The organism is Ancylobacter sp., assembly GCF_965279025.1.
Lineage (GTDB): Bacteria > Pseudomonadota > Alphaproteobacteria > Rhizobiales > Xanthobacteraceae > Ancylobacter.
In genome coordinates, this window is sequence record NZ_OZ257132.1 from 3,745,628 (window position 1) to 3,970,004 (window position 224,377).

Annotated in this window: 210 protein-coding genes, 6 tRNA genes and 7 pseudogenes (2 of these 223 cut by a window edge); 119 read left to right on the forward strand and 104 right to left on the reverse strand. The window is 66.8% G+C overall.

What is annotated here, in order from left to right; translation table 11 throughout:
- The 7 genes from torT to ACQY76_RS17445 form a co-directional block, all read right to left on the reverse strand.
- Positions 1-81 carry the 5' end (the start) of a TMAO reductase system periplasmic protein TorT gene (gene torT, locus ACQY76_RS17415; RefSeq protein WP_428029968.1) on the reverse strand. The gene continues 1,023 nt to the left of window position 1, outside the view, so only the first 81 of its 1,104 coding nucleotides appear in the window; it begins with the start codon at positions 79-81; its stop codon lies beyond the left edge, outside the window.
- Positions 82-183: 102 nt separating this feature from the next.
- The gene (locus ACQY76_RS17420) at positions 184-2,133 is read right to left on the reverse strand and encodes a hydantoinase B/oxoprolinase family protein (protein WP_428029969.1); all 1,950 of its coding nucleotides are present in this window, start codon (positions 2,131-2,133) and stop codon (positions 184-186) included.
- A gap of 5 nt (positions 2,134-2,138) precedes the next feature.
- A complete protein-coding gene (locus tag ACQY76_RS17425; RefSeq protein ID WP_428029970.1) occupies positions 2,139-4,163 on the reverse strand; it encodes a hydantoinase/oxoprolinase family protein in 2,025 nt (674 codons plus the stop codon).
- A 389-nt stretch (positions 4,164-4,552) separates the two neighbouring features.
- Positions 4,553-5,932, reverse strand: coding sequence for an aspartate aminotransferase family protein (locus tag ACQY76_RS17430; protein ID WP_428029971.1), 1,380 nt, complete (start codon positions 5,930-5,932; stop codon positions 4,553-4,555).
- A 40-nt stretch (positions 5,933-5,972) separates the two neighbouring features.
- On the reverse strand, positions 5,973-6,932 hold the full coding sequence (locus tag ACQY76_RS17435; RefSeq protein ID WP_428029972.1) for a helix-turn-helix domain-containing protein: 960 nt from the start codon (positions 6,930-6,932) through the stop codon (positions 5,973-5,975).
- A 119-nt stretch (positions 6,933-7,051) separates the two neighbouring features.
- Positions 7,052-7,777: a LamB/YcsF family protein gene (locus ACQY76_RS17440; RefSeq protein WP_428029973.1), complete on the reverse strand. Its 726-nt coding sequence runs from the start codon at positions 7,775-7,777 to the stop codon at positions 7,052-7,054.
- 88 nt (positions 7,778-7,865) lie between these two features.
- Positions 7,866-8,828 (reverse strand): LysR family transcriptional regulator, encoded by a 963-nt coding sequence (locus ACQY76_RS17445; RefSeq protein ID WP_428029974.1) that lies wholly within the window; start codon positions 8,826-8,828, stop codon positions 7,866-7,868.
- A 142-nt stretch (positions 8,829-8,970) separates the two neighbouring features.
- On the opposite strand from ACQY76_RS17445, the gene ACQY76_RS17450 reads away from it, so the two are divergent.
- Genes ACQY76_RS17450 through ACQY76_RS17465 form a run of 4 tightly spaced genes read left to right on the forward strand, consistent with a single transcriptional unit; the run spans position 8,971 to position 12,487 of the window.
- On the forward strand, positions 8,971-9,216 hold the full coding sequence (locus ACQY76_RS17450; RefSeq protein ID WP_428029975.1) for an acetyl-CoA carboxylase: 246 nt from the start codon (positions 8,971-8,973) through the stop codon (positions 9,214-9,216).
- On the forward strand, positions 9,213-10,616 hold the full coding sequence (locus ACQY76_RS17455; protein ID WP_428029976.1) for an acetyl-CoA carboxylase biotin carboxylase subunit: 1,404 nt from the start codon (positions 9,213-9,215) through the stop codon (positions 10,614-10,616). Before ACQY76_RS17450 ends, ACQY76_RS17455 begins: the two co-directional genes overlap by 4 nt.
- A gap of 13 nt (positions 10,617-10,629) precedes the next feature.
- Positions 10,630-11,499 carry a 5-oxoprolinase subunit B family protein gene (locus ACQY76_RS17460; protein WP_428029977.1) on the forward strand — a complete coding sequence of 290 codons (870 nt, stop codon included), beginning with the start codon at positions 10,630-10,632 and terminating at the stop codon, positions 11,497-11,499.
- Positions 11,492-12,487: a biotin-dependent carboxyltransferase family protein gene (locus tag ACQY76_RS17465; RefSeq protein WP_428029978.1), complete on the forward strand. Its 996-nt coding sequence runs from the start codon at positions 11,492-11,494 to the stop codon at positions 12,485-12,487. Before ACQY76_RS17460 ends, ACQY76_RS17465 begins: the two co-directional genes overlap by 8 nt.
- Positions 12,488-12,518: 31 nt before the next feature.
- Here the strand turns inward: ACQY76_RS17465 and ACQY76_RS17470 are convergent, their stop codons facing one another.
- Genes ACQY76_RS17470 through ACQY76_RS17505 form a run of 8 tightly spaced genes read right to left on the reverse strand, consistent with a single transcriptional unit; the run spans position 12,519 to position 19,937 of the window.
- On the reverse strand, positions 12,519-13,448 hold the full coding sequence (locus tag ACQY76_RS17470; protein WP_428029979.1) for an ACP S-malonyltransferase: 930 nt from the start codon (positions 13,446-13,448) through the stop codon (positions 12,519-12,521).
- Positions 13,449-13,452: 4 nt separating this feature from the next.
- Positions 13,453-14,091: a malonate decarboxylase holo-ACP synthase gene (locus ACQY76_RS17475; RefSeq protein WP_428029980.1), complete on the reverse strand. Its 639-nt coding sequence runs from the start codon at positions 14,089-14,091 to the stop codon at positions 13,453-13,455.
- Complete coding sequence (gene mdcE, locus ACQY76_RS17480; protein ID WP_428029981.1) at positions 14,082-14,888, reverse strand: biotin-independent malonate decarboxylase subunit gamma; 807 nt, start codon at positions 14,886-14,888, stop codon at positions 14,082-14,084. Before mdcE ends, ACQY76_RS17475 begins: the two co-directional genes overlap by 10 nt.
- Positions 14,888-15,730 (reverse strand): biotin-independent malonate decarboxylase subunit beta, encoded by an 843-nt coding sequence (locus ACQY76_RS17485; RefSeq protein ID WP_428029982.1) that lies wholly within the window; start codon positions 15,728-15,730, stop codon positions 14,888-14,890. The genes mdcE and ACQY76_RS17485 overlap by 1 nt, the downstream gene beginning before the upstream one ends.
- Positions 15,727-16,035: a malonate decarboxylase subunit delta gene (locus tag ACQY76_RS17490; RefSeq protein WP_428029983.1), complete on the reverse strand. Its 309-nt coding sequence runs from the start codon at positions 16,033-16,035 to the stop codon at positions 15,727-15,729. The genes ACQY76_RS17485 and ACQY76_RS17490 overlap by 4 nt, the downstream gene beginning before the upstream one ends.
- 4 nt (positions 16,036-16,039) lie before the next feature.
- Positions 16,040-16,903, reverse strand: a complete 864-nt coding sequence (locus ACQY76_RS17495; RefSeq protein WP_428029984.1) for a triphosphoribosyl-dephospho-CoA synthase — start codon at positions 16,901-16,903, stop codon at positions 16,040-16,042.
- 20 nt (positions 16,904-16,923) lie between these two features.
- Entirely contained in the window at positions 16,924-18,582 is a 1,659-nt protein-coding gene (mdcA, locus tag ACQY76_RS17500; protein WP_428029985.1) for a malonate decarboxylase subunit alpha, read from the reverse strand.
- Positions 18,583-18,593: 11 nt separating this feature from the next.
- Positions 18,594-19,937, reverse strand: a complete 1,344-nt coding sequence (locus tag ACQY76_RS17505; protein ID WP_428029986.1) for an SLC13 family permease — start codon at positions 19,935-19,937, stop codon at positions 18,594-18,596.
- Between the two features lie 352 nt (positions 19,938-20,289).
- Here ACQY76_RS17505 and ACQY76_RS17510 point away from each other — a divergent pair, with 352 nt between their 5' ends.
- On the forward strand, positions 20,290-20,985 hold the full coding sequence (locus ACQY76_RS17510) for a GntR family transcriptional regulator (protein WP_428029987.1): 696 nt from the start codon (positions 20,290-20,292) through the stop codon (positions 20,983-20,985).
- Between the two features lie 669 nt (positions 20,986-21,654).
- Here the strand turns inward: ACQY76_RS17510 and ACQY76_RS17515 are convergent.
- Entirely contained in the window at positions 21,655-23,166 is a 1,512-nt protein-coding gene (locus ACQY76_RS17515; protein ID WP_428029062.1) for a malonate--CoA ligase, read from the reverse strand.
- A 307-nt stretch (positions 23,167-23,473) separates the two neighbouring features.
- Here ACQY76_RS17515 and ACQY76_RS17520 point away from each other — a divergent pair, with 307 nt between their 5' ends.
- A complete protein-coding gene (locus ACQY76_RS17520; protein WP_428029988.1) occupies positions 23,474-24,688 on the forward strand; it encodes a CaiB/BaiF CoA transferase family protein in 1,215 nt (404 codons plus the stop codon).
- A gap of 76 nt (positions 24,689-24,764) precedes the next feature.
- Here the strand turns inward: ACQY76_RS17520 and ACQY76_RS17525 are convergent, their stop codons facing one another.
- From ACQY76_RS17525 to ACQY76_RS17560, 8 genes are all read right to left on the reverse strand, one after another.
- Positions 24,765-25,568: an enoyl-CoA hydratase gene (locus ACQY76_RS17525; RefSeq protein WP_428029989.1), complete on the reverse strand. Its 804-nt coding sequence runs from the start codon at positions 25,566-25,568 to the stop codon at positions 24,765-24,767.
- A gap of 18 nt (positions 25,569-25,586) precedes the next feature.
- Positions 25,587-26,669, reverse strand: a complete 1,083-nt coding sequence (locus ACQY76_RS17530) for an ABC transporter ATP-binding protein (protein ID WP_428029990.1) — start codon at positions 26,667-26,669, stop codon at positions 25,587-25,589.
- Positions 26,666-28,420: an ABC transporter permease gene (locus tag ACQY76_RS17535; RefSeq protein WP_428029991.1), complete on the reverse strand. Its 1,755-nt coding sequence runs from the start codon at positions 28,418-28,420 to the stop codon at positions 26,666-26,668. Before ACQY76_RS17535 ends, ACQY76_RS17530 begins: the two co-directional genes overlap by 4 nt.
- A 115-nt stretch (positions 28,421-28,535) precedes the next feature.
- A complete protein-coding gene (locus ACQY76_RS17540) occupies positions 28,536-29,537 on the reverse strand; it encodes an ABC transporter substrate-binding protein (RefSeq protein ID WP_428029992.1) in 1,002 nt (333 codons plus the stop codon).
- 77 nt (positions 29,538-29,614) lie between these two features.
- The gene (locus ACQY76_RS17545; protein WP_428029993.1) at positions 29,615-30,370 is read right to left on the reverse strand and encodes an SDR family oxidoreductase; all 756 of its coding nucleotides are present in this window, start codon (positions 30,368-30,370) and stop codon (positions 29,615-29,617) included.
- Complete coding sequence (locus ACQY76_RS17550) at positions 30,367-30,819, reverse strand: MaoC/PaaZ C-terminal domain-containing protein (protein WP_428029994.1); 453 nt, start codon at positions 30,817-30,819, stop codon at positions 30,367-30,369. Before ACQY76_RS17550 ends, ACQY76_RS17545 begins: the two co-directional genes overlap by 4 nt.
- Complete coding sequence (locus tag ACQY76_RS17555; protein ID WP_428029995.1) at positions 30,816-31,220, reverse strand: Zn-ribbon domain-containing OB-fold protein; 405 nt, start codon at positions 31,218-31,220, stop codon at positions 30,816-30,818. Before ACQY76_RS17555 ends, ACQY76_RS17550 begins: the two co-directional genes overlap by 4 nt.
- 10 nt (positions 31,221-31,230) lie before the next feature.
- Complete coding sequence (locus ACQY76_RS17560) at positions 31,231-32,490, reverse strand: thiolase C-terminal domain-containing protein (RefSeq protein ID WP_428029996.1); 1,260 nt, start codon at positions 32,488-32,490, stop codon at positions 31,231-31,233.
- 95 nt (positions 32,491-32,585) lie between these two features.
- Between ACQY76_RS17560 and ACQY76_RS17565 the strand changes: the two genes are divergently transcribed.
- The gene (locus ACQY76_RS17565; protein ID WP_428029997.1) at positions 32,586-33,515 is read left to right on the forward strand and encodes a LysR substrate-binding domain-containing protein; all 930 of its coding nucleotides are present in this window, start codon (positions 32,586-32,588) and stop codon (positions 33,513-33,515) included.
- A gap of 104 nt (positions 33,516-33,619) precedes the next feature.
- Here the strand turns inward: ACQY76_RS17565 and ACQY76_RS17570 are convergent, their stop codons facing one another.
- From ACQY76_RS17570 to ACQY76_RS17580, 3 genes are read right to left on the reverse strand one after another with little or no spacing between them, the layout of a single operon-like run.
- The gene (locus tag ACQY76_RS17570) at positions 33,620-34,303 is read right to left on the reverse strand and encodes an SDR family NAD(P)-dependent oxidoreductase (protein WP_428029998.1); all 684 of its coding nucleotides are present in this window, start codon (positions 34,301-34,303) and stop codon (positions 33,620-33,622) included.
- Positions 34,300-34,662, reverse strand: a complete 363-nt coding sequence (locus ACQY76_RS17575) for a thiol-disulfide oxidoreductase DCC family protein (protein WP_428029999.1) — start codon at positions 34,660-34,662, stop codon at positions 34,300-34,302. The genes ACQY76_RS17570 and ACQY76_RS17575 overlap by 4 nt, the downstream gene beginning before the upstream one ends.
- Complete coding sequence (locus ACQY76_RS17580) at positions 34,659-35,639, reverse strand: NAD(P)/FAD-dependent oxidoreductase (protein ID WP_428030000.1); 981 nt, start codon at positions 35,637-35,639, stop codon at positions 34,659-34,661. Before ACQY76_RS17580 ends, ACQY76_RS17575 begins: the two co-directional genes overlap by 4 nt.
- Before the next feature lie 364 nt (positions 35,640-36,003).
- On the opposite strand from ACQY76_RS17580, the gene ACQY76_RS17585 reads away from it, so the two are divergent.
- From ACQY76_RS17585 to ACQY76_RS17595, 3 genes are read left to right on the forward strand one after another with little or no spacing between them, the layout of a single operon-like run.
- On the forward strand, positions 36,004-36,507 hold the full coding sequence (locus tag ACQY76_RS17585) for a DUF3833 family protein (RefSeq protein ID WP_428030001.1): 504 nt from the start codon (positions 36,004-36,006) through the stop codon (positions 36,505-36,507).
- 45 nt (positions 36,508-36,552) lie between these two features.
- On the forward strand, positions 36,553-36,942 hold the full coding sequence (locus ACQY76_RS17590) for a hypothetical protein (protein WP_428030002.1): 390 nt from the start codon (positions 36,553-36,555) through the stop codon (positions 36,940-36,942).
- A gap of 1 nt (position 36,943) precedes the next feature.
- Positions 36,944-38,311 (forward strand): MFS transporter, encoded by a 1,368-nt coding sequence (locus ACQY76_RS17595; protein WP_428030003.1) that lies wholly within the window; start codon positions 36,944-36,946, stop codon positions 38,309-38,311.
- Positions 38,312-38,989: 678 nt separating this feature from the next.
- Here the strand turns inward: ACQY76_RS17595 and ACQY76_RS17600 are convergent.
- The 10 genes from ACQY76_RS17600 to ACQY76_RS17645 form a co-directional block, all read right to left on the reverse strand.
- The gene (locus ACQY76_RS17600) at positions 38,990-40,063 is read right to left on the reverse strand and encodes a tartrate dehydrogenase (protein WP_428030004.1); all 1,074 of its coding nucleotides are present in this window, start codon (positions 40,061-40,063) and stop codon (positions 38,990-38,992) included.
- A gap of 248 nt (positions 40,064-40,311) precedes the next feature.
- On the reverse strand, positions 40,312-40,665 hold the full coding sequence (locus ACQY76_RS17605) for a cupin domain-containing protein (RefSeq protein ID WP_428030005.1): 354 nt from the start codon (positions 40,663-40,665) through the stop codon (positions 40,312-40,314).
- A 39-nt stretch (positions 40,666-40,704) separates the two neighbouring features.
- Entirely contained in the window at positions 40,705-42,402 is a 1,698-nt protein-coding gene (locus ACQY76_RS17610) for a GMC family oxidoreductase (RefSeq protein ID WP_428030006.1), read from the reverse strand.
- Positions 42,399-43,193, reverse strand: a complete 795-nt coding sequence (locus ACQY76_RS17615) for an ABC transporter permease (RefSeq protein WP_428030007.1) — start codon at positions 43,191-43,193, stop codon at positions 42,399-42,401. Before ACQY76_RS17615 ends, ACQY76_RS17610 begins: the two co-directional genes overlap by 4 nt.
- A gap of 2 nt (positions 43,194-43,195) precedes the next feature.
- Entirely contained in the window at positions 43,196-44,068 is an 873-nt protein-coding gene (locus tag ACQY76_RS17620) for an ABC transporter permease (RefSeq protein WP_428030008.1), read from the reverse strand.
- A 27-nt stretch (positions 44,069-44,095) separates the two neighbouring features.
- Positions 44,096-45,133 carry an ABC transporter substrate-binding protein gene (locus tag ACQY76_RS17625; RefSeq protein ID WP_428030009.1) on the reverse strand — a complete coding sequence of 346 codons (1,038 nt, stop codon included), beginning with the start codon at positions 45,131-45,133 and terminating at the stop codon, positions 44,096-44,098.
- A 63-nt stretch (positions 45,134-45,196) separates the two neighbouring features.
- The gene (locus ACQY76_RS17630; RefSeq protein ID WP_428030010.1) at positions 45,197-46,519 is read right to left on the reverse strand and encodes an NAD(P)/FAD-dependent oxidoreductase; all 1,323 of its coding nucleotides are present in this window, start codon (positions 46,517-46,519) and stop codon (positions 45,197-45,199) included.
- On the reverse strand, positions 46,519-47,241 hold the full coding sequence (locus ACQY76_RS17635; protein WP_428030011.1) for an HAD-IA family hydrolase: 723 nt from the start codon (positions 47,239-47,241) through the stop codon (positions 46,519-46,521). Before ACQY76_RS17635 ends, ACQY76_RS17630 begins: the two co-directional genes overlap by 1 nt.
- Positions 47,242-47,275: 34 nt before the next feature.
- Complete coding sequence (locus ACQY76_RS17640; RefSeq protein ID WP_428033044.1) at positions 47,276-48,367, reverse strand: ABC transporter ATP-binding protein; 1,092 nt, start codon at positions 48,365-48,367, stop codon at positions 47,276-47,278.
- Between the two features lie 188 nt (positions 48,368-48,555).
- The gene (locus ACQY76_RS17645; RefSeq protein WP_428030012.1) at positions 48,556-49,272 is read right to left on the reverse strand and encodes an HAD-IA family hydrolase; all 717 of its coding nucleotides are present in this window, start codon (positions 49,270-49,272) and stop codon (positions 48,556-48,558) included.
- Between the two features lie 108 nt (positions 49,273-49,380).
- Between ACQY76_RS17645 and ACQY76_RS17650 the strand changes: the two genes are divergently transcribed.
- The gene (locus tag ACQY76_RS17650; protein WP_428030013.1) at positions 49,381-50,235 is read left to right on the forward strand and encodes a LysR family transcriptional regulator; all 855 of its coding nucleotides are present in this window, start codon (positions 49,381-49,383) and stop codon (positions 50,233-50,235) included.
- 316 nt (positions 50,236-50,551) lie between these two features.
- On the forward strand, positions 50,552-51,514 hold the full coding sequence (locus ACQY76_RS17655) for a LysR family transcriptional regulator (protein ID WP_428030014.1): 963 nt from the start codon (positions 50,552-50,554) through the stop codon (positions 51,512-51,514).
- Between the two features lie 120 nt (positions 51,515-51,634).
- On the opposite strand, the gene ACQY76_RS17660 is transcribed toward ACQY76_RS17655, so the two are convergent.
- The 4 genes from ACQY76_RS17660 to ACQY76_RS17675 form a co-directional block, all read right to left on the reverse strand.
- Positions 51,635-52,054, reverse strand: coding sequence for a YybH family protein (locus ACQY76_RS17660; RefSeq protein WP_428030015.1), 420 nt, complete (start codon positions 52,052-52,054; stop codon positions 51,635-51,637).
- A gap of 177 nt (positions 52,055-52,231) precedes the next feature.
- Positions 52,232-53,845, reverse strand: a complete 1,614-nt coding sequence (locus ACQY76_RS17665) for a GMC family oxidoreductase (protein WP_428030016.1) — start codon at positions 53,843-53,845, stop codon at positions 52,232-52,234.
- A gap of 228 nt (positions 53,846-54,073) precedes the next feature.
- Entirely contained in the window at positions 54,074-54,859 is a 786-nt protein-coding gene (gene attM / locus ACQY76_RS17670; RefSeq protein ID WP_428030017.1) for an AttM family quorum-quenching N-acyl homoserine lactonase, read from the reverse strand.
- A 114-nt stretch (positions 54,860-54,973) separates the two neighbouring features.
- Positions 54,974-55,606, reverse strand: a complete 633-nt coding sequence (locus ACQY76_RS17675) for a GntR family transcriptional regulator (protein ID WP_428030018.1) — start codon at positions 55,604-55,606, stop codon at positions 54,974-54,976.
- Between the two features lie 210 nt (positions 55,607-55,816).
- On the opposite strand from ACQY76_RS17675, the gene ACQY76_RS17680 reads away from it, so the two are divergent.
- From ACQY76_RS17680 to ACQY76_RS17700, 5 genes and pseudogenes are all read left to right on the forward strand, one after another.
- Positions 55,817-56,905 (forward strand): sugar ABC transporter substrate-binding protein, encoded by a 1,089-nt coding sequence (locus ACQY76_RS17680; RefSeq protein WP_428030019.1) that lies wholly within the window; start codon positions 55,817-55,819, stop codon positions 56,903-56,905.
- A 236-nt stretch (positions 56,906-57,141) separates the two neighbouring features.
- Entirely contained in the window at positions 57,142-58,173 is a 1,032-nt protein-coding gene (locus tag ACQY76_RS17685) for an ABC transporter permease (protein WP_428030020.1), read from the forward strand.
- A 9-nt stretch (positions 58,174-58,182) separates the two neighbouring features.
- Positions 58,183-59,667, forward strand: coding sequence for a sugar ABC transporter ATP-binding protein (locus ACQY76_RS17690; protein ID WP_428030021.1), 1,485 nt, complete (start codon positions 58,183-58,185; stop codon positions 59,665-59,667).
- Positions 59,664-59,996, forward strand: a complete 333-nt coding sequence (locus tag ACQY76_RS17695) for a helix-turn-helix domain-containing protein (RefSeq protein ID WP_428030022.1) — start codon at positions 59,664-59,666, stop codon at positions 59,994-59,996. The genes ACQY76_RS17690 and ACQY76_RS17695 overlap by 4 nt, the downstream gene beginning before the upstream one ends.
- Positions 59,997-60,109: 113 nt before the next feature.
- Positions 60,110-60,365 (forward strand): annotated as a pseudogene (locus tag ACQY76_RS17700) (IS481 family transposase); the annotation flags it as partial.
- Between the two features lie 41 nt (positions 60,366-60,406).
- Here ACQY76_RS17700 and ACQY76_RS17705 read toward each other — a convergent pair.
- The 3 genes from ACQY76_RS17705 to ACQY76_RS17715 form a co-directional block, all read right to left on the reverse strand.
- Entirely contained in the window at positions 60,407-60,805 is a 399-nt protein-coding gene (locus tag ACQY76_RS17705) for a nuclear transport factor 2 family protein (protein ID WP_428030023.1), read from the reverse strand.
- Between the two features lies 1 nt (position 60,806).
- A complete protein-coding gene (locus tag ACQY76_RS17710; protein WP_428030024.1) occupies positions 60,807-61,703 on the reverse strand; it encodes an MBL fold metallo-hydrolase in 897 nt (298 codons plus the stop codon).
- Positions 61,704-61,772: 69 nt separating this feature from the next.
- A complete protein-coding gene (locus ACQY76_RS17715; RefSeq protein ID WP_428033045.1) occupies positions 61,773-62,417 on the reverse strand; it encodes a DsbA family protein in 645 nt (214 codons plus the stop codon).
- Positions 62,418-62,532: 115 nt separating this feature from the next.
- On the opposite strand from ACQY76_RS17715, the gene ACQY76_RS17720 reads away from it, so the two are divergent.
- Positions 62,533-63,444, forward strand: coding sequence for a LysR family transcriptional regulator (locus ACQY76_RS17720; RefSeq protein ID WP_428030025.1), 912 nt, complete (start codon positions 62,533-62,535; stop codon positions 63,442-63,444).
- A gap of 119 nt (positions 63,445-63,563) precedes the next feature.
- On the opposite strand, the gene ACQY76_RS17725 is transcribed toward ACQY76_RS17720, so the two are convergent.
- A complete protein-coding gene (locus ACQY76_RS17725; protein ID WP_428030026.1) occupies positions 63,564-64,478 on the reverse strand; it encodes a LysR family transcriptional regulator in 915 nt (304 codons plus the stop codon).
- Between the two features lie 293 nt (positions 64,479-64,771).
- Between ACQY76_RS17725 and ACQY76_RS17730 the strand changes: the two are divergent.
- Together ACQY76_RS17730 and ACQY76_RS17735 are read left to right on the forward strand one after the other, a co-directional pair.
- Positions 64,772-65,844 (forward strand): annotated as a pseudogene (locus ACQY76_RS17730) (IS3 family transposase); the annotation flags it as partial.
- 90 nt (positions 65,845-65,934) lie between these two features.
- A pseudogene (locus ACQY76_RS17735) lies at positions 65,935-66,081 on the forward strand (IS5/IS1182 family transposase); the annotation flags it as partial.
- On the opposite strand, the gene ACQY76_RS17740 reads toward ACQY76_RS17735, so the two are convergent.
- Together ACQY76_RS17740 and ACQY76_RS17745 are read right to left on the reverse strand one after the other, a co-directional pair.
- Positions 66,040-66,297 carry a hypothetical protein gene (locus ACQY76_RS17740; RefSeq protein WP_428030027.1) on the reverse strand — a complete coding sequence of 86 codons (258 nt, stop codon included), beginning with the start codon at positions 66,295-66,297 and terminating at the stop codon, positions 66,040-66,042. The pseudogene ACQY76_RS17735 and the gene ACQY76_RS17740 sit on opposite strands and share 42 nt — an antisense overlap.
- Before the next feature lie 1,013 nt (positions 66,298-67,310).
- Entirely contained in the window at positions 67,311-67,865 is a 555-nt protein-coding gene (locus tag ACQY76_RS17745; RefSeq protein ID WP_428030028.1) for a hypothetical protein, read from the reverse strand.
- Between the two features lie 177 nt (positions 67,866-68,042).
- On the opposite strand from ACQY76_RS17745, the pseudogene ACQY76_RS17750 reads away from it, so the two are divergent.
- Positions 68,043-68,812: pseudogene (locus ACQY76_RS17750) on the forward strand (IS5 family transposase).
- Here ACQY76_RS17750 and ACQY76_RS17755 read toward each other — a convergent pair.
- Complete coding sequence (locus ACQY76_RS17755; protein WP_428030029.1) at positions 68,771-69,763, reverse strand: hypothetical protein; 993 nt, start codon at positions 69,761-69,763, stop codon at positions 68,771-68,773. The pseudogene ACQY76_RS17750 and the gene ACQY76_RS17755 sit on opposite strands and share 42 nt — an antisense overlap.
- A 401-nt stretch (positions 69,764-70,164) precedes the next feature.
- On the opposite strand from ACQY76_RS17755, the gene ACQY76_RS17760 reads away from it, so the two are divergent.
- Together ACQY76_RS17760 and ACQY76_RS17765 are read left to right on the forward strand one after the other, a co-directional pair.
- Positions 70,165-71,409: a phage tail tape measure protein gene (locus ACQY76_RS17760; RefSeq protein WP_428030030.1), complete on the forward strand. Its 1,245-nt coding sequence runs from the start codon at positions 70,165-70,167 to the stop codon at positions 71,407-71,409.
- A gap of 212 nt (positions 71,410-71,621) precedes the next feature.
- On the forward strand, positions 71,622-71,939 hold the full coding sequence (locus ACQY76_RS17765) for a hypothetical protein (protein ID WP_428030031.1): 318 nt from the start codon (positions 71,622-71,624) through the stop codon (positions 71,937-71,939).
- Positions 71,940-72,030: 91 nt separating this feature from the next.
- Here ACQY76_RS17765 and ACQY76_RS17770 read toward each other — a convergent pair whose 3' ends face one another.
- From ACQY76_RS17770 to ACQY76_RS17800, 7 genes and pseudogenes are all read right to left on the reverse strand, one after another.
- Positions 72,031-73,074, reverse strand: a complete 1,044-nt coding sequence (locus tag ACQY76_RS17770; protein ID WP_428030032.1) for an HAD family hydrolase — start codon at positions 73,072-73,074, stop codon at positions 72,031-72,033.
- Positions 73,071-73,397, reverse strand: a pseudogene (locus ACQY76_RS17775) (formylglycine-generating enzyme family protein); the annotation flags it as partial. The gene ACQY76_RS17770 and the pseudogene ACQY76_RS17775, both read right to left, overlap by 4 nt.
- Positions 73,398-73,404: 7 nt before the next feature.
- Positions 73,405-73,719 (reverse strand): annotated as a pseudogene (locus ACQY76_RS17780) (AAA family ATPase); the annotation flags it as partial.
- A gap of 82 nt (positions 73,720-73,801) precedes the next feature.
- Positions 73,802-74,452 (reverse strand): IspD/TarI family cytidylyltransferase, encoded by a 651-nt coding sequence (locus ACQY76_RS17785; protein ID WP_428030033.1) that lies wholly within the window; start codon positions 74,450-74,452, stop codon positions 73,802-73,804.
- Positions 74,449-75,840 carry a sulfatase-like hydrolase/transferase gene (locus ACQY76_RS17790; RefSeq protein ID WP_428030034.1) on the reverse strand — a complete coding sequence of 464 codons (1,392 nt, stop codon included), beginning with the start codon at positions 75,838-75,840 and terminating at the stop codon, positions 74,449-74,451. The genes ACQY76_RS17785 and ACQY76_RS17790 overlap by 4 nt, the downstream gene beginning before the upstream one ends.
- Positions 75,837-76,745: a glycosyltransferase family 2 protein gene (locus ACQY76_RS17795; protein WP_428033046.1), complete on the reverse strand. Its 909-nt coding sequence runs from the start codon at positions 76,743-76,745 to the stop codon at positions 75,837-75,839. Before ACQY76_RS17795 ends, ACQY76_RS17790 begins: the two co-directional genes overlap by 4 nt.
- Positions 76,746-76,884: 139 nt before the next feature.
- Positions 76,885-77,295 (reverse strand): hypothetical protein, encoded by a 411-nt coding sequence (locus ACQY76_RS17800; RefSeq protein ID WP_428030035.1) that lies wholly within the window; start codon positions 77,293-77,295, stop codon positions 76,885-76,887.
- A 459-nt stretch (positions 77,296-77,754) separates the two neighbouring features.
- Between ACQY76_RS17800 and ACQY76_RS17805 the strand changes: the two genes are divergently transcribed.
- Positions 77,755-78,126: a hypothetical protein gene (locus ACQY76_RS17805; protein WP_428030036.1), complete on the forward strand. Its 372-nt coding sequence runs from the start codon at positions 77,755-77,757 to the stop codon at positions 78,124-78,126.
- A 28-nt stretch (positions 78,127-78,154) separates the two neighbouring features.
- On the opposite strand, the gene ACQY76_RS17810 is transcribed toward ACQY76_RS17805, so the two are convergent.
- Together ACQY76_RS17810 and ACQY76_RS17815 are read right to left on the reverse strand one after the other, a co-directional pair.
- Complete coding sequence (locus tag ACQY76_RS17810; RefSeq protein ID WP_428030037.1) at positions 78,155-78,460, reverse strand: hypothetical protein; 306 nt, start codon at positions 78,458-78,460, stop codon at positions 78,155-78,157.
- Between the two features lie 44 nt (positions 78,461-78,504).
- Entirely contained in the window at positions 78,505-78,735 is a 231-nt protein-coding gene (locus tag ACQY76_RS17815; protein WP_428030038.1) for a helix-turn-helix domain-containing protein, read from the reverse strand.
- Between the two features lie 92 nt (positions 78,736-78,827).
- Between ACQY76_RS17815 and ACQY76_RS17820 the strand changes: the two genes are divergently transcribed.
- Complete coding sequence (locus ACQY76_RS17820) at positions 78,828-79,100, forward strand: hypothetical protein (RefSeq protein WP_428030039.1); 273 nt, start codon at positions 78,828-78,830, stop codon at positions 79,098-79,100.
- Between the two features lie 296 nt (positions 79,101-79,396).
- Here the strand turns inward: ACQY76_RS17820 and ACQY76_RS17825 are convergent.
- Together ACQY76_RS17825 and ACQY76_RS17830 are read right to left on the reverse strand one after the other, a co-directional pair.
- Positions 79,397-79,471 (reverse strand) — tRNA-Glu (locus ACQY76_RS17825).
- 277 nt (positions 79,472-79,748) lie between these two features.
- A complete protein-coding gene (locus tag ACQY76_RS17830; protein WP_428030040.1) occupies positions 79,749-80,171 on the reverse strand; it encodes a VOC family protein in 423 nt (140 codons plus the stop codon).
- Between the two features lie 53 nt (positions 80,172-80,224).
- Between ACQY76_RS17830 and ACQY76_RS17835 the strand changes: the two genes are divergently transcribed.
- The 4 genes from ACQY76_RS17835 to ACQY76_RS17850 all read left to right on the forward strand — a co-directional run bounded on the left by ACQY76_RS17835 (position 80,225) and on the right by ACQY76_RS17850 (position 82,722).
- A complete protein-coding gene (locus ACQY76_RS17835; protein ID WP_428030041.1) occupies positions 80,225-80,989 on the forward strand; it encodes an SIR2 family NAD-dependent protein deacylase in 765 nt (254 codons plus the stop codon).
- Positions 80,990-81,150: 161 nt separating this feature from the next.
- Complete coding sequence (locus ACQY76_RS17840; RefSeq protein ID WP_428030042.1) at positions 81,151-81,720, forward strand: cold-shock protein; 570 nt, start codon at positions 81,151-81,153, stop codon at positions 81,718-81,720.
- 28 nt (positions 81,721-81,748) lie between these two features.
- Complete coding sequence (locus ACQY76_RS17845; protein WP_428030043.1) at positions 81,749-82,228, forward strand: DUF192 domain-containing protein; 480 nt, start codon at positions 81,749-81,751, stop codon at positions 82,226-82,228.
- A gap of 53 nt (positions 82,229-82,281) precedes the next feature.
- Positions 82,282-82,722 (forward strand): PPC domain-containing DNA-binding protein, encoded by a 441-nt coding sequence (locus tag ACQY76_RS17850; protein ID WP_428030044.1) that lies wholly within the window; start codon positions 82,282-82,284, stop codon positions 82,720-82,722.
- Positions 82,723-82,763: 41 nt separating this feature from the next.
- Here the strand turns inward: ACQY76_RS17850 and ACQY76_RS17855 are convergent.
- The 3 genes from ACQY76_RS17855 to rpsU all read right to left on the reverse strand — a co-directional run bounded on the left by ACQY76_RS17855 (position 82,764) and on the right by rpsU (position 83,576).
- Positions 82,764-82,840: transfer RNA gene (locus tag ACQY76_RS17855), tRNA-Pro, on the reverse strand.
- Between the two features lie 175 nt (positions 82,841-83,015).
- Positions 83,016-83,246 carry a hypothetical protein gene (locus ACQY76_RS17860; protein ID WP_428030045.1) on the reverse strand — a complete coding sequence of 77 codons (231 nt, stop codon included), beginning with the start codon at positions 83,244-83,246 and terminating at the stop codon, positions 83,016-83,018.
- Positions 83,247-83,297: 51 nt separating this feature from the next.
- Complete coding sequence (rpsU, locus tag ACQY76_RS17865; protein WP_428030046.1) at positions 83,298-83,576, reverse strand: 30S ribosomal protein S21; 279 nt, start codon at positions 83,574-83,576, stop codon at positions 83,298-83,300.
- Between the two features lie 419 nt (positions 83,577-83,995).
- On the opposite strand from rpsU, the gene ACQY76_RS17870 reads away from it, so the two are divergent.
- The 8 genes from ACQY76_RS17870 to ACQY76_RS17905 all read left to right on the forward strand — a co-directional run bounded on the left by ACQY76_RS17870 (position 83,996) and on the right by ACQY76_RS17905 (position 89,463).
- Positions 83,996-84,301, forward strand: a complete 306-nt coding sequence (locus ACQY76_RS17870; RefSeq protein ID WP_428030047.1) for an ETC complex I subunit — start codon at positions 83,996-83,998, stop codon at positions 84,299-84,301.
- A 26-nt stretch (positions 84,302-84,327) separates the two neighbouring features.
- Positions 84,328-84,404 (forward strand) — tRNA-Arg (locus ACQY76_RS17875).
- A gap of 138 nt (positions 84,405-84,542) precedes the next feature.
- Complete coding sequence (locus tag ACQY76_RS17880; protein ID WP_428030048.1) at positions 84,543-85,127, forward strand: nucleoside 2-deoxyribosyltransferase; 585 nt, start codon at positions 84,543-84,545, stop codon at positions 85,125-85,127.
- A gap of 164 nt (positions 85,128-85,291) precedes the next feature.
- Positions 85,292-85,573, forward strand: a complete 282-nt coding sequence (locus ACQY76_RS17885) for a hypothetical protein (protein ID WP_428030049.1) — start codon at positions 85,292-85,294, stop codon at positions 85,571-85,573.
- A gap of 141 nt (positions 85,574-85,714) precedes the next feature.
- Positions 85,715-86,974: an aminopeptidase gene (locus tag ACQY76_RS17890; protein WP_428030050.1), complete on the forward strand. Its 1,260-nt coding sequence runs from the start codon at positions 85,715-85,717 to the stop codon at positions 86,972-86,974.
- A 113-nt stretch (positions 86,975-87,087) separates the two neighbouring features.
- Positions 87,088-89,199 carry a flagellar motor protein MotB gene (locus ACQY76_RS17895; protein WP_428030051.1) on the forward strand — a complete coding sequence of 704 codons (2,112 nt, stop codon included), beginning with the start codon at positions 87,088-87,090 and terminating at the stop codon, positions 89,197-89,199.
- A gap of 4 nt (positions 89,200-89,203) precedes the next feature.
- A complete protein-coding gene (locus tag ACQY76_RS17900; RefSeq protein WP_428030052.1) occupies positions 89,204-89,341 on the forward strand; it encodes a hypothetical protein in 138 nt (45 codons plus the stop codon).
- The gene (locus ACQY76_RS17905) at positions 89,338-89,463 is read left to right on the forward strand and encodes a hypothetical protein (protein WP_428030053.1); all 126 of its coding nucleotides are present in this window, start codon (positions 89,338-89,340) and stop codon (positions 89,461-89,463) included. The genes ACQY76_RS17900 and ACQY76_RS17905 overlap by 4 nt, the downstream gene beginning before the upstream one ends.
- 9 nt (positions 89,464-89,472) lie before the next feature.
- On the opposite strand, the gene ACQY76_RS17910 is transcribed toward ACQY76_RS17905, so the two are convergent.
- Entirely contained in the window at positions 89,473-91,749 is a 2,277-nt protein-coding gene (locus tag ACQY76_RS17910) for a transglycosylase SLT domain-containing protein (protein WP_428030054.1), read from the reverse strand.
- A 353-nt stretch (positions 91,750-92,102) separates the two neighbouring features.
- On the opposite strand from ACQY76_RS17910, the gene dapA reads away from it, so the two are divergent.
- Entirely contained in the window at positions 92,103-92,993 is an 891-nt protein-coding gene (dapA, locus tag ACQY76_RS17915; RefSeq protein WP_428030055.1) for a 4-hydroxy-tetrahydrodipicolinate synthase, read from the forward strand.
- Positions 92,994-93,031: 38 nt separating this feature from the next.
- Positions 93,032-93,505 carry an SsrA-binding protein SmpB gene (gene smpB / locus ACQY76_RS17920; protein ID WP_131835373.1) on the forward strand — a complete coding sequence of 158 codons (474 nt, stop codon included), beginning with the start codon at positions 93,032-93,034 and terminating at the stop codon, positions 93,503-93,505.
- A gap of 144 nt (positions 93,506-93,649) precedes the next feature.
- Here smpB and efp read toward each other — a convergent pair whose 3' ends face one another.
- On the reverse strand, positions 93,650-94,219 hold the full coding sequence (efp, locus tag ACQY76_RS17925; protein ID WP_428030056.1) for an elongation factor P: 570 nt from the start codon (positions 94,217-94,219) through the stop codon (positions 93,650-93,652).
- Positions 94,220-94,352: 133 nt separating this feature from the next.
- Between efp and epmA the strand changes: the two genes are divergently transcribed.
- Positions 94,353-95,396, forward strand: a complete 1,044-nt coding sequence (gene epmA, locus ACQY76_RS17930) for an EF-P lysine aminoacylase EpmA (RefSeq protein ID WP_428030057.1) — start codon at positions 94,353-94,355, stop codon at positions 95,394-95,396.
- Between the two features lie 3 nt (positions 95,397-95,399).
- Here epmA and ACQY76_RS17935 read toward each other — a convergent pair whose 3' ends face one another.
- Together ACQY76_RS17935 and ACQY76_RS17940 are read right to left on the reverse strand one after the other, a co-directional pair.
- The gene (locus ACQY76_RS17935; protein WP_428030058.1) at positions 95,400-96,071 is read right to left on the reverse strand and encodes a uracil-DNA glycosylase; all 672 of its coding nucleotides are present in this window, start codon (positions 96,069-96,071) and stop codon (positions 95,400-95,402) included.
- Positions 96,072-96,075: 4 nt separating this feature from the next.
- Positions 96,076-96,693 (reverse strand): NYN domain-containing protein, encoded by a 618-nt coding sequence (locus ACQY76_RS17940; protein WP_428033047.1) that lies wholly within the window; start codon positions 96,691-96,693, stop codon positions 96,076-96,078.
- 244 nt (positions 96,694-96,937) lie between these two features.
- Between ACQY76_RS17940 and rpoZ the strand changes: the two genes are divergently transcribed.
- From rpoZ to parC, 11 genes are all read left to right on the forward strand, one after another.
- The gene (rpoZ, locus tag ACQY76_RS17945) at positions 96,938-97,324 is read left to right on the forward strand and encodes a DNA-directed RNA polymerase subunit omega (RefSeq protein ID WP_428030059.1); all 387 of its coding nucleotides are present in this window, start codon (positions 96,938-96,940) and stop codon (positions 97,322-97,324) included.
- A 154-nt stretch (positions 97,325-97,478) separates the two neighbouring features.
- On the forward strand, positions 97,479-99,680 hold the full coding sequence (locus ACQY76_RS17950) for a RelA/SpoT family protein (protein WP_428030060.1): 2,202 nt from the start codon (positions 97,479-97,481) through the stop codon (positions 99,678-99,680).
- Positions 99,681-99,748: 68 nt separating this feature from the next.
- Entirely contained in the window at positions 99,749-99,940 is a 192-nt protein-coding gene (locus ACQY76_RS17955; protein WP_428030061.1) for a CsbD family protein, read from the forward strand.
- A gap of 87 nt (positions 99,941-100,027) precedes the next feature.
- A complete protein-coding gene (gene pyrE, locus ACQY76_RS17960; RefSeq protein ID WP_428030062.1) occupies positions 100,028-100,621 on the forward strand; it encodes an orotate phosphoribosyltransferase in 594 nt (197 codons plus the stop codon).
- Positions 100,618-101,394 (forward strand): pyridoxine 5'-phosphate synthase, encoded by a 777-nt coding sequence (locus ACQY76_RS17965; protein ID WP_428030063.1) that lies wholly within the window; start codon positions 100,618-100,620, stop codon positions 101,392-101,394. The genes pyrE and ACQY76_RS17965 overlap by 4 nt, the downstream gene beginning before the upstream one ends.
- An 11-nt stretch (positions 101,395-101,405) precedes the next feature.
- Positions 101,406-101,816 carry a holo-ACP synthase gene (gene acpS, locus ACQY76_RS17970; protein ID WP_428030064.1) on the forward strand — a complete coding sequence of 137 codons (411 nt, stop codon included), beginning with the start codon at positions 101,406-101,408 and terminating at the stop codon, positions 101,814-101,816.
- 134 nt (positions 101,817-101,950) lie between these two features.
- Positions 101,951-102,706: a signal peptidase I gene (gene lepB, locus ACQY76_RS17975; RefSeq protein ID WP_428030065.1), complete on the forward strand. Its 756-nt coding sequence runs from the start codon at positions 101,951-101,953 to the stop codon at positions 102,704-102,706.
- Positions 102,703-103,422: a ribonuclease III gene (rnc, locus tag ACQY76_RS17980; protein WP_428033048.1), complete on the forward strand. Its 720-nt coding sequence runs from the start codon at positions 102,703-102,705 to the stop codon at positions 103,420-103,422. The genes lepB and rnc overlap by 4 nt, the downstream gene beginning before the upstream one ends.
- Entirely contained in the window at positions 103,419-104,378 is a 960-nt protein-coding gene (gene era / locus ACQY76_RS17985) for a GTPase Era (RefSeq protein ID WP_428030066.1), read from the forward strand. Before rnc ends, era begins: the two co-directional genes overlap by 4 nt.
- Positions 104,379-104,387: 9 nt before the next feature.
- Positions 104,388-105,116, forward strand: a complete 729-nt coding sequence (gene recO / locus ACQY76_RS17990) for a DNA repair protein RecO (protein WP_428030067.1) — start codon at positions 104,388-104,390, stop codon at positions 105,114-105,116.
- A 57-nt stretch (positions 105,117-105,173) separates the two neighbouring features.
- A complete protein-coding gene (parC, locus tag ACQY76_RS17995; protein ID WP_428030068.1) occupies positions 105,174-107,408 on the forward strand; it encodes a DNA topoisomerase IV subunit A in 2,235 nt (744 codons plus the stop codon).
- A gap of 304 nt (positions 107,409-107,712) precedes the next feature.
- Here the strand turns inward: parC and ACQY76_RS18000 are convergent, their stop codons facing one another.
- The 6 genes from ACQY76_RS18000 to hemB all read right to left on the reverse strand — a co-directional run bounded on the left by ACQY76_RS18000 (position 107,713) and on the right by hemB (position 114,876).
- On the reverse strand, positions 107,713-109,728 hold the full coding sequence (locus ACQY76_RS18000) for a PhoX family protein (protein ID WP_428030069.1): 2,016 nt from the start codon (positions 109,726-109,728) through the stop codon (positions 107,713-107,715).
- Between the two features lie 86 nt (positions 109,729-109,814).
- Entirely contained in the window at positions 109,815-110,564 is a 750-nt protein-coding gene (locus ACQY76_RS18005) for an arginyltransferase (protein ID WP_428030070.1), read from the reverse strand.
- Positions 110,565-110,646: 82 nt separating this feature from the next.
- Positions 110,647-111,162 carry an RDD family protein gene (locus tag ACQY76_RS18010; protein WP_428030071.1) on the reverse strand — a complete coding sequence of 172 codons (516 nt, stop codon included), beginning with the start codon at positions 111,160-111,162 and terminating at the stop codon, positions 110,647-110,649.
- 52 nt (positions 111,163-111,214) lie between these two features.
- Complete coding sequence (locus ACQY76_RS18015) at positions 111,215-112,441, reverse strand: threonine ammonia-lyase (protein WP_428030072.1); 1,227 nt, start codon at positions 112,439-112,441, stop codon at positions 111,215-111,217.
- 8 nt (positions 112,442-112,449) lie between these two features.
- A complete protein-coding gene (locus ACQY76_RS18020) occupies positions 112,450-113,793 on the reverse strand; it encodes a branched-chain amino acid ABC transporter permease (RefSeq protein ID WP_428030073.1) in 1,344 nt (447 codons plus the stop codon).
- Between the two features lie 21 nt (positions 113,794-113,814).
- Entirely contained in the window at positions 113,815-114,876 is a 1,062-nt protein-coding gene (hemB, locus tag ACQY76_RS18025) for a porphobilinogen synthase (protein WP_428030074.1), read from the reverse strand.
- Between the two features lie 276 nt (positions 114,877-115,152).
- Here hemB and ACQY76_RS18030 point away from each other — a divergent pair, with 276 nt between their 5' ends.
- The 3 genes from ACQY76_RS18030 to ldtR all read left to right on the forward strand — a co-directional run bounded on the left by ACQY76_RS18030 (position 115,153) and on the right by ldtR (position 117,319).
- Positions 115,153-116,214, forward strand: coding sequence for an enoyl-CoA hydratase/isomerase family protein (locus ACQY76_RS18030; protein ID WP_428030075.1), 1,062 nt, complete (start codon positions 115,153-115,155; stop codon positions 116,212-116,214).
- 25 nt (positions 116,215-116,239) lie between these two features.
- Positions 116,240-116,662, forward strand: coding sequence for a DUF6163 family protein (locus ACQY76_RS18035; RefSeq protein WP_428030076.1), 423 nt, complete (start codon positions 116,240-116,242; stop codon positions 116,660-116,662).
- A 135-nt stretch (positions 116,663-116,797) separates the two neighbouring features.
- Positions 116,798-117,319: a transcriptional regulator LdtR gene (ldtR, locus tag ACQY76_RS18040; protein ID WP_428030077.1), complete on the forward strand. Its 522-nt coding sequence runs from the start codon at positions 116,798-116,800 to the stop codon at positions 117,317-117,319.
- A 13-nt stretch (positions 117,320-117,332) separates the two neighbouring features.
- Here the strand turns inward: ldtR and ACQY76_RS18045 are convergent, their stop codons facing one another.
- Positions 117,333-118,364, reverse strand: coding sequence for a histone deacetylase family protein (locus ACQY76_RS18045; RefSeq protein ID WP_428030078.1), 1,032 nt, complete (start codon positions 118,362-118,364; stop codon positions 117,333-117,335).
- A 239-nt stretch (positions 118,365-118,603) separates the two neighbouring features.
- Between ACQY76_RS18045 and glyA the strand changes: the two genes are divergently transcribed.
- The 9 genes from glyA to ACQY76_RS18090 all read left to right on the forward strand — a co-directional run bounded on the left by glyA (position 118,604) and on the right by ACQY76_RS18090 (position 126,440).
- Entirely contained in the window at positions 118,604-119,911 is a 1,308-nt protein-coding gene (gene glyA / locus ACQY76_RS18050; RefSeq protein WP_428030079.1) for a serine hydroxymethyltransferase, read from the forward strand.
- A 9-nt stretch (positions 119,912-119,920) separates the two neighbouring features.
- Positions 119,921-120,439, forward strand: a complete 519-nt coding sequence (nrdR, locus tag ACQY76_RS18055) for a transcriptional regulator NrdR (RefSeq protein WP_428030080.1) — start codon at positions 119,921-119,923, stop codon at positions 120,437-120,439.
- 31 nt (positions 120,440-120,470) lie between these two features.
- Complete coding sequence (gene ribD / locus ACQY76_RS18060; RefSeq protein ID WP_428030081.1) at positions 120,471-121,583, forward strand: bifunctional diaminohydroxyphosphoribosylaminopyrimidine deaminase/5-amino-6-(5-phosphoribosylamino)uracil reductase RibD; 1,113 nt, start codon at positions 120,471-120,473, stop codon at positions 121,581-121,583.
- 1 nt (position 121,584) lies between these two features.
- Complete coding sequence (locus tag ACQY76_RS18065; RefSeq protein WP_428030082.1) at positions 121,585-122,175, forward strand: riboflavin synthase; 591 nt, start codon at positions 121,585-121,587, stop codon at positions 122,173-122,175.
- A 42-nt stretch (positions 122,176-122,217) separates the two neighbouring features.
- Positions 122,218-122,712 carry a 6,7-dimethyl-8-ribityllumazine synthase gene (gene ribH, locus ACQY76_RS18070; protein ID WP_428030083.1) on the forward strand — a complete coding sequence of 165 codons (495 nt, stop codon included), beginning with the start codon at positions 122,218-122,220 and terminating at the stop codon, positions 122,710-122,712.
- Between the two features lie 5 nt (positions 122,713-122,717).
- Positions 122,718-123,212: a transcription antitermination factor NusB gene (gene nusB / locus ACQY76_RS18075; protein ID WP_428030084.1), complete on the forward strand. Its 495-nt coding sequence runs from the start codon at positions 122,718-122,720 to the stop codon at positions 123,210-123,212.
- A 13-nt stretch (positions 123,213-123,225) separates the two neighbouring features.
- A complete protein-coding gene (thiL, locus tag ACQY76_RS18080; protein WP_428030085.1) occupies positions 123,226-124,236 on the forward strand; it encodes a thiamine-phosphate kinase in 1,011 nt (336 codons plus the stop codon).
- Positions 124,237-124,346: 110 nt separating this feature from the next.
- On the forward strand, positions 124,347-125,111 hold the full coding sequence (locus ACQY76_RS18085; RefSeq protein WP_428030086.1) for an ABC transporter substrate-binding protein: 765 nt from the start codon (positions 124,347-124,349) through the stop codon (positions 125,109-125,111).
- Positions 125,112-125,198: 87 nt separating this feature from the next.
- Positions 125,199-126,440, forward strand: coding sequence for an NAD(P)/FAD-dependent oxidoreductase (locus ACQY76_RS18090; RefSeq protein WP_428030087.1), 1,242 nt, complete (start codon positions 125,199-125,201; stop codon positions 126,438-126,440).
- A gap of 12 nt (positions 126,441-126,452) precedes the next feature.
- On the opposite strand, the gene ACQY76_RS18095 is transcribed toward ACQY76_RS18090, so the two are convergent.
- Entirely contained in the window at positions 126,453-126,989 is a 537-nt protein-coding gene (locus tag ACQY76_RS18095) for an outer membrane protein assembly factor BamE (protein WP_428030088.1), read from the reverse strand.
- Positions 126,990-127,201: 212 nt separating this feature from the next.
- On the opposite strand from ACQY76_RS18095, the gene ACQY76_RS18100 reads away from it, so the two are divergent.
- The 6 genes and pseudogenes from ACQY76_RS18100 to ACQY76_RS18125 form a co-directional block, all read left to right on the forward strand.
- The gene (locus ACQY76_RS18100) at positions 127,202-127,762 is read left to right on the forward strand and encodes a ubiquinol-cytochrome C chaperone family protein (protein WP_428030089.1); all 561 of its coding nucleotides are present in this window, start codon (positions 127,202-127,204) and stop codon (positions 127,760-127,762) included.
- A complete protein-coding gene (locus ACQY76_RS18105) occupies positions 127,762-128,301 on the forward strand; it encodes a YceD family protein (RefSeq protein WP_428030090.1) in 540 nt (179 codons plus the stop codon). Before ACQY76_RS18100 ends, ACQY76_RS18105 begins: the two co-directional genes overlap by 1 nt.
- A gap of 121 nt (positions 128,302-128,422) precedes the next feature.
- Positions 128,423-129,502 (forward strand): phosphate acyltransferase PlsX, encoded by a 1,080-nt coding sequence (gene plsX / locus ACQY76_RS18110; RefSeq protein WP_428030091.1) that lies wholly within the window; start codon positions 128,423-128,425, stop codon positions 129,500-129,502.
- Positions 129,499-130,470: a beta-ketoacyl-ACP synthase III gene (locus ACQY76_RS18115; RefSeq protein ID WP_428030092.1), complete on the forward strand. Its 972-nt coding sequence runs from the start codon at positions 129,499-129,501 to the stop codon at positions 130,468-130,470. The genes plsX and ACQY76_RS18115 overlap by 4 nt, the downstream gene beginning before the upstream one ends.
- Positions 130,471-130,568: 98 nt before the next feature.
- On the forward strand, positions 130,569-130,874 hold the full coding sequence (locus tag ACQY76_RS18120) for an integration host factor subunit alpha (protein ID WP_428030093.1): 306 nt from the start codon (positions 130,569-130,571) through the stop codon (positions 130,872-130,874).
- 23 nt (positions 130,875-130,897) lie between these two features.
- Positions 130,898-131,150, forward strand: a pseudogene (locus ACQY76_RS18125) (MerR family transcriptional regulator); the annotation flags it as partial.
- A 905-nt stretch (positions 131,151-132,055) separates the two neighbouring features.
- On the opposite strand, the gene ACQY76_RS18130 reads toward ACQY76_RS18125, so the two are convergent.
- Positions 132,056-132,430: a septal ring lytic transglycosylase RlpA family protein gene (locus ACQY76_RS18130; RefSeq protein ID WP_428030094.1), complete on the reverse strand. Its 375-nt coding sequence runs from the start codon at positions 132,428-132,430 to the stop codon at positions 132,056-132,058.
- A 391-nt stretch (positions 132,431-132,821) separates the two neighbouring features.
- On the opposite strand from ACQY76_RS18130, the gene amaB reads away from it, so the two are divergent.
- Complete coding sequence (gene amaB / locus ACQY76_RS18135) at positions 132,822-134,363, forward strand: L-piperidine-6-carboxylate dehydrogenase (RefSeq protein ID WP_428030095.1); 1,542 nt, start codon at positions 132,822-132,824, stop codon at positions 134,361-134,363.
- On the opposite strand, the gene ACQY76_RS18140 is transcribed toward amaB, so the two are convergent.
- Positions 134,312-134,923 (reverse strand): nitroreductase family protein, encoded by a 612-nt coding sequence (locus ACQY76_RS18140; RefSeq protein ID WP_428030096.1) that lies wholly within the window; start codon positions 134,921-134,923, stop codon positions 134,312-134,314. The genes amaB and ACQY76_RS18140 overlap by 52 nt on opposite strands.
- 352 nt (positions 134,924-135,275) lie before the next feature.
- On the opposite strand from ACQY76_RS18140, the gene ACQY76_RS18145 reads away from it, so the two are divergent.
- Together ACQY76_RS18145 and ACQY76_RS18150 are read left to right on the forward strand one after the other, a co-directional pair.
- Positions 135,276-135,353: transfer RNA gene (locus ACQY76_RS18145), tRNA-Pro, on the forward strand.
- 94 nt (positions 135,354-135,447) lie between these two features.
- The gene (locus ACQY76_RS18150; RefSeq protein ID WP_428030097.1) at positions 135,448-136,926 is read left to right on the forward strand and encodes a lipopolysaccharide biosynthesis protein; all 1,479 of its coding nucleotides are present in this window, start codon (positions 135,448-135,450) and stop codon (positions 136,924-136,926) included.
- 9 nt (positions 136,927-136,935) lie between these two features.
- Here the strand turns inward: ACQY76_RS18150 and ACQY76_RS18155 are convergent, their stop codons facing one another.
- Positions 136,936-137,178, reverse strand: a complete 243-nt coding sequence (locus ACQY76_RS18155) for a DUF2842 domain-containing protein (RefSeq protein ID WP_428030098.1) — start codon at positions 137,176-137,178, stop codon at positions 136,936-136,938.
- A gap of 200 nt (positions 137,179-137,378) precedes the next feature.
- Between ACQY76_RS18155 and ACQY76_RS18160 the strand changes: the two genes are divergently transcribed.
- Positions 137,379-138,410 carry a COX15/CtaA family protein gene (locus ACQY76_RS18160; RefSeq protein ID WP_428033049.1) on the forward strand — a complete coding sequence of 344 codons (1,032 nt, stop codon included), beginning with the start codon at positions 137,379-137,381 and terminating at the stop codon, positions 138,408-138,410.
- Positions 138,411-138,576: 166 nt separating this feature from the next.
- Here ACQY76_RS18160 and uvrA read toward each other — a convergent pair whose 3' ends face one another.
- Positions 138,577-141,480 carry an excinuclease ABC subunit UvrA gene (gene uvrA, locus ACQY76_RS18165; protein WP_428030099.1) on the reverse strand — a complete coding sequence of 968 codons (2,904 nt, stop codon included), beginning with the start codon at positions 141,478-141,480 and terminating at the stop codon, positions 138,577-138,579.
- A 93-nt stretch (positions 141,481-141,573) separates the two neighbouring features.
- The gene (locus ACQY76_RS18170) at positions 141,574-141,729 is read right to left on the reverse strand and encodes a hypothetical protein (protein ID WP_428030100.1); all 156 of its coding nucleotides are present in this window, start codon (positions 141,727-141,729) and stop codon (positions 141,574-141,576) included.
- Between the two features lie 281 nt (positions 141,730-142,010).
- On the opposite strand from ACQY76_RS18170, the gene ssb reads away from it, so the two are divergent.
- Entirely contained in the window at positions 142,011-142,571 is a 561-nt protein-coding gene (gene ssb / locus ACQY76_RS18175) for a single-stranded DNA-binding protein (RefSeq protein ID WP_428030101.1), read from the forward strand.
- Between the two features lie 23 nt (positions 142,572-142,594).
- A complete protein-coding gene (locus tag ACQY76_RS18180; protein ID WP_428030102.1) occupies positions 142,595-142,993 on the forward strand; it encodes a DUF2306 domain-containing protein in 399 nt (132 codons plus the stop codon).
- A gap of 73 nt (positions 142,994-143,066) precedes the next feature.
- Here the strand turns inward: ACQY76_RS18180 and ACQY76_RS18185 are convergent, their stop codons facing one another.
- Entirely contained in the window at positions 143,067-143,693 is a 627-nt protein-coding gene (locus ACQY76_RS18185; RefSeq protein ID WP_428030103.1) for a MarC family protein, read from the reverse strand.
- A 291-nt stretch (positions 143,694-143,984) separates the two neighbouring features.
- Between ACQY76_RS18185 and gyrA the strand changes: the two genes are divergently transcribed.
- The 6 genes from gyrA to tgt all read left to right on the forward strand — a co-directional run bounded on the left by gyrA (position 143,985) and on the right by tgt (position 150,918).
- Positions 143,985-146,840, forward strand: coding sequence for a DNA gyrase subunit A (gene gyrA, locus ACQY76_RS18190; RefSeq protein ID WP_428030104.1), 2,856 nt, complete (start codon positions 143,985-143,987; stop codon positions 146,838-146,840).
- Between the two features lie 153 nt (positions 146,841-146,993).
- Positions 146,994-147,503 (forward strand): pantetheine-phosphate adenylyltransferase, encoded by a 510-nt coding sequence (coaD, locus tag ACQY76_RS18195; protein ID WP_428030105.1) that lies wholly within the window; start codon positions 146,994-146,996, stop codon positions 147,501-147,503.
- Between the two features lie 41 nt (positions 147,504-147,544).
- Complete coding sequence (locus ACQY76_RS18200) at positions 147,545-148,111, forward strand: peptidylprolyl isomerase (protein ID WP_428030106.1); 567 nt, start codon at positions 147,545-147,547, stop codon at positions 148,109-148,111.
- A gap of 33 nt (positions 148,112-148,144) precedes the next feature.
- Complete coding sequence (locus ACQY76_RS18205) at positions 148,145-148,603, forward strand: peptidylprolyl isomerase (RefSeq protein ID WP_428030107.1); 459 nt, start codon at positions 148,145-148,147, stop codon at positions 148,601-148,603.
- A 78-nt stretch (positions 148,604-148,681) separates the two neighbouring features.
- Positions 148,682-149,767 (forward strand): tRNA preQ1(34) S-adenosylmethionine ribosyltransferase-isomerase QueA, encoded by a 1,086-nt coding sequence (gene queA, locus ACQY76_RS18210; protein WP_428030108.1) that lies wholly within the window; start codon positions 148,682-148,684, stop codon positions 149,765-149,767.
- A complete protein-coding gene (gene tgt, locus ACQY76_RS18215) occupies positions 149,764-150,918 on the forward strand; it encodes a tRNA guanosine(34) transglycosylase Tgt (RefSeq protein WP_428030109.1) in 1,155 nt (384 codons plus the stop codon). The genes queA and tgt overlap by 4 nt, the downstream gene beginning before the upstream one ends.
- Positions 150,919-151,060: 142 nt before the next feature.
- Here the strand turns inward: tgt and wrbA are convergent, their stop codons facing one another.
- Complete coding sequence (gene wrbA, locus ACQY76_RS18220; protein WP_428030110.1) at positions 151,061-151,660, reverse strand: NAD(P)H:quinone oxidoreductase; 600 nt, start codon at positions 151,658-151,660, stop codon at positions 151,061-151,063.
- A 227-nt stretch (positions 151,661-151,887) separates the two neighbouring features.
- Between wrbA and ACQY76_RS18225 the strand changes: the two genes are divergently transcribed.
- A tRNA-Lys gene (locus tag ACQY76_RS18225) sits at positions 151,888-151,964 on the forward strand.
- A 48-nt stretch (positions 151,965-152,012) separates the two neighbouring features.
- Complete coding sequence (locus tag ACQY76_RS18230) at positions 152,013-152,498, forward strand: hypothetical protein (RefSeq protein ID WP_428030111.1); 486 nt, start codon at positions 152,013-152,015, stop codon at positions 152,496-152,498.
- Between the two features lie 36 nt (positions 152,499-152,534).
- Here the strand turns inward: ACQY76_RS18230 and ACQY76_RS18235 are convergent, their stop codons facing one another.
- Entirely contained in the window at positions 152,535-153,173 is a 639-nt protein-coding gene (locus tag ACQY76_RS18235; RefSeq protein WP_428030112.1) for a thioesterase domain-containing protein, read from the reverse strand.
- Between the two features lie 81 nt (positions 153,174-153,254).
- Here ACQY76_RS18235 and ACQY76_RS18240 point away from each other — a divergent pair, with 81 nt between their 5' ends.
- Positions 153,255-153,545 carry a DUF2218 domain-containing protein gene (locus tag ACQY76_RS18240; RefSeq protein ID WP_428030113.1) on the forward strand — a complete coding sequence of 97 codons (291 nt, stop codon included), beginning with the start codon at positions 153,255-153,257 and terminating at the stop codon, positions 153,543-153,545.
- A 2-nt stretch (positions 153,546-153,547) separates the two neighbouring features.
- Here the strand turns inward: ACQY76_RS18240 and ACQY76_RS18245 are convergent, their stop codons facing one another.
- Entirely contained in the window at positions 153,548-153,793 is a 246-nt protein-coding gene (locus ACQY76_RS18245) for a sulfurtransferase TusA family protein (protein ID WP_428030114.1), read from the reverse strand.
- A gap of 136 nt (positions 153,794-153,929) precedes the next feature.
- On the opposite strand from ACQY76_RS18245, the gene mobB reads away from it, so the two are divergent.
- Positions 153,930-154,469 (forward strand): molybdopterin-guanine dinucleotide biosynthesis protein B, encoded by a 540-nt coding sequence (gene mobB, locus ACQY76_RS18250; protein ID WP_428030115.1) that lies wholly within the window; start codon positions 153,930-153,932, stop codon positions 154,467-154,469.
- On the opposite strand, the gene mobA is transcribed toward mobB, so the two are convergent.
- Genes mobA through recG form a run of 3 tightly spaced genes read right to left on the reverse strand, consistent with a single transcriptional unit; the run spans position 154,454 to position 157,597 of the window.
- Positions 154,454-155,071 (reverse strand): molybdenum cofactor guanylyltransferase MobA, encoded by a 618-nt coding sequence (gene mobA, locus ACQY76_RS18255; RefSeq protein ID WP_428030116.1) that lies wholly within the window; start codon positions 155,069-155,071, stop codon positions 154,454-154,456. The two genes, mobB and mobA, sit on opposite strands and share 16 nt — an antisense overlap.
- Positions 155,068-155,508 (reverse strand): YbaN family protein, encoded by a 441-nt coding sequence (locus ACQY76_RS18260; RefSeq protein WP_428030117.1) that lies wholly within the window; start codon positions 155,506-155,508, stop codon positions 155,068-155,070. Before ACQY76_RS18260 ends, mobA begins: the two co-directional genes overlap by 4 nt.
- 7 nt (positions 155,509-155,515) lie before the next feature.
- Positions 155,516-157,597 carry an ATP-dependent DNA helicase RecG gene (recG, locus tag ACQY76_RS18265; RefSeq protein WP_428030118.1) on the reverse strand — a complete coding sequence of 694 codons (2,082 nt, stop codon included), beginning with the start codon at positions 157,595-157,597 and terminating at the stop codon, positions 155,516-155,518.
- 150 nt (positions 157,598-157,747) lie between these two features.
- Here recG and ACQY76_RS18270 point away from each other — a divergent pair, with 150 nt between their 5' ends.
- Positions 157,748-158,044, forward strand: coding sequence for a succinate dehydrogenase assembly factor 2 (locus ACQY76_RS18270; RefSeq protein WP_428030119.1), 297 nt, complete (start codon positions 157,748-157,750; stop codon positions 158,042-158,044).
- Positions 158,045-158,057: 13 nt separating this feature from the next.
- Entirely contained in the window at positions 158,058-161,573 is a 3,516-nt protein-coding gene (gene mfd, locus ACQY76_RS18275) for a transcription-repair coupling factor (protein WP_428030120.1), read from the forward strand.
- Between the two features lie 220 nt (positions 161,574-161,793).
- Here mfd and ACQY76_RS18280 read toward each other — a convergent pair whose 3' ends face one another.
- Positions 161,794-162,102: a hypothetical protein gene (locus tag ACQY76_RS18280; RefSeq protein WP_428030121.1), complete on the reverse strand. Its 309-nt coding sequence runs from the start codon at positions 162,100-162,102 to the stop codon at positions 161,794-161,796.
- A 144-nt stretch (positions 162,103-162,246) separates the two neighbouring features.
- On the reverse strand, positions 162,247-163,947 hold the full coding sequence (locus ACQY76_RS18285) for an extracellular solute-binding protein (RefSeq protein WP_428033050.1): 1,701 nt from the start codon (positions 163,945-163,947) through the stop codon (positions 162,247-162,249).
- Between the two features lie 329 nt (positions 163,948-164,276).
- On the opposite strand from ACQY76_RS18285, the gene ACQY76_RS18290 reads away from it, so the two are divergent.
- The gene (locus ACQY76_RS18290; RefSeq protein WP_428030122.1) at positions 164,277-165,035 is read left to right on the forward strand and encodes an invasion associated locus B family protein; all 759 of its coding nucleotides are present in this window, start codon (positions 164,277-164,279) and stop codon (positions 165,033-165,035) included.
- Positions 165,036-165,118: 83 nt separating this feature from the next.
- Here the strand turns inward: ACQY76_RS18290 and hspQ are convergent, their stop codons facing one another.
- Positions 165,119-165,448: a heat shock protein HspQ gene (gene hspQ, locus ACQY76_RS18295; protein WP_428033051.1), complete on the reverse strand. Its 330-nt coding sequence runs from the start codon at positions 165,446-165,448 to the stop codon at positions 165,119-165,121.
- 150 nt (positions 165,449-165,598) lie between these two features.
- Between hspQ and ACQY76_RS18300 the strand changes: the two genes are divergently transcribed.
- Positions 165,599-166,561: an AEC family transporter gene (locus ACQY76_RS18300; protein WP_428030123.1), complete on the forward strand. Its 963-nt coding sequence runs from the start codon at positions 165,599-165,601 to the stop codon at positions 166,559-166,561.
- Positions 166,562-166,578: 17 nt separating this feature from the next.
- On the opposite strand, the gene ACQY76_RS18305 is transcribed toward ACQY76_RS18300, so the two are convergent.
- A complete protein-coding gene (locus tag ACQY76_RS18305; RefSeq protein WP_428030124.1) occupies positions 166,579-167,790 on the reverse strand; it encodes a UbiH/UbiF family hydroxylase in 1,212 nt (403 codons plus the stop codon).
- Positions 167,791-167,962: 172 nt separating this feature from the next.
- Here ACQY76_RS18305 and ACQY76_RS18310 point away from each other — a divergent pair, with 172 nt between their 5' ends.
- The 9 genes from ACQY76_RS18310 (at position 167,963) to ACQY76_RS18350 (ending at position 178,051) form a co-directional block, all read left to right on the forward strand.
- A complete protein-coding gene (locus ACQY76_RS18310; protein ID WP_428030125.1) occupies positions 167,963-168,694 on the forward strand; it encodes a CDP-alcohol phosphatidyltransferase family protein in 732 nt (243 codons plus the stop codon).
- Between the two features lie 46 nt (positions 168,695-168,740).
- Positions 168,741-169,718, forward strand: coding sequence for a quinone oxidoreductase family protein (locus ACQY76_RS18315; RefSeq protein ID WP_428030126.1), 978 nt, complete (start codon positions 168,741-168,743; stop codon positions 169,716-169,718).
- Positions 169,719-169,937: 219 nt separating this feature from the next.
- Positions 169,938-171,485 carry an ABC transporter ATP-binding protein gene (locus ACQY76_RS18320; RefSeq protein WP_428030127.1) on the forward strand — a complete coding sequence of 516 codons (1,548 nt, stop codon included), beginning with the start codon at positions 169,938-169,940 and terminating at the stop codon, positions 171,483-171,485.
- Positions 171,475-172,551 (forward strand): ABC transporter permease, encoded by a 1,077-nt coding sequence (locus ACQY76_RS18325; RefSeq protein WP_428030128.1) that lies wholly within the window; start codon positions 171,475-171,477, stop codon positions 172,549-172,551. Before ACQY76_RS18320 ends, ACQY76_RS18325 begins: the two co-directional genes overlap by 11 nt.
- A complete protein-coding gene (locus tag ACQY76_RS18330) occupies positions 172,544-173,467 on the forward strand; it encodes an ABC transporter permease (protein ID WP_428030129.1) in 924 nt (307 codons plus the stop codon). The genes ACQY76_RS18325 and ACQY76_RS18330 overlap by 8 nt, the downstream gene beginning before the upstream one ends.
- A 102-nt stretch (positions 173,468-173,569) precedes the next feature.
- Positions 173,570-174,655, forward strand: coding sequence for a BMP family ABC transporter substrate-binding protein (locus tag ACQY76_RS18335; RefSeq protein ID WP_428030130.1), 1,086 nt, complete (start codon positions 173,570-173,572; stop codon positions 174,653-174,655).
- Positions 174,656-174,776: 121 nt separating this feature from the next.
- Positions 174,777-176,057: an allantoate amidohydrolase gene (locus ACQY76_RS18340; RefSeq protein ID WP_428030131.1), complete on the forward strand. Its 1,281-nt coding sequence runs from the start codon at positions 174,777-174,779 to the stop codon at positions 176,055-176,057.
- On the forward strand, positions 176,054-177,271 hold the full coding sequence (locus ACQY76_RS18345; RefSeq protein ID WP_428030132.1) for an ArgE/DapE family deacylase: 1,218 nt from the start codon (positions 176,054-176,056) through the stop codon (positions 177,269-177,271). The genes ACQY76_RS18340 and ACQY76_RS18345 overlap by 4 nt, the downstream gene beginning before the upstream one ends.
- 15 nt (positions 177,272-177,286) lie before the next feature.
- Entirely contained in the window at positions 177,287-178,051 is a 765-nt protein-coding gene (locus ACQY76_RS18350) for a hypothetical protein (RefSeq protein ID WP_428030133.1), read from the forward strand.
- 9 nt (positions 178,052-178,060) lie between these two features.
- Here ACQY76_RS18350 and rimO read toward each other — a convergent pair whose 3' ends face one another.
- The 3 genes from rimO to ACQY76_RS18365 all read right to left on the reverse strand — a co-directional run bounded on the left by rimO (position 178,061) and on the right by ACQY76_RS18365 (position 180,587).
- Positions 178,061-179,419, reverse strand: coding sequence for a 30S ribosomal protein S12 methylthiotransferase RimO (gene rimO, locus ACQY76_RS18355; protein ID WP_428033052.1), 1,359 nt, complete (start codon positions 179,417-179,419; stop codon positions 178,061-178,063).
- Positions 179,420-179,532: 113 nt separating this feature from the next.
- On the reverse strand, positions 179,533-179,862 hold the full coding sequence (locus ACQY76_RS18360) for an antibiotic biosynthesis monooxygenase family protein (protein WP_428030134.1): 330 nt from the start codon (positions 179,860-179,862) through the stop codon (positions 179,533-179,535).
- A gap of 155 nt (positions 179,863-180,017) precedes the next feature.
- Positions 180,018-180,587, reverse strand: coding sequence for a hypothetical protein (locus tag ACQY76_RS18365; protein WP_428030135.1), 570 nt, complete (start codon positions 180,585-180,587; stop codon positions 180,018-180,020).
- Between the two features lie 566 nt (positions 180,588-181,153).
- Here ACQY76_RS18365 and ACQY76_RS18370 point away from each other — a divergent pair.
- The 3 genes from ACQY76_RS18370 (at position 181,154) to ACQY76_RS18380 (ending at position 182,601) form a co-directional block, all read left to right on the forward strand.
- Positions 181,154-181,429, forward strand: coding sequence for a hypothetical protein (locus ACQY76_RS18370; RefSeq protein WP_428030136.1), 276 nt, complete (start codon positions 181,154-181,156; stop codon positions 181,427-181,429).
- Positions 181,430-181,614: 185 nt separating this feature from the next.
- On the forward strand, positions 181,615-182,340 hold the full coding sequence (locus tag ACQY76_RS18375; RefSeq protein WP_428030137.1) for a hypothetical protein: 726 nt from the start codon (positions 181,615-181,617) through the stop codon (positions 182,338-182,340).
- A gap of 171 nt (positions 182,341-182,511) precedes the next feature.
- A tRNA-Ser gene (locus ACQY76_RS18380) sits at positions 182,512-182,601 on the forward strand.
- A gap of 310 nt (positions 182,602-182,911) precedes the next feature.
- On the opposite strand, the gene ACQY76_RS18385 is transcribed toward ACQY76_RS18380, so the two are convergent.
- The 3 genes from ACQY76_RS18385 to ACQY76_RS18395 form a co-directional block, all read right to left on the reverse strand.
- Positions 182,912-183,472, reverse strand: a complete 561-nt coding sequence (locus ACQY76_RS18385; RefSeq protein WP_428030138.1) for an N-acetyltransferase family protein — start codon at positions 183,470-183,472, stop codon at positions 182,912-182,914.
- A 20-nt stretch (positions 183,473-183,492) separates the two neighbouring features.
- Positions 183,493-185,850 carry an Orn/Lys/Arg decarboxylase N-terminal domain-containing protein gene (locus ACQY76_RS18390; protein ID WP_428030139.1) on the reverse strand — a complete coding sequence of 786 codons (2,358 nt, stop codon included), beginning with the start codon at positions 185,848-185,850 and terminating at the stop codon, positions 183,493-183,495.
- 110 nt (positions 185,851-185,960) lie between these two features.
- Positions 185,961-187,550, reverse strand: coding sequence for a CHAD domain-containing protein (locus ACQY76_RS18395; protein ID WP_428030140.1), 1,590 nt, complete (start codon positions 187,548-187,550; stop codon positions 185,961-185,963).
- A gap of 212 nt (positions 187,551-187,762) precedes the next feature.
- On the opposite strand from ACQY76_RS18395, the gene ACQY76_RS18400 reads away from it, so the two are divergent.
- Positions 187,763-188,566 carry a metallophosphoesterase family protein gene (locus ACQY76_RS18400; protein ID WP_428030141.1) on the forward strand — a complete coding sequence of 268 codons (804 nt, stop codon included), beginning with the start codon at positions 187,763-187,765 and terminating at the stop codon, positions 188,564-188,566.
- Positions 188,567-188,770: 204 nt separating this feature from the next.
- On the opposite strand, the gene ACQY76_RS18405 is transcribed toward ACQY76_RS18400, so the two are convergent.
- The 3 genes from ACQY76_RS18405 to ACQY76_RS18415 all read right to left on the reverse strand — a co-directional run bounded on the left by ACQY76_RS18405 (position 188,771) and on the right by ACQY76_RS18415 (position 197,071).
- Complete coding sequence (locus tag ACQY76_RS18405; protein WP_428030142.1) at positions 188,771-194,935, reverse strand: autotransporter domain-containing protein; 6,165 nt, start codon at positions 194,933-194,935, stop codon at positions 188,771-188,773.
- A gap of 443 nt (positions 194,936-195,378) precedes the next feature.
- Positions 195,379-196,146 (reverse strand): LuxR C-terminal-related transcriptional regulator, encoded by a 768-nt coding sequence (locus ACQY76_RS18410; RefSeq protein ID WP_428030143.1) that lies wholly within the window; start codon positions 196,144-196,146, stop codon positions 195,379-195,381.
- 241 nt (positions 196,147-196,387) lie between these two features.
- Positions 196,388-197,071, reverse strand: a complete 684-nt coding sequence (locus ACQY76_RS18415) for a L,D-transpeptidase (RefSeq protein WP_428033053.1) — start codon at positions 197,069-197,071, stop codon at positions 196,388-196,390.
- Positions 197,072-197,258: 187 nt separating this feature from the next.
- Between ACQY76_RS18415 and ACQY76_RS18420 the strand changes: the two genes are divergently transcribed.
- The 12 genes from ACQY76_RS18420 (at position 197,259) to ACQY76_RS18475 (ending at position 209,992) form a co-directional block, all read left to right on the forward strand.
- Positions 197,259-198,266 (forward strand): LysR family transcriptional regulator, encoded by a 1,008-nt coding sequence (locus tag ACQY76_RS18420; RefSeq protein WP_428030144.1) that lies wholly within the window; start codon positions 197,259-197,261, stop codon positions 198,264-198,266.
- Between the two features lie 120 nt (positions 198,267-198,386).
- On the forward strand, positions 198,387-199,175 hold the full coding sequence (locus ACQY76_RS18425) for a FadR/GntR family transcriptional regulator (RefSeq protein ID WP_428030145.1): 789 nt from the start codon (positions 198,387-198,389) through the stop codon (positions 199,173-199,175).
- A 152-nt stretch (positions 199,176-199,327) separates the two neighbouring features.
- A complete protein-coding gene (locus ACQY76_RS18430) occupies positions 199,328-200,527 on the forward strand; it encodes a mandelate racemase/muconate lactonizing enzyme family protein (RefSeq protein WP_428030146.1) in 1,200 nt (399 codons plus the stop codon).
- A 12-nt stretch (positions 200,528-200,539) separates the two neighbouring features.
- The gene (locus ACQY76_RS18435) at positions 200,540-201,310 is read left to right on the forward strand and encodes an SDR family oxidoreductase (RefSeq protein ID WP_428030147.1); all 771 of its coding nucleotides are present in this window, start codon (positions 200,540-200,542) and stop codon (positions 201,308-201,310) included.
- Between the two features lie 52 nt (positions 201,311-201,362).
- Positions 201,363-202,394 carry a TRAP transporter substrate-binding protein gene (locus ACQY76_RS18440; RefSeq protein ID WP_428030148.1) on the forward strand — a complete coding sequence of 344 codons (1,032 nt, stop codon included), beginning with the start codon at positions 201,363-201,365 and terminating at the stop codon, positions 202,392-202,394.
- Between the two features lie 107 nt (positions 202,395-202,501).
- Positions 202,502-203,083 (forward strand): TRAP transporter small permease, encoded by a 582-nt coding sequence (locus tag ACQY76_RS18445; protein ID WP_428030149.1) that lies wholly within the window; start codon positions 202,502-202,504, stop codon positions 203,081-203,083.
- The gene (locus ACQY76_RS18450) at positions 203,080-204,360 is read left to right on the forward strand and encodes a TRAP transporter large permease (protein WP_428030150.1); all 1,281 of its coding nucleotides are present in this window, start codon (positions 203,080-203,082) and stop codon (positions 204,358-204,360) included. Before ACQY76_RS18445 ends, ACQY76_RS18450 begins: the two co-directional genes overlap by 4 nt.
- A gap of 47 nt (positions 204,361-204,407) precedes the next feature.
- The gene (locus ACQY76_RS18455) at positions 204,408-205,451 is read left to right on the forward strand and encodes an L-idonate 5-dehydrogenase (RefSeq protein ID WP_428030151.1); all 1,044 of its coding nucleotides are present in this window, start codon (positions 204,408-204,410) and stop codon (positions 205,449-205,451) included.
- A 38-nt stretch (positions 205,452-205,489) separates the two neighbouring features.
- The gene (locus tag ACQY76_RS18460) at positions 205,490-205,981 is read left to right on the forward strand and encodes a gluconokinase (protein ID WP_428033054.1); all 492 of its coding nucleotides are present in this window, start codon (positions 205,490-205,492) and stop codon (positions 205,979-205,981) included.
- 100 nt (positions 205,982-206,081) lie between these two features.
- Positions 206,082-206,441 (forward strand): HigA family addiction module antitoxin, encoded by a 360-nt coding sequence (locus ACQY76_RS18465; RefSeq protein ID WP_428030152.1) that lies wholly within the window; start codon positions 206,082-206,084, stop codon positions 206,439-206,441.
- On the forward strand, positions 206,431-207,939 hold the full coding sequence (locus ACQY76_RS18470; protein WP_428030153.1) for an ATPase domain-containing protein: 1,509 nt from the start codon (positions 206,431-206,433) through the stop codon (positions 207,937-207,939). Before ACQY76_RS18465 ends, ACQY76_RS18470 begins: the two co-directional genes overlap by 11 nt.
- Positions 207,926-209,992 carry an ATP-binding protein gene (locus ACQY76_RS18475; protein WP_428030154.1) on the forward strand — a complete coding sequence of 689 codons (2,067 nt, stop codon included), beginning with the start codon at positions 207,926-207,928 and terminating at the stop codon, positions 209,990-209,992. The genes ACQY76_RS18470 and ACQY76_RS18475 overlap by 14 nt, the downstream gene beginning before the upstream one ends.
- Before the next feature lie 4 nt (positions 209,993-209,996).
- Here the strand turns inward: ACQY76_RS18475 and ACQY76_RS18480 are convergent, their stop codons facing one another.
- From ACQY76_RS18480 to ACQY76_RS18490, 3 genes are all read right to left on the reverse strand, one after another.
- A complete protein-coding gene (locus ACQY76_RS18480; protein ID WP_428030155.1) occupies positions 209,997-218,555 on the reverse strand; it encodes a GH36-type glycosyl hydrolase domain-containing protein in 8,559 nt (2,852 codons plus the stop codon).
- A 146-nt stretch (positions 218,556-218,701) separates the two neighbouring features.
- Positions 218,702-218,962 (reverse strand): hypothetical protein, encoded by a 261-nt coding sequence (locus ACQY76_RS18485; RefSeq protein ID WP_428030156.1) that lies wholly within the window; start codon positions 218,960-218,962, stop codon positions 218,702-218,704.
- Positions 218,963-218,970: 8 nt separating this feature from the next.
- Positions 218,971-219,099 (reverse strand): hypothetical protein, encoded by a 129-nt coding sequence (locus ACQY76_RS18490; RefSeq protein WP_428030157.1) that lies wholly within the window; start codon positions 219,097-219,099, stop codon positions 218,971-218,973.
- A gap of 506 nt (positions 219,100-219,605) precedes the next feature.
- Here ACQY76_RS18490 and ACQY76_RS18495 point away from each other — a divergent pair.
- Genes ACQY76_RS18495 through ACQY76_RS18515 form a run of 5 tightly spaced genes read left to right on the forward strand, consistent with a single transcriptional unit; the run spans position 219,606 to position 223,074 of the window.
- Positions 219,606-220,022, forward strand: coding sequence for a VOC family protein (locus ACQY76_RS18495; protein WP_428030158.1), 417 nt, complete (start codon positions 219,606-219,608; stop codon positions 220,020-220,022).
- 12 nt (positions 220,023-220,034) lie between these two features.
- Positions 220,035-221,120 carry a WD40/YVTN/BNR-like repeat-containing protein gene (locus ACQY76_RS18500; RefSeq protein WP_428030159.1) on the forward strand — a complete coding sequence of 362 codons (1,086 nt, stop codon included), beginning with the start codon at positions 220,035-220,037 and terminating at the stop codon, positions 221,118-221,120.
- Positions 221,121-221,131: 11 nt separating this feature from the next.
- Positions 221,132-221,428 (forward strand): MoaD/ThiS family protein, encoded by a 297-nt coding sequence (locus ACQY76_RS18505; RefSeq protein WP_428030160.1) that lies wholly within the window; start codon positions 221,132-221,134, stop codon positions 221,426-221,428.
- Positions 221,429-221,452: 24 nt separating this feature from the next.
- Positions 221,453-221,824, forward strand: coding sequence for a YciI family protein (locus tag ACQY76_RS18510; RefSeq protein WP_428030161.1), 372 nt, complete (start codon positions 221,453-221,455; stop codon positions 221,822-221,824).
- Complete coding sequence (locus tag ACQY76_RS18515) at positions 221,821-223,074, forward strand: RNA polymerase sigma factor (protein WP_428030162.1); 1,254 nt, start codon at positions 221,821-221,823, stop codon at positions 223,072-223,074. The genes ACQY76_RS18510 and ACQY76_RS18515 overlap by 4 nt, the downstream gene beginning before the upstream one ends.
- Positions 223,075-223,110: 36 nt before the next feature.
- Here the strand turns inward: ACQY76_RS18515 and ACQY76_RS18520 are convergent, their stop codons facing one another.
- Positions 223,111-224,172: an aldo/keto reductase gene (locus ACQY76_RS18520; protein WP_428030163.1), complete on the reverse strand. Its 1,062-nt coding sequence runs from the start codon at positions 224,170-224,172 to the stop codon at positions 223,111-223,113.
- Positions 224,173-224,206: 34 nt separating this feature from the next.
- Positions 224,207-224,377: the 3' end of an aspartate/glutamate racemase family protein gene (locus ACQY76_RS18525; protein WP_428030164.1), read on the reverse strand. Its footprint extends 489 nt past the window's final position; the window shows 171 of its 660 coding nt (coding positions 490-660); the start codon falls outside the window, past its right edge; the stop codon is at positions 224,207-224,209.

The following is a 224,377-nucleotide window of genomic DNA, read 5'->3' on the forward strand; positions in this document are numbered from 1 at the left end:
GAAGCCGAGAAGGGCGGCGCCGGCCAATGCGCGGTGCCTCAGGCGGGAAAGGGCCGGACTGCGGATGGCGGTGGTGGACATGGTTCTTTTTCCTCTGGTTGGTTTTTGGCGGCAGGGCGCGTTCCAAGCCGGTCGTCCCCTGCCGAAAGCACGTTGCGGCGCCGCGCAGGGCGGCGACGCGGGTCAGCTTGTCCAATTGGCGAGGGAACGGCGCTCGAAGACCTCGCGGAACTGTCGGGTGGATTCGGGCAGCAGCGCACCGGTGCCCCAGTCGAGGATGACCGCATGGCGGCGGATGGCGTCGAACGAGTCGATCTCGCCGGCCCGGTAGCGCACGGCCACCGATTCCGGATCGAGGCGGGCTTCGGCCACGCGCACGCGCCGCTGCTCGGCGCGCAGCGCCTCCGTCGCCGGGGCGTCCACCTCATAGTCGCAGAGCTCGGCGTCGATGGTGCGGATGACGACGCCATAGTCCTTGGCGGCTCGCCCGAGCGACACATAGTCGTCCTTCACATCCTCCAGCACGAGGGCAGGGGGGCGATCCAGCGGATCGCCAAAACCGCCGCCGCCGGCCGTGGGACGGGAGAACACGTCTCCCTCGCCGATCGGCACGTCGGAGAAGATCGAGCCGAGCCGCTCCTCCTTGTCGGAGCCCGCGCGCTTCAGCGTCAGGCCGTGTGGCATGGAGGGCAGGCCGCCCTCGATGCCCCAGACCACCGCGCGCTCGCGGTCGCAGATATAGGAAATGACGGTCTTTTCGGCCGCCAGCATCAGCGACGTCTTCACGACGCCGGCGCCGCCGCGCCATTTGCCGGGGCCGGGCGAATCCGTGAGGATTTCGCATTCGGTGGTGAGGATCGGGTTGGCGCGCTCCTGCCCTTCTACCGGCTGGGCCATCATGCCCGTGCCGAAGCAGGCGGTGGTGACGTTCGCGCCGTCCTTGCCGTTGCGCCCGCCCCAGCCGCCAGGCAGCCAGTCGTAGAACATGAAGATCGGCTTGTCGGGCGTGCGCGCATCGCGGCCGCCGGTGAGCAGGTATTCGAGATTGAACGCGCAGGCGAGCGCCCGCTCGGGCATGAGCTTCGACCACATCTCGTAGATCGAGTTCATGATCTTCTCGAACGGCATCAGGAAGCCGGTCACCGCCACCGGCCATTGCGCGTCGACGATCGAGCCTTCCGGAACGATGATCTCGAAGCAGCGGTAGAAGCCGGAATTGAGCGGCAGATCGGGGAAGAAGGTCTTCATCCCGGCGGCCACCGCGGAGAAGGTGGTGCCGAAGGCGGAATTATAGATGGACCCGATCACCGGGTGGCTGCCGGTGAAATCGTAGATCGCCTTGTCGCCCTTGATGGTGAGCTTGATACGGATCGGGATCATCCCTTCCCCGCCTGCCGGGTCGCGGTCGATGAAGTCCACCGTCTCCCATTCGCCGTCCGGCAGCGCGGCGATCCGCTGGCGCGCCGAGCGCTCGACATAATCCTGCACGGCGGCAAGGCCGGTCTCCACCGTCTCGCGCCCATATTTGCCGACGAGCCGCAGGATCTCGCGCTGGCACACGGCGGTCGCCTCCGCCTGCGCCTGGATGTCGCCGATGATCGAGGCCGGGTCGCGGGTGTTGGAGGCGATGAGGTGGGCGACGTCCTTCACGAAGCGGCCCTTGTCGAACAGCCGCACCGGGGTGATGCGCAGTCCCTCCTTGAACATCTCCTTGGCGGAGACGTCGAACGAGCCGGGCACCGAGCCGCCGACATCCGACCAGTGGCCGTTGGACTGCGAGAAGGCGATGATCTTGCCGTCGGCGAAGATCGGCCGGATGAGGCGCACATCGGAGAAATGCGTGCCGCCGGCATAGGGGTCGTTGATCGCGTATACGTCGCCCTCGTGCATGTCGCCGGCGAAATGGCGCATCACTTCCTTGCAGGTGAAATGCAGCGTGCCGACATGGACGGCGATGTCGGCATTGCCTTGGGCGGCGCACTCGCCCTCAGCGTCGTGCAGCGCGCTGGAGAAGTCGTGATTGTAGATCACGAAGGAGTAGCAGGTCCGCAGGATCTGCTCGCCCATCTGGTCGACGCTGGTGATGAAGGAGTTCTTGAGGACCTCGAAGGTCACGGGGTCGAGCTCGGCCATCGGTCTCAGCCCTTCACACGGATGAGGATGTTGAGGAACCTGTCGACTTCGGCGCGGGCGCCGGGCGGCACGACGGTGGTGGAGTCCAGCTGCTCGACGATGGCCGGGCCGTGGAAGACGAAGCCGCAGGGCAGCTCGTCGCGCTGATAGACCGGGGTGTCGAGCCCTTCTCCGTCGAACCAGACGCGGCGGTGCGAAACCGGCGCGGGCGTGACGCCGGTGGGGGCATGCACGGCGAGCTCGGCCTTCGGCACCATGCCGATCGCTTTGAGGTTGAGGCGGAAGAAGCTCACCGGCGCGTCGTCGCGGCGGAAGTTGTATTCGCGCTTGTGCTCGCTGTGGAAGCTGCCGACCAGGTCGGCAATGGCGCCGATCGGGCGCGGCGCATTGACCGCCAGGGAACGCCACTGGCCGCGATACATCATGTCGATGGAGCGCTGCAGCACGATGTCGGCCTCGGCGACGCCTTCATGCGTCAGTCGTGCCATCGCCTCGCGCTCCAGCTCGGCGAACTGCGCCTCGATGGCGGCGGGATCGGCCTCGTCGGCGGTGACCATGCAGCTCTGCGAGAAATCGTGCTGCATATCGACGAGCAGGCAGCCCAGCGCCGAGGTGACCCCGGGATTGGGCGGCACGATTACCACGGGAATCGCCAGCTCGCGGGCGACCTCGACCCCATGCAGCGCCCCGGCGCCGCCAAAGGCGACGAGGGCGAAGTCGCGCGGGTCGTAGCCGCGCGAGATGGAGATCAGCCGCACGGCGTCCGACATGTTGGCATTGGCGACCTTGACGATCGCGTCCGCCGCCTCGTGCAGGCCGAGGCCGAAAGGCTTGGCCACGCCTTCCTCCACCGCGTTGCGGGCAAGCTCCGGGTCAAGCTGCACCTTGCCGCCGGCCAGCGACGTGCCGAGGCGGCCGAGGGTGACGTTGGCGTCGGTATTGGTGGGCTGCGTATTGCCGTTGCCGTAGCAGGCCGGGCCGGGATAGGCGCCAGCCGATTGCGGGCCGTTGCGCAGGCCGCCGGCAGGGTCAGTCCAGGCGAGCGAGCCGCCGCCGGCGCCGATGGTCATCACCTCGATGGAGGAAAAGCGGATCGGGTAGCCGAACTCGATGTACCAGTCCTTGGTCACTCGCGACTGGCCGTCATAGGCGAGGGACACGTCGGTGGAGGTGCCGCCCATATCGAGGCCGATGGAGTTCGGGAAGCCGCACAGCCCGGCAATATAGCGGCTGGCGATAGCGCCCGCCGCGATGCCGGATCCCGCGAGGCGGGCGGCAAAGTCCTTCACGCTGGCCGGCGTCATCACGCCGCCTCCGGTGTGCAGCAGCAGCAGGTCGCGCGTGTAGCCGCCGCTGGCCAGCCGCTCGCCGAGCCGGGTGGTGTAGTCGACCACCACCGGGCTCACCACGGCATTCGCCACCGTGGTGGAAAAGCGCTCATGCTCGAAGATCTCGGGCAGCACCTGCGAGGAAATGGATATCGGGATATCCGGCATCGCTTCCTTGAGGATCTCGCGCATGCGCTGCTCATTGGCGCCGTTGAGGTAGGCGTTCATGAAGCACACGGCGATGGTGGCGACGCCGCGCTTCTTCAGGATGCGGGCGACATCGCGGGCGGCATCCTCGTCGAGCGCCTCGACGATCCGGCCGGCCGCGTCGATGCGCTCGGGCACGGTCAGCCGGTCGCGGCGCGGCACATAGGGCGGCACCACGTCCTTGTAGACGTCCCAGAGGTCCTCCTTGTTGGCGCGGCGGATTTCGATCACGTCGCGGAAGCCCTTGGTCGAGACGACGGCGGCGCGCGGCAGGCGGCGGGTGATCAGCGCGTTGGTGGCGACGGTGGTGCCGTGCGAGAACAACGCCACCTGCGAGAGGTCGATGCCGGCTTTCTCGACCCCGCTCATGATCCCGTCGATGGGGTCGGGCGTGGACGAGGTCTTCTCGATGCGGATAAGGCCCGTCGCCTCGTCCATGATGCAGATGTCGGTGAAGGTGCCGCCCACATCGACGGCTACGCGGAGATTCTGCACGGCAGCATTCCCTTTCGCACGCGCTCCTCCCCCCGCGCGCACCACGCCGGCGAGCGGACGGCCGGATCGGTGATCCAGGCCCTCTTTCCTCGTCGGCAGGCGGCGCAATGTCGGAGCAGTCGAAGGGATTAAACGTGCTTTGCGCCGCCCACACTTGGCGCAAAGCGCAGAAAGATTTGCGCGAGAGAGCGCACCAAGGTCATTTTTCAGGCGCCCGGCTCGCCTGCCTCGCGATTGGGCATTGTCGGGCCGAGCAGGGCGCATATGACGCTCCGGCGGGAAAGAGGGCGAGCGCAAGGCCCCGCCGCCCCGAGGGGCGGCGGGCGGGGGCGTTCCGAACGGGCGCCGTCAGGCGTAGGGCGACGGCGCCATAGCGGGCTGTTGGGGGGTCAGGCGTCGGGCATTCCCGCCTCGACCCAGGCGGTGACATCGTCGAGCGTGAGCTTGAACCGGCGCAGCATCTCGTCGATCTCGGCTTCGGTGATGATCATCGGCGGGCAGAAGGCGATCGTGTCGCCGATGGCGCGGATGATCAGGCCGTGATCATGCGCGCGGTCGAACAGCCGCAAGCCCACCTTGCCGACGGGATTGAAGCGCGCCTTGGTTTCCTTGTCCGCCACCAGTTCCACGGCGGCGATGAGGCCCATGCCCCGCACTTCGCCCACCAGGGGATGGTCGGCAAAGCGGGCGAGCCCGGCGCGCATATACGCGCCCATGGCGGCAGCGCGCGCGACGAGGCCGCGCTCCTCGATGATGGCGAGGTTTTCCAGCGCCACGGCGGTGGCCACCGGATGGGCGCCCGTGGTGTAGCCATGGCCGAACACGCCGAGCGTCTCGGAATGGTCGGCGATCGGCTGGTAGATGGAATCCTTCATGAGGATGGCGGCGAGCGGCTGGTAGGAAGACGTGATCTGCTTGGAGCAGACGAGGATGTCCGGCGCGATGCCGAGGGCGTCGCAGCCGAACATCGTGCCGAGCCGGCCGAAGCCGTTGATCACCTCGTCGGCGACGATGAGTACGTCGTATTTGCGGCAGATCTCCTGCACCTTCTGCCAATAGCCCTCGGGCGGCACGATGACGCCGCCCGCGCCCATCAGCGGCTCGCCGATGAAGGCGGCGACCGTCTCCGGCCCCTCCGCGAGGATCATGTCCTCAAGCTCCTGGCCGAGCCGTTCGACGAAGGCCGCCTCGCTCTCGCCCGGCAGGGCGTTACGGTAGTAATGCGGGCGCGAGACGTGCCGGGCGAAGGGCAGGGGCAGGTCGAAGCCCTTCTGGTTGCCCGGGAGCCCGGTGAGGCTGGCGGCGGCAAGGGTGATGCCGTGATAGGCGCCCTCGCGGGAAATGAACTTCTTCTTTTCGGGCCGGCCCAGCGCGTTGTTGTAGTACCAGACGAACTTGATGACGGTGTCGTTGGCCTCGCCGCCGGAATTGGTGAAGAAGACGCGGCTGAGGCCGGCGGGCGCGATCTCGGTCAGCTTGCGGGCGAGCAGCGTCGAGGGGGCGTGCGCCTTCTGCGAGAACACATGGTAGTAGGGCAGCTTCTCCAGCTGCCGGGTCGCGGCCTCCACGAGGCGCGGCTCGCCGAAGCCGACGCCGACGCTCCACAGCCCCGCCATCGCCTCGATATATTCGCGCCCCTCGTCGTCATAGACATAGATGCCCGCGCCACGGTCGATGACGATCGGCCCCTGTCGCTCATGCCGGCGCAGATTGGTGACGGGATGGATATGGTGGGCGACGTCCAGACTGTGCAGCGAGTTGGTGAGCATTCTCGGAACCTTGGGGCGGGGCGGGAAGCCCCCCGCGGTATCAGTTTGCGGGGGAGCGGGAAGCGGCGCGTGTCTCGCTCGGTGTGCAGCCGAAACGGGCACGGTAGTTTCGGCTGAACTGGGCCTGGTCGCCGAAGCCCCATTCATAGGCGATTTCGGAGATCGACTTGCGGCAGTAGGGATCGCGCAGCATCGCCTCGCTGGCAAGCAGGCGCTGGTTGCGAATATAGGCGCCCACGGTGATACCTTCGGCCTCGAAGATCTGGTGCAGGTAGCGAACCGAAATGCCGCAGCCTTCCGCCACCATTTGCGGCGAGAGACGCATGTCGCCGAGCCGTGTGCGGACGAAATGCTCGCAGCGGTGCAGATGCGCGTTGCGCACCGTGGAGGAGTTCCCCGCGAGCACGCGCTCGTCGGCCTCAATCGCCATGGCCAGCAGGTCGACGAGCTGCTTGCCCAGCAGCGCGCGGGCCGGTTCGTCCATTTCGTCGATGCGCGCTCCGGTGAGGCGCAAGATGTCGACAAACATGGCGCCCACCGCGCGGCTGGCGTCGAACTGCAGTGTGGCGAGGCGCTCCGGTCGGGCGATGCGGGCCCGCAGCACGTCGCTGGGCACCTTCATCACCCAGAGCGCCGCCGGATCCGTGTGGCTGAACTCGTAGGGCAGGTGGCTGCGCTCGATGAGGAACGCGCCCGGCCGGCAATGCACCTGCCGCCCGTCCTGCTCGAAGCGGATTTCGGCCAGTTCGGGAACGGTGATGAGGTAGCTCTCCTCGCGCTCTGCCACCAGATGGCGCTCATGCCGGCGGTAGAGCAGCCCGTCCGAGACATTGCGCGACACCGCGACCGGGCCAAGCGACCAGGCGCCCAGGCTGCCCGAGAAGGTGTCGCCGGAAGCGAAGCGCAGATCCAGAGGAAAATAGGTGCTGGAGACGGCAGACTGCCAGAACTGGCGCCTCTGCATCGGCGACGCCTGATCGGTCGAGTAGCTGGCACGCATGTCACGCTCCTCCGATCCAATGCGGGGCGCCTTCGGGCGCGCCGCTGCGGGTTCAACAGTCACGTTCCGGAGCGGCACGCAGCCACGCCGTTGGCTGGGTCGCAGATGCAAGCCGGCGGTCAGGCCCGCCAAGGCTGCACCGCCTCCTTCAAGATGCGCGCCAACTCTACCGCGTTTGGCGTATCGGAGTGGATGCAAATCGTGTCGGCCTTCATGTCGAAGTCCCGGCCGTCGATGGTTGTCGCCTTGCCTTCGGCAAGCATCCGCACCGCTCGGCGCGCCGCCTCGACGGGATCGCGCGCGTCATGCGCGCGGGTGATCAGCAGGGCGCCCTCGGGATCATAGTCGAGATCGGCATAATATTCCGCGACGAAGGGGAGCCCCCGGCTGCGATACACCTCTTCGTGCAGCGTGCCGGCCATGCCGATCACCGGCACGCGATAGACCGAGGCGGCGTCCGCCACGGCCTGTGCCACCTCTTCCCGGCGTATCGCGGCGCCGTAGAGAGCGCCGTGGGGCTTCACATGATTAAGCTTCAGCCCGGCCTCGTCGAGGAACGCCTTCAGCGCACCAATTTGGTAGAGGAGGCAGGCGGCGAGTTCCTCGCGCCCCATGGCCATGTCCCGCCGGCCGAAGCCCTGCAGGTCGGGAAAGGACGGATGGGCCCCGACCGCCACGCCATGTTCAATCGCCAGGCGCACGGTTTCGCGCATGACCATCGGGTCGGAGGCGTGGAAGCCGCAGGCCACGTTGCCGATATCGATATGCGGCATGATGCCGGCATCGTCGCCGCAGCGATACAGGCCGAACCCTTCGCCCATGTCGCAGTTGATGACGACACCCATGCCAAGCTCTCCGTGTCTCCAAGGATGGTGCGAAGCGTGGCGAAGCAAGGCGGTAAGCGTCAAATCGTATTAAGCGGATGCCGATATCTTAATTTTCGATGGCCGGTGTAGGGCTGCGCGGCTCCTCCGAAGAGGCGGAACGGCCTGCACTGTCGCCCGCCACCGCGAAGCGCAGGAAATTGCAGAAGGCCCGAGTGGCCGGGGTGAAACCGGTGTCGCGCCGCCAGGCGAGGCCGACATCCATGCTCGGCACCTCGTCGGCGAGATCGCGCAGTTCGATGCGCTGGCCCTCCAGCGACCAGGGCCTGTAGATGAGATCGGACAGGATGGTGATCCCCATGCCCCCGCCGACCATGGAGCGCACGGCTTCCACCGAGGAGGTGCGGAAAATGGTGTTGGGCTCCAGCCCCTGCGCCGCCCAGTAGCGCAGGGCGGTGTGCTTGGCCTCGTCGACGGTGAGCATGACATAGGGGTAGCGGGCCACGTCGGCGAGGCTCACCCGCTCCGGCCGAGTAAGCGGATGCGAGGGGGTAAGCCATAGCCGGCGCGCCGAGCGCAGCAGCAGCTGGCTGGCGAGCTCCTCGCTGTTCTGCAGATTGGAAACCAGCAGCACCGCGACATCCAGGGCCCCGTCGACCAGAGCCTGCTCCACCACCGAGCGCGGGGCCTCGAACAATTCGATGGTGATGCCGGGAAAGCTCGACTGGAAGCGCATCTGGTGGCGCGGCAGGAAATAGCCCGACACCGTGTAGGTGACGCCGACACGCACCATGCCGACGATAGGGTCGGTGGAGTGGCGGGCATCGCGCACCGCCTCGGCCACCGCCGTCAGGATCTGCCGTCCCTGGGAGAGGAAGCGGCTTCCCTCCAGCGTCACGCTCACCCCCGTGGGGGTGCGGTCCAGCAGCCGCGCGCCCAGCATCCCCTCCAATTGCTGGATGGCGGCGGTGACTGCCGACTGGGACACATTGAGCTCGACCGCAGCCTGGCTGATCCGCCCAGACTCGGCGGCAGCGACGAAGTAGCGGATCTGCTTCAGCGAAATCGACATGGTGTCCTCGTCACCGGCAGGGGTACTGCGGCATGCTATCTGATTTTCTGATGTCCCGAATTCCTTAATGCTATTTCTCGACGGGGGCGTCTTTTGCAACTCTTCCCGTAGCGATGAACCGAGCTTCGATGGGCGCAATGCGATGGTGAAGACGATACAGGCACCGCTTCCGGGCACCTTCTATCGGGCGACCGCGCCCGGCGAGCCGGCGTTCAAGTCGGAGGGCGATACCGTCGCGGTGGGCGACACGATCGGCCTGATCGAGGTGATGAAGTCCTTCACGCCGGTCATCGCGGAGGAGGCGGGCACGCTTCTCGCCTTCCATGTCGAGAACGAGGATGCGGTCATGGCCGGCCAGCCGCTTTACGATCTCGACGCCGGACCATGAGCATCTCGTCGATCTTCATCGCCAACCGCGGCGAGATCGCGGTGCGCATCATCCGGGCGGCCCGCGAACTCGGCCTGCGCACCGTGCAGGCGGTAAGTGCCGCCGATGGCGACATGCTGGCCGCCCGGCTTGCCGACGCCGTCGCACCCGTTGGCCCCGCCCACGCCACCAAATCCTACCTCAACCAGGAGGCGGTGGTGCGCGCGGCGGTGGAGAGCGGCTGCGACGCGGTGCATCCGGGCTATGGCTTCCTGTCCGAAAACGCCGATTTCGCGCAGAAGGTGGAGGAGGCCGGGCTCGTCTTCATCGGCCCGCGACCGGACACGATCCGCCAGATGGGTGACAAGGCGCGCGCCCGGCGGGAAGCGCAGGCCGCCGGCGTGCCGACGGTGCCGGGTACGGAGGGCGTCGTCGTCGAACTCGACACCGCCCGGGCCGAAGCCGCGCGCATCGGCTATCCCGTGATGATCAAGGCCGCTGCCGGCGGCGGCGGGCGCGGCATCCGCGTCGCCCGCGACGAGGCGGAGCTTTCGACGCAGTTCCCGCAGGCGAGCGGCGAGGCCCGGGCGGCCTTTGGCGATGGCGGGCTGTATCTGGAGCGATTCATCGACCGCGTTCGCCATATCGAGGTGCAGGTGCTCGGCGACGGCACGCGCGCCGTGCATCTCTATGAGCGCGAATGCTCGCTGCAGCGCCGGCGGCAGAAGGTGTGGGAGGAGGCGCCCGCCGCCTGCCTGAGCCCCGAGCAGCGCGCCGCCCTGTGTGCCTCCGCCGTGCGGCTCGCCGAGCGGGTGGGGTATCGCGGCGCAGGCACGCTGGAATATCTGTTCGACGAGACCACCGGCGAGTTCTTCTTCATCGAGATGAACACCCGCATACAGGTCGAGCATCCCGTGACCGAGATGGTGACCGGGATCGATCTGGTGCGGGCGATGATCCGCATCGCGATGGGCGAGACGCTGATGTACCGTCAGGACGACATCGTGCTGAGCGGCCACGCCATCGAGGCCCGCATCTGCGCCGAGGATCCGGCAGCCGATTTCCGCCCCTCGCCCGGCACGGTGAGCACGCTTGCCGTGCCGGGCGGCTTAGGCGTGCGCTTCGATACGCTGCTCTATGCCGGCTACACCGTGCCGCCCTTCTATGACTCTTTGCTCGGCAAGCTGATCGCCCATGATGAGAGCCGTGCCGCCGCGATCATCCGGCTCGATCGCGCGCTGGGCGAACTGACGATCGAGGGCCTGCCCACCACCGCGCCGCTGCACCGCGCGCTCGCCGTGGATCCGGCGGTAAAGGCCGGCGCGGTCCATACGCGGTGGCTGGAGACATGGCTCGCCGGCGCGCCTTTGGCCGGGCCTTCCACCGGGCCCGCCTCTCCCATCATTGCCACCTCAGCCTGAGGGATCGACCGCGATGCAGATGCGCTATTCATTCGGCGGTGACGAACACATCTTCGTCGAGGTCGAGGAGGAGATGTCGCTGGAGGCTTTCTTCAAGAGCCTGTCCATGACCAATGCCGTGCGCGAAAGCCGCATTGCCGGGGTCACCGAGATCTGCCCGGCCAACGCCTCGTTCCAGGTCAAGTTCAACCCCGACATCATCGCTCCGCACGACATGCTGGCGGAGCTCAAGAGCTTCGAGGCCGCTGCGGAGAGCGCCGAGAAAACCATCGAGACGCGCATCATCGAGATTCCGGTGCTGTATGACGACCCGTGGACCAACGAGACCCTGATGCGCTTCCGCGAGCGCCATCAGGACCCGACGGCGACCGATCTCGAATATGCGGCGCGGGTGAACAATTTCGCCGACGTGGCGAGCTTCATCGCGGCGCATGCGGCCGCGCCCTGGTTCGTCTCGATGGTCGGCTTCGTCGCCGGCCTGCCCTTCACCTACCAGCTGGTCGAGCGGGCGAAGCAGATCGAGGTGCCGAAATATCTGCGTCCGCGCACCGATACGCCGCGCCTCACCGTCGGCCATGGCGGCTGCTTCGGCTGCATCTACTCGGTGCGCGGCGCCGGCGGCTACCAGATGTTCGGCGTCACGCCGATGCCGATCTACGATCCCACCGGAAAGATCAGCTATCTCAAAGAGCTGATGATCTTCCGCCCCGGCGACATCATCAAGTTCCGCGCCATCGAGCGCACGGAGTATGACGCCGCCGTCGCGGCGATCGACGCGGGCAGCTTCGAGCCGAAGATCGTGCCGGTGCCGTTCTCGCTCGACGCCTTCACGGCCGATCCCGCCGGCACCAACGCCAAGCTGCTGGAGGCCCTCAATGGCTGAGCACTCGTTCGAGGTCGTGAAGCCTGGCCTCGCCACCACCGTGCAGGACCTCGGCCGGCCGGGCTACTACCATCTCGGCCTGCCCGTCTCCGGTGCCATGGACCGTTTCGCGCTGATTGCCGCCAACCGGCTGGTCGGCAATCCCGATGGCGCCGCGGGGCTGGAGGCGGTGTTTCTCGGACCGGAGCTGCGCTTTTCCGCCGACGCGCTCATTGCCGTCACCGGCGCGGAACTGCCGCCCAAGCTCGACGGCGTCGAGCAGCCGCTCTGGACCGCCATCGCCGTGAAGGCGGGGCAGGTGCTGTCCTTCGCCTTTCTCAAGGGCGGCGCGCGGGCCTATATCGCCATCAATGGCGGCATCGATGTGCCGGAAGTGCTCGGCTCGCGCTCGACCTACGCGCTAGGCGCGCTGGGCGGCTTCGAGGGCCGGGCCTTAAAGGCGGGCGACGTGGTGCCGCTGGGCACGCCAACGGGCACCGGGCGCGAGGGCGCGACGCTGCCGCTTGACCGGCGCCGGCCGGTGCAGGTGAGCGGGGTGGAAATCCGCGTACAGCCGGGCCTCTATTGGCACCGCATCACCGAGGAGGCGCAGGCCGGCTTCTTCGAGGACACCTGGAAGGTGGCGCCCGAAGCGGACCGCATCGGCTATCGTTTCCGCGGTGGCCGGAAGCTCGACTTCGTGCCGCGCGAGCCGCCCTTCGGCGCTGGCTCCGATCCCTCCAACATCGTCGACAGCTGCTATCCCTATGGCTCGATACAGGTGCCGGGGGGCACCGAGCCGATCGTGCTGCACCGCGACGCGGTGTCGGGCGGCGGCTATTTCATGATCGGCACGGTGATCTCGGCCGACATGGACCTGATCGGCCAGCTGCAGCCGCACCAGCCCGTGCGGTTCGTGGCCGTGACGCTCGAGGAAGCGCTGAAGGCGCGCGCGGTGGAGACGGCCCGGATGGAGAAGCTGCAGCCGTCGCTGCACGCGGGCAACTGATCAGCAATACGGCGGGACCCGGGCGTGTTCCTCAGCGTTTCTCGTCATCATGCGCCGCGAGATACAGCACCGATTTCAGCGGCAGGGTCTCCAGGCTGACGCTGCGCAGTTCGGGATGCGCCTCGCCCACCAGGTCGGTCAGCACCGAGCCTGGCGGCGCCTGGAGGAACAGCCTCACCCCCCGCTCGACCAGCAGTTCCGTTGTCTCGCGCCAGCGCACGGGTTGGGCGACATTGCGCGACAGGTCCTCGGCGAGGGCTGCGGGGTCGCTGATCATTCGGGCGCGGCTGGCGCTGGCATAGGCGATGCGCGGGGCGCGCATCTCGACGGTGCGAAACGCCTCCATCAGCGACACGGCCACCGGGTCGAGCAGGGGACAATGCGACGGCGTGGCGACGTGGAGCCGTTCCGCCTTGCGCGCACCGGCGTCCAGGGCGGCGGCGCAGGCCCGCGCCAGTGCCTCATCCGCACCGGAGATCACCTGCTGGAGCGGGGCATTGTCGTTGGAGATATAGAGCGGCGCGCCCTCCCGGGCAGCCTCAACCAATGCCGCTACCCGGCGGGCCGTGAGGCCGACGATCGCCACCATGCCGAAGCCCGACGGATAGAGCCGCGCCATGTCGCTGGCGCGCAGCCGCACCAGCTTCAGCGCGTCGGCGAAGGCGAGGCAGCCCGCCGCCACGGCGGCCGGAAAGGCGCCGACCGACTGGCCCAGCACCACGTCGACCCGCGCCCCTTCCGCCGCCAGCATCCGCGCGGTCGCGACGCCGGCGATCAGCAAGGCGAGCTGCGCCGCGAGCGTGCCTTCCAGCGCCTCGGCGCTTTCCAGCGCGCGCCAGTCCTGCCCGAGCGTGTCCGCCGCTTCCGCGCGCGTGCTACGCGCCGCCGGGTGGTCGGGCAGGGCGGACAGCATTCCCGGCCGCTGTGCGCCCTGGCCGGGGAAAAGCAACGCGGTTCGCATCGGCCTACCCTCCCGGGGCGGTGAGCTCGGTAGGGGCGATCAGCCGTACACCGTCCGGCTGGCGCAGCAGCACGCTCCCACTGGCACCGGCGAACTCGGACAGCGAGAACCCGCCACGCGGCGTTTCCACCAGGACATCGATGCGGCAGGGCGCGGCCGTCACGTCCCCGGCGAGGGCGAGGAGGGCCGCCTCCGGCAGGGGGAATCCGCAGCGCAGGATGAGATCGAGGTCGCTGGCGTCGGTCAGCACGGGCGCGCCGGTGGCGAGCTCGAAGCCGGCGCCGCCGGCGACGCCCCAGATCAGGCCCTTCTGCTGGAGCATCGGCGCAAGATCCGCCAGAACCTCGAGCACCTTCAGGCCTGTACGCTGCCCGTGCCGCCACGCCTCGCGCGCCACGAGGTCCTCGGGCGCGACTCTCTCGCCGATGCCGGCGGGATCGAGAGTGGCGGCGCAGCGTTGGTCGCGGGAGATGCCGCGTATGCCGACCGCCACGCGCCTCTCACGCGGCGGGGGGCGGCGTACTACCACCCAAGGGGCGGATTCCAGCGCGCCGGCGAGCCAGAAAGGCGGGTCCACGACCGAAACTGCCTCCGGGGAAGGAAGCCGCAGCAGGTCGTGGACCCGAAGCTCGCTCAGTTCCATTCCGCCGCCAGCCGCTCGCGCACCGTGATGGAGGCGGCGCGATTGGCCCGCGCCTCCGCCGAACAGCGCCGGCTGGAAAGGTCGCGCGGGCCCTGCCGGGCATCGGCGATGGCGGCGACCAGGCGCTCGCGCACGCGGGCCGTGTCGTCCGCCGTGGGTGCATCGGCGTTCACCCCGGCGATCAGCTCATGCAGCAGGCCGAGTTTGGCGAAAGATTCGACGTCATAGGCGAGCGGCAGGATGGTCTCGCCGAGGCGTTCGAGATCGGCCACGCTGCGCTTGGTGACGCGCGCGGCGGCCGCCTTGCCCATGGCGTGGATCGAGACGCCGGGATCGTTCAACGCGAGCACGCGATTGGCCTGATAGCCATGCGCAAGGAAGGCGCCGGAGAGCGCATTGCCCACCACCAGCGCCACCACCGGATGGCCTTCCAACCGCGCGGTCGCATAGGCATCGACCGCCGCCGCGCAGGCGAGATGGATGCCGAGCAGTTCTTCCATCCGGCCATAGGCCTGGCTTGGCACATCGACGATGGCGAGGATCGGTCGGCCCGAGCCGTCGATCGCCTCGCGCACCCTTGCCGCGATGGCCCAGCCCTCGTCGATGCCGATCTCTCCGTGCCGCGCGCGGGGGAGGCGGTTCTGCGCATCCGGCACCACCGCGATCACCCGCATCGTGTCGCCGCCCAGCGCCACATCCGCCGCGAGGACCGAGGCCGGCCCTCCCAGAAGGCGGGGCGCGTTGCCGGTGATGGCCTCGAACCAGTGCCGGCCCCGCAGGCTTGCCGTCTCATCCATCATGTCTCCCCCGACCAGAGGCTGCGCAGCACGGAACCTTCCGCCTTGGCGGGAAGATCGGTTAGCCGCGCGCGCCACACATCGACCTCGGCGCTGCGCGTGGCAGCGGACGCGCCGGCGGCAAAGGCATCGCGCACCGCCTGCCTTATCGCGGTCTCGTCATCCTCTACCAGCGTGTCGGCGAAGCCCGTGGCGACGCGCTGCTCGCCGCCGGTGAGGCTCCAGATCAGCGGCCGGTCGCGGCTGTCGAGCTCGGCGATTCCGGCATTCTGCTCGATCACCTCGGGACCGTTGAGGCCGAGGCGCGCCTGCCGCGTCATGATGAGATGGCTGACCAGCCCGGCGGTGATCGACATGCCGCCGAAGCAGCCGACCATGCCGGCGATGACGCCGACCACCGGCGCGTGGCGGCGCAGCGCCACCAGAGCGGCGTGGATATCCGCCATGGCGGCAAGGCCGAGATTGGCCTCCTGCAGCCTCACGCCGCCGGTCTCGAACAGCAGCACCGCGCGAATGGGACGGCCCGCCTCGGCGTCGGCGGCGGCAAGTTCCAGCGCCCCGGCAATCTTGGCACCGGAAACCTCCCCGGTGCTGCCGCCCTGAAAGGCACCCTCGATGGCCAAGACGACGGCCGGCACGCCCTCTAGCGTGCCGCGCGCCACCACCACGCCGTCGTCGCTCTGCGGCACCACGCCCTGCGGCGCCAGCCAGGGCGATTCGACATGGGCGAAGGGGCCGAGTAGCTCGCGGAACGTGCCGGGGTCGAGCAGCGCCCGCGCCCGTTCGCGCGCGCCCATCTCGATGAAGCTGGTGCGGGAGAGAAGTTGTTCGGCCACGCTCATGATCCGCTCTCCTGCGATGACGGGGCCGTTTCTTCCAGCGCCTGGGCGAGGCGCAGCGTGACCACGCCCGGCGTGGCGCCGGCATCGTTGATCTCCACCCGCATGGCGACCGGGTGGCGAGCGAAGAAGCGCTCCAGCGTGGCGCGCCAGATCGGCCCGAAACCATCCACGCTGGTGCGGATCGTCACCGTCGTCGTCTCGGCGGGTGAGAGCAGCACCTCCAGATCGCCGGAGGCGACGACGCCGACATGCGCCCGGCGCGCAATGGGTCGGGTGCCGGGAAAGTTGAGTTGCAGCGTTTCCATCGGCTCACCCCTTCGTTTCGTGGGCATCAAGCAGCAGGGCGGCGGCCAGCATGTCGGCCGCCCCGCCGGGCGAGGCGTTGAGGGCGAGAAGCCGTCGATCCAGCGCCAGCAACGCGGTGCGTCCCGCTTCGGTGCCGGCACCGCCCGCAGCGAGCACGGCCCGCGCGCCGAGCCGCGCCACCTTAAGCGCTCGCCGGCCATCGCGGTGCAGAAGACAGGTGTCGTCGAGGCCGGCCATCGCCGCCATCAGCGCATCGAGCCGGGCGCTCGTCTCGTCGCGCCCGCACTCGCGCGTCGCGCGCAGCGTTGCGAGGGCGAGGCGCGCATGGGGAAATCCGCCCCAGGCCTCGGCACGGGCACCCCCGACCCCATAGGCGCGGCAGGCGCGGGTGCCGTTGGTGTCGGCGGACGGCGCCCCGCGATCGGGGAAGCGCGCCAGAGCCGCGGCGTGGGTGCACAGCAGAGCCGCCGTTGCGCCGGGCAGCATTGCTGCCGCAGCGACCAGCAGGCCGAGTGCCCAGATCGCGCCGCGATGGGTGTTCGCGCCGCCGGTTACGGCGAACATGGCCCGCTCGCCGTCGCGGCCGATCCGCGCCAACTCCTCGCGCAGTGCCTGCGAGGGCTGAAGGCCCGAAGCGGCCTGCGCCATGTCGCGAAAGCAGCCGCGCAAGGCCTCGGCGGCGGCGAGCAGCGTATCGATGTCAATATCTGCATGGGCGCCCGGGCCCCGCCTGTCGACAAGGCCGGGCTTCGGCGTCAGCTCCGCCTCGGCCACCAGCGCTGCGACCGCCAACGCCGCGAGAGCGTCCGCGTCCGGCTTTGCCGGCGCACGAGACGGCGCGAACCGGGTGAGAGTGAGCTGTGTCATGCTCGCGGGTTCCGTCATGCTCAGTAGCTCCTGAAACGCGCGGGCGGCCGGTAGAGGCCCCCGGACCAGGCGACGAGATCTTCTATGGTGCGGGCGGCGAGCAGCGAGCGCTTCGCCTCGGTCGGACGCACGCCAAGGTCCTCGGGATAGGCAACGAGGCCGCGACGGCGCAGCTCGTCGGTCCGCGCGGCGTCGTGCCGTAGACCAATAGGGCTGACCCCCGCCACCGCCGCCAGCGCCGCGCGGCGCTCTTCCTGGTCGCGGGCGAGGTAGAGATAGGCCACGCCTTCCTCGGTGACGACATGGCTGACATCGTCTCCATAGATCATGATCGGCGCGATGGGCATGCCGGCCGTCTTGCCGACGCCGACCGCATCGAGCTCCTCCACGAAGGTCGGCACGCCGCCGGCCTGGAAGGTTTCCGCCATCTGCACCACCAGCTTGTGGCCACGCGCCGTGACGCTCGGGTCGGTCTTGAGGTCCAGCCACGCCTTGCTGGCATGGCGCCGGCCGCCGGGATCGTGGCCCATATTCGGCGCGCCGCCAAAGCCGGCGAGACGGCCGGCGGTGACGGTCGAGGAGTTGGCGTCGCCGTCGATCTGCAGCGTGGCGCCGATGAACATGTCCACCGCGTACTGCCCGGCGAGCTGGCACAGCACGCGGTTCGAGCGCAGCGAGCCATCCGGCCCGGTGAAGAAAACGTCGGAGCGGGCCTCGATATAGCCCTCCATGCCGACCTCGCCGCCGAAACAGTGCACGCTCTCCACCCACCCGCTCTCGATGGCGGGGATGAGGGTCGGGTGCGGGTTCAGCGTCCAGTGCTTGCAGATCTTGCCCTTGAGCCCAAGCTGCGCGCCATAGGTCGGCAGCAGCAGCTCGATCGCCGCCGTGTTGAAGCCGATGCCGTGGTTGAGCGAAACCACGCCGTGGCGCTCATAGATGCCGCGGATCGCCAGCATCGCCATCAAGATGTGCTGCTCGGTGATGAGGCGCGGGTCACGGGTGAACAGCGGCTCGATGGCGGCTGGCGTGTCCGCTTTCACGATGAAGTCCACCCACGAGCCGGGAATGTCGACGCGCGGCAGCGTGTCGACGATCTCGTTGACCTGGGCGATGACGATGCCGCCGCCAAAGGCCGTCGCTTCCACGATGGTCGGCGTGTCCTCGGTGTTGGCGCCGGTGTAGAGATTGCCGTGCCGGTCGCCCTTTTCCGCCGCCACCAGCGCGACGCGCGGCGTCAGGTCGACGAACATGCGGGCATAGAGTTCCACATAGGTGTGGATGGCTCCCACCTCCAGCTTCTTGTCTTCGAGCAGCTGGGCGACCCGCAGGCTCTGCGGGCCGGCGAAGGCGAAGTCGACGCGCCGGGCGATGCCGGTCTCGAAGATGTCGATCTGCTCGGGCCTGCTGATGCTGGAGATCAGCATGTGCAAATCATGCACCTTCGCCGGGTCGACCTTGGCGAGCGAGCGGGAGAGGAAATCCGCCTGCTTCTGGTTGTCGCCTTCCAGGGCCACGCGGTCCCCGGGGGCGAGCACCGCCTCCAGGGCCGCGACCATGGAGGCGGTGTCGAGCACGCGCCCCTCCGCAAATGCGCCCATCCGTTCAAGCCGGCGCTGCTTGTCCTCGCGGCGGCTCGACCAGGAGCGTCCGGGCGTCTGTGCGTCGGCTTGCGTCATAGGTCGATCCTTCACAAAACCACGAACAGGAACCACACCACGAACGGCGCGATAAAGGTGACGGCCGCGCCATAGGCGAGCAACTGCTTGAAGAAGCCGTCACGCGATGCCTCCGGCGAGTTGGCCAGCACCAGCGCGCCATTGGTCGAGAACGGGCTCACATCGACGATGGTCGACGATACGGCCATGGCGGCGATGAAGCCGATCGCCTCCACGCCGGTCCCTGCCTGCAGGAAGGGCACGGCCAGCGGGATCAGCGAGCCGAGCACCGCAGTGGATGAGGCGAAGGCCGATACGATCGCGCCGATGAGGCACAGCACCAGGGCTGCCATGAGCGGGGAGGCGAGGCCGGCGACGCTGTCGGCGGCGTAGCTGATCGTGCCCATGGCTTCCATCACGCCGACATAGGTCGAGACGCCGGTGATCAGCACGATTTCCGGCCAAGTCACCTGCGCCACCGCCTTGCGCTGCAGCGTCGGCGCGATCAGCGACAGGACGAGCCCGATGGAGATGGCGCAGAAGCCGATGTCGAGCTTGAAGGCGAGGGTGAGCACCGCCAGCAGGATGATGCCCGCCAGCGTGATGATCTGATACGGCCGGCTATTGGCCATCGGGTCGCTGCCCGGCACGCCGCCCTCGGCGATACGCCGTTCCAGGGTGATCGCCTCGGTCTCGGCATCGCCATAGCGCGGCGGCGTGGCGGCCGGATAGCCGGCGCCAGCGGGAGCGCCCGCCATATGGACCTGCCGGCCCAGCAGCTTCATGCCGCCGAGCGCGAAGAACAGCAGCACCGCGACGCCGCCATTGACGAAGAAGCTCGCCAGGAAGGTGACGATGGGATCCAGCGGCAGGCCGGCCTTCGCCACCACGCCATTGGTGATGCCGCCATAAATGCTGATGGGGGAGAAGCCGCCCGCCTGTGCGCCATGGATGACCATGAGGCCCATCAGCAGCGGGCTGATGCCATATTTCACGGCGAAGCCGAGCGCGATCGGGGCGATGATCGCCACGGCGCCGGGGCTCACCGCGCCCACCGAGGTGAGGGCCGCCGCGACGAGGAACATCACCCATGGAATGGCGACGACGTAACCGCCCACCGCCCGCACCGCCAGGCGCACCAGCCAGTCGATGGTGCCGTTGTTCTGGGCGATGGCGAACAGATAGGTGATGCCGACCAGGGTCAGGAACAGGCCGGAGGGGAAGAAGGCGAGGATCTTCGCCGTTGTCAGCCCCGCGAGCAGGGTCCCGACCAGGAAGGCGCCGGCAAAGGCAAGAACGCCCATATTGACCGGAAGGATCGTCGCCACCACGAACATGGCGGCAAGGCCCAGGATGGACAGAACCTCATGCGACATGAGCAGCCTCCCAGGTCTGGCACGGCTCCGCGTGAAGGGCGTGTCTCAGGTGCCACCGCCCGCAATGGCGGGCGGCCTCCTCTCGTGTCGTCATTGGCGTTCCCCTTGCAGGCGTTGTGGTGGCCCTGCTGAAGCGGATGATGGATCTTCTGAATATTCTGTCAACCTTTTCGTATACAAGAACGTCATTCGCGTATCGAGAACGGCCTGCTTCGCGGCGCATGGATCGCCGCGCTGCATTCAAGACGATTGACAAGGGCAGGCGCACTTCGTTGACTCCGCGGCGGTCGTTGCCCGCTTCTCCGCCGTCCCGGCAGGCGAGGCGAGGGGCGTCCGGCGGGCGAGTACGTGCATGAGAACGGAACAGGACGTGGCGGAATTCGGCCCCACCCGGCATGCGGATCGGCTGCGCCATGCGATCGAGACCGACATCGTCACCGGTGTGTTCCGGCCGGGCGAGCGCCTCGACGAGCAAAGCCTGGCGGACCGGTTCGGCGTGTCGCGCACGCCGCTGCGCGAGGCGCTGGTGCAACTCGCCGCCAACGGGCTGATCAAGCTGATGCCGCGACGCGGTGCCTTCGTGGTCTCGCTGAGTTTTCAGGAGATCGTCGAACGCTTCGAGATGATGGCGGCGCTTGAGGGCATGTGCGCCGGCCTGGCGGCGCGGCGCTTCAACGAGCAGGATCGCCTGTTGCTGCTGGACGCGCTGGCTGCCTGCGAGCAGGAGGCGCGGAACGGCGACAGCGACAGCTATTACCAGGCCAATGAGCGCTTTCACCAGCTGATCTACGCCGCATCGCGCAACAGCTTCCTCGCGGAGCAGGCGCGGCAGCTCCAGACGCGCCTCCAGCCCTATCGTCGCCTGCAATTGCGCGCCGGCCGGCGTATCGCCGCCTCATTCGCCGAACATCAGCGCATTGTCGACGCCATCCTCGCCGGCCGGGGGGAAGAGGCCGCGCGCGAACTGCGCGACCACGTCATGATCCAGGGCGACCGCCTGCGCGACTTCTTCGCCAGCCTCGCCCATGCCGACGGGATGGCCACTTAGCGGCATGCGCGGGACGCGGCGGTGAGGGGGCGCGCCGCGCGCTAGGCGGCGAGAGCCTGCGAGAGAGCCGTGCGCTGGGTCCCGGCTCGCCTTCCGCTCCGCTGCAGGCGTCCGGGAAACGGGGGCTGTGTGAATCGCGACCGCCGCATGAATCGCGACCGCCCGTGAACCGCGACCGCTATGTAAATCGCGCCCGCTGTGTGGATCGCGACTTCCGTTCCCCGGACAAGCGACGCGCGGCGTCGCGCCGATCCGGGGCCCAGAGGGCCCGGGCGGGCGGCGTCAACCGGCGTCACTGAAGGGGAAGACGCCTGATCGAAGAGGTAGGCGCCTGAGAGTCTTCCGCTGGGTCCCGGCTCGCCTTCCGCTCCGCTGCAGGCGTCCGGGACACGGGGGCCTTGTGGATCGCGACCGCTGTGTGGATCGCGACCGATGTGTAAATCGCGACCGCTGTGTGGATCGCGACTTCCGTTCCCCGGACAAGCGACGCGCGGCGTCGCGCAGATCCGGGGCCCAGGGGGCCGGGCGGGCGGTGTCCGCCGGGCGTCAGTGAAGAGGAAGACGCCTGATCGAAGAGGAAGACGCCTGAGGGTCTTTTGCTGGGTACCGGCTCTGCGCTCCGGCTGCGCCTCCGCTTGGCCGGGACAGGGGGGGCAGGCGCCCCGCCCGCTACCCCCCGAACATCGCCTTGTACTGCTCGCGCAGCAGGTTCTTCTGCACCTTGCCCATGGTGTTGCGGGGGAGGTCGTCGAGGAAGATGACGCGCTTGGGCAGCTTGTAGCGGGCGAGGCGGTGCTCGAGGGCGTCGATCACCGACTTCTCGTCCAGCGCCGCATCGGGGCGGGCCACCACCACCGCCGTCACCCCCTCGCCGAAATCGGGGTGGGGAAGGCCGATCACCGCGCTCTCGACGACGCCGGGCAGCGCGTCGATCTCGGTCTCGATCTCCTTGGGATAGACGTTGTAGCCGCCCGAGATGACGAGGTCCTTGCCGCGACCGACGATCTGCACATAGCCATCCGGCCCGATGAGGCCGAGATCGCCGGTGACGAACCAGCCATCATGGAACTCGGCCGCCGTCTTCTCCGGCATCCGCCAATAGCCCTGGAAGACATTGGGCCCGCGCACCTCGATCATGCCGATCTCGCCGGCGCCCAGCGCCTCGCCGCTTTCGGGCGCCACCACGCGCAGTTCCACCCCCGGCAGCGGAAAGCCCACCGTGCCGGCGAGGCGCGCGCCATCATAGGGGTTGGAGGTGTTCATGCCGGTCTCGGTCATGCCGTAGCGCTCGAGAATGGCGTGGGACGTCGCCGCGCGCCATGCCCGGTGCGTCTCGGCCAGCAGCGGCGCCGAGCCGGAGATGAACAGCCGCATCCCCGCCGCCGCCTCGGCGGTGAGGTTGGGCGACTTCAGCAGCCGGACATAGAAGGTCGGCACCCCCATCAGCACGCTCGCCCGGCCCATGAGCGTCAGGATCAGTTCGGGGTCGAACTTCGGCAGGAAGATCATCGAGGATCCCGCCGCCAGCGTGACGTTGATGGCGACGAACAGGCCGTGCGTGTGGAAGATCGGCAGGGCGTGGATCAGCACGTCGTCCGCCGTGAAGCGCCAGGCCTCGACCAGCGCCTGCGCATTGGAGGCGAGGTTGGCATGGGTGAGCATCGCCCCCTTGGAGCGGCCGGTGGTGCCGGAGGTGTAGAGCAGCGCGGCGAGGTCGTCCGGCCGGCGCGGCACGTCGGCAAAGCTGGTGCGGCAGGCATCCGCCGCGGCGCGCAGCGTGCCCTGGCCCTCCCCATCCAGCGTCACCACCTGCCCGACGCCCTGCGCGGCAGCAATGGGGGCGAGCGCCACCTCGGCCGCGGGATCGCAGACGAAGATCGCCGGCTGCGCGTCACCGAGGAAATAGGCGACCTCCGGCGGGGTGTAGGCGGTGTTGAGCGGCAGGAACACGCCGCCGGCCCGCACCGTGGCGAGATAGACGAACACCGCCTCGACGCTCTTCTCCACCTGCAGCGCCAGCCGGTCGCCGGGCTTCAGCCCCAGCGCCACCAGCGCATGGGCATATTGCGCGGTGCGCCGCTCGGCCTCGGCAAAGGTGAGGACGGTGCCGTCAGGCGTCTCGATGAAGGCCCGCGCCGCAGCGCCGGGAGCCCGCAGGGCGTCAATCAGATGGTTCGGCATGGCGGCGCAATATCCGGAAAACAGGCGGCCAGATTACCGCCCCTTCACGAGGCCGACCATCAGCTTCTGTCTGCGCCATTGGTTGTCGGAATGCACAAATGCTCCGCGCCCCGCGTATGCAGCGGCGATGCATGTCCAATGGTCCGCCACCGTGCCATCGGCTCCCCGTTCCGCCTACTGGTGCATCCCATGCACGAAACGCGGGCGAAATAGCTGATTGTCCCCCTCCCGGCATTTGATGAAGGTTGGGCATCAAAGCGTCGCGCGCCGCACAGCGTGCGGCGGCGGTTCGAGGAGCCTTACCTTCATGAGCGCAGACGCCACGTCCCCCGCAGGCAAAGGGGCTTCCGGTCCCCTGTCCGGCCTTCGCGTGATCGATGCCACGCACATGCTGGCGGGGCCCTATTGCACATGGCTGCTGGGGGCTCTCGGCGCCGATGTCGTGAAGATCGAGCGGCGGGGCGCGGGCGACTTCACGCGCATCATCGCTCCCTTCAAGGACGAGAAGAGCATCTATTTCATGAGCGTGAACCGCAACAAGCGCAGTCTCACGCTCGACCTCAAGCATCCCAGCGGCAAGGCGGTGATGACGCGCCTGCTCACGGGCGCCGACGTGTTCGTCGAGAACAACCGTGCCGGCGTCATGGACCGCCTCGGCTTTGCCTATGAGACGGTGGCGGCGTTCAACCCACGGCTGGTCTATGCCTCGATCTCCGGTTTCGGCCAGACCGGCCCGTATCGGCACAAGCCCTCCTTCGACGCCATCGCGCAGGCACTTTCCGGCATGATGAGCATCACCGGCGAAGAGGCCGGCCCCCCGGCGCGGGTGGGTGCTTCCATCGGCGATATCGGCTCCAGCCTGTTCGCCACCATCGGCGTGCTCTCCGCCCTGCAGCAGCGCGAGCGCACCGGGCGCGGCACCTTCGTCGACGTTGCCATGCTGGATTGCCAGCTCGCGCTGATGGAGAACGCCATTGCGCGCTTCCTGAATGCCGGCGAGACACCCCGGCGTCTGGGCAGCCGTCATCCCCTCATTGCCCCGTTCCAGGCCTTCGCGACGGCCGACGAGCCGATCGCGGTCTGCGTCGACACCGCAGAGCAATGGGAGCGGCTGTGCGGCGCGCTGAAGCGGCCGGACCTGCTGGCCGATCCGCGCTTCCCCAACGGTTCGGTGCGCGCCGACCGACATGCCGAGCTTGAGCCGATCCTTGCCGAGCTGTTCGGCGCACGCGGCCGCGACGAATGGCTGGCAATCCTCGACGCGGCCGATGTGCCGGCCAGCGCCATCAATTCCGTGCCGGAGGCGCTGCAGGATGCTCAGGTGGTGTCGCGCAACATGGTCAAGGAGGTTCCCGCCGGCTCGGGGATGCGCTTCGTCTCCCTGCCGATCCAGATGCCGCACACGCCGCTTCCCGAGGAGAAGGCGCCTCCGGCTCTCGGCGAGCACAGCGAGGAGGTCCTCGCCGATTTCGGCTTCTCGCCGGAAGAAATCGAGGCTCTGCGTGCGGAAGCGGTGATCTGAGCAGGGGAGGCGGGTTGCGCCCGCCTTCCGGTTGAAAGGCCCCGCGACCGACGCCGAAGGGGAGGCCCCGGTGCCCTCAGCGGCCCTTCCAGACCGGGGAGCGCTTGCCCAGAAAGGCCGAAATCGCCTCCTGCATGTCCTGCGAACCGTAGCAGGCGGCCAGCAGGTCATCATCGGCATTGGCGGGCACGCTATGGTCGCGCAGGCGCAGCAGCGCCTGCCGCGTCGCCCAGAGCGTGAGCGGGGCGAGCTGGGTCAATGCTTCCGCAACCTCCTGCGCCTTTTCGTCGATCTCGTCATCGCCCACCACCATGCGGATGGCGCGAACCGCGAGCAGGTCCTCGGCACCCAGCAGCTTGGCGCTGAAGATCATTTCGCGGGTCACGGCGGTGCTGGTCATGGCGATGAGGCGGGCATAATTGGTGAGGCTGAGGCAGTTGCCGACCGTGCGGGCAATGGGAAAGCCGAAGCGCAGCGACGGCGCGGCGATCCGCACATCGCAGGCGGAAGCAAGCAGCGCCCCCTGTCCGACGCAGGCACCGGCCATCGCCGCAACGGTGGGAACCCGCAACTGCTCGATGGCGACGATCAGGCGTTCCGCCTCGCGTTCCAGCGCGACGGCCGCCACCGGGTCCGTCGCCTCGCTTAGCGCGCCCATGTCGGCGCCGGCCATGAAGGCCGGCTTGTCGCCGCGCATGCCGGTGAACACCACGGCGCGGACCGTGTCGTCGGCGGCGATTTCGGCCAGCGCGGCAACGAGTTCATCCTCCATGCGCGCCGACATCGCATTGCGCACGCGCGGCCGGTTGAAGACGAGCCATTCGACGGCCCCGTCGCGCCGGCGGGCGAGATGGGGCGTATCCATGTCTTGAGAGGTCATCGGAACGTCCTAAGGGGGCTAGCTGGCCGGTGTGTCGTCCGGTGCCGCGAAGATCTGGCAGTGCTCCGGTGGCAGATGCACGAGGACAGGCTCCCCCGGCTGTGGACGAAGATGCGGACTGACAAAGGCCCGCAAGGTTGTGTTCGGTGCGATCTCGATCAGCACATCGCGGTACTCGCCGAGATAGGCCGAGCGCCGCACCACGCCGTTCAGATTGTTGGTGGCCCCGCCACCCTCGCCCAGCCGCACGTGCGAGGGACGGATGCAGAGCACTGCTTTCGTGCCGGTGCTGGCCAATCCGCTGCGGTCCTCGGCATGAAGAAGCGTGTCCGCGAGCCTCAGCTGGCCCGGCGCCTCGCGCCGCCCCGGTATTTCGTTGTTGCTGCCGATGAACGAGGCGACGAAGGCATTGCTCGGCCGCTCGAAGATGTCCTCGGGCGAGCCGAGCTGCTGGACGATGCCACCCTTCATCACCGCCACCTCGTCGGCCGTGACCAGCGCCTCGCCCTGGTCGTGGGTGACGTAGACCGTGGTGATGCCGAGTTCGTCATGTACGCGCCGGATCTCGAAGCGCATTTCCTCGCGCAAATGGGCGTCGAGGTTCGACAGCGGTTCGTCGAGCAGCAGGATGCGCGGCTCGACGGCCAGTGCCCGCGCCAGGGCGACGCGCTGCTGCTGTCCGCCGGAAAGCTCGAACGGATAGCGATCGCGCAGCGGCGTGAGGCGCACGGCCTCCAGCGCCCGGGAAAGCCGCGACTCCAGCTCGGCACGGGACAGCTTTCGCAGCTGCAACCCGAAGGCAACGTTCTCCGCGACGGTCTTGTGCGGCCAGACGGCATAGTTCTGGAACACCAGCGAGATGCCGCGCCGCTCGGGCGGCACGACACGTTGCGGGCTGGAGATGAGCTCGCCGCCGGCGCGGATCTCGCCGCCGCTCGGCGTGTCGAAGCCGGCCAGCAATTGCAGGGTCGTCGACTTGCCGCATCCCGAAGGGCCCAGCAGGGCCAGCAGGGCGCCATCGGGAATGTGCAGGTCGATCGACTTCAGCGCCTGGTAGGCACCGTAGGATTTCGAGAGCTGGCGGATATCGATGTCGCTCATGGGGCAGCTCCGAGGCTGGCCGCGTTGCGGCGGCGATAGGCGGCGCCCTCGGTGACGAAACGCGCGAGAAGGACGACGATGAGCGTGGCGAACAGGAGCAGGGCGCTGGCGGCGCAGACGGCCTCGTAATTGCCGCCGTCCTTGTAGTTGTAGATCAGGGTGGTCATCACGTTGGTTTTCGGCGAGACGAGGAAGATCGCCACCGACAATTCCCGCATGATCGGGATGAAGACCAGCAGCCAGCCTGCGACGAGCCCGCCGCGCATCAGCGGCGCGGTGATGGAGGCGAAGGTGCGGGCCTCTGTGGCGCCGACGCTGCGCGCCGCGCGCTCCAGATCGGGGCTGATGCCCTTGAGGATCGATCCGGCCTGCGAATAGGCGATCGGCAGGAACGTCGCCACGAAGGCCGCAATGATGATGGTGCCCGTGCCGTAGAGGTTTAGCGGCTGGCGCGTATAGGCGGAGAAGAAACCCACCGACAGCACGATGCCGGGAATGATGATCGGGATGGTGACGAGCGCTGCGAGCAGGCTGGCGCCGCGCAGCAGCTTCCGTTCGACGATGTAGGCGACGAGAATGCCGATCAACATGCAGAAGCTGGCGGCAATCCCGGCATAGACCAGGCTGTTGACGATGGCGCGCTGGGTTTCGGCATTCTCGAAGATCGCCCAGCGATACCAGTGCAGTGTGAGGTTGGAAGGAACGGGCCCAAGCCCCCACGCCCGGCTCAGCGACACCAGCACGATGGCGATATAGGGCAGCACGACCGCCGTGACCGGCACGATCAGGGCAAAGGCGAGCGCCGGCAGGCGCCAGGCTTTCAGCCGGATATTCCGCCCGGCACGCCCCTTGCCGCCCACGGTAGTGAACTGCCGGCGCCCCAGAATGCGGCGCCTTGCGTAGAACAGCATGCCGGTGATGGCGATCAGCGGCATGCAATAGGCGGCCGACATGTACAAAGCGGGCGGGAAGAGCTGGTAGAACTCCGCCAGCTTGGTGGTGACCACCAGCGTGCCGCTCGGCGTCAGCAGAAAGGCCGGCACGCCGAACAGGGTCATGCCCTGGATGAAGGAGAGGATGAAGCCCACCAGCACGGCCGGCATGACCAGCGGAATGGTCACCGATCGCATCGTCTTTACGACGCCGGAACCCAGCGTCGTGGCGGCGTCTTCCAACTCGACGGGCATTTCCTCCAGCGCGCTCGACACCAGGGTGAAGGTGTAGGGCACCGTGTAGATCGAGCAGACGAAAATGGTGCCGATCATCGAATAGATGTTCAGCAGCGGCCAGTCCGCACCGCTCAGCGCCCGCCAGCCGACATTCAGCCAGCCCGAATTGGGCGCGGCGAGCAGGATCCAGCCGAGGGCACCGATGAAGGAGGGCGTGACGAAGGCCGCCATGGTGAACAGGCGGATGAACCCCCGCATGGGCATGTCGGTGCGGGCGACCAGCCATGCCAACGGTACGCCCAGCAGCGTCGAGATGACGGCGACCGCCGTCGCCAGCAACAGCGAATTGAACAGCGGCGCCCACAGCGACGTCGAGGCGAAGATCTGCACATAGTTGCGCAGGGTCCACTGGCCCGTGTCATCGTCGTGGAAGCTGTTGAAGACGATCCAGCCCAGCGGCTGGACAATCAGCAGCGCCAGCACCGCGAGCAGGATGAAAAGCACGATCAACCGGAACGCATGGTGGCGCCGATAGCCGTCGGAGGCGGAACGCGCCGCGCTCACCGAGGGTGATGAGGCCATGGGTACACTTCCGGTTTCATCAAAAAGGCGACGTACCGCCGTAACGTAAGCCGATCAGGGTTGGATACCGGTCCGGTGACATGAAAGCCCCCGGACCGGCGCGTCCGGCCGGCTGTCAGCCGACGATTTCCTTCCACTTGGCAATGCATTCCGCCACTTCGGCGGCCAGATTGTCCACGGGGTTGCGGTACCATTTGATCGATTCGAGCGTGCGCCCCTCGGCCCAGGGAACATCGGTGCGCAGGGTCGGCCAGAAATTCTTGGCGAGGATGTTCGACACTTCCACCGAATACAGGAAGTCGGTGAAGAGCTTGCCGGCATTGGGGTGCGGCGCCTTGGTGGGAACCGCGGTCAGGCCGAGATTGAGGATCGCGTCATCGGAAGGCACGGTGACGCCGATCGGGTTGCCCGCCGCCTGCTGGGTCAGCGAGTAGCTGAACGGCGCGGCGGAGCCCACCTTGCGCTCGCCGGAGAGAATGTCGGTCACCGTGTCGACATTCGATTGGCCGACCTTCGGCTTCTGCTTGGCGAAGGCCCGGAGGAAATCGTCGCCATACTTCTTGCGGATGGCGACGACCCAGCTCGCCACATCGCCGGAGAAGGCCGGGCTGCCGGTGGTGATCTGGTTGGCCCATGGCGCGTCGAGCAGCGCGGTCCAGGAGGTCGGAGGGGCGGTGACCGAGGTCGACTGGTTGATCGTCGTCAGGCTGATGGCACCGACGTGATAGGTGTTCTCGGGGTCGATTCCTCGGAACGCCTCCGGCACCATGTCGATATTGGCCGGCTTGAACGGCTGGATGGCGCCGAGCTTCTGCAGGTCCTTGTAGTGCAGCAGGTTTGTCGTGCCGATGGAGTCGCACTGCACGGCGTCATTCTGGATTTCGAGGCGCAGGCGGGTGAAGATCGTCTGCGACGCCTGGCGCAGCAGGCTGACCTCGATGCCGGGGTACTTCGCCTTGAAGGCGTCGCGGATCTCTTCGATGGTCTTCTGCTCGTAGGAGCCCCAGTACAGGTTGAGGGCGCCTTCCTTCTTCGCGGCCGCATAAAGCGCATCGTCCGCCGCGCTTGCGGGAGAGATGCGGAGCGTGGAGGCGGCCAGCGCGGCGGCCCCACCCATCAACACATGTCGTCTGCTAAAAGCTGCCATCAGTCGGTTCCCCTCATTGTTATGAACCAAGCGTCTCTGGAAGGCGGTCAGTAGTCTCCCGTGGTGGCCCCGCCATCGACGACGATCACCTGCCCGGTTACGTAGCTGGCGTCGTCGGAAGCGAGAAAGGCCGCGACGGAGGCGATCTCGGAAGGCTGCGCGGTCCGTCCCAGCGGCATCTTTGCGATCCAGCTGTCGCGCAGATCCTGCGGTACGTCCTTCAGGATCGCGGTTTCGACGATACCGGGGGCAATGGCGTTGGCGAGGATGCCGCGCCGCGCGCCTTCCAGCGCCACGGTCCGCGTCAGGCCAACGATGCCGGCCTTGGCCGCGGAGTAGTTCGACTGGCCGAACGCACCGAAAATGGCGGTCGAGGCGGTGTTGATGATGCGGCCCCAACCCCTCTTGCCGATAAGCGAAAAGGCGGCCTGACAGCCGAGCCAGGTGCCGCGAAGGCTGATATCGATGACCTGGTTCCATTCATCGTCGGTCATCTTCGGCAGGGAGCGGTCGCGCACGATGCCAGCGACATTCGCCACGATATCCACGCCGGCGAATTTCGGCGGCAGCGCGGCTACAGCGCTTTCCCAGCTCGCGCGGCTGGCGACGTCCAGCGCCAGCGCGCAGGCCTCATGCCCTTGAGCCGCCAGATGCTCGGCGCGGGCGACAGCCTGATCGAGCATGAGGTCGGCCACGACGACCCGCGCACCCTCGGCGGCGAGGCGTTCGCAGATCGCGCCGCCGATACCCCCGGCGCCGCCGGTCACCAGCGCGACATGTCCTTCGAGACGCTGCGATGTCACGGCGCTTTCTCCTGCTCGCCAGGCCCGATGAGGAAAACGTCTTCGCCTTCCTGAAGCGGTTCGCCGTTCTGGTTCTTGAGCGTCAGGGCGACGCGCACAATTCCGGCGCCCGGCCGCGAGCGGCTGGGGCGCGTCTCCAGCACGTTGGCCTCGTAGTGCAGCGTGTCGCCGGCGAAGATGGGGGCCACGAAGCGCCGCCGGGTTTCCAGAAACGCCTCGATCGCCCAGTCGTCGATGGCGGAGCGCAGGCCCGTGCTCAACGCGTGGCCGAGCATGCCGTGGGCGACGCGCTTGCCGAAACCATGCGCCGCGGCGAATTCGGCATCCATGTGCAGCGGGTTGAAATCGCCGGTCAGCCCGGCGAACTGGACGATATGCGCTTCGGTGATCGTCACGCGGGCCGATTTCAGCTGCTGGCCGACCTCGATGGCAGCGAAGGAAACGCTCATGGACGTTCCCCCTTGATACGGAACAGCGGCAGATCCGGCGTCCCCGCCACGTCGCCGAAAAAGGCCTCGACCGGCATTCCCACGCGGATATCGGCACCCGGTGCCGCTTCCAGCCGCGACAGCACGAGCACTCCCTCCTCCAGCATCACCAGAACGCAGGTATAGGGCGTCTGGAACGCGCTCATGCCGCGCTGGATGGTGGTGAACGAGAAGATGGTGCCGTGCCCGCTCGCCTCGACCCATTCCGGCGACGCGCCGGGGGCATGGATGGAATGGGCGCGCGGATACCATTGATGCTTGCCGGTGACCGGGCAGAGCTGGATCATCAGTCGCCCCGCGCGTGCCCCCACCCAGAAGGGATCGGACGTCACATCGGTCACTGGAGAGATGCCCGTCGTCATCGTTGCGGCCTCAAACCGTGAGAATGGCGGTGGCGGCGGCGCAGAATGTGCCCCCCAGCCCATGGACCAGAGCCACCTCGGCATCGGGAACCTGCAGCCCCGGTCCTTCGCCCCGCAGCTGCCGCACCCCTTCGATGAGCGTGAAGATGCCGCGCTTGCCGGGATGGTTCGAGGACAGCCCGCCACCGTCGGTATTGGTCGGAAGGCGCCCGCCCTGCGTCAGATGCCCGTCATCGACGAAGCCGCCGCTTTCGCCTCGCCCGCAGAAGCCAAGATCTTCCAGCGCCAGCATCGGCGTGATCGTGAAGGCGTCGTAGATCTGGGCGACGTCGATATCGTCGTGCCCGATGCCGGCCATGGCGAAGGCGCGCGGGCCCGAGAGCGCCGCCGGCGTCGAAAGATCATGCGCGATCTGGCTGAGCTGGGTGCGGGCCGCCGCGCTTCCGAAGCCGGAGAGATGAACCGGACGGCGGCGGCAATCCCTTGCGCGTTCCGCGCTGGTCATCACGATGGCGCCGCCGCCATCTGTGACGACGCAGCAATCGAGCTTGCGCAGCGGGGATGCGATCGGCGTGGACGCCAGCACGTCGTCAACGGTGATGGGAGCGGTAAAGCGCGCATGGGGGTTGTTCGCCGCATGCTGGCGGAAGGTGACCGCGACCTTGGCGAGCTGCTCGGATGTCGTGCCGTAAAGCGCCATGTGGCGCTGCGCAAACATCGCATAGGTCGAAATCAGGGTCGGGCCGTAGGGTAGCTCGAACTGGCCCGGGCCCGCCGGCAGCACGAAGGGATCAAAGGACGGCGTGTCGAGCGGCCACCAGCGCGGGCAGGCCGCATAGCTGATCACCACCACATCCGCGAGGCCTGTGGCGATTGCCGCCGCCGCGTGGCCGGCATGGACGATGTAGGAACAGCCGCCGACATCGGTGCTGTCGAAGTAGGTGGGCGTGATGCCCGCATATTCGGCGAATTCGATGAGGCTGCTGACGCCGCCGCCTTCCGCCCAGTCGCTGGCGGCCACGCACAGCCCGTCCACCTCGGAGAGCGCGATGCCGGCGTCGTCCAGCGCCCCGGCGATGCATTCCATCTGCAGCGCAAAGGGGTGGAGGCGCGGCGCCTGACGGCGTGGCGACTCGTATGCACCGACGATTGACGCTTTGCCCGAGATGCTGGCCACGCGAGATTTCCCAATTGTCCTGCCATCGAGCCTAGGTCGTTTCGACCCCCCGACAAGCAGTTTGAAGCCTGCCCATTGGTGCATCGCGCGCATCTGTCGATCGCTTGACGCGAGACGGGCGACGCGTGTCATTTAGGTCGTGACGCGCGGGCGAACGCCATGGTTCACCGTCGCAGGAGTTGCCGCCCATGCCTGAAACCTTCCGTCGTCGCCTGCCGCCGCTTCTGGCGTTACGTGCATTTGAGACATTCGGACGGGCCGGAACGGTGAGGGCGGCGGCAGACGAACTCGCCGTGTCGCACACGGTGGTCTCGCGCCATATCCAGAACCTTGAAGCGGCCATCGGCGTGAAGCTGGTGCAGAAGTCCGGCCGTGGTCTCAGCCTCACCCGGGAGGGCAAGCGCTACGCCGGGCAGCTCAGCCGCGCACTGGACGTGATTGCCAGCGCCACGGGCGAATTGTGGGGCGGTAGCAGCGATGCGCTTCACATATGCTGCATGGCGGGGCTTGCCTCACGAAGGCTGCTGGCGCGGCTGCCGGAGATCGAGCGCTTCCTGGGGGGACGCGAGATCATTCTCCAACCGATTTCCGCACGACCGGACTTCAGCCAGGGAGAGGTCGACGCCGAGATAAACTATCTCGAATACCCCAATTTCCCGCCGGACCTGCGCGGGGAGATCGTCTGTCGGCCCCGCATCCTCGCGGTTGCCAGCCCGGCGTTCAGCGAAGCCAGCCCGCTTATCCGCGCGGCGGCCGACCTGGTGAATTTACCGCTCCTCCACGAGCGCTCGACGCGGCAGTGGGAAAACTGGCTGGAGCATGCCGGCGTCGTCAATATCGTCCCGCTGAAGGGGCCGAAGCTGTGGCACGGGCATCTCGCCGTGGAAGCGGCGCGGCTGGGGCAGGGCGTGGCGTTGGTGAGCGATCTCATGGCCGGCGAGATGATCGCGACCGGCGAATTGGTCGAGGTCTGCCCGGCCGATGTCCGGCTGGGGGCCTATTACTTCATCGCGCCGGCCCGCCGATGGAATGACCCGGCCATCACGGCGCTCCGCGATTGGCTGCAGGGCTTTGTCCGGCATTGCATGGTCGAGCCGGTCGTTACCCACATTAAATGACAGGCCGTCGCGGCGAGTGCTCGAACACCATTCGGGCGGCACCGGCAGACGGCTCGGCTGACCCCCACACTTTGGAGGTTGGCGGCGAGCCTGGGGAAGGTGCATCAGAACGGTAGCGGGTAACCGTGCCGGTCGAAGAAGCCGCCCGTGTCGGCAGAGCCGAGGCGCGCCAGTCCCGCCAGCAGGTCCCGCGCCGCCTCATCCGGGGGCAGTGGCGCCAGCCCCACCTTGGCGAAGGGCCGGGACAGCCCGGTGGACACCGTACCTGGATGCAGGGCGACGCACACCGCTTCGGCATGGGTTCGCTTCAGCTCGATGGCGGCGCAGCGCACCAGCTGGTTGAGCGCCGCCTTGGAGGCGCGGTAGCTGTACCACCCGCCCAGATGGTTGTCCCCGATGCTGCCGACCTTGGCCGAAAGCGTTGCGAAGACGGCGCGCGAGGTGCGCGGCAGCAGCGGCAGGAAGTGCTTCATCAGCAGGGCCGGCCCGATGGCGTTTACGGCAAACGACCGTGCCATCGCCGTCGGTTCGATCGCCCGCAGCGCCTTCTCCGGCTGCAGCGTCGCGTCTGACAGCAGCCCCGTGGCGTCCAGCACCAGATGCGGCGTTCCCCTTCGGGCGACATAGCTGGCCGCCTGCGCGACCATCGCCTCATCGAGTATGTCGAGCCGGGGGATCGACCGGCGGGACAGGCCGATCACCTCGTCGAAGCCGCCGCCCTCCGCGAGCGCGTCACGCAGCGCCCCGCCTATTCCCCCGCTTGCCCCGATGACCACGGCGAGCCTCACAGGCGCTTCTCCTCAAAGCGCCGCGCAATGGCTTGCAGGCGCGGCCGCAGCCGCAGGAAACGGGTATAGCTCCACTCAAGCACTGCGAGGACATGGCGATTGCGCGCCGCAAGACCCAGGGGCCGGAGTAGCGGGATCTGGCGCCACATGGCCGCGAAGGCCGCCGCGCCGGCGTAAAGCCGTCCTCCTTCGGTGGCATGGAGGCGCGCCAGCATGGCGCTGCGATCGATCGGGCAGGAAGTTGCCGTCGCCAGATCGACAAAAGCGATGCGCCCGCGACGGTCGAGACGCTGCATCAGCGCGATCTCGCGCCGGCAAAGCGGGCATTGAGAATCGTACCACACCGTTACCATGGTCATTGCAGGCCCCGCTTCAGCCGTTCGGCGAGATACAGCGCCGCCAGACATACCTCCTCGATCCGGCTGGCGGTCGCCCAGTCCCCGCTGGCGGCGAGCGTGCCGTCCGGCGCGATCCACGGGCCGGGCCGTGCGGTATCTGCAACGAGGGCTGAGCGCCATCGATGTGCCTTCACGAGGCTCGGCAGGGGCAGGTCGAATGGCAGCGCCTCCCGCAGCGCATGCAGCAGCAGCGGCGCCAGCAGTTCCGCCGGTGTGTCGGCAAGCGGGCGCGACCAGCGACTGCGCGTCTGCGCAACAAGCGTGGTGACATCGTCCGCCCGCCCGGGCTTGGAGCTGTCGACGGCAATCCAGCGGAGCGGCCCGTCCATCACCCGGGCGGCGATCCAGTCCTGTTCCCAGCGGCGGTCGATGGCGACCATCAGGGTGTGGCGGGGCTTCATCACGGCTTCCGGCAGACCCGCCCCGCGCAGTGCCGCGCCAAACAGGCTCCGACTCTGGTGCGCCGGAGCCGTGGAGACCACGAGGTCGAACATGCCCAGCCGCTCCCCGGTGACACTGGAAAGCGCGTGCGGTGCCATCCCGAAGGCCAGCGGCGCCACCTGCGTCCCCACGCGAATGTCGAGCGCTTCGGCGAGATGCCCGGTGATGGCATTCATGCCTGGCACGCCGACGAAAGCGCGCTCGGACCGATAGCGGGGGCCGGTCAGCCGGCCAGCGTGCAGCGTGACGACCATACCGGGCCACTCCGCAACGACATCGGCCGCGAGGAGCGGCGCCAGCCAGTCGGCAAAGGCAGGTGCGCGGACCGTGAAGCAGGGCGCGCCGTGATCGAAGCGGTAGCGCCCCTCGCGACGCGAAGAGGTGCGCCCGCCCGTGCCGCGGGCCTGTTCGAACACGGTGATCTCCGCGTGGCCGCGCAGGGCGTGTGCGAGTGTCAGTCCGCTGATGCCGGCGCCGATGATGGCGATGCGTTTCATGCGGCGGTGCCGCTCGCGAAGCCGGCCGCCGGGACTGCCGGCGGCCGCGCCGGGACGGCCAACTCCCCCGCGCGAATAGCCACGTCGGCGCGCCCTTCGAGGAAGGGCCGCGCTCCCAATGCGGCCGGCGGGCTGTCGCTGAAGCGGGCGCCACGAAGTGGCGAGAAGCAGGGGAGGCGGCACATCATGTCCCGTGTACGCGAGGCTCACGGGGCCGGATCAGGTGCCGCCGCCAGCAGCGCCATCGCCTGACCCCAGTGGTGTTCCCGGCGGTGAAGGTGCGCTCTGTCGGGTTCCGCCGAAGCCGTCAGCTGATCCGCCGCCGTCGTACCTCCGTAGACGAAGCAACGCTGCGGAGGCATCGATGATCAGAACTCTCCTGTGTGCCGGGCTTTTCGCCTGTGTCGGGCTCGGCACTACCTCGGCTCAGGCCAGGGATCTTGTGCTTGAACGGTTCTTCGCCGGGCGGACCGTGGCCGAAGGCTCATTCTCTGCCATCAATGGCGTGAAGCGTGCCTTCACCGTCGACCTCACGGGTCGCTGGAACGGGCAGGCGCTCACCCTTGTGGAGGATTTTCGCTTCGCCGACGGCGAGCGGGACCGCAAGACGTGGCGGTTTGTGAAACTGGCTCCCGGCAGTTATCGCGGCACGCGCGAGGATGTGCGGGGCGGCACGCAGGTGCGCGTGAAGGGCGATACCGCCACCTTCAGCTATCTCGTCGACCTCGATCCGGGCGCGGGCGAGAACCTTGTGCGCTTCCACGACCGCATGGTGCTGCGCGGCGACGGCACCGTGCTGAACATCGCCTGGGTGACGAAGTACGGGTTTCCCGTGGCGATGACGCGGGTCGAATTCCGTCGGCCCTAGGACGCTCCCTAACCCTTTTCCCCTCGCCATTGCCGGAGGACATCCATGCGCTTCCACGTGACATCCGCGCCGCTCGGACTGCTCCTTGTTCTCGCGGTGGGCCCGGCCCTCGCCGAGCCGCTGAGCGGCCCCGAGATCAAGGACAGGATCGGCGGCGAGCTGGTGCGGCTGAGCACCCCCTATGGCGTGACCCTGCCGCTGGTCTACCGCGATGACGGCGTCGTCTCCGGCGATCTCTCCGGCTTCTCCGTGGGCGCCATGCTAGCCCCGCGCGAGGAGGGCCGCTGGTGGGTGAAGGACGACAAGCTCTGCCAGAAATGGCCGACCTGGTACGAGGGCCGCACCCATTGTTTCACCATCACCTCGCTCGGGCCGGACAAGATCGCCTGGACGCGCGACGACGGCCTTTCCGGAACCGCCGTGATGGGCCGCTGACATGGCGCGCGCGTCGGAGGAGTCGCCCGTCTCCCGCCGCCGCCTTGCGCTCTACGCCTTGCCCGCCCTCCCGCTCGCCGCGCTGGCGCTGCCTTTCTATGTGATCGTGCCGAGCTTCTATGCCGGGGCGCTCGGACTTTCGCTCGCCTCCGTCGGCACCGCCCTGCTGGCGATCCGCCTTCTCGACGCCTTCGCCGACCCATTTCTCGGCTGGGCCTCCGATCGCATCGCTCCCGCCATGGGCCGGCGGCGCGTGCTGATGCTGGTGGCGACACCGGTCACGGCCCTGTGCGCCTTCATGGTGTTCTGGCCCCGGGCAGAGGCGGGGGTCGCTTATCTCGTCCTGTGGGGGCTTGGCCTGTCCCTTGGCTACACCGCCCTCAGCCTCGCCTATACCGCCTGGGGTGCCGAGATCAGCGCCGATTATCGCGGCCGTGCGCGAGTGGTCGCTACGCGCGAGGCAGTGACGTTGCTGGGTACGCTGCTCGCCATCGCGCTGCCCTTTGCGATCGGGATCGACGGCGGTGCGGGCGGCTTCAACGGGCTCGCGGCCATGGGCGTGTTCGTGCTGGTTGCCCTGCCGCTAGCCGGCGCCGGCTGCGTCTTCGGCGTGCCGGAACCGGCCAACCGGACGCGCGTGCGGCTGCGCTTCGGTGCGGGGCTGCGCCACATCAGGGCGAACCGGCCCTTTCTCCGGCTGATCGCGGCATTCCTGCTCAACGGCATCGCCAATGCCATTCCCGCGACGCTGTTCCTCTACTTCGTGGGCGACCGCATCGGCGCCGCCGCGCTGCAAGGGCCGCTGCTGTTCCTCTATTTCCTCTGCGGCGTGGCCGGCCTGCCGCTGGCACTGCGATGCGCCAATCGCTTCGGCAAGCACCGTGCCTGGTGCGGCGCAATGGCGGCGGCGTGCCTGGTGTTTGCCGGGGCCGGCTGGCTGGGGCCGGGCGATATCGTGCCCTTCGCGCTCATCTGCGCCGCCACCGGCCTGTTGCTCGCCTTCGACGTGGCCCTGCCGCCGGCGATCCAGGCCGATGTGATCGACGTGGACACCGCCGCCTCCGGCGAGCAACGCTCGGGGCTCTATTTCGCGCTTTGGGCGCTCGCCACCAAGCTGGCGCTGGCGGTCGCGGTGGGCGTCACCTTCCCGCTGCTGGACTGGGCCGGCTATCGGCCCGGTGCCGGGGCACCCTCGGCGGACGCTGGCGCGGTGCTCGCCATGCTCTATGCGTGGCTACCCATTCCGGCCAAGCTGGCGGCGATCGCCCTGATGTGGGGATTCCCGCTCGACGAGGCGGCGCAGGGTCGGTTGCGGCAGCAGATTGAGGCTGGGCCCGTCGCTCAGATGCGCCCGCCTGACGCCAAGTAGCGCCCGCCCACCTGGCGATCACACACGTGATCCGCGCCATGCGCCTTCCCCATGCCGGTCGGCGACAGCAAAGCGCCGCAGTCATGGACCCGTGCGCGGTAGCGGTAGCGCGGCAGTGTGCGGGCAACCTAAAGCACAGAAAAGTCGAGTCCGCACATTTTCGCTATACTGAAAACAGTAATTACGATAATCAAATCACCTTATAAATAAGAACTGAAACACTGATTGTAGCCATCCAGATCCACAACCAGTTGTCCCACATGAAATCGGGCATTTGTCTGAGTACCTCGGTTCGTTTTGCGATCTGCGGGTACGTGCATACGTTAGCGTTCGAGGAATCAGGTAGCATTTAGTTACCGTCGCTGTGCGATAATCGCATAGGCTCTATGCTGACTCCAACGGGTTGCATCGTCGCAGCTTCGCCCGGCTCGCCTTCGGCAGGGCGGCCCCTTCTGCCGTTCGGGCGCTTCCGCCTTGTTCCCCGCATGGGACGTCCGCTCGCCAATCGGCGCCACCGCTATGCCGCGGACGTTCGGCGCACTGTCGCGCGCACAGCGCCAGCCCATTCCAATCCGCCCACGCACGCTGATGCAACGGCCGTCTGCAGGCGTTTGTTTGACGGATATTCGACGAAAGGCCCGGCGCGTGTTTCCGTATGGTTGGCCGCCTTTCCGCCGCTTAGTCCAAGGCGTCGGCCACGGCCTTGCCGCATGTCGCTGTGTCGGCGCGACCGCCGACGTCTGCCGTGCGCGTTGCCGGGTCGACCAGCACGCGCTCCATCGACCGCACGATCGCGGCTGCCGCGTCGGCTTCGCCGAGATGGTCGAGCATCATCGCGGCAGACCAGATCTGGCCCAGCGGATTGGCGATACCCTTGCCGGCGATGTCCGGCGCCGAGCCATGGACCGGCTCGAACAGCGAGGGGAAGGTGCGGTCCGGGTTGATGTTGCCAGACGGTGCGATGCCGATGGTGCCGGTGCAGGCCGGTCCAAGATCGGACAGGATATCGCCGAACAGGTTCGAGGCGACCACCACGTCGAACCGGTCCGGGTGCAGCACGAACTGCGCGGTCAGTATGTCGATGTGGTATTTGTCGGTGCGCACGTCGGGATAGGCTGCCTTCATGGCTTCGACGCGTTCGTCCCAATAGGGCATGGTAATCGCCACACCGTTTGACTTGGTGGCCGAGGTCAGGTGCTTATCGGGGCGACGCATCGCCAACTCGAAGGCGTATTTCAGCACGCGGTCGACGCCGTGGCGCGACATGACGGTCTCCTGCACCACGATCTCGCGGGGCGTGCCGGGATACATGCGCCCGCCGATCGATGTGTATTCGCCTTCCGTGTTCTCGCGCACCACCCAGAAGTCGATGTCGCCGGGCTCGCGGCCGACGAGCGGCGACGGCACGCCCGGCATCAGCCGCACCGGCCGCAGATTGACGTACAGGTCGAACTCGCGGCGGAACTGCAGCAGCGAGCCCCAGAGCGAGACGTGGTCGGGCACGGTGTCGGGCCAGCCGACCGCGCCGAACAGGATGGCATCCGAGGAGCCGACCCGTTCCTTCCAGTCCTCGGGCATCATCGCGCCATGGCGGGCGAACCAGTCGCAGCAGGCAAATTCGTGCCAGGTCGGCTCGATGGTGAAGCCATAGAGCGAGGCCGCCTTTTCCAGCACGCGGACGCCTTCCGGCATTACTTCCTTGCCGATGCCGTCGCCCGGAATAACGGCGATGCGGTAGCGTCGTTCAGCCATGTCGTGGTCTCCTGCGGATGTATGGGATGCGACGGCCGCCATCAGGCCGTCGCGCCGGCACTTTACTGACCCGCCGGCCGGTGGCTGGGTCTTCGATGCCCGAGCGTGGCGCCTCATCGACCTCGCGCCGGCGCCTTCCGATCAGGGACGCTTCGACGAGGAGGCCGGGATCATCGCGTGCGAGGCCCGGCGCGGCGATTGCGGCGGTGATAGGGGACAGCGTCATCTCAGGTGTCCGATTTCGCGCGTCAGGACACCGCGACCCACAGCTTGCGCACAGTCTCGACGGTTTCCCATGTGCCGACGAAGCCGGGACGCATCACGAACGTATCGCCGGTGGTGAAGCGGCGGGCGGCGCCACCTTCTTCCGTCAGGATGATCACGCCGAAGAGGATGGTGCAGTATTCCCAGGTCTCGCCCTTGATCGAATGCGTGATGCCGGGCGTCGCCTCCCAGATGCCGGTGCGGATCGCACCGTGGCCGGCCGCCTCAATCTTCCAGGTCCGGTAGCTTGGATCGCCGGCGATCAGGCGATCCGGCGCCGCCTTGCTGAGTTCCGGCGTGCCTGGATTGGCAAGGTCGAAGGCGACGAGATTGCTCATGGACGGGTCCGATGCTGGTGAGGAAGGCTGGCAAGGCGTTCAGCGCCCGTCGCGGATGAAGACGGCGATGCGCTCGGCGATCATGATGGTGGGCATGTTGGTGTTGGCGCGCGGGATCGACGGCATCACCGAGGCGTCCGCCACGCGCAGGCCCTCCACGCCGAGCACGGCGCCGGTCGACGAGGTCACCGCCTGCGGATCGCCGGCCCGGCCCATCCGGCAGGTGCCGGAGGGGTGCCAGGTGCCGCCGACATTGGTCCGCACGAAATCGGCCAGCGCGTCGTCGTCGGACAGGAGCGCGCGAAGAGTGATGCCCTGCGTGACCACCGCGTGGATGAGCGCCGCGCGCAGCGGCCCCGCCATGTCGAGCAGCCCGGCAAGTGCGCCGCGCCGCACCGCGTTCCAGGCGCCGGGAACCGCGATCTTCGCCACGCGCGGCGTGTAGCTCGCCGGAAACACCACATCGCGAAAACCGTCCATAGCCGGATCGAGCAGCGCTTCCGCGCCCATGCGGAGCGCCGACGTCAGGCGGACGAGATCGCGCTCGTCGCTGAGCATGCGGAAATCGACCTCCGGCTCGGCCGTCGGGTTGCTCGAAGCAAGGCGCAACATCCCGCGCGAATAGGACTTGTTCACCCAGAAGAACAGGCTCCCGGTGCGCCGGCCTACCGAATGCCAGCCCGCGCGCGACAGGATCGCGGCGTGCATGTCGCCGGCCGGCGTTCCGTCGAGGCCGGAGGAGTAGCGCCAGATCGCCTGCTCGTGGTGCTCGCCGGGATTGCGTTCGCGCATCCGCGGCGGCAGCCAGGTGGCAACCGCGATCGAGGGATGCTCCATCAGGTTGCGGCCCACGCCCCGCCGGTCGCGCACGACCGGGATGCCGAGCGCTCGCAACTCCTCGGCAGGCCCGACGCCGGAGCGTAGCAGCAGCGCGGGAGAATGGATGGCGCCGGCCGCGAGCACGACCTGCCGCGCCGTGAGGGAGAGCATCCTGCCGTCATTTGACTGCACCTCGGCACCGACGACGCGGGCACCCTCGAACAGCAGGCGGGTTGCGGTATGGCCGGTGAAAATCTTCAGGTTCGGCCGCCGGCGGACCTCCGGGGTCAGATAGGCGAGCGAGGTCGGCTGGCGCTTGCCATTGTCATCTACCGCCACCACGCCACGAAAGGTGCCGTCCTCCCATATCCCGTTCTGGTCGAGCCGGATCGGATGGCCGCGCCTGTCCAGCGTCGTCATCACCCGGTCGACGAAGGGCGAGATCTGCGCGTCGCCGATGCGGCGCAGCACGAGGGGGCCGTCCGATCCATGCAGCGGACCGTCGACATCGCGGTCCGCCTCCATGGCGCGGAACACCGGCAGACAGGCTTCCCAGTTCCACCCCTCCGCGCCGAGCGCCTCCCATTCGTCGTAGTCGCCGGGCGCGCCACGATTGGCCATCAGAGCATTGATCGCCGATCCGCCGCCGAGAATCCGGGCCTGCTCGTAGCGGCGCAGCCGGCGGCCGGCGTTGCTCGCCGCACCGCCCATCAGCGCGCTCAGGCCGCTCCAGATGTTGGAGGTGTCGAGATAGGCGCGGCCGGGGTAACGCGCATGCACCGCGGCCGGTATATCGCCGATCGCGACATTGCGGCCAGACTCCACAAGCATGACGTCGCGCCGCGGATCTTCGGAGAGGCGCGCGGCCAGCACGCATCCGGCCGACCCTCCGCCCAGGACGAGAATATCGGTGTTCATGATGTGGCCCTGGATCGCTCGGCACTGCGCGCATTGAGCGCCACCAGCATGACCACCAGGAAGGAGACGGCGGTGAGCAGCGTGCTGATCGCCGCTATGGTGGGGTCGATCTCGTCGCGCAGTGCGGTGAACATCCGCTTGGTCAGGGTCTGATACTGGCCGCCGGAGATGAAAAGCGCCACGACGGTCTCGTCGAGGGCAGAGATAAAGGCGAATAGCAGCCCGGTGATCACGCTGGGGCGGATCTGTGGCAGCGTGACGATGAAGAAGGTGCGCAGCCGGTTCATGCCGAGGCTGCGCGAGACCATTTCCTGTGCGGGATCGAACTTCCGCAACCCGACCAGCACCGAGGTGATGACATAGGGCAGGCCGAGCATGACATTGGCGAGGATCAGCCCGGTCATGGTCGCCAGCAGGCCCACATTGGCATAGACGAGGAACACGCCAACGGCCGTGATGACGATGGGCACCACCAGCGGCAGCATCAGCACGACCTGCAGGCTGCGCACCAGGCGTGAACTGGCGAGGTTGAGCGCATAGGCGGCGGCCGTCCCCATCACCGTGGCGATGATGGCGCTCGACACCGCAACGATGAGGCTGACGCGCGTCGCCTGCATCCAGGCCGCGCTGGCGAGATAGGCCTCGTACCAGCGCAGCGACCAGGAGGGCGGCGGGAAGGCGAGGAACCGCGCGCCCGAGAACGACATCGGCACGATGATGACGATGGGGATGATCAGCCACAGCAGGACGAGGCCGACGAAGGCGCGCAGCAGGATCTTCGAGACCGCCATGGTCAGCGTGCTCCCATGATGCGCTCGAACGGGATCACGAAACTGGCGAGGCGGAAGATGAAGAACACGCAGGCCAGCAGCACCACGCTGATCGAAGAGGCCGCGCCCCATTCATTGTAGACCTCGATGTTCCGAGAGACGAGCATGGAGACCATGTAGGTCCGCCCGCCGCCGAGCAGTTCCGGCGTGATGTAGAAGCCGAGCGTCAACACGAAGACCAGCACCATGCCGGCCACCACCCCGGGCATTGAGAGCGGCAGGAATACCCGCAGGAACACGTGCAACGGCGTGCCGCCGAGGCTCGATCCCGCCATGGTCAGCTCCGGTGGGATCTTCTGCATGGTGGCGTAGAGCGGCAGCACCATGAAGGGCAGCAGGATGTGCACCGTCGCGACGATCGTGCCGAACTCGTTGTTGACCAGGGTGAGCGGTGCGTCGATCACGCCGAGATCGGTCAGCGCCGTGTTCACCAGGCCGCGCCGTTGCAGCAGGATCAGCCACGCATAGGCGCGCACGAGGACGCTGGTCCAGAACGGCAGCACCACCATGGCCAGGATGAAGATACTCCAGCGCCGGGAAGCGCCTGCCGCGACATAGGCTACGGGGTAGCCAAGGAGGAGTGTCGCGGCCGTGACGATGAAGGCTATGCGGAAGGTCTGCAGGAAGGTCATCCAGTAGACGTCGTCGGTGAGGAACCGGGCATAGTGTGCCAGGGTGAACCCCCCATCCTGCCTCACCGATTGCCAGGCCAGCCAGCAAAGCGGCACGATCAGGAGGCCGCCGACCACGGCGAGCGCCGGCGCGAGCAGCAGCAGGACCAGACCGCGCTCGCGCCGTTGATGCGCGAGAGACGGATTGACCGACGACGTCGACATGGAAGCTACCTCGCTAGCAGCAGTCGCTCACTTCTGGATGAAGGACGCCCAACGCTTCTGCGCCTCCTCGCCGGCCGGCGAACTCCACCACGCCGTCGAGATCAGCACCTGCTTGGCCGCGTTCTCGGGCGAGCTCGGCATCTGTGCGGCCCGCTCGGGCGAGATTTTCCCGGTCTTGTAGGCAGCGGGGTTGCCCGGGCCGTAGTCGATATAGGCCGGGAAATTCGCCTGGATGTCCGCGGAGATCGCCGCGTTCAGGAACTTGTAGGAGGTCTCCAGATTGGGGGCGCCCTTCAGGATGCAGAGCGAGGTTTCCTGAAGGAAGCCCTGGTTGAAGGTGTAGTCGATCGGCGCGCCTTCCCTGATCACCGCCGTGACGCGGCCGTTCCACGCCATCTCCATGTCGATCTCGCCATCGGCCAGGAGCTGTGCCGACTGGGCACCGGACGTCCACCATACGGTGACGTGGGGCTTCAACTCCTCCAGCTTCTTGAAGGCGCGGTCGACATCGAGCGGGTAGAGCGTGTCCGCCGGCACACCATCGGCCAGCAACGCGGCCTCCAGCGTGGCCATGGGATGGCTGCGCAGCGCCCGCGTGCCCGGGAATTTCTTCACGTCCCAGAAATCAGCCCAGCTCTTCGGCCCGTTCTCGCCGTACTTTTTCTTGTTGAATGCAAGAACCGACGAATAGAATTCATAGGGAAGGGAATAGGCCGTCTTGTATTCGGCCGGGATCTCGGCGGCATTGGGAATCTTGGAGAAGTCGAGCTTTTCGATCATTCCCTGTTCGCCGCCCCGGATGCAGTCCTTGGTCGGCGTGTCGATCACGTCCCAGATCGGCTTGCCGGTCGCGGTCTGGGTCTTCAGCACGGGCCAAGCGTCGGGCGAGGAATCCTGGTTGATGGTGATGCCGAGCAGCTTGGCCACCGGATCGAGGATGGCCTTGGTCTGTGCCTCCTGATAGGCGCCGCCCTGTGAGACGAAGGTGAGCTGTTCGGCCGAGGCGGCCGCCGTCGACAGCAGCAACGCCGCCGTCATCATCGGGATCGAGAGTGTCACGCGCATTCCGATTCTCCTCTGGTCATTTTTATCGGCCGCAGTCTCAGACGAAGCGACGATCGCGGCGCGTCATCGCCCTATGGCATCGAGGAACTGGTACCAGCCCGCGACCAGCCGGACGGCAGGTTCGCGCAGTCCGTAGAAGGGAATGGGCATCAGCGGCTGCCGCGTCAGCAGGCCGAGATCCGGCGCCTCGCCGGTAACGAGCGCAGCGACATGGCGGCCGATCCCCGAGGCGAGCGCCACTCCGGTGCCGTTGTAGCCGACGGAATAAACCACCCGGTCGTCGAGGCGGCCGAGATGCGGCAGGCTGTCCAGCGTCATCGCGACGAGGCCGGACCAGCGATACGCCACCTTCACCCCGGCGAGCGCAGGGAACTGGCCCACCATCGACCTCTCCAGCGCCGCGAAGGCCGCAGCGGTATCGGTCTTGCCGAAGGCGCCGCGCCCGCCATAGAGCAGGCGGTCGCCGGACTTGCGGAACCAGCGCATCATGCGCCGGGTCTCGGTGTAGCTGCGCCCGCTCGCCAGCAGCGCTGCGCCGGGGGTGCCGGCCAGCGGCTCGGTGGCGATCATTGCCGAACGGAACGGGATCACGGCTTTGCGCACTGCTGCGGTCGCCGGGGTCAGGTCGGAATAGGAGTTGGTGGCGATGACGAGCTGGCGCGCCGTAATCCGCCCGTTCGGAGTCTCCACGACCACGCCTGCACCAACGCGGCCGAAGCGGGAGACAGGCGTCTTCTCGTAGATGGCGATGCCCGCAGCCCTGAGCCCGGAGGAGAGCCCGAGCACGAAGTTCAGCGGATGGATGACGCCGCCATGGGTATTGAGCATGCCGCCGGTGAAGCCGCTCGACCCGGTTTCCGCCGCGACCTCCGCGGCGCTCAGGATCGACGCCTCGGTGTCGCCCAGCGCCTCGCGCAGCCAGGCGACCTCGGTTGTGAGCGCCTCAAGGGTATGGGCGTTGTGCGCGCAGCGCAGCGAGCCCGAGGGGCGATACTCCGCGCCTTCGATGTCGAGTTCCTCGACCAGCTGGCCGACATGCTCGATCGCCTCCAGGCCAAGATCGTGCATGCGGCGCGCCGTGTCGAGGCCATGGCGTGCCGCGATTTCCCTGAATCCGATGCGGAACTTGCCGGACACCACGCCGCCATTGCGCCCGCTGGCGCCCCAGCCGATGCGGTTGGCTTCGATGACAACCGGCGACAGCCCCGCCTTGGCGAGGTAGCGCGCAGTGGACAGGCCGGTATAGCCGCCGCCAATGATGGCGACATCGAAGGTATGGTCGCCCGACAGGCTTCCGAACTCGGGCGGGGCGACCGAGGTCGCCCGCCAGAGGGAGTCGATCTCGACCGAGGGGGGTGGGGAGACCATGACCTTCGTGCTCGACATCAGGCGGCCGCACGAGCGTCGGCGAGTTCCGCATCCACCGCGTCGGCAAGCTGCTTCAGAGAGGAAAAGTGGACGTGCGGCTTGGTCATCACCTTGGGGTCCGGCGTGCCGCCAAAACCCTTCTGGCCCTGGCGGCGCTCGATCCAGCAGGTGGTGTAGCCCTCGGCCATGGCGACGCCGATGTCATGGTACTGGCTCTGCGCGACATGCAGGATCTCGGACTGCTGGAATCCCAGCGCCGACTGCCGGCCCCTGTTGAACGCGAAGAAGCGGGGATCCGGTTTTGCGCATCCGGTCTCGTCGCAGGTCACGCTGTCGTGAAACGGATTGTGAAGAGTCGCCGAATAAGCGGAAAAGGCGGTGCGGTCGGCATTGGTCATTGCGACGAGGCGGAAGTTTTTCCTCAGCCGACGCAGCGCCTCGACGGAATCCGCGAAGGCCGGCCAGCGCAGCACCGCGAGCTGAAATGCGTCGGCGGTGGCGTCGTCGCTCTTGAAGCCGCATTCTTTGGCGAGGGACAGATAGACGTCCTTCATGGCGAAGGAGGAGCGCCCATAATTCTTGTCGCGGCCGCGCTTGTAGGGCTCGAAGATCTCGTCGTCGCTGGCCGCCGCTGCCTTCGGACCGCCAAGTGCACGCACCGCGCCCAGGACACCCGCCTCGAAATCGATCAGCGTGCCGACCACATCAAAGGTCATGACCTTGAAATCGGTGAACTTCATTTTCTACGTTCCTTTCAGCTATCGGGAATTCGGGTCAGCGGACGTGCGGCACGACGATGGTGTCGTCGGGGTGTATGGCGACGGCGATGCGCTCGCCCGGCGCTTTAAGCAGCGATCGGCCTTGGTGATTGCTCGGCACCCTGAGGCTGAGCCGCGCCCCACGGTCGATTTCCAGGAAGATGCGGATGCTCTCGCCCTGGTAGAGCGTCTCGGTCACGACGCCGTTCAGCACGTTCGTCATGCCCGGCACAGCGTCCGCAACGACGGTGAGTTTCTCGGAATGAACAGCGAGGACCAGTTCCGCGTCGTCCGGCACTGGGCGCGCGGAGATGAGGCGGGTGCCATCGAGATCGACCGAGTGAGCGTCGAGCCGCCGCACCGTGAGGAGCGTCGCCTCACCGATGAAGCCCGCAACGAAGGAATCTGCCGGATTGTCGTGAAGTCGCTCCGGCGTATCGACCTGAATCAGATGCCCCTTGTTCATGACGGCGACGCGGTCGCTCATGGTGAGCGCCTCGCGCTGGTCATGCGTCACGTATATGATGGTCGCCGCGAGCTTGCGGTGCAGGTGCTTGAGCTCGATCTGCATCGTCTCGCGCAATTGCTTGTCCAGCGCGGAGAGCGGCTCGTCCATCAGGATCAGGCGTGGTTCGAAGATCATGGCGCGGGCAAGGGCGACGCGCTGGCGCTGGCCGCCGGACAGCTCGTGGATCTTGCGCTCGCCGAAGCCGCCAAGCTCCACCATGTCGAGCGCGGCTTTGAGCTTTTCCGGCCACTCGGATTTCGGCATGCGCCGTGCGCGCAGCGGAAACGTCACGTTTTCCGAGACGTTCAAGTGTGGGAACAGGGCGTAGTTCTGGAACACGATGCCGATGTCGCGCTTGTGCGGCGGCTCGAAGGTGATGTCACGTTCGCCGAGGAAGATCGAGCCGGAGGTCGGCTGCACGAAACCTCCCAGAATGCCAAGCAACGTGGTCTTGCCCGATCCCGACGGCCCCAGGATCGAGACGAACTCACCCGGAGCGACGTCGAGGTTGATCTCGTCGACCGCGCAGAAACTTCCATAGAACTTGGAAGCGGCCCGGATCGAGACACCTACCGTGTTGCGAGATATCGTATTCGACATGCTGTCTCGCTTCATCATCCAGGAAAATACGACGCTTCACGCTGGCCATAAGCCGGCACGACCACACAGTTCAGCCACTTGACCTTCTTTTGCCCATTTCGCGGGCGGCGATGCTGCCCCTGCGTGTCGGCCTATGGGCCGCCATTCACCGCCGTCCCGCGCATGGTTCGTTTCTCGGCGAGCCGGGCCTATCCTTCCCGGTCCGCTGCATCGGCAAGTTCCACCAGGCTCGCATAGTGGTAGTCGGGCTTGGTCACAGCGCCCGGCGTCGGCGAGCCGCCGAAGCCGCTCTTGCCCATGCGCCGCTCGATCCAGGCTGTGCGATAGCCGAGTTGCTTGGCGACGCCGATATCGTGATATTGGCTCTGCGCAACGTGGAGGTAGTCTTCAAGCCTGTAACCATGCGGGCTCTGGCGACCCCGGGCATAAGCGAAGAACTGGGGATCCGGCTTGCAGGTCCCGACATCCTCGGCCGTCACCATGTCGTCGAAGGGCTGCTGCATCGTCTGCGCGAAATGACCCAGCGCCCAATTATCCGAGTTGGTCATCGCCACAAGGCGATAACGCTTCCGCAGCCGCTTCAGCGCATCGACCGTGTCGGGGAAGGCCGGCCAGGCGGGGATGGACTCCCGGAAGCCCTCCACCGTGGCCGTGTCGGCGGGGAGTCCCAGTTCTGCGGCCATGGTCCGATAGGCCGGCGCCATCATCAGCGGGAAGGGCAAGCCGGGCGTCCGGTCGTGCTCGATCGCTTCCGCCTTTCCATAGCTCAGCAGGATAACCTCGTCGTCGAGCGGCACGCCTGCCCGCTGGGCGATCGGACGGACGTAATCGAGTATGCCGGCCTCGAAATCGATCAATGTGCCGACAACGTCGAACGTAAGAATCTTGAAGTCGCTGGGGATCATCGGACGCCTATCCGGTTTGGGAACGCAAGCGAACGCTAGCCGGCTTGTCAGGATGACAGAAATGATATGTTATCATCTTCCTCATCGAATTTTGTCATGGCATGCGACATGCGTCTCGATATCGACTCCCTGCGCGCCTTCAAGACCGTTCTGGAGTTGGGCGGTGTCACGCGTGCCGCTCACAAGCTGAATCTGACGCAGTCGGCTATCAGCCATAAGCTGACCCGGCTCGAGGAACGCATTGGCCGTCCCATTCTTCTTAAAGGCGGCAGCGGCTTCGTTCCGACGTCCGATGGGCGGAGCCTGCTGTCCTATGCCGAACGTTTGATTGCCCTGCATGATGAGGCGGCCGCGCACTTCCGATCGTCCGAGTTGGCCGGCGAGGTTCGGCTGGGTACTACCGAGGATGCCGCCTGCGAATGGATGGCGGCCGTGCTGGGTCGCTTCAGGCGGCTGCACCCCCGTGTCTCCTTGAGCATTCGCGTGGCCCAGAGCCTCGTCCTGGAGCAATGGCTCCGGGCGGGAGATCTGGATCTTGCGATGATGCAGATATTTGCTCACGAGAAAGAACCACACGATCTGGAATTATGGAGAGAAGACCTGATCTGGGTGCAGTCTATTGACCACCCCTTCACGTTGGATGACAGTATTCCGTTCGTTTCTTTCGATCAGAACTGCTTCTACCGCCGCGCAGCGCAAGATGCACTGGTGGCAACCGGGCGACACCTCAACATCGTCCTGGAATGCCCGAGCTGCGATGGCGTGACAGCCGGGGTGCGCCATGGATTGGGCGTGGGCGTGATAAGCCGCCGACAGCTCAGGCCCGGCCTGATGGAGATCGAAGGCGACCTGCCTGTCTTTCCCCAGATCTGTCACATCGCTCGCTCAAGCAATGCGTTGCCGGCGGATCTTGAGAAGACGCTGATGGAAGCAGTCTCTCAGGAGATGATCGGCGACCGATAGGCCGCACGACGCTGAAGAAACCGGATCGACCGGCAATTGACGATGCCATCTCTGTCCCGCCCCCGGGGGCGCTGTTGCGACCAATCTCCTCGCCATGGAATCCACGCCGGACAGGCGCCAGGACGTTACATTGACTACCGACAATCCAAGCCATGGCGGCCGCCATGCGACGGATGCCCACCCGTGCCTAAGCGTGACCGCGCTAGTCCAAATCTCTAGTTTCGTGGGCTCCAAACCCGTCTTCCATGGCCTCAGGAAACCAATGATTGACACCGCATTCAATTGAAAAAATATCCGGGCGAAGTTACAATATGTAATGCGAAAGCTCCGCCTCGCCCTGCCGTCGATGAATGGCTTCTTCACCTTCGAGGCTGCGGCCCGTTGCGGCAATTTCGCCCGTGCCGCCGAAGAGCTCAACGTCACTCCGGCGGCGGTGAGCCGGATGATGGGCCGGCTGGAAGAACATCTCGGAATTGTTTTGTTCGACCGCACCCCCGGCGGCGTGACGCTCACCGAAGCCGGGCGGATCCTCTATGAGGCCGTCTCACGCGGCTTCTCGGGCTTCGAGCATGCCTTGCGCGAGATCGAGGACCGCAAGACCGGAGTCCAGACGGTCACCCTCTCGGTATCAACCGGCTTCACGACACACTGGATCATGCCGCATATGGCGGAGATCAAGCGGGCTTTCCCCTCGCTTGAGCTGCGTTTCCAACTCATCATGTCGGCACTGTCCGGGCCGGTCACCGATGTCGACCTCGGCATGCGCTTCGTCGACGGGCCGGATGAGCGGCACGAGGCCAGCTACATCATGCCGGAGATATTGGTGCCGATCTGCAGCCCCGGCTACCGGGAAGGCCAGCGAAGCGCGGTTGCCGACGCGGCGGGCCCGACAGAGACGCTGGCCACTTTCGGCGAAACGCAACCGGACTGGTCGCAGGTATTCTTTCCCGGGGACCCTGGGGCGGCGACCAATTCGATGATCTTCTCCGACTATGCCATCGTCGTGCAGGCGGCGATGCTGGGCCAGGGCGTGGCGCTCGGCTGGCTGAATGTTGCCTGCCACTGGCTGCGCACAAAGGCACTGGTGCCTGCGAGTCCCCGGGTGAGGGTCACCGGACGGCACTGCCAGTTCGTGCGCTCGCGCGACAAGCCATTGCGACCCATCGTGGCCGACGTGCGCGACTGGATGATTGCGCGACTCCACGAGGATGTCAGATCAGTTGCGGAACTCTATCCGGAACTCGAGCTCGATGAACAGTTGAGGCTGTGCCCCGGCTAGGCTCAGGACCCGTTCAAGCAGAACCGGGCGCCAACCCGACGTGTTAGGGAGGAAACGGAGAACTTTGCCACGCGTAACGTCGCGTGGCCGCGACCCCTGCGCGTGAGCCCGGTAGGAGGCCTACTCCTCGACCGAGAGCACCTTCTTCGGGAAGCTGGCGGGAATGTGGGAGAAATGGTGCAGGGAAATGCCCCACCCCCCGGCGGAGCGGGTCATCACCAGCGAGGTGCGGACCCGCGACGACACGATGAGACCGTCGCAATGGGTGTTCCGGATTTCGCCGAAGCCCTGCGCCGCCACGATGGTGGGCGAGATTTCGCGGACTTGCTGGTCGACGAGGCTCAGGTTCACGCGGCTATACAGCCCGACATAATGAGAAAAATAAGCCTCGATGGCGCGCCGGCCGACGAAAAACTCGGGGAGAAGCCCGAAGAACAGGGCATCGTCATTGTAAATATCGGCCAGGGCGGCGGCATCCCACGGCGACGCTGCCGCGTTCCAGCGTGTTTCAACATCGTTCGTGACCGATAGCAGCGACATGTGATTTCCCCGTCTGCGTTTGTTGATGGCGCACAACTCCCAGCACGGAAAACGGACGCCAGGCGCCGCCGCGTATCGGGATCGTCTGTGTTGAACGCACCTTCCGCGAGGGCGCTCGCGGTTAGTGTCGTGGCGTGTTTTCTTCCAGCCGGCGGTGTCGACGGTCGCGCGAAAGCGTCAGCTGGCGCCCATTGCTTGCGCGTCGCGCAGAACGAGGTCGGCTGCCTTTTCGGCGATGACATAGACGGCGGCCTGAGTATTCCCCGAGACGATGGCCGGCATGATCGAGGCGTCGGCCACGCGCAGGCCCGCAAGCCCGATCACCCGCAGCGCCGGATCGACGACGGCGGAAGGATCGGTGCCCATCTTGGCGGTGCCGCTGACATGGTAGATCGTCTGCCCGTTGGTGCGGGTGAAATTGTCCCAGTCGGCATCGCTGCGGCAGGCGGCACCGGGGCTCATTTCATGCGCCACGAAGGGGTGCAGCGCCGGCTGGTCGACGATTTCGCGGGCCATCTGCATGCCGCGCCGCATCGTGTCGAGATCCACCTGGGCGGAAAGGAAGTTCGGCCGGATGGCCGGGGGCTCCAGCGGGTCGGCGGAGCGGGAATGGATGGAGCCGACGCTTTCCGGCCGCAGCTGGCTGACACCGATGGTCATGCCCGGCTGGCGGTCGAGGATGCGCTTGGAGGCATCGGCATAGCTCGCATGCATGAAATAGAGCTGCACGTCGGCGTCCAAGAGGCCCGGCCGCGTCTTGACGAAGCCGAAGGCCAGCCCGGTGCCGAGCGAGAGGATGCCGCGCCCGGAGGCGAAATACTGCAGCACGGAGCGGGCGAGGGGGATGCCGCGCGACTGTTCGTTCAGGGTGATGGGCTGGGTCACCCGCCAGTTCATGCGGGTGCAGAAATGGTCCTGGTAGTTCTCGCCCACCCCGGCCAGCGCCTGCACCACCTCGATGCCAAGCGGCTTGAGAAGGCCGGGATTGCCGACACCGGAGAGTTCCAGCAGATGTGGGGTCTGCACGGCCCCGGCGCACAGGATCAACTCGCGCCCCGCGCGCACGCTGAGCCTCTGGCCCTGGCGCTGAAAGCTGGCGCCGACCGCGCGCCGGCCCTCGAAATCGACCTTGAGGATGTGGGCGCCGGTGACGATGTCGAGATTGCGCCGCCCGCGTGCCGGATCGAGATAGGCTGTCTTGGCGGAAACGCGGCGGCCCCGGCGCTGGGTGGCCTGGTAGTAGCCGAAGCCTTCCTGGTGGCCGTCATTATAGTCGCGGTTGAGGCCGTGGCCGGCCTGCCGGGCGGCGGCGATGAAGGCGTCGGCCAGCGGCGGGCGCAGCGCCACCTCCGTGATCGCCAGCTTGCCATCGCGCCCGCGCGTCTCGCCCTCGGCGCCGTCAAAGGCCTCGACCTTGCGGAAATAGGGGACGAGGTCGGCGAAGCTCCAGCCGGATGCGCCGCTCTGCGCCCACTTGTCGAAGTCGCCGGGCTGGCCGCGCACATAGATCATCCCGTTGATCAGCGACGAGCCGCCCAGTCCCTTTCCTCGGGGAATCGCGATCGATCGGCCGCAGGTCCCCGCTTCCGGCTCGGAGATGAACTTCCAGTTGAACGTGGCGTCCACCAGCAGCTTGGAGAAGCCGGCGGGAATGGGTATCCAGGGGCTGCTCGGCTCCCCGCCCGCTTCCAGCAGCAATACGTCGTAGCGGCCATTCTCCGACAGGCGGTTTGCCAGCACGCATCCCGCCGTGCCGCCGCCGAGAATGATGTAGTCGTAGGTCGTCTTCATGGGACTTGACCGCAGTGAAGTTGCCCGTTCGGCATGAAACAACCGCTCGGTGCGCGCCGCTGTGGCGCGCACCGGCAGGCTCGTTCCGCACCTCGCTCAGGTCAACCAGGCGTCGTGCGGGGGGCCGCAGGCAGCACCAAGCCGATCCGTGCGCGAAGGCGCGGCCGAGAACGGCAGGCGCAGGAGCGGCTGGAAGGGCACGCCCGTGGGCGCGCCCGGCCCTGTCGATCAATCGTAGAAATGGGGAGCCTTCTTGAAGCTCGGCCAGGAATCGGGGTCATGGCCGGGCACCACCATGGCGTTTTCCCGTTCGGCGAGGCGGCGTAGCTTGCGTACCGAGGCGGCGACCTCGATGGCCGAGGTGAGGGCGCCCGGCAGGCACTTGTCGTTCCAGTGCTCAAACGTGTAGGCGGCATCAATGGCGAGCAGGATCGGTCCCGAATTGGGCAGCCGCACCATGATCGACTGGTGGCCGGGGCTGTGGCCGGGCGACTGGTAGGTCTGGATCACGCCGTCGCCATACAGGTCGAAGCCGTCCTCGTCCTCCAGGAATTCCCACTGGATCCCCGGCTTGAGGATGTCCTTCATGACGTAGCCGAGCTTCATGTACCAATCGGCGCTGAACGCCCACTCATACTCGCGGCGCTGCACGATGTGCTTGGCGTTGGGGAAATTCCCGCAGGCGCCCGTATGGTCGAGATGCAGGTGGGAATGGATGACGTATTTGACGTCCGCCGGGTCGAAGCCTGCCTGCTTCAGCCGGTTCACGCAGCCGTCTTCCGGGTCCATCAGCGGGTAATATTTGTTGGTCAGTTCACCCCAGTGCCCTTCCGGGTCCAGCGCCGCCTCGACCGCCGTTCCCCCGTCGATCACCACATTGCCGCGCGGGTGGGTAATGAAGAACCAGGGAATAGGCGTGAAGAAGTCTTCCTGTCCATACCCGAGCTTGATGTCCACTTCCTTCTGGCGAATGCGTCCGGTCTGGAAAAAATACAGCCGAATATCCTCGCTCATCGTTTCCTCCACTTATCATGTTGTGATTGAGGCTGGCCGCGAAGCATCTCGCGCCGCCCGTTGTTGGAAGCGCATGCGCTTCGTGGTGAGGCCTGCCGTTGCGTCGGCCGGCGATCAATACAGCCCGTAGACGCGCATATAAGCGGCGAGGGGCGGGCGGATGTGGGTAACGGTCAGCTCTTCGAGCCGGGCCATATCGCGCGTCCGCATGGCGGCGATGATGTCCCAGTGATCCTGGAGCGATTTCAGCGACGTTCCCTGCTCGATCAGCGCGCGTGAGATGATCGCCGAGGCTCGCAGCCAGTAATTAAGCTGCAGCGCCGCCAGCTCGGCATTCTTGCAGTAGTCGAACTGGGTGGTGTGGAACAGGTCGTTGGCGTCGACGGCGGCCTCGATCTGCCCGTCGTTCAGCGCCTGCTCATAGGTGGTGTTGATCGCCGTCAGCCGGTCAGCCAGCTCGTCCAGCCGGTCAAGATCGAAGCGCCGCACGCCCTCGGCCTGAAGCATGGCGCGGATGTCGTAGAGGTCCTGGAGCTCGCGCGCCGACAGCGCCCGCACCTCGACGCCGCGATTGGCCTTGCGCTCGATGACGCCGATGCGGTCCAGCATGTCGAAGGCGCGCCGGACATTGTGGTTGGTCGCGCCGAAGCGCTCGCACAGGTCGCTTTCGACCAGGCGCTGACGCGGCATCAGCCTTCCCAACGCGATGTCACGGCGCAGAACCTCGTAGATTTCTTCGCCGCTCATCGCGCTGGGCCGTCTCATGATTTGGGACGACGACATCGAACCCTCCATTGCCCGAAGACGCTAGCGACAAGACGCCAGGGTTGTCAATTCGCTCGATAATAACATCGATTGTATCATGAAAAAAATTATAGACGAGATTATCGATAATCCGTATACCGATCCCAGAGGCTGGCAAACAGCTCGACAGCAACGAAGGCAGTGGGAGGAAACATGAGCAACGATCAAACGGATAAGGGCGCGACCGCCGGGCCCGTCGACGCCACGCCGGGAGTGACCCGTCGCGGCCTGCTGGGCGGCGTCGGTGTGGGCGTCGGCATTGCCACGCTAGCTGCGTCCGGCATCGCCATGCCGAGCATCGTCCGGGCGCAGGGCGCAAAGGTACGCGTCGGCATCGGCCTCAATTACGGTCCCTTCAACCAGCCCTGGCGCCGTGGCTGCTGGAAGATCGCACAGACGGTCACCGAAGGTGGCGGCGAACTGGTGACGGTGCGCGGCGAGCCCTCCAAGAATTCCGAACAGAGCTCCGCGCTCGCGTTGCTCGACCGCGACATCAACGTGCTGGTTCTTGGCATCTATTCGCTCGAATCCGAGACCGCCTACATCGTCGACGAGGCGCGCAAGCGCGGCATCAAGACGGTCGGCTTCGTCGTCACCGTCAAGGATTCGCCCGCCGTCAGTGAGAACACCTGGGCTACCGCGACCACCATCGGCTACCACATGCAGAACATGCTCGGCCGCCAGGGCACCATCGCCCAGACCGCCGAGGCGCGCGGCTTCTACACGCCGTTCGACATGGAAGCGGACATGCTGTCGCTCATGACGTCCTATGAGCCGCGCATGAAGATGCTGCCCTTCATCTCCGGCTCCGTCTCGACGGAAGACCAGATTTCCAAGGGCCGCGACAACATGCTGGCGCTGCTCCAGGCCAACCCGAAGCCGGGCTCCATCGCCGCCTTCATGTCCTGGTGGTGGCCGCTCACCATCGGCGCGGCGCAGGCCATGCAGCAGATGGGCCGCGACGACATCAAGCTGTTCAACCACTACACGTCAGACCAGCTTCTGGCCGGCATAGCCTCGGGCAACGTTCCCGTCGCCTTCTCCACTGACGTTCCCTACCACATCATCGGCGAACGCGTCGGCAAGCTGGCGCTGCAACTGGGACGCGGCGAGCAAGTGCCGAACAACGTCGACTATGTCCCGGTGCCGACCATCCTGCCGCAGGATGCCGCGAAATATCTCGACGAGATCCGCGCCATGGATGCCGCCGCCATCGCCTATCTCAAGCCCTTCGGCGGCTAAGCACCTCTCGCGGACATAGAAGGGCTTCGGCCGGGTGCCGGCTCCTTTGAGGGCCGGCACCTCCGGCCAGTCGCCGGGTCGCAGCCCGCGGCACGCGCCGTGCTCCGCGTCACGCATTCCCGCATACCCCGCCACGCCGGCAGGGCGCCGATGGTTTCAGGGGCGCCGGGACCATCGGGCATCAGCGACGCACCGCCCGGCGCCCGGCCGGGATGGATGGCTCAAGAGGAACGACCATGACCATAGCTGAGCAGCAAGTGCCCGCAGCGGGTGCTTCCCCCTCGCGCTCCGAAGCCGCCGGGCGCGACACCTCGCACCCGCTGGTGCGCTTCCTGCGGGTGTGGGGAACCATCCTCGTCATCCTGCTGGTCGTCGTGGCGTTTTCCTTCGCCTCGCCCTATTTCCTCACCGTGTCGAACATCAACAACATCCTGTTCTCGATGTTCACCTGCGCCCTGCTGTCGATGGGGCTGACCTTCGTGGTGGCGGCCGGGAGCTTCGATCTCTCCATCGGCACCATCGTCACCACCTCCTCGATCGTGTGCGCGCTGTGCATTCCGGTCCTCGGCGCGCCCGCCGCGATCATCGTCGCGCTGCTGGTGTCGATGCTGATCGGGCTGGCGAACGGCGTGCTGGTAACGTGGTTCCGCATCTCCGGCATTGTCGGTACCATCGGCGTGATGTTCCTGCTGGAAGGCGGCAACCAGTATCTCACCGGCGGCTACCAAGTGGCCGTGGGCTATGACGAGCACTTCTTCCGCTGGCTCGGCCAGGGGCGCTACGGCTTCATCGCGATGAAGTCGGTCTTCCTGTTCGTGTTTTTCATCATCGCCTTCATCATCGCCAACCGGCTGCGCATCGGCCACTATATCAACGCGGTAGGCGACAACCCGTTGGCGGCCTATTACTCCGGCATTCCCGTCTATCGCTGGGTGATTTCGAGCTTCGTGCTCAGCGCGCTGTTCTGCGGCATCGCCGGCATCTTCCTCGCCTCCACCTCGTCCTCGGCGCAGCCGACCGGAGGCGCGGGCTATTTGCTGGAAGCCTTCGCCGCCGTGTTCCTCGGCGCCACCATTCTCGGCAAGGGCAAACCGCACGTACTGGGCACGCTGCTCGGCGTGTTCTTCCTCTACATGGTGTCGAACGGCATGACCCAGTTCGGCGTCGACAGTTCCGCGCGCAACATCTTCAACGGCTTCGTCTTGCTCGCGGCCGTCGGCACCAATGCGCTGCTCAACCGCGAAGAACTTCATCTCCGCTTCATCTGAGGGCCGATCATGGATGCGCGTCCCATCATCGAGATCCGCGATCTCCGCAAAGACTTTTCCGGTGTCCACGTTCTCAAGGGCATCGACATGTCCTTCGACCGCGGCGAAATTCACGGCCTGCTGGGGGAGAACGGTGCCGGCAAGTCGACGCTGATCAAGATATTGACCTGCGTCTACACGGCGTCGAGCGGCGAGATATTGATCGAGGGTAAACCCTTCCACGGCCATTCACCCAAGTCCGCCAATGATGTCGGCGTCGGCGCCGTCTATCAGGACGCCGAACTCGCCTGGAACATGACCGTGGCGGAGAACCTGCTGCTGGGCAGCGAGCGCCGCTGGATCGACCGCCGGGCGATGGAGCGGGAGGCGCGGGAGATCCTTGCCCGCATCGGACTCGACATCGACCCTGCCGCCCGTGCCGGCGCGCTCACGGCTGCGCAGATGCAGATGCTGACGCTGGCGACGCTGTTCCAACGCAAGTTCAAGGTTATCATCCTCGACGAGCCGACCGCGCGGCTGTCGGGCCGCGAGAGCGAGTTGCTGTTCGCCCTCATACGCCGCTTCAAGGCGGAAGGCCTGACCATCGTCTACATCTCGCACCGGCTGAATGAGGTGAAGCTGCTCTGCGACCGCGCCACCATCCTTCGCGACGGCCGGGTGGTAGCAACGCTCACCCGCGGCGAGATCGATGAGGCGGCGGTGACGCGCCTCATGGTCAACCGCTCGGCCGCGGACCTCGAGATCACCAATCCCGGCTTCGCCCGCCAGGAGGTGGCGCTGGAGGTGAAAAATCTCGGCACCGCCAAGCTGAGCCCCACCAGTTTCCGCGTCCATCGCGGCGAGATTCTCGGCATCACCGGCCCCATCGGTGGCGGCATGGAGCAGATCGAGAAGGCGCTGAGCGGCCTCATCGCCTATCGCGGGGACATCTTCGCCGAGGGGCGCCCCGTCCGCATCGATAGCCCGTCCGATGCGCTCGACATCGGCGTGGCGCTGATACCCGAAGACCGGCGCAAGCAGGCGCTGTTCCCGAACCTCACCATGGCGGAAAACGTCTCGCTGCCGATTCTCGACCGAATCTCACGCTTCGGCATGGTGCGCAGCGCCGATATCCTGGCAAGCGGCCGCCGGGTGATCGAGCGGCTTCAGGTCTATCCCGCCGCGCCCGGCACCAAGATGCGCTACTTCTCCGGCGGCAACCAGCAGAAGGCCGTCATCGGCAAATGGTTGAGCCGGGACCAGAAGATCTACATCTTCTCCGAGCCCACCTCTGGCGTCGACGTCGGCGCCATCCGGCAGATCTACGAGATCATGCTGGAAATGGCGCGCGACGGCGCCGCCATCATCCTGATGTCGACCTCGTTCAACGAGCTGCTTTCGCTGAGCGAGCGAATCATGGTCGTGCATTCCGGCCGGGTGGCGGTGGAGCGGCCAAGGGCCGGTTTCGACCGCAATTCGCTGCTGGCGGCGACACTGGCGTCGGAGGTGGCGTGACCTCGCCCGGCTCGGATGCGCGCTTGGACAATGGGGCCCGCCCGGCGGAGCAGGAGCGCGCACGCACCGGCCCGCCCGGTAATGACATTCCCATCCGGTCGGATATCAGCGCCCATGCGCTGCGACTGCTTGCTCGCAAGACGCCCAGCTTGCGCGCTTCGTTGCGCATGCGCGCCGTGGCCCATATGCTCGGCGGCGCCAGCATAGCGGAGGCGGCGGCCGGCGCCCATGTGCGGACCCGAACCCTGCAGAACTGGATCGCCCGCTACAATGCCGAGGGCGTCGCGGGGCTGGTGGATCGTTCGCGCGAGCCCTCAAGGCCCCGATGAGAGAACGGGAAGACAATTTTTTGACGGCACGTTTCGATGTGTTTGATCCCGGGATTTGATGGTGCAGTCTTTCCGCAGGAAGGGAAGGATGCACTATGGGCCAGCTTCCATGGGAGCGCCACAGCATCAACCAGAAGACCGTCGCGAAATGGAGAAGCGGTGCTCGGTCGCTGACCTGCCGACTGGCCCCGGAGAGCCGAATCGACGGTTCTGTCGGTCGAGGAAGAGGTGATCATCGTCGCCTTCCGGCGGCATACCCTGCTTCCGCTGGATGATTGCCTCTACGCGCTGCAGGCGACGATCCCGCACCTAAGCCGGTCATTGCTGCACCGATGCCTGCAGCGGCACGGCATCAGCCGGCTGCCCGAGAGGGCGTTGACAGCGCGGCCGGGGTTTGAGGCATCAGGCGATCATTCACTTGGCGTAAGGGCCTGCACCACCATGGCACTGTCGACATATTGCGTCATGGCTGCGATCTTGCCGTCCTTCACCTCATAGAGATGGGCGAAGGCGGCACACATTGACTTGCCGGTCGCATTGTAGGTGCCGGAATAAACGCCGAAGGCGGCGACGCGGTCGCCGTCTTCCAGGAAGGTGTGGACCTCGGCGCGATAGCCGGTCCATTCGCTGCCAAGGCGCCGGAAGACGCCGGCGAGGATCGCGTCCGGCCCAACATAGGTTCCCGCATAGGGGAACCCTTCTGCCTCCGTCCATGACGCATCGGGAGCAAGAGCGGCCAGTAGGTTGCGGCCGTTCTCTTCCGACGTGCCCTCATAGGTGGCGCGGATCAGATCGAGATTGGCACCCATCTCAGCCCCACTTCATCTCGCCGGTGGCGACCTTCGAGCCGATGTCGAGCGCGACGCCCATGCCGAGGGCGGGGAAGCGGGCGATCATAGCTTCCTTCAGCGCGGCGGAGTCCTTGGCCTTTGCCAGTTCTTCCTCGAAGGCGAGGAGATAGGCCTTGGTGTACTCAACGCCCGAGAGATCGGTGGCGGCGCTCAGTGCCATGTGACCGGGCACGACGATGGCCGGCTTGCGCGCCGCGATCTTGTCGAGATTTGCGATCCAGGCGGCACGCTGTTCCTTGGTCGGGGTATCGGCGGTCCAGACATAGACACCCGAGAAGATCAGGACGCCGCCGACCACGGCGTTCAGCGACGGCACGAACAGATAGCGCCGGTTGTCCAGCCCGTCGGCATGGACGATCTCGACGGTCTCGCCATCGACGCTGAGCGCCGGACCATCGAAGGCTTCCGGAATGACGATGTCGGCGAGCGTCTGCGGACCGTTTTCCTTGAGCTGCGGCCCCCAGACGGCGAGCTTCTTTTCAACGCTGGCGTTGATCGCGGCCACCGTCGCGGAGGCGGCGATCACCTTCGCACCCGGGAAAGCTTCCTTGATCGGCTTGAGGCTGAAGTAATAGTCGGGATCGGACTGGCTGATATAGATGGTGGTGAGCGTCTTGCCGCTCGCCTTGATGGCTTCCGCCACTGCCCGGCCATCGGGGAAGGTGAAGCCGCCATCGATAAGCACGGCCTCGGACGCGCCGGTGAGCAGGACAGGTGCGCGGTAGAAGCCCTTTTCGCCGGCAGGAAAATGCTTCCAGGGCAGCCCGCTGGCGGCATGGCCAAGGCCGGCGGGGGCGAAGACGGCGGCAGCGCCGGTGGCTAGGGTGGTTTTCATGAGGGATCTCCGGGTGAGCATGGATGTCTCCTGATGGGGCAATGGAATAGAAAATGCAGGGCAGATGGGCGCCGCGCCGAGGGCGCGGGCTCAGGCCGCTTTCAGTCCGGCGACCAGCATGTCCATGCTGCCGAACAGGGCGCTGGCCCGTACGAGCCGGCGGCGGTCTCCCGCACCGACAATGAGGGCCGGGACGCCCTCGGCACCGAGCCGGCGCATCTCACTGCGGGCGGTCTCGACGCGTGAGCGATACGCCGCCATCAATGCCGTGTCGGGCGTTTCAAGGCGGTCGGCGATCCCCGGCATGTGCAGGGTCCGCAGCAGCTGTGCGAGGACGGTGACGTCGGTGATGTCGCGGCCCTCCACATAGCGGGCGTGCTGGATGGCCTTCAGCGCTTCGAACGCCCGCTCCGGGGCGGTGATGGCAACCGCGATGACCGCCAGCGTCGCCGGGCCGGAATCGAACAGGCGCGAATGGTCGGCTAGAGCCTTGTGACGATAGGCGTCGCTGAAGAGCTGGCCGGTGAGGCGGGCGATGCGCTGATCATTGCTCCACGCATAATCCGCGAAGCCCGCATCCATCGGGCGGGCGCCGGTCCCGGCGAAGAGGCCGGTGGGCGCCAGCTGAACATCGAAATCAGGCTCGCGGATCAGATTTTCCAGCGTCGCGGATGCGCCGTAGCACCAGCCACAGAGCGGATCGAACAGATAGGTGATGCGGGTTTGCTTGATCATGGCCGTCTCCTCCGCAAAGGAAATGGCACGGGAGAGCTGACCATAAAAGACCAACAAAAATGACACTCTGTATGCTAATAACAAACAGTTATGCCAATCCACCGCGTGCGCGATCATGAACCTCAATCGCCTAGCCTATTTTACGGCAGTCGTTGACACCGGCTCGTTCACCCGCGCCGCCGAACGGCTCGGCATCACCAAGGCGGTGGTGAGCCAGCAGGTCGCGCAGTTGGAACGGGATCTGGGGACCAGCCTGCTGGTGCGAACGACACGGCAGGTCCGGCCCACCGAGGCAGGCCGGCTGTTTCACGCGCGCTGCGTGATGATCCTGCGCGACGCGGAAGATGCGTTCGATGAACTGGCGCAGGCCGCGGCGGAACCGACAGGCACGTTGCGCATCACCGCCCCGAACGATTACGGCACGGCCCTTGTCGCCCCGCTCGCGGCCGCCTTCACGGCCCTCTTTCCCGCCTGCCGGGTGGAACTGACCCTGAGCGACGACACGCTCGATCTCGTCTCCGGCCGCATCGATCTGGCGATCCGTGTCGGCTGGCTGGTGGATTCCAGTCTTCAGGCGCGCAAGATCGGTTCTTTTGACCAATTGCTGGTCGCGAGCCCCGTCTTTGCAGATCGCATCGCACTGCTGCGCGCACCTGAAGATCTGGGTTCCTTGCCCTTCATCGCCAATCTCGCCCTGCGCGAACCCTTGCTCTGGTCGTTCACGCGTGGGGACCTCGACCGGCAGAACGCACGCCTGCAGGCGACCATTGCCATCGACACGACGCCCGGCGTGCTCGCGGCGGTGAAGGCTGGCGGTGGGCTTTCCATCCTGCCGGATTTTCTCGTGGCGGAGGATCTGGCGGCCGGGCGACTGATCCATGTGCTGCCCGCGTGGCAACTGCCGTCCGGCGGCATCCACACGGTCTATCCCACCGCCCGCTTCCGCCCGCCTAAGGTGACGGCGTTCGTGGACATGCTGATGGCCGCACAGAAGAAGAGGTCCATCCCCATGGCACCGGCCGCGTAGTGGCGGGCCTGACCATCTAGGTCACTAAGCAAACGCATCCCGGGCGGTGCGCTCAGCGCGATCCGTTCCCCCTTGCGAAGAGATGCAGTTCCGGCTCTCCCGCCCACAGCCAAGCGCGTTCATGTCGTCGCAATGTCGTCCCCGGACGCGCCTGCGGGACCCGGTGCGTCCATGCGGGACAATTGCTCCCAGACAGTCGCCTCGACCGGCGTGGCCTGATTGGCCAGTCGCACCGCCGTCACGTCGAGATCGCAGTAGGGAAGGCTGGCCGAGAGATCCGCAAGGTCGCCGGCCTCGATCCGCGCGCGGGCAAGCGTCGCCGGCACCCACGCCACACCGATGCCGTTCGCGGCGAGTTCCAGCGCCGCCAGTGTGAGCTCGGTCTCAACCTTGGGCACCATGTGACTTGCTCCCCGGATAGCCGGCAGAACGATCCGGTCCATGACCTGGCCAAGGAAGACGTCGGATGGATAGGCGATGAAGGGCACTTCGCCATGCGCGAACTGCCTGTTCAGGCGAGCGCCATGGGCTCGGGCGAAAACCGGGATCAGGCGGTCGCGACCGATGATGGTGGTCTCGATGTAGTTGGCGGCGATGGGGTGTTCCTCGCCGATGCGCCGGTACACCACGGCGATATCGGCCTGCCGCGACAGCAGGAAGGCAAAGCACTCATCGAGGTTAGCCGATTTCAGCTTGAGAAAGATGTCGGCATTTTTCGACTGGATCGTGTCGATGAAGCGCGGGGCCCAGGAAGCGGTTAGGGCATGCTGGCTAGCGAGAACAAGGCGGTTGCCGGCCGTGCGGTCGCCCCGGCGCAAATCGTCGGTCAACTGGCGCAGGGTGCGGGCCAGCCGTGCGATCTGGTCGCGCTGCTCGGCGGTGGTTGGGCGTAGTTGCACCGGTTTGCGCGAGCGGTCAAACAGCGCCACGCCGACATGGTCCTCAATGTGCTGCACCCGGCGCGAGAAGGCCGACTGCGTCAGCCGCCGCCGCTCGGCGGCCTCGCTGGAGGAACCGGTCTCCGCAACCGCCAAAATATCCTCCAGCCACTCCCGACGCGTTAGTCGCTCCTAATATGCATAAATTGCATCTTATTTGAATAATTCGCATTTGAAGTGCTGGAGACGATCTGCAAACTTCGAACCGGGCAGAAGCCGCGCGATCCTCGCCCACTGCTCCTTTTTCAGTTCGTACCGCTTGGTCGCAATGTGGCTCGCCAGCCTATGGGCATGGCATCGCGGGTAATGATAATGCCTGAAACAATATGACCTGAGACCCCGATCCTCCTCCAGATTTGAGTAGAGTCCGTCGATCACGGAGACGGACGATGCGAGCCTCACGGTTCACGGAAGAGCAGATCATCGGCATGCTGAAGGAGCAGGAGGCGGGGGCGAAGACCGCTGACGTGTGCCGCAAGCACGGCATCTCCTCGGCGACCTTCTACAAGTTCAAGGCAAAGTATGGCGGCATGGACGTGTCGGATGCCCGCCGGCTGAAGGCGCTTGAGGATGAGAACGCCCGCCTGAAGAAGCTGCTCGCCGAGCAGATGCTGGACAACGCTATCCTGAAGGATGTCGCCTCAAAAAAATGGTGACGCTCGATGTGAGGCGTAAAGCCGTGGCCCATGCCTGTGCCGAGCACGGGGTGAGCCAGCGTCGGGCGTGCAAGGCATTGAGCTTCGATCGCACCAGTATGCGCTATCGAAGCGTCCGTCCTGACGATGCGGCCCTGCGCGACGCCATGAAAGCCGTGGCCGGCGAGCGCCGCCGCTTCGGCTACCGACGGATCCACGTCATGCTGCGGCGTCAGGGCATCGTGATGAACCAGAAGAAGCTGCGCCGGCTGTATCGAGAGGAAAAGCTCCAGGTGCGTCGGCGAGGTGGTCGCAAACGGGCGCTTGGCACAAGACGGCCTATGCTGGTGCCGGATCGGGTCAACCTTCGCTGGAGTCTCGATTTCGTGTCGGACGCCTTCACGGACGGCCGCCGCTTCCGGGTGCTGGCCGTTGTCGACGACTTCAGCCGGGAGTGCCTGGCACTGGTCGTCGACACCTCGCTCTCCGGCCTTCGAGTGACGCGCGAGCTGGACGAGATCATGGCTGTTCGGGGCAAGCCTTCAACCATCGTGTCGGACAATGGCACTGAACTAACCTCGATGGCGGTGCTCAAATGGTGCCAGCAGACCGGCGTCGAATGGCATTACATCGCGCCCGGCAAGCCCATGCAGAACGGCTTCGTCGAGAGCTTCAACGGCCGCTTCCGGGACGAATGTTTGAACGAGACACTGTTCTCGCACCTGCCCCAGGCTCGCGCCGCTATCGCCTCATGGAAGGAGGACTACAATGTGAACCGTCCCCATTCAGCTCTCGGCAATCGATCCCCTGCCGAGTTCGCGGCAACAATCGCACTGGAAACCGAGGCCGCATGAGGCCACAAATCAACCCTCGGACTCTCTCTTAAGCCGGAGGAGAAATGGGTCTCAGGTCACTATCGCAACCTCGTCGAGCGCTTCTTCAACAAGATCAAGCACTACCGCGCCGTTGCGACCCGATACGACAAGCGACCTGACAATTTCCTCGCCGGCGTAAAACTCGCATCACTCAGAATATGGATGCGGTTTAATGAGTCGGTCGCCTAGAGCGGAAAACAGATAACCGGAGGCCAGAAGCAGCAGCGACCTTGACCGCTGCACATTGTAGAGCGCGAACAGCAGGGCGGATGTGACGATCTCTAGCGTGAAGGTGGCTGCCGCGTAGGCCGGTAGTATGATTTCCGAGTTTCTCGTCGCCTCGCGGGCAAAGGGCATTGTCGCGGTCAGGGCGCCGAGGAGGCAAAGCGACACAGCGGCCGCCACGATTAACGGCGTCCGCATTGTGGTCCGCGACGTCACCGAGTAATCGTCTCTTGCCGCCACCGAAACACCGCTCGAGAGGTTGGGAAGTCGAGAAATTCAGCAGGCAACAATGCAATTCAGTGCGCACGCGGCATGGCGCAGCGATGATGACACTACCGGACATCCCTCACGCGAGCCATCCGGTGCACCGCCGAAGACGCGGCCGATGATATTTTTCGGGTAGAGCGCTCGCGCACGTGGCGATCTGCCGACACCTTCACGGCGAGCATCAATGGTGTCGGTAAGTGGTCATGCGGTGACCTTCAGGTCCAGAGCCATTGCCTGGCAAATTTCCAATAAGCAGCCCGTCGGAATTGAGAGTAAAAAGTCCCTCCTTCGATCCGCAGATTGGTGCCTCGTTTGCCGCCCGAAAGCCGACCCTCCCAAGGTAAGAGAAGGGTCAGGAGCAGAAGCCGAGCGTTCTTGTGCGGTGCCCCGGTAGGCATTTGTCCGCCACGGTACGCAGCAGCGATACGCGTAGATGTAGGATGCTTGTTCTTTCGGAGAGTAATGTGATTGTACGCACATGCGCCACACGCACCCGTGTCGTTATAAGACATGCGCCTATGTAGGCCGCGACACGTCGCGGCCGACTACAACCACGGCCAGCACGTCGCCTTGTGATGCTGTTACTCTGCCGGTCTCGCTGCAATTAACGATCCGACGCGGCGAGGGCGTTTCCGCTGGGGAACAGTGCCGGGGTTCATCTAGGCTCCATGTCCAATTTCATGTCGGTGATTATCTAACGAAATCAACGACATGCGGACATTGAAAAGCCTGGCGCGCCGGCCAAGGTGAAACTGCGAACACCTATGTCGTTGAAATTACGATGATTTAAATCTCGCGCAATCGGGGCTATAGTTGCGACGGAGTGTCCAGGCTCCAGGCAGCCAGCGAGCATGTCCATAATTTTGCACCACATGTGAATGACGCAACCTTGCTCACTGCTGGAGCGTGGCGTGTCGTACACACCATCAGTCTTCGAAACCCGTCGATTCAGGTTTGAACTTGAGCTGGCGGGCATTGTCACGAACCACGCCGACTTCGCTATCAGCAAAGCCGTCACTGGCTTCGGCTTCGATTTCAAGGGTAAGCTTAACCTTCGCGCCGTGGGTCCGCTGAAGTTCCATAACCACAGCATTGAGGATCGTATCAAAAGATTTTACCGGTCGAACCATATCAAGCTCGACGGAGCCATAGAAGCGATGTGGCTTGCTTCGCGCGGTCGATCCTGGAGGTTCAGATCCAGGTTCTCTTGGCTCTGGCATGACATCGGATGATGAGCTCTGCTCCAGCCGTGGCACGGGGAGGGCATCTTCCTGAAGTTGTCTTTTCGCTTCTGCCTCCCGGACGATCATCGCAGTTGGCATGGGAAAATCGGGGGGGGTCTTTGCCCAAGTCAACTTGTGATACTTGCCCGTCGCTTCGTCGAAGCTGTCGGCGTAGGCGAACTTGGGGTCGAGCTTGGCAGCTGCGTCTCGGATAGAGCCCTCAAGAACCACCTTGTCGCGAACCTTAGGCAGATACACGTAGGCCGCGAACCAATCGGCAATCTCGGCAATCGAGAGATGCGGCCTGTCATCCGGCCAGATGGGTTGTAGCGCATGCCATAGCCGCTCTGTGCCCAGCTTCTCTAGGTCACAGACCCATAAACGGGATTCCCTTTTGGGTCGGAGGCTGATTCATTTCTCCTGATGGAGGATGAGATGGCCCGCTTTGATCTAACGGATTTCGAGTGGTCGGTGATCCAGCCGCTTTTGCCGAACAAGCCGAGGGGCGTGCCTCGGGTGGACGACCGGCGCGTGCTGAACGGGATTTTCTGGCGACTTCGGACCGGGGCGCCGTGGGCCGACATTCCCGAGCGCTACGGCCCGCACACGACCTGCGTGAACCGCTTCAACCGCTGGCGCAAGGCGGGGGTCTGGGATCGGCTTCTGGAAGCGGTGTCAAAGGCTTACGATGGCGACATCCAGATGATCGATTCCTCCAGCATCCGCGTGCACCAGCACGCCGCCAACGCCCAAAAAAAGACGACCGATCCGGTTGCATGGGTCGCTCGCGGGGCGGCCTGACAACGAAGATCCATGCTCTGGTGGATGCCGAAGGCCTGCCGATCGCCCTGAAATTGACCGAGGGCCAGGCTCATGACGGACGCAGCGCCCGCGACATGCTCGGCGCGCTTGTCGATGGCCAGACCCTCCTGGCCGACCGCGCCTATGACAGCGACGAACTCCGGCAAAGCCTGCGCGAGCGAGGCGCATGGGCCAACATCAAGCCCATGCCGAACCGCAAGAACGTGCCAGCCTTCAGCCCCTTCTTGTATCGCTATCGCAACCTCGTCGAGCGCTTCTTCAACAAGATCAAGCACTACCGCGCCGTTGCGACCCGATACGACAAGCGACCTGACAATTTCCTCGCCGGCGTAAAACTCGCATCACTCAGAATATGGATGCGGTTTAATGAGTCGGTCGCCTAGAACGATGCCATCCGCTTTTGCTTTGTCATAAACGACGACCGGGATTGCGGCGCGATCCCGCGACGAGATCAGGCTGTGTTCGAGATCAAATGGCTTTCCGGCAGTCTCGCTCTTTACTGGATAGAGAATGTGGCTCCAAGCTGTCCGGATCGCCTTTAACGCGGACTCCCGGTTAGTCTTGGCCTTGTCCTTCGCGTCCGCCGCCTGAGACTGCGTCATCTGCTGTTGAAGGCGACCGTCCTTGTCGATCGAGGCCCATGCCATTGCCTTCCTCATCACCTCGCGAGCAGTAGCGAGATTCGCTTCATCCGGCGCAACAAAGACGAGGGTATTTCGAAGCCTACGTTGTGAGGCCCGGCAGCGCATCAGTGCGTCCCCTACGGCATCGGTCGCGGGCGACTTCGCGGCGCCCTTGCCGGCATGCGTCAGCGCTGGGCCGAGGATCACGAGGGAGAGCGATTGCGCCTCATCGATCGTCACCGGATCGTCCGGCGCAGCGAAGATGCGATGGAAGCCGCCCTTGCTACCCGCGTCTTCGCGAAGCACGTCCGCAATGGTCGCATCGACTTCGTGATCTGGAAGTGCTTTGGCTCGATCATCCGCAAGCCGGTTCAATGTGGGCTGGGTCGAAAACCAATAGCGCCCAGCTTCTTCATAGAGATAAGTTGCCTTTTCGGTGAGCTCTCGCAACGCTTCGCCGAAGATGGCTAACTGATCGCCGGGTTCAGCGCAGGCGAGACGCAAGCCTTGGCCAGTGAGCCCGGCATTCGGTTGCCCCACCAGTGGCGCCGAGCAAATAAAGACTGCCCGCGCAGCTCGGGTAGCCGCCCGCAATTGCGAGATCCGTCGAGACGGGTTCGCTTCCATCCGATTGGGAAGCGAACCTTCGCCGTCGACTTCCTTGTCAACGACCGATCCAAAAGCTGGGTCGAGAGGATAGAGAACGCTCACCCTTACGCGTTCATGGGCATCGTCGTCGCGGCGCACCAAAGGGGAATGACGCCGTGAAGATCGCGCGGCTCGTTTCTCGCCAGTGGATGATGGCGACGCCACGCAGCGCATCAGGGGCAAAGCCGGGGACGGCTCCCTCGCGCTGCCATCGGCGGGGAGCCCAAGGCCACGCGGTCCACCGTTGCGGGAGGGCAACGAATGTTGCTCGGGAGCCACGACGGGGCCGCCCCCCCTTCTCAGGGACCGTACGGCCGGCCCCTTCTAGTGCGCCGCCGCCGCGCCCCGCTTTTCGTGCGTTTTTCGAGCTTTGCATTTCGGGCTTTGCTTGGTTCGACCCAAGCCGCGGGTGTGCCGCACAAACCATTCCCACACATAGGACGTTCGCCGAGCTCGAGCGGACAATGACGAGGGTAGGCATCACAGCCGGCGCCAGCACCGGCGAGGTGAAGACCGCGACCACCGACATCGCCAAGATCGCCGATAAGATCGGCGTCCCGCTCGACCAGGTTGTCAGTGGCCTCGAGGCGCTGGTCGCAGCCGGCCGGTCCCTCCCGGACGCGATGCAATTCTTGCCCAGCGTCGTGGCCACAGCGCACGCCGCCGGCGCAGAGACGAGCGACATCGCTTCTCATGCCGATGCACTTGCCACTTCTTTCACAATTGCTGGAAGTGAAATGCAGCGCGCATTCGACATACTCGTCGAAGGCGGTAATCTCGGGAAAGTCGAACTAAAAGATATGGCAAGATACTTGCCGAGTCTTGCGGCAAATGCCGCAGCCGTTGGGCTGCGCGGCGAGGAGGGTGTCCGCAAGCTGGTGGCCATGCTTCAGGTGATGCGCGCTCAGATGGGCAGCTCCGAAGAAGCCGCGTCGTCGATGTCGAACATCTTCGCAAAGATGGAATCGCAGGAAACCGCCAAGCGCTTCACGATGTTCGGTGTAAACCTCCGGAAGGAGATGGCGAACGCTCGGCGCGAGGGAAAGGACCTTCTAGAAGTCTTCATCGACCTCGCCGCCAAGGCGACCAAAGGCGATCTCTCAAAAATTCCCCAGCTCTTCAGTGATATGGAGTTCGCCCGCGGAATGCGCGCCTTGCTGGCGCAGCGGCAAGAGGTCGGGCGGATCGAGGCCCAGCTCAGCAATGCAGCCGGCTCCGTCGCCGGCGCGCTGAAGCAGTTGTCGACCGATTCGATGACGGAGCTCGATCGGCTCTCAAACAAATGGTCGGAGTTCGTGCGCGAAATCGGCGCCCTGACCGCTGCGCCCGGTGTCGGCCTCATGGAAGGTATCCTGCAGGACATCCGCGGCGCCAAAGGGGAGCTCGATGACTTCTCCGACTGGCTGCGGTCGACGACGGGAATGTCGCTCGCCGACGTGATGGAGGTCGCCCGCAAGGGGCTGGGCATCGCGACGCCGGAGGAGAAGAAGGCGGCCAACAACCGCCGCGACGCGGAGAGGGCCAATCCAGACCTTGCCCACGCGCGCGAGATCGACGCACGAGATGCGGCACGTCAAAAGGAAATGGCCGCGATCGAGCAGAAGATTGCAGCGGCGCGGGCGGACTACGACAACCTGTCGACCAACGCCAGGATCTTGGATTTGGCGCCGAAATCGTCCGCGATATCGACAAGCTCACCGATGCCCTGAAGCGGCTTCGCGAGGCCAGCCAGTGGGATCGCGTAGCCGCACAGAACCTCCGCACCACGCCGCCTCCGGTCGAGGTTCCGATCGACGCCGCCGCCGGCCGAGCATCGTTCCACGCGTGGCGCGCCCGTCAGGCAGAGCGAACGGCGCAGCCGGCGCCTTCGGACGTCCCCCTTCCCAAACAGAACCCGCTGCGCAGCACCCCGGCCGTCACGGTGCCGCCAGCGGCCTTCGACGATCCGGCGCCGCCGAACCCCTCCGGCGATATCAGGTCGGATGCTGCAGAAGGCGGCGCCGCGCTGCGCGAACTCACCAGCACCGCAGGCGAGGCTAAGACGGCCCTCGATCAGGTAGCGGCCACCCGCGTGGCACCTGCGATCGATGCCGCCTCCATCGACGCCGCCCTCGCCAAGATCAGGATGCTCCGCAGCGAAATAGCTGCCGTCAATTCGTCCACCGTTTCGCCGCGCTTGGAGCGTGGCGGCCTCGGCCAAAGCCTTCGCGGCATTCACGCCGATACCGGGATTGAGTGAGGACTTTCTCTAGTACCCCTTGGCGGATCGTCGCGCTGCGGGTTCCAAATGCTGCCTCACGGTAAAGCCCAGCCGCGCACCTCGATGAGGTCTACCGATCGGACGGATAGATGACCTTCCAGTCATCCTTCATGTCGACCACCGTCCAGCCGCGTTGCGGCGCCTCATCCAGCGCCTTATCCAGCCGGCCGATCTTCGACGCGCGGTCATAGGCCCATTCGCGCGTCGCATCGGTGTGATGGACGATAAGGCCGAAGCGCGGTCCGGTGTTCAGCGTCGTCCATTGCAGCATCTGCAGGTCACCATCCGAATTGCCTGCGGCGAAGACCGGGCGCCGGCCGATGAAGCGGTTGATGCCGACCGGCTTGCCTGGGCCGTCATCGACAAACTCGACCTCGGGCAACTTGCGCAGCACGGGGCTGTCACCGTCGAGCACGAACTCGGACTTGCCGGATGAGCCGACCACCTGCTCGGGCGGAATGCCGTAGACCGCTTCGGTCCAGGGCCGCATGAACTCGACCCCGCCGCCGGAGACGATGTAGGTCTTGAAGCCGGTGGCGCGCAGATGGGCCAGCAGTTCCAGCATCGGCTGGAAGACCAAATCGGTATAGGGTCGATCGAACCGCGGATGGCGTGCGGTCTTCAGCCAGTCGCGCACGAGAGTGTGGAAGTCCGAAACCGGAAGACCTGTATGTGTCAGTTCCATGATTTGGAGGAGGCCCTTCTCGCCGAGCGCGGCGAGTGCCGCCGGATCGCCTGACAGGACCGATTTGTAGGGTTCCTGCCCGGCCAGAGCGGGGTGGGCGCTGGCCAGTTCCTTCACACGATCGAGCGCGAACATGAACTGGAAATAGACCGGCTGCTCCGACCACAGCGTGCCGTCATTGTCGAACACGGCGATTCGGTCGGCGACCGGCACGAAGTCGGGGCCGCCCTGCTGCGTTACTCGTTCCACGAAGCTGAGGATCGACTGCTTGGCCTGCCCTTGGTTCCAGGAGGGCAACGGGTCAGTCGGTTGGGCGACGAGGCCGGCCGTCGCGGAGAACATGACAAGCGTCGCTAGCATCGCGGCGAGGAGGATGCGCCGCTTGGGGCGCGTCAGGTGCCCTCCGAAACGACCCGGCCAGTTCGTCATGGCGTCTCTCCTATGGGGGGCCGTTGCACGCAGCGAAAGCCGATATGGCTCATCGAGCTGTCGACCGGCTCGGCGTGGCGCGCTGCAGGGCGGTAGCGCCGGCAGTAGCTGGGCGCGCACAGATGCGACCCGCCCTTGACCACCCGGCGCGGAATGCGGATGGCCGGCAGGGCCGGATCGAAGCTGGCCTCCTCAGGCCCGCCGCGCGGGTTCTGGGGAATGCAGCAGGGGCTCGGTGCTTCCTCGGGGTGGCGTGTCGACCAGAAGTCGGTGGTCCATTCCCATACATTGCCGATCATGTCGTAGAGCCCGTAGCGGTTGCTCGATGCAAAGGGAGCGCGTGACTGGATCACCTGTCAGCGCTTCCAGCGCGGACGCGGCGTCGACGAGGCCGCGATCGAAGAACACCCACCCGTCATGATCCGCAGCAGCCGCCCGGTCAGCCAGCGCCATGTCGATGGCGCGACGAAGAAACGCTGCCAGATCGAGCCATGGCAGCGCGCTGCCGCCGGAGGCCAGCTTTTCCCTGATAATGCGGCGGCCAGGCTCCTCGACAACGGCATAGCCGCGCGCCCTCAACCCAGCCAGCAGGGTCGATTTCCCGCCGCTTGAACAGCCGGAAATCACGACAAGACCTTCTTTCAAGGCGCACCGTCCTCGGTTGGAAGCAAGAATGGCGGGCGTCCTGCATCAGCTGGATTCGGGATCCTCTTGGGAAATCAGCCCATTAAGCCTTCAAGCTGAGCAGAGCCTGCGCAAGCATCAGGTCGTCTGGCGTCGTGATCTTGATGTTGACCGCACTACCCGGCACGAAGGCTGCCTTGACCCCGCCGAGCTCGAGGATATCGAGAAAACTGGGATCCGAATCGAGCCCGTCTTTCGGGAGCCTTGCATAACCGGCACAAGCGGCGTCCCGGCCGAATGCGACGGGCTTCTGGCCGATCAGTACCTCGCCCGGCGTGTGGATCAGGTCTCCGCTACTGCTGTAGACAAACTCGGTATTGACCAGGCCGGGGGCAGCGGCGCCGCTTCTCATGGCCTGCTGAAGGAGCGTGCGAACCAGCTCGGACGAGGCAAAAGGGTGCACCACGTCATGCAGCAGCAGCCAGGGTGCCGTAGCTTCGGCCATGAGGCGGCGTGTTGTGCCGCTGCGGGTCTGCGTGCCGGCAATGACATGCGTATGTTCGTGGGTTATCAGCGCCCGCGCGCGATCGATATCTGGTGTCGCTACCGCAATGACGAGGGAATCGACCTCCGGAAGGAGCAGTTCCACGGCATGCTCCAGCAGTGTTCGTCCGCCGAGCTCGACGAACGCCTTGGAGCCAAGGCCGAGCCGCGTTCCGCTGCCGGCCGCCTGAATGAGACCCTGGATCTTCATCGGGGAGCTGGGCGGCGTTTGGGGCGGGGCTGGAATATACGCGGCAGCCATTTCTTCCAACGTGGCCGAGGCTTGGCGACGTGCGGGGTAGCGGGCGCTAACGTGAAGTACGTCTCGCGGCCGACGCGGCTTAGCGTGTCGAGAGCTGTAAGGTCAAGAAGGGCGGAAGCGTCTGCGCTCCGCGCCTTCACATACGCGTTCTTGGCGGTCACGTGACTCGTCAACGCCTTACGCAGAACGGCAAAGTCGTCCTGTAGTGCCCCCGACCGCCACATGTGCCGGACTGTGGTGAAATGTGAATGCGGCGGCGTTGGCAGTTCGATCCGCGTCAGCCGCCCGGCTGCGTCAAGATCGAAATGATGCAGAAGGTTATGATGTCCGCCCGGATCGAGCCGATGATTGTAAAGCTCGAGCCCACGCGAGCTCACCAGCAGTGCATGGGAATGGTCGATCGCCGCGAAGCACTTTCGCACATCTAAATTGGCCATGTCGGGCTGGTTGGCCGTGAGGTTCTGGGAGAAAACAAGAGCGCGGGAACCCTCTGCGAGCAGGCTTTGGCCGGACTGCGGGAATGGCCACGAGCCCTCGGCTCCCAGCAGATCGAGGCATGTTGATGCGAGGTCGGTGTTACTGACGAGGCGATTGTCTGCCCCGATGGGAAGCCTTGGGTCGCGGATGACCAGGGGGGTGTGGATCAGCCCCGGATACGGCTCGACTGCGTGCAGCAGCCCGTTCTTGAAGCCGTGCGTCCCGTGGTCGTCGCCATGATCGCCAAAGACGACAGTCGTCGTCTCCTCGAGAGTGCCTGCCCGGCGCAGGATCTCGATCATTGCGCCCAGCAGATTATCTGCAATGGCGCAACTTCCTTCGACGAGTTCGTCGAGGTTGCGTGCATAGGAAGCGAGCGCGAGATCGGCTTCGATATGGGGAGGCTGACACCACACATAGATCGCGAACGGCCCCTGCGCCGTTCGGTCTTCAAACGCCCCCAGAAGCTCGGCGAAGTCATTGGTCTTCCATGCGCCCGGCAATGACCCGGACAGCCGATGCAGGATCGGCCGTCGGGGAAAGGCGGTTGCACAGAGGAAGGAGGTTTCGTAGCCCTTATCCTCAAGCTGCGTGAACAGGCTCGGATTATTGCCCGCAGGTGGCGATATCCCGGGCTTTGCATCCATCTCAAAGTCGTTTCCGTGCAGAAATGCCGCCATGACCATCTGCGTGGAGGTCGCGGAGGAGTAGTGCCGCCGATACGTTCGAGCATCGCCCATCAGTGCACGCAGATTGGCGAACGCTTCGGGAAAGGCATTGAAGGTCTGCCAGGACGTGCTCTCCAGGTGGAAAACAAAGAGGTTCTTCGGCCGGCCTGAGGCGGGTAGGGAAACGCTCATTTCCGACCGGTCCCCAGGTCCGCGAAGATTGTCTCGAAGTCGAAGCCGTATAGCTGCGGCCACTCCCGGATGGGCGCCGTCTCCACAGAGGGTCGCCCGCCCTTCGTATCGATCCGGAACCGCTCCACAAAGTCCGCATCGCCCAGACAGCCCGTCTTTGCGGGGGGGGCGGGCGGGCGGCTCCAAGCTACGGCGGGCAAGTCGACATAGGCCTTGAACGGCAGAACGCGCCGCAGGGTCAGTCCGGTTTCATCGATGAGATGGCCGTACCCAATTGATTGGTGAACATTGTCGGGATCGATGGCCGTGAATTTCCTGAAGCGCCCCTCGCGATCGCGCCTCTCGATCATTTTGAGATGATAGAGGAATGCCGGAACATACCCCCGGGGGGCGTCGTCCAGTTCCGGTGGAAACCAGGGCTGGTGCATCAAACTGGGCCGCCGGGTGATGCTTTCCGGGACTTTGAACAGTCGCGCGGTCCAGCGCGGACCGGAACGTCCATCAAGCCGGTACTTGTCCGGGCTGTCCCACAGATTGACGATCTTGAAGAAGAGGACGGCCTTTCCTCTCTTTTCCCGCGTCAGGATGGCCGGTCTCAGCCGGCGCAGCAACCGTTCCTCGAAACGCTCGTCAGCGTCGCCGCACAACACCCAGTCAGCACCCAGCCTCGCGGCCTCGACGATCAGCCGGTGCCGGTTTTCTACCTCGTGGGAGTGCGGAGGGCCGGGCCGCCTTTCGTGCAGCACCGAGATGACCTTAGGCTCGGCCCGCAGAATATCAGGTGTGGCGTCAGTAGAACCTTCGTCGAGGGCGACGATGCCATCCACATGGGGCGCCAGATGATGGAGAAAGCCAGGTAGAAAGCGCTCTTCATTCCGAAGCTGCGTGATGCAAATGATCTTCATCGTCACACGATTTCCGCATGAGGTCTGTTGTTATGACTTCAGCATATACCTCGACTTCGCTAATGCATCCCTGATTGGCCCATCTTTCCACAGAGAGAGATGCCCTACTAAGTTACTTCCGCCCTCTTGAACTGCTCCCTCATATCGGTGGTGCAGGGCGCGATTCTTCACGATTTTCTGATCTCGCTCGCCCACTGCAAGCGCCGCCGGAACAAGGCGGCGGGCGATTGACGAGAGACACAACCCTACACCCGGGAGGCTGGGCGCGGCGTGACCTCCCGAATTGGGAAGCGCCGGACGTTCGCCCACTCGGCCGTCGTACCCTTAGAATCTGAGGAGCGCCGTCGTCGGCCAGGGGTTTCACCAGCTTCAGATAGCCGCGGCGGGTGATGAGGGTCGCCCGAGCGGTGCGCACGGGGAAAATCGACATGGTACGAATTTCGTCCGATGTCAGTTCGACGTAGTCCTCGCCCTCTACGAAGCGGGCGCGGTTCTCGCGGGAGGTGCGGCCGGCAGTCCCCTCCGGGCGCTGGTGGATCGCATCGACCATCGCGAACGTCACGACGCGTAGGCGATCTGCCAGTGGGCCCAAGTTCCAGGGGTCTTGCCGCCATTGGCGACTCGGAACAGGTCACTGTCGGATTTTCCGATAGTGAGTTCGATGTGCTCGACGAAGCCTTTGGTGCCCGGACGGCATTGACCATCTCAGCCTCAGAAATTCCGAGGATGCCGCTTTCCGCGAGAACGTCCATGGACAGTTATTGCCGGATTTCCCGGCATTAAACCCGACAGCGTCGATGAAGCTACCGCGCCCGGATCGGCGGCCTCCGCGTCGCGCACCTGCCGGGCTTCGTGGATCGCCTTGCGGGTCAAACCTATATCTTCGACCGTGGGAGCATTGTTCCCGTCCGAAACATTGCTGACCCGATCGCCACCTCGCGACTGGACTTCCCCCCGCTCCTGCGCGGCATCGTATTCATCGGCCAGCCGCCGCTTGGCCTGCGCCTCGATGTTCAGTGCGTCGGCTTGCGCGGTGCGCGGCAGCGAGCCGGGAGACTGTCCCAGGGAGGCCGGTCAGCCCGGCCGGAAGATCGCCGAGAACCTGCACCGCGCCGAACTCACGGCGCTGGAGCGTGACGAGCAGGTCGCGCTGTGGGTAAAGCTGAACGCCGAACGTCAATCGGCTCAATCTGAGCCAATTGAAAGCAAGCGCGGCGATGGCAAAGGGCACCGCCCTGAAAGCGGCGTTCGCGCCGCGGCCCGTGAACTCGGTATCGAGAAGGAAGACGCCCGCCGCGCCACTAAGGTGGCCTCGCTCTCCGACGAAGCCAAGGAAGCGGCGCGCGAAGCGGGGTTGGACGACAACCGTTCGGGCCCTTGAGGCGGCGACGGTGCCGCCGGCGGCGATGTCAGCTCCCTAAGATCTTCCCGTCAACTGAGACGCGCATCGTGTGACCGACCTCAAACATGCACACCGCGTAACTCAATGTGTCGCTGTGGGTGAAGGCCCCTTGAACCTTGCCGTTGTGGACGTCGCCCGTAAGCCTCAGCGCGGAGACCTCTCTGCCGCTGAGATGGTATCCTGTCAGAACCTCGATTTGGTGCTCGCACTCCACCTTGGCGGTGGTGACCGGATCGTCGCCGCGCAACAGCAGCCACACGCCGATGCCGACGACGACAACTGCGAGAGTGCTCAGATTCCAATTAAACTTCATGGTATCCCCCGGTGGGACCCTGCCACATCCCGCGACGAGCTGCATCAGCCCTTCAGCCTGACACCCGGCCCGCCGTCCTTAACCTCGCCGCTCGCAAGGAAGATGATTCCCTCAGCCTCGAATGCCGCCTTGATGGCGGCCAGCGTGCTGGCCTTGGCGTCGGATCCCTTTTCGATCCTCGTCACAGTGTTCGCGGTCAATCCGGCCCTCTCTGCGAGCTCCCGCACGCCCCATCCGACTGCGGCCCGTGCCATGCGCATCTGAACGGCGTTCATTTGTACAGTGTCCAAATTGGTGTTGACAGAATGTGGCTCTGTCGCCATCTATAGGTACACGGTACTAATGAATGGTTACAGGAGCAACAACAATGTCGCGCACCATCGCGCCGGCAATCGCCGGAATCGTGCCCAGCGCACCAAGCGACCGCATCCATGCGGCTGTCGCTGAGATCGAGGCCGCCTTGCGGGAGATCTATCCCCTCGAGACGTTCCCGAATATGACGATCACGCGAGATATCCGGCTGAGGGACGACAGCGGTGCAGTCGGCATCGGCGCCGTCTGCATGCCCAGCCTGAGGGCGCGGCTGGTCTATGAGGACGTCCGGGCGTCCGGCACCGGCGACGTGCTGGTGCCAAACTGACGCGCTGGACGACGCTCCCACCGAAACTCTGGCCCGAGCCTGCTGCACGCAAAGCCGCGGGGTGGGTGCCACAGGGCACCCTGGCCGCCGGCTTCCAATCCCGCAATCAGATGAGGACGGCCGCACCTGGCGGGATGCCCCGAAGCCGTCGACTCGCACGGAGAGGGTGCGTCGCGCTGTTGGTACGCTGAGCCCAGCTGTCGGCGAGGACGCTTGATTCCGCAGTCGTCCGTGGGTGTTTATTTGATGAATATTCGACGAAAACGCCGCATCTGCCGCTAAGTCATTGAAAAGCCTGGCGCGCCCTAGGGGAGTCGAACCCCTCTCTCCACCGTGAAAGGGTGGCGTCCTAACCGATAGACGAAGGGCGCGCAGGCCGGGGCGTTATAGGGTGGCGCGCGGCGGCGCGCAAGATGGCGTGACTGCCGCCATCCACAGGCATTGTTCACTCCCCCCGGCGCGTTGGCGCCGCAAGCGCGCGGTACGAACGGGAGGGGCTGAACCACCTCGTCCAACTCCCGCTATACGCCTCTGCCGGCGAGGCGTGGCCCCCGCGCTGACAACGCAGCGGGGGGGGCAGGGGAGGCCGCTGTCCTTCAGGGCCGGCACGCCTTCAAGGTCGGGAAAGGCGGGGCGGGAGCCGCCGCCTCACCATTTGCCGGTGTTCGGCATCGAGGTCCACGGCTCCTGCGGAACCAGCGCCTCGCCCTTCTGCAGCAGCTCGATCGAGATGTTGTCGGGCGAGCGGACAAAAGCCATGCGCCCGTCGCGCGGCGGGCGGTTGATGGTCACGCCGCCGTCCTGCAGCGCCTGGCAGGCGGCGTAGATGTCGTCGACCTCGAAGGCGAGATGGCCGAAATTGCGGCCCTCGCCATAGGTCTCCGGATCCCAATTATAGGTGAGCTCGACCTCGGCGACGCCTTCCTGGCCGGGGGCGGCGAGGAAGATCAGCGTGAATCGGCCCTGCGGCGAATCCTTGCGCCGAACCTCGGTGAGTCCCAGCTTGTTGCAGTAGAAATCCAGCGAGGCCTCGACGTCGGTGACGCGCACCATGGTGTGAAGGTACTTCATGTTTCCTCTCGAAGGCTGCCGCGGGGCATCCGCAGTTGGGGTGAGCGCAACATATGACGACGGCTGATGACATCAAGGCTTCCGCCGAGGCTCTCGCTGCCGTCCTGACGGACATGCGCGCCGGCGTCGCCTTTACCGGCGCCGGCATTTCCACCGAATGCGGCATTCCCGATTTCCGTTCGCCCGGCGGAGTGTGGACGCGCAACCGGCCGATCGACTACCAGGCCTTCCTCGCCAGCCGGGAGATGCGGGCCGAGGCGTGGCGGCGGCGCTTCGCCATGCAGGAGGTTTTCGGCGAGGCGGAGCCGGGGCGCGGCCATCGGGCGCTCGCGCAGCTTCTCAGCGACGGGCGCCTGCAGGGGATCATCACGCAGAATATTGATGGCCTGCACCAAGCCTCCGGCGTTCCCGACGAGCAGCTGGTGGAATTACACGGCAACACAACCTACGCCACCTGCCTCGATTGTGGCACCCGCTACGCGCTGGACTGGGTGCGCGAGCGCTTCGTGCCGCGCGAGGAGGCGCCCGATTGCGCGGCGTGCGGCGGGCCGATCAAGACCGCGACGGTCTCCTTCGGTCAGCCCATGCCGGCGGCCGCCATGGCGAAGGCCGGTGCGCTGAGCGCGGAATGCGACGTGTTCCTGGCCATCGGCTCGTCGCTGGTGGTGTGGCCGGCGGCGGGATTTCCCGTGCAGGCCAAACGCGCCGGCGCCACCCTCGTCATCATAAATCGCGAGCCGACCGAACTCGACGCGATCGCCAATCTGGTCATCCACGCAGACATTGGCGAGGTGTTCGCCGCGGCCCTCCGCCTTTGACGTGCGCGGTAAACGCGCGCGCGAATCAATTTGGGTGTTTTCGTGGCGGCATCGGGTGCTATGGTTGAATCCAGAATCATGGATTTCCGCTCTTGCGCGTGAAAAGCGTTCCGGGAGGTAGGCAGCCGATGGTGTCGGACGGGTCTCTGCCACGGCCGGGGATGGTCTCTCGCGACCAGCTGGACCAGGAAGGCGATACGGGCGAGCGCCCGGACGGCAGCGTCGTCCAGATCGCCGGCACCATCAAATGGTTCGATGTCTCCAAGGGCTATGGCTTTGTCGTGCCGGATGACGGCAGCGGCGACGTGCTGCTGCATGTCACCTGCCTGCGGCGCGGCGGCTTCAATACCGCGCAGGAAGGCGCGCGCGTGGTGTGCGAGGTGGTGGCGCGGGATCGCGGATTCCAGGCTTTGCGCGTGATCTCGATGGACGAGACGACCGCGCTGCATCACTCGCAGCTACCGCAGGCGCGCACCCATGTAACGGTGCAGCCGGTCGGCGGCTTCGAGCGCGCCTGGGTGAAGTGGTTCAACCGGCTGCGCGGCTTCGGCTTCCTCTCGCGGGGCGAGGGCACCGAGGATATCTTCGTGCACATGGAAACGCTGCGCCGCCACGGGCTCGCGGAACTGCGCCCGGGGCAGATGGTGCTGGTCCGCTTCGGGCCGGGCCCGAAAGGCCTTATGGCTGCCGAAGTGCGGCCCGATGGTGCGGCCACCCCGTCGTCTCACTAGGGAAGGCGCCACGGCGCTGTTGCAGAGCATGACCCTCGCTTCTTTTGCGGCTGGCTGGCGCGCGCATGCGCTGTGGCTGGTTCTCGCCTGTGCCGCACTGGCGCTGCAGCCGGCGACGGCCGGTGCGGCCAGTTTCGAAAAGCTGACCATCGTCACCAAGGCCGGGCCGCTCAGTATCGATATCGAGATGGCGGTGACGCCCGCCGAGCGCTCCAAGGGGCTGATGTACCGTGCCGAACTCGCTGCCAATACCGGCATGCTGTTCGATTTCGGCGTCGACCAGCCGGTCTATATGTGGATGAAGAACACCTATATCCCGCTCGACATGGTGTTCATCCGCTCCGACGGCCGCGTCGCCAGCATCACTACCGACACGGTGCCGCTGTCGACGGCGACGATCTCCTCCGGCGTGCCCGTCAAGGCGGTGCTGGAACTCCCGGCCGGCACGGTGCGGGCCAAGGGCATCGCGGTGGGCGACCGCGTCGAGCACCGGCTGTTCGGCGGGTAGGGGAACGGCCGGCGCGCCCCGCCGTTGGTGTCGATCCAACGCAGGAGGCGCCGATGGCTATCGTCAAGAAACTCACGCAAGACGCCGAGCTTCGGACCTATGCGGTCATTCTGGAGACCGGGGAGGAGGCGATGGCGGCGCTGCGGGATTTCGCGCAGGCCGAGCGCCTCACCGCCGCGCATCTCTCCGCCATTGGCGCGTTCAGCCATGGCGTCATCAGCTATTTCGACTGGGAGGCGAAGGAGTATCGCAACATACCGGTCAACGAACAGGTCGAGGTGGCGGCGCTGTCGGGCGACGTGGCGCTCGACCCGGACGAAGCACCTGCGGTGCATGTCCATGTGGTGCTGGGACGGCGCGATGGCAGCGCGCTGGCCGGTCATCTCTCGACGGGTTTCGTCCGGCCGACGCTGGAAGTCATCGTGACGGAAGCGCCGGGCCATCTGCGCAAGCAGATCGATCCGGCCAGCGGGCTAGCGCTGATTCGCCGCTAGCCGCCGTGGTGGTCGCGGCTTAGCCAAGACTGTGTGCAGGCTGGTCGGGGCAGCAGGATTCGAACCTGCGACCTGAAGTACCCAAAACTTCCGCGCTACCGGGCTGCGCTATGCCCCGACACCTGAAAGGCCGGCACCCATGCCGACCTTCACTGCCCGGCAGTGCCGGGCCGCTGTGAGATGGCACGAACGGTCCTCATCGGCAAGGTCCGTCCGGCCGTCCTAGGGGAGAAGCCGACAGCGGAAGGCCCGCAGGCTCCCCGCCCAGGCGCCCGCGCCCGTAAGCGTCGGGGCTAACGGCTCGCGGGCGCTTTTTTCTTGGGAGCCGGCGCTGCCGCAGCGGCGGCCTTGTGGTCCGCCGCTTCCTTGGCGAGGCGGGCCTCCCTTAGCTGGGCGGTCTTAACCTCGCGCCGGGTAACTTCCTGCTGGATCGTTTCCATGGCGACACGCGAAATCGCCTCCGCCTTGCTTTCCGATCGGGACAGCGACGGGGTGGCGGTGGAAATGGGGAGCGCTTCGTTCATGGCACGATTCCTTGCGAGTTCGGAGGAGGACCTTCCTGATAGGGTCGACGCTTATTCGGAGGTTGGCGCCGGAGCCGGAGGCCGGGCGAAAGCGGGCCGCTCGACGGACTTCTTCTTCGGCGCGGCGATGAGCCCCTCGCGGACAGCCTGCTTGCGCGCGAGCTTGCGGGCGCGGCGAACCGCTTCGCCTTCTTCGCGGTTGCGCCGTTCGGAGGGCTTTTCATAGGCGCGGCGCGCCCGCATTTCCCGGAAGATGCCTTCGCGCTGCATCTTCCTCTTCAAAACCTTCAATGCCTGGTCGACATTATTATCGCGTACGAGAACCTGCAAATCCTATCCAATCCTATCGTTTCGTCCAAATGGTAGAATGCGCCACGGCAAACGACGACGCTCTCTCTATATAGGGCGTGCGACAGGAAAAGTCAGGGGGCGGCCGCACTGAAATGGCTCATGTCTGTGCGGCAAGACCGATGGCGGACCGCCCTTGGCTCTCGCTATGCTCGGCTAAGCCTGCCGAATTGCTTTTCCCCTCGGGCGAATTCTGGTTCGGAGCGAGCGAATGCACACGGGTGCGGATTCCGGACGCCAGCGAAGCGTCGTCTGCGTCGGCAGCATGGATGGGCCGGCTAGCGCCCGAAGCCATTGCAAGAAAGGGCCGGCCGCCTTAATCAGGTCGGGCAGGGCGCGCGCGGCACGTCCGGACGGGGCTTCGGGCGCGACCGGGGCTTGAGGCAAGGGAGCCAGGGGAAATGGTGGCACGTATCTACAAGCCGACCCGGAACGCCATGCAGTCCGGCAACGCCAAGACCAAGGCCTGGGTGCTGGATTACGAGCCCGAGCAGCCGCGCCAGGTCGAGCCGCTGATGGGTTATACCAGCTCCGGTGACATGAAGAGCCAGCTCCGCCTGCGCTTCGATTCGAAGGAAGAGGCGGTCGTCTATGCCGAGCGCCACGGCATCGCCTATCAGGTGCAGGAGCCGAACGAACCCACCCGGCGCCGCATGGCCTATGCCGATAATTTCAGCTTTCGCCGCATCGGCCAGTGGACCCACTGACCGGCTGCCCGGCAAGGTGAGATGCGGACCGCGTAGCTCAGCTGGATAGAGCAGCCGCCTTCTAAGCGGCAGGTCGCTGGTTCGAGCCCAGCCGCGGTCGCCATCGTCGCACCCCTCCTGATGTGATCACGATAATGCGTGGAGAGTGTCGCCGTCGCGCGAGGCGCCGGCTGGCGGCTTGCTCTCGCGTCCCGGTGGACGCTAAGCCTGAGTGGCTGTTTTGCCCTCCGAGTCTCCGCCCATGCCTCCCGCGCTCCTTCTCTATCTTGCCGGGCCGGAAGTGTTCTGGCCGGACGCCGCCGCCGAGGGGGCGCGACTGCAGGGGATCTGCGCCGCTGCCGATGCGCAGGGCCTGTTTCCGCTGCATGAAGAGGGCGTCGACATCCGCAAGGCCTGCATCGACATGATCGACGCGGCGGACGCGATGATCGCCAATATCACGCCGTTTCGCGGCGTCCATATGGATCCGGGAACGGCGTTCGAGATCGGCTATGCCGAAGCGCGCGGCAAGCCCATCTTTCTCTGGTCCGCCGATTTGCGTCCCTTGACCGAGCGCGTTCCGGCCGTGGCGGCCGGGCGCGATGGCGACGGGCTTCTGGTGGAAGACTGGGGCCGGCCGGAAAATCTGATGATCGTGCCCGAGGGGCGCACCGTCTGGTCCTCGCCGCAGGAGGCCATTGCCGAGGCGGTGTCCGCTCTCGGCTTCACCGCGAAGAACCGGCATCTGCAGCGGCGTACACGGCGTGCGGTGTTTATCGCCATCGCCATCAGTCTCGCGGCTGCTCTGCTCGCGGGTACCCTCGCCGATTGGCTGGTCGGGTGGTAACGAATTCCGGCATTTGGTCATTCGCGGACCGTTATCTTGGCGGCGACGTGCGCGCGAAGATGTGAGCGGAACCATTTTGTGCATTGCGTCGTTATTGCCTCGAACGGATCGGAATTGACTTCCTGGTCCAGAAGCAAACGCCATCAGACGACGGAGATGACATCATGCGTAAGTTCATTCTCGCTTCGGCTACTTTGGGCATTCTGGCTGCTGGCGGTGTCGGCGCGGCATTCGCTGACCCGGTTTATCGCGGCCAGGTTTATGAGGGGCGCAACGCCTATATGGGCGACGGCTATTATGGCGGTCCGGTCTATGCCCCGCCGATGCGCGCTGCCCCCCTTGGCCCGTCCTACGGCTACGAGCCGTCCTACGCGGACCGCTGGGTGATGCCGGGCGACCAGGCGATCATCAACCAGGAGCGTGCGAACAAGCGCTCCGAGCGCTGATTTCACGAAGTTATTCCTGATCGAGACGGGCGGGCCTTGGGCTCGCCCGTTTTCGTTTGTATGGCCTCCGACTTGACGCGCGGCGTTGTGCCTTTCTTCTATGGCGGTGCGCCGATGCCTCGCACCCGTTCGGAGTTCACAATGACCAAACACACCAGCACTCCCCCCGAGACCCTCTCGCACGAGGAAAGGCTCGACCGGCTGGGGCAGGTTGCGGTGCATGTCGGACTGGGGCTGAAGCCAGGCCAGGAACTGGTAATGACAGCCTCGCTCGACGCGCTGCCGCTGGTGCGCCGAATCACTGAGCACGCCTACAAGGCCGGCGCGAGCCTCGTCACGACCCTGTTCAGCGATGAGGAGGCGAGCCTCATGCGCTTCCGCAACGCGCCCGACGACAGCTTCGACAAGGCTTCGGCCTGGCTCTATGAGGGCATGGCGAAGGCTTTCGAATCCGGCGCTGCGCGGCTGGCCATTGCGGGAGAGAACCCCTCGCTGCTGGCCAATGAGGACCCCGACAAGGTCTCGCGCGCCAACCGGGCGCGGTCGAAGGCCTATATGCCGGCGCTGTCCCATATCGCCAATTTCGACATCAACTGGACGATCGTGTCGTATGCGTCGCCGGCCTGGGCGAAGGCCATGTTCCCGGACGACCCCGAGGACATCGCGGTCGCCAAGCTCTGGCACGCCGTCTTCGCCGCGTCGCGGGTCGACGCCGCCGATCCGGTTGCGGCGTGGGACGCGCATAATGCCGAGCTGCGTGTCCGCACTGAGCGGCTCAATGCCAGCCGTTACGCGGCACTGCGCTTCCGCGGCCCCGGCACCGATCTCACGGTGGGGCTGGCGGACGAGCATGAATGGGCCGGAGGGGCCTCGGCGGCCAAGAACGGCGTCATCTGCAATGCCAATATTCCCACCGAGGAAGTCTTCACCACCCCGCACAAGAGCCGGGTCGACGGATTCGTGGCGAGCACCAAGCCGCTCTCCTACCAGGGCACGCTGATCGAGGACATCGCCGTGCGTTTCGAGGGCGGCCGGATCATCGAGGCACGGGCAAGGACCGGGGAGAACGTGCTGAACAAGGTGCTGGACACCGACGAGGGCGCGCGCCGGCTGGGCGAGGTGGCGCTGGTGCCGCATTCCTCGCCGATCTCGAAAAGCGGCCTGCTGTTCTACAACACGCTCTACGACGAGAACGCGGCCAGCCACATCGCGCTCGGCCAGTCCTACTCCAAATGCTTCATCAACGGCGCCTCGCTCACCCCGGACGAGCTGGCGGCGCGCGGCGCCAATGCCAGCCTCATCCATATCGACTGGATGATCGGTTCCGGCGAGGTCGATGTCGATGGCATCACCGCCTCGGGCGCCACCGAGCCGGTGATGCGCAAGGGTGAATGGGTCTAGCGCATGGGCGCGGGCGCGCCGGCGGGAAGGAGCGGCTTCCTGATGGCGCGGAACTATGGTGAAGTCCCGCCGCCTTGCGGTCGATCGATTCAGACTGCCGGACGGGGGAAGAGATGATGTGTCGTTGGCGCGCCTGGTGGAAGGGGCTTCCCGCCCTTGCCGTGCTGGTGGCGATCGCCGTCACCTTTGCGCGGGCACCGGTTGAACAGGACCTGACCGACCGGGCCGAGGGGCTGATGTCGGTCATCGGCGAATCCTGGGCCCATGCGCGGTTCGAGGGCCGCAACGCCGTCCTTGAAGGCGAGGCGTTGTCGGAAGAGGCCCGCATCAAGGTTCGCTACGAGTTGGCCCGCCTGTCGGGCGTGCGCGTGGTGGAGGATCGCACCACCCTGCTGCCGGAGCGGCGTCCCTTCACCTTCGCCGCCATACGCGACGGCAGCAAGCTGCACCTTGAAGGCTATGTCCCCTCGTCCTATGCCCGCCGGCGCATCGCCGAGGCGGCGAGCGCCATGGCGCCGGGCGTGGTGGTGACGGGCGAGAAGGAACTGGTGCGCGCCCGCGGCGTGCCGGCCGGCGATTTCATTGGCGTGGTCTCCTTCGGCATCGAGCAACTCGCCAAGATGCCGGCGGGGCGCATCACCATCTCCGACGACTCGTTCTCCATTGAGGGCAGGGCACCCGATTTTGCCGCCTATGACGCGCTGGAAGTCACGGTGCGCAGCGAATTGCCCGGCGATTTCAAGCTGGCGCGCTTTGCCGTGCTGCCGCCGGCGGTCTCGCCCTTCGTCTGGTCGGCGGTGCGCGAGGCGGATGGCGATGTCACCCTTGCGGGTTACATTCCGCTCGGCGATGCCAGGCGCGCCCTGCTCGACATGGTACGCGCCGCTGTGCCGGGCGCGGCGATTTCCGACCGGCTGCGGCTGGCGGACGGCGCCCCGCCGACGGATGGCTGGCTGAAGGCCGTCTCCTTCGCGCTCGGCCAGCTCGGCCGACTGCCGAACGGTAAGGTTGCGCTATCCGGGACGACGATCGCGGTCGATGGCACTGCGCCGGATTTTGCCGCCTATGACGCGCTGGCCGGCGCGCGGCGCAATCTGCCGGAAGGCTATACGCTGACCCGCTTCGCCGTCGAGCCGCCCAGTGTCGATCCCTTCGTCTGGGGCGTCCAGCGCACGGTGAATGGCCTGCGGATGACCGGCTATGCGCCCTCCGAGGACGCCAAGCGGCTGATCCTCGATGCGGTGCGCGGAGATTTTCCCGGCGTGCCGGCGAGTGACGAGATGCGCATCGCCGCCGGCGGCCCGCCTGCAGAGGCCTGGGTGGCGGCCACCGGCTTCGGCGTCGACCAGCTCTCACGGCTGAGGCTGGGCGCCGTGCGCGGCAGCGGCCTCAGCCTCTCGATTTCCGGCGAGGCGCAGGATTCGGCCGCCTTCATGGCCGTACACGCCGCGCTGGAACAGTCGCCGCCCAAGGGCTTTGTCCTGCGCAGCGACGTGCGCCCGCCCGTGGTCTCGCCCTACGTGTTCAGCCTTCGCAAGGACGCCGACGGCCTGACGCTGTCCGGCTTCTTCCCGTCTCCGACCGAGCATGAGCGGCTGGTCGAAGCCGCGAAGACCCAGTTCCTCGGCGCGCGCATCAACGATGTATCGGCGATCGCGCAAGGCGCGCCTCAGGGCTTCACCGCCGCCGTCATGACGGCGATGCGCCAGCTCTCGCGACTGCAGTCGGGCGAAGTGCGCTTCGACGACGGCAAGCTGAAAGTGACCGGCACGGCGCTCTACGCGCAGGCCGTACCCTCGATCGAGGCGAGCTTGGCGGCCGGCCTGCCCTCCGGCTTCACGCTCGACGTGGCGCTCGACGTGGCGCCGCTGCCGGAGCCGGTGGACGCGGCAACCTGCCAGAAGTCGATCGTGAATCTCCTGGACAAGGGAACCATCGGCTTCGAGGCCGAGGGATCCACCATCGAGGCGTCGAGCTTTGGACTGCTGGACCAGATCGTGGCGGCGGCAGCAAACTGCCCGGAGGCACTGATCGAGATTTCCATCCGCCAGCCCGACGCCGGGCCGGCGCAGGCAGCGGCGCGGGCGCAGGCGCTGATCCAGTATCTCGCCGCTGCCGGCATCGCGCCGGACCGGCTGATTACCGATGAGCGTCCGGCGCTTGCCGTCCAGGCGCCGGCCGATACCGACCCCGCCGCCGCCGGCGTCCAGTTGATCGTGAGGTGAGGCGATGTTGTTCCTGGCGTTCGAACTCTGGCCGTATCTCGCGGCCGCCCTCGCCATCGGCCTCGCCACCGGGTGGTGGGGCGGCTGCACGCCCGCGCGCGCCAAGCCGCCGGCGGACGATGCGGGAAGGGTGACGCCATGACGCCCTTCGCCCTCGATGTGACGCTGCTTCTGGCGGCGACCTATGTGGTCGGCTGCATCGGCGGATGCTGGCTCAGGCGCATGGTGCGCGGGCGCGGCCCGCGCCGACATCTACGCGGCTGACGCCGTTGATCAGAGGCGAGAGCCGCGCAGATCGGCCTCTATCTGCAGTGTGTCGCGCGCGCCGAAGCGGGATTTGTAGACCTGCGCATTTTCCATCACGCGCTGCACGTAATTGCGCGTTTCGGAGAAGGGGATGCGCTCCACCCAGTCGATAGGATCGACGGAAGGGTCGCGCGGGTCGCCATAGGCGGCGATCCACTTCGCCACGCTGCCCCGGCCGGCATTGTAGGCGGCGAAGGTCAGCACATAATTGTTCTGGTAGTTGTCGAGCAGGCTGCGCAGCTCAGCGGCGCCGAACTGCACGTTCACCGTGGGGTGGCTCAGCCGCTTGGGGTCGAGCGTGGTGCCTGTCCGCCGGGCGATGGTGGTGCCGGTCGCCGGCATCACCTGCATGAGCCCTGTCGCCCCGGCGCTCGAGCGGGCGGTGGGGTTGAACATGCTCTCCTGCCGCGTGATGGCGTAGACCAGCGAGCGGTCGACGTCCTCTGCGATCGGCCGGTAGTCGGGAATGCCGATTGTCGGAAACGCCTCGGCCTCCAGAGGAATGCCGCGATTGAGCGCGACCTTGCCGATCATCGTCATGGCCCGGGCGTCGCCCTGCTGCTTCGCCAGGTCGGACAACAGGCCCAGCTGCGCGGCGTCGGGCAGGCGCTCGGCGAGATCATAGCCCAGGGCGATGGACAGGCTCGACTTGTCGAGCCGCTCCAGCAGCTTGAAGATCATCACGCCTTCATCGCGGTTGAAGGCGTTGCGCTGCGCGGCATTGGCGGCGGGGGCAGCCTGGATCTTCACGCGCGAATTGCCGAGCCGCGCGGCGGAAAGCTGGCCGTAATAGGCGGTGCCGTACTGGGCTGCCGTCGCATATTGCGAGCGCGCATTGGCCGTGGAGCCGAGCGCCTCATAGGCGCGGCCCTGCCAGTAATAGCCACGCGACACCGTGGCGGGATGGGTCTGCTTCTCCGGCACCTTGGCGAAATACGCCAGCGCCGCCTTGGGGTCGTTGAGGTAGCGCAGCGCCAGCCAGCCGGCCATGAAATAATGGTCGGCCCGCATGTGGTCGTCATCCGGCTCCGCGGCCTCGCGCGCCACCTTGTAGGCGGTGCGGGCGTCGCCCTTGTCGAGCAGGCCGCGCGCCACCAGCCGGCGCTCGACCCACCATTCGTCCGGGTCGACCAGAACGGCGCCGTCCCTCGGCGCGCTGGAAAGCGTGCGCGCGGCAGCGGCATGGTCGCCCTGCCTGCGCTGCATCTTGGCGACCGTGTAGAGATAGGCCGGGTCCGAGCGCAGCGAGCCGGGCACCGCCGCCAGCAGCTTCGCCACGTCGCCCTTGCCGGTGGAGAGCGCGATGCGAGCGCGTGCCAGCGCCACCACGTCGTCGCCGGCGCGCTGCGCCGCGCGCAGGCCGCGCTCGCTGTCCTCGGCATAGAGCAGCTTGTCGGCGCGGTATTTGTGGTCGGTGCGGGTCAGCAGTCCGCCGAACTCCACCATGACGGTGGATTCGGTGTCGGAGCCGAGCGCATCCTCCTGCCAGGCATTGCGCAGCCAGGCGGCGCCGGCCTTCTGGTCGCCGGCGGCGAACAGCGCGCGGGCCAGCGCAATCTTGCCTTCGCCCGAATAGGGCGCCTGCTCGGCGAAGAAAGTGAGGATCGTCTGCGGATCCTTGTTCTCGACGAACAGCAGATATTCCAGCCGGCGGCGCAGCACGATCGGTGTCGGCAGGGTGGGGTGTGCCTGAAGGATGGCGACGGCGCGGTCGAAGCCGACATCGCGCGCAGTCACCCGCAGCGCCAGCCAGCGCACCAGCGCCTGCGCGCCCGGGTCACGCATCTGGTCGGCCATGGCGAGCGCCTGCGCGCTCTGGCCCTTGTCGATCAGGTCGGTCGCCGTCTTCAGGTCGCCCATGGCGCCGGAGAAGGACGGCGAGGGCGCGAGCGCCAGACCGACCGCTGCCGACGCCGCGTTCACCTTGGCGGAGGTCGCCGTCGCGGGCTTGGCCGCCGGCGTCGGGGCAGGCTTCTTCGCCGCCGTCTTCGCCGGCTTTTCCCTGGCACTCGCGGGTTTGGCGGCGGTTGGCTTCGCAGCAGGCTTCGCGGCGACAGGCTTGGCGGCGGGCTTGGGTGCGGGCGTCGGCGTCTGGGCCTGCGCTGCCGCACTGGAGAACGTCGGAATCACTCCGGCCGAGCCGAGCAGCAGGGCGGCGGCCACCGGCAGGATGACGCCGCGCCGGCGCCGCGAGTCGGTTCCGGAACGACGCCGAAGCGGATGTTCGTTCACGTACTCGCGCATGGCTGCTCGCACTCCTTACAAACGGACGGCGCCCGATCCAGATCCGTCTGGTGCGGACGACCTCTCAGTTGTCTCGCGATCTTATTGACGAATTGCTAACCACAACCCCTGCGCAGCCGTTTCCCGGGCGTTCAACCACTGCGCCATCGCACTCTCTACCCGATCAAGCCGGCGAAACGGGGGCAGTGTGCCACACCCCCGGCGCTTTGCCAGGCTTTGCGCAGGAAGCGCCAACAATGCCCTTCCTTCAGCCGCGCCGACGCGATATCTGATGCCCCCTTTGCCGCACCATGTTCGACCCGTCCTGCCGGGGCATGGTGCGCGACAAGACGAGAAAAGCTCAGGAGCGCGCCATGTCCCATTCGCTGCCCTTCCGTGGATCCTTTACGGCACTCGTGACGCCGTTCCGCGATGGCGCGCTGGATGAGAAAGCGTTCCGTGACCTCGTGGACTGGCAGATCGAGGAAGGCATCCACGGCCTCGTGCCCGTGGGCACGACCGGCGAGAGCCCGACCGTTTCGCATGACGAGCACAAGCGCGTGGTTGAATGGACCGTCGCCCAGTCGGCGGGCCGCGTGCCTGTCATCGCCGGCGCCGGCTCCAACAACACCATCGAGGCCATCGACCTCGCCCGCCACGCGGAGCAGGCCGGTGCCGACGCGGTGCTGGTGGTGACGCCCTATTACAACAAGCCCGGTCCCGAGGGCCTGTACCAGCACTACAAGGCCATCAACGACGCCATCGGCATTCCGATCTACATCTACAATATCCCCGGCCGGTCGGTGATCGACATGTCGGTGGAGACCATGGCGCGGCTGTATGAGCTGCCCAACATTGCCGGCGTGAAGGACGCGACGGCCAATCTCGTGCGCGTCAGCCAGCAACGTCAGGCAATGGGCCCGGCCTTCAACCAGCTCTCCGGCGAGGACGCGACCGCGCTGGCCTTCATGGCGCATGGCGGCGATGGCTGCATCTCGGTTGCCTCCAACGTGGCGCCCAAGCTCTGCGCGCAGCTCATCGACGCCTGCATCGCCGGTGATTACCCGAAGGCGCTGGAGTTGCAGGACCGCCTGTTCCCGCTGTTCCAGGCGCTGTTTGTTGAAACCAACCCGAGCCCCACCAAATATGCACTGAGCCTGCTCGGCAAGATTGCCGACGAGGCGCGCCTTCCGATGGTGCCTGTCACCGAAAAGACCAAGGAGACCGTCCGCGCGGCGATGCGCCACGCCGGACTTCTCAACTGACGAAGGCCGGGGCATCCGCTCCGGTTCGGAGCAAAGTGATGGCCGAGAAAAAGACACAAGACCGCAAGGTCGTTGCCGACAACCGGCGGGCGCGGTTCGATTTCGAGATCGGCGAGGTCTTCGAGGCCGGCATCGCGCTGTCCGGCACGGAGGTGAAGAGCCTGCGCAGCGGCCGCGCCACGGTGGCGGAGAGCTATGTCTCCGCCAAGACGGGCGAAGCCATCATCTACAACACCTTCATCCCGGAATATCTCCAGGCCAACCGCTTCAACCACGAGCCGCGCCGCCCGCGCAAGCTGCTGCTGCACAAGCGCCAGATCGCCAAGATCTGGCAGGCTGTGGAGCGCGAGGGCATGACGGTGGTGCCGCTGCGCATCTATTTCAACGAGCAGGGCCGGGCCAAGGTCGAGATCGCCATCGCCCGTGGCCGCAAGGCGCACGACAAGCGCGAGGCGCTCAAAGCCAAGGACTGGGCGCGCGACAAGCAGCGGCTGATGCGCGACCGGGGGTAGGGCGCGAAATCGCGTCGACGTCGGGAACGTCATGACGGGGCGCACAGTGGATGGCGGGCGACCGACGCGCGACGGCGGCCAGCAAGAAACAAATGAAAAGCCCGGCACTTGGCCGGGCTTTTTGATTCCGACTGTCAGAAAATCTCAGTCCTTGGCGCGCTCGACATAGGAGCCGTCGGCGGTCATCACGACGATGCGGGTGCCGACTGCGATGTGCGGCGGCACGGCGGAGCGCACGCCGTTGGAAAGGATGGCGGGCTTGTAGGAGGAGGACGCCGTCTGCCCCTTCATCGCCGGCTCGGTTTCGACCACTTCGAGCACCATGCGCTGCGGCAGCTCGATGGCGATGGCGATGCCGTCATGCACAGAGAGGTGAACCTGCATGCCGTCGCTCAGATAAGCGGCCTGCTCGCCGATCACGTCGGGCGACACGGCGAGCTGGTCGTAGTTCTCCGGGTTCATGAAGTGGAAGCCCTCGCCGTCCGAATAGAGGAAGGTGTAGGGGCGGTCCTCGACGAGGGCGCGCTCGACCTGCTCGGTGGTGCGGTAGCGCTCGGAGACCTTGGTGCCGTCGGAGATGCGGCGCATGTCGAGCTGGGTCACCGGGGTGCCCTTGCCGGGGTGGATGTTCTCGGCGGTGAGCACGACGTAGAGCCTGCCGTCCATGTCGACCACGTTGCCCTTGCGCAGCGTGCTGGCGATGACCTTGACCATTGCGGTCCTCTGGCTGTTGGGTGCGCCGCATCGCGCGGGGCACCGCTGGGATTCCGTTGCGGCCTCCTATACAAGCGCGCCCGCTTTCCGCCAACCCCGCCCGCATTCCCATTGCGCGCGCCGGAGATCGCCGATGCCCGTTCCCGCCTCGCCCTGGTGGTCGCCCGAACGCCATGCCGACCGGCGCCCCTTCCTGCTGGCGCGGCAGAAGATTATTGCCGCGCTGCGGGGCTTTTTCGCCGCGCGCGACTTCATTGAGGTGGAGACGCCGATCCTGCAGGTGTCGCCGAGCAACGAGACCCACCTCAAGGCCTTCGCCACCGAGCTGGAGCGCCCGGACGGCTCCCGCACGCCGCGCTATCTCCACACCTCGCCGGAATTCACCGCCAAGAAGCTGCTGGCGGCGGGCGAGGAGCGGCTGTTCACCATGGCCCGCGTCTTCCGCAACGGCGAGAGGACAGTGCTCCACCATCCGGAATTCACCATGCTGGAATGGTATCGCGCCGGCGAAACCTATCAGGCGCTGATGGAGGACTGCGCGGCGCTGCTGGCCGTGACAGCGCTGACCGTCGGCGCCACAACGTTCTACTTCGGTGGCCATGCCTGCGATGTCACCGCCGCGCCCGAGCGCCTCACAGTGGCGGAGGCCTTCAGCCGCTTCGCCGGCATCGACCTCATGGCAAGCGTCGGCGAGGGCAGGAACGACCGCGACCTACTCTGGCACGCCGCCCGTGCCGCCGGCATCCGCGTGGCGGAGGACGATGTCTGGGCGGACGTGTTCACCCGGGTGATGGTGGAGAAGATCGAGCCGCATCTGGGCATCACGCACCCGACCCTTCTCTGCGAGTACCCGGTTTCCGAGGCGGCGCTGGCCCGCCCCAAGCCCAGCGATCTGCGCCTCGCCGAACGATTCGAGCTCTATATCTGCGGCGTCGAACTCGCCAATGCCTTCGGCGAACTGACCGACGCCGCCGAGCAGCGCCGTCGCTTCATCGGGTGGATGGACGAGAAGGAGCGGCTCTATGGCGAGCGCTATCCCATTGACGAGGATTTCCTCGACGCGCTCGCCCTCATGCCGGAGGCGTCCGGCATCGCGCTGGGGCTCGACCGACTGGTGATGCTTGCCGCCGGCGCGCGGCGAATCGAGGATGTGCTATGGGCGCCGGTCACGCCCTGAACATCAGCCGAGCGCGTCGATATGGGCGCGCACCTTGGCGAAGACGGCGTGGAACATCGGTGTCGTCAGCACGCCGGTATTGGTGTTGTAGCGCGAGCAGTGATAGCTGTCGAAAAGCACCAGATCGCCCAATTGATGCACGGCTCCGTGGGCGAATTTGTGGTGCGAGAGCCGCTCGCCATGCGCCGCCAGCACCTGGTCATGGGCGATCTTTCCCAGCGCGACGATGGCGCTGAGGCTCGGCAGCAGGCCGATCGTGGCGGAGAAGAAGGCCCGGCAGGTCCTGATCTCGTCGGTGGTCGGCTTGTTCTCCGGCGGCACGCAGCGCACGGCATTGGTGAGCCGCGCTTCGGCCAGCCGCAGCGAATCGTCCGGCCGGGCCTCGAAGGTCCCGGTGGCGAAGCCGAACTTTATCAGCGTCGAATAGAGCAGTTCGCCCGCATAATCGCCGGTGAACGGGCGACCGGTGCGATTGGCCCCGCGCAGCCCCGGCGCCAGCCCGACGATGAGCAGCCGCCCGTCGACCGGACCGAAGGACGGCACCGGCGCGTTGTGCCAAGTTGGCTCCTGCTCCCGCCAATGCTCGCGGAAGGCAACGAGGCGCGGGCAGAGCGGACAGTCGCGCCCCGGCTCGGCCGCAGCCGCCACCGGGGGGGCGGTGAGGGCGGTCGGCACGGGTTCAGGCGTCCGATGCGTCGTCGTCGGTGGACGGCGCCGGGGTGCGGCGCTCAAGGAAACGCGGCGTCTCCTGCATGCGGCCGGAGCGGTCCGCCGGGTCGCGCCCGACACGGGCCTGCAGGTCCACCAGGTCGAGGAACACGTCCGCCTGCCGGCGCAGCTCGTCGGCGATCATCGGCGGCTGGGTGTGGATGCTGGAGACCACCGTTACCCGAACCCCCTTGCGCTGCACCGCCTCGACCATCGAGCGGAAATCGCCGTCGCCGGAAAAGATGATTATGTGGTCGACATGAGCTGCGAGTTCCATGGCGTTGACCGCCAGCTCGATATCCATGTTGCCCCGCACGCGGCGGCGGCCCTGGCTGTCGGTGAACTCCCGCGCCGGCTTCGTCACGACGGAGTATCCATTATAGTCGAGCCAATCGAGCAGGGGGCGGATCGACGAGTATTCCGTATCTTCAACCAGGGTCGTGTAATAGAAGGCCCGAAGCACGTAGCCGCGCCCTTGAAATTCCTTCAGGAGGCGCTTGTAATCAATATCGAAGCCGAGCGACTTGGTGGCTGAGTACAGATTTGCCCCATCGATGAAGAGGGCGATCTTTTCCATGCCGTTGACCATACCGAGAAAATACCCAGACTGACTGTTCTTGTCGCAGCGCCGACGCATAATGCGGCGGTGCAGTGTGTCCGCCTATACACATAACCGATTTGTGGCGGGCGCGAGACGGAGGGGCGGGTTGTCCGCCGGTTTTAATCGCAGGATCGTGAGGCGGGCCTGCCCGCGTCGCGTGCGTGATGCTTGCCCCGCCGGCGACATTGCTTTATGGAGGCCGCTTCCCTTACACCGTCAGGAGTGCCGAGGCATGGCTCGCGTCACCGTCGAGGACTGTATCGACAAGGTCGACAATCGCTTCGAGCTGGTTCTTCTTGCCGGCCACCGCGCCCGCTCGATCGCGTCCGGCTCGCCGATCACGGTCGACCGCGACAACGACAAGAACCCGGTCGTCGCGCTGCGCGAGATCGCCGACGAGACGATCTCGCCGGAGGATCTGCGCGAGGAACTCATCCATTCGCTGCAGAAGTTCACCGAGGTGGACGAGCCGGAGCCCGAGACGGTTCCGATGATCGCCTCCTCTGCGTCCGGCGCCGACGATTCCGACATCATGCTCGACCGCATGACCGAGGAAGAGCTGCTGGCCGGCCTTCAGGGCCTCGTGCCGCCGGAGCCGAGCGACGACGACGAAGGCTGATCGCCTGAACGAATATGCGAAGCGGCCCGGCCCTGTGCCGGGCCGTTTGCATTTTGCCAGCATCTTCCGCGACATGCAGCTTGCGCTGGTCGGGCTGGCGGACGATATCTAGCTCAGCGGCCGCCTCGGCCGATCATTCTCGCGGGTTTCTGTCATGATGCGGCAGTACGAGCTCGTCGAGCGCGTGCGCCGGTACAATCCCAATACCGACGAAGCGCTGCTCGATCGCGCTTACGTCTATGCGATGCGGGCCCATGGCACGCAGAAGCGGGCCTCGGGCGACCCGTACTTCTCGCACCCGCTCGAAGTCGCCGCCATCCTTACCGACCTGAAGCTCGATGACGCGACCATCGTCGCGGCGCTGCTGCACGATACGATCGAGGACACCGACGCGACCCGCGACGAGATCGACCGGATCTTCGGCCCGCAGATCGGCGCGTTGGTCGAAGGTCTCACCAAGATCAAGAAACTCGATCTGGTCTCCAAGCAGGCCAAGCAGGCCGAGAACCTGCGCAAGCTGCTGCTCGCCATCGCCGATGATGTGCGCGTGCTCCTGGTCAAGCTCGCCGACCGCCTGCACAACATGCGCACGCTGAAATGGGTGCCGGAGGAAAAGCGCTCCCGTGTCGCGCAGGAAACGCTCGATATCTATGCGCCGCTGGCAGGGCGGATGGGCATGCACGACATGCGCGAGGAACTGGAGGATCTCTCTTTCCGCCAGCTCTCGCCGGAGGCCTATGATTCCATCCTCACGCGCCTCCAGGCGCTGAAGGAGAACAATGGCGAGCTGGTCGCGGCCATTGAAGGCGAATTGTCGGACGCTGTGGCCCAGAAGGACATCGCGGCCATTGTTACCGGACGGCAGAAGCGCCCGCATTCCATCTGGCGGAAGATGGAGCGCAAATCGGTCGCGTTCGAGCAGCTCTCCGACATCTATGGCTTCCGCATTCTCGTGGACAGCGTTGAGGCGTGCTATTCCGCCCTCGGTGTCGTCCACACTAAATGGCCGCTCGTGCCGGGGCGGTTCAAGGACTACATTTCCACCCCCAAGCAGAACGATTACCGCTCCATTCACACCACGGTGGTCGGCCCAGGCCGGCAGCGCGTGGAGCTGCAGATCCGCACCCGGCAAATGCATGAGATCGCCGAATACGGCATCGCCGCGCATGCGCTGTACAAGGACACGGGCGGCTCCGATCCGCTCACCCGTGATTCCAACGCCTATGCCTGGCTGCGGCGCACCATCGAATTGCTGGCGGAGGGCTCAAGCCCGGAGGAGTTCCTCGAGCACACCAAGCTCGAACTCTTCCATGACCAAGTGTTCTGCTTCACCCCCAAGGGCAGGCTGATCACTCTGCCCCGCCGCGCCACGCCGATCGATTTCGCCTATGCTGTCCACACCGGCGTCGGCGATCGGGCGGTCGGGGCGAAGATCAATGGCAAGGTCTCGCCGCTGGTCTCCGAACTGCAGAATGGCGACGAGGTCGAGATCATCACCGCCTCCGGCCAGACGCCTCCGGCGGCGTGGGAATCGATCGTCGTCACCGGCAAGGCACGCGCCGCCATCCGCCGCGCCACCCGCGCCGCGGTGCGGGCGCAATATGCCGGGCTCGGCAAGAAGATCGTCGAGCGCGCCATCGTGCGGGCCGGCAAGGTGTTCTCGGAGGAGAAGCTGGCGAGCTCCGTGGGCCGTCTGGCGCGCACCTCGCTGGAGGACGTCTACGCCGCCGTCGGACGCGGCGAGATGCGCTCGGACGACGTGGTGAAGGCCGTCCATCCCGAATGGACCGGCCCCCGCCCGGAGGAGCGCGCCGCGCTCAAGGGCGATGGCTGGTTCGAGCTGGAACAGGGCCAGAGCCTGAAGTTCAAGATTCCCGGCATCGAAAGCGATCCCGATCCGCTGACGGCGATCCCGATCCGCGGCATCAACCGCGAATTGCCGGTGCGATTCGCGCCCAATGGCGGCGCCGTGCCAGGCGACCGCATCGTCGGCATCCTGTCGCCGGGCGAGGGCATCACGATCTATCCCATCCAGTCGCCGGCGCTGCAGGATTTCGAGGAAGAGCCGGAGCGCTGGCTCGATGTGCGCTGGGATGTCGAGGAGAACGACCCGCAGCGTTTCCCGGTGCAGATCGTCGTCGTCGCCACCAACGAGCCCGGCTCGCTGGCCCAGATCGCCCAGGTCATCGGCGAGCGCGACGGCAACATCGACAATCTGCGCATGTCCTCGCGTTCAGCCGATTTCACCCGCATGGTCATCGACATCGGCGTCTATGATCTGCGCCACCTCAACGGCATTCTCGCCGATCTGAGGGCCCGTCCGGTGGTGTCGAGCGTGGAGCGGGTCAACGGCTGATAGGGAACTGTTAAACCCTGACCGGCGTTTCCTCGGCGCGTCCCAGACGACGCTCGCAGGAGAGACCGATGACCGAACAGATCCACGCCAATTTCCGTATCCTCTCCGGCGCTGCCAAGGCGTTCTGGGGGCGCGTGGCCGGCAATGGTCATCTGGTCGCCAGCGCCCGCGTCGAGCAACTGGCCGGCGAGGCGGCTCTGGCCTGCGTGCGGGCCCGCAGCCGTGGCGGCCACCGCAGCGGGCCCGCCGCCCGCGCCTGAGGGCCGTTGCGGGTGAGGAGTGCGTGACGGCGCCCTGAGGATGGGCTATCACGCACCCCATCCAGAAACCTGCTCCGGGCATTCGAGATGACGCAAGACGAGGTCGTGGCCGAGTTCCGCTCGGCAGGTGCGCTGCTTGAGGGGCACTTCATCCTTTCCTCGGGCCTGCGCAGCCCGATCTTCCTTCAGAAGATGTTCATCTTCCAGGACCCGGTCCGCACCGCCCGCCTGTGCAAGGCGCTGGCGGAGAAGGCGGAAGCGGCGTTTGGCAAGATCGATTACGTCGTGTCCCCGGCCGTTGGCGGCATCGTTCCCGGCTACGAGACCGCCCGCCAGCTCGGCGCCATGGCGGTGTTTGTCGAGCGCGAGGGTGGCACCTTCCAGCTGCGGCGCGGATTCACCATCCCGCCCGACGCCAAGGTGCTGATGGTGGAAGACATCGTCACCACCGGCCTGTCCTCGCGTGAATGCCTGACCTCCATCGCCGAGCACACCTCGAACGTGGTCGGCGCCGCCTGCCTGATCGACCGCTCCAATGGCAAGGCCGATCTCGGCGTGAAGCTGGTGGCGCTGGCGCGGCTCGACATCCCCGCCTATCCCGCCGACGCCCTGCCGCCGGAGTTGGCGGCCCTGCCGCCGGTGAAGCCGGGCTCGCGCAGCATTCAGGGGACCAAGGCGTGACCATCCTCGTTCCCCCCATCCGCCTCGGCGTGAATGTCGACCACGTCGCCACCATCCGCAACGCGCGCGGCGGCAATCTGCCCGATCCAGTGCGCGCCGCGCAGCTCGCCTGCGCCGCCGGGGCCGACGGCATAACCGCGCATCTGCGCGAGGATCGCCGTCACATTCGCGACAGCGACATGCAGCGCCTGCGCGAGCAGCTGACCGTGCCGCTGAACTTCGAGATGGCGGCGACGGACGAGATGGTCGCCATCGCCCTCGAACATCGCCCGCACGCCGCCTGCCTTGTGCCGGAGCGGCGCGAGGAGCGCACGACCGAAGGCGGGCTCGACGTCATCGGCGGCGGCATCGACCTTGCCCACAAGGTTGAAAAGCTCGGCCATGCCGGCATTCGCGTCTCGCTGTTCGTGGCGCCGGACGCCGACCAGATCGCCCGCGCCGCCGATATCGGCGCGGCGGTGATCGAGCTGCACACCGGCGCCTGGTGCGAATATCTCGCCGCCGGCGAGGCGGCAAAGGCGGATGGCGAACTGGCGCGGCTGATCGAGGCGGCCGGGCAGGGCAGCGCGTTGGGGCTGGAAATCCACGCCGGCCACGGCCTCGACTATGCGACCGCCGAGATCATGGCGGCCGTCGAGCCGATCCGCGAACTGAACATCGGCCATTTCCTCATCGGCGAGGCCATCTTCGTCGGGCTGGAAGGCGCCATTCGCCACATGCGCACCGCCATGGCACAGGGGCGCGCCCGGCTCGGCGCGCCGCAGGCGGCATAGGGAGCAGCAGCGTGATCCTCGGCATCGGCTCGGACATCACCGACGTGCGGCGCGTTGCCGAGGTGCTGGAGCGGCACGGCGAGCGCTTTCTCGATCGGGTGTTCACCCCCGTGGAACGCGCCAAGTCGGATCGCCGTGCCCGGCGTGCCGAGAGCTACGCCAAGCGCTTCGCCGCCAAGGAAGCCTGCGCCAAGGCGCTCGGCACCGGTCTGGCGCAGGGCGTGTTCTGGCGCGACATGGGCGTGGTCAACCTGCCGTCCGGCCGCCCGACACTGCTCCTCACCGGCGGCGCCAAGGCGCGGCTCGACGCCCTCACGCCGGCCGGCTTCGAGGCGCAGATCGACCTCACCATCACCGATGACGGCCCGCTCGCCCAGGCCTTCGTCATCATCAGCGCCGTTCCGGTATCGAACGGCGGATAAAGCCGCGCTGACCGCGCGTAAGCTCGTGCGATCGTGAGCAGGGCGCGTTGCCGCCGCCTCGCCGAGCGGCTATAGGAGCCGCTCGGCCGCCACGTGCGGCGCAGGCCGTGCCGCTGAGGGCACCGGAAGGCAACATGACGTCCACCACCGAACCGAAGAAGCAGGAAGGCGGCCTCGGCGAGACCGTGAAGGTCATCCTTCAGGCGTTCCTGATCGCCTTGCTGATCCGCACCTTCCTGTTCCAGCCGTTCAACATCCCGTCCGGTTCGATGAAGGAGACGCTGCTCGTCGGCGACTACCTCTTCGTGTCCAAGTACAGCTATGGCTACAGCCGCTTCTCGCTGCCGCTGTCGCCGCCGCTGTTCGACGGCCGCATCCTCGGCTCGACGCCCAACCGTGGCGACGTGGTGGTGTTCAAGCTGCCGCGCGACGAGAGCACCGACTACATCAAGCGGGTGATCGGCCTTCCGGGCGACGAAATCCAGATGATCGCCGGCGTATTGAACATCAACGGCGTGCCGGTGAAGCGCGAGGACGCCGGGTACTGGATGGATGACGAGGGCAATGGGCGAGTGGAGCGCGTCAAGCGCTGGACCGAGACCCTGCCCAATGGCGTCAGCTACCACACGCTCGATCTGGTCGATAACGGCTTCTACGACAATACCGAGGTCTACAAGGTGCCGCCCGGCCATTATTTCATGATGGGCGACAACCGCGACAACTCCACCGACAGCCGCGTGCTCAGCCAGGTCGGCTATGTCCCCTATGAGAACCTGATCGGCCGCGCCCAGATCATCTTCTTCTCCGTGAAGGAAGGCGATGCCGCCTGGCAGTTCTGGAAGTGGCCGTGGACGGTGCGCTGGGACCGCCTCTTCTCCTTCGTGCGATGACGCGCGGCAAGTCGCGCGTCGCCGACGACGCCGGCCTCGACACGCTCGAAGCGGCGCTGGGCCATGCCTTTACTGATCGCGCGCATCTGCGTCTGGCGCTGACGCATATCAGCTCGGTGACGGGCGTTCAGGGGTCGAAGGCGCGCGTGCGCTCCTATCAACGTCTGGAATTCCTCGGTGACCATGTGCTTGGCCTCGTGGTCTCCGACATGCTCTATCGCGCCTTTCCCCACGCCGAGGAAGGGGAACTCTCGCGCCGGCTCGCCGACCTCGTCTGCGAGGATGCCTGCGCCGAGGTGGCGCTGGCCATGGAACTCGGTCCGCATCTGCGCCTCGGCGCCGGCGAGGACCGCACCGGCGGGCGCGGGCGCCCGGCCATTCTCGCCGACGTGGTCGAGGCGGTGCTGGCGGCGGTGTATCTCGACGCCGGCTATCCCGCAGCGGAAGCCGTGGTCGAGCGCTTCTGGCGCACCCGCCTCGCCGTTCCCGGCAGTTCCGCCCGCGACCCCAAGACGGCGTTGCAGGAATGGGCGCAGGGGCGGGGATTGCCGCCGCCGCATTACCGGCTGGTGGAACGCTCCGGTCCCGACCATAATCCCGAATTCCGGATCGCCGTCGACGTGCCGGGCTTCGAGCCTGTCGAGGCGACCGGCTCCTCCAAGCAGAACGCGCAGAAGATCGCCGCTGCGGCGTTTCTCCAACGGGTCACGCAATGAACGACATCATCGACGAGACTCCCGAAGAGGGCCATGACGAGGGCCCGGCAGAGGCGCGCGAACACACACGCTGCGGCTTCGTCGCCCTCATCGGCACGCCCAATGCCGGCAAGTCGACCCTCACCAACGCCCTGGTCGGCACCAAGGTGTCCATCGTCTCGCACAAGGTGCAGACCACCCGTTCGCTGGTGCGCGGCATCGCCATCGAGGGCGTGACGCAGGTCGTGCTTGTCGACACGCCCGGCATCTTCGCCCCCAAGCGCCGGCTGGAAAAGGCGATGGTGCGCTCCGCCTGGAACGGCGCCGGCGACGCCGATGCCGTGGTGCTGCTGATCGACGCCCGCGCCGGCCTCAACGAGGATGTCGAATCCATCATCCGCGGCCTTGCCGATGTGCGCCGCCCCCGCGCAATCCTGCTCAACAAGATCGACCTGGTGAAGCGCGAGAGCCTGCTGGAGCTTGCCGCCAAGGTTGCCGAGCTGACCAGCTTCGACCGGCTTTTCATGGTGTCCGCGCTGGCGGGCGACGGCCTGAAGGAGTTGCGGCAGTGGCTGGCGCAGATCCTGCCGCTCGGCCCGTGGCTCTATCCCGAGGACCAGATCTCCGACGCGCCGATGCGCTCGCTGGCAGCCGAGATCACCCGCGAGAAGCTGTTCCACCGGCTGCATGAGGAACTGCCCTACCGCTCGACGGTCGAGACCGATTCCTGGCAGGAGCGCAAGGACGGCTCGGTCCGCATCGAGCAGACCATCTTCGTCGAGCGCGAAAGCCAGCGGAAGATCGTGCTTGGCAAGTCGGGCGAGACCATCAAGGCCATCTCCATGGCGGCCCGCAAGGAGCTGACCGACATCGTCGAAGCGCCCGTTCACCTGTTCCTGTTCGTCAAGGTGCGCGAGAACTGGGCCGACGATCCGGCCCGCTACCGCGAAATGGGGCTGGAATTCCCGCACGAGTGAGGCCGCCCGATGGAGTGGTCTGACGACGGCATCATTCTCGGCGTGCGCCGCCACGGCGAGGCCAATGCCATCGTCGAACTGATGACCGCCGGCCATGGCCGCCATCTCGGCCTGGTGCGCGGCGGCGGCTCGCGGCGGCAGGCGGCGTCGCTGCAGGCCGGCAATGAAGTGCGGGTCACGTGGCGCGCCCGTCTCGACGAGCATCTGGGCGCCTTCGCCCTGGAGGTGACCGCGCCGCATGCCTCCCGGCTGATGGCGCAGGCCCATTCCGCGTTCGCGCTCAGCCACATAGGCAGCCTTGTTCGACTTCTGCCGGAGCGCGACCCTCATCCTGCGCTGCACGCCATGCTCGCCACCATGGTCGAACATCTCGGCCATGAGCGCCTCACCGGCATGATGATCGCCCGCTTCGAGCTGACCATGCTGGCCGAGCTCGGCTTCGGCCTCGATCTGGAAAGCTGCGCGGCCACGGGCGGGCGCAACGACCTGCTCTATGTCTCGCCGAAATCCGGCCGCGCGGTGAGCCGCGACGCCGGCGCGCCCTGGCAGGCGCAGCTTTTCACGCTGCCGTTTTTCCTCATCAGCGAAGTCGCCGAACCGCCCACCACCGAGGATGTCGACGCCGCCTTCGCGCTGACCGGCCATTTCCTGGCGCGCCGCGTCTTCGACCCGCGCGGCCTGCCCCTGCCGGACGCGCGGGCTTCGCTGATCGCGGCGCTGAAACGGCCCGGTGGATAGGCTTGCGCGGGTGCGTTCGCGTCTTGTTCCCGTCCGCGCTTCGCGGTAGCACAAGGCATGGGTGAGCCACCGATTCCGACCGATGACGGCCTGATCGAACCGATCGGGCTCAAGGCGGCGCTTGAAGAGCGCTACCTCGCTTATGCGCTCTCGACCATCATGCACCGCGCATTGCCGGATGCGCGCGACGGCCTGAAGCCGGTGCACCGCCGCATTCTTTACGGTATGCGCCTGCTGCGGCTCGACCCCGGCGGCGGCTTCCGCAAGAGCGCCAAGATCGTCGGCGACGTGATGGGTTCGTTCCATCCGCACGGCAACATGGCGATCTACGACGCCATGGTGCGCCTGGCGCAGGATTTCTCGCAGCGCTACCCGCTGGTCGACGGTCAGGGCAATTTCGGCAATATCGACGGCGACAACGCCGCCGCCGAACGCTACACCGAGGCCCGGCTGACCGAGGTGGCCCGCCTCATCCTCGACGGCATCGACGAGGACGCGGTCGATTTTCGCCCGAACTATGACGGCACGACGGAAGAGCCCGTCGTCATGCCGGGGGCCTTCCCTAACCTGCTGGCCAATGGCTCCACCGGCATCGCCGTCGGCATGGCAACCTCGGTCCCGCCGCACAATGCGGCCGAACTGATCGACGCCAGCCTGCACCTGATCGACAATCCCGGCGCCACCACCGACGACCTGCTGAAATTCGTGCAGGGCCCGGATTTCCCCACCGGCGGCGTCATCATCGAATCCCCGTCCTCGATCGCCGATGCCTATGCCACCGGGCGTGGCGGCTTCCGCCTGCGGGCACGCTGGGAGAAGGAAGAGACCGGCCGCGGCACCTATGTGATCGTGGTCACCGAAATTCCCTACGGCGTGCCCAAATCGCGCCTCGTGGAGAAGATCGCCGATCTGCTCAACGAGAAGAAGCTGCCGCTTCTGGCCGATGTGCGCGACGAGAGCGCCGAGGATGTCCGCCTCGTGCTGGAGCCGCGTGCGCGAAATGTCGACGAGACGCTGCTCATGGAAAGCCTGTTCCGGCTGACCGAGCTGGAAACGCGCTTCCCGCTGAACATGAACGTGCTGGTCGGCGGGCAGGTGCCCAAGGTGGTGAGCCTGCTGGAGGCCCTGCGCGAATGGGTCGACCATCGCCGCGAGGTTCTGCTGCGCCGCTCGCGCTACCGCCACGCGCAGATCGAACACCGCCTGGAAGTGCTGGGCGGCTACCTCATCGCCTATCTCAACCTCGACGAGGTGATCCGCATCATCCGCGAGGAAGATGAGCCCAAGCCTGCCCTGATGGCGCGGTTCGAGCTCACCGATGTGCAGGCAGAGGCCATCCTCAATATGCGCCTGCGCAGCCTGCGCAAGCTCGAGGAATTCGAGATCCGCAAGGAGCACGACGCGCTTTCCAAGGAGAAGGACGGCATCGAGAAACTGCTCGCCTCCGAGGCGCGGCAGTGGAAGGCGGTCGCCGGGCAGTTGGCGGAAACCCGCAAGATGTTCGCGCCCGAGACCAAGCTTGGCCGCCGGCGCACTACCTTCGGCGAGGCCTCGGTGCATAAGGCGGATGCGGTGATCGAGGCGCTGGTGGAGCGCGAGCCGATCACCGTCGTCGTCTCCGAGAAAGGCTGGATTCGCGCGCTGAAGGGCCATGTGGCCGACCTGTCGTCGCTTGTGTTCAAGGGCGACGACCAGCTCAAGATCAAGTTCTTCACCGAGACGACGGCCAAGCTGCTGGTGTTCGCCAGCAATGGCCGCTTCTATACGATCGACGCCTCGAAGCTGCCGGGCGGTCGCGGCCATGGTGAGCCGCTGCGCCTGTCGATCGAGCTGGAGCAGGAGGCCGACATCCTCCACGTGCTGCCCTATCAGGGCGGGCGCCGGCTGCTGGTCGCCGCCAAGGAAGGGCGTGGCTTCCTCGTCGCCGAGGATGATTGCCTCGCCAACACGCGCAAGGGCAAGCAGGTTCTGGGCGTCGACGCTCAGGAAGCGGTCAAGGTCGTGGTGGCCGCAGGCGACAGCGTCGCGGTGATCGGCGAAAACCGCAAGCTGCTGGTCTTCCCGCTGACGCAGATCCCCGAGATGACGCGCGGGCGCGGCGTGCGGCTGCAGCGCTACAAGGACGGCGCGATGAGCGACGTGAAGGTCTTCGCCGCCGCGGACGGCTTGACCTGGACCGACACGTCCGGCCGCACCTGGACGGTGACCGACCTCACCGAATGGCGCGGCGAGCGTGCCGGCGCCGGCCGCTTGCCGCCCAAGGGCTTTCCGCGCAACAACCGGTTCGGCTGAAGGCGATCTCCGCAAATCCTCCGACGCGCCAACCGATGCGACGTCATCCTGAGCTTGCGAGCGCGGCGAGCCTCGAAGGATGTTCGCTCGGGTACTCGGCTCAGCATCCCTCAAGGCCGCCTACGGCGGCGCCTCGGGAGATGGTGCGCGAGACGGTGGGTGTCCGGGATAAGGGGGCGGCCGGTCGCCGTCATCCTCGGGCTAGTCCCAGCCATCCACGTCTTCGGCGCCGCCTGTACCGCCGGAGGAAGACGTGGATGGCTGGGACTAGCCCGGCCCTGACGACTGGTGGACCGCCCGGCGATCAGCCGATCTTCCCGCCGTCCTTCTTGGTGATCACCACGACCGCCGGGCGCACCGGCATGTCGTCCTTGAAGTCCGGCCAGCGGGTGGACAGGTCCTCGTAATAGGACGGGCGACCGAACGGCGCCCAGTCGGTGCCGCCATCGCCGGGATGCTGCACGGCAACGAAAGCGGTGCGGTCGTCCGGCGTGAACAGCGGGCCGCACATCTCGGCGCCCACCGGCACGCGGAAGAACAGCTTCGACGTCGCCCGCGCGCTGCCCTCGGTATCGACGGCCCAGAGCCCGTCCGCCCGGCCGGTGTCCTTCGGCCCGTTGCCGTCCGTCGCCACCCAGAGCCGGCCGGCGGCATCCACCGCGCAATTGTCCGGCATGCCGAACCAGCCATTGCGGGTGGTGTCGGTGGAGAAGGAAGCCCCGACCGCCGCCACGGACGGGTCGCCGCATTTCAGCAGCACTTCCCAGCGCCCGCTGGTGGCGGCGAAATCGCCCTCGGCCTCGGTGATCTCGATGATGTGGCCGAAGGCGTTCTTGGCGCGAGGGTTGGCGGCGTCGACCTGGTCGTCCTTGCGGCGGCTGTTGTTGGTCAGCATCACATAGACCTTGCCGTTGACGCCGTTCGGCTGGACGTCCTCGGGTCGGTCCATCTTGGTGGCGCCCAGCAGGTCGGCGGCGCGGCGGGTCTCGATCACCACGTCGGCCTGGCTGTCGAAGCCGTTGGCAGCGGTCAGCGGGCCCTGGCCGAACAGCAACGGCATCCATTCCAGCGTGCCGTCGGCCGCGAACTTGGCGACATGGAGCGTCCCGGAATCAAGCAGGTCCATGTTGGCGGCGCGGTCACCGGGGTTGAACGTGCCGGCCGTCACGAATTTGTAGACATAGTCGAAACGCTCGTCGTCGCCGAGATAGAACACCACGCGGCCATCGCGGGCAACGATCGACTCGGCGCCCTCATGCTTGAAGCGGCCGAGCGCCGTGCGCTTCTTCGGCACCGAGTTCGGGTCGTTCACGTCGACCTCGACGATCCAGCCGAAGCGGTTCGGCTCGTTCGGCTCTTTCGAGAGATCGAAGCGGTCGTAGATGTTGCCCCACTCATAGGCGCCTTCGGGCACGCCGTGGCGCTTGTAATTGGCGGCCTCGCGGTGGCCCTGCGGCAGCGTGCCGAGGAAGTAGCCGTGGAAATTCTCCTCGGCCATCACATAGGTGCCCCAGGGCGTGACGCCGCCGGCGCAATTGTTGAGCGTGCCCAGCACCTGCGTGCCCGTCGGGTCCCCGGAGGTCTTCAGCCGGTCGCTGCCGGCGGCGGGGCCGGTCACCTGCATCGGCGTGGTGGAGGTGATGCGGCGGTTCAGCGCGCCCTCGCGCACCACCTGCCATTTGCCGTCCACCTTGCGGATCTCGACGATGCTGCCGCCATGCGCCGCCATCTCGATATCGACGCGCGCCTTGTCCGCCGGCGCCACTTTCAGCTTGCCGTCAGTGACGCTGACGATGCCGGGGAACATCAGGTGCTCGTTGGTATATTCGTGGTTCACCACCAGCAGCCCGTGCTCGGCCGAGCCATCGAGCCGGATGAAGCCAACATAGTCATTATTGTATCCGAACTGCCGGCGCTGGGCCTCGGCGCTCTGGTACTTCGGGTCGAAGGCCGGCGAATCGGCGAAAAGCGGGTCGCCCCATCGCAGCAGCACCTCGGCGTCATAGCCTTCGGCGACATGGTGGGTTTCATCGACGCCGGCCTCGATCTCGACGAAGCTGAAGGCCGATCCCGTGGCGGCCGTGCCATCGGTGGCGGCATGCGCCTTGTCGGCGGAGAGCAGCGCCGCCGGCCCGACCGTCGCGGCGACTGCCGACACGGCAAGCGAGCCCTTCAGCAGGCCACGGCGGGAGAACCGGATCGAGATCAGCTCGCCCATGGTCGGGTTGAGCGTCGGGTTGCTGCCGGCGCCGTCCGCCTCTTCGAGCAGGCTTGTGCGGAAGGGCGACACGCGCACGGGATCGAGGGGCTCGTCGGTCATGGAAAGGCTCCGGCAATCTGTCCCGCTCCGGGTTGGAAGCGTTCCAGTGTGCTAGCCCCGTCACGTCACAGAGCGATGACGCGGCCCTACGCCTCCACCCGCAGCCAGCCTGCCGGCGCGAGGCGTTCCTGCGGCAGGAAGCGGCGCTTGTAGTTCATCTTGTCGGAGCCCTCGACCCAATAGCCGAGATAGACATAGGGCAGGCCCATGGCCTTCGCCTTGGCGATATGGTCGAGGATCATGTAGGTGCCGAGCGAGCGGGCCGCCGCGTCCGGGTCGTAGAACGAATAGACCATGGAGAGCCCGTCGGCGAGCACGTCGGTCAGCGCCACGCCGAACAGCGCACCCTGGCCCCGCCCGCTCACCGCCGCGGCGGGTCCGTGGCGGCGATACTCGATCAGCCGGGTGCGAACATGGCTGTCCTCCACCATCATGGCGTAGTCGAGCACGGTCATGTCGGCCATGCCGCCATCCGAATGCCGGCTGTCGAGATAGCTTCGGAACAGCGAATATTGCTCGGCGGTGGGAATGGCGGCGCGTATGTCCCCGATGAGGTCGGCATTCTCCTGCCGCACCCGGCGGAAGCTGCGCGTCTCGCGAAAATCGTCGACGCACACGCGCACGGAGACGCAGGCGCGGCACTGCTCGCAGGCCGGGCGGTAGGCGATGGATTGGCTGCGGCGGAAGCCGCCATGGGTCAGCACGTCGTTGAGCTGGGTCGCCCGCTCGCCGACCAGATGCGTGAAGACCTTCCGCTCCGAGCGCCCCGCCAGATACGGGCAGGGGGAGGGCGCGGTCAGGTAGAATTGCGGTGTGTCGCGCGAATGTTCGGTCACGGCAGATTCACGTTGCGAAGGCGCCAAGGATCGCGCGCCGCGACGGCGGCGTCAAAGGCTGTGTTCGCGGACCCGGCAGATCTCAGCGATAGCCGCGCAACTCGCCCGCCCGCTCGTCATTATTCGTCAACACCGTGCCGATGATGAAATCATGCGCCAGCCGCTTGCGGCGGTTCAGCAGGCCGACAATGGTGACGAAGGGCGTGAACACGCTGATCGACACCCAGAACAGCACGAGGCTCACCACCGCCAGCACCGGCGTCATCGGCGCGCCGTGCCACACCCGCATCTCGATGCCCATGGCCCGCATGCCGAGCGTAGCGGAGCGCGGCCCGCCCAGCGTCAGCCCGGTATACACCAGCGCCCAGACCACATAGCCCGGCCCCAACAGGCTGAACAGGAACCAGCCCAGCCCGAAGGTGAGGAAGCCGAACACGAAGATCAGCAGTGCCGCCATGCCGATCGGCACGCAGATGATGACGGTGTCGATGATGAACGCCATGAACCGGCGGAACAGCACGCCGCGAAAATATTCCGGCTCGACCAGCGGATCGAAGGCGTAGGGCCTCGATACGTCGTCATTGCGGGCGTCGAACATGCCGGTCTCCTCCTGCACCGTCAGGTGGTGGCGCTATGCCGTGCGGGCAAGGTCAGCTCACCGACTGCCAGTCGACACGCACCACATCCATGCCGTTCTCGATCAACGCCCGGTAGACGTCGTCGGCATGGGCGCGGTCGCGGGTCTCCACCGTCACGTCGAGGCGGGCGCCCTTGGCGTGCACGTCGAGGAAATGGCGCTTGTGCTCGACCTCCAGGATATTGGCGCCGAGGCCGCCGAGAAGGCTGGCGATGATGCCGAGCTCGCCCGGGCGGTCGAGCATGGAGAAGCGGAACGAGACGATCCGCTCCTCGCGCTCCAGCTCGCGCATCATGATGGAGGCGACGATGCGCGGGTCGATATTGCCGCCCGACACCACCAGCCCGACCTTGCGGCCGCGATAGCGGTCCGGGTCGGCGAGCAGCGCGGCGAGGCCGGCGGCGCCGGCACCCTCGGCCAGCGTCTTCTGCTGGGTCAGGAACAGGTTCACCGCGCGCTCGATGGTCGGCTCGCCCACCAGCACGACATCGGACACCAGCGCCGAGACGAGCTCGCGCGTCAGCACGCCCGCCTGCTTCACCGCGATGCCTTCCGCCAGCGTCGCGCCCTCGCAGGGCAGGGATTGCTGGTGCAGCGCGTTCCACATGGAGGGGTAGAGACGGGTCTCGACGCCAACGATCTCGATGTCGGGCCGCATGTCGCGGGCCGCCACCGCCATGCCGGAGATCATGCCGCCACCGCCGACCGGCACAAGCAGGGCGTCGAGGTCGGGCGCGTCCTCCAGCATTTCGGAGGCGATGGAGCCCTGGCCGGCGATTACGTGGCGGTCGTCATAGGGGTGGACCCAGACGAGGTGCTCGGCCTGCGCGATGCGGTCGGCTTCCTCGGAAGCGTCGCCGACCGATTCGCCATGCAGCACCACGCGGGCGCCATGCGCCTCGGTGGCGGCCACCTTCACGATCGGCGTGTGCTTGGGCATCACGATGGTGGCGCGGATACCGAGCCGGGCCGCGTGATACGCCACCGCCTGCGCATGGTTGCCGGCCGACATGGCGACGACGCCGGCGGCCCGCTCCTGCGACGAGAGGCTGGCGAGCTTGGTAAGCGCGCCGCGCTCCTTGAAGCTCGCCGTGACCTGGAGGTTCTCGTACTTCACATAGACATGGGCGCCCGTAATCGCCGAGAGGCGCGGCGCCGGCAGGGTAGGCGTGCGCAGCACCGCGCCGTCCAGCAGCTTGCGTGCGGCGGCGACATCGGCAGGGGTTACGGGCAGGGTCATCGAACCACTCAGAATTCTCGCGGCGAAGGTGCCGCACGCTGGAGAAGGCCTCCCGGCCGCAAAATGAGAACGGCCGCCAGAAGGGAATAGATCACCACGTCGCGATACGCGATATCGAAGGCGGATGACCACACGATTTCGACGCCGGCGACGAGGGCCGCGCCCAGCAAGGCGCCCGGCACCGAGCCAATGCCGCCAATAATAGCCGAAATCAAGGCTTTGAGCGTCATGGACAGCCCATCGCCGGGCGTAATCGTTCCATAGGCTACCACCAAGGCCACGCCCGCAAGCCCGGCGCAGCTCCCGGCGAGGGCGAAAGTGGTGCCGGCCAGCCGCGGAACGTGCACGCCGAGAAGCGCCGCCATCTGCGGATCATCGGCATGCGCCCGCCACTTGCGGCCGTAGCCGGTGAAGCGAACGAGCCCGAGAATGAGCGAAATGCCACATAGCGTGAGGCCTGCCGCCAGAAACTGCGCCGGCGTCGCGGTGGCGACGAAACCGTCCTGCCCGGCAATGTAGATCGGCCGGTTGAGCAGCGCCGGCAGCCAGTTTTCACGAAAAGGCGAGGTGAGGCGGAACATCTCGGCCAGCACGATGGCCACCGCCAGCGTGGCGATGAGGACAGGCTGCGGCGAACGTGCCCGGGCGACAATCGGCTGGATCACCGTCCGCCCGATGACCCAACTCAAAAGTGCCGCCCCCGCCATGCCGGCGACAAGCGCGGCGGCCAATCCGGCCGGCCCGATGCGCCCGACCGCTCCGGCGAGGCCGACCGCGACCAGCATGGTGATGCCGCCCCCCACCGCGACTTCCCCGAAAGCGAGATTGATCCGGCCATAGAGGCCATGGACGAGCGCGAAGCCGATGGCGACAAGGCCATAGACGCCCATCAGCATCAGGCCTCCCAGTGTCTGCTGCAGCCAATAAGCGCCGCGCGGGCCAAGACGGAAAAACGGCGTGTCGCCGCGCGCCTGCGGGCTTTCCGCCAGCCACCAGCGCTTCATTATGTAGAGCTTCACCTCGCCGAGCGTCTTGCCATCGGCGACGATCGCCACGAGGTCGAACCGCCCGGCACCGGATGCGCTGGCGAAGCGGCAGACCAGGTCATGCGGCGCACTGCCGAGAGGAGAGCGCGTGCGGTAGCGGTAGCGCAGCGCGACCGGGTCGTTGGTCACGGGGGCGAGCTGAGTCTCGACGATTTCCACCGCCCCGTCATGCAGCGCCGGGGCCACCGCGCGGCACAGGCGGGCCTGGTCGGAATCGATCACCGAGCTGCAGCCAGGAAGCAGCAGCAGCAGGCCGAACAGGGCAAGGTGCAGCAGGCGATGGCAGCAGCGCGTGCAGCCTGTCATGGCAGCTCGCGCCCGCAGTCGTCAGGCGTCGCGGGCGAGCTGTTGCGCCACGCGCGGGGCGAAATAGGTGAGGATCCCGTCGGCCCCGGCCCGCTTGAAGGCCATCAGGCTTTCCATCATCGCCTTGTCGCCGTCGATCCAGCCATTGCGTGCGGCGGCCTCGATCATCGCGTACTCGCCGGACACCTGATAGGCGAAGGTCGGCAGGCCGAAGGTTTCCTTGAGCCGGTAGATGATGTCGAGATAGGGCAGGCCGGGCTTCACCATCAGCATGTCCGCGCCCTCCTCGATGTCCAGCGCCGCCTCGCGCAGCGCCTCCATCCCGTTGGCCGGGTCCATCTGGTAGGTGCGCTTGTCGCCCTTCAGGCAGCCGGTGGAACCCACCGCGTCGCGGAACGGGCCATAGAAAGCCGAGGCGTATTTGGCGCTGTAGGCAAGGATCTGCGCGTCGTGATGGCCTTCGCCGTCGAGGGCCCGGCGGATGGCACCTACGCGCCCGTCCATCATGTCGGAGGGCGCGATCACGTCGGCGCCCGCATCGGCCTGCACCAGAGCCTGCTCGACCAGCACGGCGACGGTTTCATCGTTGAGAATGCGACCCTGCGCGTCGAGTAGCCCGTCATGGCCGTGGCTCGTATAGGGATCGAGCGCCACGTCGGTGACGAGGCCGATCTCCGGCACGGCGTCCTTGATTGCCCGCAGGGCGCGGCAGACGAGATTATTGCCGTTCAACGCTTCGCGCCCGTCCGCCGTGCGCAGCGTCGGGTCGGTGTAGGGGAACAGAGCCAGCGCCGGGATGCCGAGCCGGGCCGCCCGCTCCGCGTCACGCACCGCCTCGTCAACGCAAAGTCGCTCCACTCCCGGCATCGAGCCGATCGGCGTGCGTTCGCCATCGCCGTCCTTGACGAAGATCGGCCAGATCAGGTCGGCGACGGTGAGCGTGTTTTCCCGCAGCAGCTGGCGCGCCCATTCGGACTTGCGGTTGCGGCGCGGGCGCTGGACCAGCTCGAGTTTCGACGGCGCGTCCAGCCGACCGGAGGGGTCGGGACGGACGGGGCGCGGACGGGCAAAGGGAATGGTCATGGACACGCTCGCAAAGAAACCCGGCAGGAGGGCGGGGATCCCGCCGCGTCGCCTCCGGCGCGGCACTTTCGAATGGTTATAGCTCCATACGCCGTTGCGCGCGACCTCTTCACCCGTGTGATTGCGTATTAGCCCGACACCGCGACGCAGGGCATGTTGACGCGGCCGGGCCGCAGCTTGCCGGTGCGCGGCGGACGTCTTCGCGCAGGTCCGGCTTTGCGGACGATGCGGAACGGCTTAAGTGGCAAGGCTCTCCCACAGACGAGGCATGACGACGTGACGGCAGAGATCGGTATCAGCTTCGAGCGGCGCGGCGTCCTGGGTATCGTGACGCTCGACCGCCCGCGGGCGCTGAACGCGGTTGACCATCCCATGGTCAGGGCGATGGATGCCACGCTGCGCGCGTGGATCGACGACCCGGCCATCACCCATGTGCTGCTGCGCTCGGCCCATGCGCGCGCCTTCTGCGTCGGCGGCGATGTGCGGGCCATGGCCGAGCTCGGCCGCACCGGCCGTAAGGAAGAGGCGCGGCAATACTGGCGCGACGAATACGCGCTGGACCTCCTCATCGCCTGCTATCCCAAGCCTTTCGTGTCGCTGGTGGACGGCCTCTGTTTCGGCGGAGGCTTCGGGCTGACCGGCCATGGCCGCTACCGCGTGGCCGGTGAAAACCTCGGCTTTGCGATGCCGGAGGTCGCCATCGGGCTGTTTCCGGATGTCGGCGGGACGCATGTGCTGCCGCGCCTCCCCGGCTGGAGCGGCACCTGGCTGGCCATGACCGGAGCCCGGATCGGCATGTCAGACGCGGTCGCGCTCGGCCTCTACACCCATCACATCCCGACCGACTGCTGGCCCGGCCTTGTCGACGCGCTGGCGGGCGGCGAGGACATGCAGGCGGCGCTGACCCGGGTGGCCGTGCGCCCGCCCGCGCCGGATCTGGCCGCCGTTTACCCGCATATCGACCGCATCTTCGCCGGCGGCTCGGTCGAGGCGATCGTGATCGCGCTGGAGAAGGTGGGGGAAGGCGAGGACCAGGTTGCCGCGTTCGCGCGCCTCCAGCTGGAGACGATCCGCCGCGCCTCCCCGACCAGCGTGCATATCGCCTTCCAGCAGATGCAGCGCGGCCTGCGCTTCGATCTCGCCGGCTGCCTGACGCTGGAATTCCGTCTGGTGACGCGCTTGCTCGACCAGCCCGATTTCTTTGAGGGCGTGCGGGCGCTGCTGGTCGACAAGGACCAGTCGCCGGGCTGGCAGCCCGCACGGCTGGAGGATGTCGATCCGGCCGCCGTCGCCGCGCTGTTCGACACGCCGCTCGACGACGAATTGCTGCTCGCCTGACCGCGATTTGGAGTATGCAGGCGCCATGAGCTCACCCTACGATCCCATCGACGCGACACTCGGCGCCCGCATGCCGCTCTGGCAGTCGCGCGTGATCCTCTATCTTCGCCTCCTCGCCGGCTTCCTGATGGTGAAGACCGTCTACAGCTGGACGCTCATCTGCGGGGTGTGGGATGGCGACACCAGCCGCTTCGAGATGCTCTCGCTGGCGGCGAAGTCCGCCGTCATCTGGGCCGCCATCATGAACCCCGTCGCCGCCGTGGGCCTCTGGCTCGGCGCCTCGTGGGGCGTCGTGCTGTGGCTGGTGACGGCGATGGTGCAGATCCTCATCAACGCTTCCGCACCCGAGGGTGTCGGGCGGCTGATGATCGTTGCGGCCATCGAGACGGTGCTGGTCGCCGTCTACGCCTTCCTCACCTACAAGGCGGCGCGCGAGAGCGAGAATTGAGCTTAAGGTCTCGTTAACCCGTTGCGGTCACGAAGGATTCAGCCTGTCGCTTAAACCCATCTTAGCGGCGGCGCCGCACACTTCCGGTCACATGAGAGGGAACCAATCCCCCATTTCGAGACCGGGACGCGATTCATGCGAGCAGCTCAGGCAGCCAACGTCGTCAATTTCAACGAGGCCGAGGAAACGCGTCGCGAGGCGCTTCGTCCGCTCTATCAGGAGGCGGTGACGCTGGTAGAGCGGCTTCATCGACGCCTGCTCGACGTGGTAAAGGACGAGTTCGACCGGCGCGGGCGCGACGACATCAACGCGGTGCAGGCGCTGCTGCTGTTCAACATCGGCGACGCCGAACTCACCGCCGCCGAGCTGCGCACGCGCGGGTACTATCTCGGCGCCAATGTCTCCTACAATCTCAAGAAGCTGGTCGAGACCGGCTTCCTCGACCATCGGCGTTCGCGGGAAGACCGGCGCTCGGTGCGCATCCGGCTGACGGAGAAGGGCGAGGAGATACGCGATCTCATCGAATCGCTCCACGCCAAGCATCTCGCGACCATCGAGCAGATCGGCGGCATCGGCCCGCAGGATTTCCAGCAGCTCAACAAGGCGCTTCAACGCCTTGAGCGGTTCTGGACCGACCAGATTCTCTACCGACTCTGATCGGTCCTTCACACTAGCGCTGAAGATAGCCTTCCAAGGTGTTGGCGACATTGATGCCGATGGCTTCGACGGCATAGCCGCCCTCCATCACGAACAGCGTCGGCTTTTCGAGGGCCGCAATGCGCGCGCCGATCTTCAGATAGTCCGGGCTGTCCAGCTTGAACTGCGAGATCGGGTCGTCCTTGTAGGTGTCTACGCCGAGCGAGACGATGACGACGTCGGGACCATAGTCCGCGACGCGGGCGCACGCGGCGTCGAGCGCCGCGCCCCAGCCGGCATAGTCAGTGCCCCAGCGCAGCGGGAAATTGGCGTTGAAACCCTCGCCGGCACCGCTGCCCGTCTCGTCGGCATAGCCGAGAAAATACGGGAATTCCTGCAGCGGATCCGCATGGATGTTGCATACCAACACGTCCGGCCGATCGTAGAAGATCGCCTGCGTGCCATTGCCGTGGTGGTAGTCGACGTCGAGAATCGCGACGCGGCTGGCGCCACGGTCCAGGAAACTCTGCGCTGCGACGGCGGCGTTGTTGATGAAGCAATAGCCGCCCATCGTCGCCGCGTGGGCATGATGTCCCGGTGGCCGGCACAGCGCGAAGGCTGACTTGCCGCCGCCGGCGATCAGGTCGACGCCGGTCAGCGCAATGTCGGCGCCCGCCTGCACGGCGTCCCAGGTTCCCGCCACGATGCAGCAGCCGGCATCGAAGGAAAAATGGCCGAGCTTGCCGTCGATGCTCTCCGGTTCGATGTCGGTACGCATCCCCGGCGCTCGCCAGAAGCTCGGCAGCGCCGGGACGTCCCGCCCGTCCACCAACCACAGCTGCCACGCGCTGGCGAGGAAACGGACATAGGCCGCATCGTGAACCCTGAGCAGCGCCTCAAGCCCATGCGCTGCCGGCTCGATCAACGTGCCGAACGGGCGCTCCCCGATCGCGTTTAGGATCATGGCCACGCGCTCGGGCTTCTCGAAGGCCGGAACGACCTGTCCGTTCATCAGTTCGACATGGCCGGAATGGCCGAGGTGGCGCGGCGAATGGATGATCTTCATGCGGGCTTCCGGATTCGGGGGTAAGAAGCCGCAACGATACGCGCCGGCGGCGCGTGCTGTCTCCCCGAAACCCGCGCCGGTGTCGCGCGCGACCGCACGGGGTGCCGCCTCGATGCAAGGCACCTCTGCAGGTCGCGTGCTTTGAAAGCCCGGGGTGCTGTGCTAAGCGACCCGCCTCGATTTCGCGGTCGGCACGCCGCCGGCCGGGAGGCATCGCCACCGCCCAGGGAGGCCGGTCTATGTCGTCCGAAGCGCACGCTTCTAGCCGCAACGTCATCAATCATTTCTTCTCGGCGCCTCTGTCCGAGACCGACCCGGAACTCGCGGGCGCCATCAATGCCGAACTCGGCCGCCAGCGCGACGAGATCGAGCTCATCGCGTCCGAGAACATCGTCTCGCGCGCCGTGCTTGAGGCGCAGGGCTCGGTGCTCACCAACAAATATGCCGAGGGCTATCCCGGCCGCCGCTATTATGGCGGCTGCCAGTATGTGGACGTGGCCGAGCAACTCGCCATCGACCGCGCCAAGAAGCTGTTCGGGGCCGGCTTCGCCAATGTGCAGCCCCATTCCGGCGCGCAGGCCAACACCGCCGTGTTCTTCGCCCTCATGCAGCCGGGCGACACCTTTCTCGGCCTCAACCTTGCCGCCGGTGGTCACCTCACGCACGGCGCGCCGGTCAGCCTGTCGGGCAAGTGGTTCAAGCCGGTGCCCTATAATGTGCGCCGCGACGACCAGCGCATCGATTATGAAGAGGTCGCCAAGCTGGCGGACGAGCACAAGCCGAAGGTCATCATCGCCGGCGGGTCCGCTTATCCCCGCCATATCGACTTCGCCAATATGCGCGCCATTGCCGATTCGGTCGGCGCCTATCTGATGGTCGATATGGCGCATTTCGCCGGCCTCGTGGCCGGCGGCGTGCACCCCAATCCGGTGCCGCACGCCCATGTCACCACCACGACGACCCACAAGACCCTGCGCGGCCCGCGCGGCGGCATGATCCTGACCAATGACGAGGATCTGGCGAAGAAGTTCAACTCCGCCATCTTCCCCGGCACGCAGGGCGGCCCGCTGATGCACGTCATCGCTGCGAAGGCGGTGGCGTTCGGCGAGGCGCTGCAGCCGGCGTTCAAGGTTTACGCGAAGAACGTGGTCGATAACGCCAGCGCGCTGGCCGAAAACCTCAAGGGCCATGGCTTCGAGATCGTCTCGGGCGGCACCGACACGCATCTTGTGCTGGTCGATCTGCGTCCGAAGAAGCTCACCGGCAAGGTGTCGGAGGTGGCCCTCGGCCGCGCCCATATCACCTGCAACAAGAACGGCATCCCGTTCGATCCGGAGAAGCCGATGGTGACCTCCGGCGTGCGCCTCGGCACCCCGGCCGGCACGTCGCGCGGTTTCGGCGTGGCCGAATTCCAGCAGGTGGGCGACATGATTGCGGAAGTGCTCGACGTCCTCTCGCAGAAGGGCACGGACGAGGATAGCCTCGTGGAGGGCGCGGTGCGCGGCAAGGTCGCCGAGCTGCTCGCCCGTTATCCCATCTACAGCTGAGGCCAACACATGCGCTGTCCCTACTGCGGAAGCCTCGACACCCAGGTCAAGGATTCCCGTCCCACCGAGGACAGCGCCGCCATTCGCCGCCGCCGCATCTGTCCCGATTGCGGCGGCCGCTTCACCACCTTCGAGCGTGTGCAACTGCGCGAGTTGACCGTGCTGAAGCGCTCGGGCCGCCGCGTGCCGTTCGACCGCGACAAGCTCGCCCGCTCCATCGAGGTGGCGCTGCGCAAGCGCCCCGTCGATCCCGAGCGGGTGGAGCGGCTCGTCTCCGGCCTCGTCCGCCGGCTGGAAAGCATGGGCGAGAGCGAGATCACCTCCGAGATCATCGGCGAGCGGGTGATGGAGAGCCTCAAGCAACTTGACGACGTCGCCTATGTCCGCTTCGCCTCGGTCTATCGCAATTTCCGCGAGGCCAAGGATTTCGAGACCCTGTTGGGCGAACTCGAGCCCCGCTCGACCGACGCCGAGGCGGGAGAGGGGCCAGCCCTGCGCCACGCGCGCGAGCCGGGACTCGACGACTAATGCCGTCCCTTTGCGGCGGTGTGTGCAGGCCATGACCAACACCCTTGAAGACGGTTCTCTGATGGCGGCGGCGCTCAGCATTGGTCGCCGCGAGCGGGGACACACCTGGCCGAATCCCGCCGTCGGCGCGCTGGTTGTGCGCGAGGGGCCCGCAGGCCCCACCGTGATCGGCCGGGGCTGGACGTCCCGGGGTGGGCGCCCCCATGCGGAGCCGCAGGCGCTCGCGCAAGCCGGGGAGGGCGCGCAGGGCGCCACGCTCTACGTCACGCTGGAACCCTGTTCGCACCATGGCGGCACGCCGCCTTGCGTGGACGCGATCCGCGCCTCGGGAATCGCCCGCGTCGTTGCCGCCGTTCAGGATCCGGACTTCCGCGTCGCCGGGCGCGGCTTCGCCATCCTGCGCGAGGCCGCCATCACTGTTGAGGTCGGGGTCGGCGCGGCGCAGGCGCTGGTCGATCACGCCGGCCATATGCTCCGCGTCACGGAAGGCCGCCCGCATGTGATGCTCAAGCTGGCGGTCTCGTCGGATGGCAAGGTCGGCCTTGCCGGCCGTCGTCCGGCGGCCATCACGGGCGAGGTCGCCCGTGGCCGGGTGCACCTGCTGCGTGCGACCCATGACGCGGTGCTCACCGGCATCGGCACGGTTCTGGCGGACGATCCGTTGCTCACCTGCCGGCTGCCGGGCATGGAGGACCGCTCGCCCCTGCGCATCGTGCTCGATGCCGATCTGCGCCTGCCGCCGACCAGCGCGCTGGCGCGCAGCCTCAATGTCGCCCCATTGTGGATCGTCGCGGCCGAGGATGCGCCGGGGCAGCCGGAAGAGATGCTCGGTGCCATGGGGATCGAGGTGATGCGGGTGCGCCGGCGCCCGGATGGCGGGCTCGATCTCAACGACGCGCTGAAGCTGCTGGCCCTGCGCGGCCTGACGCGGCTGATGGTCGAGGCCGGCCCACGCGTTGCGGCCTCGTTTCTCGCGGCGGGTCTCGTCGACGAGGTCAACCTGTTCAAGGCGCCCAAAACCCTCGGCACGGAAGCGCTGGACGCATTGGAGGGCCTGCCGCTTTCCGCCCTCAGTGACTATCTGTCGGTCATCGAAGACGAACGGCAGGGCGTGGACCGCCTGCTCATCATGAGGCGTCGCTAGAATGTTCACCGGGATCGTTACCGACATCGGCACTCTCCGCGCGGTCGAGCCGCGCCATGACGTGCGACGGCTCACCATCGCGACCCGCTACGATACGGCGGGCATCGAATTGGGCGCCTCGATATCCTGCTCGGGCGTCTGCCTGACCGTGGTCGCGCTCCAGCCCGACGCCTTCGAGGTCGAAGCGGGCCCGGAGACGCTGAGAATCACCACGATTGCCGACTGGACGGCAGGGCGGCGCCTGAACCTCGAACGCGCGCTGAAGATCGGCGACGAACTCGGCGGGCATATCGTGCAGGGTCATGTTGACGGAACAGCCGATATCGTGGCGCGTGAGGATCTCGGCGAGACGACGCGCTACACGTTTGATGCGCCGCCCGCTCTGGCGCCGTTTATCGCTGTTAAAGGTTCGGTAGCGCTCGACGGCACCTCGCTGACGGTCAACGAGGTCGCAGGCACCCGCTTCTCCTGCCTGCTCATCCCGCACACGCTGGCGCACACCACATGGGATGAGGCGAGGGCCGGAAGCCGTGTCAATATCGAAATCGACATGATGGCCCGCTACGCTGCACGGCTTGCGGAGTTCCGTTGACGCCTGTACGTCGTCGGCTCTGTCAGTTCATGAGGTATCACCATGGCGAGCCCGCGCCCGCCGCGCCCATCCGATGCCATTGAAACCGTGCCGCTTGCCGGCGAACGGGTTCTCATCGTCGAGGCGCGCTTCTACGACGACATCGCCGACGAGCTTCTGGCCGGCGCGCTTGGCGCGGTCGAGGCCGCGGGGGCGAGCGCCGACGTCATCTCCATGCCCGGCGCGCTTGAAATTCCGATCGCGGCCGCCATCGCGCTTGACGCGGCTGCGGCAGCCGGCAAGCCCTATGACGCCGTGGTGGCGCTCGGCTGCGTGGTGCGCGGCGAGACCTATCATTTCGAGATCGTCGCCGGGGAATCGTCCCGCGCCTTGATGGACCTTGCGGTCTCCCGCCGGCTGCCGGTGGGCAATGGCATTCTCACCGTCGAGACGGATGAGCAGGCATGGATTCGCGCCCGGGTGTCGGAAGGCAACAAGGGTGGCGGCGCGGCGGAAGCGGCGCTCACGCTGCTGCGCCTCAAGCGCCGGGTCGGGTGAGCATGATGGCCGCCGACGACAAACCGAACGCCAAATCCCCCGGCCACAAGCCGGTGCGCAAAAGCGCCGCCCGCCTCAATGCCGTCCAGGCGCTCTACCAGATGGACCTGGCGGCCACGCCCCTGACGGAAATCCTCGCCCAGTTTGAAAGCCACTGGATCGGGCAGGAAATCGAGGGCGACGAGATCGCGGCGGCAGACCTCACCCTGTTTCGCGATATTGTCGGCGGCGTGGTGCGCGAGCAGCGCGGCGTGGACACTCTTCTAGATGCCGCTCTGGTCGATGGCTGGCCGCTCAAGCGGATCGAGGCGGTGCTGCGCGCCATTCTGCGCGCCGGAACCTATGAACTTTCCGAGCGGCCGGACGTTCCTGCCCGTGTGGTTATCGCCGAATATGTGAATGTCGCGGCGGCGTTCCTCGAACGCGAGGAGACCGGAATGGTGAATGCGGTGCTCGACAGCATCGCGCGCGATAAGCGGTCGGCGGATTTCTCCGGCTAGACGGGAGTAAGGGATGGCGGACGGTCCGAGCGCGGTAATTGAATCGGGCGAGGACTCGCTGATCGCCCGCCTGTTCGCCCCGATCGCTACCCATCCCGGTGCCTTGGGCCTTACGGACGATGCGGCGCTGCTTGCCGTTCCCCCTGGCCATGAGCTCGTGCTGACCAAGGATGCCCTGGTCGCCGGTGTCCACTTCTTCGCGGATGACCCGCCGGAATCGATCGCCCGCAAGGCGATGCGGGTGAACCTCTCCGATCTCGCCGCCAAGGGCGCCCGGCCGCTCGGCGTCATGTTGGCTTTCGCCATCCCGGCCGACATGAGCGGGGAGGCGCTGGAGGCGTTCGCGCGCGGCATCGGTTCCGATTGCTCGCTTTACGACGCGCCGCTTCTGGGTGGCGACACGGTGCGCACCTCGGGGCCGTTCACCATCTCGATCACTGCCATCGGTGCCGTGCCGGCCGGGCAGATGGTGCGCCGCGCCGGTGCGGCTGCCGGCCAAGCCATCGTGGTGACCGGGACGATCGGCGACGGGGCGCTGGGCCTCGCACTCCGCCTTTCCCCAGACCGCCCGGGATTTGCAGGGCTTGGCGCGGACGAGGCTTCGGTTCTGAAGGACCGATACCTCCATCCACGTCCGCGCCTGCCGCTCATCCGGGCGCTGCGCGAGCATGCGAGCGCCGCCATGGACGTCTCCGACGGGCTTGTCGGCGATCTCGGCAAACTGCTCCACGTCTCGGGCGTCGGCGGCGACATCGAGATCACACGCATTCCGCTGAGCCCTGCTGCCCGTCACGCCGTGGACGTGGAGCCGGCGCTGCTGGAGGTCGCCCTGACCGGTGGCGACGACTATGAGATTCTCGCGGTCATCCCCCAGCACGAACTTGGCCGCTTCAACACGCAGGCGACGGCCGCCGGCGTCGGGGTGACGGTGATCGGCCACACGCGCGACGGTACAGGGTTGACCGTGCACGACGCCAGCGGTGCGGCGGTGTCGTTTGCACGCGGCAGTTTCAGCCATTTCTGACAGCCCCTACCAAAGGTCGACCGACTCCACGATTGCTTGGCAGCCGGCATCGACCTAGCCTTCCGGGGAAGGCGCCGAAGCATCCGGCGCCGGCCATCGGGAAAAACCATATGAAAATCGCCAAGATTCTGCTCGCGGCCGCCGCCCTCACGATCGGTGCGGGCGCCGCGCAGGCCGAGATGAAGAAAGTTCGCATCGGCACCGAAGGCGCTTATCCGCCCTTCAACTCCGTCGATTCGGCCGGCAAGCTGGTTGGTTTCGACATCGAGATCGGCGAAGCGCTGTGCGCCAAGATGAAGGTGGAATGCACCTTCGTCGCTCAGGATTGGGATGGCATCATCCCGGCGCTGCTGGCCAAGAAATACGACCTGATCCTCGCCTCCATGTCGATCACCGACGAGCGCAAGGAAAAGGTGGCCTTCACCGATCCCTATTATCTGACGCCCGGCAGCTTCATCGCGCCGAAGGACACCAAGATCACCGAGATCACCCCGGCCGCGCTGAAGGGCAAGACGATCGGCGCCCAGTCCTCCACCACCGGTTCGACCTATCTCGAGGACAAGTACAAGGGCTCCGACCTCAAGCTCTACCCGACCCAGGACGAGGCCAATGCCGATCTCGCCGCCGGCCGCCTCGACGCGGTGCTGGCCGACAAGTTCGTGCTCTATGAATGGCTGGAGAAGTCCACCGACGGCAAGTGCTGCGCCTTCGTCGGCCCCGACCTCACGGACGTGAACCCGCAGGGCACCGGCATTGCCGTCCGCAAGGAGGACAATGAGCTGCGCGAGTCGCTGAACAAGGCGATCAAGGAGATCGAGGCGGACGGCACCTACGCCAAGATCAACGCCAAGTACTTCCCCTTCAAGATCAACTGACCTAGCACGAGGCGGCGGGCCGCTACCCGCCGTCTCCCCCTCTTCCGTGCGGCGTGAGAGCCGTCATCTTTGCCTCGCGGGAATACCATGAAGACCGATACGATCGTCCTTGGCGCTGGCATCGTTGGCACCAGCGTCGCCTTGCAGCTTGCGGAACGTGGCCGGTCGGTCGTGCTTGTCGACCGGCGCGGGCCCGGCGAGGAAACCTCCTACGGCAATGCCGGTCTCGTCGAGCGCGCCTCGCTCTATCCCGTCGCCTTCCCGCGCAAATTATCGGCCTTGCTCGACGTCGCCCTCAAGCGCAACCCGGCGGCCAATTATCATTGGGATGCGCTGGTGAGGCTCGTTCCCTGGATGTTCGCCTATTGGCGCGCCTCTGCGCCCGCCCGCATCCTCGATTATGCCCGCCACATGGAGACGTTGCTGGCGTTCAGCCTCGCCGAGCATGACCGCCTCGCGCGCGCCGCCGGCGCCAAGCATTTCTTCCGCGAGGGCGGCTGGCTCAAGCTCTACCGTACGCAGGCTGGCCTGCAGAATGAGCGCAACGAATTTCCGCTCGCGCACAGCTATGGTCTGAGCGCCCGCGAGATCGAGGTCGATGAAGCGTTGGCGATGGAGCCGAGCCTCCGCCCGGTGTTTCGCAGCGCCGTTATCTGGTCGGATCCGCACTCCGTTTCGAGCCCCGGCGGCGTCACCCAGGCCTACGCCGCTCATTTCGCCGAGCTCGGCGGCCAGGTGCGCCGTGGCGACGCCGGCATTCTTGCCCGCCTCGGCTCCGGCTGGGCGGTGACGACCGATGAGGGCAGCGTAGAGGCGCCCGAGGTCGTCGTCGCCCTCGGCCCCTGGGCGATGGACGTGCTGCGTCCGTTCGGCCTGCGCCTGCCGCTTCAGGTCAAGCGCGGCTACCACATGCACTACAACGCCACCGGCGGCGCCACGCTGTCGCGCCCGGTGCTGGACGAGGAAGGCGGCTATGTGATCACGCCGATGGTTGGCGGCATCCGGCTGACGACGGGCGTGGAATTCGCCCGTCGCGATGCCCCCAAGAGCCCGGTACAGCTCGAAAAGACCGAGGTTCTGGCGCGGGGGCTGTTTCCGCTCGGCGCGCGGGCAGAGCCGGAGCCCTGGATGGGGTGCCGGCCGGCGTTTCCGGACATGCTGCCGGTGCTGGGGCCAGCCCCGCGCCAGAACGGCATGTGGCTGGCGATCGGGCACCAGCATCTTGGCTTCACGCTGGGGCCGGTCAGCGGACGCCTTCTCGCGGAAATGATGACGGGGGAGGTGCCGTGCACCGACCCCCGGCCCTTCTCGGCCGAGCGCTTTGGCTGAGGGGCCGCTAGGTCACAGCCCCGGACGGAAGGTGGTCGACTGGAAGATCTGGCCAATGAGCGAAACTTCAGTGCCGCCTGTCGGGGTGGTCCGGCTGATGAAGTCGAACACCTTGCCGTCCTTCAGGCCATAATCGGCAACGCGGGTCACGCGTTTGTCCTTCGCGTCGAAATACACCGCGATGACCCTCTGCTCGGTGATCTCCGGCCGAAGGAACATCACCTTCTTGGCCTTCTGCGAGATGTAGTAGAACACCTCGCCGTCCACGGTGGCGACGGTCGACGGCGTGCCCAGTACCAGCAGCACCTGCTCCTGGCTCGACCCGACGGGGATCTGTGCCAGCGCCTCCGGCGCGACGACGTAGCCGCGCTGCTGCTCCTGCACGAAACCGGTAGGCGAGCGGGGAAGGCCCATGCTTGCGGTCGCCATCGGCATGTCGCCGGAGCAGCCGGTGAGGCCGACCATTGCCACGCCGGCAGTCGCGAGCGACGCCAGTGCGGCGAGCCGGGTACCGGGAGCCCTGTTTCGCGTCGCGCGCGTCGATGCCATCCACTCAACTCCGAAGCTCTAGCCGCACAGGCCGGTGGGCGTGGGCGGCGCAGGGGCAGAAAGCACAAGGCGGGGCCTCGACGCAACCGTCGAACCTCCCCCGTTCTTGCCGCTTGGCCAGGACCCGGGGTTGCCAGGCAGGGCCACCCGCGCTAACCCGCTTGAACGCCGCCCCTGCCGAGGTGGCAGTGGCAACGAGGCAGGAACCGTCCATGATTCTGCGTTTCTTCCGCCGGAATGACGGAAGTGAAACCATCCAGCGGCTCTATGGCGCGATCGTGGCGCGTTCACGCCAACCCGTATTTTATACCGATTACGGCGTTTCCGACACGATCGAGGGCCGTTTTGAGATGATACTGGCGCACGCCTTCTTATTGTTCCACCGCCTGAAGGGGGAAGATGAGGAGCGTCGCATACTCGGGCAGGGCGTCTTCGACGCGTTCTGCAACGATATGGATGCGAACCTGCGCGAAATGGGCGTTGGAGATCTGACCGTGCCAAAGAAGATGAAGAAGGTGGCAGAAGCCTTCTATGGCCGGGTTGGCGCTTATGAAGCACCAGTCGAGGCGGACGATATCGACGCCCTTGCCGAAGCCGTGCTGCGCAATGTCCATGGCTCGCGGTCGGAGCATGAGGTGCAGGCGCGCGCCTTCGCGAGCTATATGATAGGAGCGGCGGCGGCCTTGCGGGCCGTTCCCTTTGCGACGCTTGCCGCCGGCGAGTTCCCGCTGGCGCCACCGGCGGCCATCGGCACCACGGAGACCCGACCCTGATGACGGACGTTCCGCCCTTCTCCAAGCCTGTGCTCGCGGCGAGCCTGCCGGATGATGGCCTTACCCTCAAGCTGGTGCCGGACGACGCCATACGCGCGGCTCTGGCCAAGGATTTCGGCATCCCGGCGATCCCATCGCTGAGCGCTCTGGTCGTTCTCAAGCCCGGGCGTGGCAACAGCGTGCATGTCACCGGCCATGTCGACGCGGTGGTCACCCAGACCTGCGTCGTTACACTGGAGAACTTCGACACGCGGGTGTCGGAGGACATCGACATGCGCTTCGCGCCGCCCGAGAAGCTCCCCGAAATCCGGCCCGGCGCCGAGATCGACGTTTCCGAGGTCGACCTTCCTGATCCGCTGATCAACGGCACGGTCGATGCGGGCGCGGTGGTGGCGGAATTCCTGGCGCTGGGCCTCGATCCCTATCCGCGCAAGCCAGGCGTCCAATTCGACGGGCTTGAAGAGGCCGGCCCCGAGGAAGTCTCGCCTTTCGCCGGGCTGGCGAAGCTGCGCCGGAACGACACCAGCGGCTCTGATTAGGCCAGGTCATGCTCGGGAAATGCATGGATGCTATTGTCATGGCCGCGCAACTGAGGCATGCCCTCTGCGCGGCCCCGGCGTCGCATCGCCGTCCCACCGACCAATGAGACCTCGCCGCTAGATGTCCTCGACCGTTCGAATAGCGCTCGACGTCATGGGCGGCGACCACGGCCCCGACGTGGTCCTTCCCGGTGCGGAGATCGCGCTCACGCGCCATCCGGACATCAGCTTCCTGCTGTACGGCGATTCCGCGCGCATCAACGAGATACTCAAGCGTCACCCGCGTCTGGCGGCCGCGAGCACGGTGGTTCATACCGATGTCGTGGTGCGCATGGACGACAAGCCCAGCCAGGCGCTGCGGCAGGGACGGCGGGTCTCGTCCATGTGGCGCGCCATCGATGCCGTGCGCATGAAGGAGGCCGATTGCGCCGTCTCCGCCGGCAATACCGGCGCGCTGATGGCGATGGCCAAGGTCAATCTCAGGATGATGGCCGGCATCAGCCGCCCGGCGATCGCCTGTCTGTGGCCGACCATGCGCGGCGAAAGCGTCGTGCTCGATGTCGGCGCCTCTATCGGTGCTACCGCCCAACACCTCGTCGACATGGCGGTGATGGGCGCCGCCATGGCCCGCATCGTCTTCGATATCGAGCGCCCGACGGTCGGGCTGCTGAATATCGGCGTCGAAGAGATCAAGGGCGTCGAAGAGGTCAAGGACGCCGCCGCCGCCCTGCGCGACGCGAACCATCCGGGCCTCGCCTATCATGGCTTCGTCGAAGGCGACGGCATCGGCCAAGGTGTCGTCGATGTGGTCGTCACGGAAGGGTTTTCCGGCAATATCGCGCTGAAGGCCGCTGAAGGCACCGCCAAGCAGGTGTCGGAATTCCTGCGCGGCGCGATCAGCCGCAGCTTCGTCGCCAAGATCGGTTATCTGCTGGCACGGGGCGCCTTTCGCGCGCTGCGCGAAAAGCTGGACCCACGCAAGTCGAATGGCGGTGTCTTTCTCGGCTTGAACGGCGTGGTCATCAAGAGCCATGGCGGCACCGACGCCGAAGGCTTCGCCTCGGCGGTCGATATCGGCTACGACATGGTCCGCTACAAACTGCTCTCCCGCATCGAGGCGGGAATGAACGACCGTCCACAGGTCGGCTCTACAGCCGCTGCGGACGCCTCCGCCTCTGACGAGTTACAGGTTCCATCGTGAGTGCAATCCGTTCCGTGGTGCGTGGTGTGGGCTCCTATCTGCCGGCCCGTTGCCTGACCAATGCCGACCTCGCACAGATGGTCGACACTTCTGATGAATGGATCGTGCAGCGCACCGGTATCCGCACGCGCCATATCGCCGCCGAAGGCGAAGTCACATCCGACCTCGCGCTCCACGCGGCACGCGCCGCGCTGGCGGATGCGGGCCTTGTTGCGGACGATATCGACCTCATCGTCCTCGCCACCTCGACCCCGGACAACACCTTTCCCGCCACGGCGGTAAGCGTTCAGGCGGGCCTTGGCATTACCCATGGCGCGGCCTTTGACATTCAGGCGGTATGCTCCGGTTTTGTCTTCGCGCTGGCGACGGCCGATAATTTCCTCAAAGCGGGCGCCTATCGCCGCTGCCTCGTGATCGGCGCGGAAACCTTCTCTCGCATCCTCGATTGGTCAGATCGCACCACCTGCGTACTGTTCGGCGACGGCGCGGGCGCTTTGGTGCTGGAAGCGGTGCGCGACGAGGAGGAGGGGCGGGGTGTCCTCACTTCGCATCTGCGCTCCGACGGCCGGCACAAGAACAAGCTCTATGTCGATGGCGGCGTCTCCTCGACCCGCAGCGTCGGCTTCCTGCGCATGGAGGGCCGCGAAGTGTTCCGCCACGCGGTCGGCATGATCACCGACGTGATCGTCGATGCCTTCGAAGCGACGGGCGAGTCGGCGGACACGATCGACTGGTTCGTGCCGCATCAGGCCAATCGACGGATCATCGATGCCAGCGCGGTGAAACTCGGCATTGCCCCCGAGAAGGTGGTGATCACCGTCGACAGGCACGGCAACACATCGGCCGCGTCGATTCCGCTCGCTTTGGCCGCCGCTCACGCAGACGGGCGCATCAAGCGCGGCGATCTCGTGCTTCTGGAAGCCATGGGCGGCGGCTTCACATGGGCTTCGGCCCTGGTTCGCTGGTAATCGGCGGCACAGTTGCGAAGTGCCGTTGACCGGTAGCGGCCACGGCGCCTAGTTTGGCGGTTGGAAAAAACACAATCGACGGGACAGGGAAGACGTCAATGGCGGGTCGCACCATCACGCGCGCCGATCTGTGTGAGGCGGTTTATCAGCGGGTCGGGCTGTCGCGCACGGAGTCGGCGGCACTTGTGGAAACCGTTCTCTCCGAGATCGCGGACTGCGTCGCGCGCGGCGAGACAGTGAAACTCTCTTCCTTCGGCTCCTTCGTGGTCCGGCAGAAGGGCGAGCGCGTCGGCCGCAATCCCAAGACCGGCGAGGAAGTGCCGATCGCGCCACGCCGGGTCATGGTGTTCAAGCCGTCCAATATTCTCAAGCAGCAGATCAACGGGGACTCGCCCGAGTCGTGAACCCGCGACAGGAACAGCCTGGGGTGGAGAAGGGGCCGGACGCCTTTCGCACGATCAGCGAGGTCGCCGAAGATCTCGATCTCCCCCAGCATGTCCTGCGTTTCTGGGAGACCCGGTTCCCGCAAATCCGCCCGCTCAAGCGTGGCGGCGGCCGGCGGTATTATCGCCCGGATGACGTGGAACTGCTGCGCGGCATCCGCCATCTGCTCTACGGGGAAGGCTATACGATCCGAGGCGTCCAGCGCATCCTGAAAGAGGAAGGCCCGCGCTATGTGCAGGGCCTGTGGCGCGACATCGAGGCGGATGAGCCGGCAAGCATCGCGCAGGACCAGCGCGATGCGGAAGTGGCGCGTGCGCCCAGGCAGTCGCCGTCTGCCGATGCTGGCGCACCCCGGCGTGCGCCGGAAGAAGAGCCGCCGCGCAGCGGGCCGCTCGGCGGGATTCTGAACCTTTTGCCCGGACGCCAGCGCGACGCTGCCGAGGAAGCGCCGGCCCGCCGCGCGCGGCGCCGGCCGGACACGGAGTCCGACACTTTCGACCTGCCGCTGCTGGCCGATCTCGACCCGCCGGCCAGACCCACACGCCATGAGCCGCCGCCGATCGAGGCCGGGCTGGTCACGAACGGCGACGAACTGCCGCGTCACGACGTGCCGCCGATGGACGCGCTGTCGCCGGTCGACCGGAATATGCCCGAGGTCCGCCCGGCGGCGCTGCGCCCCGGCTATAGGGAGCCCCGCTCCTTTGAGCCGGTCCCTGTGGACGTCCCGGCTGCCGAGACACGGGGCGCGGACGATCGCGAAGCGCCGCTTCGACCGGCGGAGCTGCGAGCGTCCTTTCCCTTCCGTCCGGTCGGTGCCGGGCCGGTCTCATTTGCGCCAGATGACGAGGTGAGTTTCGTGCCGGAGCGGGCGCGAGGCGCCGCCTCGGCCCCGCCTCAGCTTCACGCCGCAGCTGTGCCGGCGCCGTCGGAGCCTATGCGGCCGGTCATGTCCGCCGCGCCGGTGCCGCCGCGCGCGGGCGGGGTACATAATGACGAGGCCCCCGCCCGGGCGAGGCTGAGCCGCGAGGATGTCCAGCGGCTTCAAGCGGCGCTTTATGAACTCCAGGACTGCCAGCGTCTTCTCGACGCCGCGCGGGACCGGAGCGACTGAAGGCGCCCCGGTCCGCGATCGGTAGCTGCGTCAGTCGACGACGGCGATGTCGACCTTGGCCACGCCGCGGCTGCGGAAGCCGAGCTGATCGGCGACGGCCGTCGACACGTCGATGATGCGCCCTCTGACGAACGGGCCGCGATCATTAATCCGCACCACGACCGAACGGCCATTGGCTTTATTGGTGACGCGGACCCGGGTGTTGAAGGGCAGGCTGCGATGCGCCGCCGTCATGGCCTGCGCGCTGTGCCGCTCCCCATTGGCGGTACGCCCGCCATAGCCATAGTACGACGCCATCCCGGACGCCGCGGCTGTCGTGGTCCTTTTGGAACTTGCAAGGGCAGCATTGCCGCCGGCGATAAAGATGATCCCCGTTGCGAATGCCGCTCCGGCAACCCGTCCCATTCCCCAAGCCGTCAATACCTTCGTCCTTCTCCTGTTGCACGAGGGGCGATGCATGAGAAGGAAATGTGGCGGGGGCATTACGACAATGTGGCTATAACGCGCGAACGCGAAGCATGTCGTTGTATGCATGATAATAGACACTTCTCGTATAGTCACGCTCATCTTCGACTTGTCCCAAGATGAATGGCACGCAATCGATCCAGGCGAGCCGCCTTTAGCCTTCGTGGCAACGCCTTGATCCTGCGGCCGTTTCACTCTTGTGCGGCAGGCCGCTGGTTGAGCTGAAGGGCGCAGGCGAACGTGCCCCCCGTCGAAAGCCCCGATGGATTTCACCGCCCTCCCGGTGCTATTCAGCGCAACGGGCTGCGGCCATTTGTCGAGGAGCATGAGGATGACGACGAACGAAACCCGCGCGATCCAGCCGGTTGCGGATGAGGTCCTTCATCTCCTGCGAAGCCTCGGCGTGCCGGATTCCACCTGGCGCAACGGCACGCGGCCCGTCCGCTCGCCGATTTCGGGCGATGTCGTTGCCCAGGTTCCCGAGGCGGACGCCGCCGATGTTGAGCGGGCGGTCGAGCGCTCGCTGGCCGCCTTCGAGGCGTGGCGGACCGTGCCGGCGCCCCGTCGCGGCGAACTGGTGCGCCTGCTGGGCGAGGAACTGCGTGCCCACAAGGCGGAGCTTGGTCGCCTGGTGACGCTGGAGGCCGGCAAGATCCTCTCGGAAGGCCTCGGCGAAGTGCAGGAGATGATCGACATCTGCGATTTCGCCGTCGGCCTGTCGCGTCAGCTCTACGGCCTCACCATCGCTTCCGAGCGTCCCGGACACCGGATGATGGAGACGTGGCACCCGGTCGGGCCGGTCGGCATCATCACCGCTTTCAACTTCCCGGTCGCCGTGTGGTCGTGGAACGCGGCGCTGGCGCTCGTCTGCGGCAACAGCGTGCTATGGAAGCCGTCGGAGAAGACGCCGCTCACCGCGCTGGCGGTGCAGGCATTGTTCGAGCGCGCCGCGTCCGTCTTCGGCAGCGCACCGGAAGGCCTGTCCCAGCTTCTCATCGGCGGCGCCGAGGTTGGCGCGGCGCTTACCGACAATCCCCGGGTCCCCGTTCTTTCCGCCACCGGCTCGACCCGCATGGGCCGGATCGTCGGCGAGCGCGTCGCCCGCCGTTTCGGCCGCTCTATCCTGGAACTGGGTGGCAACAATGCCGCCATCGTCTGCCCCTCGGCCGATCTCGATCTCGCTCTGCGCGGCATCGCCTTCGCCGCCATGGGCACGGCGGGCCAGCGTTGCACGACGCTGCGCCGCCTCATCGTGAATGAGAGCGTCTACGACACGCTCGTCCCCCGCCTCGCCAAGGCCTATGGCTCCGTCGCCATCGGCGATCCGCGCGAGGCCGCGACCCTGATCGGGCCGCTGATCGACAAGGCCGCTTTCGATGCCATGCAGGACGCGCTGCAGGCTGCCCGCGCTGCGGGCGGGCGCGTGCATGGCGGCGAGCGCGTGACGGTGGGCGAACACGCCGATGCCTATTATGTCCGCCCGGCCCTGGTCGAGCTCGACGCGCAGATCGACGTCGTGAAGCACGAGACCTTCGCGCCCATCCTCTACGTGCTGCGCTGTACCGGCCTTCCGGAGGCGATCAAGCTGCACAATGAGGTCCCGCAGGGGCTCTCCTCGTCCATCTTCACCAATGATCTGCGCGAGGCGGAGACCTTCCTGTCGGCGGAGGGGTCGGATTGCGGCATCGCCAATGTGAATATCGGCCCCTCGGGCGCCGAGATCGGCGGCGCCTTCGGCGGCGAGAAGGAAACCGGCGGCGGGCGCGAGTCCGGCTCGGATGCGTGGAAGGCCTATATGCGGCGGGCCACCAACACCATCAACTATTCCCGCTCGCTGCCGCTCGCCCAAGGCGTTTCGTTCGATATCGACTGATCCGGCGACCAGAAACGCACCACCTCGTCGAGGGCCGGTCTCGGCCGGTCCTCGACGATCATCGCAGGCCGGCCGACATGGATGAAGCCGGCGATCCGCTCCGTCGCGCCCACGCCGAGAAGCGCGGCGGCGTCCGGGTCACGGCCCGGCCATTTGAGCAGCCATTGGGTGGCGAAGCCCATCGCCGAGGCGGCGACGGTCAGCCCCATGCTCGCCGCCCCGCAAGAGAGCACCTGATTCCACTCCGGCACCTTCGACGCCGGATCGGGCCGACTCACCAGCACCACCGTCACCGGCGCCCGCATCAGATACAGCGTCCACATGTCGCCCTTGGATGCCGGCAGTTCCGCATTCTGCCGCGCATATAGCGCATCAAGACGTTCCCCCAGTTCCCGGCGGGCGTCTCCGGCGACGACAATGAAGCGCCAGGGCGTGAGGCGACCATGGTCGGGCACGCGCGCGGCGAGGCTCAGCATACGCGACAGTTCCGTGTCCGTTGGGCCGGGCTCCACAAGACAGCGCAATGGCGAGGATCGGCGTTCCTCGAGCCGCGCCAGCATCTGCGCGCATTCCGGGATCATGAGGGGCGTTGGAGCCGCGATGTCGCGGGGTTGAGGGTTTCCATGCGCTGGGTGGTTCATGGTGGAACGTCCATTCTGGCGACAACCCAACATAGCGCCCGATCGCCCGTCGTGCTGTTCGATCCGGCGAAATAGTCGTCGATGAAGAGTCCGTACGCCGCAGCGGGTGCTTCCGGCCGCGCAGCGCTCATCTATCCCGGCGTTCCAGCGCCTCGGCGTATCGATGCGAGGCGCGGATCTCACGGCAGATGTGAAGACAGCGTCATCCACAGGCAAGGGCCGGCTTGCATCCCGGCCGGCAAATGGCTAGACAGACGGCGCCTCACGGCGTCGGAGCGTAGCGCAGCCCGGTTAGCGCACTAGTCTGGGGGACTAGGGGTCGGAGGTTCAAATCCTCTCGCTCCGACCATTTCACGGCTGCCCCCAATGCGGCCGGTGGATCACTCAACCAAGGCCTTCCTGCTTTAACACGGTGGAAACCATGCCGGTGCCTAATAGGCCGCATGATGGACCCGCGTGCATGCCCCCTGCAGACGGACGCCGCCGCTCACGAGGCTGCGTTGCGGGAAAGCCGGATTCTGCCTGCGCCAATCCGTCGCCGCTGGCGGAACCTGCTTGCGCCGGCGCTCATCGGTCTCGCTGTTGCCCTGGCGACCGCGGAAGTTGCCGCCCCGCGCTATGATTCTCACGCCCGGCTGTGGATCGATGGCCGCGACGCAACTGCCGGGCGGGACGCCGTCAAGGTGCTTTCCTCGCGCGATTTCGCCCGTCAGGTGATCGAGACCCACCGGCTCGGCGGGCGGCTCGCTTCACCTGACGGCGCCGCGAGCGGCGCGCTGGCCGGGGCGGCTCTGCACGTTGCGGGCTTTGCCCTGCCGCCGGATTCCGCGCCGGTGACGCGCGAGACCCTGGCGCTCCGCACGATCGAGCGGGGGTTGAGTGTGCGACAGCTGGGTGGTGGGCAGATTGCGGTGGATTTCGCCTCGTCCAACCCTCAGCTGTCGTCCGACGTCGCCAACGCCCTTGCCGCCGGCTATGTCGGACTGCGCCCCTCGCGTGCCGCGTTGGTGGGCGATGCGAAGGCTGGTTCCGCCGTGCCTGCGCGTATCATCGCTTCCGCCGTGCCAGCCGCCGCGCCGCGCTGGCCCACGCCGCTGATCTCCAGCCTCGTCGCCGGCATCGGCACCTTCGTTCTCGTCTTCGGTTTCCAGAGCTGGACGCGCCGCCGCCGGTCGAGCGTCGGGCACGAATTCGGCGCCGTGCCCATGCCAGAGACCACGCCGCAGCCGATGCAGCACCTGCCGTGGATCGGCGGTTCGTCCGCCGAACACACGGACGGTGCGGAGATGGCGAGTTCGCTGCGGCTGCTGTCGCGCGAGCGCGAGCAGGCCGACCTGTCGCGCCTTGTGGAACTGCGCGGCGAGGCGGCACGCCTTGTCACGGTAACGGGAAGTCGGCCTGACGAATCCATCGCCCGCTGCGCGCTGGCGCTGGGGAGGTCGCTTGCCGAGGCTGCCGAGCGGCGGGTCGTCGTGGTCTGCCTCGACGTCGCGTCGCAGACGCTCGAAGGGCTCACAGCCGATCCCCGTGCGCCGGGCCTGACCGATCTGCTGACGGGTGTGGCCGGCTTCTCTGACGCCATCCATCGCGAAAGCGCTTCGCGTTGCCACGTGATTCCGCCCGGACGAGGTGCGCGGGAGGCGGACGGGTTGGTGGCGGCCGATCGCCTGCCGCTGATCCTTACTGCCCTTAAGCAGACCTATGATCACGTGATTGTGGCTGCGCCGCCGCTGGGTGGAATGATCGGCGCCGAGCGTCTGGCCGGGTTGAGCCCGACGACCATCCTCGTTACCCAGCCGGGGGGCATGGCGACCGACGCGGTGCACGCGTTCGATGCGCTGGCGGGACTGGGATTCGCCGACATCGCCATGGTGACCTTCACGCGCGAAGGCACGGAGAAAGTTCTCGCCTGCGCCGCGTAGAACCGGCCGTCACAGCGTTTCGGGGCGTCGATCGTACTTCTGCATCCAGCGGATGAGGAATGCCGCCGGGAAAACCCAGCCGGCGCCGAGGATGACATAGGCGATGAATTGCCCGTAGGCGGGCAGGGTGGTGACGCGGCCCTGCGCCAGCGCCATCGCGCCAAGCGCCCAGCCCAGCACCAGAATCACCATCAGCACCGTGCCGACGAACTTGCGCGAGCGGGCGGACAGGCCGGATGGGGACGAGGACATGAGCGGCTCCGGCAGGGTAACGGAAAGCGCGAGACAATGAGTCCCGTTGCAAGCATGGGCCGCTCTCTATAACGCTCGCCGCGCCCGGGAGAAAGCCGCCCAGCGCGGGCGGCCGGGGGGCTGACCGCCGCCATTGCAGGGAGCGCACGCCTATGGCCCACTCTAACGTCGCCGCGCAGGGCGGCTTGTCGTCCGACTTTATGGCGGCGCGCGATGCCCATCGGATGCGCCCGGTACGCCTCTGGCTCTACGTCGTCGCTGCCCTCATCGTGCTGATGGTCGTCGTGGGCGGCGCCACCCGGCTGACGGAATCGGGACTGTCGATCACCGAATGGAAGCCGGTGACTGGCACCTTGCCGCCGTTGAGCGACACGGCCTGGCAGGCAGAGTTCGACAAATACAGGCAGATCCCGCAGTACCAGCAGGTCAACCGAGGCATGAGCCTTGCCGAGTTCAAGTACATCTTCTGGTGGGAGTGGGCGCACCGCCTGCTCGGTCGGCTCATCGGCTTTGTGTTTCTCGTGCCCTTCCTGTTTTTTCTTTGGCGCGGGTTGATCGACCGCAGGCTTGGCTGGAAACTCTCGGGCCTTTTCGTGCTCGGCGGCGTTCAGGGCGGGGTCGGCTGGTGGATGGTGGCGTCCGGGCTGGTGAACCGCGTCGATGTGAGCCAGTACCGGCTGGCCACCCATCTGACGCTCGCCTGTATCATCCTCGCCGCCACGGTGGCGGTCGCCGTGTCGCTGAAGCCGGCGAGGGAGTTGCGGGCCTCGCCCGACTGGCTGCGCGGCTATGCGCGGATCCTGCTTATCGCGGTCATCGTCCAGATTTTCCTCGGCGGCCTCGTCGCCGGGCTCGATGCCGGGCTCACCTACACGACCTGGCCGCTGATGGATGGGCACCTCGTGCCGCCAATGGAAAATCTGCTGATCCAGCAACCGGTTTGGCGGAATTTCTTCGAGAACGTTCTGACCGTTCAGTTCAACCATCGCCTCGTCGCCTATGTGCTGTTCGCGCTGGCGGTGGGACACTGGCTCAGCGCGCGGCGGGTTGGCGGGGCGGTTCGGAAGCGGGCGACGCTGATCCTCGCACTGGTGGTCGCGCAGGCGACGCTGGGAATCCTCACCTTGATCCATCAGGTGCCGATCGACATCGCGCTGGCGCACCAGTTCGGCGCGACCATCGTGCTCATCGCGGTGACGGTAAACGTCGTGCGCCTGAGGGAGGGCGCTTGACCTCGCACCGGCTGCAACCGCTGCTGCTTCGCCAAGCTGCAGAACGGCAGCCGTCCGGCTGCTCATGCCAGCTGCAAGCTGCATCGGCTGCGGAGTGCCGAAGCGATCCCGGATTGGTCCTGCGGACCGTCCTGGATCGCGCCGCGGGAGGTGATGTGCACCGATCCTATTCCGCCGCGCGGCGCGGCTTGAGCGGCCGGCGGGCCAGCACGTCGGCAAGGAACCGGCCGGTGTGGCTGCGCTCGCTCTTGGCTACCACTTCCGGCGGACCGGCCGCGACAACCTCGCCGCCGCCATCGCCGCCCTCCGGCCCGAGGTCGATGACCCAGTCGGCGGTCTTGATAACTTCGAGATTGTGCTCGATCACCACCACGGTGTTGCCCTGCTCGACCAGTTCGTGGAGAACTTCGAGCAGCTTCGCCACGTCGTGGAAATGCAGACCGGTCGTCGGCTCGTCGAGAATGTAGAGCGTGCGCCCGGTGGCGCGCTTGGACAGCTCCTTGGAGAGCTTGACGCGCTGCGCCTCGCCGCCCGACAGCGTGTTGGCCTGCTGGCCGACATGGATATAGCCGAGCCCGACCCGGGCCAGCGTCTCCAGCTTGTCGCGCACCGCCGGGACCGCCTTGAAGAACTCCGCGCCTTCGTCGACCGTCATGTCGAGCACATCGGCGATCGACTTGTTCTTGAAGGTGACCTCCAGCGTCTCTCGGTTGTAGCGCTTGCCCTTGCAGACGTCGCAGGTGACGTAGACGTCGGGCAGGAAGTGCATCTCGATCTTGATGACGCCGTCGCCCTGGCACGCCTCGCAGCGCCCGCCCTTCACGTTGAACGAGAAACGCCCCGGCCCATAGCCGCGCGCCTTCGCCTCCGGCAGGCCGGAGAACCATTCGCGGATCGGCGTGAAAGCGCCGGTATAGGTCGCGGGGTTCGAGCGCGGGGTGCGGCCGATAGGCGACTGGTCGATGTCGATGACCTTGTCGAGATGCTCCAGCCCCTCCAGCCCGTCATGCGCCAGCGGCGGCTCGGAGGCGCCGTTGAGCCGGCGGGCCACGGCGCGGTAGAGCGTATCGACCAGCAGCGTCGACTTGCCGCCGCCGGACACGCCGGTGACGGCGGTGAACAGGCCGAGCGGAATTTCCGCGGTGACGTTCTTGAGGTTGTTGGCGCGGGCATTGACCACGCGCAGCAGCCGCTTGCGGTCCGGCTTGCGGCGCCGGGGCACCGGCACATTCATCTCGCCGGTGAGGTATTTTCCGGTGAGAGAGTTCGGGTTGGCGAGGATTTCCTTCGGCGTGCCCTGGGCGACGATGCGCCCGCCATGCACGCCGGCGCCGGGGCCCACATCGACCACATAATCGGCGGCGAGAATGGCGTCCTCGTCATGCTCGACCACGATCACGGTGTTGCCGAGGTCGCGCAGGCGGCGCAGCGTGCCGAGCAGCCGTTCATTGTCGCGCTGGTGCAGGCCGATGGACGGCTCGTCCAGCACATAAAGCACGCCGGTCAGCCCCGAACCGATCTGCGAGGCGAGGCGGATGCGCTGGCTTTCGCCGCCGGACAGCGTGCCGGAGGCGCGCGCCAGCGTCAGATAGTCCAGCCCGACATCGAGCAGGAAGGCCAGCCGCTCGCGGATTTCCTTGAGGATGCGCGCGGCGATCTCGTTCTGCTTTTCGGTGAGTTGGTCGGGCAGGGTGCCGAACCAGTCCAGCGCGTGGCGCACGGAAAGCTCGGCCGCCTGCCCGATGTGCCGGCCGGCGATCTTCACCGCCAGCGCCTCGGGCTTCAGCCGGTAGCCATGGCAGGCGGCGCAGGGCACGGCGGAGAAATACTTGCCGATTTCCTCGCGCGCCCAGTCGCTCTCGGTCTCGCGCCAGCGGCGCTCCAGATTGGTGACGATGCCCTCGAAGGTCTTCACCGTCTCATAGGCGCGCATGCCGTCGTCGTAGACGAAGCGGATGGTGTCGGCCTTGGACCCGTGCAGGATGACGTTCTGCACCTTCTCCGGCAGGTTCGCCCACGGCACGGTGAGCTTGACGCCGTAATGGCGGGCGATGGCGTCCAGCGTCTGGCCATAATAGGGCGAGGTCGACTTCGCCCAGGGCGCGATGGCGCCCTGCTTCAGCGTGCGGGAGTGGTCCGGCACGATGAGGTTGGGGTCGATCTTGCTCTCATGCCCGAGCCCGTCGCAGGTGGGGCAGGCGCCGAACGGGTTGTTGAAGGAGAACAGGCGCGGCTCGATCTCGGCGATGGTGAAGCCGGAGACCGGGCAGGCGAATTTTTCCGAGAACACGATGCGGCGCGCCTCGCCGCTCTCTTCCTTCTCGTCGGCGAACTCGATCACCGCGATGCCGTCGGCGAGGCCCAGCGCGGTCTCGAACGAATCCGCCAGCCGGCTGGCAATGTCCGCCCGCACGACCAGCCGGTCCACCACCACGTCGATATCGTGCTTGAACTTCTTGTCCAGCGCCGGCGCGTCGGCGATCTCGTGGAATTCGCCGTCGACCTTGACCCGCTGAAAGCCCTTTTTCTGGAATTCCGCCAGTTCTTTGCGGTACTCTCCCTTGCGCCCGCGCACCACCGGGGCGAGCAGGAACAGCCGCGTCTTCTCCGGCAGGGCCAGCACGCGATCGACCATCTGGCTGATGGTCTGGCTCTCGATGGGCAGGCCGGTGGCGGGCGAATAGGGCACGCCGACCCGCGCCCAGAGCAGGCGCATATAGTCGTAGATCTCGGTGACGGTGCCGACCGTCGAGCGCGGGTTCTTCGAGGTGGTCTTCTGCTCGATGGAGATGGCCGGGGAGAGGCCGTCGATCTGGTCGACGTCCGGCTTCTGCATCATCTCCAGAAACTGGCGAGCATAGGCCGAGAGACTCTCGACATAGCGCCGCTGACCCTCGGCATAGATGGTATCGAAGGCGAGCGAGGATTTGCCCGAGCCCGACAGCCCGGTGAACACCACCAGGCTGTCGCGCGGGATTTCCAGATCGACATTCTTCAGATTGTGCTCGCGCGCCCCGCGGATCGCAATCGTACGGGCATCGCGGCGCGGAACATCCACGCGGTCCTTCATTCCAAACTCTTCTCGCCGGTTTCTCTACGGGCGGCTACGCCAGATTGTCATTTCCGGGGCGGCACACTCCCGCAGGGACCGCCCGGCGAGGGGTCAGCTCCCGACGCCGTGCAGTGCGGCGGCGAGACCGGCAGCCACGACAAGCCCACCGGCTACGGCGAGAAAGGCGCGGCGGATCAGCGCCTGACGCGCCTCATCGGCACGGAGGGCGATGGCGCGAGCGCGCGGGCGATGGCGCAAATGGGTCATGATGGGACAGGCTCCCTTTAAGAACACAGGGTAAACATAGTCCGGCTCCGGCACTTCGCAATGCACGACTCACAGGCTCTTGCGACAGACGTCGCACAATGTTAGGAACATAACAAGAACAACGTCGCTTTATCGGGTGCCGGCAGTGCGGCGCCGCAAAATCGTGGACAAGGGCCGGCCGGCGCGCGATGCGGGGCGCGGCCGGGTGTCGACTGGTCTAGTATGCGTTCCCTTTCATAAGCGCGCGCCAAGGCGGGCGTCCGGTAATTTCGGAGGACAAGATGGCGGGCAGCGTCAACAAGGTGATCCTGATCGGCAATCTCGGCCGCGATCCGGAAGTGCGCACGTTCCAGAATGGCGGGCGTGTGTGCAATCTGCGCATTGCCACCTCGGAAACCTGGCGCGACAAGGCCACCGGCGAGCGCAAGGAGCGCACCGAGTGGCATAGTGTGGTGATCTTCAACGAGAACCTGCTGCGTGTGGCCGAGCAATATCTGCGCAAGGGCACCAAGGTCTATATCGAAGGCCAACTGGAAACCCGCAAGGCCAGCGACCAGTCCGGCGGGCCGGAGCGCTATTTCACCGAGGTGGTGCTGCGCCAGTTCCGCGGCGAACTCACCATTCTCGACAGCCGCGGCGGCGGTTCCGAGGGCGGCGGCGGCGACGACTACAGCGCCGGCGGCGGCAGCGATTTCGGCTCCGGCGGCGGATATGGCGGCGGCGCGGGCGGCGGCTCCGGGGGCGGGCGCTCCTTCGGCGGCGAGCGCAAGCCGGCTCCCGTCAGCGGCGGCGGTGGCGGCAAGTTCGGCGGCGGCGACCTCGACGACGAAATCCCGTTCTGACCGGTCGCGGGGCAGGGACTGAGATGGACCTTGCCCCGCTGCTCGACGCCTCGCCCGCCATCCGTTTGCACGCCTTCAGCGCCCTCGCGGCGCTGGCCCTCGGCACGGTGCAACTCGTTGCACCGAAGGGAACCCTGCCGCACCGCACCTTCGGCTGGCTCTGGTCCGGGTTGATGGCGACGGTGGCGATCTCCTCGTTCTGGATCAACCAGATGCGCTGGATCGGCCCCTTCGGCCCCATCCATCTGCTCTCGCTCTATGTCCTATGGGCGCTGCCGCTGGCGCTCCACCGCGCCCGCCGGGGCGACATCCCCCGCCACGCAGCCGGAATGACCGGCCTGTTCTATGGCGGGCTGGTGCTGGCCGGGCTCTTCACCTTCTGGCCCGGCCGCATCATGCATCAGGTGCTGTTCGGCGGGTGATCGGCGGCTGAGGCGCAACTGTCTTCGCCGCGCGCGCCGTTGAGCCGCCCGGTTCTCGCAGTGAGGTATGGGCTCAACTCAGGAACGACGCCCGGATCCCGTCGATCACGAATTGCACCGCCAGCGCCGTCAGCACGATGCCGAGCAGGCGCGAGAGGATGACGTTGCCGGTGACGCCGAGCACCTTGTCCATCCGCTCTGCGGCGAGGAAGACGGCGAGGCAACTGCCGATCACCAGCGCGGTGATGGCAAAGAGCAGGGCAAGACGGGACGGGTCACCATGCGCCTCGCCGGCCAGCAGCAGCATGGCGGTGATCGCACCCGGCCCCGCCATTAGCGGGATGGCGAGCGGAAACACCGCCAGCGTGCGCAAGAGCTTGTCGCGCTGCGCCACTTCCGAGGCGTCGAACTTCCGCTCGGTGCGCCGGCCGAACACCATCTCGAACGAGATGGCGAAGAGCAGCAGGCCGCCGGCGATGCGGAAGGCGGGCAGGGTGATGCCCAGCGCGGCCAGCAGCGGCGCGCCGACCAGGCCGAAGGCGACCATTATGGCGAGCGCGATGGCGGCGGAGCGCAGCGCCACCAGCCGCCGCTCGGCGCTCGTCAGGTCCGATGTCACCGCCAGGAACAGCGGCGCCAGGCCAATGGGGTCGATCACCACCACCATGGTGACGATCGCCGAGAAGACGTAATCCAGCACGCTGTGTGCCTCGCTGCGGTCAATTGGCCTGTCCCGGACCGGCCGATCGGTGCCGGCGGTAACGCGCTATAAGATCGCGCGCCGCCGGGCGTGCCAAGGGCCTTTGCGGCCCGGTTCTCCGGCGCTTTCCGCCATGCTTCCGCCGCGATCCGGCGACGCTGTGGAAATGCGACTGTAAGCGTCTGACAATGCTGGAGTTTTGACGCCGTCGAAAAAGCCGCCTTGCTGGCGCTCGGGGGTGGAATCGGCTAAACAGAGAAACATGTTCCGCAACCACGGAAAGACGATTCCTTGTCCGATTCCGACAGTTTAAATCCGGAGGGCGGCGGCTCTTCGGATATCCGGCCCGTCTCGATCACCGAAGAGCTCTCGCGCAGCTACCTCGATTACGCGATGAGCGTGATCGTTTCGCGCGCCCTTCCGGATGTCCGCGACGGTCTCAAGCCGGTGCATCGCCGCATCCTGTTCTCGATGCGCGAGAACAATTACACGCCTGAGCGGCCCTACAATAAATCTGCCCGCGTCACCGGCGACACGATGGGTAAATACCATCCGCACGGCAACCAGGCGATCTATGACGCGCTGGTGCGGCTGGCGCAGGAATTCTCCATGCGCCTGCCGTTGATCGACGGCCAGGGCAATTTCGGCTCCGTCGACGGTGATCCGCCGGCGGCCGAACGCTATACCGAGGTTCGTCTCGCCAAGCCGGCGATGAACCTGCTGGACGATCTCGACAAGGACACGGTCGACTTCCAGGCCAATTATGACGGCCGCGAGCAGGAGCCGACGGTTCTCCCGGCCCGCTTCCCCAATCTGCTGGTCAACGGCGCCGGCGGCATCGCCGTCGGCATGGCGACCAACATCCCGCCGCACAATCTGGGCGAGGTGGTGGACGCCTGCATCGCGCTGATCGACGACCCGGCGCTCGATGTGGAAAAGCTGCTCGACTATATTCACGGGCCGGACTTCCCCACCGGCGCGCTCATTCTCGGGCGCAGCGGCATCCGCCAGGCGTATCTCACCGGCCGCGGCTCCATCGTCATGCGCTCGCGCGCCACGATCGAGGAAATCCGCAAGGACCGCGACGCCATCATCGTCACCGAGATTCCCTATCAGGTGAATAAGGCGACGATGATCGAGCGCATCGCCGAGCTGGTGCGCGAGAAGCGGCTGGAGGGCATCGCCGAGATCCGCGACGAATCCTCGCGCGAGGGCATGCGCGTGGTGTTCGAGATCAAGCGCGACGCCCAGGCCGATGTCGTGCTCAACAATCTCTACCGCATGACCTCGCTGCAGACCTCGTTCGGCGCCAATATGGTGGCGCTGAACGGCGGCAAGCCGGCGTTGATGAACCTTCTCGACCTGCTGACGGCCTTCGTCGCCTTCCGCGAAGATGTCGTTAGCCGGCGCACGAAATTCCTGCTGCGCAAGGCGCGCGACCGCGCCCATGTGCTGGTCGGCCTCGCCATCGCCGTCGCCAATATTGACGAGATCATCCACACCATCCGCACCTCGCCCGACCCGGCGACGGCGCGCGAGGCGCTGATGACCCGGCACTGGCCGGCTATGGATGTGGCGCCGCTGATCGCGCTGATCGACGACCCGCGCCATCGCCTCGCGGAAGACGGCACCTACCGCCTGTCCGCCGAGCAGGCGCGCGCCATTCTCGACCTGCGCCTGCAACGCCTCACGGCGCTGGGCCGCGACGAGGTGGCGGATGAGCTCGACAAGATCGCCGTCGAGATCCGCGAATATCTCGACATTCTCTCCAGCCGCGAGCGCATCCGCACCATCGTCAAGGACGAGCTACTGGCGGTGAAGTCCGAGTTCGGCACCCCGCGCAAGACCGAGATAGCCGAGGCGGAAGGCGACTTCGAGGACGAAGACCTGATCGCCCGCGAGGACATGGTCGTCACGGTCTCCCACGCCGGCTATGTAAAGCGCGTGCCCTTGTCGACCTACCGGGCGCAGCGGCGCGGCGGCAAGGGTCGCTCGGCGATGCAGACCAAGGACGAGGACTTCGTCACCCGCATCTTCGTGGCTTCCACGCATGCGCCGGTGCTGTTCTTCTCGTCCAAGGGCCAGGTCTACAAGCTGAAGGTCTGGCGCCTGCCCATGTCGGCGCCGCAGTCGCGCGGCAAGGCGCTGGTGAACATCCTGCCGCTGACCGAAGGCGAGCGGATCACCTCGATCATGGCGCTTCCGGACGAGGATGTCTGGAGCCGGCTACAGATCATGTTCGCCACCAATTCCGGCACGGTGCGGCGCAACGAGCTCTCTGACTTCACCAATGTGAACCGCAACGGCAAGATCGCGATGAAGCTGGAGGTCGGCGAGTCGATCGCCGGCGTGCAGCTCTGCACCGAGGCCGACGACGTGCTGCTGACCAGCGCCAAGGGCCAGTGCATCCGCTTTCCCACCACCGAGGTGCGCGTCTTCAAGGGCCGCGATTCCATGGGCGTACGGGGCATCCAGCTGGAGGAAGGCGATCGCCTTATCTCCATGGCGATCATCCGCCATGTGGACGCGACCGCCGAGGAGCGGGCTGCCTATATCAAGCTGGCCAATGCGATCCGCCGGAGCCAGAACGGCACGGAGGGCAATGGCGAGGAAGGCGAGATCGTCGAGGCTGAGATCGTCGACGGCGAGGCCGAGGAAGTGGCCGCCGTGCCGGGCGATATCGACCAGGCGCGCTACGTCACCATGGGCGCGGCGGAGCAGTTCATCCTCACCCTGTCGGAGAATGGCTACGGCAAGCGCACCTCGTCCTACGAGTACCGGACCACGCGGCGCGGCGGCAAAGGCATCGTCGCCATGGCGGTCAATCATCGCAACGGGCCGCTGGTCGCCTCCTTCCCTGTCGAGGAAGCCGACCAGATCATGCTTGTCACCGATGGCGGCCAGCTCATCCGCTGTCCGGTCAAGGGCATCCGCACCGTCGGGCGCGGCAGCCAGGGCGTGATCGTGTTCGACACCGCCGAGGATGAGAAGGTGGTGTCCGTCGAGCGCGTGACCGAGGAAGAGGGCGAGGAGGCGCTGGGCGGCGAGGGCAGTGTCGCCGAGGTGCCCGCCGGCGAAGGCCCGAACAACGTCAACCCTGATGAGCAGGGCCCGGCTGAGGGGAACCCGGACGAGGCGGCCGACTGATCGGTTCGTGATCATTGGTCGGTCGCTTGCCGGTCGCTTCACTTTCAACGGAACGGCGCCGGCAGCGGCGCCGTTGTCATGTCGAAGCGCGTTGGAGCGCTTGCGTCCGTGGCGGGACGCCGCTAACCCTTGCCGCGCATCGAGAGGCCCCAGATGAGCGCCACGCGCACCGCCTTCTATCCCGGCTCGTTCGACCCGCCGACCAACGGCCATGTCGAGGTCGCGCGGGCGGCTGCGCGTCTGGCGGACCGGCTGGTGGTCGGCGTCGGCATCCATCCCGGCAAGACGCCGCTCTTCGCCCCAGCCGAGCGGCTGGAGATGCTGCGCGAGGTGTTCGAGCCGATTGCACGGGACGAGGGTGCGCATCTCGACTGCGTCACCTTCGACAATCTGGTGGTCGATGCGGCGCAGGCCCATGGCGCCACGCTGCTGATCCGCGGCCTGCGCGACGGCACCGATCTCGACTATGAAATGCAGATGGCGGGGATGAACGCCACGCTGAAGCCCGGCGTGCAGACGGTTTTTCTGCCCGCATCGCCCATTGCCCGCCCCATCACCGCCACTCTGGTCCGGCAGATCGCTGCCATGGGCGGCGATGTGTCCGCCTTTGTGCCAAGCGCCGTTCTGGCCCGCCTCAGCGGCCGGTTCGGGCGCAAGGCCTAGCGGCGGGCAGCGCCCGCCATCGCTCAACGGAGTTCGTGCCCATGATCCGACGCCTTCTCGCTGCCTTCTCCGCTGCCTGCGTGCTGGCCGTCATGGCCGTTGCGCCGGCCTCGGCGCAGGCACCCAAGCTGCCGCCGAATGTCGATCCGCAGAACGCCATCATCATGCAGACCACCAAGGGTCCGGTGGTTTTCGTGCTGAGCGCCGATATCGCCCCCAAGCACGCCGAGCGCATCAAGACGCTGGCGCGCGAAGGTTATTACGACAACGTGCCGTTCCACCGCGTCATCGAGGGCTTCATGGCCCAGACCGGAGACGGCCAGTACGGCAACGGCACCGGTGGCTCGCGCTACCCCAACGTGCCGGCGGAGTTCTCCAGCGTGCCGTTCAAGCGCGGCACGGTCGGCATGGCCCGCTCGTCGGCGCCGAACAGCGCCAATTCGCAGTTCTTCATCACCTTCGGTGACGCCTCGTTCCTCAACGGCCAGTACACCGTCGTCGGCCAGGTCGTGTCCGGCATGGAGAATGTCGACAAGATCAAGCGCGGCGAGCCGGTGCAGAACCCCGACAAGATCATTTCGATGAAGGTCGCCTCGGACGTCAAGTGACGCCGGACGCCAAGTCTTTGCAAGGAGAGTAACATGACCGACACCGCCGAAACCACGCTGCTGCTCGAAACGACGCAGGGGCCGGTCACCATCCGCTTCCGCCCCGATCTGGCTCCCGGCCATGTCGCGCGCATCACCGAGCTGGCCAAGCAGGGCTTCTATGACGGCGTGGTCTTCCACCGCGTCATCGACGGCTTCATGGCGCAGACCGGCGATCCCACCGGCACCGGCCGCGGCGGCTCGGGCAAGAACCTGAAGGCCGAGTTCAACAAGGGCCGCCATGTGCGCGGCACGGTCTCGATGGCCCGCGCCCAGAGCCCGGATTCGGGCGACAGCCAGTTCTTCATCTGCTTCGGCGACGCCGGCTTCCTCGACGGGCAGTACACCGTCTGGGGTGAGGTGACCGAGGGCATGGAGAACGTCGACAAGATCAAGCGCGGCGAGCCGGTGCAGAACCCGGACAAGATCGTCAAGGCGACCGTCTCCGCCTGATCGCCGTCACGCGAGAACTCCGCGTCATCCCGGCCGCGCATAAGCGCGCGCCGGGATCGCTTTTTCAGGCTTAGCCGCATGCGCGTCGACCTGTTCGATTTCGATCTGCCGCCCGAGCGCATCGCGCTGCGGCCCGTCTCCCCACGCGATGCCGCACGGATGCTGGTGGTGCGCCCCGGGGCCACGCCCGAACTCGCCGACGCGCAGGTGCGCGACCTGCCCGACCTGCTGTCGCCGGGCGATGCGCTTGTTGTCAACGACACCAGCGTCTTCCCCGCCCGGCTGGACGGCCTGCGCCGGCGTGCCTCCTCGCAGGGCGAGGGCGTGCGGGTCGAGGCGATGCTGCACAAGCGGCTCGCCCCCGACATCTGGCTGGCGCTGGCGCGGCCGGGCAAGCGGCTGGCGGTTGGCGACACGGTGGAATTCACCGCCGCCGACGGCGCGCAGAGCCTTTCCGCCCGCATCGAGGCCAAGGGGGAGGGCGGCGAGGTCACGCTGCGCTTCGCGGCGTCCGGCCCGGCGCTCGACGCCGCCGTCGCCGCCATCGGCCACATTCCGCTGCCGCCCTATATCGCCGCCAAGCGCCCGGACGACGCGCAGGACCGCGCCGACTACCAGACCATGTTCGCCGCGCATGAAGGCTCGGTCGCCGCGCCGACGGCCGGCCTGCATTTCACGCCGGAACTCGTCGCGAGGCTAGCGGCGCGCGGCGTCGAGACCCATCGCGTCACCTTGCATGTGGGGGCCGGCACATTCCTGCCCGTCAAGGCGGACGACACCAGCGATCACCGCATGCACTCCGAATGGGGCGAGGTTTCCACTGAGACCGCCGCGGCGCTCAACGCGGTTAAGGCGCGGGGCGGCCGGGTGGTCACCGTCGGCACCACGGCGACGCGGCTGATCGAGAGCGCAGCGTCGGAGCAGGGGCGGCTCGATGCGTGGCGCGGCGAGACCGACATCTTCATCACGCCGGGCAGCCGCTTCCGCTTCATCGACGGCATGCTGACCAATTTCCACCTGCCGCGCTCGACGCTGGTGATGCTGGTGGCGGCGTTTGTCGGCCACGACACGCAGAAGCGCGCCTATGCCCACGCGATCGCCACCGGCTATCGCTTCTATTCCTATGGCGATGCCTGCCTTTTGCTGCCACAAGCCCGCCCATGAACAATCCCGACACGCGCCAACAGACCGATTTTCATTACCGCCTGCACGCCACCGATGGCGCTGCCCGCCAGGGCGAGGTCGTCACCCCGCGCGGCGTGGTGCGCACGCCGGCCTTCATGCCGGTCGGCACCGCCGGCACGGTGAAGGGGATGTACCCCGAGCAGGTGCGCGATCTCGGCGCCGATATCCTGCTGGGCAACACCTATCATCTGATGCTGCGCCCCGGCGCCGAGCGCGTGGCGCGGCTCGGCGGGCTGCATGAGCTGATGCGCTGGCCGCACCCCATCCTCACCGATTCCGGCGGCTTTCAGGTCATGTCGCTCGCCGGGCTGCGCAAGATGAGCGAGAAGGGCGTCACCTTTCGCTCGCATATCGACGGCGCTTATCACGAACTGACGCCGGAGCGCTCCATCGAGATCCAAGGCCTGCTGGGCGCCGATATCCAGATGCAGCTCGACGAGTGCGTCCGCCTGCCGGCCAGCCGCGACGAGATAGACCGCGCGCTGCGACTTTCGCTGCGCTGGGCCGAGCGCTCAAAGAAGGCGTTCGAGGCACAGCCGAAGGGCAGGGCGCTGTTCGGCATCGTGCAGGGCGGCGACGATGCGGAACTGCGCATCGTCTCCGCACGCGGGCTCATCGATATCGGCTTCCCCGGCTATTCCATCGGCGGTCTCGCGGTCGGCGAGCCGCAGGCGGTGATGCTGGCGATGCTGGAGGTGGTGACGCCGATCCTTCCCGTGGAGAAGCCGCGCTACCTCATGGGTGTCGGCACGCCGGACGATCTGATCGAGAGCGTGGCGCGCGGCGTCGACATGTTCGATTGCGTGATGCCGACCCGTGCCGGCCGCCACGCGCAAGCCTTCACCCGCTTCGGCAAGATCAACCTGAAGAACGCCCGCCACGCGGAGGATGCGCGCCCGCTGGACGAGGCGAGCGACTGCCCGGCGGCGCGCGACTATTCCCGCGCCTATCTCCACCACCTCGTGCGCTGCGACGAGATGCTGGGCTCGATGCTGCTGACGTGGGTGAACCTCGCCTATTACCAGAGCCTGATGGCCGGCATCCGCGCCGCCATCGCCGAAGGGCGGTTCGAGGCGTTCAGGGCCGAGGTCAAGGAAGGCTGGGCGCGCGGGGATATTCCGGCGCGGTGACGGCCCTGGACGTCGCCCGATAATACGGGAATATCGAGACGTCATCCCCGGGCCTGGCCCGGGGAACCATGTCTTCTTCATTGGTGGGGACGAAAGGCGCGGATGCCCGGGACACGCCCGGGCATGACGGTCTTTCGGCCGATCAAGCCGTGAGCTTGCCGGCGATGGTCGCGACATGCTTGCCCTGGAAGCGGGCGCCGGCGAGTTCGACCTCGGAAGGCTGGCGCGAGCCGTCGCCGTTGGCAATGGTCGAGGCGCCATAGGGCGAACCGCCCTTGATCTCGTCCACGCCCATCTGGCCCTGGAAGGCGTAGGGCAGGCCGACCACCACCATACCGTGATGCAACAGGGTCGGGATGAAGCCGAGGATGGTGGATTCCTGGCCGCCATGCTGGGTCGCGGAAGAGGTGAAGACCGAGCCCACCTTGCCCACGAGCGCGCCGGAGAACCACAGGCCGCCGGTCTGGTCGATGAAGCTGCGCATCTGCGAGGCCACCGTACCGAAGCGGGTGGGCGCGCCGAAGATGATCGCGTCATAATCCTTCAGCTCGTCAACGGTCGCGATCGGCGCCTTCTGGTCGAGCTTGAAATAGCCCGCCTTCGCCACCTCTTCCGGCACCGTCTCGGGAACCCGCTTCACCGAGACCTCGGCACCCGCCTCGCGCGCGCCTTCGGCAACGGCTTCCGCCATTGTCTCGATGTGGCCATAGGTCGAATAATACAGCACCAGGACTTTCGCCATGTTCGTCGCTCCTTCAGTGCGGAACGCGCGGTCCCGCTGGAAATCATGGCGCGAAGCTAGTGCGACCGGCGGCTTTGCGGAAGCGGCATGATAGACGGAGCGGTCTTGCATTCGTGCAATCAGGCAAGCGGCCATCTGGCACGGAGCGGCGTTCGGGAAACCATGCAGATGAATGGGCGCTGCGGCTTGCCTTCGCGGAGCGAAACCCTTAAGCCCCATTTCCGTGGGGGCCCGTAGCTCAGCTGGTTAGAGCGCGTGACTTTTAATCATGAGGTCCTGGGTTCGAGTCCCAGCGGGCTCACCACGTGCAAAAACGTTGTTCCTTAAGCGGTTTTCAGCAGCAGGTGGTGATATGTCCTACGCTCAGTTTCTGCCGGCCACGGCCATTGCCCTCGTGCTCGCCGCTGCCCAGCCGGCGCTGGCGGCCGGCGGTTTCGAATGCCCCAAGAGCACGCTCGAAGCCTCCCAGGCGGCCACCATCAGGGCGGCCCTGCCCACGGGTGACGGCCTCGACGCGCCGGATGCGCTGGATGCGGCGGTCGATTCGCTGCGCGCCAAGGGCATCGGCTCCGGGCTCATCATCGACGGCGTGATCACCGCCTATTGCCCGTCCGTCGCGGCGCAGGCCGGCCTGACCGACGCGCAGAAGACCGAGCAGCTCGCCGGCTTCGCCTCGCGCGTCACCCGCACGGTCTATTCGCTCGACAGCGAGGATGCCGTGATCCTCGACGTCGCCTTTCCGCCCGCCATTCTCAATGTCATCAACGACAGGGCGGATGCCGCCAAGGTGACGCCGGAGGCGTGGGTGCGCGGTGCCGTCGACGCCGCCCTCAAGTGAGTGAACCGCGCCGGCGCCGCCCCGGCGGCCGGCGCGTTATTTTCCGGTGAGGCTTTCCAGCCGGACCAGCACGGCCTGGTGAAACTGGTCGAGCGTGTCGATGCTGGTATGGTCGATGCCGGGCTGGCCGGAAAGGTCGATATTCTCAAGGTCGCCAGTGTAACCGGGTGAGGCGAGCACCGGTACGCCGAAGCCGTCCTCCGCCCAGAAATTGATGAGCACCGCGACGTTCTGCGGTACGGTGTCAGGATCGGTGGCGTCGAAGGTGACGGCGAGATCGACCGGAATTCCCTGCAATTGCAGGCTGTTAGCGACCGAGATGACGGCGTTGGCGCCGAGCGAATGGCCGATCAGGATCACCGGTCCCTGGTGGCCCTGCTGGTTGCGCTGCTCGATCAGCGCGGTGACCTGCTGCGCCTGGTCCCACGCGTAAAGCTCCGAGTGGTAGCCCCGCGCCACAAGCTGCGCCGCCAGCGCATCAAGGCCTTGCGAGAACACGCCGAACAGACCGCGCAGCAAATAGACATGGGTTTCGCCCCGCGTCGGCAAAGGCGCGGCGGCGCTCTGCCCGTGGTGCGGCACATGCGCCGGATTGGCATGGACGATGAGGCCGGTGAGGAGGACGATGGGGCCGATCAGGGCGGCGAGAGCGAACAGGCGACGCGGCAGTTTCATTCTCGAACCCCTGAGCGTAGGAAAGCGGAGATAGATAGAACGGTTTTCCCGTCCTTTGCCATCCCCTTAAGGCAGCTTGCCATGCCCATCACCGCCGCCACCGTACCGACCACCCATGCCAGCCGCTATCTGCAGCAGCTCTGCAAGCACTGGGCGCACAAGCTGGAGGTGAGCTTCACCGCCGAGCACGGCGTCGTCACCTTCCCGGGCGGCGCGGTCGCCACCATGGATGCCGGCGTCGACAGCCTCGCGGTGCAGGTTGAGGCGCCGGACGCCGAGACGCTGCAGCAGATGAAGGGCGTCGTCTCCCGCCATCTCGACCGCTTTGCCTTTCGCGAGGCGCCGCTGCCCTTCGACTGGCGCGACGCCTAAACCTATTCGCCGGCGCGCACGCGGATGCGGAAGGACAGCACCCCGTCTTCACGCGCCTGCGCCTCCAGCGAGTGGCCGTCCTGGCGCACGAGGTGGGGAATGTCGATCGCCGCCATCGGGTCGGTGCAGTCGACCAGGATCACATCGCCCGGCCGGGCGCGTTGCAGCGCGCGCCGCGTGTGCAGCGCCGGCAGCGGGCATTTCAGCCCCTTGAGATCCAGCCTGTGCGGTGTGTCGTCGTCAGCCATGGCACCCTTCCCGCGCCCGAGTAGGACGGGCGCCGGCGCCGGGCAAGCGCAAAGCGTGATCGGGCGATGCGATCCCCGTGCTTGACGCCGGCGTCGCCAGCCCCGAAGTGCTGCGGGGATCCAAGGGGAGGCGGGCATGCGGCTGATCGGTTTCGCGGGATGGAGCGGCGCGGGCAAGACGACGCTGCTGGCGCGGCTCATTCCCGTGCTGGTGCAGCGCGGGCACCGCGTCTCCACGGTGAAGCACGCCCACCATAATTTCGACGTCGACAAGCCGGGCAAGGATTCGCACACCCACCGCACCGTGGGGGCGAGCGAGGTTCTGATCTCCTCCGCCAATCGCTGGGCGCTGATGCACGAGCTGCGCGGCACGCCGGAACCGGACCTGCCCGAACTGCTGGCGCATCTCTCGCCGGTCGATCTCGTGCTGGTGGAAGGCTTCAAGCGCGACCACCACCCCAAGATCGAGATCTATCGGGCGGAGGTGGGCAAGACTTTGCTCTATACCGAGGACCCGTACATCGTCGGCGTCGCCTCGGATGGCCCGGTGCCGGACTGCCCGCTGCCGGTGATCGATCTCGACAACGTCGCGGCGCTGGCCGATTTCGTCGACCAGCACGCCGCGCCCATCGATAGCATCGTGTGGCGAGGGCCCCTCGATCAGAGCGAGGGATAGGCCGCGAGCAGGCGCGCGGCTTCCTTCAGGTCGTCCGGCGTGTTGAGGTTGGCGAAGGGGTCGAGCGGCTCGGTCGGCCACTCCACCGGCACCGCACCGACATGGAGCGCCCAGCGCATCATGCGGCGCTCATCCTCATCCACGAGCAGGCGGCGCAGCTCGCCGCGCAGGGCGACCTCCCACACCCCGACCACCGGATGTTCCCGCCCCCCGGAGGCGGCATAGGCGGCGCCGGACGCCTGCGCGGCGGTCATCAGTCGCGCCGCGAGGTCTCGCGGCAGGAACGGGCAATCGCTCGGCACGGTGAGCAGGAAGCGCGCGGCCGGCGCCTCGCGCGCCAGATAGTCCAGCCCGGCGAGAATGCCGGCAAGCGGACCGGGATGGCCGGCGAGCGTATCTGGCACCACCGGCAGGTCGAGGCCGAACCGGTCCGCCGGACCATTGGCGTTGAGAAGCAGCGCCGACACCTGCGGGGCGAGCCTTCGGGCGATGCGCGCGAGGATGGTCTCTCCACCGAGGCTTTGCAGCCCCTTGTCGCCCCCGCCCATGCGCCGCGACAGGCCGCCGGCGAGGATGAGACCCGCGGGGCCGGCGGGATTCACGCGGTCGGCCGTGTCAGCAGATAGGCGGAAATGCCGACAAACATCGTCCCGATGATGCCGAGAACCGGCACCGACAGGCCGATGAACACCAGCAGCGCGAAGCTGCCAGCCATGCTGCCGGCGGCCGTCAGCTGCGCCCAGCGCGGCACGGCGCCGCTGGCGCGCCACGCCACTACCGAGGGGCCGAGCCGGGGATGGGTGAGCAGCCAGCGCTCGAAGCGCGGCGAGGAGCGGGTGAACAGCCAGGCGGCAAGGATGAGGAACACGGTGCCCGGCATGACCGGCGTGACGAGGCCGACGATACCCAGCCCGACGCACATCCAGGCGAGCGCAAACAGCGCCCAGCGCAGAGGTGCCGCAAGGGAAGATGAGGGGGGCTCCCGTTCCGTCATCGAGCTGTGCATCACCGCATCGCCAAGTCGTCCGACCCTCTTCATATAGTCATCAACCCGCACTCAACAGCTTCACCGCGACGTCGCGCTCGAAAACATGTAGCAACACCCGCAGCGCCGCGCCACGCGGTGTCACAAGATCGGAATCGTTCTTGACTGTTTCAAGCGCTTCGGTCCGCGCCTGCACCAGCAAGTCCCCATGCACGTCCAGCCGCGCCAGCTTGAAGCCGGGAAAGCCGCTCTGGCGGGTGCCGAGCACATCGCCTTCGCCGCGCAGCTTCAAATCCTGCTCCGCGAGGAAGAACCCGTCCTCGGAAGAGCGCAGCGCTTCCAGACGCTGGCGGGCAATCTCGCCGAGCGGCCGGCGATAGAGCAGCAGGCAGGTCGAGGCGGCGTCACCGCGCCCGACGCGGCCACGCAGCTGATGAAGCTGCGCGAGACCGAAACGTTCCGCGTGCTCGATCACGATGATGCTGGCTTCCGGCACGTCGACGCCGACCTCGACCACCGTGGTGGCGACGAGAAGCCGGGTCTCGCCCGCCGCGAAAGCGGCCATGGCGGCGTCCTTTTCCGCCCCCTTCATCTTGCCGTGGACGAGGCCGACGAGCGGACCGAAATGCGCCCTCAGTTCGCCGAAGCGGGCCTCGGCGGCGGCGAGGTCGGAATTCTCCGATTCCTCCACCAGCGGGCAGATCCAGTAGGCGCGCCTTCCTTCTTCCAGCGCGCTCCCGAGGCGGGCGACGACCTCGTCGATGCGGTCGGAGGGGACGGCGCGGGTGTCGATGGGCTTGCGGCCGGCCGGCTTCTCGCGCAACTCGCTGGAATCCATGTCGCCGAAATAGGTCAGCACCAGCGTGCGCGGAATGGGCGTGGCGGTCATGACCAGCACGTCCACCGCCTCGCCCTTGGCGGCGAGGGCCAGCCGCTGGTGGACGCCGAAGCGGTGCTGCTCGTCGACGATGGCCAGCGCCAGATCGTGGAATTCGACGCCCTCCTGGAACAGCGCATGGGTGCCGATAACGAGGTCGATCTCGCCCGCCGCCAGCCAGGCCAGAAGTTCGGCCCGCCCGCGCCCCTTTTCGCGGGCGGTGAGCAGTGCGACGCGCAGCCCTGCCGCCTCCGCCAGCGGCGCGATGGTCTTCATGTGCTGGCGGGCGAGAATTTCGGTCGGCGCCATCAGCGCCGCCTGCCGGCCGGCCTCGATGACGGTGGCCGCCGCCAGCAGCGCCACCACGGTCTTGCCCGAGCCGACATCGCCCTGCAGCAGCCGCAGCATGCGGTCCTGCGAGCCGAGATCGGCGCGGATCGCCTTCAGCGCCTCGACCTGCGAACCGGTGAGAGAGAAGGGCAGGGAGGCGACGATGCGCGCCGCCACCGACCCGTCGCCCAGGCTCGGCCGTCCGGCCTGTTTCACGGTGCTGGCGCGCAGCAGCGCAAGGGCGAGCTGGCCGGCCAGCAACTCGTCATAGGCGAGGCGCTGCCAGGCCGGGCCGAGCGGGCTGCAATCCAGCGCGTCGTGCGGCTGGTGCACCTTGCGCAGCGCCTCATGGAAACCAATATCGGGCGGGCTGGCGTGCCATTCCGGCAGCTCGGCGGTCTGCGCCAGCGCGGCCTCGACGGCGCGCCGGACATGGCCGTGCGCCAGCCCCTCGACCAGCGGATAAAGCGGCTCGATCGGCGGCAGCTTGGCGAGGCCGGCGGCGTCGACCACCCGGTCGGGGTGAACCATCTGCGCCATGCCGTCGTAGAGCGACACGGTGCCGGACACCCAGCGCGTCTCGCCGATGGGAAGCAGCCGCTCCATCCAGCTGCGCTCGGCCTTGAAGAAGGCCAGCGTCAGGTCGCCGGTCGCGTCATGGCCGTAGACGCGATAGGGCGCACGGGAACCGTGCGGCGGCGCGACATGGCGGTCGACATGGATTTCCACCGTCACCACCGTGTCGGGCACGATCTCGGCAAGTGTCGGGCGCGCCCTCCGGTCGATGGTGGAGGAGGGCAGGTGCAGCAGCAGGTCGAGCACCCGCGCGCCCTCATCGCGCCCAAGCAGCCGGTTGAACGGCTTGGCGAGCTTGGGGCCGATGCCGGGCAGGCCGGTGATCGAGGCGAAATAGGGATTGAGAATGTCGGGCCGCATGGCGTGGGGAATGTGGACGAAGGCGGGCCGCGGCGCAACGCGGGCAGCGCCATCATCCAATGCCTACCTGACAGCGCGCGCGCGGCGCGCTAAACACGGCGCCTCTTGCGCGCCGTCGCCCGCGCGGCGCCGCGAAACCGAGGCCTAGACATGACCGGAACCACGCGTTCGAGCGCGGGTCTCGACGCCCGCCGCCGGCGTATCCTCTACCGCTCCTGGCATCGCGGCACGCGCGAGATGGACCTGCTCATGGGCCGGTTCGCCGACGCCTGCATCGGCGAGCTGAGCGAGGACGACGTCGCCGCCTTCGAGCTGCTGATCGAGGTGGAGGACCCGGACCTGTATGGCTGGCTCGGCAGCGGCGTGCCGGCATCGGAATTCGATACTCCCCTGTTCCACCGCTTCCGGCAGTTCCACCTGTCGGGCGAGGGCGTCCCCGAAATATGAAGACCGCGACCACATGAAGACGCCCCTTTCCACGCTCACCGCGCGGCTTTCCCCCGGCCGGACGTTCACGCTCGCCAATGTGCCGTCCGGCATGGAGGGGCTGGTGGTCGCCGACCTCGCCCGCGCGCTGGCGGCGCAGAACGATGCGCCGTGGCCCACCCTGATGGTGATCTGCCGCGACACCGAGCGCATGGGCGAGCTGGAGCGGGCGCTCGGCTTCTTCGCCCCCGGCGTCGAGGTGCTGGCGTTCCCGGCCTGGGACTGCCTGCCCTATGACCGCGCCTCTCCCAACAACGCGATCATCGCCCGCCGCATGACGACGCTGGCGCGGCTGGCGCGGGTGAAGGGGCGCGAAGCCGGCACCATCGTGCTCACCACGGTGAATGCCGTGCTGCAGCGCGTGCCGAAACGCGCGCTCATTGCGACACAGTCCTTCTCGGCGGCGCCCGGCAACGCGCTGTCGCTCGACGAGGTGGTCGGCTGGGCGGAGATCAACGGCTTCCAGCGCACCTCCACCGTGCGCGACACCGGCGAATATGCCGTGCGCGGCGGCATCGTCGACCTGTACCCGCCCGGCATGCCGACGCCGGTGCGGCTCGATTTCTTCGGCGACACGCTGGAATCGATCCGTTCCTTCGATCCCGAGACCCAGCGCACGGCCATGCAGATGCGCTCGCTCGACCTCGTGCCGATGAGCGAATTGCAGCTCACCAGCGAGACGATGAAGCGCTTCCGCATGGCCTATGTCGCCGCCTTCGGCGCGGCGCCGCGCGGCGACCTGCTCTATGAAGCGGTGAGCGAGGGCCGGCGCTATCCCGGCATGGAGCACTGGCTGCCACTGTTCCATGAAGGGCTCGACACGCTGTTCGACTACGCGCCCGATGCGCCCGTGGTGATGGAGGCGCAGGGCGACGAGGCCGCCGCCTCGCGGCTCGACCAGATCGCCGACTATTACGACGCCCGCCGGCACGGGCTGGAGCACGCCGGCAGTTCCGCGCCCTACAAGCCGCTGCCGCCGGATGCGCTCTACCTCACGGCGGAGGAGTGGAAGGCCCAACGGGGCGAGGCGCGCAACATCGCGCTTTCCGCCTACGCGCTGCCGGAATCGAAGGATGTGATCGACCTCGACGGCCGTCCCGCGCGCTCCTTCGCGCCGGAGCGGGCGGACCCCGAGGCGTCGCTGTTCGATGTCGCCGCCGCCTATCTGCGCGACCTCGCCAAGACCAAGCGCACCATTCTCGCCGCCTGGTCGGACGGGTCGCGCGACCGGCTCGCCACCGTGCTGGCCGATCACGGCCTCAAGGGCACGCAGACCGTAGGCTCGCGCGATGCCGCCGAGGCGCTGCCGAAGGGCACCCTTGCGCTGGCGGTGCTGGGCATCGAGAACGGCTTCGAGACCGACACGCTCGCCATCATCGGCGAGCAGGACATTCTGGGCGACCGCCTCGTGCGGCCCAAGCGCAAGGCGCGCCGCCCGCAGGACGTGATCGCCGAGCTCGGCGCGCTCACCGCCGGCGACCTTGTCGTGCATGTCGACCACGGCATCGGCCGCTTCATCGGGCTGAAGACCATCGAGGCGATGGGCGCGCCGCACGACTGCCTCGAAATCCACTATGCGGAAGGCTCCAAGCTGTTCCTGCCGGTGGAGAATCTCGAACTGCTGTCGCGCTACGGCTCGGAAGATACCGAGGCGCAGCTCGACCGGCTGGGCGGCGGCGGCTGGCAGGCGCGCAAGGCGCGGATGAAGAGCCGCATCCGCGAGATGGCGGCCGAACTCATCAAGGTGGCGGCGCAGCGCCAGATGCAGGAGGCGCCGCGCCTTGTGCCGGCCCCGGGCATCTATGACGAGTTCCGCGCCCGCTTCCCCTATGAGGAAACGGAAGACCAGGAAGCGGCCATCGAGGCAGTGTTCGACGATCTCGGCTCGGGCCACCCGATGGACCGGCTGGTGTGCGGCGATGTCGGCTTCGGCAAGACCGAGGTAGCGCTGCGTGCCGCCTTCGCTGTGGCGCTGAACGGCAAGCAGGTGGCGGTGGTCGTGCCGACCACCCTGCTGGCCCGCCAGCACTTCAAGACATTCTCCGAGCGCTTCAAGGGGCTGCCGGTCGTGGTGCGGCAATTGTCGCGACTGGTGACCGGCAAGGAAATGTCCGAGACCAAGAAGGGCCTCACCGAGGGCACGGTCGACATTGTGGTGGGCACCCACGCGCTGCTCGGAAAGGCCATCTCGTTCAGGGATCTCGGCCTTGTCATCGTCGACGAGGAGCAGCATTTCGGTGTCGGCCACAAGGAGCGGCTGAAGCAGATGCGCGCCGAGGTGCATGTGCTGACCCTCACCGCGACGCCGATCCCGCGCACGCTGCAGCTGGCCATGACCGGGGTGCGCGAGCTTTCCATCATCGCCTCGCCGCCGGTGGACCGCCTCGTGGTGCGCAGCTTCGTGACCCCGTTCGATGCGCTGATCGTGCGCGAGGCGCTGCTGCGCGAGCGCTATCGCGGCGGGCAGAGCTTCTATGTCTGCCCGCGCATCGAGGACCTCGCCGAGGTGAAGGACTTCCTCGACAAGAGCGTGCCGGAAGTGAAGGTTGCCGTCGCGCATGGCCAGATGGCGGCGACGCAGCTCGAAGAGATCATGTCCGCCTTTTATGACGGGCAGTTCGACGTGCTGCTTTCCACCACCATCGTCGAATCCGGCCTCGATATTCCCACGGCCAACACGCTGATCATCCACCGCGCCGACATGTTCGGCCTCGCCCAGCTCTACCAGCTGCGCGGGCGCGTCGGCCGCTCCAAGACGCGCGCCTATGCCATCTTCACCCTGCCGGTGCAGAAGCAGGTGACGGCGCAGGCGGATCGGCGGCTTAAGGTGCTGCAGTCGCTGGACACGCTGGGGGCGGGCTTCCAGCTCGCCAGCCACGATCTCGACATTCGCGGCGCCGGCAATCTGCTCGGCGACGAGCAGTCCGGCCACATCAAGGAGGTCGGCTACGAGCTCTATCAGGAGATGCTGGAGGAGGCGATCGCCAACCTCAAGGCCGGCATCACCGCGCCGGTGGCCGACAAATGGTCGCCCACCATCTCCATCGGCACGCCGGTGCTGATCCCGGAAGATTATGTGACGGACCTGCATGTCCGCCTCAGCCTCTACCGCCGTCTCGCCGATCTGGAAACCGACGCCGAGATCGAATCGATGGGCGCGGAAATGGTGGACCGCTTCGGCACCCTGCCGGAAGAGGTCGACCAGTTGCTCAAGCTGGTGTCGATCAAGGCGCTGTGCCGCCGCGCCAATGTCGAGAAGGTGGATGCCGGCCCGCGCGGCATGGTGCTGACCTTCCGCGACGGGCGCTTCCCCAACCCGGCCGGCTTCATCACCTATGTGGGCAAGCCCCATGTGGTGGCCAAGATGCGGCCCGACGGCAAGGTGGTGTTCTCGGAGGATTGGCCGAGCGCCAATGCGCGGCTCAAGGGCAGCGCCGCCATTCTGAAGGAACTGGCGAAGATCGCCGAGCAGGGGGCGAAGGCGGCGTAAGGCGGCCTCGCGGCCAGGATGGCGGCGACCGCCTCGCGGCGAAGGCGGCGTAAGCGGGCCACCTCGACTTCCCCGGGAACGTCATCCCGAAAGGACCACAGGTCCTGTCCGGGATCCCTCCGCCGTCGAATGCCGGTCCCGGCCCTCCGCCTCCGGCCGGGACGACGGGGCTTCGCGTGAAGGCGGCCCGGGCGGCCGCCACGCCGTCAGGCTTCCGCCCTCACTCCAGCGGGCTCTCATAAGCACCGTCGCTGTCGGGCATCACGTCGGCATCGACATCCGAGCCGGGACCGCTGAGGTCCTCGTAATTGCCGCCGGCCTGGTCCATGTAGTCCTGGCTCTTGTCGGCGCCGGGCTTGTCCGGCAGCGGGCCGTAATCGAGGTAGTTCGGGTTGTTGATCGGCGGAATGGTGATTTCCAGCCCGCCCCCGGACGGATTGTTGGGGTGCACCTCGATCGGCTGCTGCGCCCCGGCGGGCAGGGTGCCCGCGACGAGGAGGGCGGCGAAGGAAATGGCGGCGTAACGCATCGACCTGCTCCAGAAATCTGTCAGCGCGCCGCCGCTCCCGCCTCGGGGGCGACCACGCGCACTCTCCCTAAGGAACGCGTTCCGTCGCCCCTGTCCAGCGCTTCTCGGTGAACCGGCGCGCTTTTGCCCGTCGCGGCGGCGCCATCAGCCCGGTGCCTGCCACCAGCTTTCCGCCAGCGTGCCCTGCAAGGCGAGCGTTTCGGGACGCTCCACCTTGCGCCAGCGCGCGACCCACTGGCCGGGCGTGTAGAACAGCGGCAACGAGAACTGCGCGGAGATCAGCACCCGGTCGAGGGCGCGCACCGCCGAGACGAAATCCTCCCGCGCCCGGGCCGCCAGCAGGGCCTCGATCATCGCGTCCGCCGCCGGGCTCTTCAGCCCCATGAAATTGCGGGTGCCGGGGGTGTCGGCGGCGGCGGAGCCGAAATAGAAGGCCTGCTCATTGCCCGGCGAAAGCGACTGGTCCCAGATATAGGGCACCATGTCGTAATCGTAATTCTGCTTGCGCGCCTCGAACTGCACATTGTCGACGAGGCGGATGTCCAGCTTCACGCCCGCCCGGCGCAGCATGTTCTGGTAGGCGAGGGCGAGGCGCTCCTGGTCCTTCGAGCCGACGAGCAGCTCCGGGGCAAAGGGCTGGCCGGTGTCGCGATGGACCAGCGCGCCGGCCTTCAGCTCCCACCCGGCCGACGCGAACAGGTCGAGCGCGCGACGCAGCCGCTCGCGGTCGCGGCCCGAGCCATCCGAGCGCGGCGCCTGCCATGTGCCGTCCATGACCTGCGGCAGCACCGCATCGCCATAAGCGCCGAGCAGTTGGCGCTCGCGCGCATCGGCGGGGCGGCCGAGCGAGGAGAGTTCGGAATCGTCATAGAAGCTGCCATTGCGGCGGTAGAGGCCGAAATAGAGGTTGGCGTTCGCCCATTCGAAGTCGAACAGCTCCACCATGGCCTGGCGCACCCGCATATCGGCGAACATGCTGCGGCGCATGTTGAAGATCAGCGCGGAATAGGGCTTGGGCGTGCCGGTGGCGATCTCCTCGGTCACGATGCGCCCGTCGCGCGCGGCGGGGAAGTCGTAGCCGGTCTTCCAGCGGCCGGGGTCGGTCTCGAAGCGGATGTCGTAAAGGCCGCGCTTGAACGCTTCGAACTGCGTGTTCACATCCCGGTAGAAGTCATAGCGCAGGCTGTCGAAATTGAAGCTGCCGCGATTGACGGGCAGATCCGCGCCCCAATAGTCGGGGGCGCGCGCCAGCACCACGGTTTCGCCCGGCTTGACCTCGGTCACGGTGTAGGGACCGCTGCCGAGCGGCGGCTTGAAGCTCGTCTGCTCGAAGGTGTCGGGATCGATGGCGTGGCGCGGAAGCACCGCCATGAGGCAGAGGATCAGCGGCAATTCGCGATCCACCACGCCGAAGGTGAAACGGATGGAGAGCGGGCCCGTCACCTCCGCCTTGGCGACCTTGCCGTAATAGCTGCGGTGATTCGGCCGGCCCTTGGTGCGCAGCAGGTTGAACGAGAACAGCACGTCCTCCGCTGTTACCGGCGTGCCGTCGGCGAAGCGGGCGCGCGGGTCGATCTCGAAGGCGACATAGGTGCGGGCGTCGTCGGTCTCCACCGTGCGCGCCACCAGCCCGTAGCAGGTGAAGGCCTCGTCGGGGCTGCGCGCCATCAGGCTCTCGAAGACGTTCCAGCGCATGAAGGGCGGCGCGGTGCCGCGCACGATGAATGGGTTGAGGCTGTCAAACGTGCCCACCGCGCCCTGGACGAGCCGCCCGCCCTTCGGCGCCGCCGGATTGACGCTACGGTAGTTGGCAAAGCCCTCCGCATAGGCCGGCGCGCCATGCATCGCGATGCCGTGGCGCGGAACGGGTGGGGCGGCGCGCAAACCGTTGTCCTGCGCCCGCGCGGGTGCTAGGAGCGGGTAGCCAAGTGCTGCCCCGCCGGCGATTAACACGTTGCGCCCGAAGGCTCGCCGGGTGATATCGCCCACGCGTCGGCTCCTGGTCAAAGATTCGGCTTCTCATCGGTGCACGCTTCTAGCATGAACAGGGCACCGAAAATCCCATGGGGTCACTCTGTCGCCTCAATTGGACTTGAGACAGCCCCTCTGATCGCGTCAGGGCGCCACAGCGTCAGTTGCCCTTGCTTACCTGGTTCGCTCGACAGGAACTCGAAATGATCACACGCTCCACTCTCGCGCGCAGCCTCACGGGCGCCGCCCTGGTGCTGGCCCTCGCCGGCGGCGCCGCGCTCGCCCAGACGGCACCGGCCAAGCCGGGCGCCAAGCCGGCGGCCAACGCCCAGCCGGCCGCGCCGGCCGCTCCCGCCGGTGGCCAGCAGGCTGCTGCGCCGCAGCAGATCCCCGCGATCCCGATTCCGTGGGTGAAGCGCTGCCGGCAGGAGCCGTCGATCAACAAGCAGGTCTGCGAGATGGAGCAGACCATCATCACCGATACCGGGCAGTTCCTCGTGCGCTTCGGCGTCTTCGAGGTGCAGGACGACCCGAAGAAGGCCTTCACCGTGGCCTTCCCGACCGGCCTGCTGCTGCGCAACGGCTTCCGCGTCGCCCTCGCCAACGAGCAGCCGATCCTCGGCACCTTCGTGATGTGCGACGAGCGCTTCTGCCGCGGCGACATCCAGGTCGACCAGGGCTTCGTCGACCGCATGAAGAAGGCCCCGGGCCTGACGCTGCAGGTCGCCAACGCGGTCGGACGGCTCATCTCCTACCCGATCGGCCTCGGCGATTTCGCCAAGGTCTATGACGGCCCGCAGACCGACCAGAAGGCGTTCGAGGCGCAGATCGCCAAGATCCAGGAGCAGGTCAAGGCCCGCCAGGACGCGATCAAGGCCGACGCCGAGCAGCGCGAGCAGCAGACCAAGGCCGGCCTCGAAAAGCTCGGCGCCGAGAAGCTGAAGAACGCCCCGGCCCAGTGAGGCCAGCCATTAACTGATCGTCAACGCCCGGCCTTGCGCCGGGCGTTTTCGTTTCTGGAGGGCCGGCGAGAGGCGGCAGCGCGCTATTGCAGCCGTTCGCTGCGCACGCGCCAGCCACCATCGCCGTCCGCCACCAGCATTTCCTCGACCTGGGGATGGCGCACCGGCTCGCCCGTCGTGTCGAGCTCCAGATTCTGCTCCGAGACATAGGCGACGTATTCCGTCTCCGCGTTCTCGGCGAGCAGGTGGTAGAAGGGCTGGTCCTTGGTGGGACGGATGTGCTCGGGAATGGATTCCCACCATTCGTCCGTATTGGCGAATTCGGGATCCACGTCGAACACCACGCCGCGAAACGGGTAGTGCCGGTGCCGGACGACCTGGCCGATGCGGTATTTGGCGTTCCGCTCTTTCATCATGAACTTGTCCGCCTCTTCTGGGCGACCCGTAACGGGCGACGCCAGAACCTGTCAACCACGCGCAATGCAACGAGCGTGCCCGGCGCCGCCCGAATACAGCCGAAGATCGCGATTGACCGCACCGCGCCGAGCCGATAGCGAGCCGTCATGGGCGAGGTCCTGGCGCTTGCGCTTCCCTTCTTCGGCGTGATCTTCCTGGGGCTGGGATGCGGCCGGCTGGCGCGCATCCCGGAAAGCGGCCTGGCCTGGCTCAGCTTCTTCATCATCTACGTGGCCCTGCCGGCGCTGTTCTTCTCGCTCGTGGCGCGGACGCCCTTCCACGAACTGACCAATGGCAGCTTCATCCTCGCCACCACGGCGACGACCGCCGTGTGCTTCACGCTTTCGCTGCTGGTCGGCCTGTGGCTGCGCCACGGCAATCTGCCGGAGGCGGCGATCGCCGCCATCGTCGGCTCCTATTCGAATGTCGGCTATATGGGGCCGGGCCTCACACTGGGTGCGCTGGGCGTCGGCGCCTCGGTGCCGACGGCGCTGATCTTCGTCTTCGACAGCCTGCTCTTCTTCACCGTCGTTCCCATCCTGATGGCGATGGGCGGGCGCGACCGGCGCGGGCTGAGGCATACGCTGCTTCTGGTGGTGCGACGGGTCGTCACGCACCCGTTCAACGTGGCGATCTTTCTTGGCGTGGTGGTGGCCTATTTTGAGATCGAGCTGCCGGCCGCCATCGAGAAGACGCTGGAATTCCTGCGCAACGCTGCCGCGCCCTGCGCGCTGTTCACCCTCGGCGTTTCCGTGGCGCTGCGACCCATGGGGCGCATGCAGAGCGAGGTGCCGTGGCTGCTGGCGATCAAGCTTGTCATCCATCCCGCGCTGGTGTGGATGGTGCTCAACCTCGTCGGGGGATTCGACCCGGTGTGGGTCGCTACGGCGGTGCTGATGGCGAGCCTGCCGCCGGCGCTGAACGCCTTCATCATGGCCAAGCAGTACGACACCTATGTCGCCGGCGCGTCGGGCGGAGTGCTGGTCGGAACGGTTGTCTCCGTGGCGACGGTGACGGCTATGCTCTACGCCATCCAGCACGACATGCTGCCGCACGGGCTGCTGCAATAGGTCAGACCGGCAGGGGGCTAAACCGGCTTGCCCGCCAGCAGGCGCGGCACGTCGCGGGTAGGCCCCACGCCCTGGCGCATCACCAGGCGCCGCAGCCCCGGCGACTGGCCGAGCATCCACAGCCCCAGCCCGCGCAGGCCCGCGACGGGGAGAAGGTCCGACAAAAGCGAGCGGTTGAATAGGTCGACCGCGAATCCGCGGCTGGCGACATCGCTGCGGCGGCGGCGCTCATAGGCCTCCGTCACCTCCGGCCCGCCAATGTCGCCGCCGGCGCGGGCGGCATCACTTGCCAGTTCCGCCAGCGTCGCGCCGTCACGAATGCCGAGATTGAGCCCCTGCGCGCCGATGGGCGGGATGATGTGCGCGGCCTCGCCGACCAGCGCGATGCGCCCCTTGGCGAAGCGCTCGGCGGTACGCTGGCTGAGCGGGAAGCTGCCGCGCTTCGACACCAGGCGCATGCCGCCCAGCAGCGAATGCGCCTTGCGCTCCATGGCGCGGGCGAAGGCTTCGTCGTCCAGCGCCGCCAGCGCCTCGGCCTCGCCGGCCGAGACCACGCAGACGACGCTGGAGCGATCGCCCGGCAGCGGGACAAGGGTGAAGGGGCCGGTCCGCGTGTGGAACTCGGTGGAGATGTCGCCATGCGGGCGGCTATGGGCGAGGGTGGCGGTGACGGCGACCTGCGGATAGTCGCGCACCCGCATGCCGATTCCGGCGGCCAGCCGGCAGGGCGAATTGCGTCCATCCGCCGCCGCGACCAGTGCGGCGGTGACGGAAGCGCCGCCTTCCAGTTCCAGCGTGACCTCGTCGGGCGTCTCCACCACGCCGGTGACGCTGCCGGCGATGCGCTCGATTTTGCCCGTGCCCGCCACCGCCTCGTCCAGCGCCGTGAGCAGCGTCTCGTTCTCAAGGTTCCAGGCAAAGCCTTCCAGCCCCAGCTCATTGGCGCGGAATCCGACCTCCGGCGCCCGGATGAGCCGGCCCGTATCGTCAATGAGCCGCATGGTGCGCAGCGGCGTCGCGCGAGGGCGCAGCGCCTCCCAGACGCCAAGCGCCTCCAGCGCGCGCACCGAACCGTCCATCAGCGCGGTGGTGCGCGGGTCAGTGGCGCGGGGCGGGGCGATCAACTTTACATTGAGGCCGCCGGCCGCCAATGCGAGCGCCGCCACGAGCCCGCTCGCGCCGCCGCCGACCACCGCAGCCGGACGTTGCAGCCGCAGGTCAGATGACATGTGTGCCTCCCTGTGCTTCGGCGGGACTATAAGCGCGACCTGTAGTGTGGGATAAGCAGGCTGGCGTGGTCTGGCAATGCGGATCACTGCGGGCACATGTTATATGGCGGATGCAGAAGAAGCAGGCGGCGCTCCCACGGGACCCGCCGTCGGGGGAGGAAAGCCGGTGGCGATGACAACCAAGTCGCTCAGCGCGCGGCCGGCGGGGCGTCGCACCTTGGCCTTCGCCGTCCATATTTTCACCGCTTCCGGTGCGGTCTGCGGTCTCATGGCGCTGATGGCGGCGGTCGAGGGCAATTGGGCGATCATGTTCGCCTGGCTCGGGGCCGCGCTGTTCGTCGACGGTATCGACGGCACGATGGCGCGCCGGGCCAAGGTGGTCGAGGTGCTGCCGCGCTGGTCGGGCGAGACGCTCGATCTGGTGGTCGACTATCTCACCTATTGCCTCGTGCCGGCCTTCGCCGTGGCGAGCGGCGGGCTGATGCCGTTCTGGCTGGCGGTGATGTCCAGCGCCGCGATCCTGCTGACCAGCGCGCTCTATTTCGCCGACACGACGATGAAGACGGACGACCTGTATTTCCAAGGCTTCCCGGCGGTGTGGAACGTCGTGGTGTTCTATTTCTTCCTCGTGCCGCTGAGCCCTTGGGCGATTGCCGGCATCATCGCCCTGCTGTCGGTCGGCACCTTCCTGCCGATCAAGTTCGTCCATCCCTTCCGCGTCGTGCGCCTGCGCTTCGTCACCCTCGCGCTGCTCGCGCTATGGGCGGTGCTGGCGATCGTCGCGGTGCTGGAGGATATGCGGCCGGGTCTGTGGGTGACGCTCGGACTCTGCGCGCTTGCGGTGTATTTCACGCTCTTCGGGGTGATTCCCTTCCGCAAGGGCGCGGCCAAGCCGCAGCTCTGAGGCGGGGCACCCCCCCTGAATTTTCCCTTTCTCGCAGGAGAGCGCGATGGCTTCGGCGATTCGTATTTATGAGACCGGCGGTCCCGAGGTTCTGAAGCTCGACGAGATCACCCTCGGCGCGCCCGGGCCGGGCGAGGTGAAACTTCGCCACACCGCCATCGGCCTCAATTTCATCGACACCTATTTCCGCAGCGGCCTCTACGCGCCTCCCAAAGGGCTGCCCTTCATTCCCGGCAATGAAGCGGCGGGCGTCATCACGCAGGTCGGCGAGGGCGTGACCGGGTTCCGGCCCGGCGATCGCGTCGCCTATGGTTCGGCGCTGGGCGCTTACTGCTCGGAGCGGATCATGCCCGCCGCGCCCCTCGTCAAGCTGCCCGATTCCATTGCCGACGAGACCGCCGCCGCGATGATGCTGAAAGGCATGACCGCCCGCTACCTGCTGCGCCAGACCCACAAGGTGAAGGCCGGCGACACGCTGCTCGTCCATGCGGCCGCCGGCGGCGTCGGGCAGATCCTGTGCCAGTGGGCGACGCATCTGGGCGCCACCGTCATCGCCACGGTCGGCTCGGCGGCGAAGGCGACCATCGCCCGTGAATGCGGCGCGGCCTATGTCATCAACTACAGCGAGGAGAACTTCGTCGAGCGGGTGAAGGACATCACCGAAGGCGCGCTCTGCGACGTGGTCTATGACGGGGTGGGGCAGGCGACCTATCCGGCCTCGCTCGACTGCATCAAGCCGCGCGGCCTGTTCGCCAGCTTCGGCAATGCCTCCGGCGCGATCAAGGATTTCAGCCTCCTCGCCCTGTCGCAGAAGGGCTCGCTCTACGCGACGCGCCCGACGCTGATCACGCATATTTCGACGCGCGAGGACCTGCTGGCCAACGCCGCCGACCTGTTCGAGGTCGTCGCCTCCGGTGTGGTGAAGATCCCGGTGAACCAGCGCTATCGCCTGTCCGACGCCGCCGATGCGCATCGCGATCTCGAATCGCGCCGGACCACCGGCTCGACCGTGCTGGTTCCGTGACGGTATCGAAATCCGGGATGCTGGCGCAAAACGCGCCAGTTTCCGGACCGGACGGACCAGACTTTAGGCTTGCCCCGCCGGTCGGTCCTGCCATGCTCCGGGTGTTCCGTCACCACGGCGTCCTGTGCATGAACCACCCCTGCCGGCAAGAACTCCCCCGTCGACATGGCCGCGGTTCCGCGCGCACCCGGCAGCGCGGCTGACGCCATGGAGCGGGGGATGAGCGACACGCCGAACCGGCCGCGATCGCTGCTCGAAGCAGTGGAGCTGACCAAGCGCTTCGGCGCGCTCGTCGCCAATGATCGCGTCAGCCTTGCCATCCGCGCCGGCGAGACGCACGCGCTGCTCGGCGAGAACGGCGCCGGCAAGTCGACGCTGGTGAAGATGATGTGCGGCCTGCTGCACGCCGATTCCGGCGAGCTGCTCTACGAGGGCGCGCCGATCGTCTTCCCCGACCCTGCCAGTTCCCGCGCCAAGGGCGTGGGCGTCGTGTTCCAGCATTTCGCGCTGTTCGATGCGCTGACCGTAGTGGAGAACATCGCTCTCGGGCTTCCCGGCCACCAGCCGCTTTCCGTGCTCGCCGCGCGCATCGACGACTGCGTCCATCGCTACGGCCTCGCCGTCGAGCCCTACCGGCGGGTGGGCGAACTGTCCGTGGGCGAGCGCCAGCGGGTCGAGATTGTGCGCTGCCTGCTGGGCGATCCGCGCGTGCTCATCCTTGACGAGCCGACCTCGGTGCTGACGCCGGACGAATCGGAAAACCTGTTCCGCACGGTGGATCTGCTGACCGAGGAGGGCAGGGCCGTCCTGTTCATCAGCCACAAGCTGGACGAGGTGCGCCGGCTCTGTCACCGGGCGACGGTGCTGCGCGGCGGCAAGTTCATCGCCGAGGTCGATCCCAAGCAGGAATCCTTCGGCAGCCTCGCCCGGCTGATGGTGGGCGCCGACGTGCCGCGCACGGCGCCGGCGATCGCCCACGCGCTGGGCGAGCCGCGCCTGCTGGTGCTGCATCTCAACGTCGCCGGCGATGGATCGCGCGGCTCCGCCCTGCACGACATCAACCTCGAAGTGCGGGCCGGCGAGATCGTCGGCATCGCCGGCGTCGCCGGCAACGGCCAGACCACGCTGTTCGACGCGCTCTCCGGCGAGAAAGCGGTGGCGGACCATGAGAGCATCGTCATCGACGCCGAAATGGCGGGCGGCCTCAGCCCGACGCAGCGCCGGGCGCTGGGCGCGGGCTTCGTGCCCGAGGAGCGGCTGGGCCATGCCGCCGCCCCCGACATGCGGCTCTCCGACAATGTGCTGCTGACCACCCATGGCGATGGCCACGTCGTCACGGCCGGCATCATCCGGCGCTCGGCGCTGTTCGCCCATTTCCAGCAGATCGTGCAGAAATTCGACGTACGCTTCGGCGGCAAAGACCCGGAAGCGCGGCGCCTGTCGGGCGGCAACCTGCAGAAATTCGTCATCGGCCGCGAGGTGCTGCGCAACCCGGTGCTGCTGGTTGTCGACCAGCCGACCTGGGGCGTGGACGCGGCGGCGGCGGCCTTCATCCGCACCACGCTGCGGCAACGGGCGGCGGAGGGCTGCGCGGTGCTCGTGATCAGCCAGGATCTCGACGAACTGCTCGAATTCACCGACCGCATCGCCGTGATGAGCGAGGGGCGCCTGACCGCGCCCGTTCCGGTGGCGGAAACCTCGCGCGAGGCAATCGGCCTGGCCATGGGCGGCGCCCACCATGCCGGGGAGGGCCACCATGCCGCTTAGGCTCGAACGGCAGGAAAACATCTCCCCGCTCCGGCACGCCATGGCGCCGGTCGTTGCCGCGCTCGTCACGCTGGTGGTGGGCGCGGTGATGTTCATCGTGCTCGGCCACGACCCGATCCAGGCCTTCGCCGTGTATTTCGTCGAGCCGCTGGGCGACGCCTACATGCTGCAGGAACTGGTGGTGAAGGCGTCGCCGCTGTTGCTCATCGGCATCGGCCTCGCCTTCTGCTACCGCGCCAATCGCTGGAACATCGGCGCGGAGGGCCAGTATGTTGCCGGGGCCGTGCTGGGTTCGTGGCTGGCGCTGGCGACGCAGGGCACCGATGCCGGGCCGTGGGTGCTGCCGGCCATGCTGGTGCTGGGGGCGCTGGGCGGGGCGCTGTGGGGGCTGATCCCGGCCTTCCTGCGCGTGCGCTTCGGCTCCAGCGAAATCCTCACCAGCCTGATGCTGGTCTATGTCGCCCAGCTCGGCCTCGATTATCTCGTGCGCGGCCCGTGGCGCGACCCGCAGGGGTTCAACTTTCCCCAGAGCGTGACCTTCGACGACGTGGCGCTGATGCCGCTGCTGATGGGCGAGGGGCGCATGCATGCCGGCATCGTCATCGCGCTGCTGGCGGTCGTGGTCGCCACCTTCGTTCTCGGGCGCACGCTGGTGGGCTTTTCCATCGAGCTCGCCGGCTCGGCGCCCCGCGCCGCCGCGTTTGCGGGTTTCGACGAAAAGCGCGTGACCTATGGCGTGTTCGCGGTGTCCGGCGCACTTGCGGGGCTGGCCGGCATCATCGAGGTTGCCGGGCCGATCGGGCAACTGCAGCCCACCATTTCGCCCGGATACGGCTTCACCGCCATCATCGCCGCCATGCTCGGCCGGCTGCACCCGGTCGGCATATTGGTGGCCAGCTTCGTCCTTGCACTCACCTATATTGGCGGCGAGGCGGCGCAGATCACCATGCGGCTGCCCTTCGACGTGACGCGGGTGTTCCAGGGCACGCTGCTGATCGCCATTCTGGCGGCCGACATTCTGGTGCGCTACCGCATCCGCCGGGTGGAGGGGACCAGCCATGCTTGACGCGGCAATCATCGGCGCGGTCCTTGCCAGTGTCGTGGCGGCGGCGACCACGCTGCTCCTCGCCTCGCTCGGCGAACTGGTGGCGGAACGCGCCGGCACGCTGAATCTCGGCGTCGAGGGCATGATGATCGTCGGCGCGGCAGTGGGCTATGTCACCGCCTACAGCTCGGGCAGCCTGCTGCTCGGCACGCTGGCCGCCGTGCTGGCCGGCATGACCCTGTCGCTGGTCTTCGCCGGCCTCGCCATCTGGCTGGCCACCAACCAGGTCGCCTCCGGGCTGGCGACGACGATTCTGGGACTCGGCCTTGCCGGGCTGATCGGCTCCAGCTTCGTCGGCACGCAGCTTTCCGGCGCGCCGGCCCTGCACATTTCCGGGCTTTCGGATGTGCCGGTGGTGGGCAAGGCACTGTTCGGCCAGGATGCCTTTGTCTACGCCTCGCTGCTGCTGCTGGCGGCAGTGGCCTACACGCTGGCGCGCACGCGGATCGGCCTCGTGCTGCGTGCGGTGGGCGAGAACCATGTGGCGGCGCACGCGCTCGGCCACCCGGTTCGGCGCATACGCACGCTGGCGGTGATGTTCGGCGGCGCCTGCGCCGGGCTGGCGGGGGCGCATCTGTCCCTCGCCTATACCCCGTTCTGGGCTGCCGACATGACGGCCGGGCGCGGCTGGATCGCCCTCGCTTTGGTGGTGTTCTCCGCCTGGCGCCCGCTCTGGCTGCTCGCCGGCGCCTATCTGTTCGGCGCGGTATCGATCTTGCAGCTGCACGTGCAGGGCTTTGGGCTGGGCATCCCGTCGCAATTCCTCTCGTCGCTGCCTTATCTCGCGACGATCATCGCCCTGGTCATCATCTCGGCCCTGAAGCACGGGCAGGGCGCGCCGGCCTCTCTCGGCGTGCCTTTCGTGCCCGACCGCTGAGCGGAAGACCCGACCGGTCGCGCCATGGCGGCCTCCCGGCGCATGACGCGGTCGCGTGTGCCGGTGACAGTTCCAGCCGCGGATGATGGAGCGGAGACGTTCATGCGCAAGATTCTCTACATGGCGGTCGCGATCGCCTCTGGCCTCGCCCTCGTCGGCGCGGGAGCGCCTGCGGCGCAGGCGGCGGAAAAGCTGAAGGCGGCGTGGGTCTATGTCGGGCCGGTCGGCGATTTCGGCTGGTCCTACCAGCACGACCAGGGCCGCAAGGCGGTCGAGAAGGCGCTTGGTGACAAGGTGGAGACGACCTTTGTCGAGAATGTCGAGGAAGGCCCCGACGCCGAGCGGGTGATCGAGCAGCTCGCCCGGGCCGGCAACACGCTGATCTTCACCACCTCCTTCGGCTTCATGGAGCCGACGCTGAAGGTCGCCAAGCGCCACCCGAAGGTGTTCTTCGAGCACGCCACCGGCTTCAAGCGCGCCAAGAACGTCTCGACCTATGCGGCCAAGTTCTACGAGGGCCGCTATGTCATCGGCGAGATCGCGGCGAAGATGTCGAAGAGCGGGACGATCGGCTACATCGCCTCCTTCCCGATTCCCGAGGTCATCTCCGGCATCAACGCGATGATGCTGGGCGCGCAGTCGGTCAATCCTGACATGAAGGTCAAGATCGTCTGGGTGAATTCCTGGTTCGACCCGGCGAAGGAAGCCGACGCCGCCAAGGCGCTGATCGACCAGGGCGCCGACGTGATCGCCCAGCATACCGACAGCCCCGCCGCCATGCAGGCGGCCGAAGGGCGCGACGTGGCGGCGTTCGGCCAGTCTTCCGACATGATCAAGTTCGGCCCGGACTCGCAGCTCACCGCCATCGTCGACGACTGGGCGCCCTATTACATCGAGCGCACCAAGGCCGTGCTCGACGGCACCTGGACCTCCACCGACACCTGGGGCGGCATGAAGGACGGCGAGGTGGTGATGGCCCCCTACACCAACATGCCGGACGAGGTGAAGAAGATGGCCGAGGCCACCCAGGCCAAGATCACCTCCGGCGAAGTCCACCCCTTCAAGGGCCCGATCTACAAGCAGGACGGCACGCTCGCGGTGAAGGAAGGCGAGGCGCTGGCCGACAAGGACATCCTCTCCATGAACTGGTACGTGAAGGGCATCGACGACAAGGTGCCCGGCCAGTAGCCCGGCAAAGTGGGGCGGCGCGGCCGACGCTGCGCCGCCGCAATTGCCAAACGCGGCTCCATATGCGATTGCGCTTGCCCAGTGCAGTGGCCCTTCTGGCCGGAGGCGCAGTGTCGACCCGATGACGATCCCCGTGGATATCGCCGCTCTCGGAGCCCGCGCGGCGGGGATGATCGAGGAACTCGGCCGCATCTCCTCGACGCCCGACCACCTGACCCGTTTCTTCCTGACGCCCGAGCACCGCCAGGCCGCCGATCACGTCGCCCGCTGGATGGCGGCGGCGGGGCTTACGGTGAGCGAGGACGCGCTTGGCACGGTGCGCGGCCACTGGCACCCCGCCGGTCCCGAAGCGCCGCGCCTGCTCATCGGCTCGCACATCGACACCGTCGCCAATGCCGGGAAATATGACGGCACGCTGGGCGTGGTGCTCGGCATCCTTGCCGTCGAGGCGGTGCAGAAGGCCGGGCTGACGCCGCCCTACGGCATCGACGTGCTCGCCTTTGGCGATGAGGAGGGCACACGCTTTCCCACCACGCTGTCCTCTTCCGCCGCCTGCGCCGGCGTGTTCCAGCCGGCCAGTCTGGGCGGGCTGGATAGCGACGGCGTGAGCCTCGCCGAGGCCCTGGTCGCCTATGGCAAGGACCCCGCCGCCATTGCCGCCGCCGCCTATGACCCCTCGCGGGTGATCGCCTATGTCGAGGCGCATATCGAGCAGGGGCCGGTGCTGGAGGCCGAGGCCGAACCGCTCGGCGTCGTCACCGCCATCGCCGGCGCCTCGCGGCTTTCCATTACCGTGACCGGCGAGGCGGGGCATGCGGGAACCGTGCCGATGCGCATGCGCCGCGACGCGCTGCTGGGGGCCGCCGAGATGGCGCTCGCGGTGGAGCGCATCGCCCGCGCCGACCGCCACGGCATGGTGGCCACGGTCGGGCGCATGCATGTCGAGCCCGGCTCGGTCAACGTCATCCCCTCGCGCGTCGTGTTCACCGTCGATCTGCGCTCCGGTTCCGACAGCTCGCGGCGCGAGGCGCTGACCCGTTTCGAGCGCGAGGCGCACCGGATCGCCGACGACCGCCATCTCGGCGTCGTCATCTCCGCCTTCCATGAGGTCGCGACCGTTCCCTGCTACCGCGACCTGCAGCTGCGGCTGCGCAACGCCGTCGCCGATCTCGGCCATCGCGCGCCGGAGCTGGCCTCCGGCGCCGGACATGACGGGCAGGCGATGTCGCAGCTCTGCCCGGTCGGCATGCTGTTCGTGCGGTGCAAGGGCGGCATCAGCCACAATCCGGCGGAGTACGCTTCGCCCGAGGATATGGGGATGGCCGCAGCGGCGCTCATCCGTTTCATCGAGCGTTTTCAACTGCCCCAACGCGACGGCGGCACAAGCGGAGCACAGACGTGAGCAGTTCCGGCGACAATGACAGGCTGGCCCGCGAGGTCGATTTCCTCAAGGCGCTGGTGCGCGTGCCGAGCGACAACCCGCCCGGTGATTGCGCCCCTCACGCCGAAATCGCCGGCCGCCTGCTGGAAGAGCTGGGCTTCGAGGTCGAGCGGCACGCGGTGCCGGAGCCGTTCGTGCTGGCGCACGGCATGAAATCGGTGGTCAACCTCATCGTCCGCGAGCGCTTCGGCACCGGCACCGGGCCGGTGATCGCGCTCAATTCGCATGGCGACGTGGTGCCGCCGGGCGAGGGCTGGACCTATGACCCCTATGGCGCCGAGGAACGCGGCGGCGCGATCTACGGGCGCGGCGCTGCCGTCTCCAAATCCGACTTCGCCACCTATGCCTTCGCGCTGCTGGCGCTGAAGGAACGGCCGGAGGGTCTCGACGGCACGGTCGAGCTGCACTTCACCTATGACGAGGAAGCCGGCGGCTTCGTCGGGCCGCAATGGCTGCTGGAACACGGCATCAGCAAGCCCGACCTCGCCATCTCAGCCGGCTTCTCCTATGCCGTGGTGATCGCCCATAATGGTGCCCTGCACATGGAAATCGTGGTGCGCGGCAAGCAGGCGCACGCGGCGATGCCCGAGACCGGTGCGGACGCGCTGGAAGCCGCCACCGGCATTCTCGACGCGATCTATGCGGAGCGCCGCCGCCTCAACGGCATCACCAGCGCCACGCCCGGCATCGGCTCGCCCAAGATCACCGTCGGCCTCATCTCCGGCGGCATCAACACCAATGTGGTGCCCGATCGCATCGTCATGCGCGTCGACCGCCGCCTGACGCCGGAAGAGGACGGAATCAGCGTCGAGGCCGAGCTGAGCGCGCTGGTCGAGCGGGCAGTCGCGGGACGGCCCGGCATCGAGATCGAATGCCGCCGCATCATTCTGGCCGAGCCGCTGCGCACGCTGCCGGGCACCGAGAAGCTGGTGGAGACCATCCAGAAGCATGCCGCGCGGGTGCTGGGAGAGACTCCGCCGGCAACCGCCGTGCCGCTCTACACCGATGCGCGCCACTACACCGCCGCGGGCGTGCCGACCGTGCTCTACGGCGCGGGGCCGCGCTCCATTCTGGAAGCCAACGCCCACGCCGCCGACGAGCATGTGCGCATCAGCGACCTGAAGGCCGCCACCGAGGTGATCGAGGCGACGCTGCGCGACCTGCTGAAGGCGTAAGGCGGGAGAACGCGCGTGACCTGGGGCGGCATGTTCACGAGCGACTATTTCTCGCTGTTCGTGTGTGTCGTCGCGGCGCTTCCGCTGCTCGCGGGATGGGCCTGTTACTGGCTGGCCATGCGCCCGCGCCTCGTCGCCGTGTTCGTGCCGCGCGATCTCCAGACCTCCTATCTCGGCGCGCTGACCCTGCCTTTCGCGCTGTTCCTCGCCTTCATGGTCAGCGACATCTGGCAGCGCGAGACCCGCTACGCCCAGACCGTGCTGCAGGAAGTGCAGACGCTGGACGCCATGCTGGACATTGCCCGGATGTGCGGGCCTGGCTGCGCGGCGGTGGACGATGCGGTGGGGGGCTATGCGCGTGCGCTCTCCCGCTACGAATGGGACGAGGGCTGGAACCGCCCGGACCCGGGCGTGTCCGGTGCCTTTGACGGGCTGGTGCAGGCGGTGGTGAAGACCGGGGCGTCTCCTGACGTGCCCAGCCATCTGAGCGCCACGCTGCTGGCCAGCCAGATCGAACTGCGGCGGCTGCGCACGGACCGCTATTTCATCCTGCACGCCGATCTGGCGCCGCATCGCTGGATCGTGGTGATGATACTCGGCCTGCTGTCGCTCATCGGGCTGGCGGCGCTGCATGTGGGCAAGCGCTACCAGCTGATCATCGGGCTCTCGACCTTCGCGATCGCCTTCTCCACGACGCTCGCCTACACGGTGGCGCTGTCATGGCCCACCGTGGACGAGAGCATCATGCCCTCCGAGGAATTGCGGCGCGTCCTTGAATAGCGGGTAGGGTCAGAACCCCACCGCCGTGCCGTGCAGGTCATAGGCGTCGGCGCGTTCGATCTTCACGGTCACGATCTCGCCGACCCGCAGCGGGCGGCGGGCGGCAACATGGACGACGCCGTCGATCTCAGGCGCATCGGCCTTGGAGCGGCCAATGGCCACCGTCGGCCCGACGCTGTCGATGATCACCTGCTGGCGCGTGCCGACCTTGCGCTTCAGCCGGCGGGCGCTGACGCGCTGCTGCACTGCCATGAAGCGCTTCCAGCGTTCTTCCTTCACCTCGTCGGCAATCGCCACGCCGAGATCATTGGCGGGGGCGCCGGCGACGGGCTCATATTTGAAGCAGCCGACACGGTCGAGTTCCGCCTCTTCGAGGAAGGAAATCAGCTCCTCGAACTCCGCGTCGGTCTCGCCGGGGAAGCCGACGATGAAGGTCGAGCGCAGCGTGAGATCGGGGCAGATGGCGCGCCATGCCTGGATGCGGGCGAGCGTCTTTTCCTGCGCCGCCGGGCGCTTCATGCGCTTGAGCACGCTCGGCGAGGCATGCTGGAACGGGATGTCGAGATAGGGAAGGATGACGCCTTCCGACATCAGCCCGATCACCTCGTCGACATGCGGGTAGGGGTAGACATAGTGCATGCGCACCCACGCCCCGAGGCTTCCAAGCTCGCGCGCGAGATCGAAGAACCGGGTGCGGACCTCGCGATCCTTCCACCGGCTCGGCGCGTATTTCATGTCGATGCCGTAGGCCGAGGTGTCCTGCGAGATGACCAGCAGTTCCTTCACCCCGGCCGACACCAGCCGCTCGGCCTCGCGCAGCACATCCCCCGCCGGCCGGCTGACATGATCGCCGCGCAGCTTGGGAATGATGCAGAAGGTGCAGCGATTGTTGCAACCCTCTGAAATCTTGAGATAGGCGTAATGGCGCGGCGTCAGCTTGATGCCCTGCGGCGGCACCAGATCGAGAAACGGATCATGCTGCGGCGGCACCGCCTGATGGACGGCGGCCAGCACGCTTTCATATTGCTGCGGCCCGGTGACGGCGAGCACGCCTGGATGCACGTCGCGAATCTGCTCGGGCTCGGCGCCCATGCAGCCGGTGACGATGACCCGGCCATTTTCCTTCAGCGCATCGCCGATGGCGGCGAGGCTCTCGGCCTTGGCACTGTCGAGAAAGCCGCAGGTATTGACGATGACGAGGTCGGCGCCCTCGTGGTGGCGCGACAGCTCATAGCCTTCCGAGCGCAGGCTGGTGATGATCCTCTCGCTGTCGACCAGCGCCTTGGGGCAGCCGAGCGAAACGAAGGAAATGCGCGGCGCGTCGACGCGCGCGGAGGAGAAGGCGTCGGAAGACGCGATATCGGCCATGATCGGAAGGGCACCCGGCATTTCAGGATCGCGAGCCGTTACGGCACGCCGCCCCATCCGTCAACTGCGCGGGGCGCGGACCCGCCGCGCCGCACCTGCTTGTGAAGCCGGGTTCAGGCGGCCTTGTCGTCCATGGACGTCGCCAGAACGCTGTCGAAAAGCTCCACTTCGGGATGGCCGAGATAGAGCGGCTTGTTTCCGCCGGCGCTGCCATGCGCCTTGCGGAACGCCTCGGAGCGCGTCCACGCCTCAAAATCCGCCCGCGATCCCCATTGCGTGTGCGAGGCGTAGAGCGTGTGGTCGTCCTTGGTGGGGCCACGCAGCAGGTGGAACGACTTGAAGCCGGGGACGGTCCGCAGATGGCTGTCGCGTTCGCGCCAGACCGTTTCGAAATCGGCCTCGGAGCCGAGCTTCACCTTGAAGCGATTCATCGCGAGAAACATGGCGTACTCCTTTGCTGACCCGGCGGAGCAGCCTTAGCCCAACGCCCGTGCAAGGTCGATGCGGCGTGACGGCGTAGGGGAAAAGGCACCGGCCAAAAAAAGGGGCGGCTCGCGCCGCCCGCCGAATATCCTGGAGAGACACCTCCGGGACGGGCTTATTTCAGCTTGTCGACATCGATGCCGAAGGTGACGGCGCCGATCGCCACGTCCTTGTCGGAAATGGTGACGCTGACCTGGGCGATCTTCTTGCCGTCCTCTTCCTCGACCTTGTCGACGAAGATGGTGCCGGGGCCGACCGCATAGGTCTTCTGCCACTTGGCCTCGTCCGCCTGCCACAGATCGGAGGTGCCATCGGTCTGGCCGACATTGAGGCCGCGATTATCCATCACGAAGGCCTCGGTGATCACGCCGCCGGAAGCGTCCTTCTTCTGGATCAGGAAATCCGACAGCTTGTTCTTGCGGACCGGGTCCACCACCGCCGGGTCCTTGGCGACCCAGGCCTTGTCCAGCGCGGCGATGTCTTCCTGCATCAGCCGCTTGTGCTTCTTGTTGGACTCGATGATGGCCGCGACGACCACCGGGTCGCTGAGCCAGGGCTCGATGTTCTTCTGCACATAGGCCGTCGCCGGCTTCACATGTGCTGCCTCGTCCTGCGCGAAGGCGGGCGCTGCACCGAGGATGGTCACCGCCGCGGCGAGCGCGACGAGCCTGCTGTGAATGTTCATTGGCGTTTCCTCCTCATGGACGGTCTTCTGCCGTCCGATGCCACCGTAGCATGATGTAATGATGGATAGGCAAGAGGTGTTCGTCGCTGCAGGGCAGCATGAATAACTCAATTCATTCGCAGTAGCGAAATAGTTTACGCCTCGAATGTATAGTGTTTACTAGAGACGCGTCGGCGAAATCATAATACCGCGCCGCAGGCCCGCCGCGCGGCGACAGCCCGGCAAAAGCACGTCGGCGGTCATGACGAAGAGGGCGCTCGACAGAGGTGCGCGCGGTATAAGCGCGGGGATGCCCGGTAAAGACCGGTTTTCACTAGCGTCAACCATCTGGGATGCCGCATTCCATGTACGATGTTTCGTATTCTTCATGGATGACATCAGTCTTCACGTGAAATTGTCGTGCGCAGCGCCCGCAAACCGCCGATAGCGGGGCCGCGCGTGCCCAGATACTTCTTGACTGCGTCATTCCGGTGCCAAAATCACATGGTTAAGATTTCCTTACCCGACGCGGCGGCGGCCAAGCCCCGGCGGGGTCAACAGCAAGGCCGAGAATGGGAGGTTCCAAAATGACCAACATTGTTGAAGGACCCGCCTTTCGTCCCGAACCCCTGCATGTGCTGATCGGACGCGAGGACATCGCCGTCGATTCGCTCGACGGCGCCATTCGCCTCATCCGGTCCCTGCGCAACGACCGGATCGGCCGTTTCGCGGAGATGCTGCTGACCCAGATGGAATCCGCGCGCCTGCCGCAGCAGAAGAACGACGCCTGGGTGGCGTTTTCCACCTGGACCGATGCCTGCCACCTGCGCAACGATGCGCATCACTGGAGCCGCGCCGCCTGAGCACGGCACGGCCCGATCAGCGGAGGCGGGGAGGGGTGCGCTCCCCGCTGGTCTCGTCTGCCGTGAAGCGGGTGGCGGCACGGGCAGCGTTGCGGTAAGCGTGCTGGTGGGGCAAGTGTAGAACCTCACGTCGAGCAACCGCATTGAAGCCAGTTCCTTTCGTCTGGGCCGCATTGGCCGGTATCGTGGCTCTAGCTTCGCCGCTGGCCCTGCTTGGCACGGCGGACGCACAGTCTCAGACCGCGTCTCCCGGAGAGACGGCCGCGCCCGCGCAGCCTCTCGTCCTGCTGCTGGACGGGCTCGGAGTGTATGTCGAGAGCGACCTGATCGGCGTGTCGGCGTTGACCCGCCCGCTGGCGGAGCAGGGCTTTCGCACCCGCACCGATTCGCACCTGATGCTGAAGACCAAGGGCGTGGTGCCGGATGTCATCGTCGGCCATTCCATGGGCGGCGAGACAGCCCTGCGCTATGCCGGCGAACTGGCGCGGGCGGGATACAAGCCGCCGCTGGTGATCACCATCGATGCGGCGCCGGCCCCGCCAGCCTGCACCGTGCCTCGCTGCATCAACATCGCCGGGCCGGGCTTCGCGCGGGTGCGCGGCGCCGAAAACGTCAGCGCCTGGGCGGCCGGCGCCCAGTTTCGCAACCACGCCCAGCTCCCCACCCATCCGGCGGTCCAGCAGATCATTCTGAAGGAGACTGCGAGCTGGATGGCGGCATGGCGCGCGCAACGCCAGACCCTGGCCCGCTCGGACAGGAAACCGGCGAAACCGGCGGCAGCCGGGCGCGCGCCCGCCGCCGCGGCGCCGTCCCCATCGTCGCCCTCCACCTCCACATGGACCGTACCGGGCTGGAGCGTTCCGGGATGGACGGTGCCGAGCTGGCCCGGCCTGTCGCGTCAAGGCGGTTGACGGCTGGCATCCGCGCCCCGCTCACGAGCGACACCAGCGCCCGCCGGGCGCACGGTTGACGCGGTCCGGCCGGACGCCATAAAGCAGTTCCCGACGCGGGCAGAACTGAGATGGGGCGAGTCCGTGTCGCAGCGCGTGTCGGAGTGGGCGTTCGATAACGGCCCATTTTCCGGAAGGGTGGCCGAGTGGTTTAAGGCAGCGGTCTTGAAAACCGCCGTGGGTTCACGCCCACCGTGGGTTCGAATCCCACCCCTTCCGCCAAACCATTGATATTATTGACAAGTCCGGCTTTAATGGCAGCGTTTTTGACGAGTTGCCATAACGCGCGGCGCCGCTGGCCCCCAGAATAAGAACCCCGCCGCCGATAGGGCGGCGGTGGAGCGGGCCGGTCGGTCGCGCCCGGGAGCCGCTCACGGCGCCGCACGGGACACCCCGACATTGCGATGGCCAACGCCAACGGCCTTCGCCTCGACGTTCCGCCCGCAGGGGGCCGACGCCTCGCACCCTCAATGGCTCGCACCTGATGCGGCGGGCGGCGGCGACGTGCCGCGATGGAAATCTGCCGGCCCCCTCAATAGGTGGAAAGCGGCAAGGGCGTGGGCGGGGCGGTTGCGCCGGCACCCAGGGAGCGCTGCACCATCACGCTGTCGGCCCAGCGGCCATAGCGGTAGGCGACCGCTGGGAGAACGCCTACCCGGGTGAAGCCGAACCGCTCGTGGATAGCGAGCGATGCAGTATTGTCGCCATCGATATAGCCGATCATCTGCCGGAAGCCGGCCGCCGCGCAGGCATCGATCAGCCCGCGCATGAGCTGGCTGCCGATGCCGCGGCCAATGTGCCGGTGGTGGACGTAGATGGAATGCTTGACGGTGTAGCGGTAGGCCGGGCGCTTGCGGAACAGCACCACATAGGCATACCCCACCACCTCACCGTCCCGGACCGCGACGATATGGGGAAAGCGACGGTTCTTCAGGTTCTTGCGCCGGTCCCGCAGATCGTCGGGCTGCGGGGTGTCATTGTCGTCCACCCCCTCCTCGACGCCCCGGCGGATGTGATGGCGGTAGATCGCCAGCATGGCATCCACGTCGGAATCCCGCGTCGGACGGATGATGACCGCGCTCTCCTGCTCCATGAACGAACCCGAACTCCCGTTTATTCCGCAACCACATAGGTATAGAGCCGGATGCGACCGGCAGAGTCGGTTTCGCGATAGACGCCCTGGATCTCCACGTCAAAGCCCGGGAATGTGTTGAAACAGGCTTCGAACATCCTGAGATAATCGATCATCGGCTGCGCGCGCTCCGTCAGCCTTTCGCCGGGGACGATCGTGGCAATGCCCGGGGGATAGACCACGAAGGGCGTGGTGGCGATACGCCCGGCAATGGCGTCGATGGGCAGGTAGTCCACGTCGTTGCGCACCAGGCAGCGCGCCGCATCGTGGGGCGACAGGGCGATATCAGGCAGGTGCTCGGCCGAGAACTGCATCGCCTGCAAGGCGCTGACATTGGCGTTGCGGAAAAAGCGATGCATCTCGCCGCACAGGTCGCGCAGGCGCGCGCCCGAATAGCGCGCGGGCCGGCGCTTGTAGAATTCCGGGATGGCGTCCTCCAGCAGGGCGTTGTCGTCGTGCAGCTTCTTGAACGCCACCAGACCGCTGATCAGCGTGCCGGCCTTGCTCGATTCGACGCCCGGCGTCAGCAGGAACAGCAGCGAATTGAGGTCGTTCTTCTCCGCGACGATGCGGTTCTCGCGCAGGTATTGTGCGACCACAGGGGCGGGGATTCCATGCTCGACATAGGCGCCGGTGGCGCGGTCGAAGCCCGGGGTCAGCAGGGTGAGCTTGTTGGGGTCGGTCATGGCGAAACCCGCCGCCATGCCGGGATAGCCATGCCACGCGGCACCCGGCGTGAGATGCCAGAAGGCCGGGTTGGTGGCGAGCTGGTCGGTGGAGACGCTTTCCCACGGAACGTCATGCACCGCGCCGGGGCTGGAGGCATCCGGGATCGCCACCCGGTCCGGCACGAAGGGCTCGAAGAACCAGCGGCGCTCGGGGCGCTGTTCCTTCTCCTCGAACTCGCGGCGCACCGCGCGGATCTTCTTGCGCAGCTCGATGCCGAGACGGATCGTGTCGTCCCACAGCACCTCGCCCGACCGTCCCTTCATCATCTGCGCGCCGACGTCCAGCGAGGCGAACAGCGGGTAGAAGGGCGAGGTGGAGGCGTGCTGCATGAAGCTCTCATTGAAGCGCCGGTGCTCCACCCGCCGCTTCTGTCCCTTGATATGCCGGTCCTTCATGTGGATCTGCGAGGCTTGGCTGAAGCTCGCCAGTTGCTTGTGGGTGGACTGGGTGGCGATGATGCCCGGCGCGTCCGGTCCCAGATCCTTGAGCCCCATGGCGAAGCGGCCGGCATAGAGCGGATGGAACTTCATGAAGCCCGCCCAGGCCTCGTCGAACAGGATGTACTCGCACAGATGACCGATCTTCTCGAGGATCATCTCGGCATTGTGGATCGTGCCGTCATAGGTGCACTGCTCCACCACCGCGACGCGGAACGGGCGCGGCTTCTGCCAGGCGTCCGGGTCGGTGACCAGCGGATGGGTGCGGATGCGCGCGCGCAGCGCCTCCTCGTCCAGCGCCGCGACGTCCATCGGGCCGATCAGCCCCCAGGCATTGCGCACGGTCGGCACATAGACCGGGATGCCGCCGGAGATCATCAGCGCACCGTGATGGGCGGCCTTGTGGTTGTTGCGGTCGAACAGCACGAGGTCGCCATCGGTGACGAGGGCGGAGAGCGCGACCTTGTTGGAGGTCGAGGTGCCGTTGAGCACGAAATAGGTCTTCTCGGCGCCGAATATCTTGGCGGCTTCCTTCTGCGCGGCGAGGGCCGGGCCCTCATGGGTCAGAAGGTCGCCAAGATCGAGCACGGAATTGTCGAGGTCGTCGCGGAACACCGCCTCGCCCAGATGCTCCATGAACACCCGGCCGATGGGGCTGCGTGAGTAGAACACGCCGCCATTATGCCCGGGGCAGGTCCAGAGCTGGTTGCCCTCTTCGGCATAGTCCACCAGCGCGCCGAAGAACGGCGTCTTCAGCGTCTCGGCATATTGCTTGAGCCGGCTGATGAGGTTCTTGGCGATGAAGGCGGGGGTTTCCTCGGAGAGGAAGACATAGCCGTCGATGAAGTCCAGCACCTCGACCGGCACGTCCTCGAACCGCTTGCGCCGGATCAGCAGGATGATGGGAAAGTCGAGGCCGCGCCGGCGCATGAGGTTGATGAGCGAGGCGGTCTTGCCCTCCATGCCCTTCTTGCCCCAGTCCACCATCATGCAGCCGATGGCGGCATCGGTCTGCACCGCGATCTCGGCGTCCTCGATGGTGCGCGCCCGCACCACCTCGAAGCCGGAACTCTCTATCTCCGCGACGATCTGGTGATAGCGGGCGCCCTCCAGATCATCCGCATCGAAGGCGGGGGTCGCGAATAGGAAGTTGAAGCGCTTGAAATAGTCCATCCGGGCACCCGCTCTTGTTTAGGCTCGACGCGACGTTTCGACGTGCCTCATGACGAGAGCACGACAACACGGTGACGACCCTAGAGGGATGGCAGGGAGCGCGCAGCCAGCTAGTCGAGCCAGAACGGCTCGGCATCGATGAATTTCCGCCAACTGCGCCGCAGCGCCTCGGCGGTCACGATGCGGTCGCGTCCCTGCCAGCCGGTGATGGCGCCGATGGCCTTGTGGACCTGCGGGAGCCACGTGCTCTCCTCCAGCTCGCGCAGCAGCGCCTGCGTGGTGGTGATATCGTTGTCGATGCCGAGAATGTCCTGGAGCCGGGACATCCGCTTCAGGTATTTGCGGGCGGCACCGTCACGGTCGTAAAGCGGCAGCAGGAACTCCGCGCCATAGCGCAGCTTCTTCAGCGTCAGGCGCAGCTCATGACGGGCCGTCGGCCGCAGCTTGCGGAAATTGTGGCCCTGCTTCAGCGCCTTGCGGTGCAGGCGCGCCAGCCCACGCCCGGCGAATTCGCGCGCCGGCTGGGTGAGCACGGCGAGCGCATCGATGCCGATGTCGTTGCGCCAGCTGCGGCGCTCGATCACCCGGCCGAGCGACAGCAGGAAGCGGGTGGATGCGAGATCGATCAGATCGACGCGCACGGCCTGATGGCTGAGAGCCCGTGGCGCGGCGGTGGCGGATCTAAGTTCGGTAAAGTCGATGCCGGGCAGATTGGCGCGCTCGATCTCGGCGATGGTCGACGTAGCGAAAACGTCCCAATTGCGGGCCGGCCCGAGAGCGCTGGCCAGTCGCTTGGCGTCAAGGCCGATCGCCTCGAGCGCCGAGGCGGGGACTTCCTTCTTGAACAGCGATATCGCGGTGCGCAGACGCCGCAGCGCGACCCGCAGCTGATGAACGCCCTCCGGGTCTTCGCCGTGATGCGCCGCCATCAGATTCGCCATCACATGCGACTGGCAGGCGTTCAAAACCTTGGCGATCACATCGTCCGTGGTGTCGGCGGGGCCGATGCCGGTCGCGAACGCCTTTTCAGCGGTGGGCGAGGTGCCGAAGGCAAGCGCATAGCCGCGCTCGGCCTTGCTCTGGAGGCCGATGCGGAGGGGGCCCTGCTCCAGCAGCGACAGGGCCAGCTCATAGAGCGCACCCGCCCCGCCCGATTTCAGTTCCAGCTCGATCTCGCAGACGGCTTCCACCTTCGCCCCGGCGTTCAATGTTCCTTCATCGAACGCGGCCTCGATGACGGCGCCGCCGAACTCCACGACCTTTATATGGCGGCGGATTTTGGTGGTGAACACCGGCGCGAGTTCCGTGCCCGGCAGCGTCGCGAAGGGCGCGCCCAGATCGGGCAGGGGCAGCGCATCGAGATGGAGCGCGATATCGGGCACACGCGATTCCATCTCGCGTCGCTGGATCCCCTGGGAGGCCAACTTCAGCGTCTGGACAAACTGCTTGCCGCTGCGCCGTACGCGCAGCGATGCACCCTGCCGGGCGATCACCTTGTCCGGCGTATCGTAATAGGTTGCCTCCAGACGCCGGACGACGCCTTTGGACGCGGCGTTCCGCGTAACGACAGCCGCGACGAGGAGGCGCTGCAGCGTAGCCGGATCCGTCAACAGTTTGAGTTCGACCTCGCGGCCGGCCTCCGCCGGCTCCGGCGCGTCGACGTCTCCGTACCCTTCGACCTCTGGAATCTGCTCCGGCATGCCATCTCTCCGCTCGTCCCGGCATGAGCCGGTTTTGCCGCCACGAAGAGGCCCCCTCCCGTCAGCTTGAAACGCCACCGATAGAGGCTCGAACTGTCACATAAAAGTAGCAATCGCCCGCCCGCGGTCTCGGAATGACGCCCGCCCGCCTTGCGGATCTCCGGGGGAAGCGTCGCTCCGGGCGACACCTGAGCGTTGTTTTCCACAGCACGATGGATCATTCTCGCGCTGCACTTTGGAGTCGGCAGATAATTTTCGGGCTTTGGAAAACACCCCTTGTCACCCTTTCCGAGGCGCGCGGCCCTGAGGGAATCCGGATTTACGCCATTGGCGACATCCACGGGTGCCTGTCTCTTCTCGAAAAACTTCTGCAGAAGATCGATGAGGATAAGGCCCGATCAAAGCCGGGCGACTGGCGGATCATTTTCCTCGGCGACTATGTGGATCGAGGCCCGGACTCAAAGGGCGTCAACGACCATCTGATAGCGCTTCAGGCAACCGATCCCCGCTACATCATGCTCGCGGGGAACCATGACGTGGAATTCCTCGCCTTTCTCAACAAACCCAGCCTCGACGGCGTTTTCGTCAATAGCGGCGGCAACGCCACGGCGCGCTCCTATGGCGTCAAGCTCAATCGCTCGAAGCTGAAGACAGAGGGCGATCTCGAGCAACTGTGCCAGAAGCTGGTGGCAGCGGTCCCCCCCTCGCACGTGCAGTTTCTGGAAGGGCTGCAGCGCGCGGTCTCATACGGGGACTATTTCTTCTGCCACGCCGGGGTTCGCCCGGGAGTGCCCTTGGACCGCCAAGACCCCGAGGATCTCCTGTGGATGCGCGCACCCTTCCTGGAGTCGTTGATGCCTCTGGAAAAAGTGGTGGTCCATGGACACACCATCAGCACCAAGCCCGAGGAGCGGATCAACCGGATCGGGATCGACACGGGCGCCTATCGGACGGGCCGCCTGACCGCGCTCGTCATTGATGGTGATCAGAAGACCTTTCTGTCGAGCAAGCCATAGCGGCTGCCGACGGACATTCGGCTTCGGGCGCGAGACGCGATGTCGAGCGTGCGAAGGACCATTCCACCCGCCGCGACGCGGGCGTTGCGTCAGCGCGCCTCGGCAATCTTCCTGGTCGCTCGCGGCCCACCATTTGCCGCCCCGGAACACCGAGCGGCCTGTCACCGCGTTCAGACCGCGCGGCGTTCGGGGTGGGGTGGCTCCTCAGAAGCTGGCCTTGAGGCTGGCATTGAAGCCGTTCTGTTCGACGCCTTCGCCGAACTGGCCGCTATAGGCGACGCCAAGCGTTGCGCCGGCACCGAGGCGCATGTCCAGCCCGGCCTCCAGCACCGCCGCCGTTTCGGCGATCGGCGTGCCGGTGACGGTGAAAGTGCCGGATGTCAGGAACGCCTGGCTCATTGCCGGCGTGATGTCGCCGAAGGCCTGGCGCCAGCCAATGGCCCCGCGCAGCGTCGTCGCATGGACGCCGAATGTCAGCTCCTTCGCTACCCGCAGGCCCAGCGTCGAGAAGCCGGTGTTCATGTCGGTGCCATTCGAACGCAGCGCCGCCGCTCCGCCGGTCTCGGTGTAGCCCGATCTGTCGAGGCTGACATAGGCGAGGTTGGCGAAGGGCTCGAAGGCGGCAAAGGCCATGTCGATGCGGTAGCCAAATTCGCCGAAGGCCTGGAATGTGCCGGCGCTGTAATCGGCCGAGAGATGATCGGCGAAACCGGCGAAGGCGACGGAGCGGCTGGTGGTGACGTCCTGCCACGTATAGGCGAGGCCGGTGCGCAGGGCGAGCGCGTCCCAGCTCCTGCCGGCATAGAGGGCGGCGTGCCAGTTGTCGCTGTTGCCGGAGGAGGCGCGGCCGGCCGCCGAGAAGCTGGTGTAGCTGTAGCCGCCGCCGATGCCGACCCGCCAGACGTCGCCGACGAGGGTGTCGGCACCGATCAGGAAGCCGCCGGTGCTGTCGGTGATGCCGGTGGCGTTGGCAGTGCCATCGAACGCGCCCCAATTGCCGAAGCCCGCGCTCCACAGCGCAAACTTTTCCGCCGGCACGGGCAGGGGCGCCGCCTTGAGAGGCAGGCTGGTCTCGGCCGCCCGCTGCCGCTTCGAGGGAGCGGCATAGGCGAGGGCGCCGCCCGCCGTCTCGACGACGCTGACAACGCTTCCCGCCGCCGCACCGACCCCGCCCTGCGCTGCCCGCAGGCGATCGTTCAGCGCACCTCGGACCAGCCCGCTCTGCTCCATGAACACGCTCTGTGCCGAGGCGTGCACCTCGCCCGAGAGCTGGTCGAACGCCCCGCGCGCCGCGCTGCCGGTGGGCAGGAACAGCAGCGCATTATAGAGCCCGAGCGCCGCGCCGCGCTGGCCCAGCGTGTCGAGGGCGGCGGCCGTCGCATATTGGTTGGGCGTCGCGGCGACCGTCGTGAAATCATATTCCACCGCGATGGTCACATTGACCGCGCTGTCGCTCTGGCCGAGCTGCCCCCGTAGGAACGGCGACAGGCTCTCAAGGCCGTCGAAGGCTCCCACGACCCCGTCCTGCGCGGTGAGGATGGTGTAGGTCTGGCCCGTGCGGTAGCTGGCCTTGGGATCGAGCGCCGTCAGTTCCACGAGGCCGCCGTTCAGATAGGCGGTGCCGTGGATGGCGAGCAGGTCGGTCATGCCATCGCCGTGGATCTCCACCTCGTAGACCGAACCGGCGGCGAAGGTGGCGTCGCCGGCGACGGTGAGGGTTCCGGCGGAGTTGCCGGGGCCGACCCGCCCGCCCGGGGCCACGTCGAGCGTGCCGACCGTGCCCGCGCCGCCGAGTGTGCCGCCTGACAGCACGTCCACATCCCCGCCGAGCACGCCGTTGACCGCCAGGCGTCCCTCGGCGATCTCGGTGAGGCCGGTAAAGGCCGCGCCGTTGCCGGAATAGGTCAGCAGCCCGGCGCCGTCCTTCACGAACGTGCCGGTGCCCGACAGCGTGCCGGCATAGGTGGACGCGCTGGTGGCGGAAAGATCGAACCGCGTGCCGGCGGCGAGGGCGACGGCGCCGCTGAAGCCGGCGGCATCGGCCGAAAGCCGGCCGGCATCGAGGCTCCAGTTGACCGATGAGGCCCCCGACAGCGCCAGGTCGCCGCTGCCCAGCTTGGCAAGGGTGCCCGTGCCGGTCACATCGCCGGAAAGGCCGAGTGTGGTGCCGGCAGCCACGTCGATGCTGGAGCTGGCGAGCAGGGTGATGTCCCGGGCGCTGTCGAAGCTGGCCGTGGTCGCGAGAGTACCGCCGCCGAAGACGATCTCGCCCATCGCTGCGCCGAGATTGGCGTCGGCCGAGACCGACACTATGCCGCCGCTGATCTTGGTGCCGCCCTCATAGCTGTTGGATCCGCTCAGGATCAGCGTCCCCGTGCCGGTCTTGCCGAGCGAACCCGAGCCCGCCACGGTGCCGGTGAGGCCGAGCGTGGTGCCGCTGGCGACATCGAAGGTTGCCGCACCGGTGAGCGACACCGCCCGGGCGGTGCCGAAGCTCCCTGTGGTGGCGAGGGTCGCGTCGCCAATGGCGAGCCCGCCCGCCGTTGCGCCGAGATTGGCGTTTGACGAGACGCTGAGCGTGCCGGCGTCGATCTTCGTCCCGCCGGAATAGCTGTTCGAGGCGGTGAGAACGAGGGTGCCTGCGCCGGATTTGGTGAGGCCGGCGGGGCTTGGTCCATCGGCGATCAGGGACTCGATGGTGGCGGTGACGCCGGAGTCGGTGGAAAAGGTGCCGAAGCTGCCCGAGGCGGGGGCGAGCGCCAGCGTGCCGCCGGTCAGCACATAGCCATCGGTCTTGAACTGGAGCGTGTCGAGGACCTGCGTGTCGTCGACCGTCACGGTGCCGGCCGTGCCCATGAACACGCCGACCGAGCCGATCCACGGGCCGTTGGCGTCGGCGCTGCCGGGGGCACCGGTCCAGTTGGTGCCGGCGGCGTTCCAGGTGCCGGTGCCGCCCTGCACTGTGCCGTCGCCGGTGAGCTGCGTTCCGTCCCAGAACTGCACCGTCTGGCCTTCGCCCGCTGCCAGCAAGGTGACGGCGCCGTTCGTGCCGGTGCCGTAGGCGACGATGCTGGTCTCCACCTCGAAGCCGCCAGTGCCGGTCACATCGGTGGTGGAGAAGCTGCTGCCGCTCGCCAGGGTGCCGTATGTGAAGAGCGTGTAGAAGCCGGCCGCGCCGACGCTGGCGTCCAGCGTGCCGGCGAGGGTCAGCGTCCCGTCGACCTGCACCAGATCGTTGCCGGTGCCGCCGTTTATGCCCGGCGTGTTCAGCTGGAAGCTGGAGGTTGAACCGGAATCGAGCGTCAGGTCGTCCTGGAAGGCGAGGGTGCCCGGGCTGTTGCCGGCCGAGAGCGTGCCGAACACGGTGGCCGCGCCGCCGATGGTGCCGGAGCCGCCCAGCGTTCCCGCCGCCTCCACCTGCACGGCTCCGGCGAGGGACCCTGACCCGCCCGAGCCGACAAGGAGCGTGCCGCTGGACACCGTGGTGAGGCCGGTATGGGCGTTGGTGCCGGTGAGCGTCATCACGCCCGTGCCGGACTTGATGAGTTCGCCATCGCCTTCGAAGCTGCCGGCGAAAGTGGTCTCGCCGCTGCCGCCAACCGTCAGCGTGTTCTCGCCGAGCACGACGGAGGAGCCGGCAATGCCGGATAGGTCGCCGATGATGCGCGCGCCGCCGGCCGCCGAGAGGTCGAACACCCCGGTCGCGCCGTCGAGCGTCACCGCGCCTGTGGTCGCGAGGGCGCCGCTACCCGAAAGCGCGAGCGTCCCACCGGAGATCGTCGTTCCCGCCGCGAAGGTGCTGGCGCTGGTCAGGATCACCGTGCCGGCGCCGCTCTTGGCCAGCGCTCCGTCCTCGCCGCCGAGCGCGCCATTGAGGGTGAAGCTGTCGGTGGCGCCCAGCGCCGCGACGTTGAGCGTGCCCTCGAGCGTGATGCCGCCGGTGGCGGTGAGGGTCAGCGAGGTCGCGCCGCCCTTCTCCTTGAAGGTGGGGTCGGTGCCGCCCATGGCGGTATCGGCATTGCCGCCACGCAGCGTGGCGCCGTCTTCGAAGGTGATGGTGCCGGCCGTGGCAACGCTGTTCGCGCCGCCGGCGACCAGCGTGCCGTCGGCGCCGAGGGTGAAGGCGGAATCCGTACCGTCGAGCTGGATCGTGCCGGCGCCGACCACGGCGTCCTCGTCGTCCGTCGTCGGGTTGTCGACCTCGCCGGCGGCGTAAAGGTAGAGCCAGCCTTGCGAGACGGCGAAATCGGCGCTGCCGGTGCCGGACACGGCGAAGACATTCGCGCCGCCCAGCGCCCAGGTTCCGGCGCCGGACTTGGTGACGGTGTTGGTGACGTTGTCGGCCTTGCCGCTCATCGGGTCGCGCATGTCGAGCAGCGCACCTGTACCCGTGCCGACATTGAGCGTGGACGCCACGTAAATGTACTCCGGCGGCATGGTGGGGGTGAAAGCCAATCCGGTCCCGAGATGGATCGATGAAGCCGTATCGGCGGCCGTATTGCCGGAGAATTGACTGCTGAAGCCATCGCTGACCATCAGGTTCAGCGTGGCGCCTTCGAGCCCGATCGCTCCGCCTGCCACCCCCGCGCTATTGCCGATGAAATCGCTGTCGACGATGCTCAGATTGACAGCGCCCCCGCGAGCGTAGATCGCCCCACCAGCATCTCCTGCGCTGTTGCCGGAGAAGCCGCTTTGCACGATTACCATGGACCCGCCCGTGGCGTAGATGGCTCCGCCCGACGACTGGGCGTCATTTCCCGCGAAGCCGCTGCGTTCGACGAGAAGGGTGCCACCCTGGCTAATGGCCCCGCCTGTGCCACTGGAGTTCCCCGTAAAGGTGCTGTCGGACAGTGCCATGACGCCCGCATTGCCGATGGCCCCACCGGAAAACACCGCCGAATTGTCGCCGAAGGTCGCGCCGGCGATGCTCACCGTTCCAGATTCATTCTCCACGGCGCCGCCCATCGAGGCAGCGTAACTCCCGCTGAAGACATAGCCCTGCGTTTGGCCTTCGCCGACACCGAGATCAAGCACGCCGCCGCTGGAGACGACGACGGCACTGCCGAGCATCCCGCTTTGGAAGCCGTGCAGGGTCAGCCCGGCATCGGCGCCTTCCAGGCGGATCGCACCGGCCTTCCCTCCCGCTATCGCGATCGCGCTGTCGGTCGCAGGGTCGAGCGACACCGACCCGGTGATCTGCAGGGTCGGCATCTCGCCGCTGGCCTGTCCCTCGCCGATCGCCTGCCGGTAGCTGGCCTGCGCCGCCGCCAGCGCCGCCGCGTTCTCTGCTGTCGGCGCGCTGGCATAGGTGGAGATGGCAGACGAGAGGGTGGACGCCGCATCGGAAAGCCCTGTCACGCCGTTCACCGGCGCGCCGATTTTGAGATGGACTCCGTCGCCCAGCGCCGCCTCGCTCGCCACGCTCAGCGTGCCGGAGGATATGGTCGTGCCGCCCTTGTATGTGTTGACGCCCGACAGCGTCAGAACCTGCGGCCCGACGTCGACGATGACACCGCCCTGGCCGGTGATGGTGTTCGAAACATCGGCGTCGATGCCGTCCAGCTTCAAGGTCAGCGAGCTGCCGAAATCGTTGACGACCAGATCGCCGGTCAGGCTCCAGCCTTCCTGCAGCGTCAGGCTGTTGGCGCCACTGACGAACAGGATAGCCGCCGCGCGCGTCTCGCCGTCGCCGAACAGTCCGCCGGAAATGGCGCCGCTGGTGGTGATGTCCATGTCGGAGCCGAACACGCCCCACCCGCCGGCGCCGACGACACCATCACCAAACCTGCCCTCGCCGCCTTTTCCCCCATTCGCGCCAGTAATGGTGCCGCTGTTGTTGAGCGTCAGGCCGTTCAGGGCGTATACGCCGGCACCGCCAGCCGCGCCGTCGGAGCCCTCGGCGCCGTCGGCGCCATCTCCGCCCTTGCCACCAATGATCGTGACTTGATTGTCGAGGACCGACGCCGAATCGAAATAGACGCCGATGCCACCGTCGCCGCCGTCGCCGCCCCTGCCAAACTCGCCATTTTCGCCGGCTTTCCCGCCCTTGCCGCCCTTGCCGCCGGAAACGACACCGCTACCGGAAAGGGTGAGGCTTATGTTGCCTCCACCGTAGATGCCGTAGATGCCGTATCCGCCGGCACCACCGCCGCCGCCGGAGGCGCCGACTTGGCTGCCGGAGATGAATCCGCTGGAGGCGGAGTCGCCGTCGCCGCCATCCGTGCCGTAAACCCCCGCGACACCCGGATAGAGCGTCGCGTCGGCGCTCTGGACCGAACCGGCATGGCCGCCGTCGCCACCATCGCCGCCGCCGCGTCTAAAACCGCCGTTATCCGGGGCATCGGCGCCTTCTCCGCCAGCCCCTCCCACCAGGGTTCCCGCGCCGCCACCGCCGCCGCCAGCGTACAAGGGGGACCCATCATTTGGGGCTATACCACCGTCCTCTCCATCCATCCCATAGCCGCCGCCTGCGGCCCGCGGGACATCGACTGCGCCGCCGGAGCCGCCGAATGTCTGGGCGCCGGCGGGAGAGGCGATGAGGGTGCCGGCGAGCATGCACAGGACGAGAAGCGACACGCTTCCCAGCGCCGCGGCGCGGGTGCGGGCTGGCGCGACGGGGTGGCAGCCCTGCAATTCGCGTAGCTTTCCCGCCCGCATCCCAGCGTTGCACACCATCGCCCCGTCCCCCCGCGACCGCCCCGGTCGACCTCTGCGCGCAACCGGAGTTCCGACGCCGTGGTGGTATAATAGGCGACGGATTTTCGAGGTTCATGTCCTCTAAATAGAGGATAGGCGCGGGCCGGCGCCGGTCCTTAGCCGGCGCTGTTGAGCCAGATGCTCATCAGTTCCGCCCGGCTGCGCACGCCGAACTTTCGATAGATGCGGGTGACGTGCTGGTGCGCGGTGGAGGTCGCCATTTCAAGGCGTCCGCCGATCTCCTTTTCCGAGGCCTTGGTGAGCAGCAGGTGCAGCACGCGCCGCTCGGTCGCGGTCAGGGGCGAGGAGGCCAGCAGCAGGCCGTGGCTTAGCATGAGCTGGCGGTGAAACCATTTGATGCCGCGCAGGGCCAGCATCAGCAGCTGGATCTCCTCATCGGTAAAGCTCCGCGCGGAATAGAAGCCGAAATGCGATTCGCAGTCGTCGTTCAGCGGGAAGGCGACGAAGACCGCGTCGACGGTGCCCACCCGCCCGTAATGCTGCTCGTAGAAGGGGGACGAGAACCACGCCGCCGGCAGTTCGCGGCGGAACGAGTAGCTGCGGAACGTGCCGACGCCCCGCATCGGCAGGAGGAAGGAGGGGTCGATCTCGCGGCGTTCCCAGGCTTCGAGAATCACCTTGAAATGCTGCTCGTCCGGATGCGGGGCAACAGGGTGCAAGGCCTGAACGGCGGCCACGCGCCAGCCCTGCAGCGCGTCGCCCTCCGCCGGGCCGGGCAGGCGCAGGGCGCCGGCCCATGTGGCGTTCCAGGCCCGCGACGCCGTGCACAGCCACGACATGAGGCGCGCCGCCGCGGCGCTGGATTGGCCGGCCTCGAAATCGGAGAGCTCGTCCCAAAGCTGATGAACGCCTTCTGTGTCCATGGAAACCTTCGGCGGAAAGGGCTGCAGCTGGGAGATGCCGGTGTTCTGGTGTGTGTAAGCTAACGGTTCGTAAACCACACGCAACAAACCGGGGCAAGAGACCACGGATACTGGGACGAGCCGGGCCGGCAGTCGCTGCCGCGCCCCGCCGGGCGCGATGCGCTACCGGCATCGACGCGCGGGAATGGCTTCACGGTCTCCGGTTGGGGATGGCGCGACCGACGCCGCCGCGCCGCAGGCCTCACGCTGAGGGGCGGCTCGTCGCGGGGCTCCCAGGCAGCACGACGACCCTCGCGCCAAGGGGGACCCGCCGGTAGAGGTCGATGATATCCTGGTTAAGCAGGCGGATGCAGCCGGATGATACCATTGTGCCAATGGTAGACGGCTCGATCGTGCCGTGAAGCCGGTAATAGGTGTCCTGGCCGTCGCGGTAGAGATACAGCGCGCGCGGGCCGAGCGGATTTCCGGGGCCGCCGGGAAGGCCCTCCTTCACGGGGCCGTAGCGCTCGGGTTCCCGCTTGATCATGTCGGGCGTGGGGCGCCAACCCGGCCATTCGGCCTTGCGGGAGATTCGCGCCTCGCCGCGGAAATTGAAGGCTTCCTGCCTGCCCACCCCGACGCCGTAGCGCAGGGCGCGACCATTCTCCAGGACGAGATAGGCGTAGCGGGCGGCGGGATCGACGACCACGGTGCCCGGCGCTTCGCCGGTCCTGTAGGGCACTTCCCGGCGCAGGAATTCGGGCGCGACCTCCGTCAGGTCGATGGCCGGGACGGGAAAGGGTTCGCTATCGATCTGCGCGTACATCGAGAGATAGGAGGCATCGCCGCCCGGCGCGGGGAGGCCGGCCACCGGTTTTTCCGCCCTCGTGCAGTTGGCCAACGCAAAGGGGACACCGCCCATAAAAACACGTCTGCTTAATTTCATTCGACGACCAACCTCCCGCGACACCGTTGGCGCAAGGAGACGCAGACGGCGCCCAAACCGTCGATCCGTTATTGGGTGATTGGGCCCATAGCCAACAGTTATGGATTGGCGTGCTAGTGTTATGGCGGACGGACGCTCACGTGCCTCGTCTTCACCGGTTTCCAATCATTGATGGGTCAATGTTGAGATGGATATCGCCGCCGCCCTCAGAGCCTTTGTGCGCACCGTCGAGCGCGGGTCGGTCACGGCGGCGGCGCGCGACCTCGGCATGTCGCAGCCCGGGGTTACCAAGCATCTGGGAAATCTCGAACGCCATGTCGGCGCCCGCCTTCTCGAACGCTCCTCGCGTGTCGTGCGGCCGACCCCGCAGGGCCAGGCCCTTTATGACGCGAGCCACGGCGCGCTGGTCGCGATCGATGCGGCGCTGGAGGGGATCCGGAGGGACATGGGCGTGGTGGAGGGCAATTTCCGCATCCATGCCCCGTCCTGCATCGGCACGAAGCATCTGCACCGCATCGTCATGGCCTTCCAGCGGCAACATCCGATGGTCACGGTCGATCTGATCCTCGACAACAGGGATGTCGACCTCATCTACGAGAACTTCGATCTGGCGATAAAATATGGCCGCCCGGCCGATCAGGAACTGATCATCCGCCGGATCGGCTTCAGCCGCCGGATACTTGTCGCCACGCCCGGTTTGCTCGAACAAATGGGACCCATCGACACCCTCGCGCGACTGTCGGAGGTCGGGCTCGTCACCAGCGCACGGGTGATCTCGCCGCGCGATGTGCTGGTGCTTCGTCACCGCAATGGCGAACTGGCCAATGTGCCCATCCGCTCGGTGCTGCGCACCAACAGCGCGGAGGTCATCGCCTCCACGCTGATCAACGGCCACGCCGCCGGTCCGGTGCAGCAGCTTCTGGTGAACCACGAACTGGCTCAAGGCCGCCTCGTTCGCATTCTGCCCGACTACGACGTCCGGCCGACCGACGTCTTCCTCGCCTACCCCTCCGTCCGCTTCATGCGCCCGATCGTGCGCGCCTTCACCGATTTTGCCGTTCCCGCGCTACGGTCCGTCGAAGGGATCACGAGCGGACATGAGATCTGGGGGATGGACGAGGACGAACTTCCGGATGACGTTCGGAATGGGGGAGCCCCGGCGGAACATGCGCTCGTCGGCGCGACGGGGAACTGACTGGCGGAAGCCGCGTGCTCGCCGAGGCGGCAGCCGTAAGACCCCCAAACCTGCCATTGACGACCCATTCATCATACGTATGATGAATGCATGACTCTCTACCACGACACGCTTGAGCGATTGGGCAAGGATATCTGCGCGGGCCGGTATCGCCCGGGGCAGGTGATTCCGGCCGAGCCGCTGCTGTGCGCCCAGCTGGGCGTCAGCCGTATCGTGCTGCGGGAGGCCATCAAGGGGCTGGCATCGAAGGGCATGCTGGAGGCCCGGCGCCGCACCGGCACGGTGGTGCTCGAGCAGAGCCGCTGGAGCCTGCTTGATCAGGAAGTGATGATCTGGCGCGCCGACGCGAACGGCGTCGACCTGGCCCTCGGCTCCGACATCATGGAACTGCGCCGTATCATCGAGCCGGCGGCGGCACGCCTCGCTGCCGAGCGGGCCAGCCCGGCCGAGCTCAAGACGCTGCGGGCGGCGTATGAGGCGATGGCCGCCGCCGTCGACGGGCAGGGCGACTATGTCGCCGCCGACATCGAATTCCACAGCACCATCATCCGCGCCTGCGCCAATCCCTTCGTCACCCAGCTGCAGAGCGTGATGTCGACGGTGCTGCGCATCTGTTTCGAGCGCGTCGCCGCCGTCCCCGGCGGTCGGGTGCATTCGCTGCCGATGCATCGCCGGGTCTGCGAGGCCATCGAGCAGCGGCGCCCGTCGGAGGCCGGCGATGCCATCATCGCGTTGCTCGACGACGCGGAACGCGACATGCGCCATTTGCTGAAGGTGGATCCCGAAGCCTTTCGTACGCCGGCCCAGACGGCCAGCGTGGCGGAGATACAACGAGCCGATCGAGAGCTCGACCGCAACAAAGACGGTGAAATCCTGGAGGAACGCCATGCCCGGATCGCCCTGACATAGGCGCGCTGCGCCTGCGCAGTCGACCGCCCGCGCCACCCTGAGCTGCCACGCAGCTCCGGCAGGCCGCGGCACCTCATTTCCGAATTATTCGCCAGCTCGCCCGTCGGGGCAGGCAAGGGCGGGTTGCGACCTTGAGCCTTGTGCACGTCATCATGAAAATCACAGCCATCGAAACCATCCGCGTCGCCGAGTTCGCCAATCTGCTCTGGGTGCATGTCCATACGGACGAGGGCGTGATCGGCCTCGGCGAAACCTTTTATGGCGCCGGCGCGGTCGAGGCGCACATCCATGACACGCTCGCCGGCCGGCTTCTCGGCCGCGACCCACTGCGCATCGAGGCGCTGAACCGGGAGATGGTGAACCTGCCGCTGGCGCAGGCCTCGACCGGCGTCGAATACCGCGCGGCCTCGGCCATCGACTTCGCGCTGTGGGATATTTTCGGCAAGGTGTGCAACCAGCCGGTCCACCAGATGCTGGGCGGCCTCGCCCATGACAAGCTGCGCCTCTACAACACCTGCGCCGGCTACAAATATGTGCGCTCCATGAGCATCAAGCCGGTGTCCACCTGGGGCCTCGGCGAGTCCGAGGGGCCCTATGAGGATCTCGACGGCTTCATGAACCGCGCCGACGAGGTGGCGGAAAGCCTGCTCGACGAAGGCATCACCGCCATGAAGATCTGGCCGTTCGATCCGGCCGGCATCGAGACCGGCGGAAACTACATCACCGCCGAGCAGATGAAGACGGCGATCGAGCCCTTCGAGAAGATCCGCAAGGCGGTGGGCGACAAGATGGAGATCATGGTCGAGTTCCACTCGCTGTGGAACCTGCCGACCGCCAAGAAGATCGCGCGGGCGCTCGAACCCTATGCGCCCACCTGGTACGAAGACCCGATCCGCATGAATTCGCCGCAGGCGCTCGCCGAATATGCCCGCTCGACCGATGTGTGGGTGTGCGCCAGCGAGACGCTGGGCTCGCGCTTCGCCTATCAGGACTTCCTGAATGTCGACGCGATCGGCGTGGTGATGGTGGATCTGTGCTGGACCGGCGGCCTGACCGAAGGCCGCAAGATCGCCGCGCAGGCCGATACCTATCACCGCCCCTTCGCGCCGCATGACTGCACCGGCCCGGTCTCCTTCGCGGCAGCCATCCACTGCTCGTTCAGCCAGCCCAATACGCTGATCCAGGAATCCGTCCGCGCCTTTTATCGCGGCTGGTACACCGAGTTGGTCACCAACCTTCCCCGCATCGAGAACGGCTACGCCTATCCGATGGAAGGTGCCGGGCTTGGCCTTGAGCTGCGGCCGGACATCTTCACGCGCGCCGACGTCACCCTGCGCCGCAGCGCGCTCTGAGAGGGCTCCGCCATGTCCAACCCGCTCTTTTCGCTTCACGGCCGTACCGCCCTCGTCACCGGCTCCGCCCGCGGCCTCGGCTATGGCATCGCCCGGGGCCTTGCACAGGCCGGGGCGCAGGTGGTGCTCAACGGCACCAAGCCCGGCACCACCGAGGAAGCCCGCAAGACGCTGGAAGCCGAGGGCTTCCTGGCTCATGCTCTGTCCTTCGACGTGACAGATGATGCCGCGGTGGCTGATGCCTTTGCACAGCTCGACGCGCAGGGCATCGAGGTCGACATCCTGGTCAACAATGCCGGCATCCAGTTCCGCAAGCCGATGGTCGATCTCGACCCGGCCGACTGGCGGCGGGTGCTGGAGGTCGATCTCACCAGCGCCTTCCTGGTCAGCCAGCAGGCGGCGCGGCGGATGATCGCGCGCGGACGCGGCGGCAAGATCATCAACATCGCCTCGCTGATGAGCCAGGCGGCGCGGGCCACGGTGGCGCCCTACACGGCGGCGAAGGGCGGCATCAAGACGCTGACCCATTCCATGGTCGCGGAGTGGGCGCAGTTCAACATCCAGGCCAACGCCATCGGTCCCGGCTACATGGCGACCGACATGAACGAGGCCCTGATGAACGATCCGGCCTTCGATGCCTGGGTCAAGGGCCGCACCCCGGCCAAGCGCTGGGGCCAGCCCGATGAACTGGTCGGCGCGGCGGTGTTCCTCGCCTCGCCGGCCTCCAACTACGTCAACGGCCAGCTCATCTATGTCGACGGAGGCATGCTGGCCGTCCTGTAAGCGGCACGAAACGCCGCGCTTCACAAAAAATCAGTCACCAAGGAGAAACCCCATGACGACCACTATCGGAAAGAACACTGCCATAGGCCTGCGCGCCTCTATTGCCGCACTGCTGGCCGCGACGCTGCTCGCCGCCGGCCCCGCCGCCGCCGAGATCAAGGCCAAGATCGGCCACGCCATGCCGGACAGCCATCCGCAGGCGGCGGCGATGAACAAGTTCGCCGAACTCGTCGGCACCTACACGAACGGCAATGTGAAGGTGCAGACCTATCATGGCGCCGTGCTCGGCAGCGACGAGAAGCAGCTGCAGGCGGTGCAGGCCGGCACCCAGGAACTCTATATCGGCACGCTGGCGCCGCTGTCGTCGCGGGTGAAGGAAGTGCAGGTCTGGGATCTGCCGTTCATGTTCCAGAACACCAAGGAAGTCTACGCCGTGCTTGACGGCCCTTCCTCCAAGCAGATCTTCGAGAAGATCGAGCCGTCGGGCCTCATTGGCCTCACCTGGACGGGCATGGGCTTCCGCAACCTGTCCAACAGCCGGCACCCGGTGACCAAGCTCGACGACGTGTCCGGCCTCAAGCTGCGCGTCATGGCCAACCCGGTCGCCCTCGACACCTGGAAGACCATCGGCGCCAACGCCACGCCCATGCCGTTCTCGGAGGTGTTCCCGGCTCTTGAAGTCAAGGCCATCGACGGCCAGGAAAATCCGCTCCTGCACATGTATGCCAACAAGATGCAGGAGGTGCAGAAGTACATCTCGCTCACCAACCACGTCTATACGCCGGTGGCGCTGGTGGCCTCGAAGAAGTTCTGGGACAAGCTCACCCCGGCGGACCAGGACGGCATCCGCAAGGCGGCGGTGGAAGCGGGCCTGCTGCAGCGCAAGCTGCTGGATGAAGGCGACAGCGAAGTCATCGCCAAGTTCAAGGAAGCCGGCGTCGAGGTCGACGCGGTGCCCGCCGACCAGCTGGCGCGCATCCAGGAGCAGGTGAAGCCGGTGGTGGCGAAGTTCAAGCCGCTGATCGGCGACGCGTTCGTCGACGGCTTCTACGCCGAGATCGAGAAGGCGCGCAGCGCCAACTGAGCGATCGCCAACCGGCGGTCCGCACGCGCGGACCGCCGCGCTTCCCCTCCCATGGCGCACGCTGCCTGACGGCGGCGGTGCGGGCTCGGCTCTCGCGAGGTGTCTCGATGAACCAACTGCTCAAGTTGGCGATCGCATGGTTCTACCGTGTGATCGAGGTCGTGATGGTGCTGTGCATGGTAGTCATGCTCGTCACCGTCTTCGGCAATGTGGTGCTACGTCTCGGCTTCAATACCGGCATCGACCTGTCGGACGAGCTGCCGCGCTTCGCCTTTGTCTGGCTCACCTTCCTCGGCGCCATTGTCGGGCTGCACCGGCGAGCGCATCTGGGCGTCGATCTGGTGGTGCGGGCGCTGCCTCTGCTTGGCCGCAAGCTGTGCTGGGGCATCAGCCAGGCGATCATGCTGGTGTGCGCCCTCTACATGCTCTACGGCACCTGGCTGCAGCACGACATCATCGCCGGCAATTCCTCCCCCGTCGCGCAGATATCGACGCTTTGGGTCTATGGCGTCAGCTACATCACCAGCGTCGCCATCGCCCTCATCTGCATGGCCAATCTCGTCCGCCTCGCCCTCGGCCATGTCGCCGAGGAAGAGCTGATCGACGTGAACGAGGAGGGCATGTCCGAAATCCACGACATCGAGCACGAACTCGCGGACAAGAGCACCGGCAAGGGAGCGGCGTCATGATCGTCCTCGTCTTTATTGGTTCCCTGCTCGGCCTCATGGCGCTCGGCATGCCGGTGGCCTTCGCGCTGATCGGCTGCGGCCTCGCGATGATGTTCTACATGGGCATCACCGATCCGCAGATCATCATCCAGAACATGTGGGACGGCGCCAACAGCTTCCCGCTGCTCGCCGTGCCCTTCTTCATGCTCGCCGGCGAGTTCATGAATGCCGGCGGCATGACCCGGCGCATCATCACCATGGCGATGGCCTGGGTGGGCCATATTCGCGGCGGCCTCGGCTATGTGGCGGTGATGGCGGCGGTGATCATGGCCTCGCTGTCGGGTTCTGCCGTGGCCGACACCGCCGCGCTGGCCTCCGTGCTGGTGCCGCTGATGCGCAATGCTGGCTATGACGTGAACCGCTCCTGCGGCCTCATCGCCTGCGGCGGCATCATCGCCCCGGTCATTCCGCCCTCCATCGGCATGATCATCTTCGGCGTCACCGGCGGCGTGTCCATCACCAAGCTGTTCATCGCCGGCATCGTGCCGGGCGTGCTGATGGGCGTCGCGATCATGCTGGCCTGGCGCTGGTGCATCGCGAAGGACAATCCGCGCGTCGAGCCGCGCCGCTCGCTGTCCGAGCGGCTCATCGAGACGCGCGACGCCTTCTGGGCGCTGCTGCTGCCGGTCGTCATCATCGGCGGCCTGAAGTTCGGCATCTTCACGCCCACCGAGGCTGCCGTCATCGCCGCCGTTTATTCGCTCTTCGTGGGCCTGTTCATCTATCGCGAGATCAAGCTGCGCGACCTGTTCCACCTGATCTACCGTGCGGCGGAGACCACGGCGGTGATCATGTTCCTGGTGGCGGCGGCCGGCGTCTCGGCCTGGCTGATCACCACGGCCGACATTCCCCAGCAACTCGCCGACATTGTCGCCCCCTTTATGGACAGCCCGATCCTGCTGATGGCGATCCTTATGGTGCTGGTGTTCATCATCGGCACCGCGCTGGATTTCACCCCGACCGTGCTGATCCTCACCCCGGTGCTGATGCCTGTTGTGAAGCAGGCAGGCATCGACCCGGTGTATTTCGGCGTGCTGTTCATCATGAACAATGCGCTGGGCCTGGTGACGCCGCCGGTGGGCACCGTGCTCAACGTGGTCTGCGGCGTCGCCAAGGTCCCGATGAGCGGGGTCATACGCGGCGTGCTGCCCTTTCTGATCGCCCAGACCATTGTGATGTTCCTGCTGGTGGCCTTCCCGCAGATCGTCATGTGGCCGCTGCACTGGATGACCCGCTGAAGGCGGGGCGTCTCGTCACCTTTCGTGTTGCAAGGACCTGAACGCACATGCGTGCCATTGTCATCCACGCCCCGCACGATCTGCGCCTCGAAGCCATGCCGGCCGCCGCACCCGGCCCGCACGACGTTGTCGTGCGCATGGGGGCGGGAGGCATTTGCGGGTCGGACCTGCACTATTTCCACCAAGGCGGCTTCGGCGTGGTGCGTTTGCGGGAACCTATGGTGCTGGGCCATGAGGTGGCCGGCAAGGTTACGGCTGTCGGGGCGGCCGCGACCTCGGTCAAGATTGGCGACAAGGTCGCGGTGAACCCGTCGGGCCCCTGCGGGCAGTGCGATTACTGCCGGCAGGGCCTGCGCAACCAGTGCCTCGACATGCGCTTTTATGGTAGCGCCATGCGCTTCCCCCATGTTCAGGGGGCGTTCCGCGAGGAGATGACGGTGCCGGAAGCGCAGGCCGTGAAAGTCGCCGACGATGTCGACCTGTCGCTGGCCGCCCTGTGCGAACCCTTCGCCGTGGCGCTCCACGCCGTGGCGCAGGCCGGCGACCTCGACGGCAAGACCGTGCTGGTCTCCGGCTGCGGCCCCATTGGCTGCCTCGTCATCGCTGCGGCGAAGCTCGCCGGCGCGGGCGCCGTCATCGCCACCGACATCGCGCGGGAAGCGCTCACTATTGCCGCGCGGCTGGGGGCGACGCGGTGCGTCAACGTCGCGGACGGCACCGGTGACCTCGCCGATCTCGCGCAGGACAAAGGCCGCGTCGATGTCGCCCTCGAATGCTCCGGCAATGGACGTGCGCTCGCCAGCGCCATCGAACTTACCCGGCCGCGCGGCACGGTCGTCCTCGTCGGGCTTGGCGGCGAGCTGCCGCTGCCGATGAACGCCATTGTTGCCAAGGAACTCGACCTGCGCGGCAGCTTCCGCTTCGACGCGGAGTTTGCCCGCGCCGCCGCGCTCATTTCCACGGGACAGGTGGACCTCACCCCCTTGCTGACCGGCAGCTTCCCGATCGAGGAGGCGGATGCAGCCTTCGCGCTTGCCTCGGACCGAAGCCGGGCGATGAAGGTCCAGTTCCGCTTCGGCGACGCCTCGTGACCCAGACGGCGCGGGGAGGGCCGCCCGCCGTCTTGGTGATGGGCGTGAGCGGATGCGGCAAGTCGTCGGTGGGGCAGGCGCTTGCCGCGATGCTCGACGCCGATTTCGTCGAGGGAGACGCGCTCCATCCGGCTGCCAGCATCGCCAAGATGGCGCGCGGCGAACCGCTGAACGACGATGATCGCCAGCCCTGGCTCGAAGAAATCTGCCGGACCATCACCCGGATTCGGGCCGCCGGGCGCGGCGTCGTGGTCTCCTGCTCGGCGCTGCGCCGGGCCTATCGCGACCAGCTCCGCCTGGCCGGGCCGCTCGACATCGTTTTTCTCACCGGCTCCCGGGCGGTGCTGGCCGAGCGCATGCGCCGGCGCGCCGGCCACTTCATGCCGCTCGCGCTTCTCGACAGCCAGCTCGCCACGCTGGAGGACCCGACCGGCGAACCGGATGTGGTGACGATCGACATCGACCGCCCGCTGATCGAGGTGATCGGCCGTGCACGGGAAGCGATCTGCCGCTCTCCTGACCTGGTCTGAGGCCCGGCAGGGACACAGAGCGCCGCCTTCAAGGGCCGTGCGCGCACGCTATGGGCGGTAGCCGGTGGAACCCTCTGTCGCGTTGCCCGTTACATTTTCCATGAACGCGCAACACCGTGATACGGACCCAACAGGCAGGACGACCGCGCATCCCGGCGCGCTCCTGCGCAGCCATGTGCTGCCCGGTCTGCGCTTGTCCGTAACCCAGGCAGCCCGCGATCTCGGGGTGACCCGGCAGGCCTTTCACCGCGTCCTTGCGGGAGACGCGGCCCTCACGCCGGAGATGGCCGTGCGCCTCGAGCGCCTTTGCGGCATCCCCTCCGAATTCTGGCTGAACTGTCAGAACCGGTTTGAACTGCAGCATGTCGGGGAGAAGCTGGCGCCGGAGCTGGCCCGTATTCCCCGCCGGGTTCTGCCCGAGGAAACGATCCAGCTGATTGGAGTGAACCATGGACATTAGTGGGGTCCAACCGCAGAAGGCTCGCACTGGCGTCCCTGGGCTTGACGACATCCTGTCGGGCGGCCTCACCGTGGGGCACGTGTTTCTGCTGGAGGGCGACCCCGGAACCGGCAAGACGACAGTGGCGCTGCGCTTCCTGCAGGAAGGCGCGGCGGCCGGTGAAACCTGCCTCTACATCACGCTGTCCGAGACCGAGCAGGAGCTCAGAAACGGCGCGGCGTCGCATGGCTGGACTCTGGATGACAACATCACCGTGTTCGAGCTGGTCCCGGCGGAGAGCCTGCTCGATGCCGACCAGCAGCAGAGCCTGCTCTATTCCTCCGACCTCGAACTTGGCGAGGCTGCGGCTTCCATCATCCGCGAATTCGAGCGGGTAAAGCCCAGCCGCGTGGTGCTGGACAGCCTGTCTGAAATCCGCCTGCTGGCGCAGAGTTCGCTGCGCTACCGGCGGCAGATACTGGCGCTGAAGCACTATTTCGCCCGCCACGGCGCCACCGTGCTGCTGCTCGACGACCGCACCAGCGAAACCTCAGACAAGACCGCCCACAGCGTCGTCCACGGGGTGGTTCTGCTGGAGGAATTAACGCCAGTCTATGGAGCGGAACGGCGGCGGCTCCGGGTTTCGAAATATCGCGGCCAGGCCTTTCGCGGCGGCTACCACGACCTCTCGATCAAGACCGGCGGCGTGACGGTGTTCCCTCGGCTGGTCGCCTCGGAACACCGCAAGAGCTTCCCCCGCACCCAGATGAAGAGCGGCGTCCCGGAGTTGGACGCGCTGCTGGGCGGCGGCATCGAGCAGGGGTCGAGCACGCTCCTGCTGGGCCCTGCGGGCACCGGTAAGAGCACGTTTTCCCTGCAATTCATCACCGCAGCGTGCCTGCGCGGCGAGAAGGCGGCGATCTACGTGTTCGACGAAGAGCTGGGGCTGCTGTTCGATCGGGCGAAGGCGATGGGTTTCGATCTTGAGGGGCTGCGGGATGCAGGCCTGCTGCATATCGAGCAGCTCGACGCGGCCGAGCTGTCGCCGGGCGAATTCGCCCAGCGCGTGCGGCGCCAGGTCGACAGCATGCAGGCCAAGGCCATCGTGATCGACAGCCTGAACGGCTATCAGGCCGCAATGCCTGAGGAGAAGGCCCTGATCCTGCACATCCACGAACTGATCCAGTACCTGAACCGTCAGGGCGCCAACACTTTCCTCGCCATCGCGCAGCATGGCCTGATCAGCGAGATGAGGTCGCCGGTCGACATCACCTATCTCGCGGATACCGTCATCCTGCTTCGCTACTTCGAGGCGCTCGGCAAGGTGCGCCGCGCGGTCTCGGTCATCAAGAAGCGGATGGGCGGGCATGAAGAGACGATCCGGGAATATCGCATCAGCGAACAGGGCTTGAGCCTTGGCGCCCCGCTTGAGCAATTCCAGGGCGTTTTGCGTGGCGTGCCGTCCTTCTTTGGAACGGCGGAACCCCTGCTTCCCGGGACAGACAATGACCGAAGCTGAGCCTCCCGCGACGCCCGCCGTCATCTTTGCCCCGCATGGGCGCGATGCGGCCATCGCCCACGCGATGCTCACAGGGGCGGGGATCGAGGCGACGATCTGCGCCGATCTGCGTGATTTCGAGAACCGACTCGACGAGCGCGCCAGCTTTGCTGTCATCGCCGAGGAGGCGCTGCACGGTGTCGACCTAGGGGGGATTCGCGCGCGGCTGCTGGCGCAGCCGGCATGGTCGGATGTGCCGCTCATCATCCTGACCCGCCGGGTCTCGACCTGGCAGCGTCCGCCTCTGTCAGTCCCGCTTACCGACACGACCGGCAACATCACGCTTCTCGAACGCCCCTTCCACCCCGAAACCTTCATCAGCGTGGCGCAGACCGCCTCTCGCGGGCGACAGCGGCAATTCGAAGCGCGCAAGCGCATGGAAGAGCTTCACGAAGGTGAGGAGCGCCTGCGCACCGCCCTTCTCGCAGGCCGCCTCGGATCATGGGAACTGGACCTGAAGAGCCGCGAACTCAGCGCTTCGCCGGTATGCAAGGCAGTGTTCGGCAGGGCCGCCGACGTACCGTTCGGCTATCACGAACTGCTGGAAGCGACCCACCCGCCGGACCGCCGGCTTCTGCGCGAAGCGGTCGCCGCCGCCGTCGGGGCCCGCGGCGAATGTGCGGTCGAGTTCCGCAACATCTGGCCGGACGGCAGCACTCACTGGGCCGAAATTCGTGCCCGCGTCGTGCGCGACAGCACGGCGCGCCTGCTGCGCCTCGTGGGAGTGTCGTCTGACATCACCGACCGCAAGGAGAGCCAGCAGGCGCTGACGGCACTCAACGAGGTGCTGGAAGAGCGCGTCGCCGAGCGGACGGCCGAATTGACCGCCGCCCATGCCGCCGTGCTCGCCGAGATCGAGCACCGGAAGCGCGCGGAAGAGCAGTTGCGCCAGGCCCAAAAGATGGAAACCATCGGCCAGCTGACCGGCAGCGTCGCGCATGATTTCAACAATCTTCTCATGGCGGTACTGGGCAATCTTGAACTGATCCGCAAGCATGTGTCGGACAATCCCAAAGTGCTCCGCCTGCTGGATGGGGCTTGGCAAGGTGCGCAGCGTGGCGCCGCGCTGACCCAGCGCCTGCTTGCCTTCGCACGCCGGCAGGATCTCAAGGTCGAGCCCAAGAACCTGTCCGATCTCATCCGCGGTGCGGCCGATCTGATCGAGCGCTCGGCCGGTTCCGAGATCGAGCTGCGCCTCGACCTGCCGGACGACCTGCCGCTGGCGCTGGTCGACACAAACCAGATCGAGCTGGCGGTGCTCAATCTCGTCGTCAATGCGCGCGACGCCATGCCGGAGGGCGGCGTGCTGTCGATCGCCATCGACCACCAGCAGGTTCCCGCGTCGGCCGACCTGCCGGCCGGGCACTATCTGCGCCTGACCGTGTCCGATACCGGCGAGGGCATGGACGCGGCGACCCTGCAGAAGGCGACGGAGCCCTTCTTCTCGACCAAGGAACTCGGCAAGGGCACCGGCCTCGGCCTGTCGATGGTTCACGGGCTGGCGGTGCAGCTGAATGGCGCGCTGCGGCTGACCAGCGAGACGGGACGTGGCACGAGAGCCGAGCTGTGGCTGCCTGTCACCAGCCTGCTGGCGATCAACGAGCCGGCGAGCGCCGCAGGGCCGCTCCCGCCTAAGGCGGACAGGCTCACCATCCTCGTGGTGGACGACGACGCGCTGATCGCCATGAGCACGGTGGATATGCTGGAAGACCTCGGCCATGAGGTCATCGAGGCCCATTCGGGCGAGCACGCCCTCGAAATCCTCGGCAATGGCCAGCTGGTCGACATCCTGGTCACCGATTTCTCGATGCCGAAGATGAACGGCGCCCAGCTTGCCATGGCCGCCCGGCAATTACGGCCCGAACTCCCCATCCTGCTGGCGACCGGCTATGCCGAGCTGCCCCCGGGGTCGGGCATCGATCTGCCGAGGATCGGCAAGCCTTATCAGCAGGAACAGCTGGCGGCGGAGATCGTGAAGCTGCTCGGGGAGGGCGTGCCACGCGCGGTGCATTGAGCCGTCATCGGCTCCGCACCAGCAGGTGAAGATGGTGGGCGTTGCCATCGAGGGCGACGCGGGCGATGCGCCCGGCCGACGCGCCCCCTTCGTCGAGCACCCAGTGGGGCTCGCCGGCCTCTTCCTCGCCCAATAGGCGCACGGTGATGCGGCAGGTAGTGGCCCCGATTGTCACCGTCGCCTCGAAGCCCGGCCAGGCCGGGGGCAGGGCAGGCTCCACCATAAGCACATCGCCTTGCCGCCTGATGCCGAGGATGCCCTCGACGCCGGCACGGTGCATCCAGCCCGCCGAACCCGTGTACCACGACCAGCCGCCGCGCCCGGCATGGGGAGCGACGGAATAGACGTCGGCCGCCACGACATAGGGCTCGGTCTTGTAGCGCTCGGTCTCTTCCGGAGTACGTGCGTGGTTGATCGGGTTAAGCAGGGCGAAGAGCGCGTGCGCTTTCCCGCCGTCTCCCAGCCGTGCGAAAGCCAGCACGGCCCACATGGCGGCATGGCTGTACTGGCCGCCATTCTCCCGCAGGCCCGGTGGATAGCCCTTGATGTAGCCGGGATCGTGCGGCGTCCGGTCGAAAGGCGGCGTGAACAGCGGGGCGATCTGCTGGTCGGTTCGGATGAGGTGGCGCTCCAGCGAGGCCATGGCGGTGGCCGCGCGCAGGGAATCGGCGGCGCCGGACAGCACGGCCCATGACTGCACGATCGAGTCGATGCGGCATTCGCCGCTATCCTTCGAGCCGAGCCAGGTGCCGTCGTCGAAGGTGGCGCGGCGATACCATTCGCCGTCCCAGGCGGAGCGCTCGATCGCCCGGCGCACCGAGGCGGCATGGGCGCGCCAGCGGCGGGCGCGCTCGGGATCGCGCGGCTCCGCCAGCGGCGCGAACATATCGATGGTGCGGATCAGCAGCCAGCCGAGCCAGACGCTTTCGCCTCTGCCACCCTCGCCGACGCGGTTCATCCCGTCGTTCCAATCGCCGGTACCAATGAGCGGCAGCCCCAGCACACCGGTCCTGTCCATGGCGAGATCCAGCCCGCGGGCACAATGCTCGAAGAGCGGCCCGGCTTCATCCGCCGGCATCGGCTGGAAGAAATGATCGTGCTCGCCGGGCTGCAGCAGCGGCCCCTCCAGATAGGGCACGATCTCGTCGAGGATCGCCGCGTCCCCCGAGCTGTCGATATAGGTCGCGGTGGCGTAGGCGAGCCAGACGACGTCGTCGGATATGCGCGTGCGCACGCCCTGTCCCGATTGCGGCAGCCACCAATGCTGCACGTCGCCCTCGACGAATTGCCGCCCCGCTGCTCGCAGGATATGGCCGCGTGTCTCCGCCGGCAGCGCCAGCGTCAGCGCCATGCCGTCCTGAAGCTGATCGCGGAAGCCATAGGCGCCGCTGGCCTGGTAGAAGGCGGAACGGGCGGTGATGCGGCAGGCCAGCGTCTGGTAGAGCAGCCAGCCGTTCAGCATGATGTCCATGGACCGGTCCGGCGTCTTCACCTGCACGGTGCCGAGTATGGTTGTCCAATGCGCGGTCACCTCCGCGAGAACGGCGTCGATATCGGCCCCGCGATAGCGGGCGATCAGGGCGCGGGTCTCCTCGACGGACGTGCATTGGCCGAGAAAGGCGACAATCTCGACGCTCTCGCCGATGCCGAGTTCGACCACCGTCTGCAAGGCGGCGCAGGGGTCGAGGCCGGCGCCGGTGGCACCGGAAAGCGGCGCCCTGCCGGTGAGGCCGAGCGGGGCGGCCAATCCTCCGTTACGCCCGAGAAACTCGGCCCTGTCCGCCGTCCACGCGTGCTGCCGCCCGCCGAGATCGGCAAAGGCCACCCGCGAGGCAAAGGACGCGCTCCAGGGGTTGCGCGCCAGCAAAGCACCCGATTCAACGTCCATTTCGGTGGTGATGAACGGCGCGGACGTGCCCCGCGCGGTTCCCAGCACCCATTCGGCATAGGTCGTGACGGAGAGCCGACGGGGTCTTCCCGACAGATTGGTCAGCTTCAGGCGCGAGATCTTGAGGGGATCGTCGAGCGGCACGAATTGCAGCAGGTCGAGCGCGATGCCGTTTGCCTCGTGCTCGAAGCGGCTGTAACCGAAGCCGTGACGGGCCACATACAGGCCATCGTCGCGGATCGGTTGCGCCGTTGCGCTCCAGAGGTCACCGCTTACCTCGTCACGCACATAGATCGCCTCGCCGGACGGATCGACGACGGCGTCGTTGGACCATTGGGTGAGCTGGTTCTCGCGGCTGTTCAGCGCCCAGCTATAGCCGCTGCCTTCCGTGGAGACCTGGAAGCCGAAGCCGGCATTGGCGACCACATTGATCCACGGCGCCGGCGTCGCCTGGCCCTTGGCCAGCAGGGTCACATATTCCCGCCCGTCCTTGTCGAAGCCGCCCAGGCCGTTGAAGAATTCGAGGACAGGCGGCGTCTGGGCCGGGCTGCGGTTCTGCATCGCCGGAAGGGGCCGGGCGATGCGGGGCGCGGCCGGCAGCTCCGACGCCCGCCCGATGCGCGCGAGCTGGTCGGCCAGCGCGCCGCGACGGGCCAGCAGCACCACGCGCGCCACCGAGTGCAGCAGCGCGCGCGACTCGACGCTCATGAGATCGGCGCGCAGCACCCGCACGGAGCCCATCGCCTGCGGCTCGTCGGGCAGGGGACGCGAGGCGCTGGTGCGTACCGCCGTTTCGATGGCGATCTGCAGGTCCTGCACGTAGGAGGAAGCGCGCTCATTGATGATGACGAGGTCCACGGCGAGGCGCTTCATCCGCCAATATTCGCGCGCACGCAGCAATTGGCGCACCTGCGCGATGTCCTCGACATCGTCGATGCGCAGCAGCACGATCGGCAGGTCGCCGGAGACGGAATGCTGCCAGAGGCCCGATTGCGGCCCGGCACCGCGCAGGATGACGTCGGAGGACGACCTGAACCGCCGGTCGGCATAGAGCAGGGGAGCGGCGAGCCGCTGGAAGTCGGCGGCCTCCTCCAGGCTCACATCGATGTGCCGCAGCTGTACCTGCGCCTGCGTCCACGCCAGGGTGCGCGCGCGGTCGAAGGCGTTGCGGTCGTGATGGGTGTCGATCAGGTCCAGCAGTTCTTCCCGCGACGACGCCACCACCGTCCAGAAGGCGACGCGGACCATACGTCCCGGCGCGATCCGTACGCTCCGGCGCAGCGAGAAGATCGGGTCCAGCACCGTGCCAACCGTGTTCGACAGCGGCCGTCCGTCCGACAGGGCATCGGCCGTGCCGATGCTGCGTCCGCGGCCGATGAAACGGGCGCGGGCGGTCTCATATTGGGGATCCGCGGCCACTTCGCCGTCCACGACCGCGAAATGCGCCGCCCATATTTGCGGCTCGCCGGGGGTGCGAAGCCGCCGCGTGGCAATGAGCGCACCGAACTCCGGCAGGTGCTCGGTCACCACGAACATCTTGGCGAAGGCCGGATGGGCGTTGTCGACTGCCGGCGTGGCGAGGACCAGCTCGGCGTAGGAGGTGAGCTCGATCTCGCGGGCCCGCCGCCCGCTATTGGTCAGGCAGACGCGGCGCACCTCGCCATTGTGCTCGCCCGAGACGATGACATCCATCGACGTGGTCAGGCCGCCACCGCGACGGATGAACTCCGCGTGGTCCTCCCCGAACACCACTTCACCGTCGACTGCGGCGCCCGGCATCGGCTGGGTCGTCGCCGACCAGACGCCGCCACTCTTCAGATCGCGAAGGAAGATGAACGAGCCCCAGTCGTCGCGGGTGGAATCCTCGTGCCAGCGCGTCACGGCAATGTCGCCCCAACGGCTCTGGCCGCCGCCGGAGGCGGTCATCATCACCGCATAGTGGCCATTGGAAAGAAGGTGCGTGACCGGCGCCCCGGCTACCGGGGTGGTGAGGCGGCGCAGCATGACCGCGTCGCCGCGCGCGTCGAGCGCCGCGGCGCGCACTTCCTCGGCGCGGGGGCGCGCCACGACCACGTCGCGCGGCGAGCGTTCCTGGAGAAGAAGCTCGCTGGCCCGGATCATCGGCTCGCGATGGAACCGGGACCGCATCTCGCCGTGCATCAGCGTGTTGGCAATCGCGACGATGGTCATGCCCTGGTGATGCGCCATGAAGCTGCGCACCAGGGCGGCGTCCTGATCTTCCGGCACCCGCGCACGGGTGAAGTCGAGCGCCTCATAGAAGCCGTAGCGGCCCCGCGCACCCCGTTCCGCCAGATGTGCGAAGTTCCGACGGGCGCCCTCGGGATCCACCATGGTGGCGAGCCCGGTCGCGTAGGGCGCAACAACCACGTTTTCCGACAAGCCACGCTTGAGGCCGAGCCCGGGCACGCCGAAATTGCCGTACTGATAGGTGAACTCGATATCGCGCGCATTATAGGCGGATTCGGACATTCCCCACGGAACGCCCAGCGACCGCGCATAGGATTGCTGGCGCTCGACCACCAGCCGGCTGGTCTGTTCGAGCACGCTCCCCGCCGGCGCCCGCATCACCAGCGACGGCATGAGATATTCGAACATCGAGCCTGACCAGGAAATCAGCGCGGAACCAGTGCCGACGGGAGTCGACAACCGTCCGAGCCGGAACCAGTGGCGGGTCGGCGCGTCGCCCTTGGCGATGGCGAACAGGCTCGCGAGACGGGCCTCCGACGCCAAAAGGTCGTAGCAGCTGGGGTCGAGACCGTTGTCCGAGAGCGAATAGCCGATGGAAAGCAGCTTCCGCTCGGGGTCGAGCAGGAACGCAAAGTCCATCTCCAGCGCCATGGTGCGCGCGGTGTCGGCCAGCGCGGTCAGTCTTTGCCGCGTCGCGTCAGGCGCCTCGATACGGCTCAGGCCGTCGCGCTCATGCGCGCTTACTGCCCTGCCAAGCGCCTCGATCCAATAGGCGAGGTCGGACGCGCCGCCCTCGTCGCCGCCCGCCGGCATGAATTCCTGCGCGCCCTTAGCGGCCTTGTCGACGAGACGCCGCAGAATCGGGGCTATGGCTTCCAGCGCCCGCGCGCTGTTCAACTGGGTCTCGATCTCGTCCAGCGTTGCCGCGAGAGCCCGTCCCTGGCTGCTGTCGGCGGGCGGCAGCGTCGCCAGCGCCTCGCGGGCCAGCGCGAGAGCGTCGGACATGCCCGCGCGGGCGGTCTCGCCGCCGATGCCCTCCGCGAACGCCTCGCAGGCATTGGCGAGCGCGATCAGGTGACCCGCCAGATTTCCGCTGTCCACCGAGGACACATAGTCCGGCGGCAGCGGCGCGAGGTCCTGCGTGCCGTACCAGTTGAAGAAATGACCGCGAAAGCGCTGAAGCCGCTTCAAAGTGGCGAAGGTCGCTTCCAGCCGCTCCACGGTCTCGATCGTACCGGCCCAGCCGAAGTCGCGTGCCGCCACGGCGGAGAGCAGGTAAAGGCCGATGTTGGTGGGCGAGGTGCGGTGGGCGATCACCGGCTTCGGCACTTCCTGGAAATTGTCCGGCGGCAGCATGTTGTCGGCCGGCGTGACGAAGGTCTCGAAGAAGCGCCAGGTGCGCCGGGCGATCAGCCGCAATTCGCGCGCTTCCGCCTCGCCCAGCGTCAGGCGTTCGGGCATTCTCGGCGAGCGGCTGACCGCCAGCGCGATGGCGGGGGCGGCGAGCCAGAGCAGGGCAAACGGCAGGACGAGCGGCCAGGATGCCGGCGCCAACGCCACCGCACCGGCCGCGAGCGCCATCGCAAGAGCGGTGCTGCCTGCCATCTGCCGATAGAAACCAACGACATCCGGTCGCGGTGTCGTTGAGGAGGCCGCTGCCGACGTCCAAGCCAGCAAATGCCGCCGGGTAACGGCGAGCCGCAGCAGAGTGCGGATGGCGGCATCGCCCGCCCGCCACGCATGGTCGGGGAGGAAAGCGAGACTGAGTGCCGTCTGGGCGGTGGCGAGCCGAAGGTCCGCGAGCAATTGGGCGAGGTGGCTGCGCAGGCGGATGTCCGGTCGGCGCGGCAGCAAGGCGGAGAGGATCGGCAGGAAGGCGGGGATCGCGAGGGTCGCCAGGATCAGCGCGGTGCCCGCCAGAGCGGCGGGTAGGGGAAACAGCCAGCAGAGCGTGAGCGCCAGCAGGGTGAGCGGACCGAGCGTCGAACGGCGCAGATTGTCCAGCATCTTGCCGCGCCCGACCGAGGTGACGCCGCGCCGGCCTGCCTGACCGCCGAACATCCACGGCAGCAACTGCCAGTCACCGCGCATCCAGCGATGCTGGCGCTTGGCCGCCACGTCATAGCGCGCGGGGAATTCCTCGACCACCTCGACATCCGAGGCGAGCCCGGCGCGGGCGAACACGCCTTCGAAGAGATCGTGGCTCAGCAGCGCATTATCGGGAATGCGCCCGGCCAGCGAGGCCTCGAAGGCGTCGACGTCATAGATGCCCTTACCGGTATAGGACCCTTCGCCAAAAAGGTCCTGATACACGTCGGAAACCGCAGTGGCGTAAGGGTCCATGCCGCCCCCGCCCGACGTGACCCGCTGATAGAACGAGCCTTCGCGACCGATCGGCAGCGCAGGCGTCACGCGCGGCTGGAGAATGCCGTAGCCCCCGACCACCCGCTGCCGCACCGCGTCGAATTCCGGCCGGTTCAGCGGATGTGCCATCTTGCCGACGAGCCGCAGGGCGGCATCGCGCGGCAGGCGCGTGTCGACATCGAGCGTGATCACATAGCGCACATCCGCCGGCACCCACGGGGCGCGTCCGGCGACGGCCATGAAGGACGTGTCGTCCGCGCCGCGCAGCAGGCGGTTGAGCTCGTGCAGCTTGCCGCGCTTGCGCTCCCACCCCATCCACTTGCCTTCGGCAGCATTGAACCGGCGATGACGGTGCAGCAGCAAAAAGCGGTCGCCGCCCGGGCCGGGCCCGTGGCGCCGGTTCAACTGGTCGATACCCTGCCGGGCAAGCTCCATCAGCAGGTCTTCGCCCGGCAGCTCCTCGCTGTCGGCATCGATGCCGTCGGTCAGGAGGGCGAAGGAGAGATCGCCGCCCGATCCGGAGAGAAAGTGAATCTCCAGGCCTTCGACCTGCTCCAGCAGATCGGCCTCGCTGGTAAGCAGGGTCGGCACGGCGACCAGCGTACGCAGCGCGCTCGGGACGCCCCCCGCCAGCTCGAGGCCGGGAAGGCTCGTGGCGCCGAACATCCAGGCGACGGCCCGGTTCACCAGCGAGGTCGCCACCTCGCTCGCGGGAAAGAAACCGGCGAGGGCGAAGAGTGCCATCCAACCAACCGAAAGGCCGGCCGACCCCAGCGCCCAAAGCGCCAGCGCGACGAGCCCCAGCGTGACGACCAGGATCGCCCCGACATAGCCGCCGATACCCAGCCGGATGCTGAGGCGGCTGAGCCGAAGACGCGCCGGAGGACGAAAGCGGATCCGGCGCTCGAAGGCGCTGCGCCCGGCGCCGATGAGATGATGGCCGGGGTCGCCGGCCGGCGCGGGCAACGCCTCATCCGGCGGCGACGATGCCGCCAGGGCCGCCGCCTCCAGCGCCTGCCCGGCGATGTCGAGCTCGGACGCCGGGGCGCCGCGCGCCAGCTGCTCGATCGCGCTGCGGTAGAGGTTGCGGGTGGGAAAATCCATCGCGGCGAAGGGACTGCCGGCCCGCAGACGTGAATCGACGAGGCTGACGCTCTCGAATAGCTCGGCCCAGTCGATGTCGGAGATCAGCCGCATGCTGGTGATGACGTTGCGCACGCTGACATTGGAGGCGCCCAGCCGCTGCTGGGCGTGCTGCACCACATCGGCGACGGAGACGCCTTGCGCGTCGAGCCGGGCCTGGAGCCAGCCGAGCGCCGGTGTGATCCGGGGGTCCTGGTCCCGCAGCCGCTTGACCAGTTGAGCGGCAAACAACTCGTCGAGCGGCTCCGGCGAGCGGATCAGGATGTCCGCGTCCAGCGCAGCGCGGGCGCCCCCGGAGGCGAGCAGCCGGTCCGCCAGCAGGTCCGCCTCCTGGCGGGAACGGCGCCCGCCGGTGATCTGATCCGACAGCCGGCACAAATTCTCGATGAGCACGATGCGCAGCGTGATCGCCACGGCCCATAGCTCGCCGATGGTGAGAGGTTCGACCTGCTGATAGGCCGTGATGAAGCGGCGCAGCATCTCGGGGTCGAAATGGCTGTCGGTGTGCGCGATATAGGCCCAGGCGAGGCCGAGCACGCGGGGGTAGCCCGCGAAGGGACCATCGGCGAGCTTCGGCAATTGCCGGTAATAGCCGGGCGGCAGGTCGTCGCGGATCTCGCGGACCTGCTCCTCGACGAGGTGGTAATTGTCGAGCAGCCATTCGGCAGCGGGCACCACGGGGCGCCCGGCTTCCGCGTCGGCGGCGGTGGCGCGATAGGCGGTCAGCAGCACACCGGCATTGCTTGCCAGCCGGGCATGCAGCGACGGAACGGCGCGCGGGTGCCGCGCGATGGGCTGCGCCGCCGCCAGGCTGCGCGCATGCTGCTCCAGCCGCTCGGCGCCGAACAGTTCCTCGCGGATCGGCGAGGCATCGTCCCACACGGAGCCCTGCCAGGCACGGTTCCGCCACCAGGCGAGCCGAGACCTACAGCCACGTCGAAAATCGGCGATCGGATCCATAGGGGGCCTTCCGGTCCGGAGTGGCGCCAGAGGCGAGGATGATCGATGAAAAACAGATGCCGCTCCCGAGGCCGGGCGCGCGCCCTCGGGTCAGCCGGCATGCATCTGCCGGCCGCTTCAGCTCCGTACGTCCGGGGGACGCCGGATCAGTTGCGCAGGTCGGCTTCCAGCGCCTTGGCCAGTTCCGCGGAACTCACCATGAACACCTCCTTCGCCCTGCCAACCCCCTCGATGGAGGGCGTGTGCAGCATCGTCGCGGAGCGCCGATAGGCGAGGAAGGTAATGTCCGGCACCTCCTCCTCGTCGATCACCAGACGGTAGGTCCCCGCAGGCTGCGGGCGGTCCAGCGAGCTCAGCTTGAACGGACGGCTGAAGGTGACCGTGGTCTCACGGGTGCGGAAGGTCATGGCCGCGGTCAGCCCTTCTTTTTCGGAAGGGCGATGGCGACGGGCGCCCCCTTGAGCAGGGAAGGGGCCGCAGCCGGCTCCTTGACCTTCTTCGGCTTCTTTGTCTCGCGATTGCTGCGTATCTGGCCCTTGGCCATGGCGGTCTCCCTTGCGTCACTTCAGCAGAAGATAAACCCCGCGCGCGCGAAGAGATGCGAGGCGTGGAGACGGTACAGCGCGTTGCCCGGCGGACGGCGTCGCCACGGCAGGGCCGGTTCAGCGACGCTTCGTGCGAGGCTTCAGGTCAGGAATTCGCGCCAAGCGGATTTCCCATCCTCTATCATAGGCAGACTTTTCTGCGAAAAGACAGGCTCGGCAAAGCCGTATGCCAGCAACAGAAAATGTAATTCATCACGAAAATACACGCGGAACCCGGGTCGCCGTCGGTCTCATTCAGCGCCTTTAATATGTACCTCTATCGGCACTATTACAAGATCGGGAAACCGTGTAGGCGAATACCATCGCGCTTGCCGGCAGGGCGTGTCGCGCATGTTTGCAGCCTCGGGCCCGAAAAAAATTCGCCACCCTGTCGGGTCCGGCCGTCCTCATTCGTCCTCGTCGAGGCAAGCCGAGGCCGTGGGACTCGGCACAGGGAGCTGATGCGATGAAGGTCCAGGCTTATCTGATGTTCAACGGCCGCACCGAGGAGGCCATCGAGTTCTACAAGAAGGCTCTCGATGCCGAGGTCACGGCGCTTATGCGCTTTCGCGACGCCCCTGAGCCGCCGCCGCCGGGGATGATCCCGCAAGGCTGGGACGACAAAGTCATGCATTCCAGCTTCAGGGTCGGCGAGACCGAACTCATGGCCTCGGACGGCTGCCAATCGGACGGGGCGGCGTTCGCCGGGGTTTCGCTCTCGCTGTCGCTCGCCAATGCCGCGGAGGCCGAGGCGCGATTTGCCGCCCTCTCCGAAGGCGGTACAGTCACCATGCCGCTGGGGGCGACCTTCTTCGCCAGCAGCTTCGGCATGCTGACCGACCGCTTCGGCGTCTCCTGGATGATCGTCGTTTCCACCTTGTGAGGGGAGGGCACCATGGGAAAGCAGGTCCTCGTCCTGGTCGGCACCCGCAAGGGCGCCTTCATCCTGGAAAGCGATGCCGCGCGCCGCGCATGGCGGGTGAGCGGCCCATTCTGCGAGACATGGCCGACCAATCATGTCGTCGCCGATCCCGCGAGCGGCACCATCTATGCCGGCGGCGGCAATGAATGGTTCGGCCCGGCGGTGTGGAAATCGACGGATTTCGGCGCCAGCTGGACGCATTCGAGCCAGGGCCTCGCCTATGAGGCGGGACAGGCGCCGGTGAAGGCGGTGTGGAGCCTCGCCGCCGGGGTCGATGGCAGCCTCTACGCCGGCGTCGACCCTGCCGGCCTGTTCCGCAGCACGGATGGCGGGGTCAGCTGGACCCATGTCGACGGCCTGCAGAAGCATCCCAGCCGACCGGAATGGAACCCCGGCGGCGCCGGGCTGATCCTGCACTCGCTGGTGCTGGACCCTGCCGATCCGAAGAAGATCTGGGTCGGCATCTCGGCGGCAGGCGTCTTCGCCACCGAGGATGGCGGCGCCACCTGGGAAACCCGCAACAGCGGCACCCGCGCCGATTTCATGCCGGAAGGGCAGAACTACCCCGAATTCGGCCAGTGCGTGCATTGCCTCGTCATGGCGCCGGGCGGCAGCGGCCGGCTCTACCAGCAGAACCATTGCGGCATGTACCGCTCCGACGATGGCGGGAAGAGGTGGGAGAGCATCGAACAGGGCCTGCCCTCCTCCTTCGGCTTCCCTGCTGCCGTGCACCCGCGCGACCCGGACGGCCTCTACCTCATCCCGTTGAACGGCGACATCAAGGGTCGCTTCATGCCGGACGGCAACGCCGCGGTGTGGCGCACGGGCGACGCCGGCGCGAACTGGCAGGCGCAGCGCGAGGGCTTGCCGCAGGGCGGGGCATATTTCAACGTGCTGCGCCAGGCCATGGCGACCGACACGCTGGAGCCGGCGGGCGTCTATTTCGGCACCAATGCCGGCGGGCTCTACGCCAGCGCCGACGAGGGCGAGAGCTGGGACTGCATCGCCCCGTATCTGCCGACCATCACCTCGGTGGAAACGCTGGTGATCGAGCGGTGAGGGCGATGGGAATGCAAGGACAAGATGAGGCGCAGCAGCGCGCGACCGTGCTGGTGCGGCTGCCGCCCCATCTCGTCGTGCTGTTCCCGGATGCCGACCGGCTCGTGCCGCTGGTGGCCCACACGGTCGGGGAGATGGTGGACGGGCTGGACGCGCGCTGGCCCGGCATGCGCGAGCGCCTCTGCGACGAGACGCCGGCGATACGGCGGCATATCAACGTGTTCGTCGACGGCCGGCGCGCCCGGCTCTCGACGCCCCTTGCCCCCGGCGCGGACGTGTACGTCATCACCGCGATCAGCGGCGGCTGACGCCAGCACTGCGAAAGGTCACCCATGTTCTACGCCCTGCTTTGCTACCATCAGGAAGATGTCGTTTGCGCCTGGACCAAGGAGGAGGACGAGGCGGTTATGCAGAAGCTCGCCGTGGTGCAGGAACGGCTGGCCCGCGAGGGCAAGCTCGGCCCGGTGGCGCGCCTGCTGCCGACCACGGCGGCCACGACGCTGCGCAAGGACCAGGACCCTCCCTTGGTGCTGGACGGCCCCTTCGCCGAGACTAAGGAGCAGTTGCTCGGCTTCTACATCCTCGATTGCGCGGACCTGGAGGAGGCGCTTTCCATCGCCCGCGAACTCGGCGCCGCCAATCCCGGCGGCTCCTACGAGATTCGCCCGGTCGGCCTGTTTCTCGATGGCGGCGCGCGGCCATGACGGACGAGGCGCGCCGGATCGGCACCATGCTCGCCGCCGCGCGCCCGCAGGCACTCGCCGCGCTGCTGCGCTATTTCCGCGATCTCGACCTCGCCGAGGAAGCCTTTCAGGAGGCGTGCCTGCGGGCGTTGCGGACATGGCCGCAGAACGGCCCGCCGCGCGATGCGGCGGCGTGGCTCATCTTCGTCGGCCGCAATGTCGCGCTCGACACGGTACGGCGCCGGGCGAAACAGACCGAGCTGCCGCCCGAGGAAGCGTTCTCCGACACGGAGGACGCCGAGACCGCCATCGCCGAGCGGATGGACGGCGCGGATTATCGAGACGACGTGCTGCGGCTCCTTTTTATCTGCTGCCACCCGGGCCTGCCGGCGAACCAGCAGATCGCGCTGGCGCTGCGCATCGTCTCGGGGCTGTCGGTCAGCCAGATCGCCCGTGCCTTCCTGGTGAGCGAAGCGGCGATGGAGCAGCGCATCACCCGGGCGAAGGCGCGCATTGCCCGGGTGCAGGGTGGCGAGGACGGCGTGCCCTTCGAGCCGCCGGGTCCGGTGGAGCGGGCCGAGCGGCTCGGTGTCGTCGCGGCCATGGTCTACCTCGTCTTCAACGAGGGCTATTCCGCGGCCGGCGATGCCACCGCCGCTCGCTCGCCCTTGTGCGAGGAAGCGATCCGGCTTGGCCGGCTGCTACTGCGCCTGTTCCAGGCCGAGCCGGAGATCATGGGGCTGACCGCGCTCATGCTGCTACAGCACGCCCGCGCGCCGGCCCGCTTCGACAAGGAGGGCACCGCGATTCTCCTCGACAATCAGGACCGCACGCTCTGGAACACCGCAATGATCGCCGAGGGGCTGGCGCTGCTCGACAAGGCGATGCGTCACCGCCGCCCCGGCCCCTATCAGGTACAGGCGGCAATCGCGGCACTGCATGCGCGGGCAGCGACGCCCGGGGACACCGACTGGGCGCAGATCGACCTGCTCTACGGCACGCTGGAGATTCTCCAGCCCTCGCCGGTGGTGACATTGAACCGTGCCGTGGCGATCTCGAAACTGCGCGGGCCGGAAGCGGCGCTCGCCATGGTGGAACCGCTCGGCGACCGGCTGGCCGGCTATTTCCACTATCACGGGGTGCGCGGCGCCCTGCTGATGCAGCTCGGCCGCACGCGGGAGGCGCGGGAAGGCTTCATGACCGCCATCAGCCTCGCCACGACGGCGGCGGAGGCTGCCCACATCCGCTCGCATCTCGATGGAATGACGTGAGCGGCGAGGGCGGCCGAACCACCCCCGCACGTCATTTCAGACCTTGCCGACATCCTCATAGCTCGCATGCAGCGCCCAATCGGCCGGGCTGAAGCGGTCGCGGGCGAAATTATGCTGGTGCCAGTAGGGATAGATGTAGGGCAGGCGGCTGACGAGGTTGAGCCGCTCCAGCTCTTCCGTCGTCAGCTCAAGGTCGACGGCGGCGATGTTGTCGGTGAAGTGGCTCTCTTCCGTACCGCCGACGACCAGCGAGGCGATCCCCGGCCGCGTCAGCGTCCAGGCGATCGACACCTGCGCGGCGGTGACCCCGCGCGCGCCGGCAATGTCCTTCAGCACGTCGACAATAGACCATAGCCGCTCGGAATCGCGGATCGGCGGCTCGCTCCATCCGGCGGCCTGGCGGGAATCGGCGGGGAAGGTGTCGCGGTCGAAGCGGCCGGACAGCAGCCCCGCCGCCAGCGGGCTCCACACCATGACGCCGACGCCCTGGTCGACGGCGATCGGCAGCAGCTCATATTCCGCCTCGCGCGCCTCCAGCGTGTAGTGGATCTGCTGGGTGACGAAGCGCGGCAGCGCTTTCGCATCGGCAATGCCGAGCGCCTTCATGATCTGCCAGCCGGAATAGTTGGAGCAGCCGATATAACGGATCTTGCCGGCCCGCATCAGCGCATCAAGCGCCGACAGCATTTCCTCCAGCGGGGTGATGCCGTCCCATTCGTGCATGAAATAGATGTCGATATGGTCGGTGCGCAGGCGCTTCAGGCTGAGTTCGCATTCCCGGATGAGGTGGTAGCGCGAGACGCCCTCGTCATTGGGCCCGTCGCCGATCCGCATCCGCGCCTTGGAGGTCAGCAGCGTCCGCTCGCGACGCCCGTCCAAAACCTCGCCGACGATCTCCTCCGAGCGGCCGAGCGAGTACATGTTGGCGGTGTCGATCACGTTCACGCCGCCGTCGAGGCACGCATCGACGAGGCGGCGCGCCTCGCTCACCCCATGATTGGCCACCTTGGCGAAGTCGCCGACCCCGCCGAAGGAGAAGGTGCCCATGGAGATGGCAGAGACCTTGAGGCCGGAGCGGCCGAGCGTGCGGTATTTCATCTGGCGTCTCCCGGAACGTAGCGACAGGCGGCCCTCAGGCCGGAAAAGAGGCGTTCAGTGTGGCAGCCACGGCGGCGATGCCGGGCTCGGGGCTGGTGAGCACGGGAACCGCCCCGGCAGCGCCTGCCAGGGCATTCGCCATTGAGGCCTGGGCGAGCACCACCACATCGACCTGCGGCGCGAGATCGGCGAAGGCCGCACGCAC

Excerpts from the sequence above, each read along its gene's own strand:
- ACQY76_RS17420 (WP_428029969.1), bottom strand. The coding sequence starts at position 2,133 with ATGGCCGAGCTCGACCCCGTGACCTTCGAGGTCCTCAAGAACTCCTTC.
- ACQY76_RS17430 (WP_428029971.1), bottom strand. The coding sequence starts at position 5,932 with ATGCTCACCAACTCGCTGCACAGTCTGGACGTCGCCCACCATATCCAT.
- ACQY76_RS17435 (WP_428029972.1), bottom strand. The coding sequence starts at position 6,932 with ATGCGTGCCAGCTACTCGACCGATCAGGCGTCGCCGATGCAGAGGCGC.
- ACQY76_RS17440 (WP_428029973.1), bottom strand. The coding sequence starts at position 7,777 with ATGGGTGTCGTCATCAACTGCGACATGGGCGAAGGGTTCGGCCTGTAT.
- ACQY76_RS17445 (WP_428029974.1), bottom strand. The coding sequence starts at position 8,828 with ATGTCGATTTCGCTGAAGCAGATCCGCTACTTCGTCGCTGCCGCCGAG.
- ACQY76_RS17450 (WP_428029975.1), top strand. The coding sequence starts at position 8,971 with ATGGTGAAGACGATACAGGCACCGCTTCCGGGCACCTTCTATCGGGCG.
- ACQY76_RS17455 (WP_428029976.1), top strand. The coding sequence starts at position 9,213 with ATGAGCATCTCGTCGATCTTCATCGCCAACCGCGGCGAGATCGCGGTG.
- ACQY76_RS17460 (WP_428029977.1), top strand. The coding sequence starts at position 10,630 with ATGCAGATGCGCTATTCATTCGGCGGTGACGAACACATCTTCGTCGAG.
- ACQY76_RS17465 (WP_428029978.1), top strand. The coding sequence starts at position 11,492 with ATGGCTGAGCACTCGTTCGAGGTCGTGAAGCCTGGCCTCGCCACCACC.
- ACQY76_RS17470 (WP_428029979.1), bottom strand. The coding sequence starts at position 13,448 with ATGCGAACCGCGTTGCTTTTCCCCGGCCAGGGCGCACAGCGGCCGGGA.
- ACQY76_RS17475 (WP_428029980.1), bottom strand. The coding sequence starts at position 14,091 with ATGGAACTGAGCGAGCTTCGGGTCCACGACCTGCTGCGGCTTCCTTCC.
- mdcE (WP_428029981.1), bottom strand. The coding sequence starts at position 14,888 with ATGGATGAGACGGCAAGCCTGCGGGGCCGGCACTGGTTCGAGGCCATC.
- ACQY76_RS17485 (WP_428029982.1), bottom strand. The coding sequence starts at position 15,730 with ATGAGCGTGGCCGAACAACTTCTCTCCCGCACCAGCTTCATCGAGATG.
- ACQY76_RS17490 (WP_428029983.1), bottom strand. The coding sequence starts at position 16,035 with ATGGAAACGCTGCAACTCAACTTTCCCGGCACCCGACCCATTGCGCGC.
- ACQY76_RS17495 (WP_428029984.1), bottom strand. The coding sequence starts at position 16,903 with ATGACACAGCTCACTCTCACCCGGTTCGCGCCGTCTCGTGCGCCGGCA.
- mdcA (WP_428029985.1), bottom strand. The coding sequence starts at position 18,582 with ATGACGCAAGCCGACGCACAGACGCCCGGACGCTCCTGGTCGAGCCGC.
- ACQY76_RS17505 (WP_428029986.1), bottom strand. The coding sequence starts at position 19,937 with ATGTCGCATGAGGTTCTGTCCATCCTGGGCCTTGCCGCCATGTTCGTG.
- ACQY76_RS17510 (WP_428029987.1), top strand. The coding sequence starts at position 20,290 with ATGAGAACGGAACAGGACGTGGCGGAATTCGGCCCCACCCGGCATGCG.
- ACQY76_RS17515 (WP_428029062.1), bottom strand. The coding sequence starts at position 23,166 with ATGCCGAACCATCTGATTGACGCCCTGCGGGCTCCCGGCGCTGCGGCG.
- ACQY76_RS17520 (WP_428029988.1), top strand. The coding sequence starts at position 23,474 with ATGAGCGCAGACGCCACGTCCCCCGCAGGCAAAGGGGCTTCCGGTCCC.
- ACQY76_RS17525 (WP_428029989.1), bottom strand. The coding sequence starts at position 25,568 with ATGACCTCTCAAGACATGGATACGCCCCATCTCGCCCGCCGGCGCGAC.
- ACQY76_RS17530 (WP_428029990.1), bottom strand. The coding sequence starts at position 26,669 with ATGAGCGACATCGATATCCGCCAGCTCTCGAAATCCTACGGTGCCTAC.
- ACQY76_RS17535 (WP_428029991.1), bottom strand. The coding sequence starts at position 28,420 with ATGGCCTCATCACCCTCGGTGAGCGCGGCGCGTTCCGCCTCCGACGGC.
- ACQY76_RS17540 (WP_428029992.1), bottom strand. The coding sequence starts at position 29,537 with ATGGGTGGGGCCGCCGCGCTGGCCGCCTCCACGCTCCGCATCTCTCCC.
- ACQY76_RS17550 (WP_428029994.1), bottom strand. The coding sequence starts at position 30,819 with ATGAGCGTTTCCTTCGCTGCCATCGAGGTCGGCCAGCAGCTGAAATCG.
- ACQY76_RS17555 (WP_428029995.1), bottom strand. The coding sequence starts at position 31,220 with ATGACGACGGGCATCTCTCCAGTGACCGATGTGACGTCCGATCCCTTC.
- ACQY76_RS17560 (WP_428029996.1), bottom strand. The coding sequence starts at position 32,490 with ATGCGCGCGATGCACCAATGGGCAGGCTTCAAACTGCTTGTCGGGGGG.
- ACQY76_RS17565 (WP_428029997.1), top strand. The coding sequence starts at position 32,586 with ATGCCTGAAACCTTCCGTCGTCGCCTGCCGCCGCTTCTGGCGTTACGT.
- ACQY76_RS17575 (WP_428029999.1), bottom strand. The coding sequence starts at position 34,662 with ATGACCATGGTAACGGTGTGGTACGATTCTCAATGCCCGCTTTGCCGG.
- ACQY76_RS17580 (WP_428030000.1), bottom strand. The coding sequence starts at position 35,639 with ATGAAACGCATCGCCATCATCGGCGCCGGCATCAGCGGACTGACACTC.
- ACQY76_RS17585 (WP_428030001.1), top strand. The coding sequence starts at position 36,004 with ATGATCAGAACTCTCCTGTGTGCCGGGCTTTTCGCCTGTGTCGGGCTC.
- ACQY76_RS17590 (WP_428030002.1), top strand. The coding sequence starts at position 36,553 with ATGCGCTTCCACGTGACATCCGCGCCGCTCGGACTGCTCCTTGTTCTC.
- ACQY76_RS17595 (WP_428030003.1), top strand. The coding sequence starts at position 36,944 with ATGGCGCGCGCGTCGGAGGAGTCGCCCGTCTCCCGCCGCCGCCTTGCG.
- ACQY76_RS17600 (WP_428030004.1), bottom strand. The coding sequence starts at position 40,063 with ATGGCTGAACGACGCTACCGCATCGCCGTTATTCCGGGCGACGGCATC.
- ACQY76_RS17605 (WP_428030005.1), bottom strand. The coding sequence starts at position 40,665 with ATGAGCAATCTCGTCGCCTTCGACCTTGCCAATCCAGGCACGCCGGAA.
- ACQY76_RS17610 (WP_428030006.1), bottom strand. The coding sequence starts at position 42,402 with ATGAACACCGATATTCTCGTCCTGGGCGGAGGGTCGGCCGGATGCGTG.
- ACQY76_RS17615 (WP_428030007.1), bottom strand. The coding sequence starts at position 43,193 with ATGGCGGTCTCGAAGATCCTGCTGCGCGCCTTCGTCGGCCTCGTCCTG.
- ACQY76_RS17620 (WP_428030008.1), bottom strand. The coding sequence starts at position 44,068 with ATGTCGACGTCGTCGGTCAATCCGTCTCTCGCGCATCAACGGCGCGAG.
- ACQY76_RS17625 (WP_428030009.1), bottom strand. The coding sequence starts at position 45,133 with ATGCGCGTGACACTCTCGATCCCGATGATGACGGCGGCGTTGCTGCTG.
- ACQY76_RS17630 (WP_428030010.1), bottom strand. The coding sequence starts at position 46,519 with ATGTCGAGCACGAAGGTCATGGTCTCCCCACCCCCCTCGGTCGAGATC.
- ACQY76_RS17635 (WP_428030011.1), bottom strand. The coding sequence starts at position 47,241 with ATGAAGTTCACCGATTTCAAGGTCATGACCTTTGATGTGGTCGGCACG.
- ACQY76_RS17640 (WP_428033044.1), bottom strand. The coding sequence starts at position 48,367 with ATGTCGAATACGATATCTCGCAACACGGTAGGTGTCTCGATCCGGGCC.
- ACQY76_RS17645 (WP_428030012.1), bottom strand. The coding sequence starts at position 49,272 with ATGATCCCCAGCGACTTCAAGATTCTTACGTTCGACGTTGTCGGCACA.
- ACQY76_RS17650 (WP_428030013.1), top strand. The coding sequence starts at position 49,381 with ATGCGTCTCGATATCGACTCCCTGCGCGCCTTCAAGACCGTTCTGGAG.
- ACQY76_RS17655 (WP_428030014.1), top strand. The coding sequence starts at position 50,552 with ATGCGAAAGCTCCGCCTCGCCCTGCCGTCGATGAATGGCTTCTTCACC.
- ACQY76_RS17660 (WP_428030015.1), bottom strand. The coding sequence starts at position 52,054 with ATGTCGCTGCTATCGGTCACGAACGATGTTGAAACACGCTGGAACGCG.
- ACQY76_RS17665 (WP_428030016.1), bottom strand. The coding sequence starts at position 53,845 with ATGAAGACGACCTACGACTACATCATTCTCGGCGGCGGCACGGCGGGA.
- attM (WP_428030017.1), bottom strand. The coding sequence starts at position 54,859 with ATGAGCGAGGATATTCGGCTGTATTTTTTCCAGACCGGACGCATTCGC.
- ACQY76_RS17675 (WP_428030018.1), bottom strand. The coding sequence starts at position 55,606 with ATGAGCGGCGAAGAAATCTACGAGGTTCTGCGCCGTGACATCGCGTTG.
- ACQY76_RS17680 (WP_428030019.1), top strand. The coding sequence starts at position 55,817 with ATGAGCAACGATCAAACGGATAAGGGCGCGACCGCCGGGCCCGTCGAC.
- ACQY76_RS17685 (WP_428030020.1), top strand. The coding sequence starts at position 57,142 with ATGACCATAGCTGAGCAGCAAGTGCCCGCAGCGGGTGCTTCCCCCTCG.
- ACQY76_RS17690 (WP_428030021.1), top strand. The coding sequence starts at position 58,183 with ATGGATGCGCGTCCCATCATCGAGATCCGCGATCTCCGCAAAGACTTT.
- ACQY76_RS17705 (WP_428030023.1), bottom strand. The coding sequence starts at position 60,805 with ATGGGTGCCAATCTCGATCTGATCCGCGCCACCTATGAGGGCACGTCG.
- ACQY76_RS17710 (WP_428030024.1), bottom strand. The coding sequence starts at position 61,703 with ATGCTCACCCGGAGATCCCTCATGAAAACCACCCTAGCCACCGGCGCT.
- ACQY76_RS17715 (WP_428033045.1), bottom strand. The coding sequence starts at position 62,417 with ATGATCAAGCAAACCCGCATCACCTATCTGTTCGATCCGCTCTGTGGC.
- ACQY76_RS17720 (WP_428030025.1), top strand. The coding sequence starts at position 62,533 with ATGAACCTCAATCGCCTAGCCTATTTTACGGCAGTCGTTGACACCGGC.
- ACQY76_RS17760 (WP_428030030.1), top strand. The coding sequence starts at position 70,165 with ATGACGAGGGTAGGCATCACAGCCGGCGCCAGCACCGGCGAGGTGAAG.
- ACQY76_RS17770 (WP_428030032.1), bottom strand. The coding sequence starts at position 73,074 with ATGACGAACTGGCCGGGTCGTTTCGGAGGGCACCTGACGCGCCCCAAG.
- ACQY76_RS17785 (WP_428030033.1), bottom strand. The coding sequence starts at position 74,452 with ATGAAGATCCAGGGTCTCATTCAGGCGGCCGGCAGCGGAACGCGGCTC.
- ACQY76_RS17790 (WP_428030034.1), bottom strand. The coding sequence starts at position 75,840 with ATGAGCGTTTCCCTACCCGCCTCAGGCCGGCCGAAGAACCTCTTTGTT.
- ACQY76_RS17795 (WP_428033046.1), bottom strand. The coding sequence starts at position 76,745 with ATGAAGATCATTTGCATCACGCAGCTTCGGAATGAAGAGCGCTTTCTA.
- ACQY76_RS17800 (WP_428030035.1), bottom strand. The coding sequence starts at position 77,295 with ATGGTCGATGCGATCCACCAGCGCCCGGAGGGGACTGCCGGCCGCACC.
- ACQY76_RS17805 (WP_428030036.1), top strand. The coding sequence starts at position 77,755 with ATGTTCAGTGCGTCGGCTTGCGCGGTGCGCGGCAGCGAGCCGGGAGAC.
- ACQY76_RS17810 (WP_428030037.1), bottom strand. The coding sequence starts at position 78,460 with ATGAAGTTTAATTGGAATCTGAGCACTCTCGCAGTTGTCGTCGTCGGC.
- ACQY76_RS17815 (WP_428030038.1), bottom strand. The coding sequence starts at position 78,735 with ATGAACGCCGTTCAGATGCGCATGGCACGGGCCGCAGTCGGATGGGGC.
- ACQY76_RS17820 (WP_428030039.1), top strand. The coding sequence starts at position 78,828 with ATGTCGCGCACCATCGCGCCGGCAATCGCCGGAATCGTGCCCAGCGCA.
- ACQY76_RS17830 (WP_428030040.1), bottom strand. The coding sequence starts at position 80,171 with ATGAAGTACCTTCACACCATGGTGCGCGTCACCGACGTCGAGGCCTCG.
- ACQY76_RS17835 (WP_428030041.1), top strand. The coding sequence starts at position 80,225 with ATGACGACGGCTGATGACATCAAGGCTTCCGCCGAGGCTCTCGCTGCC.
- ACQY76_RS17840 (WP_428030042.1), top strand. The coding sequence starts at position 81,151 with ATGGTCTCTCGCGACCAGCTGGACCAGGAAGGCGATACGGGCGAGCGC.
- ACQY76_RS17845 (WP_428030043.1), top strand. The coding sequence starts at position 81,749 with ATGACCCTCGCTTCTTTTGCGGCTGGCTGGCGCGCGCATGCGCTGTGG.
- ACQY76_RS17850 (WP_428030044.1), top strand. The coding sequence starts at position 82,282 with ATGGCTATCGTCAAGAAACTCACGCAAGACGCCGAGCTTCGGACCTAT.
- ACQY76_RS17860 (WP_428030045.1), bottom strand. The coding sequence starts at position 83,246 with ATGAACGAAGCGCTCCCCATTTCCACCGCCACCCCGTCGCTGTCCCGA.
- ACQY76_RS17870 (WP_428030047.1), top strand. The coding sequence starts at position 83,996 with ATGGTGGCACGTATCTACAAGCCGACCCGGAACGCCATGCAGTCCGGC.
- ACQY76_RS17880 (WP_428030048.1), top strand. The coding sequence starts at position 84,543 with ATGCCTCCCGCGCTCCTTCTCTATCTTGCCGGGCCGGAAGTGTTCTGG.
- ACQY76_RS17885 (WP_428030049.1), top strand. The coding sequence starts at position 85,292 with ATGCGTAAGTTCATTCTCGCTTCGGCTACTTTGGGCATTCTGGCTGCT.
- ACQY76_RS17890 (WP_428030050.1), top strand. The coding sequence starts at position 85,715 with ATGACCAAACACACCAGCACTCCCCCCGAGACCCTCTCGCACGAGGAA.
- ACQY76_RS17895 (WP_428030051.1), top strand. The coding sequence starts at position 87,088 with ATGATGTGTCGTTGGCGCGCCTGGTGGAAGGGGCTTCCCGCCCTTGCC.
- ACQY76_RS17900 (WP_428030052.1), top strand. The coding sequence starts at position 89,204 with ATGTTGTTCCTGGCGTTCGAACTCTGGCCGTATCTCGCGGCCGCCCTC.
- ACQY76_RS17905 (WP_428030053.1), top strand. The coding sequence starts at position 89,338 with ATGACGCCCTTCGCCCTCGATGTGACGCTGCTTCTGGCGGCGACCTAT.
- ACQY76_RS17910 (WP_428030054.1), bottom strand. The coding sequence starts at position 91,749 with ATGCGCGAGTACGTGAACGAACATCCGCTTCGGCGTCGTTCCGGAACC.
- dapA (WP_428030055.1), top strand. The coding sequence starts at position 92,103 with ATGTCCCATTCGCTGCCCTTCCGTGGATCCTTTACGGCACTCGTGACG.
- smpB (WP_131835373.1), top strand. The coding sequence starts at position 93,032 with ATGGCCGAGAAAAAGACACAAGACCGCAAGGTCGTTGCCGACAACCGG.
- efp (WP_428030056.1), bottom strand. The coding sequence starts at position 94,219 with ATGGTCAAGGTCATCGCCAGCACGCTGCGCAAGGGCAACGTGGTCGAC.
- epmA (WP_428030057.1), top strand. The coding sequence starts at position 94,353 with ATGCCCGTTCCCGCCTCGCCCTGGTGGTCGCCCGAACGCCATGCCGAC.
- ACQY76_RS17940 (WP_428033047.1), bottom strand. The coding sequence starts at position 96,693 with ATGGTCAACGGCATGGAAAAGATCGCCCTCTTCATCGATGGGGCAAAT.
- rpoZ (WP_428030059.1), top strand. The coding sequence starts at position 96,938 with ATGGCTCGCGTCACCGTCGAGGACTGTATCGACAAGGTCGACAATCGC.
- ACQY76_RS17950 (WP_428030060.1), top strand. The coding sequence starts at position 97,479 with ATGATGCGGCAGTACGAGCTCGTCGAGCGCGTGCGCCGGTACAATCCC.
- ACQY76_RS17955 (WP_428030061.1), top strand. The coding sequence starts at position 99,749 with ATGACCGAACAGATCCACGCCAATTTCCGTATCCTCTCCGGCGCTGCC.
- pyrE (WP_428030062.1), top strand. The coding sequence starts at position 100,028 with ATGACGCAAGACGAGGTCGTGGCCGAGTTCCGCTCGGCAGGTGCGCTG.
- lepB (WP_428030065.1), top strand. The coding sequence starts at position 101,951 with ATGACGTCCACCACCGAACCGAAGAAGCAGGAAGGCGGCCTCGGCGAG.
- rnc (WP_428033048.1), top strand. The coding sequence starts at position 102,703 with ATGACGCGCGGCAAGTCGCGCGTCGCCGACGACGCCGGCCTCGACACG.
- era (WP_428030066.1), top strand. The coding sequence starts at position 103,419 with ATGAACGACATCATCGACGAGACTCCCGAAGAGGGCCATGACGAGGGC.
- recO (WP_428030067.1), top strand. The coding sequence starts at position 104,388 with ATGGAGTGGTCTGACGACGGCATCATTCTCGGCGTGCGCCGCCACGGC.
- parC (WP_428030068.1), top strand. The coding sequence starts at position 105,174 with ATGGGTGAGCCACCGATTCCGACCGATGACGGCCTGATCGAACCGATC.
- ACQY76_RS18000 (WP_428030069.1), bottom strand. The coding sequence starts at position 109,728 with ATGACCGACGAGCCCCTCGATCCCGTGCGCGTGTCGCCCTTCCGCACA.
- ACQY76_RS18010 (WP_428030071.1), bottom strand. The coding sequence starts at position 111,162 with ATGTTCGACGCCCGCAATGACGACGTATCGAGGCCCTACGCCTTCGAT.
- ACQY76_RS18015 (WP_428030072.1), bottom strand. The coding sequence starts at position 112,441 with ATGACCCTGCCCGTAACCCCTGCCGATGTCGCCGCCGCACGCAAGCTG.
- ACQY76_RS18020 (WP_428030073.1), bottom strand. The coding sequence starts at position 113,793 with ATGACAGGCTGCACGCGCTGCTGCCATCGCCTGCTGCACCTTGCCCTG.
- hemB (WP_428030074.1), bottom strand. The coding sequence starts at position 114,876 with ATGACCATTCCCTTTGCCCGTCCGCGCCCCGTCCGTCCCGACCCCTCC.
- ACQY76_RS18035 (WP_428030076.1), top strand. The coding sequence starts at position 116,240 with ATGAGCTCACCCTACGATCCCATCGACGCGACACTCGGCGCCCGCATG.
- ldtR (WP_428030077.1), top strand. The coding sequence starts at position 116,798 with ATGCGAGCAGCTCAGGCAGCCAACGTCGTCAATTTCAACGAGGCCGAG.
- ACQY76_RS18045 (WP_428030078.1), bottom strand. The coding sequence starts at position 118,364 with ATGAAGATCATCCATTCGCCGCGCCACCTCGGCCATTCCGGCCATGTC.
- glyA (WP_428030079.1), top strand. The coding sequence starts at position 118,604 with ATGTCGTCCGAAGCGCACGCTTCTAGCCGCAACGTCATCAATCATTTC.
- nrdR (WP_428030080.1), top strand. The coding sequence starts at position 119,921 with ATGCGCTGTCCCTACTGCGGAAGCCTCGACACCCAGGTCAAGGATTCC.
- ribD (WP_428030081.1), top strand. The coding sequence starts at position 120,471 with ATGACCAACACCCTTGAAGACGGTTCTCTGATGGCGGCGGCGCTCAGC.
- ACQY76_RS18065 (WP_428030082.1), top strand. The coding sequence starts at position 121,585 with ATGTTCACCGGGATCGTTACCGACATCGGCACTCTCCGCGCGGTCGAG.
- ribH (WP_428030083.1), top strand. The coding sequence starts at position 122,218 with ATGGCGAGCCCGCGCCCGCCGCGCCCATCCGATGCCATTGAAACCGTG.
- nusB (WP_428030084.1), top strand. The coding sequence starts at position 122,718 with ATGGCCGCCGACGACAAACCGAACGCCAAATCCCCCGGCCACAAGCCG.
- thiL (WP_428030085.1), top strand. The coding sequence starts at position 123,226 with ATGGCGGACGGTCCGAGCGCGGTAATTGAATCGGGCGAGGACTCGCTG.
- ACQY76_RS18085 (WP_428030086.1), top strand. The coding sequence starts at position 124,347 with ATGAAAATCGCCAAGATTCTGCTCGCGGCCGCCGCCCTCACGATCGGT.
- ACQY76_RS18090 (WP_428030087.1), top strand. The coding sequence starts at position 125,199 with ATGAAGACCGATACGATCGTCCTTGGCGCTGGCATCGTTGGCACCAGC.
- ACQY76_RS18095 (WP_428030088.1), bottom strand. The coding sequence starts at position 126,989 with ATGGCATCGACGCGCGCGACGCGAAACAGGGCTCCCGGTACCCGGCTC.
- ACQY76_RS18100 (WP_428030089.1), top strand. The coding sequence starts at position 127,202 with ATGATTCTGCGTTTCTTCCGCCGGAATGACGGAAGTGAAACCATCCAG.
- ACQY76_RS18105 (WP_428030090.1), top strand. The coding sequence starts at position 127,762 with ATGACGGACGTTCCGCCCTTCTCCAAGCCTGTGCTCGCGGCGAGCCTG.
- plsX (WP_428030091.1), top strand. The coding sequence starts at position 128,423 with ATGTCCTCGACCGTTCGAATAGCGCTCGACGTCATGGGCGGCGACCAC.
- ACQY76_RS18120 (WP_428030093.1), top strand. The coding sequence starts at position 130,569 with ATGGCGGGTCGCACCATCACGCGCGCCGATCTGTGTGAGGCGGTTTAT.
- ACQY76_RS18130 (WP_428030094.1), bottom strand. The coding sequence starts at position 132,430 with ATGGGACGGGTTGCCGGAGCGGCATTCGCAACGGGGATCATCTTTATC.
- amaB (WP_428030095.1), top strand. The coding sequence starts at position 132,822 with ATGACGACGAACGAAACCCGCGCGATCCAGCCGGTTGCGGATGAGGTC.
- ACQY76_RS18140 (WP_428030096.1), bottom strand. The coding sequence starts at position 134,923 with ATGCTGGCGCGGCTCGAGGAACGCCGATCCTCGCCATTGCGCTGTCTT.
- ACQY76_RS18150 (WP_428030097.1), top strand. The coding sequence starts at position 135,448 with ATGATGGACCCGCGTGCATGCCCCCTGCAGACGGACGCCGCCGCTCAC.
- ACQY76_RS18155 (WP_428030098.1), bottom strand. The coding sequence starts at position 137,178 with ATGTCCTCGTCCCCATCCGGCCTGTCCGCCCGCTCGCGCAAGTTCGTC.
- ACQY76_RS18160 (WP_428033049.1), top strand. The coding sequence starts at position 137,379 with ATGGCGGCGCGCGATGCCCATCGGATGCGCCCGGTACGCCTCTGGCTC.
- uvrA (WP_428030099.1), bottom strand. The coding sequence starts at position 141,480 with ATGAAGGACCGCGTGGATGTTCCGCGCCGCGATGCCCGTACGATTGCG.
- ACQY76_RS18170 (WP_428030100.1), bottom strand. The coding sequence starts at position 141,729 with ATGACCCATTTGCGCCATCGCCCGCGCGCTCGCGCCATCGCCCTCCGT.
- ssb (WP_428030101.1), top strand. The coding sequence starts at position 142,011 with ATGGCGGGCAGCGTCAACAAGGTGATCCTGATCGGCAATCTCGGCCGC.
- ACQY76_RS18180 (WP_428030102.1), top strand. The coding sequence starts at position 142,595 with ATGGACCTTGCCCCGCTGCTCGACGCCTCGCCCGCCATCCGTTTGCAC.
- coaD (WP_428030105.1), top strand. The coding sequence starts at position 146,994 with ATGAGCGCCACGCGCACCGCCTTCTATCCCGGCTCGTTCGACCCGCCG.
- ACQY76_RS18200 (WP_428030106.1), top strand. The coding sequence starts at position 147,545 with ATGATCCGACGCCTTCTCGCTGCCTTCTCCGCTGCCTGCGTGCTGGCC.
- ACQY76_RS18205 (WP_428030107.1), top strand. The coding sequence starts at position 148,145 with ATGACCGACACCGCCGAAACCACGCTGCTGCTCGAAACGACGCAGGGG.
- queA (WP_428030108.1), top strand. The coding sequence starts at position 148,682 with ATGCGCGTCGACCTGTTCGATTTCGATCTGCCGCCCGAGCGCATCGCG.
- tgt (WP_428030109.1), top strand. The coding sequence starts at position 149,764 with ATGAACAATCCCGACACGCGCCAACAGACCGATTTTCATTACCGCCTG.
- wrbA (WP_428030110.1), bottom strand. The coding sequence starts at position 151,660 with ATGGCGAAAGTCCTGGTGCTGTATTATTCGACCTATGGCCACATCGAG.
- ACQY76_RS18230 (WP_428030111.1), top strand. The coding sequence starts at position 152,013 with ATGTCCTACGCTCAGTTTCTGCCGGCCACGGCCATTGCCCTCGTGCTC.
- ACQY76_RS18235 (WP_428030112.1), bottom strand. The coding sequence starts at position 153,173 with ATGAAACTGCCGCGTCGCCTGTTCGCTCTCGCCGCCCTGATCGGCCCC.
- ACQY76_RS18240 (WP_428030113.1), top strand. The coding sequence starts at position 153,255 with ATGCCCATCACCGCCGCCACCGTACCGACCACCCATGCCAGCCGCTAT.
- ACQY76_RS18245 (WP_428030114.1), bottom strand. The coding sequence starts at position 153,793 with ATGGCTGACGACGACACACCGCACAGGCTGGATCTCAAGGGGCTGAAA.
- mobB (WP_428030115.1), top strand. The coding sequence starts at position 153,930 with ATGCGGCTGATCGGTTTCGCGGGATGGAGCGGCGCGGGCAAGACGACG.
- ACQY76_RS18260 (WP_428030117.1), bottom strand. The coding sequence starts at position 155,508 with ATGAAGAGGGTCGGACGACTTGGCGATGCGGTGATGCACAGCTCGATG.
- recG (WP_428030118.1), bottom strand. The coding sequence starts at position 157,597 with ATGCGGCCCGACATTCTCAATCCCTATTTCGCCTCGATCACCGGCCTG.
- ACQY76_RS18270 (WP_428030119.1), top strand. The coding sequence starts at position 157,748 with ATGACCGGAACCACGCGTTCGAGCGCGGGTCTCGACGCCCGCCGCCGG.
- mfd (WP_428030120.1), top strand. The coding sequence starts at position 158,058 with ATGAAGACGCCCCTTTCCACGCTCACCGCGCGGCTTTCCCCCGGCCGG.
- ACQY76_RS18280 (WP_428030121.1), bottom strand. The coding sequence starts at position 162,102 with ATGCGTTACGCCGCCATTTCCTTCGCCGCCCTCCTCGTCGCGGGCACC.
- ACQY76_RS18285 (WP_428033050.1), bottom strand. The coding sequence starts at position 163,947 with ATGCATGGCGCGCCGGCCTATGCGGAGGGCTTTGCCAACTACCGTAGC.
- ACQY76_RS18290 (WP_428030122.1), top strand. The coding sequence starts at position 164,277 with ATGATCACACGCTCCACTCTCGCGCGCAGCCTCACGGGCGCCGCCCTG.
- hspQ (WP_428033051.1), bottom strand. The coding sequence starts at position 165,448 with ATGAAAGAGCGGAACGCCAAATACCGCATCGGCCAGGTCGTCCGGCAC.
- ACQY76_RS18300 (WP_428030123.1), top strand. The coding sequence starts at position 165,599 with ATGGGCGAGGTCCTGGCGCTTGCGCTTCCCTTCTTCGGCGTGATCTTC.
- ACQY76_RS18305 (WP_428030124.1), bottom strand. The coding sequence starts at position 167,790 with ATGTCATCTGACCTGCGGCTGCAACGTCCGGCTGCGGTGGTCGGCGGC.
- ACQY76_RS18310 (WP_428030125.1), top strand. The coding sequence starts at position 167,963 with ATGACAACCAAGTCGCTCAGCGCGCGGCCGGCGGGGCGTCGCACCTTG.
- ACQY76_RS18315 (WP_428030126.1), top strand. The coding sequence starts at position 168,741 with ATGGCTTCGGCGATTCGTATTTATGAGACCGGCGGTCCCGAGGTTCTG.
- ACQY76_RS18320 (WP_428030127.1), top strand. The coding sequence starts at position 169,938 with ATGAGCGACACGCCGAACCGGCCGCGATCGCTGCTCGAAGCAGTGGAG.
- ACQY76_RS18325 (WP_428030128.1), top strand. The coding sequence starts at position 171,475 with ATGCCGCTTAGGCTCGAACGGCAGGAAAACATCTCCCCGCTCCGGCAC.
- ACQY76_RS18330 (WP_428030129.1), top strand. The coding sequence starts at position 172,544 with ATGCTTGACGCGGCAATCATCGGCGCGGTCCTTGCCAGTGTCGTGGCG.
- ACQY76_RS18335 (WP_428030130.1), top strand. The coding sequence starts at position 173,570 with ATGCGCAAGATTCTCTACATGGCGGTCGCGATCGCCTCTGGCCTCGCC.
- ACQY76_RS18340 (WP_428030131.1), top strand. The coding sequence starts at position 174,777 with ATGACGATCCCCGTGGATATCGCCGCTCTCGGAGCCCGCGCGGCGGGG.
- rimO (WP_428033052.1), bottom strand. The coding sequence starts at position 179,419 with ATGGCCGATATCGCGTCTTCCGACGCCTTCTCCTCCGCGCGCGTCGAC.
- ACQY76_RS18360 (WP_428030134.1), bottom strand. The coding sequence starts at position 179,862 with ATGTTTCTCGCGATGAATCGCTTCAAGGTGAAGCTCGGCTCCGAGGCC.
- ACQY76_RS18365 (WP_428030135.1), bottom strand. The coding sequence starts at position 180,587 with ATGAACATTCACAGCAGGCTCGTCGCGCTCGCCGCGGCGGTGACCATC.
- ACQY76_RS18370 (WP_428030136.1), top strand. The coding sequence starts at position 181,154 with ATGACCAACATTGTTGAAGGACCCGCCTTTCGTCCCGAACCCCTGCAT.
- ACQY76_RS18385 (WP_428030138.1), bottom strand. The coding sequence starts at position 183,472 with ATGGAGCAGGAGAGCGCGGTCATCATCCGTCCGACGCGGGATTCCGAC.
- ACQY76_RS18390 (WP_428030139.1), bottom strand. The coding sequence starts at position 185,850 with ATGGACTATTTCAAGCGCTTCAACTTCCTATTCGCGACCCCCGCCTTC.
- ACQY76_RS18395 (WP_428030140.1), bottom strand. The coding sequence starts at position 187,550 with ATGCCGGAGCAGATTCCAGAGGTCGAAGGGTACGGAGACGTCGACGCG.
- ACQY76_RS18400 (WP_428030141.1), top strand. The coding sequence starts at position 187,763 with ATGGATCATTCTCGCGCTGCACTTTGGAGTCGGCAGATAATTTTCGGG.
- ACQY76_RS18410 (WP_428030143.1), bottom strand. The coding sequence starts at position 196,146 with ATGGACACAGAAGGCGTTCATCAGCTTTGGGACGAGCTCTCCGATTTC.
- ACQY76_RS18415 (WP_428033053.1), bottom strand. The coding sequence starts at position 197,071 with ATGAAATTAAGCAGACGTGTTTTTATGGGCGGTGTCCCCTTTGCGTTG.
- ACQY76_RS18420 (WP_428030144.1), top strand. The coding sequence starts at position 197,259 with ATGGATATCGCCGCCGCCCTCAGAGCCTTTGTGCGCACCGTCGAGCGC.
- ACQY76_RS18430 (WP_428030146.1), top strand. The coding sequence starts at position 199,328 with ATGAAAATCACAGCCATCGAAACCATCCGCGTCGCCGAGTTCGCCAAT.
- ACQY76_RS18435 (WP_428030147.1), top strand. The coding sequence starts at position 200,540 with ATGTCCAACCCGCTCTTTTCGCTTCACGGCCGTACCGCCCTCGTCACC.
- ACQY76_RS18440 (WP_428030148.1), top strand. The coding sequence starts at position 201,363 with ATGACGACCACTATCGGAAAGAACACTGCCATAGGCCTGCGCGCCTCT.
- ACQY76_RS18445 (WP_428030149.1), top strand. The coding sequence starts at position 202,502 with ATGAACCAACTGCTCAAGTTGGCGATCGCATGGTTCTACCGTGTGATC.
- ACQY76_RS18450 (WP_428030150.1), top strand. The coding sequence starts at position 203,080 with ATGATCGTCCTCGTCTTTATTGGTTCCCTGCTCGGCCTCATGGCGCTC.
- ACQY76_RS18455 (WP_428030151.1), top strand. The coding sequence starts at position 204,408 with ATGCGTGCCATTGTCATCCACGCCCCGCACGATCTGCGCCTCGAAGCC.
- ACQY76_RS18460 (WP_428033054.1), top strand. The coding sequence starts at position 205,490 with ATGGGCGTGAGCGGATGCGGCAAGTCGTCGGTGGGGCAGGCGCTTGCC.
- ACQY76_RS18465 (WP_428030152.1), top strand. The coding sequence starts at position 206,082 with ATGAACGCGCAACACCGTGATACGGACCCAACAGGCAGGACGACCGCG.
- ACQY76_RS18470 (WP_428030153.1), top strand. The coding sequence starts at position 206,431 with ATGGACATTAGTGGGGTCCAACCGCAGAAGGCTCGCACTGGCGTCCCT.
- ACQY76_RS18475 (WP_428030154.1), top strand. The coding sequence starts at position 207,926 with ATGACCGAAGCTGAGCCTCCCGCGACGCCCGCCGTCATCTTTGCCCCG.
- ACQY76_RS18480 (WP_428030155.1), bottom strand. The coding sequence starts at position 218,555 with ATGGATCCGATCGCCGATTTTCGACGTGGCTGTAGGTCTCGGCTCGCC.
- ACQY76_RS18485 (WP_428030156.1), bottom strand. The coding sequence starts at position 218,962 with ATGACCTTCCGCACCCGTGAGACCACGGTCACCTTCAGCCGTCCGTTC.
- ACQY76_RS18490 (WP_428030157.1), bottom strand. The coding sequence starts at position 219,099 with ATGGCCAAGGGCCAGATACGCAGCAATCGCGAGACAAAGAAGCCGAAG.
- ACQY76_RS18495 (WP_428030158.1), top strand. The coding sequence starts at position 219,606 with ATGAAGGTCCAGGCTTATCTGATGTTCAACGGCCGCACCGAGGAGGCC.
- ACQY76_RS18500 (WP_428030159.1), top strand. The coding sequence starts at position 220,035 with ATGGGAAAGCAGGTCCTCGTCCTGGTCGGCACCCGCAAGGGCGCCTTC.
- ACQY76_RS18505 (WP_428030160.1), top strand. The coding sequence starts at position 221,132 with ATGCAAGGACAAGATGAGGCGCAGCAGCGCGCGACCGTGCTGGTGCGG.
- ACQY76_RS18510 (WP_428030161.1), top strand. The coding sequence starts at position 221,453 with ATGTTCTACGCCCTGCTTTGCTACCATCAGGAAGATGTCGTTTGCGCC.
- ACQY76_RS18515 (WP_428030162.1), top strand. The coding sequence starts at position 221,821 with ATGACGGACGAGGCGCGCCGGATCGGCACCATGCTCGCCGCCGCGCGC.
- ACQY76_RS18520 (WP_428030163.1), bottom strand. The coding sequence starts at position 224,172 with ATGAAATACCGCACGCTCGGCCGCTCCGGCCTCAAGGTCTCTGCCATC.